Below are 230686 nucleotides of genomic sequence, written 5' to 3' on the forward strand. Positions count from 1 at the left end.
GGCCCGGGAATACCGGGGCGACCTGGGCATCGCACTGTCGGATGTCTATGGCATGAGCGCCTTCCTGCGCGACTTCGACCTGTATTTCTGCAAGCTCTTCGACGGTGCGCGGCACGACAGTGGCGATCCGTTCCAGTGGGGCGAGCGGATGCTGGCGCACTATGTCGCCAACCGCGTCGACCCGCGCACCAAGACCCTGATCTTCAGCGACGGCCTGACGGTGCCGCGCACCATCGAGCTCTACCAGCAGTTCCGGGGGCGCTGCCAGCTCGCCTTCGGCATCGGCACCAACCTCACCAACGACCTCGGCTACGAGCCGCTGCAGATCGTCATCAAGATGCTGCGCTGCAATGGCCAGCCGGTGGCCAAGCTGTCCGACACGCCCTCGAAGAACATGTGCGACGACGAGCGCTATCTGGGCTATCTGCGCCAGGTGTTCCAGATCGAGCAGCCGGCCTGATGCAGGGTCACGCGGCGGTGCTGGAGGGCGGCGCTCTGTCGCCGGCCTGGGGCGTGCCATTCGCCGGTCTGCTGCTGTCGATTGCGCTGATGCCGCTCGTCGCGCCGACCTTCTGGCATCGCCACGCCGGCAAGGTCACGCTGGCCTGGGCGCTGGCGTTCGTCTTGCCGTTCGCGGGAGTCTTCGGCGCGTCCCTGGCGTTGCAGCAGGTGGTGCATGCCGCGCTGGCGGAGTATCTGCCGTTCATCGTCCTCCTCACGGCGCTGTTCACGGTGGCCGGGGGCATCCACATCCGCGGCAACCTGCGCGGGTCGCCCGGGCTCAACGTGGGCATCCTCGCCAGCGGCGCGGCACTGGCGAGCGTGATGGGGACCACGGGCGCCTCGATGCTGCTGATCCGGCCGCTGATCCGCGCCAACGACGATCGCCGCCGCCAGGCCCACGTGATGGTGTTCTTCATCTTCATCGTCTCCAACGTCGGCGGCTCGCTCACGCCATTGGGCGATCCGCCGCTGTTCCTGGGCTTCCTCAAGGGCGTGGACTTCTTCTGGACGGCGGGCCATCTGCTGACCGAGACGCTGTGCCTGCTCGGCGCGCTGCTGGCGCTGTTCTGGGTCATCGACCGCCGCCTGTTCCGCATCGATGGCGTGCAGCCGGTCGATCCGACGCCCGACACGCCGGCGCCGCCGGTCTCCACCGGCCGCTGGCCGATCGGGTTCGACGGCGCCGGCAACTTCTGGCTGCTCGCCGGCGTGATCGCGCTGGTGCTCATGAGCGGCCTGTGGACATCGCCGGTCGCGTTCGACATCCTGGGCACGCCGGTCGGTCTGCCCGGACTGCTGCGCGATGCGGGCCTGGTGGCGCTGACCCTGGCGTCGCTGTGGCTCACGCCACGCCGGGTGCACGAGGCCAACCAGTTCGGCTGGGCGCCGATGGTCGAGGTGGCGACGCTCTTCGCCGGCATCTTCGTGACCATCGTGCCGGTGATCGCGATGCTCAGGGCGGGCGCGGACGGGCCGTTCGGCGCCGTGGTGGCGGCCGTCACGCGCGCCGACGGGCAGCCGGAGCCGGCGATGTACTTCTGGGCCACGGGCCTGCTGAGCTCGTTCCTGGACAACGCGCCGACCTACCTGGTCTTCTTCAACACCGCCGGCGGCGACGCGGCCACGCTGATGACCGCGCAGGCCGCCACGTTGGGGGCGATCTCCGCCGGCGCGGTCTACATGGGCGCCAACAGCTACATCGGCAACGCGCCCAACCTGATGGTCAAGGCGATCGCCGAGAGCCGCGGCGTCCGCATGCCCGGATTCTTCGGCTACATGGCGTGGTCCGCCAGCTGCCTGATCCCATTGTTCGTCCTCCTCACCCTCGTGTTCATCCGCTGAGTCGCCCGGCCGGCCCGCCGCCGGCGACCGTCATTCCTCCACCGACCCATCCAACGCCATCAACGCCATGTCCTCCACCACCACGCCTGATTCCGGCTCCCCCCGGCCCCGCATCCTGGTCGCGCGCGCCGTGTTCCCCGAGGTGATCGAGAAGCTCGAACGACATTTCGACGTCGTCGCCAACACCGACGACGCCGACTGGTCGCGCGATGAGCTGATCGCCCGCCTGCAGGGCTGCCAGGGCGCCTTCACCACCGGCAGCGTGAGGATCGACGAGCCCCTGCTCGCGGCCTGCCCGGCGCTGAGGATCTGCGCCAACATGGCCGTGGGCTACAACAACTTCGACATCGACGCCATGGCGCGCCACGGCGTCGTCGCCACCAACACGCCCGACGTGCTGACCGAGACCACCGCCGACTTCGGCTTCGCCCTGCTGATGGCGACCGCGCGCCGCATCACCGAGAGCGAGCATTTCCTGCGCCGGGGCGAATGGAAGAAGTGGAGCTACGACATGTTCGCCGGCTCCGACATCCATGGCGCCACGCTCGGCATCCTGGGCATGGGCCGCATCGGCCAGGGCATCGCGCGGCGCGGCGCGCTCGGCTTCGGCATGAAGGTGATCTATCACAACCGTTCCCGCCTGGCGGCGGAGGTCGAGGCCGAACTCGGCGCGCGCTACGTGGCCAAGGACGAACTGCTGGCGTCGGCCGACCATCTGGTGCTGGTGCTGCCGTATTCGGCGGCGTCGCACCACGCCATCGGCGCGGCCGAGCTGGCGCGCATGAAGCCGACCGCCACGCTCGTGAACCTGGCGCGCGGAGGCATCGTCGACGACGCGGCGCTGGCCGAGGCATTGCGCGCGCACACCATCGCCGCCGCCGGACTGGATGTCTTCGAGGGCGAGCCGTCGGTGAATCCGGCCCTGCTCACGGTGCCCAATGTCGTGCTCACGCCGCACATCGCCAGCGCCTCGATCCCGACGCGCCGCGCGATGGCGGATCTGGCGGCCGACAACCTGATCTCCTTCCTGGAGGGCCGCGGCGCGCTCACGCCGGTGCAGCCGACGCCCGCGACGACGGGCGCGGCACGCTGAGGTGGAGGCGTCGAACGCCGCCGTCATGGGCTCGGGCATCGGACTCTGGGTCCTGGTCGGCTTCGCGGTGCTGAACCTCGGGGTGCTGATCGCGCTGTTCCTGCGCCGGCCACCCGAGACGGACGCCGCCGGCGACGACGCGCTGTCCGACCAGGTGGTCGATGCGCTGGCCGCTTCCAGCGAGCGCACCGAGCGCGCCCTGCGCCACGAGATCGCCGAATCGGCGCGCGGGACGCGCCAGGAGCTCGGCCACAACCTGGCGACCTTCCAGGGCGTGCTGGTGCAGCAGGGCGCCGAGGCCACGCGCACCCAGAACGCGCAGATCGATGCCTTCGCGCAGCAGCTCGCATCGCTGCAGAAGACGCTGGCCGACACGCTGCATACCCAGCTCCAGGGTCTGGCGGAGTCGAACGCCCGGCGCCTGGCGGAGGTGCGAAGCACCATGGAGACGCAGCTCGCGCAATTGCAGCAGACCAATGTCGCCAAGCTCGACGAGATGCGTCGCACGGTCGACGAGAAGCTCCAGAGCACGCTGGAGGCACGCATCGGCGAGAGCTTCCGGCAGGTGGCCGACCGGCTCGAGCAGGTGCACAAGGGACTGGGCGAGATGCAGAACCTGGCCATCGGCGTGGGCAGCCTGCAACGCGTGCTGACCAACGTGAAGACGCGCGGCATCTTCGGCGAGGTGCAGCTGGAGGCCTTGCTCGAGCAGGTGCTCACGACCGAACAGTACGCCCGGCAGGTCGAGACCCGGCCGCGCAGTGGCCAGCGGGTGGACTTCGCGGTGCGCTTCCCGGGCCGCAGCGCCGATGGCGCTCCGGTGTGGCTGCCGATCGACGCCAAGTTCCCGCGCGACGACTACGAGCGCCTGATCGAGGCCCACGAGCGCGCCGATGCGCTGGCCGTGGAACTGGCCGGCAAGGCGCTGGAGGCCCGCATCCGCGCCGAGGCGAAATCGATCGCCGACAACTACCTCTGCGCGCCGCACACCACCGATTTCGCGATCCTGTTCCTGCCGGTGGAGAGCCTCTACGCCGAGGTGCTGCGCCGTCCGGGCCTGATGGACGCCATGCAGCGCCAGCATCGCGTGACCCTGGCCGGGCCGACCACGCTGCTGGCCATGCTCAACAGCCTGCACATGGGCTTCCGCACGCTGGCGCTGGAGCAGCAGGCCTCGGAGGTCTGGAAGACGCTGGGCGCGGTGAAGACCGAGTTCGAGCGCTTCGGCGACTGGGTGGCGCGCATCAAGGAGCAGGTCGCCAAGGCCTCCGACACCCTGGACAAGGCGGACATGCGGGCGCGCCAGATGCGCCGCGTGCTCAAGGGCGTCGAGGCCCTGCCCGAGAGCCAGGCGCAGGCCCTGCTGCCGGTGGGCGAGGTCGAGTCCGATGGCGACGAGGGCGAGCGCGCATCGTGACCGCCGAGCTGCTCCGGCTGATCGTCGCCCAAGTCTGCCTGCATGCCGCCATGACCGGCACGCGACTGGCCGCGCCGTTGCTGGCGCTGCAGCAGGGCTACAGCGCGGTGGCGGTCGGGATGCTGCTGGCGCTGTTCGCCCTGACGCAGGTGTTCCTGGCGCTGCCGGCCGGCCGCTATGCCGACCGCCACGGCCTGCGCCGGCCGCTGGCCATCGCGGTGACGGCGGCGATGCTCGGCGCCGCGCTGGCGGCGCTGTGGCCGACCTTTGCGGTGCTGTGCCTGGCCGCGCTGCTGACCGGCGGCGCCACCGGCATCGCGACGATCGCACTGCAGCGCCACGTCGGGCGCGTGGCGCAGAGCCCGACGCAGTTGCGGCAGGTGTTCAGCTGGCTGGCGATCTCGCCGGCGGCCGCCAATTTCGTCGGGCCGTTCGCCGCCGGGCTGCTGATCGACCATGCCGGCCGCGTCCCGGCCGACCTGCCGGGCTTCCGCATCGCCTTCGGCCTGCTGGCGCTGCTGCCCCTGGCCTGCTGGCTGCTGGCACGGGGCGCGCAGGAGCGGCCGACCCCGCGGCCGCCGCCTGGCACGCCGAAGCCGCGCGCGCTCGATCTGCTGGGCCAGCCGATGTTCCGGCGCCTGCTGTTCGTCAACTGGCTGCAGTCGGCCGCCTGGGACGTGCACACCTTCGTGCTGCCGATCCTGGGCCACGAGCGGGGCCTGAGCGCCTCGGTGATCGGCGCGCTGCTGGGAGCCTTCGCCATCGCGGCCGCCGCCATCCGGGTGGTGCTGCCGGCGCTGGCCTCGCGCCTGAGCGAACGGCAGGTGATCACGGCCTCCAACATCGTCGTCGCCGCGGTGTTCGTGATCTATCCGCTGACCGGCTCGGCGCTGGGCATGGGCTGCTGCTCGGTGGCGCTGGGCATCGCGCTGGGCGCCGTGCAGCCGATGGTGATGAGCATGCTGCACCAGATCACGCCGCACGCGCGCCATGGCGAGGCGCTGGGGCTGCGGGTGCTCACGCTCAACGCGTCGAGCGTGGTCATGCCGATGCTGTTCGGCGCCGCCGGCGCGCTCATCGGCGTGGCCGGGGTGTTCTGGGTCGTGGGCGGCGTGGTGGCGCTGGGCACGCGCGCGGTCGGGGGACTGCGGGTGCCCACGCCCGCCGACGAGCCTCAGAGCTTGTAGAAGCGCTTGATCGCGTCCCAGGCGTCGGCCGGGGCGTCGACGTACTCGAACAACCTGACGTCCTCGGGCGAGATCACGCCTTCCTCGGCCAGGAAGTCGAAGTCGATCAGGCGCTTCCAGTAGTCCGAGCCGAACAGCACGATCGGCACCGGCTTGGCCTTGCGCGTCTGCACCAGGGTCACGACCTCGAACAGCTCGTCGAGGGTGCCGAAGCCGCCGGGAAAGGCCACCAGCGCCTTCGCGCGCATCATGAAGTGCATCTTGCGGATGGCGAAGTAATGGAACTTGAAGCTCAGCGCCGGGGTGACATAGGGATTGGGTTCCTCCTCCATCGGCAACGCGATCGCCAGGCCGATGTTGAGGCCGCCGCCCTCGTGGGAGCCGCGATTGGCGGCCTGCATGATGCCGGGTCCGCCGCCGGTGCAGATGAAGAGCTTGTCCGCCGCTTCCTTGTCCGCGCTGTACTGCGCCACCATCTTGCCGAAGGCGCGCGCCTCCTCGTAGTAGTGCGAGTTGTGCGCCAGCTTGCGCCAGCGCGCCGCGGCGGTGGCGTCGCCGGCCGCGTCGGCCTGGGCGATCAGCGCATCGGACTCCTCGCGGCTCCTGAAACGCGCGCTGCCGAAGACAACCACCGTGTTCTCGATGCCGTGCTCGCGCATCTGCAGGTCCGGCTTCATCAGCTCGAGCTGCATGCGGATGCCGCGCGTCTCGCGACGCAGCAGGAACTCGGGATCGGCGAAGGCCAGCCGGGCCGGGTCGCGGTCCAGCGGCAGGCCTTCGTTGGAATGCGTCTGGAGCGTGGCCCAGGCATCGGCGAGGCGTTTGTCGTGAAGGTCGTGCGTCTTGTCGCTCATCGGTACTCCGGTCGCCGCCGGCAAGGGCGGGCAGGGGCCTCGGGACGAGGCCATGAAAAAAGGCTCCGGAAGGAGCCTTGTCGATGGTACGGGGAAGTTCAGACGCGCTTGCGGTACTCACCCGTGCGGGTGTCGATCTCGATGCGGTCGCCCTGCGCCACGAACAGCGGCACCGGCACTTCGAAACCGGTGGAGATCTTGGCCGGCTTGAGCACCTTGCCCGACGTGTCGCCCTTGACGGCGGGTTCGGTCCAGGTGATCTCGCGCTCGACGCTGGTGGGCAGTTCGACCGAGATGGCCTTGCCTTCGTAGAACACCACCTCGACGGCCATGCCGTCCTCGAGGTAGTTCAGGGCGTCGCCCATGTTCTCGGCCTCGACCTCGTACTGGTTGTACTCGGTGTCCATGCAGACGTAGAGCGGGTCGGCGAAGTAGGAATAGGTGCATTCCTTCTTCTCGAGCACGATCTGGTCGATCTTGTCGTCGGCCTTGAAGACCACTTCGGTGTTGAAGTTGGCCACCAGGCTCTTCATCTTCATGCGCACGGTGGCGGAGTTGCGGCCACCGCGGCTGTATTCGGTCTTGAGGACGACCATCGGGTCCTTGCCATGCATGATGACGTTGCCGGCGCGGATTTCTTGAGCGATTTTCATAGGTTGTCTGGCTGGTTGGCCGCGAGGCGCGGCAGGCCGGGGGCCATCGCGGCACCCGGAAGGCATCCGGGCCGAACAGCGGGCGGCACATGTTGGGGAACCCGGGATTTTAGCGGGTTTCCCGGGGCCCGGGCCATGCCGCGCCCGCCGCCGCGGTGAACGCCAGGAGCCGGGTCACGAGGTCGTCCTGAGCGGCCAGACGCGTCCGGGCCGCCTCGGCCGCGACCGTCCAGGCCGCGCGTTCCACCGCGTCGGGCCATGCCAATGGGGTCTCGTCGATCGCATTCCAGGCCGCGTGGAAGCGCCGCAGCGACGGCGGCGCGGCGATGGCGTCGAGCAGCGCGTCGAGCTTGGCGTGGTGGGCGTCGTCGTCCTGCGGATAGATCTGCCAGGCGAAGGGCGCGCCGGCCCAGAGGGCGCGCACCAGCGAGTCCTCGCCGCGCACGAAGTTGAAGTCGCCGGTCCACAGCAGCTCGTCGAAGCCGACCTGGGTCAGCAGCGGCAGGAAGTCGATCGAGAGCGCGCCGAGGCCGCCCGTCGCATCGCCGCCCAGCGCGGCCAGCGCGCCGCGCACCGCTGGCGCCGCGCGCCCGGCGGTCACCAGCAGGCGGATCGGCTCCGGTCCGCTGGCCCATTGCGCCAGCAGTCCGGGCAGCGCGCGCGGCTCGTAGCAGAACAGCGTGACCAGATGCTCGCCGCGCCAGGCGATGCCGTGCGCGGCCAGCCAGCCGGCGCGATCGAAGGCCGCGCGCCGGGCCGCGAGACCGGGTTCGCGCAGCAGGCCGCCGGTCGCCATGGTGAAGCCGGGATAGAAGAAGTGCTTGGTCAGGCCGGCGCCCGGGCCCTGGAAGACGGGCGAGGGCAGGGTGTGCAGGCGCTCGACATGGGGTTCGGCCGACAGGTATTCCAGATTGATCCAGGGGCGCGGACGGCCATCGGCCGCGATCCCGGCGGCGAAGCGCGCCACCAGCGCCGGCGCGGGATCGCAGCCGAATGCCTCGACCAGCACGTCGGGCACGTGCCCCGCCGCCGCGGCCCGCACGGCATCCGGGTCCGAGGCGTCGACGACCGTGACGCCCGCCTGGCCGTCGGGCGCCATCCATCCGACGAGCGCCGGAGCGTCGATCCAGATCCTCACGCTGGCGCCGGCGCGCGCCAGGCCGCAGGCCAGGCGCCAGCAGACGCCGGCATCGCCATAGTTGTCGACGACCTCGCAGAACAGGTCCCATTGCATGGTTCGATTCCCACCCTTCCGAAACGAAAAAAAGCCCCCGCGGCCGCTGCCGGCGGCGGGAGCCGGGCGTCGACGCGGCCGGGATCGCGATCCCGGCCGCGCGGCGCGGCCGTCAGGGCGTGGCGGTATCGCCCAGCACGATGCCTTCGCGGCGTGGATCGGCGCCACCGGTCAGCACCGTGGTGCCTGCGGACTGCCGGCGGATGATCGTGCTGATGCCGCTGGACTGGGCCGAGGTCGACACCGTGTGGCCGAGCGCGCGCAGGCCGGCGATCAGCGGATCGTTGTTGCCGTTGTTGCGGGTGTCGATGTTCGGGTGCTCGCCGCCGACCGAGGTCGTGACGCTGTTGCTGGCGCCGAAGTCGACCAGCGAGGTCGCCTGCTGCGCGTCCAGGCCCCAGTCGAGCGCGCCGACCACTGTCTTCACGACGTACTGGATGATCGTGCCGCCGCCGGGCGAGCCGGTGGCCATGAAGAAGTCGCCCGGCGCGCTGCCGTTGAACACCATCGTCGGCGCCATCGTGCTGCGCGGGCGCTTGCCCGGCGCGACGCGGTTGGCCACCGGCAGGCCGGCGGTGTCGACCGGGGAGGCGCTGAAGTCGGTGAGCTGGTTGTTGAGCATGATGCCGCGGCTCATGTGGTAGGAGCCCAGCGTCGACTCGACCGTCGTCGTCATGGTGACGACGTCGCCTTGGCGGTCGACGATGGTCAGGTGCGTCGTGCCGCGCTCGACCGTGGTGTCGATGCCTTGCGGCACCGCGCCCAGGTCGCCGGCCTGCGCCACGCCCATGCTGCGCGTCGTGCTGATGAGACCGGCGCGCGCGCGCATGTAGGTCTTGTTGAGCAGCGTGTCGGCGCTGCCGCCAGGCAGCGGCACGAAGTCGGTGTCGGCCACGTACTTGTCGCGGTCGGCATAGGCCAGCCGCTCGGCCTCGGCGACCAGGTGCACGCCGGCCACGGTCGGCTTGCCGCCCTCGAGGTCGATGGCCGTGGGCGCGTTGCGCGCCATGTCGAAGTTCTCCAGGATGCCCAGCGACGACAGCACGCCGATGCCGCCGGACGAGGGCGGCGACATGCTGCACACGTAATAGGCGCGGTAGGTGGTGCAGACCGGCTCGCGGCGCACCGCCTTGTAGGAGCGCAGGTCGGCCAGCGTGGTCTTGCCGGGCGTGATGGTCGAGCCGTCGGCGCCGGCCGTGATCTGGATCTTGGCGACGATGTCGGCGGCGATCGGACCGGTGTAGAGCGCATCGGCGCCCTGGCTCGCCAGCGCGCGCAGCACCTCGGCATAGGCCGGGTTGGTCAGCGTCGTGCCCAGGGGCTTGGGATTGCCGGCGGCATCGAGGAAGTAGGCGGCGGCCTCGGCGTCGCGCTTGAGGTTGGAGGCCGAGGAGGCGATGGCCGCGGCCAGGCGGCCGCCGACCTTGAAGCCATTGGCGGCCAGGTCGGTGCCCTGGCCGAACAGGGCGTTCCAGGGCAGCGTGCCATGGTCGCCGTGGGCCAGTTCGAGCATCCGCATCACGCCGGGCGTGCCGATGGAGCGGCCACTGGCGCGGGCGCTGGGCACCGGCGGGTTCAGGTTGCCGGCATCGTCGATGTAGCGCAGGTAGTTGGCGGTGGCGGCGGCCGGGGCGGTCTCGCGGCCGTCGTAGGCCTGCACCTTCTTGGTCCTGGCGTCGTAGTGCAGCATGAAGGCGCCGCCGGCCAGGCTGCTCGATTGCGGCTCGACCAGGCCCAGCACCGCCTGCACGGCGACGGCTGCGTCGACCGCGCTGCCGCCGGCCTTTAGGATGTCGCAGCCGGCCTTGGTGGCCAGCGGGTGGTTGGCGACCACCATGTAGGTCTTGGCGGTCACGAGCTTGTGGCCGACCACGTAGCCCGAGGCCGGTTCCGGCGCGGCCGGATCGCCGGCGAGTCCGGAGCCGACCACCACGGGGGCGCCGCCGGCGCTGGTCAGGCAGCTGTTGTCGGCCACCGGCGTGGTCGGGGTCGTGGGGGTCTGCGTGACCGGGGGAGTGGCGGCGGGGGTGTCGTCGGAGCTGCCGCCGCAGCCCGCGAGGACCAGCGACAGCGATACGGACAGGGCGAGTGCAGCGGGCTCACGCCAGGTTGTCGAATTGTTTTTCATGGGCGGGCGTCCAGGACATCGGAAACGATGCGAAGGTGGAAACGATTGGAAAGGCCGGGCATGCGAATGCCCGGTGCGGCACGTGCAGGAACCGCGCCAGCCGCCGGCGGCGGCGCGCCCCGGACGCCACAATACGCCCATGTCCGACGTGCACTCCGATCAATTGCTCAGCGAAGTCGCGGCCCTGCCGCAGCTCCCGGGCGTCTACCGCTATTTCGACGCCGCCGGCGCCGTGCTCTACGTGGGCAAGGCGCGCAACCTCAAGCGCCGCGTCGCCAACTATTTCCAGAAGAACCACGCCGGCACGCGCATCGGCCACATGATCAGCAAGATCGCGCGCATGGAGACCACCGTGGTGCGCTCCGAGGCCGAGGCGCTGCTGCTGGAGAACAACCTCATCAAGAGCCTGAAGCCGCGCTACAACATCCTGTTTCGCGACGACAAGAGCTATCCCTACCTGAAGATCGCCTCGCACGCCTTCCCGCGCCTGGCCTACTACCGCGGCGCCACCGACCGCCGCCATCGCTACTTCGGTCCCTATCCGAGCGCCTGGGCGGTCAAGGAGTCGATCCAGCTGCTGCAGAAGGTCTTCAAGCTGCGCACCTGCGAGGACACCGTCTACGCCAACCGCACGCGACCCTGCCTGCTCTACCAGATCAAGCGCTGCACCGGACCATGCGTCGGCTATGTCACTCCCGAGGCCTATGCCCAGGACGTCGCCAACGCCGAGGCCTTCCTCCTGGGCGACACGCAGGCCGTGCTGGGCCAGCTCGAATCACGCATGACGACGCATGCCGAGCGGCTGGAGTTCGAGCAGGCGGCCGAACTGCGCAACCAGATGACGGCGCTGTCGCGCGTGCTGCACCAGCAGTCCATCGAGATCGCCTCCGACAAGGACGTCGACGTGTTGGCCGTGCGGGTGCAGGGCGGTCGCGCCTGCGTGAACCTGGCGATGGTGCGCGGCGGTCGGCACCTGGGCGACCGGGCGTACTTCCCGGTGCACGTCGAGGACGCGGCCCAGATGGACCACGACGAGCTCGACGTCGAGGGCGCGGCACCGCCGGCATCGGCCACGGTCGAGACGCGGGTCCTCGAGGCCTTCATCGCGCAGCACTACATCGACGTGCCGGTGCCCGGCATCCTGGTGCTGAGCGAACTGGTCGGCCGCGAGCTGATCGAGGCGGTGGTGCAGCAGTCCGGCACCCGCATCACGGCCGTCTTCCAGCCGCGAGAGCAGCGCCGCCTGTGGCTGGAGATGGCGCAGAAGAACGCCGGCCTGCAGCTGGCCCGGCTGCTGGCCGAGGAGGGCTCGCAGCAATCGCGCACGCGCTCGCTGGTCGACGCGCTCGAACTCGCGCCCGACGATCTCGACGACTTCCGCGTCGAGTGCTTCGACATCTCGCACACCGCCGGCGAGGCGACCCAGGCCTCGTGCGTGGTGTTCGAGCATCACGCGATGCAGAACCGGGAATACCGCCGCTACAACATCGAGGGCATCACGCCGGGCGACGACTACGCCGCCATGCGCCAGGTGCTGCGCCGGCGCTACGGCAAGCTGGCCGAGGCCATGGCCGCCGAGAGCGACGCCCCGCCGGCGGGCGATGCCGCCGGCGTCGGCAGCGACGCGCCACCGGCCACCCGGGCCGCGCGCATGCCCGACCTGGTGCTGGTCGATGGCGGCAAGGGCCAGGTGTCGATGGCGCGCGAGGTGTTCGTCGAGCTCGGCCTGCCGCTGTCGCTCATCGTCGGCGTCGAGAAGGGCGAGGGCCGCAAGGTCGGCCTCGAGGAACTCGTCTTCGCCGACGGGCGCGAGAAGGTCTACCTGGGTCGCGATTCGGCGGCCCTGATGCTGGTGGCCCAGATCCGCGACGAAGCGCACCGCTTCGCCATCACCGGCATGCGCGCCAAGCGCGCCAAGGTGCGCGTGGGCGGCAGCCAGCTCGAGGACATCCCCGGCATCGGCCCGAAGCGCCGGGCCCGGCTGCTGCAGCGCTTCGGCGGCATCCGCGGGGTGGCGGCGGCCAGCGTGGAGGACATCGCGTCGGTCGAGGGCATCGCCTCGGAACTGGCCGAGGAGATCTACCGCGCACTGCATTGAGGCATGACGGCGGAAGCGGTCATGGGCTCATGCACAATCGAGCGCATGTTCTGGACCCTTCCGACCATCATGACCTGGACGCGCATCGTCGCGATCCCTTTGATCGTCGGCGTCTTCTACCTGCCCATGCCCGAGCCGATGCGCAACCTGATCGCGACGGTCATGTTCATCGTCTTCGCCGCCACCGACTGGCTCGACGGCTTCCTCGCCCGCAAGCTCAACCAGACCTCGGCCTTCGGCGCGTTCCTCGATCCGGTGGCCGACAAGTTCCTGGTCTGCGCCTCGCTCCTGGTGCTGGTGCACCTGCAGCGCACCGACGTCTTCGTCGCCCTGATCATCATCGGCCGCGAGATCGCCATCTCCGCCCTGCGCGAATGGATGGCCCAGATCGGTGCGGGCAAGAGCGTGGCGGTGCACATGCTCGGGAAGGTCAAGACCGTGGTGCAGATGGTGGCCATACCGTTCCTCCTCTACGCGGGCACGCTGTTCGGTGCGATCGACACCGGCCTCTGGGGTCGGTGGCTGATCTGGGTCTCGGCCGTGCTCACGGTCTGGTCGATGATCTACTACCTGCAGAAGGCCATCCCGGAGATCCGGGCGCGCACCCGCTGAGGCCCGCGCGAGCGGCGCGGCATCGGGGTCCGCGCCTGGCCGCGGCCGCCACCCGGCGCTGGAGATCAGGCAGGTGAAAACCCCTAGAATCGCCCCCTTCGTCGCGGGGCGGACCCAGGGAAGTCGTGTTGACACCCCGCAGCCCCGTGGTTGTAATCGTCGGCGGCGGCGTGTCGCCTGCGCATCGACTCCACCTTCCCCGGCCGGATCGCCTGTCCCTCCAGAACCGCGACCCCGTACCCGACGACCATCCGTCCACCTTTTCCTACGAGGCCCTCGTGAACAAGACCGAATTGATTGAGCACATCGCTAAGAACGCCGACATCTCGAAAGCCGCCGCCACCCGCGCACTGGAATCCACCATCGGCGCCGTTCGCACCACGCTCAAGAAAGGCGGCTCGGTATCGCTGGTGGGCTTCGGGACGTTCGCGGTCGGAAAACGCGCCGCTCGTACGGGTCGCAATCCGCGTACCGGCGAGGCGATTAAGATCAAGGCTGCCAAGATCCCGAAGTTCCGTCCCGGCAAGGCCTTGAAGGACGCATTGAACTGAGGCGAAGTTGCTCGGGGGTGCTTAGCTCAGTTGGTAGAGCGGCGCCTTTACACGGCGTAGGTCGGGGGTTCGAGCCCCTCAGCACCCACCACCCCGGCCAAGAAGGCGAACGTGACGTTCGCCTTTTTTGTTGGCTCCCGGTACCGTCACAGAGAGTGTTCAAGCATGTTTGAGTTTTTCCGCAAGTACAACAAGATCGTCATGGGGTTCTTGTTCTTGTTGATCATCCCGTCGTTCGTGCTGTTCGGCGTCGATCGCTACGACGGCGGGCAGCAGGGCGAGAAGGTGGCACGCGTCGATGGCCAGGACATCACGCGGCCCCAGTGGGACGCCCAGCATCGCAACGAGGTCGATCGCATCCGTCAGCAGATGGCCAATGTCGATCCCGCGCTGCTCGACTCCGACGCGGCGCGCTATGCGACGCTCGAACGCATGGTGCGCGACCGCGTGCTGGCCGCCGCCGCCGAGAAGGCGCACATGGCGGTCTCGGAGGAGCGGCTGGCGCGGCTGTTCGCCGAGGACACCGGGCTGGCGTCGTTCCGCACGGCCGACGGCAAGTTCGATCGCCAGCGCTTCATGCTGGCCACCGGCAGCACGCCGGAGCAGTACGAGGCTTCCGTCCGGGCCCAGCTGGCGACGCAGCAGGTCATGCTGGGTGTCTCGGGCACGACGTTCGCGACGCCGGCCCAGGCGAAGCTGGCGCTCGACGCGTTCCACGATCGTCGCGAGATCCAGACCGTGCGCTTCGATCCGGCCGACTTCCGCGCCAAGGTCACCATCGAGGACGCCGACCTCGAGACCTACTACAAGACGCATGCCGCGCAGTTCCAGGCGCCCGAGCAGGCCAGCATCGAGTACGTCGTGCTCGACATGGACGCCGTCAAGAAGAACATCGCCGTCGGCGATGCCGATCTGCGCAGCTACTACGAGCAGAACAAGGCCCGCTTCGGAACGCCCGAGGAACGCCGCGCGAGCCACATCCTGATCACCGCCCCGGCCAGCGCGCCGGCCGCCGAGCGCGACAAGGCGCGCGCACGTGCGACCGAGCTCCTGGCCGAGGTTCGCAAGGCGCCCGGCACCTTCGCCGCCGTGGCGCGCAAGAACTCGCAGGACCCGGGGTCGGCGGAGAAGGGCGGCGATCTCGGCTTCGTGGCGCGTGGCGCGATGGTCAAGCCCTTCGAGGACGCCATGTTCGCCCTGAAGAAGGGCGACATCAGCGATGTCGTCGAAAGCGAGTTCGGCTTCCACGTCATCCATCTGGACGACATCAAGCCCAGCGTGGTGCAGCCCTTCGAACAGGTGCGCGCCACCATCGAGAGCGACATCCGCGGACAGCAGGCGACGCAGGAGTTCGCCAAGGCGGCCGAAGCCCTGTCGGATGCGGTCTACCAGCAGCCCGACAGCCTGCAGCCGGCGGCGGACCGCCTGAAGCTCACCGTGCAGAAGGCATCGAACGTGGCGCGCGTGCCCGCGACCGGAGCCAATGGCGCGCTCGCCAACCGCAACTTCCTGACGGCGCTCTTCGCCCCCGAGTCGCTCGAGCGCAAGCACAACACCGAGGCCGTCGAGATCGGATCCAACCAGCTCGCGGTGGGGCGCGTCGTGCAGTACTCGCCGGCACGCGTCGTGCCCTTGGCCGAAGTCAAGGAGCAGGTCCGCGGCCAGCTGGTCGCCGAACGCGCCGCCGCCCTGGCCAAGGCCGAGGGCGAAGCCAAGCTCGCGGCCTGGAAGACCAACGCGGCGGGCGCCCCCTTCGGTGCTCCCGTCACGGTGTCACGGCTCGAGACGCAATCGCAGTCCCAGGCGGTGATCGACAGCGCCTTGCGCCTCGATTCATCCAAGCTGCCGACGCTCACCGGCGTCGATCTGGGCAAGGAGGGCTATGTCGTCGTGCGGACCGTGAAGTCGGTCCCGCGCACCGCGCCCAGCGCCGAGGTGGCCAAGCAGGAAGCCGAGCAGGTCACGCAGGCCATCTCGACGGCGGAGAATGCCGCCTACTACGAACTGCTCAAGCAGCGCTTCAAGGCGGAAATCCTGGTCCCGACACCCGCGGATGCCATGTAGGCCATTCGACCCCCGATTTTCACGCTACAATCGTGGACTCCAAATGGTGGCTGTAGCTCAGCTGGTAGAGTCCCAGATTGTGATTCTGGTCGTCGTGGGTTCGAGTCCCATCAGCCACCCCAGACTCGATAAGAAAAGCCCCGCATGAAATCATGCGGGGCTTTTTTCTTGGGTGTCGTCCGGGGTCTCGTGCACGGCCTCACCCGATTTAACCAATTAAGCCTCAGGGACATGTGGTCTTGTCCTATAGCCCGTGGCCGTGTCGCGCTGCACTGTGAAGACCTTATTAATCTTCGAGGAAATCAGCATGAACTTCATCATTTGGCTTGTGGTCGGTGGCCTGATCGGTTGGGTGGCGAGCAAGATCATGAATACGGACGCGCAACAGGGCATCTTCCTGAACATCGTGGTCGGTATCGTGGGTTCCATGCTGGGTGGTTGGCTGGTCGCGCCGCTGCTCGGGTCGGGCACCGTGAACCAGAACGACTTCAGCATCATGGGCCTGCTGTCCTCGCTGATCGGTGCGGTCATCCTGCTGGCGATCGTCAACTTCTTCCGTCGCGGCAAGGTGCGCTGAGCATTGTCCGACCGACACGATCCGCATCCGGCATGCGGATCGTGCGGACGGCAAAAAGCCCCCAGGATCCGTTGCCATGGCAACGTCTCCTGGGGGCTTTTCTCGTCTTGGTGCCCGAGGCCGGAATCGAACCGGCACGCCTTGCGGCGGGGGATTTTCTTACCACTTCGACTTTCGCCGCCCCTGTGACGGGTTCGTGGTCTGGAGCACGCCTTCACCTTAGTCTTTCGACCTTAGGTGCCCGCCGTCTGCTCTCTACACCTTCCCCGGGTCTTTCGATCCGGGGCTTGGCTCGGTATTAGCTCGGACTCGCGTCCAGGGCCTTCGCCGAGTTTGACGGGCTTCACCTCAAGAATTTCTTCAAGAGGGCTCAAATTTGGTCTGAGTCCCCTGCGTCTACCAATTTCACCACTCGGGCTGGAACGCAATCTTCCTGTTTCGCTGCGCCCGGCTCCGATGGATACGGATATCCAGCAAATCCGGCGCAGCCGAAAATTATGGCACAGTGCTCCGACACAAAGTTGACTTTCCATACGGATGCGTCCCGCATGCAACGCGCGACCACCCTCCCGCTTTTTCGAACGGACGACGAGATGAGCTATCCCACGATCGAAGATGCCATCGGCAAGACGCCGCTGGCGGCACTGCAACGCATCGATGCCGCCGACAACGCGCGGCGCGGCAACGTGATCCTCGGCAAGCTCGAGGGCAACAACCCGGCGGGTTCGGTCAAGGACCGGCCCGCGCTGTCGATGATCCGGCGGGCCGAGGAGCGCGGCGAGATCAAGCCGGGCGACACGCTGATCGAGGCGACGTCCGGCAATACCGGCATCGCGCTGGCGATGGCCGCGGCGATCAAGGGCTACCGCATGGTGCTGGTGATGCCCGAGGACCTGTCGATCGAGCGCGCGCAGACGATGAAGGCCTTCGGCGCCGAACTGATGCTCACGCCCAAGAGCGGCGGCATGGAATACGCTCGCGACCTGGCCGACCAGATGGTGCGCCAGGGCAAGGGCCGGGTGCTCGACCAGTTCTCCAATCCGGACAACCCGCGCATCCACTACGAGACCACCGGTCCCGAGATCTGGCAGGACACACAGGGCCGCGTGACGCATTTCGTGAGCGCGATGGGCACGACCGGCACCATCACCGGCGTGTCGCGCTACCTGAAGGAGAAGAATCCGGAAGTGCGGATCATCGGCGCGCAGCCGGAGGAGGGCTCGCGCATCCCGGGCATCCGCAAGTGGCCGCAGGAATACATGCCGCGCATCTACGATCCGAGCCACGTCGACCAGGTGGTCAACGTGAGCCAGGACAACGCCGAGGAGATCTGCCGCCGCATGGCGCGCGAGGAGGGCATCTTCGGTGGCATCTCGGCGGCCGGGGCCCTGTGGGCGGCGCTCGAGATCGCGCGCACGGTGGAGAACGCGACCATCGTCTTCATCGTCTGCGATCGCGGCGACCGCTATCTCTCGACCGGCGTGTTTCCCGCCTGAGCCGCGCCATGCAAGACCCCAAGTTCTGCCCGGCGTGCGCCACGCCGCTCGAATCGATCGAGCTGATGGAGGATGGCGGCCCCAAGGTCCGCCTGCGTTGCCCGGCCTGCGACTACACGCACTGGAACAACCCGACGCCGGTGCTGGCCGCCATCGTCGAATACCACGGCCAGGTGCTGCTGGCGCGCAACGCGGCCTGGCCGCCGAAGATGTTCGCGCTGATCACCGGCTTCATGGAAGCCGGCGAGACGCCCCAGGAAGGCATCGCGCGCGAGGTCAAGGAGGAGACCAACCTCGACGTGAGCGAGGTCCACCTGGTGGGCGTCTACGATTTCCAGCGCATGAATCAGGTCATCATCGCCTACCACGTGGTGGCCGATGGCGTCGTCCGGCTGTCGCCCGAGCTGCTGGACTGGCGGCTCCATGATCTGCCCGATCTGAAGTGCTGGCCGGCCGGCACCGGCCACGCGCTGGCCGACTGGCTGCGTTCGCGGGGCCACCAGCCGGTCTACTTCACGGCCGAGGAGAACGAGGAGCGCCGGCGCGGCCTGGATGCGCCGCCGCCGGCCGATGGAGCGACATCGAAATGAGCGCCCCCCCCATCGACGTCGATCGCGAGATCGACACGCGCGGCCTGCGCTGCCCCTTGCCCATCCTCAAGGCCAAGCGCTCGCTCAACGACATGGCCAGTGGCCAGCTGCTGCGGGTGATCTCGACCGATCCCGGCTCGCTGCGCGACTTCGAGGCCTTCGCGCGCCAGACCGGCAACGACCTGGTCGAGCAGCAGACGCAGGGCGACGATTTCATCCACGTCCTGCGGCGCCGCTGACCTTCCGCGCCCGCCGATGCCGATGCCCAGCGGTTCGTCCATTCCCGGCCGGTCGCCCGGTGGCACCACGCGACGCCGACGCGGGGCCATGGCCGCCGTGGCGGTGCTGGTCCTGGGCTTCGCCGCGACGGCCGGCGTGCTGGCCATGAGAGACCCCCGACCCGCCATGCCGTCCGAAGCCGCCGCGACCTCCGCCATGCCGTCCGAAGCCGCCGCGACCTCCGCCATGCCGCTCGCCGTGCTGGGCGACTCCAACAGCCACTCCTACCAGGACGGCCTCGCGTTTCCACCCGACTCGGGCGCGCGCGGTGGCGAATTCCACGCGACCACCCTGCAGTGGACCGAGGTGCTGGCGCGCCTGCGCGGTCGCGAGATCGATCCGGGGCGCTGGGTCGAATGGGGCCGCTCGGGCCTGGCGGCGAAGGTCGGCACGGTGCTGGGCCTGTCGCTGGGGCGCGTGCCGCGCAAGCAGGACCACCTCTACAACTTCGCCGTCTCCGGCGCCATCTGCAGCCACCTGACCGAGGGCACGCAACGTCAGGCGCAGCGACTGGCCACGCTGATGGCGGACGATCCCGGGCGCTGGCGGGACGGCGTGGTGGTGATCCGCATCGGCCTGAACGACTGGGCCGGCCTCCTTGATGCGCAGTCCCGCCGGGTCGATGCCGCCGACCTGCCGGAGACCCGGGACACCATCGCGCGCTGCACCGCTCAGATGGGCGAGGCGATCCGACGGGTCCGTGCCGTGGTGCCCGACGTGCGCATCGTGCTGGTCGGCGTGGCCGACGAATCCGCCGATCCGGAGACCTTCGAGCGCTGGAACAGCCAGGCGGAGACCGACAACATCCGCGCGGCGCTGGCACGCTTCAACGGCGCGATCGAGCGCCTGGCCAAGGCCACGCCCGGCGCCATCTTCTTCGACGACGATGCCTGGGTGCGCAGGACCTGGGGATCGCGCGATGCCCAGGGCCGGCCGGCCTATCGCACGGTGCCGATCGGTACCGCGCTGCGCGTGACCAACACGGCCGGCGACGCGCCACGGCATGCCATCCTGGCCGACCACCACGCGGGGCTGGTCTACAACACGCTATGGACCCAGTCGCTGATCGAGCATCTGCGCGCGGGCTTCGGCCTCCCGCTCACGCCGATCACCGATGCCGACGTCACCCATTTCATCGAGGCGACGCTGGCAACCGCATCGACGACCCCGAAGCCCTGACCCTCGACATACGGCTCCCATGCCAGGGACACCGAGGAACCGGCTCCGCCAGTCCTCCGGTGTCGCCCCCTGCAAGGGGGTTGGCGCAGCGACACGAAGTGCGCGGAGACTGGGAGTGGGTTCAGAGCGCGAGGCCCTTGAGGTATTCGCGGAACTGGGCGCCCACTTCCGGATGCGCCAGGGCCAGTTCGACGCTGGCCTGCAGGAAGCCTTCCTTGCTGCCGCAGTCGTAGCGCGTGCCCTTGTAGGCATAGGCATAGACGGCTTCCTTCTTCATGAGCGAAGCGATGCCATCGGTCAGCTGGATCTCGCCACCGGCGCCCTTGGGCTGGTTGCGGATCTCGGCGAACACGCCGGGCGTGAGCACATAGCGGCCGGCCACGCCCAGGCGCGAGGGCGCCGACTCGGGCGACGGCTTCTCGACCATGCGGTTGACCTTGACCAGGCCGTCCTCGATCTGGTCGCCGGCGACGATGCCATAGCGCTTGACCTGGTCCAGCGGCACTTCCTGCACCGCCAGCAGCGAGCGGCCGAGCTGCGCGAAGGCGGCGGTCATCTGCGCCATCACCGGCTGGCCGTCGGTGGGGCCGACCATCAGGTCGTCCGCCAGCAGCACGGCGAAGGGCTCGTTGCCCACCAAGTGCTCGGCGCACAGCACGGCGTGGCCGAGACCCAGCATGCGCGGCTGGCGCACATAGGAGACGGTCATGTCGTCGGGCATGACCGAGCGGGCGATGTTGAGCAGGGCCGTCTTGCCGCTGGCCTCGAGCTGGCTCTCAAGCTCGTAGGCGGTGTCGTAATGGTCCTCGATGGCGCGCTTGTTGCGGCCGGTGACGAAGATCATGTCGCGGATGCCGGCCGCATAGGCTTCCTCGACCGCGTACTGGATCAGCGGCTTGTCGACCACCGGCAGCATCTCCTTGGGTTGTGCCTTGGTGGCGGGCAGGAAACGGGTGCCGAAGCCGGCCACGGGGAAGACGGCCTTGCGGATGCGCGTGGTATTGGACATGTAGTCTTGAAAAGGGGAAACGATGAATCTTTTGGATGTTAACTGGCGATTAATACAAAAGGCTGTCAGTTAACGTGCACTAAGTCCGGCTAAGCCAAACGCGAGAGCTGATCCTTCAGTCTCGCCACGGTGACGTCGAAGTCGGCGAGGCGGCGGCGCTCCTGCTCGATCACGGCCGGCGGCGCCTTGGCCACGAAGGCCTCGTTGCCCAGTTTGCCGTTGACCCGGACGATCTCGCCCTCGACGCGGGCCAGTTCCTTGCCGATGCGCAGCTTCTCCGCCGCCTTGTCGACCTCCATGTGCAGGCACAGGCGCACCGCGCCGACCAGCGCCACCGGCGCGGCGCCGGCGGCGTCCGCCCAGGCCGTGGCATCGTCGAACACGCGCACCTCCTTGAGCTTGGCGAGTGCCTGCAGCACCGGCGCGGCCTCGCGCAGGAAGGCGCCATCGCCGGCGTCGTCGGCCACCGCGAACAGCGGCAGGCGCGTGGCGGGGGAGACGTTCATCTCGCCGCGCAATGTGCGGCAGGCGTCGACCAGGGACTTCAGGCGCGCGACATGCGCTTCCGCGGCTTCGTCGATGCGCTCGGGCTGGCTCTGCGGATAGGCGGCGATCATGATCGACTCGCCCGCGCGTCCGGCCACCGGCGCCACCTTCTGCCACAGCTCCTCGGTGATGAACGGGATCACCGGATGGGCCAGGCGCAGCAGGGTCTCCAGGGTGCGGATCAGGGTGCGGCGGGTGGCGCGCTGCCGCGCCGCGTCGCCGGTCTGGATCTGCACCTTGGCGATCTCCAGGTACCAGTCGCAGAACTCGTCCCAGGCGAACTGGTAGATCGCCGTGGCGACGTTGTCCAGGCGATAGTCCTCGAAGCCCCGGGCGACGTCGGCCTCGACCCGCTGCAGGCGCGAGGTGATCCAGCGGTCGGCCTGGCTGAAGCGCAGGTAACCATGCGCCGGGCCACCCGGCGCGCAGTCGGCCTTGGTGTGCTCGGCCAGGCCGCAGTCCTGGCCTTCGCAGTTCATGAGCACGAAGCGCGTCGCGTTCCAGAGCTTGTTGCAGAAGTTGCGATAGCCCTCGCAGCGCTTGCTGTCGAAGTTGATGCTGCGCCCGAGCGAAGCCAGCGAGGCGAAGGTGAAGCGCAGGGCGTCGGCGCCGAAGGCCGGGATGCCCTCGGGGAATTCCTTCTGCGTGTTCCTGCGCACGGCGGGCGCGGTCTCGGGCCGGCGCAGGCCCTGCGTGCGCTTGTCCAGCAGCTCGGGCAGCGCGATGCCGTCGATCAGGTCGACCGGGTCGAGCACGTTGCCCTCGGACTTGCTCATCTTCTTGCCCTGCGCGTCGCGCACCAGGCCGTGGATGTAGACATCGCGGAACGGCACCTTGCCGGTGAAGTGCTTGGTCATCATGATCATCCGGGCGACCCAGAAGAAGATGATGTCGTAGCCGGTCACCAGCACGGAGGAGGGCAGGTAGCGCGCCAGGTCGTCGGTGTGCGCGGGCCAGCCGAGCGAGGAGAAGGGCACCAGCGCCGACGAGTACCAGGTGTCGAGCACGTCCTCGTCGCGGCGCAGCGTCCGGCCGGCCGCCTGGGCCCGTGCCTCGGCCTCGTCGTGGGCCACGTACACGTCGCCGTTCTCGTCGTACCACGCCGGGATCTGGTGGCCCCACCAGAGCTGGCGCGAGATGGTCCAGTCCTGGATGTTCTCCATCCAGTGGTCGTAGGTGTTGACCCAGCTCTCGGGCACGAAGCGCACCTCGCCCGACTTCACGACGTCGATCGCCTTCTGCGCGATCGACTGGCCGTCGGCGCCGGGCCTCTTCATGGCCACGTACCACTGGTCGGTCAGCATCGGCTCGACGATGGCGCCCGAGCGCGCGCAGCGCGGCACCATCAGCTTGTGCTTCTTCGTCTCGACCAGCAGGCCGGCGGCCTCGAGGTCGGCCACGACGGCCTTGCGCGCGACGAAGCGGTCGAGACCCCGGTACTTCTCGGGCGCGTTGCCGTTCACGGTGGCGTCCAGGGTCAGGATGCCGATCGTCTCCAGCCCGTGGCGCTGGCCGACCGCGTAGTCGTTGTAGTCGTGCGCCGGGGTGACCTTGACGACGCCGGTGCCGAAGGCGCGGTCGACATAGTCGTCCGCGATGACGGGGATCAGGCGGTCGGTCAGCGGCAGCCGCACCTGGCGGCCCACCAGGTGCCTGTAGCGCTCGTCCTCCGGATGGACCATCACGGCGGTGTCGCCCAGCAGGGTCTCGGGTCGGGTGGTGGCCACGGTCAGCGTGCCGCTGCCGTCCTCGAGCGGATAGGCGATGTGCCAGAGGAAGCCGTCCTCCTCCTCGCTCTCCACCTCCAGGTCGCTCACCGAGGTCTTGAGCACCGGATCCCAGTTGCCCAGCCGCTTGCCGCGATAGATCAGGCCTTCCCGGTAGAGCGCCACGAAGGTCTGCGTGACGACCTTCGACAGGTCCTCGTCCATGGTGAAGTACTCGCGGCTCCAGTCGACCGTGTCGCCCATGCGGCGCATCTGGCGCGTGATGGTGCTGCCCGACTGCTCCTTCCACTCCCAGACCCGGGCGACGAAGTTCTTGCGCGCCTCCGCCGGCGTCGGGCCCATGTCGTGGCGGCTGATCTTCTGTTCCTGCAGCTGGCGCTCCACCACGATCTGCGTGGCGATGCCGGCGTGGTCGGTGCCCGGCACCCACAGCGTGTTGTCGCCCTTCATGCGGTGGTAGCGCGCCAGGCTGTCCATGATGGTCTGGTTGAACGCATGGCCCATGTGCAGCGTGCCGGTGACGTTGGGCGGCGGCAGCTGGATGGCGAAGGCATCGGCATCGTCCCGGGGCGCCCCGGTGCCGCGGAAGCCGGCGGCGGCATAGCCGCGACGCTCCCATTCCGGACCCCAGTGCGCCTCGATGGCGACGGGCTCGAAGGATTTGGGGAGGCTGTCGAGGCCGGGTTGCGCGGGGGGGGTATGGAGGGTGTCGCTCATGGCGTGGCGGAGGGCGTGCGGCGCCTTCGGGGCACCGTCGCCGACGGAGTGGGAGGTGGCGGGAAAGGTCCGATTTTAGCCGGCGCCTCCCGCGTGGCATGCCCGGCCACGCTGCGCCCCGCCACGGGCCGCACCCATAATTCCGCCCCATGCTGTTCCTGCTCTCGCCAGCCAAGTCGCTCGACCACGAAACCCCGCTGCCGGTGGACATGCCCGCCGCCACCACCCCGGTGTTCGAGGGGCCGCGCGGGCCCGCCGCCGAACTCGTCGCCCTGCTGCGCGCGCAGTCGCCGCAGCAGATCGCGGGCCTGATGCACCTGTCGGACAAGCTCGCCGCGCTCAACGTGGCGCGCTATCTCGCCTGGTCGCCCCGGGGCACGGACGACAACGCCCGTCCCGCCGCGCTGGCCTTCGATGGCGATGTCTACGGCGGTCTGGATGCCCGCAGTCTCGATGCGGCGCAGCTCCGGTGGGCGCAGGCCCATGTCTGCATCCTCAGCGGCCTGTATGGCGTGCTGCGGCCGCTCGATCGCCTGCAGCCCTACCGACTGGAGATGGGCACGAAGCTCGCCAACGCGCGCGGGTCCGATCTCTACGCCTTCTGGGGCGCGCGCATCGCCGAGCACCTCAACACCCGCCTCGCGGCGGACGCCACGCCGGTGGTCGTCAACCTGGCCTCGCAGGAGTATTTCAAGGCGGTCGATCCGCGCGTGCTCAAGGCGCGCGTGGTGACCTGCGTGTTCGAGGAATGGAAGGCCGATGCCCGTGGTGGCGGCCAGTACCGGATCGTCAGCTTCCACGCCAAGCGCGCGCGCGGCCTGATGGCGCGCTGGGCCGTGCAGCACGAGGCGGTCACGCCCCGGCGGCTGGAGGCCTTCGACCTCGAGGGCTATCGCTTCGACGGCGCGGCCTCGACCCCCGAGCGGCTGACCTTCCGCCGGAGGACCGCTGCATGACCGCTTCCTTCACGCCCGAACTCCAGGCCTGGGCCGAGGCCCAGCTGGCCGCCGGCCACGACGCGCCGGCGCTGCGCCGCTCGATGCGCGAGGCCGGCTGGGACGAGGCCTCGGCCGAGGCCCTGCTGGCCGGACTCGGACTGGCGCCCCGCGCCGTCGGCGACGCGGTCGATGGCACGGCCGAGGCGCGGAGCCCATCGCGTGGCGCGATGCCCGGCCCCGACCTCGACGACGCGCCGCTCTACCTCGATGCCGGCGACCGCCGCGTCCACGTGCTGCAGACGCTGCGCCACCCGCGCGTGATCGTCTTCGGCGACCTGCTGTCCGACGACGAATGCGCGGACCTGGTGGCCGCCGCCGGTCAGCGCCTGGCGCGCTCGCTCACCGTCGAGACCAAGACCGGCGGCGAAGCCCTCAACGTCGACCGCACCAGCGATGGCATGTTCTTCGAGCGCGGCGAGAACGAACTCGTCGCGCGCATCGAGCGCCGCATCGCCGCGCTGCTGCGCTGGCCGGTCCACTATGGCGAGGGCCTGCAGGTGCTGCGCTACGCGCCCGGCGCGCAGTACCGGCCGCACTACGACTATTTCGATCCCGGCGAGCCCGGCACCCCGACCATCCTGCGCCGTGGCGGCCAGCGCGTCGCCACGCTGGTCATCTATCTGCAGGAGCCGGAGCAGGGCGGCGCGACCACCTTTCCCGACATCGGCCTGGAGGTCGCGCCCAAGCGCGGCACGGCGGTGTTCTTCAGCTACGACCGCCCCGACCCCGCCACGCGCACGCTGCATGGTGGCGCTCCCGTGCTGGCGGGCGAGAAATGGGTCGCCACGAAATGGCTGCGGGAGAGGGAGTTCACATGAAGGTACGCGCCAACGGCATCGACATCGAGGTCGAGGACACCGGCGGGGAACACCTGCCCGCCGTGCTGCTGATCATGGGCCTGGGCATGCAGCTCGTCGCCTGGCCCGACAGCCTGGTGCGGTGGCTGGTCGAGGCCGGCTATCGCGTGGTGCGCCACGACAACCGCGATGCCGGCCTGAGCCAGGACTTCGACCGGCTCGGCACCGGCAACGTGCTGTGGCAGGGCCTGCGCTACCGGCTGGGCCTGCAGGTCCGCTCGGCCTACACCCTGCAGGACATGGCCAACGATTCCCTGGGCGTGCTCGACGCACTGGGCATCCGGCGCGCCCACGTGATGGGCGCCTCGATGGGCGGCATGATCGCCCAGCGCCTGGCCGCGACCGCGCCCGAGCGGGTGGCGAGCCTGATGAGCGTGATGAGCTCCAGCGGCGCGCGTGGACTGCCGGGCCCGCGCTCGGACGTGCTGCGCCTGATGATGCGGCGGCCGCCGGGCCGCGACGAAGCGGCGCTGGTCGCGCACAGCATGCGGCTGGTCCGGCTGATCGCCGGGCCGGTGTTCCCGCCCGACGAGGTGGCGCTGCGCGAGCGCCTGGTGCGCGCGCTGCGCCGCTCCTACCGGCCCCGCGGCCTGGTGCGCCAGACCCTCGCCGTGGCCGCCGATGGCGATCGCGCCGCCCTGCTGGCGCGCATCACCAGCCCGACCCTGGTGCTGCATGGCGATGCCGATCCGCTGGTGCCCGTGGCCTGCGGGCTAGACACCTCGCGGCGCATCCCGGGGGCGCGCTTCGCGCTGGTGCCGGGAATGGGCCACGACCTCTCGCCCGAACTGGTCGAGATGCTGCTTGTCCACATCGCGCCCTTCCTGCGCGATGTCGACGCACAATCGCTCCACGCATGACGACGAATCTCGACAACACCCCCGAACGCTCGCAACTCGGCCGCGCCTCCGCCTACGCCGACCGCTACGACCCCTCGCTGCTGTTCCCGATCCCGCGCGCCACGCAGCGCGAGGCCATGGGCCTGCGCGGCGATGCCCTGCCATTCTTCGGCGCCGACCTCTGGACCGCCTTCGAGCTCAGCTGGCTCAACGCGCGCGGCCGCCCGCAGGTGGCGATCGCCCACATCACCGTGCCGTGCGAGACGCCCCACATCATCGAGAGCAAGTCGTTCAAGCTCTACCTCAACAGCTTCAACCACAGCGTCTTCGCCGATGCCGAGGCCGTGCGCGAGCGGCTGCGCCTCGACCTGGCCGAGGCCGCGTGGCGCGGCAGCGGCCGCAGCGGCGGCATCGGCGTGCGGCTGGTCATGCCCGAGGCCTTCGCCCGCGAGAAGGTGCAGGAGCTCGAGGGCCTCGACCTCGACCGGCTCGACATCGAATGCACGCACTACCAGCCGGCGCCGGAGCTGCTGTCCTGCGACGCCACGCAGCCCGCCGTCGAGGAGACGCTCTGCAGCCGCCTGCTCAAGAGCAACTGCCTGGTCACCGGCCAGCCGGACTGGGGCAGCGTGCAGATCCACTACAGCGGCGCGCCCATCGACCAGGCCGGGCTGCTCGGCTACATCGTGAGCTTCCGCAACCACAACGAATTCCACGAACCCTGCGTCGAACGCATGTTCAGGGACATCATGGAGCGCTGCCGGCCGCACAAGCTGGCCGTCCATGCCCGCTACACGCGGCGCGGCGGTCTCGACATCAATCCGTTCCGCACCAGCTTCCCGCAGGCGCTGCCGCCGAACGCCCGGACGGCGCGACAGTAGGTCCGTTCCTACGTGCGTGTTTTCGCTTCGGATCGATACTCGAATGCTGTCTTTCTAGCCACATCCAGGCATTTGGGGTACCCACTTTGAACGTGTTGATCGTTGACGACAACCAGGCTGCGGCCGACCTGCTGCAGGAGCTCCTCTCGCTGCAGGACCACACGGCACGCTGCACCTACTCGGCCCAGGAGGCGCTCATCGCCGGCGCCGAGGAGGTCTTCGACGTCGCGCTGATCGACATCACGCTGCCCGATCTGCCGGGCACCGAGGTCGCGCGCCGCCTGCGGGCGTCGAGCCGGCCGCCCGCATTGCTGGTGGCGGTGACCGGCCTGTCCTCCCACGACACGCTGGGCAGCGATCCGAAGCTGTTCGACCACCACCTGCAGAAGCCGATCGATTTCGATGCGCTCGACCGCATCCTCGAGCAGGCCGTCGCCAAGTCCTCTTCCTCCTCCTCATCGTCTTCATGAAAGCTTCTCCGGGCGCTCGCAGCTGGATCGCCGCGGGCGTGCGGCACGAACTCCTCACGCGCGCGCTGCCGGCCCTGCGCCACGACATGGCGGCACCGGTGTCGGTGATGCGCATGGGACTGCTGATGCTGCGGCGCCAACTGGGTGCCGCGACCATCGACCCGGCGGTGTGCGAGGAGCGCGCGGCCCTGATCGACCACCAGATCGCCGAACTGGTCGCCGCCGTGCGTTCCCTGCGCGACTGGGAACTGGCGGTCGAGGACGATGGCATCACCCGCGCCGCCCTGGTGGCGCAATGCATGAACCTGATGCGCGCCGCCTTCGATTTCCAGGGCGTGCGCCTGACCTCCGACGAGGCCTTCGATGCCGCTCCGGCCACCGGCGCGACCGATGCATCGGCCACCGTCTGGCCATCCGGTGCCTCGCTGCGCTACCTGCTGCTGGGCGCCCTGGGCTACCTGCACGACAACGTGCCGCACGTGGTGGGCATCCACGTCGCCGCCGATGGCGATGCCGGCCTGTGGATGCGGGCGAGCACCGGGGACACGGAAGCCGCGCCTTCCGACACCGGGGCCCATCGCGCGCCCCGCGCGCTGGCCATCGACGCCATCGCGCTGCAGTCGCTGGCCGACGACCTGGGCTATGCGCTGACCATCGAGCGCGACGCCGTGCGCCTGCCGCTCGCCGCCGGCTGACGGCCCTCGGCTTTCACGCCACCGGCCGGCTTCGCTCCGGCACGATCTCCCCGTACCGCCCGCGCGACCTGTGCGGTGCCAGCCCGGCGCCCGGGCCGGCGCGTGCTCGCCGCGACCTGCCTGGCCTCGCGCGCCAGGGTGAGCCGGTGACCGCGCAGGAAGGCCAGCAGCCGCGCTTCGGCCGCGTGCAGGCGCCGTGCCGCGCGGGCCTTGCCGGCCAGCGTGCGCCAGATGTCGCTCATGGTGCCCGCATCGGCGGCGAGCTGGCCGCCCAGCGACAGCACGGCCGGGTGCACATAGGCCTTGCGGCACACCGCCGGCGTGTTGCCCAGCTGCCGCGCGACGGCGGCCACGATCTCCTTGGCGTTGAAGCGCGCGGCCGGCAGGGCGCGGGCGGCCGTGGCGGCTCCGCCTTCCAGGGCGCAGGCGCCCTGGCCCTGTTCGCAGGCCAGCCGCGTGAGTTCCAGGGCCTGCACCGTGCCATGCCAGGTGCGGAAGTCCTTGGCGGTGAGATGCTCGCCCGAGGCTTCGCGCAGGTAGTCGTTGACGTCGCTCGACGACAGGCCACGGGGCTGGCCGTCCTCGTCCTGGTACTGGAACAGGTCCTGGCCCGGCAGCTGCTGGCAGCGCCGCACGATGCGCGCCACGCGCGGATCGTCGACCTCGGCGCTGTGCATGACGCCGCTCCTGCCCTTGAAGTGCAGCCTGAGCGTCGTGCCCTCGATGTCGGCATGGCGGTTGCGCAGCGTGGTGAGGCCATAGGAGCCGTTGCTGGCCGCGTATTCCTCGTTGCCCACGCGCAGGAAGGTGGTGTCGAGCAGGCGCACCAGGGTGGCCAGCACGCGCTGCCGGTCGAGCGCGGCGTCGCCGCCGGCGGCCAGGTCGCGCGCGACACGGGCGCGGATGCGCGGCAGGGCCTGGCCGAAGGCCTCGAGCCGCTCGAACTTGCTTTCGTCCTTCAGGGCCCGCCACTGCGCGTGGTAGCGATATTGCTTGCGACCGCGCGCATCGATGCCGGTGGCCTGCAGGTGACCCTGCGCGAGCGGGCAGATCCAGACATCGGTGTAGGCCGGCGGGATCGCCAGGCCGTCGATGCGCGCGATCTCCCCGGCATCGCGCAGCCAGCGGCCGGCCGCGTCCTTGTAGCGGAAGCGTTCGCCATGCCGGAAACGACGCAGGCCGGGCATGTCGGCATTGACGTAGACCAGGCCGCCGGGGAGGGGGTCGGGTCGCGCGTCGGCGGCCGCGGTGCTGGTGGATGAGGAAGAGGAAGAGGAAGCGGCGGTGGCGGCGGAGCGGGCGGTGGGCATGGCGTCTCTGGCGTGATCGTTCGGATGCGTCCGAACATGCGCGCGCCGGCGGGCCGTCGACTGTAGGACGCCGCAAATGTGCCGGGTGCGCGGCGCGCCCGTGGGCACGCGCGCCATTCAGAAGAGCGAGGCGGTGGTCGCCGGTGGCCGGCGGGGCGATGTCGCCGCGCCTCCCTGGCCATCGGCCGCCGCGACGGCCGACGCGGCGGCGCCGGCCCGCGCGGCGGCGCTGCCGGCCTTGGCCAGCGTGCCGACGCGCACGCCGATCAGCCGCAGCGGGCGCTCCAGCGGCACGCGCTTGAGGCACTGGCCGGCGGCCTGCCGGATCGACTTCGCATCGGCGACGAAATGCTCGATGGTGCGGTCGCGTGTCGCGATGCGGAAATCGTCGTAGCGCAACTTGATGCCGATCGTGCGACCGACATAGCCCTTGCGCTGCAGGTCCTCGGCCACGCGCTCGCACAGGTGGGTGAAGATCGCGCCCAGCTCGGCGCGGTCGCGCACCGCATGCAGATTGCGCTCGAAGGTGGTCTCGCGGCTCATCGACACCGGTTCGCTCTCGGTCACGACCGGCCGGTCGTCGCGGCCCCACGAGACCTCGTGCATCCAGGCGCCGGTGGCCTTGCCGAAATGCGCCATCAGCCAGTCGCGCTCGCGCGCGGCGATGTCGCCCACGGTGCGCAGGCCCAGGGCCTCCAGCCTGGCATCGGCCTTGGGCCCGATGCCATTGACCTTGCGCGCGGGCAGGGGCCAGATCCGCGTGCGCAGGTCCTCCTCGTGGACCACCGAGATGCCGTTGGGCTTGTCGAACTCGCTCGCCATCTTGGCGATCAGCTTGTTGGGCGCCACGCCGATCGAGCAGGTCAGCCCGGTGCCCTGGAGGATCGAGCGCTGGATCAGCCGTGCCAGCGCGCGGCCGCCCTCGCGCTGGCCGCCGGGCACGTCGGTGAAGTCGATGTAGACCTCGTCCACGCCCCGGTCCTCCATCACCGGCGCGAGCTCGGTCACGATGTCCTTGAAGCGGCGCGAGAAGCGCCGGTACTCGTCGAAATCGACCGGCAGGATCAGCGCCTGCGGGCACAGCTTGGCCGCCTTCATGAGTCCCATGGCCGAGCCGACGCCGAACTGCCGCGCCGCGTAGGTGGCGGTGGTGATGACGCCGCGCCCGGCATAGTCCTTCAGGCGTGGGAAGGCCGCCACCGGGATGTCGGCCAGCGTGCCGCCCTCGGGCACGTCGCGGATGGCGTCGTCGGCCTTGCGCCGGCCGCCGCCGATGACCAGCGGCAGGCCCTTGAGCTGCGGGTAGCGCAGCAGCTCGACGGAGGCGTAGAAGGCATCCATGTCGAGGTGGGCGATGCGCCGGACGGGAGGGGCGGGAACGTTCACGCCGGTGATTCTCGTCGCCGGCGCATACACCTTGCAGCCTCTCTATCGGCCCGATGAAAACCCCGACCGACGGGCCGATGCACAAACCACAACGAAAGAAGGAGAATCCCCGGCCTTGTCCGAAATTACTACTCCAAGATCCATGACACCCTCGCCCCGCCCCGGCAAATTGCCGATCTACCGATCCCTGTACGTGCAGGTCATCACGGCCGTCATCATCGGCGTGGCGCTCGGACACTTCTTCCCGCACCTGGGCGAGTCGATGAAGCCGCTCGGCGACGGCTTCATCAAGCTGATCAAGATGATCATCGCGCCGATCATCTTCTGCACCGTGGTGGTCGGCATCGCCGGCATGGAGGACATGAAGAAGGTCGGCAAGACCGGCGGTCTGGCGCTGCTGTATTTCGAGATCGTCAGCACCATCGCGCTGATCGTCGGCCTGGTGCTGGTCAACGTGCTCAAGCCCGGCGCGGGCATGAACATCGACGCCTCGACGCTCGACACCAAGGCCATCGCCGCCTACACCGGCCCGGGCAAGATGACCGGCACGGTCGACTTCCTGCTCAACATCATCCCCACGACGGTGGTCGATGCCTTCGCCAAGGGCGAGATCCTGCAGGTGCTGCTGATCGCGGTGCTGTTCGGCTTCGCGCTGCATCGCTTCGGCGGCCGCGGCACGCTGGTGTTCGACATGATCGAGAAGAGCTCGCACGTGCTCTTCACCATCGTCGGCTACATCATGAAGCTGGCACCCATCGGCGCCTTCGGCGCCATGGCCTTCACCATCGGCAAGTACGGCGTCGGCACGCTGGTGTCGCTGGGCTACCTGATGTTCGTGTTCTACCTGACCTGCCTGCTGTTCATCTTCGTCGTGCTGGGGCTGATCGCGCGCTTCCACGGCTTCAGCATCTGGAAGTTCATCAAGTACATCAAGGAGGAACTGCTGATCGTGCTGGGCACCTCGTCCTCCGAGTCGGTGCTGCCGCGCATGATGGAGAAGATGGAGAACCTGGGCGCCAAGAAGACCTGCGTCGGCCTGGTGATCCCCACGGGCTACTCCTTCAACCTCGACGGCACCTCGATCTACCTGACGATGGCGGCGGTCTTCATCGCCCAGGCCACCAACACGCCGATGACATTGACGCAGGAGATCACCCTGCTGGCGGTGCTGCTGCTGACCTCCAAGGGCGCCGCCGGCATCACCGGCAGCGGCTTCATCGTGCTGGCGGCCACGCTGTCGGCGGTGGGCACGGTGCCGGTCGCCGGCCTGGCGCTGATCCTGGGCATCGACCGCTTCATGTCCGAGGCGCGGGCGCTGACCAACCTGATCGGCAATGGCGTGGCGACCCTGGTGGTGGCCAAGTGGACCGACGAGCTCGACGAGAAGCGCCTGCACGCGGCGCTGAACAACGAGACCTGGGTCGAGGCCCAGGAACCCGAGGTGCTGGTCACCGCCAAGACCTCGCGCATGGCGGCCGGCACCGGCACCGATACCGTCGACGGCACCATGCCGCGCTGAGGCCGCGCTGAGGCCGCGCTGGCGCCGTCAGCGCGGCGCCGGGGCCGGCCGGCCCGCGTCGGCCGCCCGGACGCCGGCGCCACGCACCTCGAGCCGGATGCGGTCGAGCGTGCGGCCCCGGTCGTCGGTCAGCTCGACGACATGGCGTCCCGGCCACGGCAGCCAGCCGAATCCCGCGCCACGGGCCTGCGGCCGGCCATCGATGCGCCAGCGCAGGCCATCCCCATCGATGCTCCCGCCGCTGGCCTCGAAGCGCACCCGCTGGCGGTCCGGCGGGATGTCGGGGTCGACGGCGACGATCGAGCCATCGGCCGGCTGCGCGATGCGGCGCGCCGATGGGGCGGAAGCCGCCGCGGCCGTCCGACCCGATGCGGTGGCGGCGGTGCTCGGACCATGGGGCGTGAACACGGCCTGCTCGGTGCCGGCCAGGAACCACTCCTCGCGCGCTGCTTCCAGGCGGTCGTCGAAGCGCACCGCCAGCCGCACCAGCCCCGGCGGCGGGGTCGGCGGACGGCTCGGCCGGCGCGCCTGCAGGTGCGCCATCACCTCGGCCCAGACCGGCGCGGCGCCGCTGGTGCCGCTGACATCGCGCATCGGTGCCCCGCTCGCGTTGCCGACCCACACGCCCACCGTGTGGTGCTGCGACCAGCCGACGGCCCAGTTGTCCCGCATGTCCTTGCTGGTGCCGGTCTTGACCGCGCTCCAGGAGCGCGTGCCCAGCACGCTGTCGACGCCGAAGGTGCGCACGCGCGCGTTGGCGTCGGCCAGGATGTCGCCGACGACGAAGGCGGCGCGGGCGTCGAGGGCCTGCGCGGCCGGGCCCGGCGCCTGGCCCGGCAGCAGCCGTGGCGTGCCGCGCCGGCCGTCGTTGGCCAGCGTGCGGTAGGCATTGGCCAGGGCCAGCAGCGACACCTCGGCGCTGCCGAGCGCCAGGCTGTAGCCATAGTGCCCGCCACCATGGCGCAGCGGCAGGCCGGCCGCCGCCAGCTGGCGCGCGAACGACTCGGGCGACACCATCACCAGCGTGCGCACCGCCGGCACGTTGAGCGAGGCCGCCAGCGCGGTGCGCACCGACACCGGTCCCTTGAAGCGCCGGTCGTAGTTCTGCGGGATGTAGAGGCCGCCGGCGGTGGCGATCTGCGCCGGCGAGTCGTCCAGCAGCGAGGCGGCGGTGAGGCGGCGCTCGGCCAGGGCCTGGGCATAGAGCAACGGCTTGAGCGTCGAGCCGCTCTGGCGCGGCGCCAGCACACCGTCGACCTCGGCCGCGCGGCTGAGGTCGCCTGAGGAGCCGACCCACGCCAGCACGTCGCCGCTGGCGTTGTCGAGCACCACCAGGGCGGCGTCCTCGACCTGGCGGCCGCGCAGTTCGCGCAACTGGCGCCGCAGCGCGGCCTGCGCGAAGCGCTGCAGCGATGCGTCGAGCGTGGTGCGCAGGCCGGCATCGAGGTCCCGGACGCCCTGCGCGCGGGCCTCCTGCAGGGCGCGCCGCGCCGCGTGCGGGGCGATGCCCGCGCTGGCATCGAAGGCGCGCCGCTGCAATGCCGCCTCGGCGAACAGGCCGAGGGCATCGCAATCGACGCTCGACGATGCCGTGTCCGGCACCGGCGCGGTCGCCGGGGTCCAGGCGGTCCGCATCGGCGCCATGGCCGGATCGGCCGCGTCCGAGCCGCTCTCCATCGCCCGCAGCACCTCGCAGGCACGGCGCGCGACCAGCGCCGGCCGGGCATTGGGCGCGCGCACCAGCGCGGCGGCGATGGCGGCCTCGCGCGCGTCGAGCCCGTGCGCCGCCTTGCCGAACAGCGTGCGCGAGAGGGCATCGATGCCGACCAGCTCGCCCCGGAACGGCACCAGGTTCAGGTAGGCCTCCAGGATCTGGTCCTTGCGCCAGCCGGCTTCGAGCCGCGTCGCGCCCAGCGTCTGGCCGAGCTTCTGCGCCAGGCTGCGGCCGCCGGCATCGCGCCGGCGCAGGTCGTCGTCGAGCAGGCCGGCGAGCTGCATGGTGATGGTGGAGGCGCCCCGGGTGCGGGTGTGCCAGAGATTGCCCCACGCCGCCGCCGGCACCGCCGCCCAGTCGATGCCACCGTGGGCGTAGAAGCGCCGGTCCTCGCTCAGCAGCAGGGCGGTGCGCAGCGCGGGCGAGACATCGGCCAGCGCGATCCACTGCCCGCGCCGCGCGCCGGTGTCCAGGCGCACGCGCTGCAGCGGCTGGCCATCGCGATCGAGCACCGCGACATCCGAGGGCCGGAAGGCGGCGCGCACCTCGGCGAAGCCGGCCAGGGCCCGGGCCGGCGTCGCCGCGGATGTGGCCATCAGCGCGACCAGCGCGATGGCACCGGCGCGCCACGATGCGGTCCCGCTCGGTCCGCGCCCCGGCCCGGGGCGCATCGAGGCCGGATCGACGCCGGCGGTGGACGGGCGCGGGGACATCGGAGGCAGCGGAGGCATCGGTGACCAAGCGGCCCGGGCCGGCCTATCGCGTGGCGCCGGCGACGACGACGCGCGCGTTCGGCAGCTCGCCGAACATCTCGGGCGCGTACATCGCCTCGACGCGGCTGGCCGGCAGCGCGAAGTCGCCGGCGTTGTTCAGGCGCAGGGTGTATTCCAGCGTCGTCACGCCGCGCGGCAGGAAGGCGTAGTAGCCCCGGTAGGACTCGGCACCGCGCTCCTCGAAGGTGGTCGGGGTGCCGGCCGGCGCGGCCTCGCCCCGGGTGGCGATGCGCGAATCCCGGCCCAGCCCGCCGCCCAGGATGGCCGCGCCGGCCGGCACCGGATCGCTGACGACGACCCAGCTCATGTCGGCGCTGGCGGTGATCTCCAGGCGCACGCGCAGGATGTCGCCACGCGTGAGGCGGCCGGCCTCGGCCTGCTCGACCGGCGTCACGCTCCTCCTGAGCGCATAGCCGGCGGCGCGCGGCGCCGTCGCCGGCACGGCGGCCAGCGCCTGCAGCGTGAGCCACGGCCGGCCGGTGCCCTCGTGGGCCACGCTCAAGGTCCGGCGGGCCGGCTGCAGAGCCGCCGCCGGCCAGGGCAGGAACATGTCGCGGCCGCCCGGGTCGCCCGCGACGGCGCCGGGCCGTGGCACCGGATCGCGCCCGGCGCGTTGCCAGTCGACGCGGGCACTGCGCGCGGGAGTGGCGCCATCGGAGGGCGCGCCCAGCATCGCCACGGTCGTGCCGGTGACCGGCGCGCGCTCGCGCAGGCGCGAGAAACGCTCCAGCGCCAGGCCGGCCCACAGGTTGGCCGGCGTGGTGGTCCAGGCGCCGCGCGTCTGGCGCTCGATCAGCCCCGAGGCGATCGGGCCGAGGTCGTCCCGCCACGTCGGCTCCTCCAGCACCGCCAGCAGCAGGCGCGCGATGTCGACATCGCCATTGCGCATCAGCCACCACCAGTGGTCGTCGGACTCGGTGCTGAACAGCACCCGCGTGCCCTGGTAGGAGAGCCGGGTGTGCAGCACCCGCGCCACCTCGTCGAGCCGCTGGCGGTGCTGCGGCGCGTCGGGCAGGCGCTGGAGGACCTGCAGCCAGTCGATCACGGCGCCGGTCGGCCAGCGGGCCGGGGCGATGGCGATGCCGCCGAGCATCGACGCCCGGGCCCGGCCGGTGCGCGACAGGGCTTCCAGCGCGGCGAGCTTGCGCACATCGAGATCGCGGCGCGGGCTCCAGGTCTCGCGCTGCGTGCGGCCCTCGACGAAGGCGATCAGCCCGTCCTCCATGCGCGTGCGCAGGGCGTCCGGCAGCGCGAAGGCCGGATCGATCCGGGCCGCCTCGTGGGTGGCGGCGAGCAGGTAGGCGGTGAGCACGTCGCTGCCCGTGGCGGCCGCGTCCTCGCGGGGCGGGAAATAGCTCGCCAGCCCGTCGTCGTCGAGGTAGGTCGGCAGCTGCTCGACCACGCCGCGCCAGAGCGCCGCGTCGCGCAGGCCGATCGACCGGCTGGCGCGCTGCTCCAGGCAGGTGAAGGGATAGCGCGCGAACCAGTCGCGCACGCCCGGCAGGCCATCGGCGAGCCGGGGCTGCAGCGACATCCGCAGGCCGCCGCGCCCGGGCAGCGCGCCGGCCGGTGGCGCGACGTCGAGCCGGAACGCGGCGTCGCGCTCGTCGAGCTGCACCAGGGCGGCCTGCTGGACCGCGACGGGCACCGCCGGCAGGCGCCGCTGGCGCACCCGGAGCGCATCGCGCGCCCCGGCATCGCCCGCCAGCGTGTCGCGCGCCTCGATCTCCCATGCCAGGACGTCGGACGAGGCCGGCGCGGTCGCGCCGTCCGGCGCCAGCAGCACGGTCACCTCCCAGGCGACCGGCCGCGATGCGCCGGCCGGCAGGTCGATCGTCTGCGCGGCCAGGGCGATCGGAGCGCTCGGAGGGGGCAGGGCGGTCGGTGTGCTCGGTGCGCTCGGGGAGGGCGCGAAGCGGGCGCCGACCGCGACGCGCATCGCCCGGGTGGTCGTGTTGCGCAATGTCGCCTGGGCCGTGAAGCGGTCGCCCTCGCGCACCAGGGGCGGCAGGCCGCCGATGATCTGCAGGTCCTGCGTGGTCTGGATCATGGTCTCTCCGGTGCCGAACAGGTCCGTGCCGGCATCGGCCACGGCGACGATGCGGAAGCTGCCGAGCGTGTCGTTGAGCGGCACCGTCACCACCGCCCGGCCGTCGGCGTCGAGCACCACCGCCGGGTTCCACAGCAGCAGGGTGTCGAACAGCTCGCGCGTGCGGGCCTTGCCGCCGCCGCCGCCCGCCGGCACCGCCTTGCGGCCGTAGTGGCGGCGTCCGACGATCTCCATCTGCGCGGTCGAGGTCGAGACGCCCCAGCTGCGCCGCTGCAGCATGGCATCCAGCAGGTTCCAGCTGTCGTTGGGCTGCAGCTCGAGCAGGGCCTGGTCGACGGCGGCGAGCGCCACCTCGGCGCCGGCGGCGGGACGGCCATCCGGCCGCGTCGCGCTCAGGGTGACGCGCGCCTGGCCGCGCACCGGATGGCGGGGCTGGTCGCTGGTCACCCGGACATCGAGCCGGTGCGCCTGCGTGCCGATCCGGATCTCCGCCACGCCCAGCCGGTAGGCCGGCTTGCCGAGGTCGACCAGCGCGGTCGGCGCGACATGTTCGCGGCCCTCGTGGCGGAAGGCCGTCCACCATTCGCGCGGCGCCCTGAAGCCCCAGGTGAAGAAGCTGTACCACGGCACCTCGCGCAGCCGCCCGCGCAGCGCCAGCACGCTGACGTAGGCGTTGGGGCCCCATTCGGGCCGGACCTCCAGGCTCACCGTCGGATCGCGTCCTTCGAGTCGCACCACCCGGGTCTCGACGATGCCCTCGCGCTCGACCGTCACCAGCGCCGTCGCGAAGCGGAACGGACTGCGGACCTGGAAGCGCGCCGTCTCGCCCGGCTCGTAGCGCTTCTTCTCGGGCAGCACGTCGATGCGGTCGTGGTCCTCGCCGCCGAACCACAGCTCGCCCTGGCGCGTGACATAGACGGTGCTCGCGGCGCGGCTCTCGCGGCCCTGCCCGTCGCTGGCCACGACGACCAGCTCGATCTCGCCCGGCTCGTCGAGCTCGACCGTGCAGACCAGCAGGCCGCGCGCATCGGCGGTGCCCTCGCAGACGCGGCCCAGGTCCTTCACCTCGGTGTGGTTGTCGTAGGTGTAGAAGCCGCCGACCATGCGCTTGCGGCTGCTGGTGGTGACGCGCGAGACGGCCTCGACGCGCAGCTTCGTGCCCTCGCGCGGCCGGCCGTCGAGGCCCAGCGCCAGGGCCTGCAGCGCGACCTTGCGGCCGGCCGAGACCCAGCCCTCGGTCCTGACGCCGGCGATCACCTCCGCCGGCCACAGCGTGTGCGTGGCGCGCAATGTCTGCACCTCGCCGGCGGGATCGGCATAGGTGGCCTCCAGCAGCAGTTCGCGCGGCGTGCCGGTGGCCGCCGGCAGGTCGTCGATGGTCACCCGGCCGGCGCCCTCGCGGTCGAGCGTCAGCGGCAGCCGGTCGGCGACGACGCGGGTATCGTCGCCGGCCGCGGCTTCCTCCTCGTCGGCCTCGCCGCCAATCGCCGTGGCCGGCGCCTCGTCGCGCCGGCGTGGCGGGGCGAAGGCGAAGCCCTCGTGGTCGGGGAAGTCGAGGAACTTGCCGCGCGCCATGGCCGACACGCGCACCGGCAGCCCGGCCGCGCCGCCGCCGGCGAGATAGCCGACGCGCACATCCACCGGCAGCGAGGCGCGCGCCACCAGCGGCTGGCCGTCGGCCGGTCCGATGCGGCCCTCGAACACCGGCAGGCGGAACTCCTCGACCCTGAACTGGCCGGCGGCATGGCTGCGGCCGGTCTCGCCGCCGGGGGCGCCGGCCGCCTGGCGCAGCTCGACCTGGTAGAGCCCGAGCCGCGCCGCCGCCGGAATCGCGAAGCGGCTCTCCGCACTGCGCCCGCCGGTGGCGCTCCGGCGCCACTCGACGGCTTGCGTGAACTGCTGGCCGCTGCCCACGTGGGTCACCACCAGCGTCGCGGGCAGGTCGTCGACGACACCGAAGCCGCGCGCCGTCAGGGTCCGCATCAGGTGCTTCATCGAAACCGTCTCGCCGGCGCGCAGCAGCACGCGGTCGAACACGGTATGGGCGATGCGGTCGGGCGCCGGGTCGAGGCTGGTGGGCACGTTGAAGCGCCAGGGCTCGATGCCGCGCTGCCAGTCGCTCCAGGTGAAGGCCAGGTCCTCGACCGGCGCGCTGCCCGGGGCCGCGTCCGGCGCGACCGGCAAGGTGGCGCGCGCGCTGACGAAGTAGGCCGGCTCGCCGTCGTAGCCCGCGTGCTCGGCCTGGCAGCCCGGCGCCTCCGGCGCGATGCCGGCCAGCGTGGCGATGCCGCGCGCGTCGGTGGTGCCGCGGGCGACCTCGCGGCCCCGGCAGTCCGACACGCGCACGGCGGCGCCCGGCACCACGGTGCCCCGGTCCAGCGTGGTGACCCAGGCCAGCGCGTTCTCGCGGCCGAGCTTGAAGTGGACCGCCAGGTTGGTCGCCAGCGCGGTCGTGCGGACATACATCGTGCGCTCCTCGCCATGGCGCGCGTCCAGCAGCGCCTCGCCCAGCCGGCGCGAGGCGATCTCCAGCACATGGAAGCCCGGCGCGAGCGGAATGCCCACGACCTCGAACGGGCGCGGGTCGCCGCCCTCCGAGCGGGGGAGCTCCATGCTCCGGGCGCCGTTGCGGCCGGCCAGCAGCGAGACCATGCGCGACTCGACCGCCTCTTGCTCCTCCTTGTCGATGACCGGGGGCAGGGAGCCGACGACGTCGCGCGCCGCCTCCCGACGCTCGATGCGCTCGTTGCGGTCGTAGCGGCGCACCTTGCGATACCAGGCGATGATCTCCGCGTCGGTGCTCGGGTTCAGAGTGCTGACCCGGCCGGGCGTCAGCGCCTGCAGTCGCAGCGCCGGCTCCACGCGCCGCACCGTCACCGGCATGACCGCGCCGCCGGGTTCGGCCAGCCGCTCGATCACGCCGAAGGGCGCGGCCGCGAACTTGGCCAGTGGCGGCATCGCCCCGGTGGTCACGGCGAGCGGAAAACCCTCCGGCGCGGCCAGTGGCCGGCCGGCGGCATCGCGCAGGCCCGGCGGCAGCTCGATCGTGAAGGCGGCGCGTTCGGCGAAGGGCGGGGCGAAGCTGAGCGAATCGACCACCGTGTCGTCGCCCGCCGGCGTGCTGCCACCGGGCGCGGTGCCGTCGAGCACCGGCAGGCGCTGCGTGCCGGCGCCGCGCAGCCGGACCTGGGCGGCCAGGGCGCGCGGCACCGGCGCGTTGAAGCGCAGGACCAGCGGGCGCAGCGGCAGGCAGGCCGCCTGGGCGTTCTCGCGCTCGCATTCGAAGGTCGCCGCGAAGGGTTCGCGCACCTCGTAGCCGAAGCGCTGCGCGCTGGCGCCGGCGCCATGGACCAGGGTCATGCGGCCACCGGCGTTGAGGGTGCGGTTGCAGCGCAGCACGGCGAAGCGCGCCGGCGCGGCGCGCGCGGCTTTCGAGCGGCCGACCGCCATCAGGGCGGCATCGCGCCCGGGTCCTTCGATCGACGTGACGGGAATGCGCTCGCCCACGCCCTCGACCTCGCAGTGGGTCCGCTCGCGCACGCGGTCGGGCGGGACGACGGCGCCGTCGAACTCGAGCACGAAGCTCTGCTGCTCCTCGATTCTGCCGCCCGGTGGCCAGACATCGCGCACCGTCGGGGCGGCGGTGGTGAACACCGAACGCTCCGGCGCCTTCAGGGCGTCGCCCGTGACCGATCGGAAGCCACCCACGCGTTCGATGCTGCAGCGCATGCCGGATGGGAGTTCGCGCCGGAAGTCGAACACCCATTGCCGGTCGCCGGTCCAGCGCCCGGTGCCTTCGCCGGCCTGCGGGTCGTCGCAGCGCACCCGCAAGGGCGCCGCCGCCTGGGGGTCGCCGAAGGCGACGGCGGCCTGGTCGAAGCGGGCGACGACCTGCCGTACCCGGGCGGCCTCGCCCTGCGGCGTGAGGCGCACGAGCTGCAACGCATGCGATTCCAGGCTCAGCAGCGCCAGTCCGCAAGCGACCCAGGATGCCAACATTTTCATGGTCTCCAACGACTTCTCCCTCCGCGGCGAAGACTAGCCCAAGTCCATGTCGGAACAAGCCTTTTCAGCTGGGACCGCTCCACTATGATCGGCCGCTATGAAAGTGCTACTGAGCCACTCCGCAGGTAATCAAAACGTTCGCGCCATGTTGGACGCGCTCACCCGTGCGGGGCTCCTGGCGCGCTTCGCCACCACCGTCGCCGCCGACGAGAACAGCGCCATGCTGCGCCTGATGCCCGCCGGCGTGCGGCGCGACTGGCTGCGGCGGCGCTTCGACGTGCCGCGCGAGAAGATCCTGCAGCATCGCTGGCGCGAGCTCGCGCGCGTGATCTGCGGCGGCGCCGGCTGGCGCTCGGCCCTGCGCCACGAGCAGGGCTTCGCCTCGCTCGATGCCGTGATCCAGGATTTCGACCGTTTCGTGGCGCGTTCGCTGTCCTCGGTGCAGCGGCGCGAGCCGCTCGGCGCCGTCTATGCCTACGAGGATGGTGCGCTCGACACCTTCCGCGCCGCCGGCGCATTGGGCCTCAAGCGCATCTACGACCTGCCGATCGCCTACTGGGAGCTCGGCCACCGGCTGCAGCAGGAGGAGGCCGAGCGCCTGCCCGACTGGGCCGCCACGCTCGGCGGCGGCCTGGTCGACTCGCGCGCCAAGCTGGCGCGCAAGACGCAGGAGCTCGAACTGGCCGACCTGGTGGTGGTGGCCAGTACCTTCGTGCGCGATTCGCTGCCGGCATCGGCCGCGCACAAGGCGATCGTGATGTCGCCGTTCGGCTCGCCGGCCCGCTGGACCGAGGGCTGGTCGCAGGCCGCGCTCGATCCGGCGCGTCCGATGCGCGTGCTGTTCGCCGGCTCCATGGGCCAGCGCAAGGGCCTGGCCGACCTGTTCGCCGCCATGAAGCTGCTGGCCGGCGAGAACATCGAGCTGGTGGTGCTCGGCTCGCTGATGGAGAGCATGGAGTTCTATCGCGGCCAGTACGCCGGCTTCACCCACGAGAAGAGTCGCCCGCATGCCGAGGTGCTGGCGCTCATGCGCAGCTGCGACGTGTTCTGCCTGCCCTCGATCGTCGAGGGTCGCGCGCTGGTCATGCAGGAGGCGATGAGCCAGGGCCTGCCGGTGGTCATCACGCCCAATACCGGCGGCGCCGACCTGGTCGTCGAGGGCCGCACCGGATTCCTGGTGCCGATACGCTCGCCGCAGAAGATCGCCGAGAAGCTCTCCTGGCTCAACCAGCATCGCCCCGAGCTGGTGGCGATGAAGGAGGAGGCGGCGCGGCATTCGGCCAGCTACTCCTGGACCACCTATGGCGACACCGTGGTGGATGCCATCCGCCGGCTCGAGGGCGCCCCGCCGGCCGTCGCCGCCCCTGCCGCCGCCGCCGCCGTCGCCGCCGTCATCAACTGAACCGATGAAGCCTGCCCCGCCCCCGGGCACCGGGCCGGCGTCCGCGCCATCGCAGCGCTATTGGGAGATCGACGCCTTGCGCGGGCTGATGCTCGTGCTGATGACGGTCACCCACCTGCCCACGCGGCTGACCGATCCGCTCGGCCAGCCCTTCGGCTTCGTCTCGGCGGCCGAGGGCTTCGTGCTGCTGTCGGCCTTCATGGCCGGGCTGGTCTACAGCCGCACCGGCTACCGCGACGGCATCGACGCCATGCGGCGCGCGTTCTGGCAGCGCGCGCTGAAGATCTACATGGCCCAGGCGGCGACGCTGCTGTTCCTCTTCACCATCATCGCGGCGGTCGGCTTGCGCATCGACCAGCCGGCGGTGAAGAACCTGATGTCGTACTACCTGACGCAGCCGCGCGAGGGCTTCCTCTTCGGCCTGCTGCTGGTCTACGAACCGGCGCTGCTCGACATCCTGCCGATGTACATCTTCTTCATGCTGCTGAGTCCGTGGGTGCTGGCGTTCGCGTTCCGCCATGGCTGGGCCCCCGTGATCCTGACCAGCACGCTGGTCTGGGCGCTGGCGCAGTTCGGCCTAAGCGAGGCCATCTACCGCGTCGCGGTGCACTGGACCGGCATTCCGGTGCCGTTCCACGAGATGGGGGCCTTCAACGCCTATGCCTGGCAGTTCCTGTGGTTCATCGGCCTGTGGATGGGCGCGGCCCGCAGCGCGCCGGATGCCCGGCCCCTGCGCATGCCGGCGTGGCTGCTGGTGCTGGCGGCGGGGATCGCGCTCTATGGCTTCTACTGGCGCCACCACGGCCCCCACGGCCAGGCGCCGTTCGGCGCCGACGACCACCTGAACCTGCTGTTCGACAAGTGGCTGCTCGGTCCGCTGCGCCTGCTCGACCTGGTGGCGCTGGGGGTGCTGGCGATCGGCTTCGGTCCGGCCCTGATGCGCCGGCTGCCGCGCCTGCACTGGCTCGAGGCGATGGGTTCGGCATCGCTGCCGGTGTTCTGCGCGCACCTGGTGGCGGTGCTGCTGGTGCTGGCGTTCTATGGCAACAGCCAGACCGCGCGGCCCTGGTGGGGCGATGCGCTGCTGCTGGTGGCGGTGTTCGGCGGGCTCTACGCGGTGGCGCGCGCCACCCTGTGGGTCGACGAGCGCCGCGCCGCGCGGCAGCGTCTCAGGGCCGTGGCGATGGCGCCGCGCTCGACACCGTCGTGACGGCGCCGCCCGCCGCCGGCGACCGCAGGGCCGGCACCGTGGCCGCCAGCGCGGCCGGGGCCGGGCCGACGTGCGCGGCGATGACCGAGTGCCAGAGCCGGTAGCCGGTCTCGTTCATGTGCAGGCGGTCGCCCAGGAACAGCTCGGCGCGGGGCCGGTTGTCGGCGCCCATCATGGGCGTGAAGATGTCGATGTACTCGCTGTTCCCCAGCGCGTGCACATAGGCCGAGATGATGTTGTTGGTCTCGCGGATCTTCGGCAGCAGCGCCTCGCGCGCCGGGCTCGGCTTGACCGAGATGTAGCTGATGCGCGCATCGGGCAACGTCTCGCGCACGGTGTGGGCGAAGCGGATGAAGCTGTCGAGCACCTGCAGCGGCGTGCGGCCCTCGGCCAGGTCGTTGTCGCCGGCGTAGACCAGCACGTGGCGTGGCTTGTAGCGCACCACCAGTTCGCGCGTGAAGAGACTGCAGTCGGCCATCGTGGAGCCGCCGAAGCCGCGATTGATGACCACCGGCTGTTCGCGGAAGTCCTGCGCCAGGTGGGTCCAGAAACGGATCGTCGAGCTGCCCACGAAGAGCACGCCGCCTTCGCCCGGCAGGCGTTCCTTGTCGGCGCTGTCGAAGGCCGACAGCGATCCCTGCCAGCGGCTCATCGCGGCGACGTATTCGGGGGAGGGCGTCTCGGCATGGGCCGGGGCCTGGGTGGCCAACGCGACCAGGATCGAAGCACAGAATGAAAGAAGGGGTTTCATGAGCACCATGGCAAGGGCAACGTGCTTCGACGGCTTTGCGTTGGCAGGTTTCCCCGGGATCACCGGAAAAATCGTATCCAAATGATTCGGCCGACGTGGATCCGGCATCCGCGCCGACATCCGCCGCGCTCGAAGTGAGCCCCTACAGCGTCTTCTCGATCAACGGGCCCTTGAACAGCACCGGGCCGGTCGGTCCGCTGCCGCGTGGCGCGCCACCGGCCGGCTCCAGGCTGATCGCCAGGGCCGGCACCTCGCGCACCGCCGATTCCGAGGCCGCCAGCCGCAGGGCCGGCGCGTGGTCGAGCACCCCCAGGGACTGTGGCGCGCCGCCGGGCGGCAGCGCCCACAGCTGCAGCGACTTGTCCACGCCTTCGCGGAAGTCGCCCACGCGCTGCAGCGTGAGCTGCTGGCGTTTCGGATCGAAGGTCACCAGCATCGAGGCCCGGGCCGCCTCGTCGGACAGCACGGCCACATAGCGCACGGCCGGCGCGTTGCGCAGCTGGTCGTACAGGTTCAGGCCGACGACCGCCGCGACCACGGTCGCCAGCGCCCCGGCGGCCGTCGCTCCACGCCAGAGCGCCAGGCTGCGCAGCCAGCCGCGCCGTGGCGCCCGCTCGATGGGTCGCGCCGCGCGGCGCTGTTGCGCCAGCGCCTGCTCGGTCTTGTCGATCTCGATCTGGTTGAGGATGCGGCTCCAGACGGCGGCATCGGGCTTCGTGCCGGGTTCCAGTTCCGTCAGGCTGGCGAGGCGGCCCTGCCAGACCAGCGCGGCGGCGCGCACCGTGGCCTGCTCGCGGGCGATGGCCTCGAAGCGGCGCCGCGCGCCACCCCGCAGGGTGCCCAGCGCATAGCTCGCGGCCAGGAGTTCGAGGCGGTTGCCGGGATTCGAGATGTTCATGCGACGGTCCTCACGCGAAGCGCGTCATGCAGACGCGCAGTTTTTCCAGGCCGCGCCGGATCCAGGTCTTCACGGTGCCCAGGGGCAGCTTGAGCTGCTCGGCCAGCTCGCCATGACTGAGATCGCGCAGGTAGGCCAGGCTGACCACCTCGCGCTGCCGCCCCTCGAGCTGCTGGAGGCATTGCTGCAGGGCCCAGGCCTGCTCGCTGGCCTCGGTGATGTCCATGGGCGACGGGCCGTCCGAAGCCAGCGTGTCGGCCATCACGTCGTCGAATTCCTGCGTCAGCTGCGCGCGGTCGGCGGTGCGCCGGCGCAACAGGTCGAGCGAGCGGCTGCGCACGATCAGGCCCATCCACGCCATCGGCGGACTCAGCGAGGCGCGATAGTCGCCGGCCACGCGCCAGATCGTGATGAAGGCCTCCTGCAGGGCGTCCTCGGCCCACTCGCGCTGTCGCACGACGCGCAGCGCCAGCCCGAAGAGCCGCGGCGACGCGCTGTCGTAGAGCAACCGCAACGCGGCTTCGTCGCGCTGGCCGACGCGGTCGATGAGAGCCATGAGTTCGGCATCCGAAAGGGGAACGTTCATGCGCGGATTGTGCAGGGGAGAGCATGAGCGGGATACGTCGGTGGAGCGGAGGCGGATTCAGGAGCCGCCGTTGAATCCGACGGACGGGTCATCGCGTACCCCCTGTCAGGTGGCGCGCTGACGAGCTGGCTCGCGACGCTCCGCCATAACGCTCCTGCGATCCGGCCGCCGCGCCCTCGCATGGCATCCCTTCCCACTCCGATTCAAAGGAAACGACCATGAACATTCGACTCATCGCCCTCGCTCCCCTCGTCGCCGCCGTCGCCGCGCTGTCTGCATGTTCGGGCACCGGCATAAAACCCATGGGCTCGATGGGCTCCTCGATGGGCTCCTCGATGGGCGCCATGGGCTCGTCGATGGGCCGGATGCCCTTCTCGCAGGCCGCGCTGCCCGAGCCCGTGAAGGTGCCCGCGGGCAACGTGGTGGCCCTGGAGACGGTGGGCGCCGGCGACATCACCTACGAGTGCCGCGCCAAGGCCGCGATGCCGGGCCAGTTCGAATGGGTGTTCGTCGGTCCCGACGCGAAGCTGATGGATCGCGCCGGCAAGCAGGTCGGCACCTATGTCGGACCGCCCGCCACCTGGGCCCACATGGATGGCTCGAAGGTCACGGCGACGCAGGTCGCGGTCGCGCCCAACGGCCCGGACAACATCCCCCACCAGCTGGTCAAGGCCAATCCGGCGATGGGCATGGGCGCGATGCAGGGCGTGACCTACATCCAGCGCACCGCCACCCGCGGCGGCGTCGCGCCCTCCATGGCCTGCGGCGCCTCGAACATGGCGCAGAAGCAGATCGTCAAGTACCAGGCCGACTACATCTTCTATCGCGCGATGTGAGGCATGCGGGGCGCCCCGGCCGGCGTGGCGCCGGCGTGAGCCATCGATCGGGCGCTCAGGCGCCGAGTCGGGCGCGATGCCGCGCGATCTGGGCGCGCACCTGCGCCGGCGCGGTGCCACCGAGCACGTCGCGCGCCTCGAGCGAGCCGCGCAGGCTCAGGATGTCGTAGACGTCCTTCTCGATCGTCGGGTTGAATTGCTTCAGCACCGCGAGCGGCAGCTCCGACAGGTCGACCTGGTGCGAGATCGCCGCCTTGACCGCATGGGCCACCGTCTCGTGCGCATCGCGGAAGGGCAGGCCCTTCTTCACCAGGTAGTCCGCCAGATCGGTGGCCGTGGCATAGCCGCGCAGGGCGGCGCGCTCCATCGCCTCGGGCTTGACCGTGATGCCGCCGACCATCTCCGCGAAGATGCGCAGGGTGTCCTTGAGCGTATCGACGGTGTCGAACAGCGGCTCCTTGTCCTCCTGGTTGTCCTTGTTGTAGGCCAGCGGCTGGGCCTTCATCAAGGTGATCAGGCCCATCAGGTGTCCGACCACGCGGCCGGTCTTGCCACGGGCGAGTTCGGGGACGTCCGGGTTCTTCTTCTGCGGCATGATCGACGAGCCGGTGCAGAAGCGGTCGGCGATGTCGATGAAGCCGAAGCTCTGGCTCATCCACAGGATCAGCTCCTCGCTCAGGCGGCTGACGTGGATCATGGCCAGCGAGGCGGCGGCGGTGAACTCGATGGCGAAGTCGCGGTCGCTCACGGCATCCAGGCTGTTCTGGCAGACCACGGCGGCGCCGGTCTCGTCGACCATGCCCAGCGCGCGCGCGACCTGTTCGCGGTCCAGCGGATAGCTGGTGCCGGCCAGCGCGGCGGCGCCCAGCGGCAGGCGGTTGACGCGCTTCCTCACGTCGAGCAGTCGCTCGGCATCGCGCGCGAACATCTCGACATAGGCCAGCATGTGATGCCCGAAGCTCACCGGCTGGGCCACCTGCAGGTGCGTGAAGCCCGGCAGGATGACCTCGACGTTCCGCTCGGCGATGTCCACCAGCGCGCGCTGCAGCGCCGCCAGCAGGTCGCCGATCAGGTCGATCTCGCCACGCAGCCACAGCCGGACGTCGGTCGCGACCTGGTCGTTGCGGCTGCGGCCGGTGTGCAGCCGCTTGCCGGCATCGCCCACGATCTGGGTCAGGCGCGCCTCGATGTTCAGGTGCACGTCCTCCAGGTCGAGCTTCCATTCGAAGGCGCCGGATTCAATTTCAGAGCGCACCTGAGCCATCCCGCGCTCGATCGCGGCATGGTCCTGCGCTGCGATGATTCCTTGCGTCGCCAGCATGCCGGCGTGCGCGAGCGAACCCGTGATGTCGGCCTCCCACAGCCGCTGGTCGAAGAACACACTGGAGGTATAGCGTTTGACGAGGTCGCTCATCGGCTCGGAGAACAGGGCCGACCAGGCTTCGGATTTTTTGTCGAATTGGTTTTTGGTCATGGAAGGCGTTGGCGAGGCAATAATGAGTTTGTCACTCGATGTATCTGCAATCTGTCATGCGCAAGCCGCCGATCTTATCGGCTACCTCTCCGGCTCCGCCGCGAACTTCGCCACCCGGGCAGGGCGCGAAGGGCGCCGCGCCGCGCGCCGCAAGCCTGCTGTTCGACGCCTGCCACATCGGCGTGGTGCTGCGCGCGGTGCTGCTGGTGGAGGCGACGGTCGCCGTGGTGGCGCTGTTCCTGACGTCGACGCCGACCGCCTGGCTGGTCCTGGCCGGGTCGATCACCGGTGGCGCGCTGCCGGCGACGCTGCACTGGCTGGTGGCCACCTGCGCGAGCCGCAAGCTGATGGCGCGCGGGTCGCACCGGGTGCAGTACGCAGCCGGCGTCGGGCTGGGGGCGGTCTCGGCGCTCTATGGCTATGCCCTGCTGCGCCTGAGCGACGTCGTCGGATCGGCGCAGTGGGTGGCCTCGGCCACCGCCGGCGGCATGTTCGCGGCGGTGTTCATGTCGCTGCTGGTGCTGCGCGCGCGCGGGCGGATGCCGGCGGCGACCGCCGCGCGGCTGCAGGAGCTGCAGGCGCGCATCCGGCCGCACTTCCTCTTCAACACGCTCAACAGCGCCATCGCCCTGGTGCGCGAGGACCCGGTCAAGGCCGAGACCATGCTGGAGGATCTGAGCGAGCTCTTCCGGGGCGCGCTGGCCGAGCCCGGCGACTCGGTCACGCTGGGCGACGAGATCCTGCTGGCGCGCCGCTACCTGGCGATCGAGCAGGTGCGCTTCGACAAGCGCCTGACCATCCTCTGGGATCTCGATCCGGCCGCCGATGGGGCCCGCCTGCCGCCGCTGCTGCTGCAGCCCTTGGTGGAGAACTCGGTCAAGCACGGCATCGAACCGAGTCCCGAGGGCGGCATGCTGCTGGTGCGCACGCGGCGTCGGGGCGGCCTGGCGGTGATCGAGGTGGTCAACACGCTCCCGCCCGCGCCCTGGAACACGACGGTGCGCCATGACGGCAACGGCATCGCGCTGGGGAACGTCCGTGACCGGCTGCAGCTCCTGCACGACGTGCAGGCGCAGTTCGCCGCCGGTATCGAAAACAACAACTATCGCGTGCGCATCGCCGTCCCGGTCGGGACATGAGCATGCCGCGCCCGGAGAAAGTCCATGCCTCTGAGAACCCTGATCGTCGATGACGAAGCGCTGGCGCGGGCGCGCCTGCGGACCCTGCTGGGCGACTGCACGGAGCCGGCCGCGGATGTCGTCTCGGAGGCGACGCACGCCGCGCAGGCGCGGCAGTTGCTGCAGAGCACGGCGTTCGACCTGGTGCTGCTGGACATCCACATGCCCGGCATGGACGGCCTCGAACTGGCGCGCGTGATCGCCGAGCTGCCGGACGCGCCGGCGCTGGTCTTCGTGACGGCGCATTCGATGCACGCCGTCACGGCGTTCGAACTCGACGTGGTCGACTACCTGACCAAGCCGGTGCGGGTGGAGCGCCTGCAGCAGGCGCTGCAGAAGGTCGAGCGCCATCGCAAGGACCGGCACGCGCAGGCGGCCGGAGCCGGGCAGACGCAGGAGACGCTGCTGATCCAGGATCGCGGCCGGGTCGAGCGGGTGCCGCTGGCCTCGGTGCGCTACCTGAAGTCCGAGTTCAAGTACCTCACCGTGCGCACCGCCGCGCGCAGCTACATCCTCGAAGGCTCGCTGAGCGAGTTCGAGGAGCGCTATGCCGGGCGTTTCGTGCGCGTGCATCGCAATGCGCTGGTCGCGCTGGCCTCGGTGCGCAAGCTCGAGCGCGTGGCCGCCAGCGACGACGTCGAAGGCTGGGCCGTGCGGCTCGATGGCATCCCGGAGCCGATCGCGGTCTCGCGCCGGCAGCTCGCCAGCGTGCGCGAAGCGCTGAAGGAGGCGCCATGACGGCGCCGTCCGGCGCCACGCCCGAGGAAGGGCATCAGCTCGACGCGCTCGTCGAGGCGCAACAGGAGGTGGAGGAGCGCCGCGAGCGGGTGCTGCTGCACATGCCCGTCGACGTCCGCAGCGCCTCGCTGGTGGTGATCGCGGTGCTGGCCAGCATCTTCGCGCTGCGCTGGGCGGCGGCGGTGTTCATCCCGCTGATGCTCAGCCTGATCCTGACCTATGCGCTGGCGCCGCTGGTCGACCGGCTGGAACGCCTGCGCGTGCCACGCGTGATCGGCGCGGCGGCCATCCTGCTGGGCATCGCCGGCGCCTTCGGCACCACCGGCTATTCGCTCTCGGGCAGCGCCGCGCAGCTGGTCGACTCGCTGCCGGTGGCGGCGCAGAAGCTGCGCCAGGCGATGGCCAGCCGGCCGAGCGCGCGCAACACCAGCACGCTCGACACCGTGCAGCAGGCCGCCGCGCAGCTGGAGCAGGCGGCGCAGGCGGCATCGGCGCAGGCCAGCCGTCGCGGCATCACGCGGGTGACGATCGAGCGGCCGCCCTTCAACGTGCGCGACTACCTCTGGAGCGGCACGGTCGGCCTGGCCGGCGCGCTGGGGCAGCTCACGCTGGTCGCCTTCCTGACCTTCTTCTCGCTCTGCTCGGGCAACACCTTCCGCCGCAAGCTGGTCAAGATCACCGGCCAGAGCCTGCAGAAGAAGAAGATCACCGTGCACGTGCTCGACGACATCACCCGCAACATCGAGCGCTACCTGCTGGTGCAGATCTTCACCAGCGCGCTGGTCGGGATCGTCACCGGACTCGCGTTCTGGGCCATCGGCCTGGAGAACGCGGCGGTCTGGGGCATCGTCGCGGGCGTGACCAACCTGATCCCGTATGTCGGCTCGGTGCTGGTGATGGGCACGTCGGCGCTGGTCGCCTTCCTGCAGTTCAACACCATCGAGATGGCGGTGCTGGTGGGCGGCGTGTCGCTGCTCATCCACACCCTGGTGGGCAACCTGCTGACGCCCTGGCTCACCAGCCGCACCAGCCGCATGAACCCGGTGGCGGTGTTCGTCGGCGTGATCTTCTGGGGCTGGCTGTGGGGCGTGTGGGGCCTGCTGCTGGGCATCCCGATCATGATGATCGTGAAGTCGGTCTGCGATCGCGTCGAGGACCTGCAGCCCATCGGCGAACTGCTCGGCGACTAGCCGACCTGCACCAGGGCATCGGCGGGCAGGGTGTGCCAGTCGATCCATTCGCCGCTGGCGGCATGGCGCGTCGGGGTGCGCGGCGCGGCGCCCGGTGGCGTCCCGTGGCGCAGCGTCAGCGTCGTGCCGCGCAGCGTGAGCGTCATCTCGAACCCGCTCCAGTGCGCCGGCACGCGCGGCGTGACGCGCAGGCGATCGCCGCGCACCTCCAGGCCGAGCAGGGTCTCGACCGCCGCGCGGTGCAGCCAGGCGGCCGAGCCGGTGTACCAGCTCCAGCCGCCCCGGCCGACATAGGGCGCGGCGCCATAGATGTCGCCGGCCATCACATAGGGCTCCAGCTCGTAGGCCGCGCCGCGCGTCGGATGCGCCGCGCGGTGCGCCGGGCTCAGGCCCTCGAAGCTCTCCCACGCGGCCCGGGTGTCGCCCGACAGCGCCTGGGCCATGAGCGCCCAGACGGCGGCATGCGAGTACTGGCCGCCGTTCTCGCGCACGCCGGGCGGATAGGCCTGGATGTAGCCGGGACTGGGATCCGACTGCGCGAGCGGCGGATGCAGCAGGCGCAGCAGGTTGGCGTCCGGGTCGTGCAGCTGCGCCTGCAGCGCCGCCATGGCCGGGCGCGTGTGCGCCTCGTCAGAGGCGCCGGAGAGCACCGCCCAGGCCTGCGCGATGAGGTCGATGCGGCATTCGTCGTTGACCGCCGACCCGAGCGGCGTGCCATCGTCGAAGAACGCGCGGCGGAACCAGGCGCCGTCCCAGCCGGCATCGTGCAGCGCCGCGATCCAGCCGCTTCGCGCGTCGAGCCAGCGCCGTGCCCGCTCGCCGTCGCCGCGCGCCTGCGCCAGCGGCGCGTAGCGCTCGACCACGCTGCACAGGAACCAGGCCAGCCAGACCGATTCGCCACGGCCTTCGTGGCCGACGCGGTTCATGCCGTCGTTCCAGTCGCCCGTGCCCATCAGCGGCAGGCCGTGGACGCCGGTCGCCAGGCTGCGGTCGATGGCGCGCGCGCCATGCTCGTAGACACTGGCCCGCGCCTCGGTGACCTGCGGCGCGTAGTAGGCGTCCTCGGCGCCCTCGGGGATGCCGGGTCCGTCGATGAAGGGCACCTGCTCGTCCAGCAGCGAGACGTCGCCGGTCACCTCGGCATGGTGCGAGATGGCATAGGGCAGCCACAGCAGGTCGTCCGAGAAATGGGTGCGCACGCCGGCGCCGCCGGGCATGTGCCACCAGTGCTGGACGTCGCCCTCGGGGAACTGCCGCGCCGCGTTGACGAGGATCTGCCCGCGCAGCCGGTCCGGGTCGGTCAGCGCGAAGGCCATCGCGTCCTGCAGCTGGTCGCGAAAGCCGAAGGCGCCGCCGGCCTGGTAGAAGCCGGCCTTCGACCACAGCCGGCAGACCAGCGTCTGGTACATCAGCCAGCGGTTGACCAGGGCGTCGAACAGCGGATCGGGCGTGCGCACCTGCAGCCGGCCGAGCAGCTCGTCCCAGAAGCCGCGCGAGCGCGCCAGCGCGGCATCGACGTCGTGCTGCTGCCAGCGGCGCGCCAGGGCCATGGCGGCCTCGGCATCGGGCGCGTGGCCGAGCATGAAGCACAGCTGCGCGCTGCCGCCGGCCTCCAGGAAGAACTCGCCGTCGATGGCGGCGCAGGCATCGAGGCCGTTGCCGGCGCGTCGTCCGAGCAGGTCGGGGATCTCGATGCCGCCGAAGCCGGCGAAGAACTCGCTGCGCTCGCAGGTCCACTGCACCGCGTCGGCCACGCCGCCGGGCAGGCCGGCCAGGGCGACGAAGGCGGTGCTGCCGCCGAAGCCGCCGCTGCATTCGCGCTGCTGGCCGAACACGGCCGGCAGGTCGTCGGGCTTCCAGGTGTGGACGGTGCGCCGCTCGCCGCGCGCCGCGCCCATCTGCCATTCGACCAGCGCCAGCGCGCGCAGCCGGCGGCGCGTCCTGCCACCGTTGCGGATGCGCACCCGCACCAGCTTCATGCGCTCGTCGCGGTCGGCGAAGAAGGTGGTCTCCAGCGCGATGCCGGCGCTGGCGCACTCGAACACGCTGTAGCCCTGGCCATGGCGCACGCGATGGGCGACGGCGCCGTCGCCGCGACTCGCCGGGGTCAGCGGCAGCAGCTCGCGCGTGTCCACGTCCTGCAGCAGGTAGTGCTCGAACGCCGGGTCCTGGACCGGATCGTTGGACCAGGGCGTGAGCTGGTGCATGCGGCTGTTGGCGGCCCAGGTGTAGCCGGTGCCGGTCTCCGAGACCTGGAAGCCGAAGGAGGCATTGGCGATGACGTTGATCCACGGCTTGGGCGTGCGCCGCGCGGCGTCGACCTCGAAGCGGAATTCGCCGCTGGCGGCGTCGAAGCCGCCCTGCACCGCCAGCACCGGCGCGCCGGGATTCGCGCCGACGCGGGTGGCGCCCAGCGGGGTACGCCCGGGGGGCGCGGACTCGTCGTCCCCAGCCGCCAGCAGGGTGGCGAGAGACGGCGTCGCCGCCTCGCGCAGCGCCGTCATCTGGGCCTCGAGCGTGCGGCCGTCGGCCGTGAACACCACGCGCGCCAGGCTCGACAGGGCGGCGCGCTCGGCCGGCACCACCTCGTTGTCGCGCAGCAGGTAGAAGCCCGCCGCGTCGTTGCGCGGGAAGCTGTTCTGCGTCTCGTGGGCCACGCGGCCGCGCAGCGCCTCGATCTCGCGCTGCAATGGCATCAGGTAGGAGCCCGGTTCGCTGTTGAGCACGACCAGGTCGCAGGCCACGCCGCCGAAGCCCCACCACGGCTGGGCCCGCAGCAGCGTGTTGATCAGGCCCATGCCGCCATTCGAATGGATGTGCACCAGCACGATCGGCTTGTCGCCGGAGATGCCGAAGCGCCAGATGTGGCGCAGGTCGATCGGCCCGCGATCGCTCATCACGCGGGGCGTGGTGTAGGTCAGGATGGTCGTCAGGTCCTGCAGCGCGAGGTTCTTGGCCGGGTCGATGGCCAGGTCGCGCAGCCGCACCTGCGCCAGGGTGGCGGCCATGCGCATGGCGCGCTCGACGTGCATCGGCTGCAGGTAGCGGTCGATTCGCGGCACCAGCGCCTCGATGCTCTCGTCGGCCGCCGTGGCGAAGGTCACGCGCGCGGTGGCGCCGGCCGGGATGCGCAATGTCACGCGCAGGCTGGCGATCGGGTCGAGGCCGTTGATCGGCGCGCCGGCGGCATCGCGCGGCTGCGCCTCCAGGCGCGGCGCCGCCAGCGTGCCATTGCGCCCGATGAAGGCGCGCCGGTCGGTCACGCAGTCGACCGCCACCAGGTGGCCGTCGGTGGCCGCCAGGAAGTGCGCCACCGCCATCACCGCGTCGCCATGCAGGCGCGGCTTGCGCGCCAGCAGCAGGGCGCGCCAGTGCGGCTCCCAGCGTGTCTCCACGAACAGGTTGACGAAGGCCGGATGGGCCTCGTCGGCCTTCGGCTGCGACAGCACGGGCTCGAAGTAGGACACCAGTTCGAGCGTGCGCTCGACCGCGCCGGTGTTGTGCAGCGTCACCGTGCGCAGCTCGGTGTCGTCCTCCGGGCTGATCAGCACCATCGTGCGCGCGTGCAGGCCGTCGCCCACGGCGTCGAACTGGGCCTGGTCGGCCAGGAAGCGGGTCCGGTACTGCCAGCCCTCGCCGGCGGCGGGCAGGGCGGTCAGCGAGGTGAGCGCGGAGCCACCGGCGTCGCGCACGTAGAAGAAGGTGCCGTGGCCGTCGCGCAGCGGATCGTCGCGCCAGCGCGTGACATTGAACGAACGCCAGCGGCTCACGCCGGCGCCGCTCGCGCGCAGCGCCAGGGTGTAGCGGCCGTTGGAGAGCAGGTGGGTCGGCTGGAAGCCCGGCGCGGTCGGATCGACCACGCGCGGCTGGTGCGCCACCGGTGCCTCGCCCAGGCTGGGTTCGGGCGGCTGGCGCGGATCGGCGCTGCCGATGATCTGACGCGGCGTGCGCTCGTGCAGCAGCGACAGGTGCGCCTCGACCAGCGCGGCGGCGCCGAACCAGCGGCGCGGGGCGTCGTCGCGCAGCACGTTGCCCAGGGCCACCAGCGCCATGCCCTGGTGGTGCGCCATGAAGTTGCGCACCACGGTCAGCGGCTGGCCCTGCGGCTGGCGCGCGACCGTGAAGTCGACGGCGTCGAAGAAGCCGAACTCGCCGCGCGCGCCCATCGTCTCCAGCCGCCGCAGGTTCGCCACCGCCTCGGCCGGCGTCACCAGCGTGGCCATCACGCTGGCATAGGGCGCGACCACGCGATCGGTCGGTGGCGTGCGGCGCAGGGCCAGGCGTGGCACGCCGAAGGGCGAGTACTGGTAGGCCAGCGAATGGTCCTGGGCGAAATACGCCGACTCCGAGACGCCCCAGGGCAGCCCCTGCTGGGCGCCGAAGGCCTGCTGCTCGCGCACGGCGGCGAGGTTGGCGACCTGCAGCATGCCGTCGTCGGGCTCGCTCATGACGAGCGCCGGCATCAGGTACTCGAACATCGAGCCCGACCACGACTTCAGGCCCGGCGCGGCGCCCACCGACAGGAACGGCCGTCCGAGCGCCATCCAGTGGCGCCGCGGCGCGTCGCCCTTGGCGATGGCCAGGAAGCTCAGCAACCGCGACTCGGAAGCGATCAGGTCGTAGTAGCTGGCGTCGAGCACATCGTCCTCGACGCGCAGGCCGATGTGGAACAGGTGACGCTTGGCATCGTAGAGGCCGCTGAAGTCCATCGCGCGGCACAGGTGCTCGCAGCGCTCGGCCAGGGCGCCCAGGGCCTCGCGCCGGCCGGCCGTCGCGGCGGCGGGCTCCACGGCGGCGAAGGCGCGGCAGGCGCCGGACACGGCCAGCAGATGGCCCGCCAGGTTGCCGCTGTCGACGCTGGAGACGTAGGCCGGCGGCAGCAGCTGCAGGGTGCGCGTGTCGTACCAGTTGTAGAGATGGCCGCGATGCTTGCCCAGCCGGTCGACGCTGTCGAGGGTGGCGCGCAGGCGCTCGACCAGCGCGGCATCGTCGATCCAGCCGAAGTCGCGCGCGCAGCAGCAGGCCAGCAGGTACATGCCGATGTTGGTCGGCGAGGTGCGATGCGCGAGGGTGGGCTCGGGTTCGAGCTGCAGGTTGTCGGGCGGCAGGTGGTTGTCCTCGGGGCCGACGGCATGCTCGAAGAAGCGCCAGGTGTCGCGCGCCAGCGTCTGCAGATAGTCGCGATCGCGGGCATCGAGGGCGCCGGGCGCCCGGAGCCGGTCCGGCACGCGGCTGGCCCACCAGGCCGCCACCGGCGCCAGTGCCCAGAGGCCGAACAGCAGCGCCCCGGCCAGTGGATGCGGACTCCACAGCACGGCGGCCACGGCCAGCGCGACGCAGGCGATGCCGACCGGCGCCGCGCCGCGCAGGAACGACCCCAGGCCATAGCGCGCCTGTGCCTGCGCCTGCTCGGCGGTGGTCCACTGCAGCAGGTGGCGCCGGCTCGCGGCCAGCCGCCAGAGCGCGCGGATGGTGGCGTCGGCCAGCAGGCGCGTCAGCGCCGCCAGCTGCGTGAACTGCCAGGCCGCGCCGGCCACGGCGCGCCCGAGCTCGACCACCCCGACCTGGAAGAAGTGTCGCAGCGCGATCGAGCGCCGCGTGGGCACCAGGCCGGCCAGCGCGCCCAGCAGCGGGCCGAGCACCAGGGCCGCGGCGACGGCGCCGAAGGCCCAGGCCAGCGGCAGTGCCGATGTGAAGACGGCCAGCATCAGCAATGCGGCCGAGGCCGGCGCCACCAGCGAGCGGCGCAGGTTGTCGGTCATCTTCCACAGCCCCAGGGCGTCGATGCCGAAGTGCCGGGCGCGCAGCATCAGGGGCAGCAGCTGCCAGTCGCCGCGCGTCCAGCGATGGATGCGCGAGGCCGCGACGCCGGCGTGGTGCGGATGGTCCTCGATCAGCACCAGGTCGCTCACCACCGCGCAGCGCGCCACCGTGCCTTCGAGCAGGTCGTGGCTGAGCACGGCGTCCGCCGGCAGGCGGGCATCGAGCGCGGCATGGACGGCCCGCACGTTCAGCAGGCCCTTGCCGGTGAACGAGCCGGTGCCGAACAGGTCCTGGTAGATGTCCGAGGCGCCGCTGCTGTAGGGGTCGATGCCGCACTGGCCGGCGAACATCCAGTGGAACGGCGAGCGCTCCTCGCGGCCCGGCAGGGGCGTGACCACGCGCGGCTGCAGGATGCCGAAGCCCGCGACCACCCGGCCGCTGGCGGCATCGAACTGCGGCGCGTTGAGCGGATGGGCCGCGATGGCGACCAGCTCCCGCAGGCCGTCCGGCGGCAGTCCGGTGTCACTGTCGAGCGTGACGACATAGGGCGTCGAGGGCGCCAGCCACAGGCCCGGCGCCAGCGGCAGGAAGCCGCTCGCATCGCCCTCGGCCAGCAGCCGCAGCAGCATCTCCAGCTTGCCACGCTTGCGTTCCCAGCCGATCCAGCGCCGCTCGGTCGCACACCAGATGCGTGGCCGGTGCAGCAGCACGAAGCGTGGCGGACCCCCCGTCGCCGGGGGATGGCGGGCATTGAGCAGCGCGATGCGGCCCAGCGCGTCGGCCAGCAATCCGGCGTCGCCGGGGCACGTCGCCTGGTCGGCATCGGCGAAGTCGCTCAGCAGGGCGAATTGCGCATGGTCCTCCCGGTTGGCCAGCCAGTGGAGTTCCAGGCGGTGCGCGAGCCGGGCGTTGCCCGCGCTCGACGTCAGCATCGTGGGCAGCGCCACCAGCACGCGATGCGCGGCCGGGATGCCGTGGGTGAAATCCAGTCGCGGCAGCGTCTGCACCCGGGTCGATTCGGCCGTGACGCGATGGATCAGCGCGATCACCGCCTCCGACAGCGGCCAGGCCAGCAGCGCCAGGGCCGCCAGCGTCATCCCGTCCAGCTCGGCGATGCCGCGCCGGTGCAGGCCCTGCACCACGGCGGCCAGCAGCAGCGCGGTGCCGGCGACGATCGCCAGGACATACATCGTCAGGCGGGCGTCGCGTCCGGTGAGCGGATCGCGCATGGCCGCCGCCGTCGCCTTCGCCCGGCCACGCACGGCCGGATGGGGCGACCGCGTCGCCAGCGCCAGCACCAGGGCGCCCCGGCCCTGCCCGAGCAGGTGATAGCCGGCGGTGCGCGCGGCGGCCGGCGCGTCGGCGGGTCCGGCCAGGGCGCCCGGCGGGCCCGGCGCAGGATCGCCCGCCGCGAGCGCCAGGCGCAGCACGGTCTCGGCGACGGCGCGTTCGGTGCGTCCGGTGGCGCGCGCGACGCGCTCCATCGCCTGCGTGATCTGCTGGCGCGTGCCCTCGCTCTCCTGGCCGAAGCTCGGCAGTTCGCGCAGCACGCGCAGGGAGCGGCTCACCGGCTCGATCAGGTCGGCCCATTCGACCTGCCCGATCAGGCGCAGCGTGGTGATGATGTTGCCCACCGTCAGGTTGGCGGCGGCCTGCTCGGCCTGGGCCTCGGCGATCAGGCCGGGGCCGTTCGGGCAGTTGCGCTCGGTCCAGGCCACCAGGGGCGGCGGCTGGCTCGGGCGCTCGACCGGCAGGCGTTGCCACAGCTGCGTGCAGAAGGTCGATTCCAGCCCGTGCGCGCGCGCCAGCGCGAACAGCGCGTCGAGGTCGGCGGTCGTCAGGCGGTCGGCCGCGTCCCAGGCGGCATGCGCCAGTTCGCGCGCGATCTTCTGCTCGGCGATGCCCTGGGCCATGCGGCGCAGGTTCTCCAGCAGCACCACGCGCAGGGTCGTCGGCAGCGCCCAGAGTTCGCCCAGGGTCAGTTCCTCGACGTCCTGGTAGGCATCCAGGAAGGTGGTGAAGAGTTCGGCGTTGAGGACGCTGTCGGTGTGCGCCACATAGGCCCAGGCGATGCCGTAGACGCGCGGCAGTCCCGCCAGCGGCGCGGTCTCCAGCTTGGGCAGGCGCGCGTAGTAGCCGCGTGGCACGCCCTCGCGGATCTGCTGGAGCTGCGCCTCCACCAGGTGGAAGTTGTCGAGCAGCCATTCGGCCGCTGGCGATACGTAGCGTCCGTTGCGCGAGGTCAGCGCGATGTAGTCGAAGGCGCCCCGCAGCGAGGCCAGGTTCTCGTCGACGCGCGGGAAGAAGGGCGGCGCGGCGCGGGTGGCCGCGTCGTCCTGCACGCTCTGGGCCCGCGCCAGGCTGCGACCATGCTCGGCGAAACGCTGGGCGCCGAAGAGTTCCGACCGCACCGGCGGCTGCACCTCGACACGCGGCCGGGACAGCAGCGTGCGGGCATAGGGACTCAGGGACTCGAAATGGGCGAGGACCGGGAGCGCCACCCGGTCAGGCGAAGGTGACCAGCGCGATGGTCACCGCCGTCGCGATGAAAGCCAGGGTGACGATGCGTCCAATGGCCATCGCGTGCGCCTGCTGCAGGCCGCCCCTCACGGCCGACCATCGTCCCTGCGCCGCCGAACACTGGGCCATGTGCGAGGACAACGCGTCGAAATCGCTGCGCACGAAATCGAATGCCGAGGGCGGCTCGACCAGGGTCGATGCCGCGACGGGCGTGAGGAGGGACGAAGAAGACATGACGACGGTTCCAATGAATGACGTTGACGACCGCGCGAAATGCGAAAAGGTGGGCGTGGAGTACCAGGGTATACCTTTATAAAAAAGGCACAAATGCGCGAATGCCCATAACAACGTAAGAAAAATTGCTCACTCACGAAGTGGGGCGGGCTCGCGCGCACCCGACGGCACGCCTCGCGGCGTCCGGTGCCGTCGCGTGCTCGACCGGGCCCTCAGCCGGTGTTGCGCAATCCGGCGGCGACGCCGTTGATCGAGATGTGGATGCCGTTCTGCAGCCGCTCGCCACCTTCGCCGGCGCGATAGCGGCGCATCAGCTCGACCTGCAGGTGGTGCAGCGGATCGATGTACGGGAAACGGTGGCGCACCGAGCGCTGCATGTCGGCATTGCCCTCCAGGCGCTGCCTGGCGCCGGTGATGAGTGTGAGCGCATCCGAGGTGCGGCGCCACTCCGCCTCGATCATGCCGAACACCTTCAGGCGCAGCTTGCGGTCGGCCACCAGTTCGGCATAGCGCGAGGCCAGGGCCAGGTCGCTCTTGGCCAGCACCATGTCCATGTTGGAGAGCAGGGTGCGGAAGAACGGCCACTGGGCGTACATGCGCTGCAGCAGCGTCTCGCGCTCCTTGCGCTGCGCCGGCGTGGCGGCGCCCTCCAGGAAGTGCGCGATGGCCGAACCGAAGCCATACCACCCCGGCAGCGTCAGCCGGCACTGGCCCCAGCTGAAGCTCCAGGGCACCGCGCGCAGGTCCTCGATGCTGCGGTTGGGATTGCGCGAGGCCGGGCGCGAGCCGATGTTGAGTTCGGCGATCTCGCGGATCGGCGTGGCGCCGAAGAAGTAGTCGGCGAAGTGCGGGGTCTCGTAGACCAGCGCGCGATAGGCCGCCATGCTGGCCGTCGAGAGTTCCGCCGCCGTCGCCAGGAAGGCCGCCGGCGCGGCCTTGCCCGCCGGCAGCAGGGTCGCCTCCAGGGTCGCCGCGACCAGGGTCTCCAGGTTGTGCCGGCCGATCTCGCGGTTGGCGTACTTGGAGCCGATCACCTCGCCCTGCTCGGTCAGGCGGATCTGGCCCCGCACGGTGCCCGGCGGCTGCGCCAGGATCGCCTGGTAGCTGGGGCCGCCGCCGCGTCCGACCGTGCCGCCACGGCCGTGGAACATGCGCAGGCCGATGGCCGGGCCGGCATCGGCCCGCGATGCCGCGTCGGCCGGGCCGGCGCCCTTGCCCTTCCTCGCGGTGCCGGCGGCGCCGTCGGCGCCCGGCGCGGCGTTGAGTTCGTCGAACAGCGCCACCAGCGCGGTGCCGGTGCGGTAGAGCTCCCAGTTGCTGGTGAAGATGCCGCCGTCCTTGTTGCTGTCGCTGTAGCCGAGCATCACGTCCTGCAGCGCGCCCGAGCGCTGCACCAGGCCCTTGATGCCGGGCAGGGCATAGAACTCGCGCATGATCGGCGCGGCATTGCGCAGGTCCTCGATGGTCTCGAACAGCGGCACCACGATGAGGTCGCAGATGCCGGTGGCGTCGAGCGTGCCGCGCATCAGGCCGACCTCCTTCTGCAGCACCAGCACCTCCAGCAGGTCGCTCACGCTTTCGGTGTGGCTGATGATGTAGTGGCGGATGGCGGCGGCGCCATAGCGCGCGCGCGAGGCGCGGGCGGCGGCGAAGATCGCGATCTCGCCCTGCGTGAGCGGTGCGTAGTCGGCATCGGGCACGCGCAACGGCCGCGCCTCGCCCAGGAGGCGCAGCAGCAGGGTGCGCTTGGCGTCCTCGGCCAGGGCGGCATAGTCGGACTCGATCCCCGCCTGCGCCAGCAGGTCGGCCACCACCGCTTCGTGCTTGTCGGAGCTCTGGCGCAGGTCGACGGTCGCGAGATGGAAGCCGAACACCTCGACGGCCCGGATCAGCGGGCCCAGGCGATGCGCGATCAGCGCCGCGCCATGCTTGTCGGTCAGCGACTCGGCGATGGTGCGCAGGTCGGCCAGGAATTCCTCGGCGTTCGGATAGGGGTTCTGCGGCGCGACGGCGTGGCGCGCGGCCTCGCCGCCGGTGAGATCGCGCAGCGTCGCGGCCAGGCGCGCGTACATGCCCGTCAGCGCGCGCCGGTAGGGCTCGTCGACGCGATGCGCGCTGTGGTCGGGCGAGCGCTCGGCCAGACCCTGCATCTCCACCGACACGTCCACCAGGGTCGCCGACAGCGACAGCTCGCCGCCCAGGTAGTGGACTTCGGTGAGGTAGTGGCGCAGGGCCAGCTCGCACTGGCGGCGCAGGGCGTAGGCGAGGGTGTCGGCGGTGACGTTGGGATTGCCGTCGCGGTCGCCGCCGATCCACTGGCCCATGCGCAGGAACGAGGCGATGTCCTTGTGGCCGAGCTCGCGTTCGAGCTCGGCATAGACGCGCGGGATCTCGCGCAGGAAGGTCGCCTCGTAATAGCTCAGCGCGTTCTCCACCTCGTCGATGACGGTCAGCTTGGAGAAGCGTAGCAGCCGGGTCTGCCACAGCTGGGTCACGCGGATGCGGATCTGGTCCTCGTTGTCGGCGTAGTCGCGCGGCGTGAGCGCGTCCCTGGCGCCGGCGAAGGCGCGCTGGCGCCAGCCGATCTCGTCGCGCGCGGTCAGCAGCTGCGCGATGGCGCGCTCGGCATCCAGGATGCTCTTGCGCTGCACCTCGGTCGGATGCGCGGTGAGCACCGGGGAGACATAGCTGCGCGCGAGCGACTCGACCACCGCCTCGGAGCTCACGCCGGCCTTGCGGATGCGCGCCAGCGCGGTGCCCAGGCTGCCTTCCTCGGCGACGCCGGCGCGGTCGGCTTCGGTGGCCCGGCGGATCTGGTGGCGGTCCTCGGCCAGGTTGGCCAGGTGGCTGAAGTAGGTGAAGGCGCGGATCACGCGCACCGTCTCGGCCGCGCTCAGGCCCTTGAGCAGGCTCTTGAGGGCCCGGTCGGCGGTCTGGTCGGCATCGCGCCGGAAGGCCACCGACAGCGTCCGGACCTTCTCGACCAGCGCATAGGTGGCCTCGCCCTCCTGCTCGCGGATGACGTCGCCCAGGATGCGTCCGAGCAGGCGGATGTCGTCGATGAGCGGTTCTTCATCGCCACGGACCGGCTTGTTCGAGAGGGTGGGAACCGGGGCCTTCTTGCCTGTCGTCATTCGCGTTTTCTCCTGGTTGGGGGGACGGGCGCGGCAGCGGCGTTGCTGCGGCGCAACATGCTAGCATCCGCTCGTTCTTAGGTATTAGGCGGGAAAAGTCTTGAGCAACATCGTGATCGCGACCCGGGAAAGCCGGCTGGCCCTGTGGCAGGCCGAACACGTCCGCGCGCTGCTGCAAGAACGAGGCCATGCGGTCACGCTGCTGGGCATGACCACCCGGGGCGACCAGATCCTCGACCGCACCCTGAGCAAGGTCGGCGGCAAGGGCCTGTTCGTGAAGGAACTCGAAGCCGCCCTGGAGGACGGGCGCGCCGACATCGCCGTCCATTCGCTCAAGGACGTGCCGATGGAACTGCCGAGCGGCTTCACCCTGGCCTGCGTGCTGGAGCGCGAGGACCCGCGCGACGCCTTCGTCTCGCCCCACCATGCCTCGGTCGACGCGCTGCCGCACGGGGCCGTCGTCGGCACGTCCAGCCTGCGCCGCGTCGTGCTGCTGCGCGCGCTGCGCCCGGACCTGCGCATCGAGCCATTGCGCGGCAACCTCGACACGCGCCTGCGCAAGCTCGACGAAGGGCACTACGACGCCATCGTGCTGGCCGCCGCCGGTCTCAAGCGCCTCGGCCTGGCGCATCGCATCCGCTTCGCCTTCGAGCCCGAGTCGATGCTGCCGTCGGCCGGGCAGGGCGCCCTGGGGATCGAGGTGCGCAGCGAGCGAGTCGACCTGATCGAACTGCTGGCGCCGCTCGCCCACCGCCGCGACTGGCTCGCCACCACGGCCGAGCGCGCGGTGAGCCGCACCATGGGGGGCAGCTGCTCGATGCCATTGGGCGCGCATGCGCGCTGGCAGGCCGACGGCACGCTGGCGATCGACGCCATCTGGGGCGACGTCGATGGCGCGGGCGCCCTGGTGCACGTGGCCACCAGCGTCCAGGACGTGGATCTCGGACCGGTCGCCGGCATGCCCGATGGCGAGACCGCCACGGAAGGCGACTTCGCGCGTGCCCGCGCCCTGGGCGAATCGGCCGCCGGCCTGCTGCGCGCATCCGGCGCCCATTGAATCCCCCCGCGTCGTCCGCTCCGATGACCGCGCGCGTGATCGTGACCCGTCCCACGCGCGAGGCGTCGCGCTGGATCGACGCTCTGCGCGCCGAGGGACTCGATGCGCGGGCGCTGCCGCTCATCGCGATCGAGCCGGTCGAGGATGCCCGGGCGCGCGCGGCGCTGCTGCGGGCGCGACGCGACGTGGCGATCTGCGACGCGGCGATGTTCGTCAGCGCGGCCGCCGTCGAGCATTTCTTCGCGCCACCGCCGCCGGGTGCCGGCGTGGTTCCCGGGGATGCCAATGCCCCGGACTGCCGGCGCTGCTGGGCCACCGGGCCCGGCACGACGCGTGCCCTGCGCCAGGCCGGTGTCGACGAGGCCCGGATCGACGCCCCCTCCGAAATGGCGGCGTCGTTCGATTCCGAGGCGCTGTGGGCCCGGGTGCGCGGACAGGTCGGCAGCGGCACGCGCGTGCTGATCGTGCGGGGCGGCGATGCCCGGGCGCGACCGACCGGGCGCGACTGGCTGGCGCGCGAGATCGAGGGCGCGGGCGGCCACGTCGACACCGTGGTCGCCTACCGGCGCCTCGAACCCCGGCTGGACGACGGCGCGCGCGACCTGGCGACCGCGGCGTCGCGGGATGGCTCGATCTGGCTGTTCAGCAGTTCCGAGGCGCTGGCCCACCTGCGCGGCCTGCTGCCGGCCGTCGACTGGCATGCGGCGCGCGCCGTGGCCACGCACGAGCGCATCGCGCAGGCGGCGCGCGAAGCGGGTTTCGGCCGCGTCGGGCTGGCCTCGCCGCGCCTGGCCGACCTGGTCGCCTCGATAGAATCGCTCGGATGAGCTTCGCCGCGCCGACCTCCGACGACACCGTGCCGGACCCGGCCTCCCGGATGGCGTTGACGACGCCTGCGCAGTCGCCGGCCGCCGGTGCCCAGTTGCTCATGCGCCTGGCCCTGGGGCTGCTGGGCGTGCTGGCCCTGCTGGCGCTGGTGATCGGCCTGGTGCTGTGGCAGCGGGTCTCCGGCATGCAGGAACAGCTCGCGCGGCAGAGCGCCGATGCGCTGGCGCAGTCGCTCGAGGCGCGCACCCTGGCGCGCCAGGCCCAGGATGTCGTGCGTGACACGGCAGCGCGCCTGTCGCTCGCCGAGAGCCGTGTCGCCGAGGTCGCGCTGCAGCGCTCGCAACTGGAGGAACTCATGCAGAGCCTGTCGCGCTCGCGCGACGAGAACCTGCTGGTCGACATCGAATCCACCCTGCGCCTGGCATTGCAGCAGGCCCAGGTCACGGGCAGCACCGGACCGCTGCTGGCCGCCCTGCGCACCGCCGACCAGCGCATCGCACGCGCCTCCCAGCCCCGGCTCGCGCCACTGCAACGCGCCCTGCAGCGCGATGCCGACCGGTTGCGCGCCAGCGCCAGCGCCGATGGCAGCGAGGCCATGTCGCGGCTCGACGAGCTGCTGCGCGGCATCGACGACCTGCCCACCGTGAACGCATTGCCGGCGCGCAGCGGCGGCACCACCGACGCCTGGCAGATCGAGCCCGTCGCCGACGACGCGCCCCTGTGGGAACGCGTGCTGGCCGCCGTGCGCAACGAGGCGCGCTCCTTGGTGCGGGTTGGCCGCATCGCCCGACCCGAGAGCGTGCTGCTGTCGCCCGACCAGGCCTTCTTCCTGCGCGAGAACCTCAAGCTCAAGCTGCTCGGCGTGCGCCTGTCCCTGCTGTCGCGACAGATCGATCCCGCGCGCAGCGAACTGGCCGCCGTGACGGCATCGCTCAACCGCTATTTCGATCCTTCCTCCCGACGCGTGCAGGTCGCGGCGACGCAGCTCCAGCAACTGCAACTGCAGATCCGGGCGGTCGAGCCGCCGCGGCTGGACGATACGTTCGCGGCCCTGTCGACCGCCGTGGCCGGACGCTGATGCGCGCGGCACTCTGGTTCCTGGCGCTGTTCGGCATCGCCGCCGCGGTGGCGCTCTTCACGGGCGACAACCAGGGCACGGTGACGGTGTTCTGGCCGCCCTGGCGCATCGACCTGTCGCTCAATCTCGTGCTGCTGCTCGTCGCCGGGGCCTTCGTTCTCCTGCATGTGGCGCTGCGCGCGCTGTCGGCGCTGTTCTCGCTGCCGCGCGAAGCCCGCCAGTGGCGCATCCAGCAGAAGGAGCGGGCGCTCCACGCGGCCTTGCTCGACGCCCTGGTCCAGCTGCTGGCCGGGCGCTTCTCGCGCGCGCGCAAGGCGGCGCTGGCGGCGTTGGCCCAGGAAGGCACGCTCGCGGGCCTGGACGCGACACTGCCGCAGGCGCGTCAGATCCGCAGCATCGCGCATCTCCTGGCCGCCGAAGGCGCCCACGCGCTGCAGGACCGGACGGCCCGCGACATGCACCTGCAGCAGGCGCTCGGCCAGGACGACTGGCGTCCCGGCGCGCCGGGCTCGGAACTGCGCGAGGGCGTGCAGCTGCGCTCGGCCCGCTGGGCGCTGGAGGAGGGCGACACGGCCACCGCCCTGGCGCGGCTGGAGGAACTTCCGCAGGGCGCTCAGCGCCGCACGCTGTCGCTGCGATTGCGCCTGAAGGCCGCGCGGCAGGATCGGCGCACCGCCGAAGCCCTGCAGACCGCGCGGCTCCTGGCCAAGCACCGCGCCTTCTCCGAGGCGGCCGCGCGCAGCATCGTGCGTGGCCTGGCGACCGAACTGCTCATGGGCGCGCACGATCCGGCGCAGCTGACGCGGGCCTGGAACTCGCTCGAGGTCGGCGAGCGGGCGATGCCCGAGGTGGCCCTGCAGGCGGCGCATTGCATGACCGTGCTCGGGGGCGATCTGGCCGTGGCGCGGGCCTGGCTGCTTCCGGTCTGGGAGCGGGTGATGGCGCTGCCGCCGGCCGATCCCGGAGCCGCGCAGGAGGATCCGCTGCGTGTGCGGCTGATACGCACGCTCGAGGCCGGTCTCGACTCGGTCGATTCCGAGTGGCTGGCGCGCATCGAGACCGCGCATCGCGACAACCCACGCGATCCGATGCTCCAGTATCTGGCGGGCATCGCCTGCCTGAAGCGTGAGCTCTGGGGCAAGGCGCAGCAACTGCTGGCGCAGGCCATCCGCGGGCTGCGGGATCCTCGCCTGTCACGTCATGCCTGGCAGGCGCTGGCGACATTGGCGGAGACCCGGGGCGACGAAATCCAGGCTGCACAGGCGTGGAAACAAGCCGCAAGAGTGGATGAACATTGATCCGCTTGCAGGCATGATGCGCTGCGCGCGAAACTACACTTAAGTTCTAGCCTACACGAAGACCTCCGCTCCTCTGGAGGTCAACTATCAGAGAAACACTACAGGGTTTTCTCTGTAACCTCCTTGTTTTCGATAGTTTTGTTGCATACCTCACGCTTCTCGCCTGCGGTCCAAGAAACATTTGGACTTAAATAAGCGACGTGAGGTACATTCATAACTGTTTCCAAAAGTATTCATTTTGCTTATTGCGGAGTCCGAATTGAAAAGTTTCTCACTACATGCTGCTCTGCTGCTGTCGGCCGTGGTCGCATTGCAGGGGTGTGCGCCATTGGCACCGGGCTACCGTTCCGCCAGCAATGACGCCGCCACCGCGGTCTCGCCCTCCGGTTTCTCGTCGGAGGGCGTGGATCCGCCTCCGCCGGGGGCCCTGACGGAGATCACGCCGCAGCTGATCCAGGCGCAGCGCGCGGCCGTCCCGCGCCAGATCTCCCCCGACGTGCTGGCACTCATCGGCGAGCCCGAGCCCTATCGGATCGGCGCCGGCGACGTCATCGGCATCACGGTCTACGACCATCCCGAGATCGTCTTCAGCGGCGTGCCCGCGACCACGGTGGCGGATCCGGGCAGCGTCTCGCCGGCTCCCGGCTTCATCGTCTCGAACACCGGTCAGCTCACCTTCCCCTATGCAGGCCCGCTGCAGGCTGCCGGCATGACGACGCAGGACCTGGAGAACACCCTCGTCCAGCGCCTTTCGCGCGTCTTCAAGAATCCCCAGCTCAGCGTGCGCGTGACCGCGTTCCGCAGCAAGCGCGCCTACATCGAGGGCGAGGTCCGCCTGCCGGGCCTGCTGGTGTTCACCGACATCCCGATGACGCTGGCCGAGGGCATCAACCGCGCGGGCGGCATCACCGTGACGGGCGACCGGTCCTTCGTGACGCTCACGCGTGGCGGCAAGACCACGGCGCTCGACCTGTTCGCGCTGACCAACGCCGGCCTCGATCCGACGCGCATCCCGCTCAAGAGCGGCGACCTGGTCATGGTGCGCGGCCGCGACGAACGCAAGGTGTCGGTCATGGGCGAAGTGAACGTCCAGTCGCCGATCCTGATGCGCAATGGCAACCTGAGCCTGAACGAAGCGCTCAACGAAGCCGGCGGTGTCAACCTGAACCTGGCCAATCCGCGCCAGATCTATGTCATCCGCAACGAGCCCACGGGCGGCCAGGCGATCTTCCATCTCGATGCACGCACGCCGACGGCGCTCGCGCTCGCCGATGGCTTCGCGCTGCGGCCCCGGGACGTCGTCTATGTCGATCCGGTCCCGCTCGTCCAATGGAACCGCGTGATCAGCCTGATCCTGCCATCCACCGCGACCCTGAATTCCGTGCGTGACATCTCCAGGACCAACCGCTGAACACCCGTTCGGTCCTCTCCCTTCAAAGACTCAACAGCCGATGAACACCACCACCACCTCCTATACGGGCGACGGCCCGCCGACCACCGCGGACGAAGGCGGCGCCGCCGACTTCGGCCACTATGCCGAAGTCGTCCGCTCGAACAAGTGGCTGATCCTGGCCATCACCCTGGCGATCCTGGCGATCGGCGTCGCGGTGGCCCTGCTGTCGCGTCCGACCTACGAGTCGACGATCGTCCTGCAGGTCGAGGATGCGCCGGACAACGGCTCCAAGGGTTTCCTGAGTGAGACCGGCGGCATGTTCGACATGCGCGCTCCGACCACGGCCGAGATGGAAATCGTGCGTTCGCGCATGGTGGTGGCACCGGCGGTGGAGCACACCAAGCTCTACATCTCCGCCACGCCGCGCTACATCCCGGTGATCGGCGGCTGGCTGGCTCGCCGCTCCAGCGGTCTGTCGAATCCCGGCTTCCTGGGTTTCGGCGGCTACGTGTCGGGCCTGGAACGCATCGCAGTGGGCTCGTTCGACGTGCCCGCCGATCTCGAAGGCACGCCTTTCGTGTTGACGGCCCAGGCCAATGGCACGTATTCGCTGTCGCATCCCCGCATCGGCGAGGCCCTCACCGGCCGCGTCGGCACGGTGCTGAACGCCAGCACCGTCCACGGCCCGATCTCGCTGCTGGTGAGCGAGGTCGCCGGCAAGCCGGGCGCCGAATTCGAGCTCGTCCGTCTGCCCAAGCAGGCGACCATCGCCAGCGTGCAGGACGCTCTCACGCTGGTCGAGCGCGGCAAGTCGTCGGGCATCATCAACGTGTCGATGCAGGGCAACGACCCGTACCGCATCACCCGCGTGCTCAACGCCGTGGGCGCCCAGTACGTGCAGCAGAACATCGAGCGCAAGGCGGCCGAGGCGCAGAAGACGCTGGCGTTCCTGGACGTGCAGCTGCCGCAGTTCAAGCAGCAGCTCGAGGCTTCCGAAGAGGTCTACAACCGCTATCGCAACCAGAAGGCCACCGTCGCCTTCTCCGAGGAAGCCAACCTGATCCTGACCTCCTCGGTCGACCGTCAGACCAAGCTGCTCGAAGCCCAGCAGCGTCGCCGCGAACTGGAGAGCCGGTTCACCGCCGGCCATCCGTCGGTGCAGACGCTCGACGCGCAGATCGCCGCGCTGCAGGCCGACATCGGTGGCATCCAGACCCGCATCAAGGGCCTGCCCGCGATCCAGCAGGAAGCCGTGCGCATGGAGCGCGATGTCAAGGTCAACACCGAGCTCTACCAGTCGCTGCTCAACAGCGCGCTGCAGCTGCGCCTGGTGAAGGAGGGCAAGGTCGGCAACGTGCGCGTGCTCGACGCCGCCGTGACGCCCGAGTACCCGATCAAGCCCAACCGCACCGCCATCGTCGGCGCAGCACTGGCGCTCGGCCTGTTCCTGGGCCTGCTGACGGCTTTCATCCGCAGCGCGATGGCCGAACAACGCATCCGCGATCCGCATGAGGTCGAGACCCACAGCGGCCTGCCGGTGTTCTCGACCATCCCGCTGAGCGATGCCCAGGACGCCATCGCCAAGCGCCGCCTGACCGGTGCCAGCGGCGTGCGTCTGCTGGCCATCGAGAAGCCGGACGATCCGGCCGTCGAGAGCCTGCGCAGCCTGCGCACCGCCATGCAGTTCGCGATGCTGGAGTCGCCGAACAACCGCGTCGTCATCACCGGTGCCACGCCGGGTGTGGGCAAGAGCTTCGTGACGGCCAACTTCGCCGCCCTGATGGCCGCCGCCGGCAAGCGCACGCTGCTGATCGACGCCGACCTGCGCCGCGGTCATGCCCACCAGTACTTCGGCCTGCAGCGCCATGGCGGCCTGTCCGAACTGATCGCCGGCAGCCTGTCGATCCAGCAGACGGTGCACAAGCAGGTCGCTCCCGACCTCGACTTCCTGGCCACCGGCCAGCTGCCGCCCAACCCGGCCGAACTGCTGGTGTCGTCGTCCTTCAAGAGCATCCTGGACACCCTGTCGCAGCAATACGACCTGGTGGTGATCGACTCGCCCCCGGTGCTGGTGGCGGCCGACACGGCCACCATGGCGACGCATGCAGGCACCGTGCTGCTGGTGGCCCGCGCCGACCTGTCGACCATGGGCGAGCTCAAGGAGAGCGTGCGCCGCCTGTCGCTGACCGGCAAGGTCGCCTCCGGCGTGCTGCTCAACGGCATGAACCTGGACCGCCGTGGCTACTCGGCACCCAAGTACGGCCGCTATCGCTACACGAGCTACAACTACGAGAGCGTGTTGCCGGCCGAGGAGCTGCCGGGTGGCAAGCTGCACTGAGTGACGACGAAGACGACCGGATGAGGTGGCGAGGCCACTCGCACCGGTCGCTCGCGAGCAGGAAAAAGCCATCGGCCCCTCGGGGCCGGTGGCTTTTTTGCTGGGGCGCACCGGACGTGCCGGAGTCCGCAGGAGGCGGCGAGCCACCGCCACCGCCACGACGGCGCCGGCAGGGTTCGGAGGCCCTTCACGGACATCCGGCACGACCGCCGCGACCGCCGCGACCACGAGGAAAAGGCCCTCGAGGGGCCTTTCGTGCATGGGTTCCCCGTCGCTTCTTCCGGGGTGGTACCCAGCGAGGCGGAGACTCCGGGAGGGGAGGAGGAGGGACGGGTGGGAGGCAGGCGCGCGAGTGCGCGGGATGAGCGAGCAGGCGAGGCGGCGCCGCCCGGGCGCCGCTGGCGTCAGCGGCGGGCGCGACGCTCGTCGATGCAGGCCTGCAGGTCCTGCTCGAAGCGTTCCAGCACGGCATCGCGCGCGAAACGCGCCTCGGCGCAGGCGCGTGCCTTGATACCGAGCTCGCGCCTCAGTTCCGGCTGCGAGGCCAGCGAGAGCATCGCATCGGCGAAGGCGCTCGCGTCCTCGGGCGGCACGATGCGCCCGCAGGTCGAGACGACCTGTCCCAGCTCGGTGTCGGCCCGCGCGCCGGCCAGCACCGGGCGGCCGCTGCTGAGCATGCCGGTCAGCTTGGATGGCATCACCAGGTCGGCCGCGTCGGCGCGCTGGGGCAGCAGATGGATGTCGGCGAGGCCGAGCAGGTCGCCCAGGCGTTCGACCGGCTGGAGGTCCATGAAATGCACGTTCGGCAGACCGGCGCAGCGCGCCATGAGGTCGGCCCGGCCGGCACCCATGCCACAGAAGACGAAGGCGATGTTCGGCACGTCGCGCAGCAGGACGGCCATGTCGGCCAGGACCTCCAGGCCCTGTTTGCCGCCCATGTTGCCCGAGTAGAGCGCGACCACCGTATCGTCGGCGATGCCGAGCTGGGCGCGGAACGGACTGGGGCCGGTCAGGGGCCGGATGGCCGTCACGTCGGCCCAGTTCGGGAACGAGATCAGCCGTTGCGGCACCACGCCCTTGCTGGCGGCGCGCTCAAGCATGCGCTGCGAGATCGTGGAGACGCGGTCGAAGCAGCCCATCAGGGCACGTTCGACGCGGGTCACCGCCGCGCGCCAGCGCTCACCCTTGAGCAGGCCCAGTTCGAAGGCGGCGTCGACCTCGTAGTCCTGGATGTGCAGCCAGGCGGCGGCCGATCGCATCCGGGCGAACGCCAGGCCGGCCGGGGTGCAGAACAGCGGCGGCTCGGTCATCCAGACCACGTCCGGCTTCCAGCGCCATTGCGCCAGCAGGGCGGGGATGCTGGCCAGCGCGAAGCTCGCCAGATGCACCAGCCGGCGCAGGCCATTGACCTTGCGGGGCACCCAGACGGGCGTGCGATAGACGCGGGCGCCGTGCCAGGTCTCGGTCGCGTAGCGCGTGGCGCTGTAGCCGGGCCAGACCTTCCATTCGGGATAGTAGGGCGGTGCGGTCACGACGCGGACGTCGTGTCCGCGCTCGACCAGCCAGGCCACCATCTCGCCGGAATATTTGCCGATACCGGTCAGTTCCGGCGCGAAATTGATTCCATAGACCAGCAGCTTCATCGGCGTTTCTTGACGAACAGTTCTGCCGAGGGGAACTTGCACATCAGCAGGAAGAAGCCCAGCAGCAGACCCAGCATGGCGTTGGCGCTCAACTGGCCGATGGCCGGCCAGGTGAACAGTCCCAGCAGCAGGGCCAGGCCCATGAGCATCGGGAAGGGCGAGTGGGTCCTGAACGACAGGCGCCAGCTCTGCACCAGGGCGGCCACGAGGACCGCGATCTTCAGGGCGATGTAGGCGAAGCCGAGCAGGCCGCCCTCGAGCAGGATCCGGCCGGCTTCCGATTCGGCCAGTCCGAAGTTGTCGGCACCGGACTTCAGGGAGGTGGCGAGGTTGGAGCCGGTGCCGATGCCCGACCCGAGCCAGTCGAAGGCCTTCATCACGGTCGGTTCGCCGAAGAAGACGGCCGTCAGCCGGTCGAGGAAGTTTTCGTCGCCGGCCGCCGTCTCGAAGCGTTCCTGCGTCACGCTGACGGCATCGGAGAAGAAGTAGGCGAAGGCGCCCACCAGCAGCAGCGCCATGAGCGCGGCGATGATGGCGGCGGGCCGGTCGCGGCCCCGCGCCAGGATCACCCGGCCAGCCACATAGGCCGCGAGCAGGCCACCGGCCGACAGCACCGCCGTGCGCGAGCCGCTGACCACGCTGCCGGCGAGCAGGGCGGCGAACACCGTCAGGGCGAACACCCAGTGCCGCTTGCCGTACTTGCGGGTGCCCAGGTAGCCCAGGATGAGGGGCGCCGCCAGCAGGATGAAGGCGGCATAGCCGGAGGTGAAGCTGAAGGTGCCGGTGGTACGCACCACGCCCGCCACCACCACGAACACGCTCTCCTCGTCGCCATCGATCTGCCGGTTGATGGTCGAGCCCTGCGAGGAATAGTGCTGCAGCACCGCCAGCGGGGCCAGCATCAGCATCAGGAGCGCGACGATGCGGATGGCGACGCGGTAGTCGGTCTGGTTCATGGCGGCCGCGGCGGCCACCGCGAACCAGCTGTAGAGCAGCCAGAAGCGCAGCCCGACGGCCAGCAGGACCAGCGAGCTTTCACCGGCGATGATCTGCATCAGGCTCCAGGCCAGGACGCAGCACGTCCACGCCACCATCACCGTGGTGATCCTGATGTGCTGTCTCAGATGGCCACCGCGCCATGCATGGAAGACCAGATAGAGCGCCAGGCCGTCGCGCAGCAGCAGCAATGGCGCCGTCGCACCGGCGGTGATCCACTTGCGGATCGCGCCCTCGAACACCACCGTCAGGAGCACGACGATGAACGCGTAGCCGGCCCGGCTGAGCTTGACCGGTGGCGCCGTGCCGACGGCGCGTCGCGCCGGCGCCGCGGCGGGCGCCGGCATCCGGCGCATGGGGAGGGAAGCGGCAGATGTCGTGGACGTCATGTTCGGGCCTCTGCGTGGAGTTTCTTCAGGGCGTCGACGTGGGCGTCGACGCAGTGGGGTTCGTACCAGTGCCGCGCGGCATGGCCGATCTGGCTGGCACGCGCGAAGAGATCGGCACCGGTCGCCCCTGCGAAGGCATCGAACCCGGCCGCGTAATTCAGTCCCGCCCGCAGGCCGTCATGCGGGTCGTAGTCGCGCCACAGCAGGATCGGGCACATGCCGTGCGCCGCGTATGCGGCGAAGATCCCGCTCTTGCAGGTATCGATGGGGGGGTACTCGACGACGCCGAAGCTGGCCGAGAGCATGGCGCGGCTGACCTCGGCCTCCGAGAGCATGCCGTGGACCACGACGCCTTCCTTGGCCAGGCGCTGGGCCATCGGTCCGTCGGGCAGCGGACGGCCGATGTCGTGGATCTTCAGTCCGTGGCGTCGCGCGAACCGATGGATCTCGCCGTCGTTCCAGGCATAGGTCCGGGCGCGTGAGGAGCCGGCGCCGAAGACCACGAGCGAGGGCTCGCGTAAGCCTTCGGCCATGCCCGGCTCGCCGATGTTGGAGAACACCGGCAGCACGCGATGCGGCGCCACCGTGCTGCGCGAGGCCTTGCGCAGCCACTGCGCGGCGGCTTCCCGGTTGGTGTGCCAGAAGTCGGCCTCGTGCAGCATGGCGCGCGCGATCCGCTGCTGCATCAGGCTCAGCCAGAAGGCCGAGCGCCAGGGCGGTCCGAAGGCGTAGAGCTCGTGGAAGACGACGCCGAAGACCTTGAACTGCCGGCGCAGCGTGCGGACCCGTTCGGGAACCCAGGTCGGGATGCCGCGTTTCTGGTAGCCGTAGTTGGAATAGTGGAGCAGCAGCAGGTCGCCCGACCAGCCGGAGATGTCGGTGGTTTCCGAGAACTCGGTCAATGGCGCCTGCAGGCCGCCCGCGAGCTTGGTCGCATAGTCGAACACGCCGCCGGTGCCGGGCGTGATCAACTGGAGCGAGGAAGACGCGCTGCGGGACATCGCGGATATCGAGGGAAGGGGCGGTGTCGCGGCGATCACCGCGCGGCGAGTGCGGGGGATTGCGCGGCGGAGGCGCTGGCGAGATAGGCCTTGAAGTCGCCATAGGCGCTTTCGATGCCTTCGCGCAGGGCCACGGTCGGCGTCCAGCCCAGCTCGCGGATGCGCGAGATGTCGAGCAGCTTGCGCGGCGCGCCATCGGGCTTGTCGGCATCGCAGCGGATCTCGCCGCGATAGCCCACCACGTCGCTCACGAGCTGCGCCAGCTCCAGGATGGACAGGTCCTCTCCGCTGCCGACGTTGATGTGGCTGTTCATCGGTTCGGTGGAAGCGGCGTAGGTCTCGTGCGGCAGATTCATCACGTGCACGCAGGCGGCCGCCATGTCGTCCACGTACAGGAACTCGCGCTTGGGCGTGCCGGTGCCCCAGATCACGACCGTCGGCGCGCCGGCGATGCGGGCCTCGTGGAAGCGGCGGATGAGCGCGGGCAGGACGTGGCTGTTCTCGGGGTGGTAGTTGTCGCCCGGGCCATAGAGGTTGGTCGGCATGACGCTGCGGAAGTCGGTGCCGTGCTGGCGGTTGTAGCTCTCGCACAGCTTGATGCCGGCGATCTTCGCGATGGCGTAGGGCTCGTTCGTCGGTTCGAGCTTGCCGGTGAGCAGTGCGTCCTCGGCCATCGGCTGGGCCGCCAGACGCGGGTAGATGCAGCTGGAGCCGAGGAACAGCAGCTTGCGCACGCCGCTGCGCCAGGCTTCGTGGATCAGGTTGGCTTCCAGCATCAGGTTGTCGTAGAGGAAGTCGGCCGGATAGGTGGCATTGGCATGGATGCCCCCGACCTTGGCCGCCGCCAGATACACCTCGTCGGGCTTCTCGACCGCGAAGAAGCGCCGCACCGACGCCTGGTCGGTCAGATCGAGTTCGGCGTGCGTACGCGTGATGAGGCGTGTGTGGCCTTGGGCCGTCAGGCGGCGCACGATGGCGCTGCCGACCATGCCACGATGGCCGGCGACGTAGATGCGCTTCTGAAACTCGTTCATGGGGATGGCGTCTGCAATGTAGTGAACAAATGTAAACGAGGCGGGAAGCCACGACCATCGTCGCGAGCGCCGCCTCCGTTTATTCGATCGCGTGCCGCGATCGCTTGGGGCCATGGCCCCCGGGCAAGGTCTAGATGCTAGCGCCGGTGCTCAGCGCGAACCATCGCCGGAAATCACGGTATAGACAGTTTTTGCAAGAATCTTGATGTCCAGCCAGAGCGACCACTCGTTGACGTACTTGGCATCGAGTTCGACGCGCTGGGCGTAGGACAGCCGGTTGCGACCGCTGACCTGCCAGAGACCGGTCAGTCCCGGACGCACGGCGCAGTAGTGGCCCCAGGTCTTGCCATAGAGGCTGCGTTGGCGCTCCATGCAGGGGCGGGGACCGACGATGCTCATGTCGCCCTTGAGCACGTTCCAGAACTGGGGCAGCTCGTCCAGGCTGAGCTTGCGGATGAAGTGGCCCAGGGGCGTGATGCGGGGATCGTTGTCGAGCTTCTGGAACGTGTCCCACTGCTGGCGGGCCGCATCGTTCTTGCTCAGGTAGTCGTCCAGGATGTCCTCGGAATTCCGCACCATCGAGCGGAACTTGAAGAACCGGAAGGTCTTGCCATCCACGCCCATGCGGGTCTGGCCGAAATGCACCGGCGTGCCCATGCTGATGCGGACGCCGAGCGCCACCAATACATACAAGGGACCGAATATGGCGAAGAACACCAAGGCGCCCATGATGTCCATAGTGCGCTTGGCCGCACGTTCCATCAGGGTGAATTGACGTGGCTGCGCGTAGAGAGGGGCAGGCTGTGAATCTCCGCCACCACGAGGCAGCCGACGAACCAGATTAGCTTGCGTGGTCGAATCAGAACGGAACATTGGGGTAACCCTCAAAGAGCTTGCCTTACAGCAAAGTTGTTGTAACGCTTTACTACTAACAGAAAGAATTTGAACACATTCGTTCTAGTTTGTCCGCAGCAGAAAGCCTCAAATCAACGATGCGCGAGGTGTGAAAGAGGTAATTTTTCACGCGATCCTCGGTTGTGCAACGCAGCATTGCATCATGCCTGTAATGAATTCGTACGCCAAGTAGTAACCAAATCTAAAAAAGATCCGGGTAAACGCTCACTAAACGCCCACGATTCGGTGTCGCATTGTCAAGGTAATTAAGTTAGCTAAATGTGAAAAATATCACGCAGAAAAGGCGTCCCGGGACCGGGTGTCGCTGTTACATACGGTAAGGCTCATGTAAGACAAAGCCTCATTGAAAAAGCCGGAGCGTCTTTCGAGCACTCCGGCTTTTTCATGCCCGACGATGGAGCGAGTTTCAGCGCGGAGCGACGTCCTCGGCAGGCATCGAACGCTCGAACGGCAGCACCGTATGAGCGAGGTCGCGCTTCGTTTCTACCAGCACCAGAGGGCCTTCATCGACGATCACGACCGGCGGTCGTTCACGTGGCACATGGATGACCGCGGGTTCCGCCGCGATCGCCGCCTGGGCCTGCGCGATGCGCTCCGCATTGGAGTTCACCCACTGTAGGCCTGATCCTTCAGCGATCTGTGCCAACGCGGCCACCGGCAGCGCGAATGGCTCGATCTTCGGCATTTCCCCCGGATGACGCGCGGGCGCCTGCATCGCCGCCGATTCGGGCCTCGAAGGCGCCTCAGACTTGTTACCCATGCTCACCAGATGGTTGTCCACAGGGGACAGCTCGGGGCCGGATGCGATCTTGGACTGTGCCTTTTCAGACACAACATCGTCCATCACCGACTCGGGCGCCGCCACGACCACCCGTGCGGGGCGTCCATCTTCCCCGCCGTCGCGGGCTGCGTCGCCAGCCGTCCCATCGCCGACCTGGGTCGATGCCTCGTCGCGCGGAGCCCTCTCGCGGCGATCGCGACCATAGCGGTCACGCGAACGGCCGCGCCGCTCCTCGCCCTCGCGCCGCGTCGGTGCTTCCGCGGGAGTGACAGCGCCATCGGCCGGCGCCCCTGCGGCCGCGTCGTCTCCGGAGAGCGTCACGGACGCCGCACCGGCATCCGACGACAGCACGTCGGCTGCCATCGGCTGCATTCGGCGGTCGTCGGCCATGCCGGGACCGGCTTCGGAGCGACGTTCACGTCGCGCGCCGCCGGTGCTGTCATCACGTGGCTGACGCTCTGGCGCCACGGACGGGCGTTCGTCGGCCTGCGCGGTGGGTGCGTCGGGTGCCGACATCCCGGGGATCGCGGCGGCGGCGGCGAAACCCGGATCGCGTGCCGCATAGACACTGCGCTCGCGTCCGTTGCGGGGCTCGCGCTCGCCGGTGCGGCTTTCCGGACGTTCCTCCGAACGTTCGGTGCGTTCGCCGGCTTCGATGGTGCGTTCACCACGTTCCTGACGCTCGCCACGCTCGCCGCGCTCGCGTCCACGACCTCGGGACGCGCGCTCGGGTGCGGCGGTTGACGCATCGACGGCCGACGCATCCGGAAGCGCCGAGGCACCTTCGACGACGGCGCCTTCGGTCAACTCGCTCACCAGGGCTCGGTTGTCGGCGTCGGGACGTGGTCCGCGGCCATTGCGACGCTCGCCATCGCGCGGCGCCCTGGCTTCGCGCGGGCCCTCGCGGCCCTCGCGTGGTTCACGTGCTTCGCGGGGTTCACGCGGTTCACGCGGTTCACGCGGTTCACGTACCGGAGTGTCGGCGCGCAGCTCGCCACGGATCTCGCCAGCGTCGCGACGCTCGCCTTCGCGGCGTTCGCCGCCGCGTCCCTGACGGCGCTCACCTTCGCGTCCGGGGCGTCCTTCGCCATCGCGACCGCCACGGCCTTCACCGCGGCCACCGCCACGGCGTGCTTCGCCATCCCGTGCACCGCGGGGCTCGCCTTCACGGCCGCCACGCGCGCCTTCGCGACGTCCGGACCGGGCCGGCGCCTCGGGGGTCGCAGCGGCGGGCGCGGGCGCGGGTGCCGGCGCAGCGGGTGGCGTCGCCGGCGTGCCGAAGCCAAAGAAGCTCTTGAGCAGCGCCCAGAAGCCGGTCTCGGCCGGCGCGGCCGCGGGAGCCGGTGCCGGTGCCGGCGAGGGCGCCGGAGCCGGGGCGGGAGCAGACGGCCGCGCCGCCGCCGGGCGCACCGGTTCGGGACGTGGCACCGCCGCGGGTGCCGGCGCATCCGGCAGCACGCCCTTGATCACCGGTGTCTGCTTGTTGGTCGGTTCCTGCGAGCGGCGGGTGACCGAGGTCGGATCCTCGATCTCGTCGGCCATCTTGTAGCTGGCCTCGATGTGGTCGAGACGCGGATCGTCGTGCTTCAGACGCTCCAGCCGGTAATTCGGCGTCTCCATGGTCTTGTTGGGAACCATCAGCACGGTCACGCGCTGCTTGAGTTCGATCTTGGCGATCTCGGGGCGCTTCTCGTTGAGCAGGAACGAGGCCACCTCGACGGGCACCTGCACGTGCACGGCGGCCGTGTGGTCCTTGAGGCATTCCTCCTGGATGACGCGCAGGATCTGCAACGCGCTCGACTCGGTGTCGCGGATGTGGCCCGAGCCGCCGCAGCGCGGGCAGGGGATCGACGAGCCTTCGGAGAGCGCCGGCTTCAGGCGCTGGCGGCTCATCTCCATCAGGCCGAACTTGCTGATCGAGCCGAACTGCACGCGGGCGCGATCCTGGCGCAGTGCGTCGCGCAGCCGGCTCTCGACCTCGCGGCGGTTCTTGGACTCGTCCATGTCGATGAAGTCGATGACGATCAGACCGCCGAGGTCGCGCAGGCGCATCTGGCGGGCGACCTCGTCGGCGGCCTCGAGATTGGTGCGGGTCGCGGTCTCCTCGATGTCGCCGCCCTTGATGGCGCGCGCCGAGTTGACGTCGACCGAGACCAGCGCCTCGGTGTGGTCGATCACGATGGCGCCGCCGGAGGGCAGCTGGACCGTGCGGGCATAGGCCGATTCGATCTGGTGCTCGATCTGGAAGCGGCTGAACAGCGCCGCGTCGTCGCGGTAGCGCTTCACGCGGGCGGCATGCTCGGGCATGACGTGTGCCATGAACTGCTGCGCCTGCTCGTAGATGTCGTCGGTGTCGATCAGGATGTCGCCGATGTCGTGATTGAAGTAGTCACGGATGGCGCGGATGACGAGACTCGATTCCTGGTAGATCAGGAAGGCGCCCTTGGCGCCCTTGGCCGCGCCATCGATGGCGCTCCAGAGCTTGAGCAGGTAGTTCAGGTCCCACTGCAGCTCGGGTGCCGAGCGGCCGATGCCGGCGGTGCGGGCGATGATGCTGGCTCCCTTGGGATATTCCAGCTGGTCCATCGCCTCCTTCAGTTCGGCGCGGTCGTCGCCCTCGATGCGGCGCGAGACGCCGCCGCCGCGCGGGTTGTTGGGCATGAGCACGACATAGCGGCCGGCCAGCGAGACGAAGGTGGTGAGCGCCGCGCCCTTGTTGCCGCGCTCTTCCTTCTCGACCTGCACGACCAGTTCCTGGCCCTCGCGGATCGCGTCCTGGATGCGGGCCTGGCCGGCCGGGACACCCTCGGCGAAATACTGGCGCGAGATCTCCTTGAACGGCAGGAAGCCATGGCGGTCTTCGCCATAGTCGACGAAGCAGGCTTCCAGCGAAGGCTCGACGCGCGTGACGACGGCCTTGTAGATGTTGCCCTTGCGCTGTTCACGCCCCTCGATCTCGATTTCGTAGTCGAGGAGTTTTTGTCCATCGACGATGGCCAGGCGGCGCTCTTCGGGCTGCGTGGCGTTGATCAACATCCGCTTCATGATGCGTTGTCCTTATAGATATGCGTTCGAACCGGCCCATGACGGGCCAACGATGCACGGACGACGCCAGTGAAACGAGGGGAATTGCCGCGGAACCCCGGCTGCCTCGGCCGTGCGGCGCGGACGCCGGGCGGCCATGTCGAGCTTCAGCTCGACGGCAGCAAGGGTGGTGGAGGCGCGTGGAAGGGTGCGAGCCCGGGATGATGTCGACGGGCTGCCTCATGGTCAGCCGGTTGCGCGGGGATGGCGCACGCCACGGGTGATCCGATGCCGCGGGCCGCTGGCAACGGCCAGGTCGGCTTGCGCAGGCAACGATGAATCAGCAGCAGCATCAACACTAGAGAGAACTCGCTTCGATCCGCCGGCCGCTTGGAAGCTGCCGGCTGGGTATTCCGTATCGGTATTTCGTGGGCGTCGGCTTGACTCGGGTGCATCGGCTGCCACTTTGCGCTCAAGCGCGGGGTTTGCAGTCTGCGCGCCCAAGCGGCATCGACCTCACAGCGCATTCAATGGTGCTCTAAACTTCTGATTAATCAAGCACTTACAAGAACGCGCTGGTGAAAAATATTATAGGTGCGAAGCCCGAGCCCACGACCACGGAGGTCCGCTTTGTTACGGTGGACGAAGAATCCGCCGGACAGCGGCTCGACAACTTTCTCTTTCGTCATCTGAAGGGGGTTCCGAAGACGCATGTCTATCGGATCATCCGCTCGGGCGAAGTGCGCCTGAACAAGGGCCGTGTCCAGGCCGAGACGCGCGTCTCGGCCGGCGACGTGCTGCGCCTGCCGCCCGTGCGGATGGCGACGCCCGCGCCGGAAGGCGCCCCGATCGCACCGGCACGCGACTTTCCGCGGTTGCATGAGGACGATGCGCTGCTGGCCATCGACAAGCCCGCCGGCGTGGCGGTGCATGGCGGCAGTGGCGTGAGCTTCGGCGTCATCGAGCAACTGCGTGCCGCGCACCCGGGCGCGAGATTCCTGGAACTGGTGCACCGGCTGGATCGCGAGACCTCCGGCATCCTGCTGGTGGCGCGCAAGCGCAGCGCCCTGACGGCGTTGCAGGCGCAGTTCCGGGATCGCGAGACGGGCAAGACCTATCTGGCGCTGGTGGAGGGCGCCTGGCCGGCCAACCGCAAGGTGCTGGATGCGCCCCTCGCGCGCTATCTGCTGCCGGCGGCGGCGGGCGCGGCCGAGGGCGAGCGTCGGGTCCGCGTCGTCGCCCGGGACCATCCCGACGCCATGCCAGCGGTGACGCTGGTGCGGGTCCTCGCGCAGACGCGACTGGCGGGCGATGCGGCGCCGATGTCCCTGCTCGCCGTGACGATCAAGACCGGCCGCACGCACCAGATCCGCGTGCATCTGGCCTCCGCGGGCCATGCCATCGCCGGTGACGACAAGTATGGCGACTTCGAACGCAACCGAGCCTTGCAGAGGGCCGGCCTCAAGCGCATGTTCCTGCACGCCTGGCGGCTGCAGTTCAATCACCCGGCGACCGGGGAGCGCATGGCGCTGCAGGCCGAGCTGCCGTCGGAACTACGCGCCCTGATGACCGCCGAGACGCTCGACCTGCTGGCGCGGCAACCCCCGCCGGCCGGTTCCTCCTGATTCCCCATCGACCCCCACGTTTCCCATGACCGAACCTTCCTCCCGCCGCTTCGACCTGATCGCCTTCGACTGGGACGGCACGCTCTACGATTCGACGGCGCTGATCGCCCAATGCATCCAGGAGGCCGTCGTCGATGTCGGAGGTGCCCGGCCGAGCCTGCGCGATGCCGCCTGGGTGATCGGCCTGGGTCTGGCCGAGGCGCTGGCGCGCGCCGCTCCCGACGTGCCGCGCGAGAAATACCTCGAGCTCGGGGCGCGCTACCGCTACCACTATGTCAAGCGACAGGACGACATCGTGCTGTTCGACGGCGTGCTGCCGATGCTCGACGCGCTCAGGGCGCGGGGTCATCGCCTGGCCGTGGCCACGGGAAAATCGCGCCGGGGCCTGAACGAGGTGCTGGCCAGTTCGGAGTTGAAGGACCGTTTCGATGCTTCCCGCACCGCCGACGAGACCAGCGGCAAGCCGCATCCGCGCATGCTGCTCGAACTGATGGAGGAACTGGATGTGCCGGCCGCGCGCACGCTGATGATCGGCGACACCACGCACGATCTCCAGCTCGCCATCAATGCCGGTTGCTCGAGCGTCGGCGTGAGCTATGGCGCGCACGAGCCAGCCAGCTTCGACGTGCTGGCTCCGTTGCACGTCGCTCATTCGGTGGCCGACCTGCATCGCTGGCTGGTCGACCATGCCTGAAATGTTTCGAGGACACCAGGAGATTTTTTCATGAGCGAGAACGAGATCCTCCCCCTCTGCCAATCCTCCGATCTGGTGGAGGGCGGCCTGGCCGTGCCATTCGATGTGACGCACGGCGGCGAGACCTGCCGCGCCTTCGCGATCCGCTTCGAGGGGCTCGTCCATGCCTATCTCAATCGCTGCACCCATGTCGCGATGGAGATGGACTACCAGCCTGACCGCTTCTTCGACGACACCGGACAGTGGCTGCTGTGTTCCTCGCATGGTGCCGCCTATCGACCCGATACCGGGGAATGCAGCGGTGGGCCGTGCCGGGGCGGCCTGGTCAGGATCGAGCTCAGCGAACGTGACGGCGTGGTGCACTGGCATACTGCCTGGAACCTTCGCCCGGTGGCGTTCTAGCTTCGATTTTCCACTCTCCCGATGACCGAACCGACCCGCACGGAACCTCAGGGTTTCGAACCTTTCGAGCGCCCTCCAGCGTCTTCCGCAGCCCATTCCTCCATGTCCACCAAGACCGATCCAACCTCTTCGCCCGGCTGGGAGCGTGCCACGCTCGAAAAGCTCGCTTTCGCTTCCCTTCGCGAGCAGCGCGCCGCTCGGCGGTGGAAGACCTTCGTGCGCCTGGGCTGGCTGGCCTTCTTCATCTTCCTGGCCTGGCTCGGCATCTCGCGCGCCACGACCGCCACGACGACCACCTCACCGCACACGGCGGTGGTCGAGATCAAGGGCGAAATCGCCAGCGGCGCCGATGCCAGCGCTGAATTCGTCGTCGCTGCCCTGAAGATGGCCTTCGAGGACGCCGGCGCCAAGGGCGTGGTGCTGCTCATCAATTCACCCGGCGGCAGCCCGGTGCAGGCCGGAATCATCAGCGACGAGATCCGGCGCCTCAAGGCCAAGCATGGCAAACCGGTCTATGCCGTGGTGGAGGAGACATGCGCTTCGGCCGCCTACTACATCGCCTCCGCCACCGATGCCATCTATGTCGACAAGGCCAGCATCGTCGGCAGCATCGGCGTGCTGATGGACGGCTTCGGCTTCACCGGCACCATGGAGAAGCTGGGGGTCGAGCGGCGCCTGATCACCGCCGGCGAGAACAAGGGTTTCCTCGATCCCTTCAGCCCCCTGAGCGATGCGCAGCGCGCCTATGCGCAGCAGATGCTCGAGCAGATCCACCAGCAGTTCATCGCCGTCGTCAAGGCCGGCCGTGGCGACCGCCTCAAGCTCGACACGCCCGGCCTGTTCAGCGGCCTGTTCTGGAGCGGACAGCGCTCCATCGAACTGGGCCTGGCGGACCATCTGGGCAACGTCGACTACGTGGCGCGCGAGGTCATCAAGGCCGAGGAGATCAGCGACTACACCCGTCGCGACAACGTCGCCGAGAAACTGGCCAAGAAATTCGGCGCCGCCATGGGCGATGCCTCGATACGCGCACTGAAGGCCGTGCCTGCCCTGCGCTGAAGAATCAGGACCCCATCTTCGCAACGACCGGCCGCGCATTCCGCGCGAGCCGGTTTTTTCATGCCTTCGCCTCTACCTTCGCGGGATTGGCGTGACGTGCGGCCAGGGCCAGGGCCAGCGCGAAAGCCACCACCACGAACAGCGCGAGCGTGAGCGAGCCGATGCGGGCCAGGAAGCCGATGACCGGCGGCCCGGTCATGAAGCCGAGATACGCCACCGCCGAGACCGATGCGATGCCCTGTGCTGGAGCCACGTCCGGCACCCGTGCCGAGGCGGCGAACAGGATCGGCACGACATTGGCGAATCCGATGCCGACGCCGGCGAATCCGGCCAATGCCACCCAGGGCGAGGACGTGAGAAGCACCAGCGTCATCGACACGGCCGCCAGCAACGCGCTGCCGCGCACCAGCACGGCGGGCTCGAACCGATGGCGCAGCGCATCGCCACCGAATCGCGCGGCGGCCATCGCCGCGGAGAAGCTGCCATAGGCCAGCGCCGCCTGCTGCTGCGGACTGCCCAGCTCCTGCTGCAGGTAGAGCACGCTCCAGTCGTAGATGGCGCCCTCGGCGATGAGTCCCAGCGCCGCCAGGGCGCCCAGAACGGCGAGCGTGCCGCGCGGCAGCCTGAAGCCACCAGCGGCGTCCTGGGCATCGCCCCTGGTCGCGGCGAGCGACCGCGGGAGCATGCGGGTCGTCGCCAGCGCCATGGCGAGCAGCATCGCACCGGCGACCAGCAGCAGGTGCTCCTGGGCCGGCAGTCCGGCGGCGAGGGCGGCGCCGCCACTGAGCGCTCCGGCCATCCCGCCGAGGCTGAACATGCCGTGCATGCCGCTCATCAGCGGGCGACCGTCGAGCAGCTCGAGTTGCGCGGCTTCGGTGTTGATGGCGACGTCGAACACGCTGGTGACGAGTCCGAACAGCACCAGCAGCCCCAGCAGACCCAGGAAGCCCGGCATCGCGACCAGGCCGGTCAGCAGCACGGCGTAGATCGTGCCGCACACCCCGCAGACGAGGCGCGCGCCATGGCGTCCGATGCCGCGACCCGCCTGCGAGAGACCCAGCAGGGCGCCGACGCCGGCGGCCAGCAGCGCCAGGCCGAGCTGGGCCTCGTCGATGCCGTAGTGCGCCTTGACCGTGGGGATGTGCACGCCCCAGGTCGCGAAGATGAAGCCGGCGCAGAAGAACTGCGTGCGCGAAGCCCAGCGCGTTGCGGCTCTGGGCGGGCCTTGGTCAGCGGCGAGCACCCGATCGGAGGTCATCAGCGTCCAATCGCGAACACGGCCGGCAGCCGCGCGTCCGCCGTCTCGGGAGCGGCAGCGCGCCAGCCCTTGACCGTGTCGCTGCGCACGCTGGCGCCGGCCAGCGTCAGGCCGCGCGCCACCGCCAGCCGCGTGTGGTGCTGCAGCGACTGCTTCAGCGCCTGGAGCAGGGCGGCGTTGCGATAGGGGGTTTCGATGAACAGCTGGGTCTGACCGGTGCGCAGCGCCAACGCCTCGAGTTCCCGGATGCGCCGGACCCGTTCCTCGGCATCCTGCGGCAGGTAGCCGACGAAAGCGAAATTCTGACCGTTGAGGCCGCTCGCGGCCAGGGCCAGCAGCAGGGACACCGGCCCGGCCAGTGGCACGACCTCGATGCCCAGCGCGTGCGCCGCACGCGCGACCGACGAGCCCGGATCGGCGACCGCGGGCATGCCCGCCTCGCTCAGCAATCCCACGTCGTGACCCTGGAGCGCGGCGGCGAGCAGCGGGCGGGCATCGAACTGGCCGGCATGGTCGCCCTTCTTGTGCACCTCGCGCGGCAGTTCGTCGAGGTGCTGCGACTGCAGTGGGAGGGCCAATGGCACGATGGCATCGATGCGCTTGAGATAGGCGCGCGCCGATTTCGCGTTCTCGCAGATCCAGTGCGTGAGGCGTGCCGCGGTCTGCAGCGTGCCCAGAGGCAGCGTGTCCTGCAGGGGGGTCTGTATGTCGCAGCCGAAATCGAGCGGCGCGGGCACGAGATACAGGCGACCGAGGGCGCCGGCCGGGCCGCCGGCATCCGGCCGGGGGCCGGTGGCGGCATTCGTGGGTTCACCGCTCACAGCAGCTCCATACCGGCCGCCCGCAGCATGCGTGCGGTGCGGATGAGCGGCAGGCCGATCAGCGCGGTCGGATCGTCACTGTCGATCGCGTCGAGCAGGGCGATGCCCAGACCCTCGCTCTTGGCGCTGCCGGCGCAGTCGTAGGGGGTCTCGGCGCGCAGGTAGGCCTCGATGGCGTCGTCCGTCAGGGGTCGGAAGACCACCCGCACCGGCGCCACGTCGCTGTGCGCGAAGCCGGTGGCGCCACACACCACCGCCACGGCGGTCTGGAATGTCAGCGTGCGGCCGCTCATGCGACGCAGCTGGGCCGTCGCACGTTCGTGATCACCGGGTTTGCCCAGAGGTTCGCCGTCGAGATCGGCCACCTGGTCGGAGCCGATGACGACGGCATCGGGAAAGCGCGCGGCGATGGTGTTCGCCTTGGACAGCGCCAGTCGCTGCGCGAGCGCCAGCGGTGTCTCGCCCGGCAGCGGTGTCTCGTCGACCTCCGGCGCATGGACATCGAAGGGCAGGCGAAGGCGCGCGAGCAGCTCGCAACGATAGCGCGAGGTCGAGGCGAGGATCAGGGAGCGTTGCATGGGTGGAATTGTGCGTGAGGCGTTTAGACTGATCGCGATGAAAAGAGATGCTGCACCCGTCCGCCTCGATGTGATCGACTTCGCCGGCACCGCCGCGACACTGGCCGGCGAAGAACCGGTGACCGGTTATCCACGGCTGGCCGCCGAACTGGCGACGAATGGCGAAGAGGGTCCATCGTCCAGGACCGAAGGTCCGGACGCGGTCGAGGCGCCGCTGGTCCACTGGCAGGCGACCGGCGAGCGTCGCACCGGTGCCGATGGGACCGCCGAGCCATGGCTCCATCTGCAGGTCGACACGGTGGTTCCGCTGGTCTGCCAGCGTTGCCTCGCACCGGTCAACACCGACCTGCAGGTCGAGCGCTGGTTCCGCTTCGCCCCCGACGAGGCGACCGCGGCGACCGAGGACGAGGTCTCCGAGGAAGACGTCCTCGTGGCCACGCGTGATTTCGAGTTGCGCGGCTTGATCGAAGACGAGTTGCTCATGGACATTCCCATCACGCCGCGCCACGACGTGTGTCCGCAACCGGTGCGCCTGTCGACCGCTGATCCGGCCTTCGACGACGCAGCGGGCGAGCGTGTGAATCCCTTCGCCGTGCTGGGCAACCTGCGCTCGCAGAAGCCCTGAGTGGCATCGCATTCCCCGGCACGCTATAATCGCAGGCTTCGCGCGCGCCGCCGACGATGTGTTTCACGAGTCGCCGCCCCGCAGCCCACCCACCTCACCGAATATTCAGGAGCCTCCATGGCCGTCCAGCAAAACAAGAAGTCGCCTTCCAAGCGCGGCATGCACCGTTCGCACAATGCGCTGGGCGTGCCCGGTATCGCCGTGGAGCCCACCACGGGCGAAATCCATCTGCGTCATCACATCAGCCCGACTGGTTTCTATCGCGGCCGCAAGGTTCTGAAGACCAAGTCCGAATCCTGATCATTTGATTCAAGGCCAAGGCCCGAAGCTACTTCTGCCGTAGCGTCGGGCCTTTGTTTTGATGGTCGTCACTTCAAATCCCGTTTCCTCCCCACCCGCGATCACGCTTGCCGTGGATTGCATGGGTGGCGATTACGGGCCGCGCATCACGCTCGCGGCCTGTCGGGCATTTCTCGAGCGTCATCCGGAGGCCTCCCTGCTGCTCGTCGGGCAGCCAGCCGCTCTGCAGGGGTTGACGCATCCGCGTGCCCGCGTCGTCGCGGCCACCGAGGTGGTCGGCATGGACGACCCACTGGAAGTCGCATTGCGCAAGAAGAAGGATTCTTCGATGCGGATCGCCATCCAGCAGGTCAAGGATGGCGCTGCTCAGGCGGCGGTGTCGGCCGGCAACACGGGCGCGCTGATGGCGATCGCGCGCTATCTGCTCAAGACCATGGAAGGCATCGACCGTCCCGCGATCGCCCCGCAACTGCCCAATCGCAAGGGGGGCGCGACGACGGTGCTGGACCTCGGTGCCAACGTCGATTGCGACGCCGAGGACCTGCTGCAGTTCGCCGTGCTCGGTTCGGCATTGGTCTCCGCGCTGACGGGCAACGAATCGCCGACGGTCGGTCTGCTGAATGTCGGTGAAGAAGCGATCAAGGGCAGTGAGACCATCAAGAAGGCGAGTCATCTGCTGCGCGCCGCTGCCAATTCCCAGGACCTGAACTTCTACGGCAACGTCGAAGGCAACGACATTTTCAAGGGCACCACCGACATCGTGGTGTGCGACGGCTTCGTCGGCAACGTCACGCTCAAGGCGACCGAAGGCGTGGCGTCGATGATCGTCGAGTTCCTGCGATTCGAATATTCCAACGGGCTTTTCAGTCGGTTCGCCGCCTTGGTGTCCTACCCGGTGCTCAAGGCGCTCAAGAAGCGGCTCGACCATCGGCGCTACAACGGCGCCGCGCTGCTGGGGTTGCGCGGCCTGGTCTTCAAGAGTCATGGATCGGCCGACGAAGTGGCCTTCGGCTATGCGCTCGATCGCGCCTACGACGCGGCCCGCAACAATCTGCTCGACCGTGTCCGTTCCCGCATCGCTCGGGCCGCGCCCCTGCTTGCGAGAACACAGCCCCCGGCCCCGGGATCGGCGGCCGAAGTCACCGCACCCGCCGCATTGCACGCCTGATGACCTCCTTCTCCCGCATCACCGGTACCGGCAGCTACCTGCCGCCTCGTCGCCTCACCAACGATGATCTGGCACGCGAGCTCGCGCAGCGGGGTCTCGAGACTTCCGATCAGTGGATCGTCGAACGCACCGGCATCCGCGCGCGGCATTTCGCGGCGCCGGATGTCGCCAGCAGCGATCTGGGCCTGGAAGCGGCGCGGCATGCGCTGGAGGCCGCAGGCCGCCTGCCCGCCGACATCGATCTGATCATCGTCGCCACCTCGACGCCGGACATGGTGTTTCCCTCGACGGCCACCATCCTGCAGCACAAGCTGGGCATCGCCGGCTGTCCCGCCTTCGACGTGCAGGCGGTCTGCAGCGGCTTCATCTACGCCCTGACCGTGGCCGATGCCATGATCAAGACCGGCAGTGCCAAGTGCGCGCTGGTGATCGGCGCGGAAGTGTTCTCGCGCATCCTGGATTTCAACGATCGCACGACCTGCGTGCTGTTCGGCGATGGTGCCGGCGCGGTGGTGCTCGAGGCGAGCGACGAGCCAGGCATCCTGGCGAGCGATCTGCATGCCGATGGCAAGCACGTGGGGATACTCTGCGTGCCTGGTCAGGTCTCCGGAGGCGCCGTGTTGGGAACGCCCCTGTTGCACATGGACGGTCAAGCGGTCTTCAAGCTCGCCGTGCGCGTCCTCGAGGAAGCGGCGCGCGCGACGCTGGACAAGGCCGGCAAGACCGCCGACGACATCGACTGGCTGATTCCGCACCAGGCCAACCTGCGCATCATGCAAGGCACCGCCAGGAAGCTGAAGCTGCCACTCGAGAAGCTGGTCGTGACCGTGCACGACCATGGCAACACGTCGGCGGCATCCATCCCATTGGCGCTCGACGTCGCGGTGCGCGGTGGTCAGGTGAAGACCGGCGACACCGTGATGCTCGAAGGAGTGGGTGGGGGTTTTACCTGGGGTGCCGTTCTCCTGAATCTTTAAGCTCGTCCGATCGGCTGGCAGCCCTTGTGCGAGCCTGGCCACGGTCGTCCATCAGCATGCAACGAGACACGATGAAATCCTCCGCTTTCGTATTTCCCGGCCAGGGCTCGCAAGCCGTCGGCATGCTCGATGCATGGGCCGGCCATCCGGCGGTCGTCGAGACCCTGCGCGAGGCTTCCGATGCCCTGGGCGAGGACATCGGCGCGCTCATCCAGGACGGTCCGAAGGAAGCGCTGGCCCTGACCACCAACACCCAACCGGTCATGCTGGTGGCAGGGGTCGCTGCCTGGCGGGCCTGGCTGGCCGAGGGCGGTGAGACACCGTCGGTCGTCGCCGGCCATTCCCTGGGCGAATATTCGGCCCTCGTGGCTGCGGGCGCTTTGACCCTCGATCAGGCCGCGCCGCTGGTGCGCTTCCGTGCCCAGGCCATGCAGCAGGCTGTCCCCGTCGGTGTCGGCGCCATGGCGGCCGTGCTCGGTCTGGATGCCGCCCGGGTCATCGCGGGTTGCGCCGAGGCGACGGCGAGTTTCGATCCCGGCAGCGATGAAGTCGTGGAGGCCGTGAACTTCAACGATCCGATGCAGACCGTCATCGCCGGCAGCAAGGCGGCGGTCGACAGGGCATGCGAGATCGTGAAGGCGAATGGCGCCAAGCGCGCGCTCCTGCTGCCGGTGTCGGCGCCATTCCACTCCAGCCTGATGCGACCGGCCGCCGAGGCCCTGCGTGAGCGGCTGGAATCCGTGCCGATCGCGACTCCACGGATTCCCGTGATCAACAACATCGACGTGGCCGAGGAGACGGACGTGTCCCGCATCCGCGACGCGCTCGTGCGTCAGGCGGCGGGGCCGGTGCGCTGGGTCGAGACCGTCCAGGCATTGAAGGCGCGTGGCGTCGATGTCATCGTGGAATGCGGGCCGGGCCGTGTGCTCGCGGGCATGGCCAAGCGCATCGTGCCCGATGTCGCATCCGCTGCGCTCTACGATCCCGCGTCGCTGGAACAGACCCGCCAACTATTGACGACTTCATGAGTACTCCCAAATTCGAAAGCCAGGTCGCCCTGGTGACCGGTGCCTCGCGTGGCATCGGTGCGGCCATCGCCCTGGAACTTGCCCAACGTGGCCTGACGGTGATCGGTACCGGCACGACTGCCGAGAGCGCGCAGAAGATCACCACCGCGCTCGGTGCCCATGGCGTGCAGGGCCGGGCGCTCGACGTCAACGAGGGCGCTGCGGTCGAGGCACTGATTGAGGACATCGTCAAGACCCATGGAGGCTTGCACGTCGTGGTGAACAATGCCGGCATCACCCGTGACATGCTCGCCATGCGTCTGAAGGACGACGATTGGGATGCCGTGCTCGACACCAATCTGAAGGCCGTGTTCCGCGTCTCGCGCGCTGCGATCCGACCGATGATGAAGCAGCGTTATGGGCGCATCATCAACATCACCAGTGTGGTCGGAGCCGCCGGCAATGCCGGTCAGGCCAACTACGCCGCCGCCAAAGCCGGCGTCGCCGGAATGACGCGTGCATTGGCTCGTGAACTCGGCAGCCGCAACATCACCGTGAATTGCGTGGCCCCCGGCTTCATCGAGACCGACATGACCTCGCGTCTGCCCGAGGCCCAGCAGCAGGCGCTGTTGTCGCAGATCCCACTGGGTCACCTCGGCAAGCCCGCCGATGTGGCCCACGCGGTGGCCTACCTCGCATCGCCGCAAGCTTCCTACGTGACGGGGCAGGAATTGCACGTCAATGGCGGCATGCATATGTGATGCATGGTCGTGATGTGCAGATACCCGCTGAACCTGCGGGTGCTGCGCGACGGCCAGCTAAAATCAACCGATTCTTTACAACCCTTAGAGGGAAACAAATGAGCGATATCGAAGCACGTGTCAAAAAAATCATCGCCGAGCAACTCGGCGTGGAAGAGTCCCAGGTGACCAATGAGAAGGCCTTCGTGGCCGACCTCGGCGCCGACTCGCTCGACACGGTGGAACTCGTGATGGCACTCGAAGACGAGTTTGGCATCGAAATCCCCGACGAGGACGCAGAAAAGATCACGACGGTCCAGAACGCCGTCGACTACGCCACCAAGAATCAGAAGGCCTGATTGGCCGTCCACTGTCTCACTGGCTTGCGGCGCGGCGTCTCGACCCGCGTCGGCGAGGGTATCGTGATTGCAGTGTTGTCCCAGAAAGGTATGCCGGCATGACCAAACGCCGCGTTGTCGTGACCGGACTCGGTTGCATCGCTCCTGTTGGAAACACGGTGGCCGAATGCTGGAGCCACCTGCTGGCCGGCAAGTCGGGCATCGACACCATCCAGTCGTTCGATGCCAGCTCCTTCGCCTGCAAGTTCGCAGGTGAGGTCAAGGGCTTCGACGTCACCCAATACATCAGCGAGAAGGAAGCGCGTCACATGGACCGCTTCATCCATCTCGGAATGGCCGCTGCCATGCAGGCCGTGCAGGACAGCGGTCTGAAGACCAACGACGCGCTGTCGCCCGACGAGGCGGCACGCATCGGCTGCAACATCGGCTCGGGCATCGGCGGATTGCCGATGATCGAGCAGACGCGCGACGAACTGGTCAATCGCGGCCCGCGTCGCGTGTCACCGTTCTTCGTGCCCGCGTCGATCATCAACATGATCTCCGGCCATGTCTCGATCAAGTATGGCTTCGAGGGCCCCAACGTGGCGGTCGTGACGGCCTGCACCACGGGTCTCCATGCCATCGGCCTCTCGGCCCGCATGATCGAGTATGGCGATGCCGACGTGATGATCGCGGGCGGTGCCGAATCGACCGTGTCACCTCTGGGCATCGGTGGTTTCGCTGCCGCCCGTGCACTGTCCACGCGCAATGACGATCCTCAGACCGCGTCCCGGCCCTGGGATCGCGATCGCGATGGCTTCGTCCTGGGAGAGGGGGCGGGCGTGGTCGTGCTCGAGGAATACGAGCATGCCAAGGCGCGTGGGGCGAAGATCTATGCCGAGGTGGCGGGTTTCGGCATGAGTGCCGATGCCTATCACATGACCGCCCCCAACGTCGACGGGCCGCGTCGCTCGATGATGGCCGCGCTGAAGAATGCCGGCGTCAATGCGGACGAGGTGAAATATCTCAATGCGCACGGGACCTCGACGCCCTTGGGTGACCTCAACGAGACCAACGCCATCAAGAACGCGTTCGGCGACCATGCCCGCAAGCTGGTCGTGAACTCGACCAAATCCATGACCGGCCATCTCCTGGGTGGGGCGGGCGGCATCGAATCGGTGTTCACGGTGCTCGCACTGCATCATCAGAAGAGTCCGCCGACGATCAACATCTTCCATCAGGATCCCGAATGCGATCTTGACTATTGCGCCAACGAGGCGCGCGACCTCGTCATCGATGTCGCCGTGAAGAACAACTTCGGCTTCGGCGGCACCAACGGAACGCTGGTGTTCAAGCGCACTTGAAGCTGCCGTCACGTCATGCATAGCCCACCATCGGTCAGCTATCCGGTCGGGTACTCGTGCATGGCGGATCGGCTCGTGATGGCCGGCTGGCTTGCCGGTGTTGTCTGCACCGGTCTAGCGGCGTCCGGTCTGGTGATGCACGACAGCGCCGGGTGGCGTGCCTGGATGCCTTGCGTGGTGGCCTTGCTGGCCGGTCTGCTGGCGTGGCAATCGCGTCACGGGTCCGTCGGTGACAGGCTGGCATTCGATGCCGGGCTTTGGTCGGAGATATCGGTCACGGGCGTCACCCGCGCAACCGGTCCGACCCGGGTCTGTCTCGACATGCAGCGGCTCATGCTGATCCGTCTCGATGCCAACCATGGAGACGTGCGGTGGTATTGGGTCGATCGCAACGCCGATCCGGCGAACTGGCTCGATCTGCGTCGGACCTTGTTCGCCAGCGGGCGGCCCGCCGTCGATGCTGCGCCGCGCGAGGGCCGGCGGGCGTTTTCTGCATGACCGCCTCCGTGCCACCACCGCCACCCCCCGAGACTCCTGTCGTTCCTTCCGCGGCTGCCGAGGGGCCTGGCGTGCGCCCGGGAGACGTCGACTTCGAACTCGTGCAGCGTACCGTGGCGGGCGATCAGAAGGCCTTCGAGATGCTGGTCATCAAGTATCAGCGCCGCATCGAACGGCTGATCGGGCGCATGGTGCGCGACGTCGATCTGGTCGAGGACATCGCGCAGGAGACCTTCATCCGTGCCTATCGGGCGTTGCACCAGTTCCGTGGTGAAGCGCAGTTCTATACCTGGCTCTATCGGATCGCGGTCAACACGGCCAAGAAGGCGCTCGTGGACATGAAGCGCGATCCCACGATTTCGGAAAGCGCATTGAGGCCGTCTTCATCCGAAGACGATGAAACTTACCGTCCAGGAAACGAACCAATCAGCGACGAGACCCCCGAAACGGTGTTGGCGGCCAACGAAATCGCGGCAGCGGTCGAGGCGGCGATGGAAGCCTTGCCGGTCGAATTGCGGCAGGCGGTGACGCTGCGCGAGATCGAGGGTATGAGTTACGAAGAAATCGCCGAAATCATGGATTGTCCAATTGGCACGGTGCGCTCGCGGATCTTCCGGGCACGCGAGGCGATTTCTGCACGAGTCAAGCCGATGCTCGACAACCAGTCCGGCAAGCGTTGGTAATTCAGGTGATTGCAATGAACCCCCTAGAACAGTCTTCACGCGAACAGATCTCTGCGCTGGCCGATGGCGCCCTGCATGGAGAGGCGATGGCGCATGCCGTCGACGCGTTGTGCACGGACCGCGCCATGCAGCAGGTCTGGCAGGACCATCACGCCATCGGCGACATGTTGCGGGCCGGCACACGCCAGCCCTGCACCGAAAGCTCGGCTTTCCTGTCGCGCTTCCAGCAGCGTCTCGCGGCCGAAACGCTGCCGTATTCGGGAAGCGATGCCGAAAGCACATCGTCCGTGGTGCCGTTCCCGCACCGCAAGCCGGCGACGGTGGCGCCTGTCGAAGCGGCCAACGAGCCCGTGTTCCGTTGGAAGCTCGTCTCGGGTGTGGCTTCGCTGGCCGCGGTGGCCGCCATCGGCTGGAACCTGGTGGGTGGTCAGGCGGGCTCGTCGGCAACCGATGCCCAGCTTGCCCAGCAGCAGGTGCAGATGCCGGTCCAGGTGGCTTCGCGCGACGCTTCCCGAATGCTGATCGACACACGACCATCGGTCGCGTCCGGCGCCAGCGGACAGCAGCCCGAGCCGACACGCGTGGCGGCGGGCGGCGGCGAACCCCAGGTCATGCTGCGTGATGCCAGGCTCGATCAATTGCTCGAAGCGCATCGCCAAGCCGGTGGGGCGGCGCAGATGCCATCCGGTTTCCTGCGCAATGCGACCTTCGATGGACCTTCGCGCTGAGCGATCGTCAGGAATCCCAACGATGCCGACCGTCGCTCGCAGGTCCCTGCTGATCCTCTCCACCGCCGGTCTGGTGGAAGTCGCTGCGGGACAGACACGCGTGGGTGGCGGCAACGAGCGAGAGTCGCGCCAACCCGTGGCGACGGAGCTTTCGAGGCTTGGCACCATCGACTGGTTGCGCCGCATGCACGCGGCGTCGCGCCAGTTCAGTTACGTCGGTACCTTCGTGGTGTCGGCGACGACCGGCAATCTCTCGAGTGCCCGCATCTGGCATGTGGCCCAGGGCGATGTGCTCATGGAGCGCGTCGAGTCGCTGTCCGGCGCCCAGCGATCGACCTTCCGTCGCAACGGCCAGATCATGACCTTCTTCCCCGAAGACAAGGTCGTGAAGAGCGAGAAGCGGGAGAACCTCGACTTCTTTCCCAACCTGCCCGGCGCGCCCGACTCGACCATCGGCGATCTCTACGATGCCCAGATACTGGGCAAGGGACGTGTCGCCGCACTCGATGCCGATGTGGTCCAGCTCGTGCCACGCGACAGGCTGCGCTTCGGCTATCGCGTCTGGTGCGAGCGTCGCACCGGTCTCGTCGTCGCATTGCAGACGGTCGACGGTGACGGCCGCGTGGTCGAGCAGTCGGCGTTCTCCGAGCTCCAGTTCAATGCGCCGGTCAAGGTCCAGGCGCTGCAGCAGATGATGAGCGACACCGCGGGCTATCGCATCGAGACATCGGAACTCGAACGCACCACCGCCGCGGCCGAAGGCTGGACATTGCGCGAAGCGGTGCATGGCTTCCGACCCGTCAACTGCTATCGGCGCTCCCTCGACGGCGGCGCCAAGCCCGAGCGGACCATGCAATGGACGTTCTCCGATGGTCTGGCATCGGTATCGCTGTTCGTCGAGCCCTTCGACGTGCGGCGTGCTTCGCGCGAGGCCACGCTGGCTCTGGGAGCCACGCACACGCTCACGCGGCGACTGTCCGATCGCGATGGCGACTGGTGGTTGACCGCGGTGGGGGAGGTTCCTTCCCAGACCCTGGATGCCTTCGCCCAAGGCCTGATGCGCCTGCGCTGATCTTCTTTCTCGACACTCCAGGCAACTGTGAACCAAAGCGTTCGAACAGATTCATAGCCCGGTGTGTTTCGCGTTCTTGCATGGAAAGAAATCCAATGATGCTCACTATCGACGGTCGCAAAAAATTTCGGTCCTCCCTCCTGGCATGTGCCATGGCGGTCACTGCGGCGGGCACGGTCCTGCCGGTCGTGCCGGTCGCGGCGCAGGTGCGGGCTCTGCCTGACTTCACCGACCTGGTGGATCAGGTCGGACCCGCCGTGGTCAACATCCGCACCGTCGAGCGCGTCGCGCAGCGCGGTGCTTCCGGTGGTGCCGCGAATGGCGAGATGGACCAGGAGATGCAGGAGTTCCTGCGCCGTTTCTTCGGTCAGAACATGCCCAACATGCCCGGTGCGCCACGTCAGGGTCCGCGCTCCAGTCCGCAGCCGCAGGAGCCTCAGGAGGAATCCCGTCCACGTGGCGTCGGTTCGGGTTTCATCCTGAGTCCCGATGGCTATGTGATGACCAACGCGCACGTCGTCGAAGATGCCTCCGAGGTGATCGTCACTCTGACCGACAAGCGCGAGTTCAAGGCCAAGATCATCGGTGCCGACAAGCGCACGGACGTCGCGGTGGTGAAGATCGAGGCCACCGGACTGCCGGCGCTCAAGGTGGGCGACGTCTCCAAGCTGCGCGTGGGCGAGTGGGTGATGGCGATCGGTTCGCCCTTCGGCCTGGAGAACACCGTGACGGCCGGCATCGTGAGCGCCAAGCAGCGTGACACTGGTGACTACCTCCCATTCATCCAGACCGACGTCGCCATCAATCCCGGCAACTCCGGCGGACCCTTGATCAACATGCGCGGCGAGGTGGTGGGCATCAACAGCCAGATCTATTCGCGCTCGGGCGGCTTCATGGGCATCTCGTTCTCGATCCCCATCGACGAGGCCATCCGCGTGAGCGAGCAGCTGCGCACCACCGGTCGCGTCTCCCGCGGACGCATCGGCGTGCAGATCGATCGTGTCTCCAAGGAAGTCGCCGAGTCGCTCGGCCTGGGCACGGGGCAGGGCGTTCTGGTGCGCAGTGTCGAGGTCGGTTCACCGGGAGAGAAGGCCGGCATCGAGGCGGGCGACATCATCACCAAGTTCGATGGCAAGGTGGTGGACAAGCCGAGCGATCTGCCACGGATGGTGGGCAATACCAAGCCCGGCACGCGCAGCACCGTGACCGTGTTCCGTCGTGGCGCATCGCGTGACCTGACCGTGACCATCGCCGAGATCGAGCCCGACAAGCCGACACGCAAGGCCAGCGCCGAGCGCGAGGAGCAGGCGCCCAAGGCGACCGCTTCGGCGGCGGCCAAGGTGTTGGGCCTGGCGGTGAGCGATCTTTCCGACGCGCAACGGAAAGAACTGAAAGTGCGGGGCGGCGTCAGGATCGAGTCGGCGACCGAAGCCGCTGCACGCGTCGGCCTGCGTGAAGGCGATGTCATCCTGGCCGTCGGCAACATCGAGGTGGCCAGCGTGAAGGAATTCGACGCCGCGCTCGCCAAGCTCGACAAGAGCAAGCCGGTGAACGTGTTGTTCCGGCGCGGCGAGTGGGCTCAATACGCGCTGATCCGTCCCAATCGCTGAAGTCGCGATCCCTTCCAGTGGCCCCACCCGGCAGTCGGGATTGGGGCCTTTTTTTGGTTGTGGTGAAGCGACGGTCTTGGTTTGCACCACTATTTTTGTTTGGTGCGTTGTGTTAGTACTTGCTAACTGCATTCGGGAGCTAATGACGAATTTCAGTAGAATAGGCCTCGTTTGGACGGTCGACCCAGCATAAGAATGCACGGCCTGTTCACCATGCGGTACGGATTCGAATCGTCCATCAACCTTCCACAGATCGCCCACAAGTTGTCCCGGATCCGTCCACCAGGCTTGTGGATAACTTGTTGACAAGATGACCGTTGTGGACCTGCAACGTCTTTTCCGACCCCGCGCCGACATGTACGCCACCCCCTTTTTGCCTACAATGAAGACCCAACTACTGCAGTTGCCATTGCTTGTTGGTTCAGGGCGCGTCTCTTCCGGACGCGCCCTTTTTTCTTGCCTGGCGCGTTCTGCGCACGAGGCAATTCAAGTACTTAAGCGTTCCCGTTGATGAACCACATCAGAAATTTTTCAATCATTGCGCACATCGACCATGGCAAGTCGACGCTGGCCGACCGACTGATCCAGCGTTGCGGCGGTCTCGCCGAGCGGGAGATGGAGGCCCAGGTGCTCGATTCGATGGACATCGAGAAGGAACGCGGGATAACCATCAAGGCGCAGACGGCGGCACTGCGCTACAAGGCGAACGACGGCCAGGTCTACAACCTCAATCTCATCGATACGCCCGGCCACGTCGACTTCTCGTACGAGGTCTCGCGCTCGCTCTCCGCCTGCGAGGGCGCGTTGCTCGTCGTCGATGCATCGCAGGGGGTCGAGGCGCAGACGGTGGCCAACTGCTACACCGCGCTCGATCTCGGCGTCGAGGTGGTTCCCGTCCTCAACAAGATGGACCTGCCCAATGCCGATCCGGACAACGCGCGCACCGAGATCGAGGACGTGATCGGCATCGATGCGACCGATGCAATTCCCTGTTCGGCGAAGACCGGTCTGGGCATCGACGAGATCCTGGAGGCCGTGGTGCAGCGCATGCCGCCGCCGCGCGGCAATCCCGATGGTCCGCTGCGCGCGATGATCATCGACAGCTGGTTCGATGCCTACGTGGGTGTCGTGATGCTGGTGCGCGTGGTCGATGGCCGGCTGGTCAAGGGCGAGCGCATCAAGATGATGGCGTCCGGCGCCAGCTACAACGCCGACAACCTCGGTGTCTTCACGCCGGCGACCGAGAAGCGCGAGTCGCTGGAGGCTGGCGAGGTCGGCTTCATCATCGCCGGCATCAAGGAGCTGCAGGCCGCCAAGGTGGGCGATACCGTGACGGTCATCAAGACCGGCACCGGCGCGGCTGCTGCGACGGCGAGCGAGGCGCTGCCGGGCTTCAAGGAGATCCAGCCGCAGGTCTTCGCCGGCCTCTATCCGACCGAGGCGAGCGAGTACGAGTCGCTGCGCGACGCGCTGGAGAAGCTCAAGCTGAATGACTCGTCCCTGCGCTACGAGCCGGAAGTGAGCCAGGCGCTGGGCTTCGGCTTCCGCTGTGGCTTCCTGGGCCTGCTGCACATGGAGATCGTGCAGGAACGCCTCGAGCGCGAGTTCGACCAGGACCTCATCACGACGGCGCCCAGCGTGGTCTACCAGGTGGTGCGCAACGACGGCGAGGTCATCATGGTGGAGAACCCGTCGAAGATGCCCGACATCGGCCGCATGAGCGAGATCCGAGAGCCGATCGTCACGGTGCATCTCTACATGCCGCAGGAATACGTCGGCGCCGTCATGACGCTGGCCAACCAGAAGCGCGGCGTGCAGATGAACATGGCCTATCACGGCCGCCAGGTCATGCTGACCTACGAGATGCCGCTCGGGGAGATCGTGCTGGACTTCTTCGACAAGCTGAAGTCCCAGAGCCGTGGCTATGCCTCGATGGACTACGAGTTCAAGGAGTACCGCGCCTCGGACGTGGTGAAGGTCGACATCCTGCTCAACGGCGACCGCGTCGATGCGCTGTCGATCATCGTGCATCGCAGCCAGAGCCAGTACCGTGGACGCGCCGTGGTATCCAAGATGCGCGAGATCATCTCGCGCCAGATGTACGACGTCGCCATCCAGGCGGCCATCGGGGTCACGATCATCGCGCGTGAGACAATCAAGGCGCTGCGCAAGAACGTCCTCGCCAAGTGCTATGGCGGCGACATCTCCCGCAAGAAGAAGCTGCTGGAAAAGCAGAAGGCGGGCAAGAAGCGCATGAAGCAGATCGGCTCGGTCGAGGTTCCTCAAGAGGCTTTCCTCGCGATCCTGCAGGTCGAAGACTAAGAAAACATGGCACTCCTCACCTCCCTGATCCTGGCCGTCTTCGCGGCATATGTCGGTTCCTGGTATTTCGGCGCGGTCGAAGGCAACTTCGCACTCCTGCTGTTCCTGGCGACCGTCGTCACCGGTCTCTACTGGCTGGCCGAGCGACTGTATTTCCTGCCACGGCGCAGGCGCACCGCGGCCGCCCTGGACGCCTCCCTCGTGCAGCGGCGCGCGGAACTCGAGCGGCAGGGCATCACGGAGGTCGACACCGTCGATGCCAAGGCGCGCGAGCGGCTGGTCATGCAGCCCTGGTGGCTGGACTGGACGGCCGGCCTGTTCCCGGTGATCCTGGTGGTGTTCCTGCTGCGCTCGTTCCTGTTCGAGCCCTTCAAGATCCCGTCGGGTTCGATGATGCCGACATTGCTGACGGGCGATCTGATCCTGGTCAACAAGTTCACCTATGGCCTGCGCCTGCCGGTCCTCAACACCAAGGTGACCGACGGCACGCCGCCCGCGCGTGGCGACGTGATGGTGTTCCGCTATCCGCCCAAGCCCAGCCTGGACTACATCAAGCGCGTGGTCGGACTGCCGGGCGACGAGGTGGCCTACCTCAACAAGAAGCTCACCATCAACGGCCAGCCGGTCAACAAGGACGCGATCCCGGACTACTTCGACGAGGAGGCGATGCGCTACCTGAAGCAGTACACCGAGAACCTCGGCACCCACCAGCACCGCATCCTGAACGACGAGATGCGCCGGGCAGGCATCTCCGAAATCGAAGTGATGACCTTTCCCAACCAGGAGAGCTGTCGCTACAGTGTCGAGGGGGTGGTCTGCAAGGTGCCCGCCGGGCACTACTTCATGATGGGCGACAACCGCGACAACTCCCTCGATTCGAGGTACTGGGGTTTCGTCCCCGACAAGAACATCGTGGGTCGCGCCTTCTTCGTCTGGATGAATTTCGGCAACCTGGGGCGCATCGGCGCATTCCAGTGACGGTCGCCGGTGCACGCACGCAAGGAGCAGGGTACATGAGGATTTCGCGATCGATCCGAGCCACGTCGCGGCAGCGCGGCATCTCTTTCATCGGACTTCTCTTCGTCGCCGCCGTGCTGGGTTGCGCCGGCGTGGTGCTGGCCCAGGTCATTCCGACGGTGATCGAGTACCAGGCCATCGGCAAGGCCGCCAACAAGGCCGCCGAGGGCAACACGGTGCCCGAGGTTCGCTCGCTGTTCGACCGTGCCCAGGCCGTCGACGACTTCAAGGCCATCAGCGGCAAGGACCTGGACGTGCAGAAGGTCGGCGATCGCGTGGTCGTCTCCTTCGCCTACGAACGCGAGATCCCCCTGTTCGGCCCGGCCTACCTCGTGCTCAAGTACCGGGGCCAGGGGCAGGCGCGCTGATCCGGTGACGCTCCCGAACCCACCCGAAACCCGCCAGCGCCCCGCCGATGCCACGCTGCCGGCATTGGCCGCGCGCCTCAAGCACACGTTCGGCGATCCGAAGCTGCTGCAGCTCGCGCTCACCCATCGCAGCTTCTCCTCGAGCCACAACGAGCGCCTCGAATTCCTCGGCGACTCGGTGCTCAACCTGGCGGTGTCGCACCTGCTCTACGAGCGCCTGGCGGCATTGCCCGAGGGCGATCTCTCGCGGGTGCGCGCCAACCTGGTCAAGCAGGAGACGCTGCACCAGATCGCCCTGCGGCTGATGCTGTCGCCCCTGCTGCGGCTGGGCGAGGGCGAAGCGCGCTCGGGCGGCTCGCAGCGACCCTCGATCCTGGCCGATGCCCTGGAGGCCGTGATCGGCGCGGTCTACCTCGACGCCGGCTACGAGGTCGCGCAGGCCCTGGTGCGCCGGCTCTACGAATCCGTCGAGATCAATCCCCGCATGGAGGCCGCGTCCAAGGACGCCAAGACCGAATTGCAGGAGTGGCTGCAAGGGCACAAAATGAAACTGCCCGTCTACCGCGTCGCCGATACGCTGGGGGCGGCCCACCAACAGACCTTCGACATCGAGTGCGAGGTGCCCGAACTGGGGCTGCTCGAGCGCGGCATCGGAGGCTCGCGCCGCGCCGGCGAACAGGCCGCCGCCGCCGCGATGCTGATCCGACTCAAGTCTCGCGGGACATCCAAGACCAAATGAATTCCAACCCTGACGCGACCCCTCCGGCACCGCCATCCGCCCCCGTTCCGGAGGGCGACGACGACGCCATTCCGGACGTCCGCCTCGAGGACCAGCTGCGCCAGCTGGCCGCGGCGCGTCCATCGGCCGCGAGCACGGGCGATGGCGTCCAGCGCTGCGGCCTGATCGCCATCGTCGGCAAGCCCAACGTGGGCAAGTCGACCCTGCTCAACGCATTGGTCGGACAGAAGATCAGCATCACCTCGCGCAAGGCGCAGACCACGCGCCACCGCATCACCGGCATGCGCACGCGCGTCGCGCCCGAGGGCGGCGGCACGCAGTTCGTCTTCGTCGACACGCCCGGCTTCCAGACCCTGCATGCCAACGCGCTCAACAAGTCGCTCAACAAGACCGTCAAGGGCGCGGTCGCCGACGTCGACCTGATCCTGTTCGTGGTCGAGGCCGGCAGCTTCACGCCGGCCGATGCCAAGGTCCTGGCGCTGCTGGGCAAGGACATCCCGGCGCTGCTGATCGCCAACAAGTTCGACAACATCCACCGGCGTGGCGACATCGCGCCCTGGCTGCAGACCATGCAGCAGAAGCATCCGTTCGCCGAGTTCGTGCCGATGTCGGCCAACAATGCCCGCGACGTCGAACGCCTGTTCGGCATCTGCGAGAAGTACCTGCCGGAGCAGGCCTGGTGGTATGCCGAGGACGAGCTCACCGATCGCAGCGAGAAGTTCCTCGCCAGCGAGACGGTGCGCGAGAAGCTGTTCCGCCTGACCGGCGACGAGCTGCCCTATACCTCGACGGTCATCATCGACAAGTTCGACGAGGAGCCACCGCAGCGCAAGGGCCACCGGCGCCTGCTCAGGATCGCCGCGACCATCGTGGTCGAGCGTGAAGGCCACAAGGCGATGGTGATCGGCGACAAGGGCGAGCGCATCAAGCGCATCGGCACCGAGACGCGTCAGGAGCTGGAGAAGCTGCTCGACGCCAAGGTCTTCATCGAGATGTGGGTCAAGGTGCGTTCGGGCTGGGCCGACGACGAAGCGCGCGTGCGCTCGTTCGGTTACGAGTAGCGCGTGGCGACGCAACGGATCTCCCACGAACCGGCCTATGTGCTGCATCGCTACGACTGGAGCGAGTCGAGCCTGATCCTGGAGACCTTCACGCGGCACCACGGGCGCATCGCCCTGGTGGCCAAGGGCGCCAAGCGTCCGAGCTCCAATTTCCGCCCGATCCTGCTGCCGCTGCAGCCCCTGCAGGTGAGCTATGGCGGCGACACCGAGATCCGCACGCTCAAGGCGGTGGAGTGGATGGGTGGCCACGTCATGCCGACCGGCGATGCATTGCTGTCGGGCTACTACGTCAATGAGCTGCTGCTGCGCCTGCTGGCGCGCGACGATGCGCACGAGAGCCTGTTCGACGCCTATGCCGGCGTGGTGCAGGTCCTGGCGTCGTCGCACGACGGCGCCCAGGCGGCCACGCAGGCCTCGGCGCTGCGGGCCTTCGAACTGCTGCTGCTGCGCGAGACCGGCTTCCTGCCCACGCTCGACGTCCAGACCCTCACCCTGGGGCCGCTCGCCGCCGACGGCCGCTATGCGCTGGTGCCCGAGGCCGGCGTGCGCGAGGCGGGCGAGGACGCGGCGTCGCTCGCCGGGTCCGACTGGCAGGCCCTGCAGCGCGCCCTGGACGACACGGCGCCCTTCACCGCGCTGCTGCGCCGCGTCGCCGAACTCTCGCCGGGCACCAACGCCGCGCTGCGCCTGCAGCTGCGCGCGCTGCTCAACTACCATTGCGGCGTCAACACGCTGCGCACGCGCCAGATGATGCGCGAGCTGCAAAACCTATGAGCACCTCCTCCGAATCCCGGGCCCCGCGATCGACCGCGCTGTCGGTCAACGTCAACAAGGTGGCCCTGCTGCGCAACACGCGCCACCTCGGCATCCCGAGCGTCACGCGCGCGGCGCGGCAGTGCCTGGAGGCCGGCGCCCATGGCATCACCGTGCATCCGCGTCCCGACGCCCGCCACATCAGGGCCGACGACGTGCGCGAACTCCATGCCCTGCTGGCGGCCGACTGGCCGCGGGCCGAATTCAACATCGAGGGCAATCCGTTCCACAACCTGATGGACTTCATCCGCGAACTGCGGCCGCACCAGGCGACCTTCGTGCCCGACAGCGAGGACCAGTTCACCAGCGACCACGGCTGGCGCTTCCCGCAGGATGCCGAGCGCCTGCGCCCGCTGATCGCCGAGACCCGTGCCCTGGGCGTGCGCGTGAGCCTCTTCATGGATCCGGATGCCGCAGCGATGGCCGCGGCCCGCGCCGTGGGCGCCGACCGCGTCGAGCTCTACACGGAGGCCTATGCCTCGTCGCGCGGCACGCCCGAGGCCGATGCCGTGCTGGCGCGCTATGCCGATGCCGCGCGCGCCGCGCGGGAGGCGGGACTGGAGGTCAATGCCGGCCACGACCTGAGCCAGGACAACCTGGGCGACTTCCTGCGCGGCGTGGCCGACGTCCGGGAGGTGTCGATCGGCCACGCCTTCGTCGCCGATGCCCTGGAGCAGGGCTATGCCGCCACCACGCGCGCCTACCTGCGCTGCATCGACGAGGCGTCGTGATCCCGTGATCTATGGCATCGGCACCGACATCTGCGACATCCGGCGTATGGCCGCGACCTTCGAGCGCCAGGGCGAGCGCTTCGCGCGCCGCGTGCTGAGCGACGCCGAGTTCGCGGTCTGGCAGGCACGCGCCGCGCGCTGGCCCCGGCGCGGCCTGAGCTATCTGGCGACGCGCTTCTCGGCCAAGGAAGCCTTCAGCAAGGCCATCGGCACCGGCATCCATTCGCCGATGAGCTGGCGGCTCTGCGAGATCGCCAACGAGCGCAGCGGCAAGCCGGTGATCGTGCTGCATGGCGCGCTCAAGGACTGGTTCGATGGCGAGCAGCTCGTGGCGCACGTCACCGTGACCGACGAGACCGACTACGCGGCGAGCTTCGTGGTGGTCGAACGCCGGGCCGACATCCCATGAACGACACCCCGATGCAACGTCCCCTCGTCATCGACGTCGCCGGCGTCGCGCTCACGCCCGCCGATCGCCGCCGGCTCGCGCATCCCGGCGTCGGTGGCGTGATCCATTTCGCGCGCAACTGGCAGGACCGGGCCCAGCTGTGCGCCCTCAATGCCGAGATCAAGGCGATCCGGCCCGACATCCTCGTCAGCGTCGACCACGAGGGCGGGCGCGTGCAGCGCTTCCGCACCGATGGCTTCACGCGGCTGCCGTCGATGCGGACCCTCGGCACGCTGTGGATGAGCGACCCGATGCGCGCCATCGAGGCGGCCACGGCGACCGGCCAGGTGCTGGCCGGCGAGTTGCGTGCCTGTGGCGTCGACTTCAGCTTCGCGCCGGTGCTCGACCTCGACCATGGCGGCAGCACCATCATCGGCGACCGCAGCTTCCATCGCGATCCGCGCGTCGTCGCGCTGCTGGCGCAGGCCCTGGTGCATGGCCTGCTGCAGTCCGGCATGGCCAGCTGCGGCAAGCATTTTCCCGGCCACGGCCACGTGAAGGCCGATTCGCACGTCTCGATCCCGGTCGATCGCCGCGGCCTGAAGGCGCTGCTGGCGGACGATGCGCGTCCCTTCGACTGGCTCGCCGGCACCCTGGCGGCCGTGATGCCCGCCCATGTCATCTACAGCCGGGTCGACACGCGGCCGGCCGGCTTCTCGTCGCGCTGGCTGCAGGGCATCCTGCGGGGCCGCTTCGGCTTCGAGGGCGCGATCTTCAGCGACGACCTGAGCATGGAAGCCGGCCGCTACATCGACGGCACGCTGCTGAGCTACACGGATGCCGCGCTGGCCGCGCTGGCTGCCGGCTGCGACCTGGCGCTCCTGTGCAACCAGAGCGTGGGCGAGGGCGCCGCGCTGGACGAACTGCTCGCCGGCTTCGATGCCGCCACCGCGACCGGCCGCTGGCGACCCGACCCGGCCGGCGAGGCACGCCGACGCGCGCTGCTGCCCCAGGCACCTGCGCTCGACTGGGAAGCCTTGCAGGCCGCGCCCGCCTATCGGCGCGCGCGCGCCGTGCTGTCACGGCTCGTGGTGGCCTGATGCGTGCCATGCGGGCGCTCGCGCACCCGGAGCGCGCGCGGGCTTGACCTTGCCGCCGTGGCAAGGTTCACAGTCGGGCTTCCTTCGATCGCGCCGTTCCATGCCGAGTCTCCGCCTGTTCATCCTCTGGATCGTCTTCGTCTGCGTGCCCCTGCAGGGCTACGCGGCGTCGGCCATGGCGCTGTGCGATGCGGTCCATGCCGGCGATGACGGCGGGGCCGCCGTCCATGCCATGCACGGCATGGTGGCGGCCGATGGCGGTGGCGAGGGCACCCGGCGGTTCGATCGGGTACGGGAATCCCATGGGTCGCATGCCGACGACCATGGAACCCATCCAGGCCATGACGCGCATGCCAGCCATGATGCGCACGCGGGCCATGACGCCCGCGCCGATGCGCCGGCGGATGGCACACACGACGGCATGGCCGTCGATGCCTCGCCTGCCGATGCCTCGCCTGCCGATGCCTCGCACGCCTGCGGCACCTGCGCCGCCTGCCATGCCAGCGCGCTGACCGGCGGCTTCGACGTCGCGGTCCTGCACGAGCTGCCACCGGCCGATCTGGCGGAACCGGCCCTGGCGCCGACCACCCGCGTGCCGCGCGTCCTCGACAAACCTCCTCGCGCCTAGCGCGTCCGACCGTCCGCGATCCGCATCGCGGGCCGGACCGGACGCTCATGCATCGCCCGCGTCGCCATGGCCCGCCGTGGTCGCGACGCGTTTCGTCCATGAACTCGCGAGGTTTCCATGCTCCCTCTGTCACCGGCCCACGGGCTGGTCGTCTTCCAATGCCTGATCGCCGCCTCCGCGGCGCTGGCGCAGGCCATGCCCGGCACCTCGATGCCCGCCGGCTCCACCCACGCCCCCGCGGGCACGCCGACACCGGACGGCCTGGGCTACCGGTCGGTGTTCGAGGGCTACCGGGCCTTCGCGGACGATCCGCCGTCGTCCTGGCAGGATGCCAACCGGACCGTCGGGCACCGGGGCGGCTGGAAGGCCTATGCGACGGAGTCCGGATCCGCCCGGGCAGACTCGACGATGCCGTCGGAACCGAACCACCAGCATCACCACGCGCCTCCACCGGCCGCCTCCGAGGCACCGCCGCCGAAGGACCGGCCATGAGGCGCCCGGTCCCCGGCCTGGCCGTCGTCCTGGCCGGCCTGCTGCTGGCGGGATGCGCCACGGTCGACATCGACGAGGTCGTGCGCGACACCGATGCCCGCGCCGCCGGATTCACCGACGGCGCGCTGCGGCTCGACCGCACGATGGCGCAGCGCGAGCGCGGCGCCGCGCTGGCCGACCAGCTGCTGGCCCTGCCGCTGTCGCAGGACGACGCGGTGCGGCTCGCCCTGACGCAGAGTCCGGCGGTACAGGCGCTGCTCGCGCAGGGCTGGGCCGACATCGCCGCGGCACGCCAGATCGGGCGCCTGCCCAATCCCGTGTTCTCGTTCGAGCGGGTCCGCCTCGGCGGCGAGGTCGAATTCGGCCGGCTGCTGTCCGTCGGCCTGGTGGACCTGATCCTGTGGCCGCAGCGGCGCGCATTGTCCGAGGGCCAGGTCGCGCAGGCCCGGCTGCAGCTCACCGCCAGCGTGGTCGATCAGGTGACCGGGGTGCGGCAGGCGTGGACCCGCGCCGTCGCCGCGCGCCAGCTGCTGCACTATGCGCGACAGGTCGATCGATCGGCCGAGGCCAGCGCGGAATTGGCGCGCCGGATGCGGCAGGCCGGCAACTTCAGCCGTCTGCAGCAGGCGCGCCAGCAGGTCTTCCATGCCGATGCCGTGACGCGCCTGGCGCAGGCGCAGCAGGCCGAGGTCGGCGCGCGCGAGAGCCTGGTGCGGGCCCTGGGCCTGGATGCGGCGCAGGCCGCGCGCCTGACGCTGCCCGAGCGGCTGCCCGACCTGCCGACAGCGCCACGGATGCCGGCCGAGGTCGCCGCCCAGGCCGGCGAGCAGCGCCTCGATCTCCAGCTGGCCCGCGCCCGGCTCGACGTCGCCGGCCGGGCCCAGGGCCTGAACCTGCTGCCGAGCATCGTCGATGTCGACATCGGTGGGCGGCGCGACAGTCTGGTCGACGAGAGCGCCGGCACGCGCGGCACGCGGCGCGGCTTCGAGCTCGACCTGCGCCTGCCGCTGTTCGACGACGGCGGGGCATTGCGCGCCGCGCTCGACGCCCGGTCCCTGGCGGCGGCCCGGCGCTACGACGCCACGGCACGGGGCGCGGTCTCTCAGTTGCGCGAGGGCTACGCGGCCTATCGCACCGCCTACGACATCGCGCGCCACTATCGCGACGAGGTCGTGCCGCTGCGCCAGGTCATCGCCGAGGAGAACGTGCTGCGCTACAACGGCATGCTGATCGGCGTCTTCGAACTGCTGGCCGAGGCGCGCGACCAGGTCGCGAGCGTCACGCGCGCCATCGAGGCCCAGCGGCAGTTCTGGCTCGCCGACGCCGCGCTGGCCGCGACCCTGATCGGGCGGCCGGACGCCGGCACCGCCGCGTCCCTGGCCACCGGCGCCGTCGGGGTCGGCGCCATCGGTGCCCCTGGCGCCACGCCGACGTCCGGCGCCCTGCCGGCCGATGGCCACTGACGATGCCATCGCCATCGCCATCGCCATCGCCATCGCCATCGCCATCGCCATCGCCATCGCCATCGTCCCTTCGTCTCTTCCCCTCCGTCCTCCGATCGAACGACATGACCCATCGACGCAACTTCCTCGGCGGCGCGGGTGCCCTCGCGGGTGCCATCGCCGCCGCCAGCGTGAGCCGGGTGGCGCTGGCCGCCTTGCCCGAGCCCGTGCTGCAGACCACGCCCGACACCCGGCCGCCGCTCGCGCCGCCCAACGGCCGGTCCTACGACCCGGTGGTCACGCTCAACGGCTGGACGCTGCCCTGGCGCATGAACGAGGGCGTCAAGGAATTCCATCTGGTGGCCGAACCAGTGGTGCGCGAGATGGCGCCCGGCTTCAAGGCCAATCTGTGGGGCTACAACGGCCAGTCGCCGGGGCCGACCATCGAGGTGGTGGAGGGCGACCGGGTGCGCGTGTTCGTCACCAACCGCCTGCCCGAGCACACCAGCATCCACTGGCACGGCCAGCGCCTGCCCAATGGCATGGATGGCGTCACCGGCCTCACGCAGCCGGGCATCCGGCCGGGCAAGACCTTCGTCTACGAGTTCACCGCGCGTCGTCCCGGCACCTTCATGTACCACCCGCACGCCGACGAGATGGCGCAGATGGCCATGGGGATGATGGGCTTCTGGGTCACGCATCCCCGCGGGCGCCATCCGCTGATCGACCGGGTCGACCGCGATTTCGTCTTCCTGCTCAACGCCTACGACGTCGAGCCCGGCAGCGCCACGCCCAGGATCATGACGATGCTGGACCACAACCTGTGGTCGTGGAACAGCCGCATCTTCCCCGGCATCGATTCGCTCAACGTGCGCCTGGGCGACCGGGTGCGCATCCGCGTGGGCAACCTGACCATGACCAACCACCCGATGCACCTGCACGGCCACGAGTTCGAGGTCACCGGCACCGATGGCGGTCCGGTCCCCAAGAGCGCGCGCTGGCCCGAGGTGACGACCGACGTGGCGGTCGGGCAGATGCGCCAGTTCGAGTTCGTCGCCAGCGAGGAGGGCGACTGGGCATTCCACTGCCACAAGAGCCACCACACCATGAACGCCATGGGCCACGACGTGCCCACCATGATCGGCGTCGACCATCGCGACATCACCCGCCGCATCGCCGACCTGGTGCCCGACTACATGGTGATGGGCGAGCGCGGGATGGCCGACATGGCCGAGATGTCGATGCCCTTGCCCGACAACACGGCGCCCATGATGGGTGGCGACGGGCCCTTCGGTTCGGTCGAGATGGGCGGCATGTTCAGCGTCGTCAAGGTACGCCGCGGCCAGAAGCCCGGCGACCACAGGGATCCCGGCTGGTTCGATCATCCGCCCGGCACCGTGGCGCGCGAATGGGATGGCGCGCCGCCCGAGGCGCCGCGCTCCACCGCCACCGCCACCGGCGCCGGCGTCATGCCGGCGCGACGTCCCGCCGAGGACGTCGAGGTCCGCATCCGCAAGCCGGCCGCCGCACCCGGGGGCCACGGTGGCCATGGCAACCACTGAATGCGTCGCGCCGCCGCGCCGTCGCGCGGCCGTCCCGGGCGCTGGCGCCTTCCCCGCCACGCCCCTCCGTCCCCACCCCGATCGAAAGGAATCCCGATGACCGCTTCCAACCACCCCGCCAGGCCCGGCATCCCCCGTCGCATGGCGCGTCTCGCCGCCATGGCGGCCCTGCTCGGCGGCGCCGCCGCCGCCTCGGCGTCCGGCGCCCCTGCCGACATGGCCGCCGACAGGTCCACCGCCGATGGCGCCTCCCCGACGGCCATCGAGGCGACGGATGGCTATACCGAGGGCGAGGTGCGCCGCATCGACCGCGAGGCCGGCCGGCTGACCCTGCGCCATGGTCCGCTGAAGAACCTCGACATGCCCGGCATGACGATGGTGTTCGATGTCGCGGAGGCGGCCGTGCTCGACCGGCTGCGCCCCGGCGAGCGGGTGCGCTTTCAGGCCGGGAAGGTCGATGGGCGCTTCGTCGTCACCCGCATCGAGCCGGCATCGTCTTCGTCGCGCTGAGCCTCGCCCCACAGGCGCGCGCCACCGGCCTCCAGGTGCGTCAGGTAGAGCCGCAGGTCGAACTCGTGCTGGTGGTAGTCCGGCTCCATGTGCGCGCACAGCGCATAGAAGGCCCGGTCGTGGTCGCGCTCCTTCATGTGCGCGAGTTCGTGCACGACGATCATGCGCAGCCAGGCGTCCGGCACGGCCTTGAACAGGCTCGCCACGCGGATCTCGCGCTTGGCCTTGAGCTTGCCGCCCTGCACGCGCGAGATCGTGGTGTGCGTGCCCAGCGCATGGCGCACGACATGCAGTTTGCTGTCGAAGGCGACCTTCGAGAGCGGATCGGCATTGCGCAGGAACTCGCTCTTGAGCGCGGTGACGTAGTCGTAGAGGGCACGGTCGGTGCGCACCTCGTGGGCCGCCGGATGGCGCGCGCGCAGGTGCTCGCCGAGGCGCCTTTCGTCGATCATCCGCCGCACCTGGGCCTGCACGGCTGCCGGATAGTGCGCGATGTACTTCATGTCAGGCACGCGCCGCGCGGGCGGTGTAGGCCAGCCCGGCCGCCACGCCGCCGAACAGATCGCCCTCGACCAGCCTGACGCCCGCGAAGCCGCGCCGCAGCGCTTCCTGGAACGGCCGCAGCGCCGAGGAGCCGCCGGTCAGGTAGAGCGCGTCGAGGTCGTTGCTGCGCAGGCCGGCGCGGCGCACGCACTCGTGCGCGCTGGCGACCACCTTGGCGAGCGGATCGGCGAGCTCGCGGGCCATGTCGGCGCTGCCCAGCACCACCGCCAGATCGCGTTCGGCGCACGACAGGTCGATCACCGCATCGCCGCCGCTGAGCGAACCCTGGATCTTGGCCTCCTCGACCGCGCTGGCGATGCGATGGCCGTGGCGCTCCTCCAGCACCGTCATCAGGCGGTCGTGCAGGCGCGTGTCGGCATAGCTGCTGCGCAATTCCTTCGCCTGGCGCACCGCCTTGGCGGCGTAGAGCCAGTTGATCAGGTGCCACGACGACAGCTCGAAGAACACCTTGCTCGGCACCTCGCGACCGCGCGCGTCCTTGTGGCGGAAGCCGAACTCCGGCATCACGCGCTCCAGGTTCAGGCGTTGGTCGAAGTCGGTGCCGCCGATGTGCACGCCGCTGGTGGCCAGCACGTCGGCCGCGCGGTCGGGGCGGCCCATGCGCTCCGGGCCCAGGCGCACCACGGTGAAGTCGGAGGTGCCGCCGCCGATGTCGACGATCAGCACCAGCGATTCCTTCGTCACGCGCTGCTCGTAGTCGAAGGCGGCCGCGATCGGCTCGAACTGGAAGCGGATCTCGCGGAAGCCCGCCGTGCGGGCGGCCTGGCGCAGGCTGTCCTCGGCCTGGCGGTCGCGCTTGGCGTCGTCGTCGACGAAATGCACCGGCCGGCCCAGCACCACGCTGGTGGGACGCTCGCCCAGGGTGCGTTCGGCGCGCTGGCCGAGTTCGAGCAGGAAGCGCGCGACGATGTCCTGGAAGCTCACCAGCCCGTCGTAGACGACGGTGGTCTCCTGCATCAGCGCGCTGCCCAGCAGGCTCTTGAGCGAGCGCATCAGCCGCCCCTCGACTCCCGCGAGGTAGAGCGCGACGGCCTCGCGGCCGAAATGCGTGCTGCGGTCCTCGGCGTTGTAGAACAGCGCCGTCGGCATCGTCGTCGCCTCGCCCTCGAGCGGCAGCGAGCGCGCCAGCGCGCCCTCGGGCGCCCAGGCCACGGCGGAGTTGGAGGTGCCGAAATCGATCCCGATCATGGCGCGCGTCAACCCTCGCGTCTCAGGGCCGGGAACAGGATGACGTCGCGGATGCTCGGCGAGTCGGTCAGCAGCATCATGAAGCGGTCGATGCCGATGCCGCAGCCGCCGGTGGGGGGCATGCCGTACTCGAGCGCGCGCACGAAGTCGTGGTCGAAGAACATCGCCTCGTCGTCGCCCGAGTCCTTGGCCTCGACCTGCGCGTTGAAGCGCGCGGCCTGGTCCTCGGCATCGTTGAGCTCGCTGAAGCCGTTGCCGAACTCGCGCCCGGTGATGTAGAGCTCGAAGCGCTCGGTGACCTCCGGACGGTCGTCGTTGGCGCGCGCGAGCGGCGAGATCTCGGTCGGATGCTCCATGATGAAGGTCGGCTGCCAGAGCTTCTCCTCCACGGTCTCCTCAAAGTACATCACCTGCAGGCTGGGCAGGCTGCGCTGCGACAGCCGGTCCTTCTCCTCGCTCAGGCCGAGCTTGCGCAGGGCGTTGACCAGCCAGTCGATGCTGTCGACCCGCGCGATCGCGTGCGAGCCGGCATTGGCCAGCACCTCGATGCTCTCCAGCGGCGCGCCGGCCTCGGTGTACTTGACGATCGCCTCGCGGATCGTCAGGCGCTCGAAGGGCTGGCTCAGGTCGACCGCCCGGCCCTGATAGGTCAGCTGCTCGCCGCCGGTGGTCTTCCTGGCGATGGTGCGGATGATCTGCTCGGTGAAGTCCATCAGGTCCTGGTAGTTCCAGTACGCGGCATAGAACTCCATCATCGTGAACTCGGGGTTGTGCCGCACCGAGATGCCCTCGTTGCGGTAGCTCCGGTTGATCTCGAAGACGCGCTCGAAGCCGCCGACGATCAGGCGCTTGAGATAGAGCTCGGGCGCGATGCGCAGGAACATCTCCTGGTCGAGCGCGTTGTGATGGGTCTTGAAGGGCTTGGCGTTGGCGCCGCCGGGGATCGGATGCAGCATGGGTGTCTCGACCTCCAGGAAGTCGTTGGCCACCATGAACTCGCGCAGCGCCGAGACGGCCCGGCTGCGCGCCTTGAAGCGATCGCGCGCCGCCTCGTCGGTGATCAGGTCGACATAGCGCTGACGGTACTTCTGCTCCTGGTCGGCCATGCCGTGGAACTTGTCGGGCAACGGGCGCAGGCTCTTGGTCAGCATGCGGATCGAGGTCACCTTGACGGAGAGTTCGCCGGTGCGCGTCTTCATCAGCGTGCCCTCGGCGCCGACGATGTCGCCCAGGTCCCAGCGCTTGAAGTCGGCATAGGCCTCGTCGCCGATGGCATCGCGCGTGACATAGATCTGGATGCGGCCGGTGGCATCCTGGAGCGACGCGAAGCTGGCCTTGCCCATGACCCGCTTGAGCATCATGCGGCCGGCCACGCTGTAGGTCTCGGTGGCGGCCTCGAGCGCTTCGGCGCCGGTCTCGCCATGGGAGCGCAGCAACTCGGCGGCGCGATGGCGCGGCTTGAAATCGTTCGGGAAGGCGACGCCCCGGCCATCGGCCTGCGCGGCGCGCATCGCCTTGAGTTTCTCGCGGCGCTCGGCGATCAGCTGGTTGTCGTCGGTGGCGGGCGCGGCCGCGGGCGCGGAGGAGGGCGTGGGTTGGGTCATTGCAGGGAAGGGAGAAGGAACGGGACGACGCGCCGGCCGGCGGGTGCGCCCCACGGCGTGGGGACCGGACGGACATCGCGCGGTGGTGGAGCGTCGAAGGAGCGCGCCGGCGCGGCGCGGAACCCTCGATTTTAAGGTGCCCGGTCGCCGATGCCGTTGTGCGCCAGCAGGTCGCCCACCAGTTCGAGACGCATCAGCGGGCTGTCGAGCTCCATCAGCCGCTGGCGCGCCTCGGGCTGCATCGGCAGCAGTTCGCTCCAGCGGTTGGCCAGCCAGCCGCAGTCGTCGAAGCGGTAGGGCTCGTTCATCGGCAGGCGCAGGGTATCGGCATCACCGGCCTTGCGCCGCTCCTCCAGGGTGGCGACCAGGCGTCGCAGGGCGTCGGCCACGTGGCGCAGGTCCTCCGGCACGGGCAGCGCGACATCGGCTTCCATGGCCTCGGCCTCGGCGGTCCAGAGGCCGTGCTTCTGCAGCGCGCTGCTGCGGATGCGGAAGCGCTGCGTGCCGGTGCATTCGACGCGCATCAGGCCCGGCTGGGGAGCATCGAATTCGCGGATGACGGCGAGCGTGCCGACCGCCGCGAAGCGCTCGGTGCCGGCACCGGCCACGCGCACCTCGGCACCCTGCACCAGGCTCACGACGCCGAAGGGCGTGTCCTGGCGACGACAGCGGCCGATCATGTCGAGGTAGCGCACCTCGAAGATCTGCAGCGGCAGCAGGCCGTCGGGGAACAGCACCGTGCCGAGCGGGAACAGGGGCAGATCGTGTAGGACGGACGGGGTAGGGGTCGGTATGGGGGTCATCGGAAACCTCGCTGGCTATCATCGCACTCCATGCTCTACCAGATCACCGCGTTTTTGCTCGACATCGTCGCCGGCCTGCTCGGTGGAGCCTGCCTGCTGCGGCTGTACATGCAGTACCACCGGGTGTCGTTCAACAATCCACTCGAGCGTTTCGTCTTCGCGCTGACCGACTGGCTGGTGCTGCCACTGCGTCGCCTGGTGCCGGCCTGGCGGCGCTGGGACCTGGCGAGCGCGATCGCGGCGTGGCTGGTGGTGATGGTGAAGTTCGTGCTGCTGTTCCTGCTGGCCGGGCAGACATCGCGCATGAGCCTGCTGCCGGTGCTCTCGCTGATCGGCCTGCTGCAGCTGGCGGTGTCGGGGCTGACGATGCTGCTGATCGTGCATGCCGTGCTGTCCTGGGTGCCGGGCGCCTCGCCGATGCTGCGCGACGTCGTGGCACGCCTGGCCGATCCGCTGGTGGCGCCATTGCGGCGCTTCATCCCGCTGATCGGCGGCGTCGATCTGTCGCCGTTGGCGGCCATCGTGCTGCTGCAGGTGGCCGGCATGATCGCGGGCAGCGTGCTGGGTTCGCTGATCAGGTGACGGCGTCGGCCGGCTGACGCAGCAGCATCGCCAGCGTGCTGGCCACGGTCTTGCGCAGTTCCCGGCGATCGCAGATGAAGTCGATCGCGCCCTTGGTCTGCAGGAATTCCGAGCGCTGGAAGCCCTCGGGCAGGGTCACCCGCACCGTCGACTCGATCACGCGCGGTCCGGCGAAGCCGATCAGCGCCTTGGGCTCGGCGATCACCACGTCGCCGACGAAGGCGAAGCCCGCGGACACGCCACCCATGGTCGGGTCGGTCAGCACGCTGACGTAGGGCAGGCCCTTCTTGGCCAGGTGGGTCAGGGCGGCATTGGTCTTGGCCATCTGCATGAGCGACAGCAGGCCTTCCTGCATGCGCGCGCCGCCGGTGGCGGTGAAGCACACGAACGGCACCTTCTGCTCGATGGCGGTCTCCACGCCGCGCACGAAGCGCTCGCCGACCACGCTGCCCATGCTGCCGCCCATGAACTCGAACTCGAAACAGGCGACCACCGCGTTGATGCTGTGGATCGAGCCGCCCATGACCACCAGCGCATCGGTCTCGCCGGTGTGCTCCAGGGCTTCCTTCAGGCGCTCGGGGTATTTGCGGCTGTCCTTGAACTTGAGCGGATCGACCGGCAGCACCTCCTGGCCCAGTTCGTAGCGGCCCTCGGGATCGAGGAACTTGTCCAGCCGGGCCCGGGCGCCGATGCGGAAATGGTGGCTGCAGTTCGGGCAGACGTTCTGGTTGTGTTCCAGGTCGGTCTTGTAGAGCACCGTCTCGCAGCTCGGGCACTTGGTCCACAGGCCGCCGGGCACCTGGCGGCGCTCGCTGGGATCGGTCTGCGTGATCTTCGGGGGCAGGAGTTTTTCTAGCCAGCTCATGGGGCGGTCCTCGGAAATGCGGTGCGGGGAGCGATTATCGGACGATCGCGCGGTCCGGGCGCTAGCCGCCGGCGGCGTTCTTGGCGGTGGCGCCGGGCAGGGCGTCGAGCGCCTGGCGGATCTCGCCGAGGAACTCGCGCAGCACGGGGATCACCCGGTCGCGCGGCTGGTCGCCGATCAGCTGCAGGATCCGCGTGCCAATCACCACCGCGTCGGCGGCCGAGCCCACCGCCTGCGCGGTGTGGGCATCTCGGATGCCGAAGCCCACGCCCACGGGCACCGTGACGTGCGCGCGGATGCGCGGGATCATGCGGCCGACCGCCTCGGTGTCGAGGTGGCCGGCGCCGGTCACGCCCTTGAGCGAGACGTAGTAGACATAGCCCGTCGCGATGCGCGCGACCTGCGCCATGCGGGCATCGGTGCTGGTCGGTGCCAGCAGGAAGATCAGGTCGATGCCCACCGCGCGCAGTTCGGCGGCGAAGGCCTCGCATTCCTCGGGCGGGTAGTCGACGATCAGCAGGCCGTCGACGCCGGCGGCGGCGGCGTCGCGCACGAAGCTGCCCACGCCATGGATGCCGTCGTAGCGCTCGACCGGATTGGCATAGCCCATCAGCACCACCGGCGTGCGGCTGTCGTCGCGGCGGAACTCCGCCACCATCGCCAGCACCTGCCGGGTCCCGACGCCCAGCGCCAGCGCAGCCTCGCCGGCCTGCTGGATCACCGGGCCGTCGGCCATCGGGTCGGAGAACGGCACGCCCAGCTCGATGACGTCGGCGCCGGCGGCGACCATCCCGTGCATCAGTTCGGGTGTGATGTCGGCGAACGGGAAGCCGGCCGTCACGTAGGGGATGAGGGCCTTGCGGCCGTCGCGCCGCAGGGCGTCGAAGGTGGCCGCGATGCGGCCGCGCGCCGGCGCCGGCGTCTTGGTCGAGGCGATGTCGCTCATGCCGTCTTGCCTCCCTTGACGCTCAGGCCGCGCATCGAGGGGCGGTCGTAGAAGTCGACGCCCGAGAGGTCGGCCACGGTGCCGATGTCCTTGTCGCCACGGCCCGAGAGGTTGACCAGGATCGACTGGTCGGCGCGCATCGTCGGCGCCAGCTTCATGGCGTAGGCCAGCGCGTGGGCGGACTCGAGCGCGGGGATGATGCCCTCGGTGCGGCACAGGTAATGGAACGCGTCGAGCGCCTCGGTGTCGGTGACGCCGACGTACTCGGCCCGGCCGATGTCCGCCAGGTGCGCGTGCTCGGGGCCGACGCCGGGGTAGTCGAGACCGGCGCTGATGCTGTGCGTCTCGGTGATCTGGCCGTCCTCGGTCTGCAGCAGGTAGGTGCGGTTGCCGTGCAGCACGCCCGGGCTGCCGCGCAGGATCGAGGCCGAGTGCTTGCCGCTGTCCAGGCCCTCGCCGGCGGCCTCGACGCCGATCAGGCGCGTGGCCGTGTAGGGGATGTAGGGATAGAAGATGCCCATCGCGTTGCTGCCACCGCCCACGCAGGCCACCACCACGTCGGGCTGGCGCTCCTCGTCGCCGCCGGCGATGCCATCGGCCGCCAGCATGCCGGGCATCTGCGCGATGCACTCGGTGCCGATCACGCTCTGGAAGTCGCGCACCATCATCGGGTAGGGATGCGGGCCGGCCACAGTGCCGATGATGTAGAAGGTGTTCTCGACGTTGGTGACCCAGTCGCGCATGGCTTCGTTGAGGGCGTCCTTCAGGGTCTTGCTGCCGGACTCGACCGGCACCACCGTCGCGCCCAGCAGGTTCATGCGATAGACATTCGGGCTCTGGCGCTTGACGTCCTGGCTGCCCATGTAGACCACGCATTCGAGCCCGTAGCGCGCGCAGATGGTGGCGGTGGCCACGCCATGCTGGCCGGCGCCGGTCTCGGCGATCACGCGCGGCTTGCCCATGCGCTTGGCCAGCATCGCCTGGCCGATCACGTTGTTGATCTTGTGCGCGCCGGTGTGGTTGAGGTCCTCGCGCTTGAGGTAGATCTGCGCGCCGCCCATCTCGCGGCTGGTGCGCGCGGCGTGATAGACCGGCGAGGGACGGCCGACGAAATGGGCCAGTTCGTAATGGAATTCGGCCAGGAACTCGGGGTCGTCCTTGAAGCGGGCATAGGCCTCGCGCAGCTCGGCGATGGCGTGGGTGAGCGTCTCGCTCGCGAAGGTGCCGCCATAGGGGCCGAAATGGCCGCTGGCGTCGGGTTGCTGATAGCGGGTGCTGATGTCCATGGGGAGGTTCTCTCTGTCTGTCTGGTTCGATGCCGGAGGCGGTGGGGTGGCCCGCGGCGCGGGCACCACGTTCAAGCCTTCGGCGGCGTGGCGGAATCGGCGGTGCGCACGGCGGCGACGAAAGCGCGGATCCTGGCGGCGTCCTTGATGCCCTTCATGCCCGGGCCCTCGGCTTCGACGCCGGAGCTGACGTCAACGGCCAGCGATCGGCAGCATGGACGCAGCGCGGCGATGCCCTCTGCCACGTTTGCAGGTGTGAGTCCACCACTCAAGACGAGGTGAGCGTCGACGGCGGTTGGAAGGAGTGACCAATCGAATGCCTTGCCGCCACCGCCGAAACCCGCGACTTCGGCGTCGAGCAGGAGGGCGTGGGCGTGGGAGAAATCGGAGGCGTATTTTAGGAGGTCGAAGCTTGCCCCTGCCGCCCCCAGAGGAATGCGCGCCGCGCGCAGGAAGCGGTGGGCGCCGTCGCCGCTCGCCGCGACGCACTGCGCGGGCGACTCGTCGCCGTGGAACTGCGCCATCGCGCCGGGCACGTGCCGCAACGCGTCGCGCACCCGCGCCGGATCGTCGTTGACGAACAGCAGCACGGGCGTCACGAAGGGCGGCAGGCGCCGGGCCAGTTCCGCCGCGCGGGCCACGGACACGGCGCGCGGGCTGGGTGGATAGAGCACGAAGCCGATCGCATCGGCACCGGCGTCGACGGCCGCGTCGACATCGGCCTCGCGCGTCAGGCCGCAGATCTTGATGCGGGTGCGACGCGGGGCGAGCGCCGACCGGTCGGACGTGGCCTCGATCGCGGCGGAGGAAGCGGAGGAAGCGGGGGAGACGGGAGGGGCGGATGGAACGCTCATGCGGATGATGATACGCAGGGCCTTCCGGACCTCCGCCGCCCGGCCCGGATCCCGCTCAGCCCCCGTGGGTGGCTTCCGCGGGCAGTCCCCAGGCCGCGTCGTAGAGCGGCCCGAGGAAGTACAGCCCGTCGGCGGAGAAGGTCGGCGCGGCGACCTTGCGGCTGCGCGCGGCCAGCACCTCGGCGATCCAGCCCGGCGGGGCGTCGCCCTGGCCCACCCGCAGCAGGCAGCCCATCAGGTTGCGGATCATGTGGTGCAGGAAGGCATCGGCCTCGAACTCGAACTGCCAGCGGCAGCGTTCGCCATCGGCCGAGACATCGAGACGGGCGATGTCGATGCGCCGCAGCTGCTTGACCGGCGAGCGCGCTTGGCAGGCCGAGGCCCGGAACGAGCTGAAGTCGTGCGTGCCGATCAGCAGGGCGGCGGCGGCGCGCATGGCGTCGCCATCGAGTGGCCGCATCGACCAGCCGACGCGTCCGGCGTCCAGGCTCGGCCGCACCGGCGACTGCGAGAGCTCGTAGCGGTAGCGGCGTGCCAGCGCGCTGGCGCGGCAGTGGAAGGCATCGGGCACCGGATGTGCCCACTGGAGCGCGATGTCGGCCGGCAGATAGCGGTTGGTGCCACGCACCCACGAGAACGCGGCGCGCTCGATGTCGGTGTCGAAGTGCACCACCTGCATCAGCGCATGCACCCCGGCATCGGTGCGGCCGGCGCACAGGGTCGAGATCGGGCGATCGGCGAAACGGGCCAGTGCCGCTTCCAGCCGGTCCTGCACCGTCAGGCCCGAGCGCTGGCTCTGCCAGCCCTGGTAGGCCTGGCCGTTGTAGCGCACGCCGAGCGCGATCCTCATGCCATCGTCACGCGTCGGCGTGGAGCGCCGCGCATGCCCTCCATCGGACGCGCCCGCTCAGACAAGCTGGCTCAGCATCCGCCGGGCCTGCTGGCGCAGCTCGCCCGAGCTCTCGGCTTCGACTTCCTCGATCAGCGAGCGCGCGCCTTCGATGTCGCCCATGGCCTGCAACTCGCGCGCCAGCGACAGCTTGATCGCCTGCGGATCGCTGTCGATGCGGCGCTGGTCCTCCAGGCCGGCGCGCACGGTGTCGGCCGCGGCCGGCGTGCGTGCCTGGGACAGGTCGCGGATGTCGAAGTCGATCAGCCCGGAATCCTCCGGCAGGTCGGCGCGCAGGGTGGCGTACTCGCTCTCGATGTCGGCCGTCGGCGCGGTCGGCGCCGGCGCTGCCGGAGTCGCCTCCAGCGCCGCCGGCGTGGTGTCGAAGTCGGCCAGATCGAAGGTCAGGGAGTCGTTCGCGCCGCCATCGTGGGGCGGATGCGGCATGGTCGAGAGGAACGGGTTGTGCGGCTGGTTCGTCTGCGGCGACAGCTCGAGCGGCACCGGCATCGTCGTGTCCAGGAGCGGGCGCGTGGGGTTGGCCGGTTGCTGCGCGGCCGCCGGGGCGCTGGCGGCCGGGGCGACGACCATCGACGGTGCCGGTGCCGCAGGGGGTGACGGTGGCGTGGAGGCCGGCGTGGGTTCGAGTCGTTCGAGGTCGAGGTCGAAGTCGAGCGGAGCGACGGAAGGCACGAAGGCCGGCGACTGCGACGTGAACACCGGCGGCAGCGCCGAGGGCTGCTCCGTGGCGAACGGCGGCATCGACGCGGACGCCGCCAGGGGCGCGGGCGCCGACGCGGCCGGCATGCGCAGGGCCTCGGCCGCCGAGACCGAGGCCCCGAGCGCCGCCGCGCCCGCCAGGCCGGCGGAGCGGCCGCCGGTCTCGTAGGCCGGATTGTTCGGGTCCAGCTCGCGGCCCATCTCGAGGACGCGCGCCCAGTCGCTGCCGGTACCGCCGGTCAGTGCGCGCACGTCGTGGGCCAGGCCCTCGTAGGCCCGCACGTCGCGCCGCTTGGCATGGATCTCGAGCAGCTTGACGTGGATGGCGACGCGCTCCGGATGGGCCTTGAGCGCCTCGCGCAGGATCTCCTCGGCCTGCAGGTCGCGGCCATAGGCCAGGTAGACATCGGCCTCGGCGACCGGATCGACATCGGCGGCATCCACGTGGCTCGGCGAATAGGACAGCGAGGACGCCAGCGCGCCACCGCGCTGGCGCGTGTCGACCGACTCGCCTCCGCTGGCGGCGAAGAATGAATCCCTGGGCATGTTGCTTTCGAGGAACACGCTGTCGGCCGCGCTGCGACGTCGCTGGCTGTTCAACCGGAAGGCCAGCCAAGCGATGAGCAGGCCGATGAGACCGAGGCCGCCGAGCGCCACCGGATTGGCCAGCAGGGCCTCGTACCAGGCTTCCGCGGGCTCGGGAGCCGGTGGTGGGGGCGCGGATGCGCGCACGGTCGGCGCCGGACCCGGGGGGGTGGCGCCGGCGCTCGCGCCCGTGCCGGCACCGGCCGCGGAGGACGAGGCCGTCGATGCGATCGAGGCGGCGGCCGTGCCCGGTGGCATCGTGCCCGGAACGCCCGCGCCGGCACCCGAGGCCGGCGTGGTCGACAGCAGCGCGCCGGATGCCGCCGCCGAAGCACTGGCTGCAGCCGGACTGCCGGAGAGCGCTCCGCCGGTGGATCCGGCATTCGCGCCGGCCGCGCCGTTGGCGCCGGGTGGCGGCACGGCGGTGGTGTTCACGGGCGCCGTCGCGACGCCGCCCGGGGCCACGGTGAGCCGATCGGCGGGCACCGCGGGCGTGCGCGTCTCGACCTCGGACTGCAGGCGGCCGGAGGCCTGCCGGCCCGCCAGTGGCGCCGTGGCCGTCGATGGCGCGTTGTCGGCCAGCTGGCGGCGGTAGTCGCCGAAGTCGCGGCTCTGGGCGATCACGGCACGCCGAGCCTCCTGCGGCGACAGCTCGGCGGCCTGCGAGGCATTCGGCACCTCCATGACGGCACCGGCGCGCACACGATTGAGATTGCCCTCCATGAAGGCATCCGGATTGGCGCGCAGCAGTGCCACGAGCATCTGGTCGAGCGAGATCTCGGCCGGCCGCACGGCATTGGCGATCCGGCTGGCCGTGTCGCCGGGGCGCACGGTGACCTGGCGTTCCGTGCCGCCACCGCGTCCACCGGCGAAGGGGGCGAGGCGTTCCACCGGGGCCGCGGGCGCGGCGGCCGGCGCCGTGTCCATTCCGGCACCGGATCGACGGGCCGGCGGCGGAGCCGGCGCGGGGGCCGGGCGCGACCGCGACTCGGCGCCGGCGGAAGCGGTCCGCTCGCCACCCGTGCCGGGGAGCGGCCGGGGCGCCGCCGCCACGGCCGGGGGCGGTGCCACCGGGCGCGCGCCCGGCGGATCGATCAGCACGGTGTAGTCGCGGAACACACGACCCGAGCCGCCGTTGGCTTCGAGCAGGATGTCGATGAACGGCTCCGCCATCTGCCGGCTGCTCGACAGCTGCACGACATAGCGCCCGTTGGCGCGGCGCTGCACCGTCGCCTGCACGTCCGCCAGGGCCGAGTTGTAGGGCACGCCGATGGCGCGGAAGGCCTCGCTCGACGGGATGCGCACGCGCAGGCCGTCGGCCTCGGCCGCGCTGACGTCCGACAGCTCGACCTCCGCGCGCAAGGGCTCGCCCAGCGACGACAGCACGTTGAGCCGGCCCAGGGACAGTGCCGTCGCATCGATGCCGAACGTGCCGAGCGTCAGCGCGACGGCCGCGGCGACGAGGGACAGGGTGGGGCGGCGAAGCGGTGTGGACGGCGAGGGGACGGCGCGTGTCGGAGATCTGGTCATTCTGAGCGAGGCCACACAACGTTAAAAATGTAAGGGGACGTTAACATCATCGTTTCGCACTGACAAGGCGCCACCCACCGCGCTCGCCCGGCAGCGCCCCGCCGGCGGCGGGGCGCCCGGACCTCCGGACGTTCAGGCTTCCAGCAGGATGCGCAGCATGCGGCGCAGCGGTTCGGCCGCGCCCCACAGCAGCTGGTCGCCGATGGTAAAGGCACCCACATACTCCGGTCCCATGGCCAGCTTGCGGATGCGTCCGACCGGGATGTCCATGGTGCCGGTCACGGCCACCGGCGTCAGCGACTTGACGGTCGCCTCGCGCGTGTTGGGGACGACCTTGGCCCAGGGGTTGTCGGCGGCGATCATGGCTTCGATGTCGGCCACCGGGACGTTCTTCTTGAGCTTGAAGGTCAGTGCCTGGCTGTGGCAGCGCATCGCGCCGACCCGCACGCAGAAGCCGTCGACCGGTGTCGCCGGCGTGCCGAAGCCGGCGCCCTGGCCCAGGATCTTGTTGGTCTCGGCGCCGCCCTTCCATTCCTCCTTGGACGTGCCCCAGCCCTCGTCCTCCTGGCCCTTGCCCAGGCCCAGGTCCTTGTCGATCCAGGGGATCAGCGAGCCGCCCAGGGGAGCGCCGAAGTTGGCGGTCTCGGCCGCGCTCAGGTTCTGCTGCTTGTGCAGCACCTTGCGGTCTATCTCGAGGATGGCCGACTTCGGGTCGTCCAGCAGCGAGCGGACCTCGGCGTTGAGCGTGCCGAACTGCGTCAGCAGCTCGCGCATGTGCTGCGCGCCGCCGCCCGATGCGGCCTGGTAGGTCATGCTGGTCATCCACTCGACCAGGCCGGCCTTGTACAGCGCGCCGACGCCCATCAGCATGCAGCTGACGGTGCAGTTGCCGCCGATCCAGTTCCTGCCGCCCTTGGCCAGCGCGTTCTGGATCACGGGCAGGTTGACGGGGTCGAGCACGATGACGGCGTCGCCTTCCATGCGCAGCGTGGAGGCGGCGTCGATCCAGTGGCCGTTCCAGCCGGCGGCGCGCAGCTTCGGGAACACGGCGGAGGTGTAGTCGCCGCCCTGCGCCGTGACGACGATCTCGCACTTCTTCAACGCCTCGATGTCGTGCGCGTCCTGCAGCGTGGTCTCGTTGCGGGCCCAGGCCGGCGCCTTGCCACCGGCGTTGGAGGTGGAGAAGAAGACCGGCTCGATGAGACCGAAGTCGCCTTCGGCCTGCATGCGGTCCATCAGGACCGAGCCGACCATGCCGCGCCAGCCCACGAGGCCGACCAGAGGTTGAGATGCGTTCGCCATTTCAGTGTGCCCTTTGAAAAAGAAGGATGGGTTTCTCTTTGCGCCCGACTCGTCGAGCCGGAGGGCATGACGAAGCGGGCTGCGGTTAGCCGGTAATCGTCTTTTTGGTGATGGCCGAGGCCGGAGCCGAGGACAGCGCGGCCACGACCGCATCGCCCATCTCGCGCGTGCCGACGCGCGTCGTGCCCGCCGACCAGATGTCCCCGGTTCGCAATCCCGAGGCCAGCACCGAACTCACCGCCGACTCGATTCGGTCGGCGGCCTCGGGTTGTTGGAGGGAGAAGCGGAGCATCATGGCAGCGGACAGGATTGTAGCCAGCGGATTGGCGATGCCCTGGCCGGCGATGTCCGGCGCGCTGCCATGGCTGGGCTCGTAGAGGCCCTGGCTGCTGGCGTTGAGCGAAGCCGAGGGCAGCATGCCGATCGAGCCGGTCAGCATCGCCGCGGCATCCGACAGGATGTCGCCGAACATGTTGCCGGTGACCACGACGTCGAACTTCTTGGGCGCCTTCACCAGCTGCATGGCGGCGTTGTCGACATACATGTGGTCGAGCTCGACATCCGGATAGTCCTTGCCGACCTCGGTGACGACGTCCTTCCAGAACTGGAAGGTCTCCAGCACGTTGGCCTTGTCGACGCTGGTCACGCGCTTGCCGCGCTTGCGGGCGGCCTCGAAGGCGACACGCGCGATGCGCTCGATCTCGGGGCGCGAATAGCGCATCGTGTCGAAGGCTTCCTCGGCGCCGGGGAAGTGGCCATCGACGGCGGTGCGGCGCCCGCGCGGCTGGCCGAAGTAGATGTCGCCGGTGAGCTCGCGCACGATCAGGATGTCCAGGCCGGCGACCAGTTCGGGCTTGAGGCTCGAGGCGCCGACGAGCTGCTCGTAGCAGATGGCCGGGCGGAAGTTGGCGAACAGCCCGAGGTTCTTGCGCAGGCCCAGGATGGCCTGCTCGGGACGCAGCGGACGCTCCAGCGTGTCGTACTTCCAGTCGCCCACGGCGCCGAACAGCACGGCATCGGCCTCCTTGGCCAGCTTCAGGGTGGCCTCGGGCAGGGGATGGCCGTGCGCGTCGTAGGCGGCGCCGCCGACGAGAGCGGTTTCCATCTCGAACTTCAGGTCGAGCGCGCCCAGCACGCGGACGGCCTCGGCGACGATTTCGGTGCCGATGCCATCACCGGGGAGAACTGCGATTTTCATGGTCTGTGGTCTAGCGGGAAAAGGGGGAGGCGGGCGCTCGTGGCGCCCGCCGGGGTGGCGGACCCGGTCGTCAGACCAGCGCGGTCTTGGCCAGCCAGGGCTTGGTGGCCAGGCGCTCGGCCTCGAAGGCCTTGATCTTGTCCTTCTTCTGCAGCGTGAGCCCGATGTCGTCGAGACCGTTGAGCAGGCAGAACTTGCGGAAGGCCTGCACCTCGAAGGCCAGCTCGGTGCCATCGGGCTTCACCACGCACTGGCGTTCCAGGTCGATGGTGAGGGTGTAGCCCGGGAAGGCGAACACCTCGTCGAACAGCTGCGCGACCTGCGACTCCGGCAGCACGATCGGCAGCAGGCCGTTCTTGAAGCTGTTGTTGAAGAAGATGTCGGCATAGCTCGGCGCGATGATGGCCCTGAAGCCGAACTGGTCGAGCGCCCACGGCGCGTGCTCGCGCGACGAGCCGCAACCGAAGTTCTTGCGCGCGAGCAGCACCGAGGCGCCCGCGTAGCGCGGCTGGTTGAGCACGAAGTCGGGATTGGGCTTGCGCGACGCCGGATCCTGGCCCGGCTCGCCGTGGTCGAGGTAGCGCCACTCGTCGAACAGGTTGGGGCCGAAGCCGGTCTTGCGGATCGACTTCAGGAACTGCTTGGGAATGATGGCGTCGGTGTCGACGTTCTCGCGGTCCATCGGAGCGACGAGACCTTGATGCACGACAAATTTTTGCATGATGGATGTCCTTCTTGTCAGAAATGCCGCGGAACCGGCTTCGCCGGGCCGCGGGCGTCGCCCCCGGCAAGGGGGGTGGCGGCCCCACGAAGTGGGCGAGCCTGGGGGTGTTTCAAGTGAATTGGCGGATGTCGACGAAATGGCCATGCACGGCGGCGGCGGCGGCCATCGCCGGGCTCACCAGGTGCGTGCGGCCGCCGGCGCCCTGGCGGCCCTCGAAGTTGCGGTTGCTGGTCGAGGCGCAGCGCTCGCCCGGCTCCAGGCGGTCGGCGTTCATCGCCAGGCACATCGAGCAGCCCGGCTCGCGCCATTCGAAGCCCGCGGCCTTGAAGATCTGGTCCAGGCCCTCGCGCTCGGCCTGCTCCTTCACCAGGCCCGAGCCCGGCACCACCATCGCCAGCTTGACGTTGCGCGCCACCTTCTGGCCGAGCTTCTTCACCACGGTGGCGGCTTCGCGCATGTCCTCGATGCGGCTGTTGGTGCACGAGCCGATGAACACCTTGTCGATGAAGATGTCGTTCATCGGCTTGTTCGGCTCCAGACCCATGTAGTTGAGGGCGCGCTCGATGGCGCCGCGCTTGTTGGCATCCTTCTCCTTGTCCGGATCGGGCACGCGGCCGTTGATGGCCGTCACCATCTCGGGCGAGGTGCCCCAGGTCACCTGCGGCGGGATCTGCGCCGCGTCGAGTTCGACCACGGCGTCGAACGTCGCGTCCGGGTCGGACTGCAGGGTCTTCCAATAGGCCACGGCCTGGTCCCACTCGACGCCGGTGGGCGCGAACGGACGGCCCTTCACATAGGCGATGGTCTTGTCGTCGACCGCCACCAAACCGGCGCGCGCGCCGGCCTCGATGGCCATGTTGCAGACCGTCATGCGGCCTTCCATGCTGAGGTCGCGGATCGCCGAGCCGCCGAACTCGATGGTGTAGCCGGTGCCGCCGGCCGTGCCGATGCGCCCGATGATGGCCAGCACGATGTCCTTGGCGGTGCAGCCCAGGGGCAGCTTGCCCTCGACCTTGATGAGCAGGTTCTTGGCCTTCTTGGCCAGCAGGGTCTGCGTCGCCATCACGTGCTCGACCTCGCTGGTGCCGATGCCGTGGGCGAGGGCGCCGAAGGCGCCGTGGGTGGAGGTGTGCGAGTCGCCGCAGACCACCGTCATGCCCGGCAGGGTGGCGCCCGATTCGGGGCCGATGACGTGCACGATGCCCTGGCGCTTGCTCAGGAACGGGAAGAACGCGGCGGCGCCGAATTCCTCGATGTTGTGGTCGAGCGTGGTGACCTGCTCCTTGCTGATCGGGTCGGTGATGCCGTCGTAGCCGCGCTCCCAGCCGGTGGTGGGCGTGTTGTGGTCGGCCGTGGCGACCACCGAACTGATGCGCCAGAGCTTGCGGCCGGCCACGCGCAGGCCTTCGAAGGCCTGCGGGCTGGTCACCTCGTGGACCAGGTGGCGGTCGATGTAGAGGATCGAGGTGCCGTCCTCCTCGGTGTGGACGACGTGTTCGTCCCAGAGCTTGTCGTAGAGCGTGCGTGCCATGGTGGGGTCTTCCTTCGTGGGTTTTTCTTGCGATCGGGGATGCCGCGGCCTCAGGCGGCCAGTCCGGCGGGTGGGGCCGTGGCGGGGTCGGCCGAGGCGCGCAGGTGCGCCACCAGGGCGCGCGCGGCGATCGGCAGGGTGGAGAAGTCGCGTGCCACCAGCCGGATCTCGCGCCGCGCCCAGGCATCGGTCAGCGGGATGCTGCGCAGGCGCCGTCCCATGCCGTCGCGCATCAGATCGAAGGCATGGCCGGGCATGACGCCGATGCCCAGGCCGTTCTCGATCATCCGGCACATGGCGTCCAGGCCCGTCACGTGGATGCGCAGCCGCAACGTGCGTCCGGCCTCCAGCGCCGCCTGGCGCGTCGCCACGTAGATCGAACTGTTGGTGTGCAGGCCGACGTGGTCGAAGTCGAGCGCGGCGGCGAAGGCCAGGCCACCCGCGCGGTCGTCGCGCGCGTCGATGGTGGTGGTGGCCGATTCGGCCAGACGCAGCAGGGGGTGGCCGACCGGCACGATCAGCATCAGGTGGTCGGTGCGATAGGGCAGGCTCTGCAGATCGCTGCTGCCGTCGGCGGCGTGGCAGACACCCAGGTCGGCGGCGCCTTCCTGCACCGCGCGCATCACCTCGGCGCTCAGATGCTCCTCGAGGTCGATCTTGATCTCCTCGTGCCGGTGGCGGAAGGCTCCGAGGTCCTCCGGCAGGAACTGCACGATGGCGGAGATGTTGGCGTGCATCCGCACATGGCCGCGCACGCCGTCGGCGTACTCGCTGAGCTCGCCCTGCATCTTCTCCAGGCTGTAGAGCACCGAGCGGGCGTGATGCAGCAGGCTCTCGCCGGCCGGTGTCAGGTCGACGCCGCGCGCGTGCCGATAGAGCAGGCGTGTCGACAAGGTGGTCTCCAGGTCCGACAGCCGCTTGCTGACCGCCGAGGCGGCGATGAATTCGCGCTCCGCCGCGCGCCCGATGCTGCCGAGCTCGCACACCGCCACGAAGAGCTGCAGCGAGGTCAGGTCCATGCGGCGGGCAAAACTGCGTTCGGAGGCAATCACGGTGGGAGGCATCGCGTGAAAAGATGGCGGGCGCGTATTTTCCACCTTCGAGGAAAGCTGCGCCATCGCGAAGCGCGATGACCGGACGATCGATGGGCGATGAGCTCGACCGATCGCGAGGCCAAAAAAAAGCGGACTCGAAGTCCGCTTTTCTTGTTCTGACCTGAGAAGGCTTACTTCTTGCGCTCGGCGGCGTTCTCGATCTTCTCTCCACCCTTCTGGATGTCCTGGCCCGCGCCCTTGAACGTGTTGCAGCCGGCCAGGGGCACGGCGAAGGCGAAAGTGACGGCGATCAGTGCGGCAAGTTTTTTCATGAGAACTCCTTCGATATATGTTGACTGACGGTGGAGCGATCCTCCGGCGCAAATCGTAGGCAGATCCGAAGTTGGACCCTGTAATCCAAAAGCCAAAAAGCTGCCCGCGGGCAGCTTTCAAAGGGAGGTGCCATGGATTGTGTCGCGGGCGCAACACAATCCGGCGGAACCCGATCCGATCAACGCGTGGCGATGGCCTGCACGTCGCGCTTGACGGAGCCTTCGAACAGCTGGCGCGGACGGCCGATCTTGTACTCCGGATCGCCGATCATCTCGTTGAGCTGGGCGATCCAGCCGACCGTGCGCGCCAGGGCGAAGACGGCGGTGAACAGCGGCACCGGGATGCCGATCGCGCGCTGCACGATGCCCGAGTAGAAGTCGACGTTGGGATAGAGCTTGCGCGAGACGAAGTACTCATCCTCCAGCGCGATCTTCTCCAGTGCCATCGCCAGCTTGAACAGGGGATCGTTCTCCAGGCCCATCTCGCTGAGCACTTCCTTGCACGTCTCCTGCATCAGCTTGGCGCGCGGGTCGTAGTTCTTGTAGACGCGATGCCCGAAGCCCATCAGCTTGACGTTGGAGTTCTTGTCCTTGACCTGCTTGATGAACTCGCCGATCTTCTCGACGCCACCCGCCTTCTGGATGTCGTAGAGCATGTTGAGCGCGGCCTCGTTGGCGCCGCCGTGGGCCGGGCCCCAGAGGCATGCCACGCCGGCGGCGATGGCGGCGAACGGGTTGGTGCCCGACGAGCCGCACAGGCGCACGGTCGAGGTCGAGGCGTTCTGCTCGTGGTCGGCATGCAGGATGAAGATGCGGTCGAGCGCGCGCTCGAGCACCGGGCTCACCTTGTATTCCTCGCACGGCGTGGCGAACATCATGTGCAGGAAGTTGCCCGCGTAGCTCAGGTCGTTCTTCGGGTACATGTACGGCTGGCCGATGGTGTACTTGTACGCCATGGCCACCAGCGTCGGCATCTTCGCGATCAGGCGGATGGCGGCGATCTCGCGATGCTTCGGATTGTTGATGTCCGTGCTGTCGTGATAGAAGGCCGACAGGGCGCCCACCAGGCCGGTCATGATGGCCATCGGATGCGCGTCGCGACGGAAGCCGCGCAGGAAGAACTGCATCTGCTCGTTGACCATGGTGTGGTTGGTCACGAGCTTGGTGAAGTCGCCCTTCTGCGTCTCGTTGGGCAGTTCCCCGTAGAGCAGCAGGTGGCAGGTTTCCAGGAAGTCGCAGTTGGTCGCCAGCTGCTCGATCGGATAGCCGCGATAGAGCAGTTCGCCCTTGTCGCCGTCGATGTACGTGATGTCCGACTGGCAGGCGGCCGTCGACATGAAGCCCGGGTCGTACGTGAACATGCCGGTCTGCGCGTACAGCTTGCGGATGTCGATCACGTCGGGGCCCATCGTGCCCTTGTAGATCGGCAGGTCGACGTTGTCGCCGCCGTTGCTGAACGACAGGGTGGCTTTGGTGTCGGATGCTTTCATTGCGATTACTTTCTTCAAAGAGGACATGCGGAAGTGGGAGGACAGGAAGCTCGCGCCGGCTAGACGCGGATCAGCCGCAGCAGATCGACCACGTCGGCCCCGGCCCATGCGGGCTCGGGCTCCTTTCTCTGCAGGAAGAGATCGAGCAGGTCGTGATCCGAGAGATCCATCAGGGTGTCGAGTGCCTGCGCCTGCCGGATGGTGATATCCGCCTCGTGCCGCTGGAAGAAGCGCTCGATGAAGAGATCGTTCTCGAGCAGGCCGCGCCGGCAGCGCCACCTCAGCTTGCTGAGCGCGCGCTCGCCCAGGGGCGAGTCGAGATCGTCGGCGTGGTCTGGCATCGAGAGGGTCCGATCAGATGGCGCGACGCACCATCAGTTCCTTGATCTTGCCGATGGCCTTGGTCGGGTTCAGGTTCTTCGGGCACACATCGACGCAGTTCATGATCGTGTGGCAACGGAACAGCCGGTAGGGGTCCTCCAGGTTGTCCAGACGCTCGCCGGTGGCCTCGTCGCGGCTGTCGGCGATGAAGCGGTAGGCCTGCAGCAGGCCGGCCGGACCGACGAACTTGTCGGGGTTCCACCAGAAGCTCGGGCAGCTCGTCGAGCAGCTCGCGCACAGGATGCACTCGTAGAGGCCGTCGAGCTCCTCGCGCTCTTCGGGCGACTGCAGGCGTTCCTTCTCGGGCGGCGTGTTGTCGTTCTGCAGGTACGGCTTGATCGAGTTGTACTGCTTGAAGAACTGCGTCATGTCCACGATCAGGTCGCGGATCACCGGCAGGCCGGGCAGCGGCTTCATCACGATCGTGCCCTTGAGCGTGAGCATGTTGGTCAGGCAGGCCAGACCGTTCTTGCCGTTGATGTTCATGGCGTCCGAGCCGCACACGCCTTCGCGGCACGAGCGGCGGAACGACAGCGTCGGATCCTGCGCCTTGAGCTTCATCAGGGCGTCGAGCAGCATGCGCTCGTGACCGTCGAGTTCGATCTCGATGGTCTGCATGTAGGGCTTGGCGTCCTTGTCCGGGTCGTAGCGGTAGATCTGGAATGTGCGCTTCATCGTGATGACCTTTGGTTTTTGTCTTGCGGCTGTCTTGCGTCGTGCGGCCGGATCAGAAGGTACGGACCTTCGGCGGCACCGAGTCGACCGTGAGCGGTTGCAGACGGACCGGCTTGTAGGTGAGGTTGTTCGCGGCGCTGTGCCAGAGCGTGTGCTTCATCCAATTGGCATCGTCGCGACCGAGCGGCGCCACCGGATCGCCGGCCGGGCGCTCGTAGTCCTCGACCGTGTGGGCGCCGCGGCATTCCCGGCGGGCCGCCGCCGAGACCATGGTGGCCTGCGCCACCTCGATCAGGTTGTCGACCTCCAGGGCCTCGATACGCGCGGTGTTGAAGACGCGCGACTTGTCCTTGAGCGTGATGGCGGCGACGCGCTGGCGCACGGCGGCGATCTTCTGCACGCCCTCGTCCATCGACACCTGCTTGCGGAACACCGCGGCATGCTGCTGCATGACCGTGCGGATCTCGTTGGCGACGTCCTGCGCATATTCGCCCGAGGTCGAGCCCTCGAGCTGGTTCAGGCGCTCCAGCGAGCGGTCGGCCGTGTTCGTCGGCAGCGGCTTGTGCTCCTTGAGCTTGTCGTTGTACTGGACGATGTGGTTGCCGGCGGCGCGGCCGAACACCAGCAGGTCGAGCAGCGAGTTGGTGCCCAGGCGGTTGGCGCCATGCACGCTCACGCAGGAGCATTCGCCCACGGCGTAGAGGCCGTTGACGACCGCGCTGTGCTCGTCGCCCTGCTGGATCACCACCTGGCCGTTGATGTTGGTCGGGATGCCACCCATCTGGTAGTGGATGGTCGGCACCACGGGGATCGGCTCCTTGGTGACGTCGACGTTCGCGAAGTTGATGCCGATCTCGTAGACCGAGGGCAACCGCTTGTGGATCGTGTCGGCGCCCAGGTGGTCGAGCTTCATGTGGATGTAGTCCTTGTTGGGACCGCAGCCGCGACCTTCCTTGATCTCCTGGTCCATGCAGCGCGAGACGAAGTCGCGCGGCGCCAGGTCCTTCAGCGTGGGCGCGTAGCGCTCCATGAAGCGCTCGCCATTGCTGTTGAGCAGGATGGCGCCTTCGCCGCGGCAGCCTTCGGTCAGCAGCACGCCGGCGCCGGCCACGCCGGTCGGGTGGAACTGCCAGAACTCCATGTCCTGCAGCGGGATGCCCGCGCGCGCGGCCATGCCCAGGCCGTCGCCGGTGTTGATGAAGGCGTTGGTGGAGGCCTGGAAGATGCGGCCCGCGCCGCCGGTCGCCAGCAGCACGGTCTTGGCCTGCAGCACGTGCAGGTCGCCGGTCTCCATCTCCAGCGCGGTCACGCCGACGACGTCGCCGTCGTCGTCGCGGATCAGGTCCAGCGCCATCCACTCGACGAAGAACTGGGTCCGGGCCTCGACGTTCTTCTGGTAGAGCGTGTGCAGCATCGCGTGGCCGGTGCGGTCGGCCGCCGCGCAGGCGCGCTGGACCGGCTTCTCGCCGTAGTTGGCCGTGTGGCCGCCGAACGGGCGCTGGTAGATGGTGCCGTCGGGATTGCGGTCGAACGGCATGCCGAAGTGCTCGAGCTCGTAGACCACCTTGGGCGCCTCGCGGCACATGAACTCGATCGCATCCTGGTCGCCGAGCCAGTCGGAGCCCTTGATGGTGTCGTAGAAGTGGTAGTGCCAGTTGTCCTCGCTCATGTTGCCGAGCGAGGCGCCGACGCCACCCTGGGCGGCGACGGTGTGCGAACGGGTCGGGAACACCTTGGAGAGCACGGCCACGTTGAGGCCGGCGCGGGCCAGTTGCAGCGAGGCGCGCATGCCGGAGCCACCGGCTCCGACGATGACGACATCGAACTTGCGCTTGGTGATTTGGTCTTTGGTATAGGCAGTCATGGGGTTCACAGTCTCCAGAGCACTTGGATGGCCCAACCGGCACAACCGACGAGCCAGACGATGGTGAAGATCTGGGCGACGAGGCGGATGCCGACGGGCTGGACATAGTCCATGAGGATGTTTCGCGCGCCCACCCACACGTGGTACAGGATCGAGCCGATGACGACGAAGGTCAGGACCTTCATCCACTGCGACGAGAAGATGCCGGCCCAGACGTCGTAGCCGATCGGGCCGCGCGCGAACAGCAGTTGCGCCAGCACCAGGAGGGTGAAGAGGGCCAGCAGGCCGCCGGTGACGTGCTGGGCCATCCAGTCGCGAAGACCGTAGTGCGCACCGACGACGATGCGCTTGGAACCGTAATTGACGGACATGGGGAGCTTTCCTTCTTCTGGTTCAGTAGAGGCCGAAGAGCTTGGCGCCCAGGACGACGGTCAGCGCGATGCTCGAGACCAGCGTGAAGATGGCGGAGCGGCGGCCGAAGTTCTTGTTCACCGAGGCATGGCTCACGTCCATCCAGAGATGGCGCAGTCCGGCGATGAGGTGATGCAGGTAGGCCCAGATGAGGGCCAGCGCGACCAGTTTCAGGAACCAGCCCGGCGCGAAGCCCAGGCCGGTGTTGAAGGCGGCCTTGAAGCGCGCGAAGGAGATCTCCGAGGAGACGGAGGTGTCGAACATCCAGATGATGAACGGCAGCAGGAGGAACATGATCACACCGCTCACGCGATGCAGGATCGACACGATGCCCGCGGGAGGCAGCCGGTAGGTCGTCAGGTCCGTGAAGGCATTGATGTTGCGAAACTGGCGGCGCGGCGGCCTGGAGGAGGCGAGCTCTGTCATGGGGGGGGGCTTTCTTTGCTTTTGGTGAACGACTTGTTCTTTGACAAATTTGCAAACAACGCAAAATTCTATTGCAACGCACCATTCGGTGGCAGGTGCAGGGGTGTCAAATCGCGTGAAACCTTACGTCCGGCGGGCCTGCGCGAAGGCGCTGCCGGCCTCATCCGAGCGCGTTCCGGTAATGGTGCGTATCGGTCCGGTACAGCGCGCGGCGCAACTCCATCGGGGCGTCATGGTACGTATGGGCGACGCGCTCTACGCTCAGCAGGGGCATGTCGGGCGGCAGCTGCAGCAGCGCGGCCTGGGCCGCGTCGGGGCGCACGGCGCGGATCTTCTCCTCGGCGCGCACCATGCGCACGCCGAACTCCGTCTCGAACAATGCGTACATGGGGCCGTGCCAGTCGCGCAGGCGTTCGGCCGTCAGGCCCTTGAACGGCAGGCCGGGCAGCCACAGGTCCTCCAGGATCGTCGGCACGCCGCCATAGGCCAGCACCCGGCGCACCTGCAGCACGGCATCGCCCGCGCGCAGGTCCAGCGCCCGCGCCACGTCCGCCGCCGCCCGCTGCCGCCGGCAATCGACGATGGTGCGTTCGGCCGGGCCCTCGGCGCGCGCGTCGCCGTGGTCCGGCACCAGTCGCAGGAAGCGGTACTGCACGTGATGCTCGGCATGCGTGGCGACGAAGGTGCCCTTGCCCTGGCGCCGCACCACCAGGTTCTCGGCGGCGAGTTCGTCGATCGCCTTGCGCACCGTGCCCTGGCTGACCCGGAACCGCGCGGCCAGCTCGATCTCGCTCGGGATCGGCTCGCCGGGCTTCCACTCGCCGGCCTGCAGTCGCTGCAGGATCAGCGCCTTGATCTGCTGGTAGAGCGGACTGAACGACGGTGTCGCGCCTTCCGCCGCGATGGCGGGCGCGGGCGGCTGCAGGGCGGACGAGGGTGTGTTCATGGTGCGGCGGAAAGGGTCTATCTTATATAAGACACAAGACATCGGGAGACAAAGTAAGAATCGGCACTAAAATGTCGGGCGGTCCCGTGCAATGGCGTTTTCCCCCAGCGATCCATCGCCCGCGAGCCCCGGCGGCCGACCCGCCCGCCGGCACCGTTTTCCATCATCTTCTGGAGTCTTTTCCCATGAGCAAAAAGCCTGTTCGCGTTGCCGTCACCGGTGCCGCCGGCCAAATCGGTTACGCCCTGTTGTTCCGCATCGCCTCGGGCGAGATGCTCGGCAAGGACCAGCCGGTCATCCTCCAGCTGCTCGAGATCCCCGACGAGAAGGCCCAGAAGGCGCTCAAGGGCGTGATCATGGAGCTCGAGGACTGCGCGTTCCCGCTGCTCGCCGGCGTCATCCCCACCGGCGACCCGATGGTCGCGTTCAAGGATGCCGACTACGCGCTGCTCGTGGGTTCGCGTCCGCGTGGTCCCGGCATGGAACGCGCCGAGCTGCTGGCGGTCAACGGCGCCATCTTCACGGCCCAGGGCAAGGCCCTCAACGACGTCGCCAGCCGCGACGTCAAGGTGCTGGTCGTGGGCAACCCCGCCAACACCAACGCCTACATCGCCATGAAGAGCGCGCCCGACCTGCCGCGCGAGAACTTCACCGCCATGCTGCGCCTGGACCACAACCGCGCCGCCAGCCAGATCGCCGCCAAGACCGGCGTCGCCGTGGGCGACATCGAGAAGCTGACCGTCTGGGGCAACCACTCGCCCACGATGTACGCCGACTACCGCTTCGCCACCGCCGGCGGCAAGGGCCTGAAGGACGTCATCAACGACCAGGCCTGGAACGCCGACACCTTCCTGCCGACCGTGGGCAAGCGCGGCGCCGCCATCATCGAGGCGCGCGGCCTGTCGTCGGCCGCCTCGGCCGCCAATGCCGCCATCGACCACATGCGCGACTGGGCCCTGGGCTCCAACGGCAAGTGGGTCACGATGGGCGTGCCGTCCAACGGCGAGTACGGCATCCCCAAGGACGTCATGTTCGGCTTTCCGGTCACCACCGAGGGCGGCAAGTACAAGATCGTCGAGGGCCTCGAGATCGACGCCTTCAGCCAGGAACGCATCGACAAGACGCTCAAGGAGCTGACCGACGAGCAGGCCGGCGTGGCCCACCTGATCCAGGGCTGATCGCGACCATGCTCGACTGGAATCCCGCGCTGTACGGCCGTTACGAGGACGAGCGCACGCGCCCGGCCGCCGAACTGCTGGCGCGGGTTCCGCTCTCCGGCGCGATGCGCGCGGTCGACCTCGGCTGCGGCCCTGGCAACTCGACCGAGCTCGTCGCCCGGCGCTTTCCCGGTGCCGAGGTGCTCGGCATCGACAATTCCGAGGCCATGCTGACCGCCGCGCGCACGCGCCTGCCGTCGGCCCGCTTCGAGGCCGGCGACATCGCGCGGTGGACCCCCGCCGCCGCCGCCGCCGCCCCCGATCTCATCTATGCCAACGCCGCCCTGCAATGGGTGCCCGGGCACGAGACGCTGATTCCGCGCCTGTTCGCGGCGCTGGCGCCCGGCGGCGTGCTGGCCATCCAGATGCCGGACAACCGGGCCGAGCCCACGCACCGCCTGATGCGCGAGGTCGCGGCCGAGCCGGCGTGGCGCGACGCCATCGGCGATGCCGACCGGCTGCGCACCGAGCTGCTGCCGCTCGCCGGCTACTACGACCTGCTGGCGCGCGACGCGGCGACGGTCGATGTCTGGCACACCATCTACCAGCATCCGCTGGCCTCGCCCGCGGCCATCGTCGAATGGGTGCGCGCCACCGGACTCAAGCCCTTCGTCGATCGTCTGACGCCCGCGCTGCAGGCGAGCTATCTCGCCGAGTACGAGCGCCGCGTGGCGCTGGCCTACCCGGCGCGCGCCGATGGCCGGCGGCTGCTGGCCTTCCCCCGCATGTTCATCGTGGCGCGAAAGGCGACATGACCTCCCTGTCTTCCGATCCGTCGCATCCCCGGGCGGTGCTGCTCGGCGCCCAGGCCGGCGCCGTGGTGCTGCCGGTGTGCGACCACTACAGCGGCGTCGAGGCGCGCATGCGCAAGAGCCTGGCGCTGCAGGCCGAGATGACGGCCGAGTTCGGCGCCTGCGTGTTCGACGTCACGCTCGACTGCGAGGACGGCGCGCCCGTCGGTGGCGAGGCCGAGCATGCCGCGCTGGTGACCGAGCTGGCGCTGGGCGCCGCGCCCGGCGCGCGGGTCGGGGTGCGCGTGCACCCGGCCGACCATGCCACCTTCGAGGCCGATGTCGCCACCATTGCCGGCCGCGCCGGCGCGCGCCTGAGCCACCTGATGGTGCCCAAGGTCGAATCGGTGGCCGACGTGGCGCGCGCCGCCGCCGCCCTGGATGCCGCCGGCGCGACCGCGCTGCCGCTGCACGTCCTCATCGAATCGCCGTTGGCGGTGCATCGCGCCTTCGACATCGCGGCGCATCCGCGCGTGCAGTCGCTCAGCTTCGGCCTGATGGACTTCGTCTCGGCCCATGCCGGCGCCATCCCGGCAGAAGGCATGGGCGTCGCCGGGCAGTTCTCGCATCCGCTGGTGGTGCGCGCCAAGCTGGAGATCGCCTCGGCCGCGCACGCGCACGGCAAGGTGCCCTCGCATTGCGTGGTGACCGAGTTCGGCGATGCCGAGGCGATGCGCCAGGCCGCGCGCCGAGCCGCCGGCGAGTTCGGCTACACGCGCATGTGGAGCATCCATCCGGCGCAGATTCGCCCCATCCTCGAAGCCTTCGCGCCCGATGCGCGGCAGGTCGACGTCGCCGTGCGCATCGTCGACGCCGCCCAGCGGGCCCGGTGGGCGCCGGTCAGCATCGATGGCGTCCTGCACGATCGCGCGAGCTATCGCCATTTCTGGCAGGTGCTCGAACGCGCCCATGCCACCGGCCGCGCGCTGCCGGACGAGGCGCGGGCGTGGTTCGCGGCGGCGGCGGGGAACGGCTGACGCGTTTCCTGCTCCATGTCGGGCCTGGCCCCGGACTTGCATCGCCCCGAGCGATGCGATCATGACCAGGCAACTGTCTTCCTCTTCTTCCAGTCCCTGTCATCCCAAGGAAATCCGCCCCATGAAAACCACCGTCCTGATCGCGGCCGTCGCGCTGGCACTGCCCTTCGCCACGTTCGCGCAGAGCGCGGCCAACGCCGACAAGGCCAAGCCGGCCGCCAAGAGCGCCGCCAAGCCGGCGGCCAAGCCCGCCGCCAAGCCCGCCGCCAAGACCGCATCGGCCAAGCCGGCCGCCAAGAAGCCCACGCGCCAGATCACCCGCCGCGCGGCCAAGGCCGTCGAGGAGGTCACGCCCGTCGACACCAACACCGACGTCGCCCTCAACGAGGCCGACCTCGCCGTCGCCAAGCTGGTGCACACCGGCAAGATCCAGTGCGAACTCGGCGCCGACGTCACCGTGACCGCCGACGAGAAGAAGCCCGGCTTCTTCAGCGTCGCCACCAAGGGCGCCAAGTACCGCATGCACCCGGTCGAGAGCCGCACCGGCGCGATCCGCCTGGAGGACCCGCGCGCGGGCGCCATGTGGCTGCAGATCGCCAACAAGTCGATGCTCATGAACCAGAAGATGGGCCTGCGCCTGGCCGACGACTGCCAGGCCCCGCAGCAGCTCGCCTTCGCCGACGAGATGAAGAAGAACCCGCCCAAGAGCCTGTTCGAGGGTGCCGATCCGCAGCCCGGCGCCGCCGGCAAGTAATTCAGTTCGTTCCAGCCTGGAGAAGAAAGATGTTGCAAGCCTACGTTGACCATGTCGCCGAGCGCGCCGCGCTCGGTATCCCGCCGCTCCCCCTGACGGCCAAGCAGACCTCCGAGATGATCGAGCTGCTCAAGACCGCGCAGCCCGGCGAGGAGGGCGAGTTCCTGCTGAACCTGCTGTCCCACCGCGTTCCCGCCGGCGTCGACGACGCCGCCAAGGTCAAGGCCAGCTACCTGGCGGCCGTGGCCCATGGCACGCAGGTGACGCCGCTGCTCTCCCGCGCCCGCGCCACCGAGCTGCTGGGCACCATGCTGGGCGGCTACAACATCAGCCCGATGATCGACCTGCTCAAGGACGACGAGGTCGGCACCGTGGCCGCCGAGGGCCTGAAGAAGACCCTGCTGATGTTCGACCAGTTCCACGACGTCAAGGAGCTGGCCGATGGCGGCAACGCCAATGCCATCGCCGTGATGCAGAGCTGGGCCGACGGGGAGTGGTTCACCAGCCGCCCCGAGGTGCCCCAGAGCATCACCTTCACCGTCTTCAAGGTGCCCGGCGAGACCAACACCGACGACCTCTCGCCCGCGCCCGATGCCACCACGCGCCCGGACATCCCGATGCACGCGCTGGCGATGCTGAAGAACAAGCGCGACGGCGCGCCCTTCGAGCCCGAGGAGGACGGCAAGCGCGGTCCGATCAGGTTCATCCAGGACCTGGTCGCGCGCGGCCTGCCGGTGGCCTACGTGGGCGACGTGGTGGGAACGGGTTCCTCGCGCAAGTCGGCCACCAACTCGGTGCTGTGGTTCACGGGCGAGGACATCCCCTTCATCCCCAACAAGAAGTTCGGCGGCGTCTGCCTGGGCGCGAAGATCGCGCCGATCTTCTACAACACCATGGAGGATGCCGGTGCGTTGCCGATCGAACTGGACGTGAGCCAGATGAACATGGGCGACACCATCGAGCTGCGCCCCTACGAAGGCAAGGCCCTGAAGGACGGCCAGGTCATCGCCGAGTTCAAGGTCAAGAGCGACGTGCTGTTCGACGAGGTGCGCGCCGGCGGCCGCATCCCGCTGATCGTCGGCCGCGGCCTGACGACCAAGGCGCGCGAGGCGCTCGGCCTGCCGGCCTCCACCCTGTTCCGCCTGCCCCAGGCACCGACGGACAGCGGCAAGGGCTTCTCGCTGGCGCAGAAGATGGTCGGCCGCGCCTGCGGCCTGCCCGAAGGCCAGGGCGTGCGCCCCGGCACGTACTGCGAGCCGAAGATGACCTCCGTGGGTTCGCAGGACACCACCGGTCCGATGACGCGCGACGAGCTCAAGGACCTGGCCTGCCTGGGCTTCTCGGCCGATCTGGTCATGCAGTCGTTCTGCCACACGGCGGCCTACCCCAAGAAGGTCGACGTCAAGATGCACCACGAGCTGCCCGACTTCATCAGCACCCGCGGCGGCGTCTCGCTGCGCCCGGGCGACGGCGTGATCCACTCCTGGCTCAACCGCCTGCTGACCCCCGACACCGTGGGCACCGGCGGCGACAGCCACACGCGCTTCCCGATCGGCATCAGCTTCCCGGCCGGCTCCGGCCTGGTCGCCTTCGCGGCGGCCACCGGCGTCATGCCGCTGGACATGCCCGAGTCGGTGCTGGTGCGCTTCAAGGGCACCATGCAACCCGGCGTCACGCTGCGCGACCTGGTCAACGCCATTCCGCTCTACGCCATCAAGTCCGGCCTCCTGACGGTCGCCAAGCAGGGCAAGAAGAACATCTTCTCCGGCCGCATCCTGGAGATCGAGGGATTGCCCGACCTGAAGGTGGAGCAGGCCTTCGAATTGAGCGACGCCTCGGCCGAGCGCTCGGCCGCCGGCTGCACGGTGCACCTGAACAAGGCGCCGATCATGGAATACATCAACAGCAACATCACCCTGATGCGCTGGATGATCGCCGAAGGCTATGCCGACGCCCGCACGCTGGCGCGCCGCATCGCCGCCCAGGAAGCCTGGCTCAAGGACCCGCAACTGCTCAAGGGCGACGACGACGCCGAGTACGCGGCCGTCATCGAGATCGACCTGGCCGAGATCCACGAGCCCATCGTCGCCTGCCCGAACGATCCGGACGACGTCAAGACGCTGTCCGACGTCGCCGGCGCGACCATCGACGAGGTGTTCATCGGCTCGTGCATGACCAACATCGGCCACTTCCGCGCGGCGTCCAAGCTGCTCGAGGGCAAGCGCGACATCCCGGTCAAGCTGTGGATCGCGCCGCCGACCAAGATGGACGCCCAGCAGCTGACCGAGGAAGGCCACTACGGCGTCTTCGGCAATGCCGGCGCCCGCACCGAGATGCCGGGCTGCTCGCTGTGCATGGGCAACCAGGCGCAGGTGCGCGAGGGCGCGACCGTGATGTCGACCTCGACGCGCAACTTCCCCAACCGCCTGGGCAAGAACACCTTCGTCTATCTCGGCAGCGCCGAACTCGCCGCGATCTGCTCGCGTCTGGGTCGCATCCCGACGAAGGAGGAGTACATGGAGAGCGTCGGCGTGCTGGATGCCTCCAGCGCGCAGATCTACCAGTACCTCAACTTCGACAAGATCGAGGACTACCAGTCGGTGGCGGACGGCGTCGCCGCCTGATCGGCGAGCCCTCCCGGAGGAGCGAGCCCGCTTCTCCGGTCGACCCGAAGGCCCACTCCGGTGGGCCTTTTTTCATGCCGCGCCGCTGATGGATGGCGGGCCGTGACGGCCTACTCGATCACCCGTTGCGCCGCGACGGTCACGGCCGTGACGGCCAGGCCGGCGGCGATGACCGCCAGCAGCGTGTCGCCGAAGCCGCCCCTGGCACGGGCGTTGGCGCGCGCGCTGGTCGTCACGCGCGGCGCGGCGCTCCAGGCGATGCGCGCGCCGCAGGCCTGGAGGGCCGCGACCAGGGCCACGTCCTCGCTGCAGGCCAGCGGGCGAAAGCCACCGACGCGCAGGTAGGCCTCGGCCGAGACCCCCAGGTTGGCGCCATGGATGTGCCGGTGACCGTCGGCATCCTGGTAGGTGCGGGCGAAATGGTCGCGGATGAAGCCGGCCTGCGTGCCGTGCGCACTCCAGTCCTCCACGCCGATGGAGCCGCACACCACGTCGGCATCGAGTTCGAGCTGGCGCACCAGCCAGTCCGGCGCGACCCGCGTGTCGGCGTCGGTGAAGGCCAGCCAGCGCGCGCCGCGTGCCAGCAGGTCGGTGGCGCCGGCGGCGCGTGCCCGGCCGACGTTGCGGGCCTCGATGGCCAGCGTGTCGATGCCGCAGGCCCGCGCGATGTCGCCGGTGGCGTCGCCGCAGCTGTCGAGCACCACCAGCACCTCGACCGGCTCGCCCACCAGGTCGGGATGGCGGGCCGCCAGCGCCAGCGCGACGAGCGTGTCGCCGATGTGGTCGGCCTCGTCGTGCGCCGGGACGACGACGCCGATCACCGGATGCCCTCGCGTTGCGCCACCGACCGCGCGTCGCGGCACCAGAGGTCGAGCACGAAGTCGTCCTCGACGTGGTGCACGATGCACGCCAGGCCGAGGTCGGCCAGGGTGGCGTGCACGGCATCGGTGGACAGGGCCCGGGCATCGAAGTCGGGCCGCCAGTTGCAGGCCACCAGCACGCCATCGTCGGCCAGCGCGAGCCGGCAATGTCCGGCCAGCGAGCGCATGGCGTCCTGGTCGAGGAAGTAGCCCAGTTCGCTGAGCACGATGAGATCGAAGCGGCCCTCGGGCCAGTCGCCCGGCAGGGCATGCGAGGCGATGCGCACGTTGGCCAGGCCGGCCGTCCGCTCGCGCGCCGATGCGAGCGCGCGCGGGCTGAAGTCGCTCGACAGCAGGTCGTCGCAACGCGCGGCGAGTTCGGCCGTCAGTTCGCCGGCGCCGCAGCCGGGCTCGTAGGCCCGCGCATAGCGCGGGTGGGGCAGGGCGGCGAGCAGCACGGCGCGCTTGCGGGCCTCGTACCAGCGCGTGCGCAGGCCATAGGGATCGGCGTCGGCGCCATACATGCGCTCGAAATAGGGCAGGGTGTCGGCGGCGCTCACGTGAAGACCACCTCGAAGGGCCGGTGCGCGCGCTCGACCGTCGTCGCGCGCAGGATCGGTCCGGCCCCGGTCGAGGCATCGGGCAGCAGCTGGCTCTGGAAGGCATCGACGGCCTCGGCCTTGCGTCGCGCCATGTCGGCATCGAGCGGCACGCGATGCGCGCGCGACCACGGCAGCCGCGCATCGCCCACCGGTGCCCAGTGCCAGGCCCAGACCGGCACCTCGACCAGCTTCACGCCCAGGCACGCGGCCACGGCGGCGCAGGCCTGGCCGGTGGCCTCGTGATCGGGATGGCCATCGAACCGCCAGGTGGTGAAGACGACGTCGCCGGGTCGCAGCAGGGCGGCGATGCGTTCGGCCAGCACGCCGCGCGAATGCATCAGGCCGCCATCGGGCAGGCCGAGGCGGCGCACCTCGCAGTGCGCCAGGCCGAGCCGATGCAGGGCCAGTTCGGTCTCCCGGGGACGCTCGCGCGCGAGGCGCTCGGGCGGCCACAGGGGCGAGCCCTCGTGGCTGCCGGTGCCGTCGGTCGCCGCCACCACCAGCAGCTCGCGCCGCAGGCCGGCCAGATGGCCGAACAGGCCGCCGACCGAGAGCACCTCGTCGTCGGGATGTGGCGCCACCACGACCGCGCGACAGCCCGGGGGCACCAGGGTCTCGGGCGCGGCCTCGGGCAGCCGGCGGCGCTCCAGCCAGTGGAGCCAGTCGGCCTCGGCGGTGCCGGAACCCTCGATCGCGCGGTCGCCACCCGCCGCCGCCCTCGTCGCCGTTGCGGTCCGCGGCGGCGTGCCGGGGACGGCGGACAGACTCACAGTGTCCACGGGGAATCCTCGTCGTTGATCAGGCCGACGCCGAGCGATGCCAGATCGCGTTCGGCATGGCTCTGGCGCAGGAAGACCGGCAGGTCGGCCATCGCCCGTGCGAAGCGGGCATCGCGGCACAGCGGGCCGGCGCCCAGGGCGCGACCGGCATGGTCGACCACCCGCGTCGCCGCCTGCTCGACGGCCAGACGCGCTCGCGCCGCCAGACGCTGGGCATCGGCTTGCGGGTGGGTGTCGATCCAGGCCGCCGCCTCGCGCAGCACCGCCGCCGCGCCGGCCAATGCGATGTCGATCGCGCCCAGGTGCGCGAGCCGGTGGGCATCGGGCTTCGGGCCGAGTCGCCGCCGCGTCATGTCGGCGATGCCCTGCGCGCCGCCATACCAGCAGGCCGCGATGCCGGCGCCGCCCTGCCAGAAACCGGGGCGTCGCACATAGTCGCCCGGCTGGCCGACCTGCGTCGCCTCGGCGGCATCGAAGCGCACGTCGACGCTGCCGGTGCCGGCCATGCCCACGGCTTGCCAGCCGACATCGGTGACGGTGACGCCCGGCTGGTCCAGCATCACCGCGGCCAGGCAGGGCTCGCCCCGGTCATTCCAGCAACTGACGATCGCGTGGGTGGAGCTGGGGGCGCCCGAGCACCAGGCCTTGGTGCCGTCGAGCCGCATGTCTTTGCCATTGGACGTGGTGCGCAATTCGAGGCGCGCATCGGGTGGTTCGGCGCACCAGGTGCCCCAGCGACTCGCCGGCGCGGGCGCCGGACCGTCGAGCTCGGCCAGGATGGCCAGGGCATCGGTGTGGCCCTCGAACAATTTGACCAGCGTCAGGTCGCGCGCCGCCACCGCCGCCAGCACCCGCCAGCGTTCCAGCGTGCGTCCGGCTCCGGGTCGGGGCAGGTCGGCGCAGCCGGCTTCGATCAGGTGGGCGAGCGTGGGCGGCCGTGCGTCGCCAGCGAGCAGCGAGGCGAGGCGCCCGGACGCGCCGACTTCCGGGGACGACATCGGCGGACCGATGTCAGAGATCGACCTTCTTGTGCTCGCCCAGGTTCTTGGGCACGTCGCCGGTGAGCGCCGCCTTGGCCATCTTCAGCAGCTGCACCATCTTGCTGTCGTCGACGTCCCAGTATTCGGCTTCCTCGATGTGCACGGCCAGCAGGCCGGTGTTCGGGTCGGTCGGGCCGTTCGGGAACCAGGCCTTGGCCATCGGATTGAAGAGTTCCTGCTTCTTCGCCAGGTCGTCGAGCATCGAGGCGCGACCGGCCACCGAGACATAGCTGTCGTTGCTGGTGTTGGCATAGGAGACGTTGACGACGCCGTCCTCGGCCACGTGGCGCGCGATGTCGCCATCGGCGGGCACGAAGAAATAGAGCGTCGCCTGTTCGTCGACCGACTTGTTCTGCGTCGTCAGCGGATGGCTGTGCAGCAGACCATCGTGATGCCGATGCGTCAGCATGCCGAAACGCGTGTCCTTGATCAGCTCCCAGAGTTTCTGGTGGGTGTTGTTGTCGTTGGAGTCGGCCATCTGGAATTTCCCGGTGATTGATTGATACCGGTCCACCCTAATGTCGGTCGAGTCCCTGTCCCGGCCTTCTTGTGGCTGATGATCGTGTCGTCCTGCGCCGACGAATCGGTGTTTTCCGACGCCCGGCCGGGGGGTGCGAGGGAATGTACGGATTCCCTCGTCGATCCGCGCGGGGGCCACGGGCGCCGCAGGCGATGTCGTCCTACGTGGGGTGGCAATGTCCCAGGGTGCCGGCGTCGTCGAGGACTGCTAAGGTTCTCCCATCCCCCCACGCCTTTCCCCCACGCTTTCCAGTCATTCCACAGGAGTCCCCATGGCCACCATTCCCTCGCATGCCTTCGCGTCCACGCTCAAGACGTTCCGCACGGCATCGGGGCGATCGGGCAAGTACTGGTCGCTCAAGGAGCTGGCCAAGCAGTATCCGAGCGTGTCTCGCCTGCCGGTGTCGATCCGCATCGTGCTCGAATCCGTGCTGCGCAATTGCGACGGCCAGAAGGTCGGCGAGGACAACGTGCGCGAGCTGGCCCACTGGCTGCCCAACGCCGAGCGCACCGACGAGATCCCGTTCGTCGTCGCGCGCGTGGTCCTGCAGGACTTCACCGGCGTGCCGCTGCTGGCCGACCTGGCCGCCATGCGCAGCGTGGCCGCCCGGCTGGGCAAGTCGCCCAAGACCATCGAGCCGCTGGTGCCGGTCGACCTGGTGGTCGACCACTCGGTGATGGTCGACTACTACGGCACGCCGCAGGCGCTCGACCTCAACATGAAGCTGGAGTTCCAGCGCAACCACGAGCGCTACCAGTTCATGAAGTGGGGCATGCAGGCCTTCGACACCTTCGGCGTCGTGCCGCCGGGCTTCGGCATCGTCCACCAGGTGAATCTCGAGTACCTCGCGCGCGGCGTCTACAAGAGCGCCGACGACACGGCCGACGTGCCGGTCTACTATCCCGACTCGCTGGTCGGCACCGACAGCCACACCACCATGATCAACGGCGTCGGCGTGGTCGGCTGGGGTGTCGGCGGCATCGAGGCCGAGGCCGCGATGCTCGGCCAGCCGGTCTACATGCTGACACCCGACGTGGTCGGCTTCGAGCTCACCGGCAAGCTGCGCGAGGGCGTGACGGCGACGGACCTGGTGCTCTACGTCACGGCCATCCTGCGCGGCGAGAAGGTGGTGGGCAAGTTCGTCGAGTTCTTCGGACCCGGCGCGGCCTCGATCGCCGTGCCCGATCGCGCCACCATCGGCAACATGGCGCCCGAGTACGGCGCGACGATGGGCTTCTTCCCGGTCGACGAGATGACGGTGGCGTATTTCAAGGGCACCGGTCGCACCGACGACGAGATCGAGCGCTTCGAGGCCTACTACAAGGCGCAGGGCCTGTTCGGCATGCCCGCCCCCGGCGACATCGACTACACCAAGATCGTCAAGCTCGACCTCGGCACGGTGTCGCCGAGCCTGGCCGGACCGAAGCGGCCGCAGGACCGCATCGACCTGGGCCACCTGTCGACCAAGTTCTCCGAGCTCTACAGCAAGCCCAACAACGCCAACGGCTTCAACCAGCCGGCCGAGAAGCTGAAGACGCGCCATCCACTGGCGATGGTGGACGGCGATGCCGCGCCGGACAACGTCGAGGCGCCGCCGACGGCGCCCGGCGCGCCGCGCCAGGTGGTCGAGATGGAAGCCAACCGCCCGACGCAGGCGGCGGCCGATGTCAGCGCCTCGGCGCCGGTCACCTCGAAGGCCCAGAAGGATCAGGTCACCATCGGCAACGGCGACGTGCTGATCGCGGCCATCACGTCCTGCACCAACACCTCCAACCCGAGCGTCATGCTCGCCGCCGGCCTGCTGGCGAAGAAGGCGGTGGAGGCGGGCCTGACGGTCAAGCCGCACGTCAAGACCTCGCTGGCGCCCGGCTCGCGCATCGTCACCGAATACCTGGAGCGCGCCGGCCTGCTGCCCTACCTGGAGAAGCTCGGCTTCTACCTGGCCGGCTATGGCTGCACCACCTGCATCGGCAATGCCGGCGACCTGACGCCCGAGATCAACGAGGTCATCACGCAGAACGACCTGATCGCCGCCGCCGTGCTGTCGGGCAACCGCAATTTCGAGGCCCGCATCCATCCCAACCTCAAGGCCAACTTCCTGGCCTCGCCGCCGCTGGTGGTGGCCTTCGCCATCGCCGGCAACGTGATGGTCGACCTGATGACGCAGCCGGTGGGGCAGGGCAAGGGCGGCAAGGACGTGTACCTGGGCGACATCTGGCCGAGCTCGCGCGAGATCGACGAGAACCTGCGCTATGCCATGAACGCCCCGGCCTTCCGCGCCAACTACGACAAGGTGAAGACCGATCCGGGCCAGTTCTGGACCAGCATCCGCGGCACCACCGGCGAGGTCTACGACTGGCCCGAATCGACCTACATCGCCGAGCCGCCGTTCTTCGAGGGCTTCGAGATGAAGCCGCCGATCGGCGCGCGTCCGGGCTTCGAGGGCGCGCGGATCATGGCGCTGTTCGGCGACTCGATCACCACCGACCACATCTCGCCGGCCGGCGCCATCAAGGAGAGCTCGCCCGCCGGCCAGTGGCTCAAGGCGCATGGCGTCTCCAAGGCCGACTTCAACAGCTACGGCTCGCGGCGCGGCAACCACGAGATCATGATGCGCGGCACCTTCGCCAACGTGCGCATCAAGAACCTGATGCTGCCGCCGGACGACAAGGGCACCCAGGAGGAGGGCGGCTACACGCTGTTCCAGCCGGGCAACGAGAAGATGGCGATCTACGACGCCGCCATGACCTACATCGACCAGGGCGTGCCGACGGTGGTCTTCGGCGGCGAGGAATACGGCACCGGCTCGTCGCGCGACTGGGCGGCCAAGGGCACGCAGCTGCTGGGCATCAAGGCGGTCGTGGCGCGCAGCTTCGAGCGCATCCACCGCGCCAATCTGGTGGGCATGGGCGTGCTGCCACTGCAGTTCCGCGGCGCCGATTCGTGGCAGAGCCTGGGACTGACCGGCCACGAGCGCATCGATGTCGTGATCGAGGGCGAGCTCAGGCCGCAGATGGATGTCAAGCTGGTGGTCCACCGGCCCGACGACAGCCGGCAGGAGGCCACCGTGCGCCTGCGCATCGACACGCCGATCGAGGTCGACTACTACGTCCATGGCGGCATCCTGCCCTTCGTGCTGCGGCAGCTGCTGTCAAGCTGAGGGTCGTCGTCGGCAGGGAAAAAGGGAGGCCGGAGCGCGGATCGAGTTGAGAATGGTTAGCATCTGGCTTTTGACCTCGCGCCTTCCGTCCTCGCGGAGCGCGTCCCGCCCGTGCTCCATACCGATTCCGACGCAGCGCCGCTGCCGGCCGCCGTGCAGCGGCTCGACCAGTTTCCGTCCCACCAATGGGCGACCGTCATCGACCTGCGCCGCCCCGAGGCGGCCGAGGACCGCGATCTCGTCCTGCGACTGACCGAGATCGGTTTCGTCCCGGGCGAGGCGGTGCGCATCGTCGCCAGTGGCGTGCCGGGCCGCGAGCCATTGGCGGTGCGCCTGGGCCACACCACCTTCGCCCTGCGGCGCCACGAGGCCTCGTTCATCCATGTCACGGCGGGAGCGGCCCACCATGGCTGAGGCCACGCTCGTCTTCCATCCGGGCGCGGCCCGTTCCGCAGCCGCCGCCAAGGCGCCCCCCGAGCGCATCGCGCTGCTGGGCAATCCCAATTGCGGCAAGACCGCCTTGTTCAACCTGCTGACCGGCAGCCGCCAGAAGGTCGCCAACTACGCGGGCGTGACGGTCGAGCGCAAGGAAGGCGTGCTGGAGACCACGGGCGGACGCCGCGTCTTCGTGCTCGACCTGCCGGGCGCCTACAGCCTGAACGCGCTGTCGGCCGACGAGGCCGTGACGCGCGACATCGTCACCGGCCACAGCAAGGAGGCCCTGCCCGACCTCATCGTCTGCGTCACCGATGCCACCAACCTGCGCCTGAACCTGCGTCTGGTGCTGGAGGCCAAGCAGCTCGGCCTGCCGCTGGTGGTGGTGCTCAACATGACCGACATGGCCCGCCGGCAGGGCATCGCCGTCGACACGGCGGTGCTGTCGCGCGAGCTGGGCCTGCCGGTGATCGAGACCGTGGGCGTGCAGGCCGGCGGCGCCGACCGGCTGCTGGCCGCGCTGGACGCGCCGGTCGCCGCCGCCGCGCCGCCGTTGTGGGTCGCGCCGAAGCTCGACGACGTGCTGGCCACGCAGCGCGAGGTGCGCCGCATCCTGGGTCTGGCCGTGACCGAACCGGTCGGCAGCCTGGCGGCGAGCGACCGCATCGATCGCGTGGTGCTGCATCCGGTGTGGGGCATGGTGGTGCTGGCCGTCACGCTGTTCCTGATGTTCCAGGCCGTCTTCAGCTGGGCCAACGTGCCGATGGACCTGATCAAGGCGGCCACCGAATGGCTCGGCGAAGGCGTCGGCGCCGTGCTGCCCGAAGGCCTGCTGCACAGCCTGCTGGTCGATGGCGTGGTGGCGGGCCTGGGTGGCGTGGTGGTATTCCTGCCGCAGATCCTGATCCTGTTCCTGTTCATCCTGGCGCTGGAGGACTCGGGCTATCTGCCACGCGCGGCGTTCCTGCTCGACCGCGTGATGGGCACGGTGGGCCTGTCGGGCCGCTCGTTCATCCCGCTGCTGTCGAGCTTCGCCTGCGCCATCCCGGGCGTCATGGCCACCCGCACCATCAGCAACTGGCGCGACCGTCTCACCACCATCATGATCGCGCCGCTGATGACGTGCTCGGCGCGGCTGCCGGTCTACGCGCTGCTGATCGCCGCCTTCATTCCCCAGCGCACGGTGGGCGGCGTGTTCAACCTGCAGGGCGTGGTGCTGTTCGCGCTGTACGTGTTCGGCATCGTCTCGGCGATGGGCGTGGCCTGGGTCATGAAGCGCTTCCGCCAGGGTGGCCAGGGCACGCTGTATTCGCCGCTGCTGATGGAGCTGCCGGCCTATCGCTGGCCGAACCTGCGCAACCTCGCGCTCGGCCTGTACGAACGCGCCTGGATCTTCCTGCAGCGCGTGGGCACGATCATCCTGACGATGACCATCCTGCTGTGGTTCCTCTCGACCTTCCCGTCGCCGCCCGAGGGCGCCACCGGGCCGGCCATCCAATACAGCGCGGCCGGCGTGCTGGGCGGCTGGCTGGAGCACGTCTTCGCGCCGATCGGCTTCAACTGGCAGATCTCGATCGCGCTGGTGCCGGGCATGGCCGCGCGCGAGGTGGCGGTGGGCGCGCTGGGCACGGTGTATGCGCTGTCGGCCACCGGCGATGGCGTCGCCACCGCATTGGAGCCGCTGATCGCCGGCAGCTGGTCGCTGGCGACGGCGGTCTCGCTGCTGGTGTGGTTCGTGTTCGCGCCGCAGTGCCTCTCGACCCTGGCCGCGGTGCGCCGCGAGACCAATTCCTGGCGCTATGTCTGGATCATGGCGCTCTACCTGTTCGGCCTCGCCTACCTGGCGTGCTTCATCACCTACCGCATCGCGCTGGCCCTGGGCTGGGGCTGAGGCGGCATCCCGAGGGCCTTTCCATGGCACAGCAGATCATCGTCGGACTCATCGTCGCCTGCGCCGCGCTCTACGCGGTGTGGCGCTGGATGCCGGCCGCCTGGCGCCGCGCCGCGGCGGGCCGGGTGGCGGCGGGCACGCGCCGCGCCGGATGGGTCGATGCGGCGCGTGCCGACGCGCTGGCGACCTCGCTGGCGCGGACCTCGGGCTGCGGGTCGTGCGACAGCTGCGGCAGCTGTGGCACCGGAGCCCGGCGGGGCGCCATCGATCCAGCAGCGCCCCCGGATGCCCGGCCGGCCGGCGCGGAGCGCTGAACCCGGCCGTGACCACCCGCATCCTGGTCGCCGGCGGCGGCATCGGCGGACTGGCCTGCGCGCTGGCGCTCGCCGGTGGCACGGCCCGGTCCCGCGCGCCGCGCGCCATCGACATCCTGGAGCAGGCCGGGACCTTCGGCGAGATCGGCGCCGGGCTGCAGCTGGGCCCCAACGCCACGCGGCGATTGCACGCGCTCGGAATGGAGTCGGCGCTGGCCGGCATCGCGGCCTGGCCCGACGCGCTGGTGGTGCGCGGCACCGGTGACGACGCCGTCGTCGCGCGGCTGCCGCTGGGCCGGTCGATGCAGCGGCGCTATGGCGCGCCCTATGGCTGCGTGCATCGCGCCGACCTGCACGCGATGCTGCTCGACGCCGTGCGCGGCCGCGCGGGCATCACGCTGCACCCGGGAGCCCGCATCGAGCGCATCGAGGCCGACGACGCGGCGGTCCGCGTCGTCGCCGCCGATGCCCGGGCCTGGCGCGGCGATGCCCTGATCGGCGCCGATGGCCTGTGGAGCGTCGTGCGGCCGCAGGTCGCCGGCGCGGCCGATCCGGCGCCGCGCGTCACCGGCCACACCGCCTGGCGCGCGCTGGTGCCGCAGGCCGCGCTGCCGGCCGCCCTGCGCGGCAACGACGTCCGCGTCTGGCTGGGGGCGCGGCTGCACGCGGTGGCCTATCCCGTGCGCGGTGGCACGGCGCAGAACGTGGTCGTGCTGGCCGAGTCGGCACCGACCGGTGACGCGCGCGACTGGGACCAGGCCACCGGCCTGGAGGCCCTGCAGCGGGCCACGGGGCGCTGCGGTGGCATGCTGCAGGCCCTGATCGAGGCGATGCCCGGCTGGCGCGCCTGGACGCTGTGCGACCGCCCGCCGCTCGCCGGTCCCGACGGGATGGCGCGCGGCCGCATCGCGCTGGCCGGCGATGCCGCGCATCCCATGCTGCCCTACATGGCGCAGGGCGCGGGCATGGCGATCGAGGACGCGGTGGCGCTCGCCGTCGCCATCGACGATGCCGGCGCCATGGACCTGCCCGCGGCCCTGGCGCGCTATGCCGCCGCGCGCTGGCGGCGCAATGCCCGGGTGCAGGCGAGGGCCCGGCGCAATGGCGTGGTCTTCCATCTGTCGGGCCCGGCGCGGCTGGCGCGCGACGCCGGCCTGCGCGTGCTGGGGCCGAAGCTGCTCGACGTGCCCTGGCTCTACGCCGGGTGAAACCGGGTGAGCGGTCGCGGCGCGGGCCGGATCGCGGCGGCCGCTCAGAGATTGGTGCGCAGCGTCCAGAGTTCCGGAAACAGCACGACGTCGAGCATCCTGCGCAGGTAGCTCACCCCGCCGGTGCCGCCGGTGCCGCGCTTGAAGCCGATCACGCGCTCGACCGTCGTCACGTGGCGGAAACGCCAGAGCCGGAAGGCATCCTCGATGTCGATCAGCTTCTCGCCGAGCTGGTAGAGGTCCCAGTGCGCGCGCGGATCGCGATAGACGACGAGCCAGGCGGCGCGCACCGCGTCGTCGGGCGCGCAGGGCTGCGTCCAGTCGCGCTCCAGGCGCCCGGCGGGCACGGCCAGGCCATGGCGCGCCAGCAGGCGCAGCGCCTCGTCGTGGAGCGAGGGGGCGCGCCAGGCCGCCTCGACCTCGGCCAGCAGGTCGGGCCGGTGCGCGTGCGGCTGCAGCATGGCGGCGTTCTTGTGGCCGAGCATGAACTCGATGCGGCGGTACTGCGCGCTCTGGAAGCCGCTGGAGTTCGCCAGGTAGGGACGCATGGCCGTGTACTCGGGCGGCGTCATGGTGGCCAGCACGCTCCAGGCGCCGACCAGCTGCTCCATGATGCGGCCGACGCGCGCCAGCATCTTGAAGGCGTCGGGCAGCCGGTCGGCGGCGATGGCGTCGATGGCGGCGGCCAGCTCGTGCAGCATCAGCTTCATCCACAGCTCGCTGGTCTGGTGCTGGACGATGAACAGCATCTCGTCGTGCGCCGGCGAACGCGGATGCTGGGCCGACAGCAGCTGGTCGAGGCCGAGGTAGTCGCCATAGCTCATCGCCGCGCTGAAGTCGAGCCGGGCGCCTTCCTCGCGCACGATGCGTTCGGGCGCGGAGCCGGCCGGCGTGCCGGCGAGCTCGCCGACGAGGGCCGGATCGCCACGCGGCGCGGGGTCGGCGGGGCCGTCGGACTCGATCGGGCCGGCCATTCAGGTCACCGCCTGTTGCCGGTTGAATTCCGGCCGCGCCCATTCGCGGCCGTCGAGCACCCGCACCAGATGCTCGACGGCCCACCAGACCTCCTCGAAGCCGAGGTAGAGCGGCGTGAAGCCGAAGCGCAGGATGTCCGGAGCGCGCGCATCGCCGGCGCGGAAGTCGCCGATGACACCGCGCGCGATCAGCGCCTGGACGATCGCGTGGGCGTTCGGTGCATCCACCGCGCCGCGTGACGCCGCGCCGCCGGCCCATGTCAGGCTGACCTGCGAGCCGCGCCGCGCCGGGTCGCGCGGGGTGGCGATGTCGAAACGGCCGTCGCAGCGGGCCTCGACCAGCGCGATGAAGGCATCGGTCAGCGCCAGCGACTTGCGCCGCAGCGCGGTCATCGGATCGCCCGTGGCATCGCAGGACGCGGCGGCCAGCACGGTGTCCAGCCCGCAGTCGAGCCCGGCCAGGGCGATGATCGGCTGGGTGCCGCACAGGTAGCGCCCGACGCCCTCGGCCGGCCGGTAGTCGGGCGTGAACTCGAAGGGCGCCGCATGCCCCCACCAGCCCGCGAGCGGCTGCTCGAAGTGCCCGGCGTGGCGCGCATGCGCCCAGACGAAGGCCGGCGCGCCCGGTCCGCCGTTGAGGTACTTGTAGCCGCAGCCGATGGCGAAGTCGGCCGCGCAATCGTCCAGCCGCACCGGCACCGCGCCGACGCTGTGCGCCAGGTCCCAGACCGCCAATGCGCCGGCGGCCCGCGCGGCGGCGGTGATGGCGCGCATGTCGTGCATGGCGCCGGTGCGGTAGTTGACGTGGGTGAGCATCAGCACGGCGACATCGCCGGCCGCCAGCGCGGCGTCGAGCCCGGCGGCGTCGTCCAGCAGTACCAGCGTGAAGCCGCGCTCGCGGCACAGCGACTGCGCGATGTAGAGGTCGGTCGGGAAGTTGTCGCGCTCGCTCAGCACGACGCGGCGCGACGCCGCGTCGGCGCCCCGCCGCAGCACCTGCGTCATGGCCGCGAACAGCACCTTGTAGAGATTGATCGAGGTGCTGTCGGTGCACACCACGCTGCCGGGCGCGGCGCCGACCAGGCGCGCCACCTTGTCGCCCAGGCGCTGCGGCAGGTCGAACCAGCGCGCCGTGTTCCAGGACCGGATCAGACCCTCGCCCCATTCGCGCGCCACCACCTCGGCGATGCGCGCCGGGGCGGCCCGGGGCAGGGCGCCGAGCGAGTTGCCATCGAGGTAGATCACGCCCTCGGGCAGGCTGAACAGATCGCGCAGCTCGCGCAGCGGGTCCTGGCGGTCCAGGGCGCGGCAGTCGTCGAGCGTGGGGGCGGCCGAGGGGATGGGTGCGGGGATGGGTTCGGAAGCGATGGTCGGGGTCATGGTGTTCATGCGATGGGGGACGGGGCCGGGCCGCCGGCGGCGGTGGGCGGCAGGTCGCGCAGCACCGCGCGGACCGGGGAGGCATCGGCGCTCGTGAGCCGCAGCGGCAGGGCGATGAGTTCGTAGTCGCCCTCGGGCACCTCGTCGAGCACCAGGTTCTCCAGCACGCGCAGGTCCAGCCGGCGGATCGCCTGGTGGCTGTCGAGGGTCTTGCTGTCGGCCGGGTCGATGCTGGCGCTGTCGATGCCCACCAGCAGCACGCCATGGGCCGCCAGCCGTTCGATGGTGTCGGGCGCGAAGGCGACCAGCTCCGGGTCCCAGCGATCGACGAAGGCCCGCTCGCGGGTGCGGACCAGCACGCGCGGCGGCAGGTCGTCCAGCGCGTGGGCCAGGTGGGCCCATTCGACCAGCGGACCGCGTCCGATGGCGTGGATCACCCGGCAGCGACCGAGGAAGGGCGCGAGGTCGACCGCGCCGATGGCGGCGCCGTGGGGGTCGTAGTGCAGGGGCGCATCGGCATGGGCGCCGACATGGGGCGACAGGGTGATCTCGCCGACGTTCACGGGGCAGTCGGGGCCGATGCTCGCGGCCCAGCGCTGGCGGTAGGGCGTGTCGCCGGGGAAGACCGGCGCGCCTTCATGGACGGGCGGGGAGATGTCCCGGATGCGGGAGGAAGGGTGGGGCATGGCGCGAAGTTAGCGCCGCCCGCCATGGCGTGGTGTCGGTTATTCCCAACGCCCCGGTGAAACCCCGAGACCGGGCCGCTCAGGCCCGCAGCCGTCCCAGCAGCAGGAACTCCAGCAGCGCCTTCTGCACGTGCATGCGGTTCTCGGCCTCGTCCCAGACCACCGACTGCGGTCCGTCGATCACTTCGGCATCGACCTCCTCGCCGCGATGCGCCGGCAGGCAGTGCATGAACAGGGCATCGGGCTGGGCGACGCGCATCATCTCGGCATCGACGCGCCAGTCGGCGAAGGCGGCGCGACGCGCGTCGTTCTCGGCCTCGTAGCCCATGCTGGTCCAGACGTCGGTGGTCACCAGGTCGGCGCCACGGCAGGCCTCCATGGGGTCGGTGAAGACCTTGTAGCTGTCGGACGAGCGCAGGCCCGCCACCGACTGATCCACGCCATAGCCGCTGGGCGTGCTCACGTGCACCGTGAAGCCCAGGATCTCGCTGGCCTGCAGCCAGGTGTTGGCCATGTTGTTGCCATCGCCCACCCAGGCCACCGTCTTGCCGCGGATCGAGCCGCGATGCTCGATGTAGGTGAAGATGTCGGCCAGGATCTGGCAGGGATGGAACTCGTTGGTCAGGCCGTTGATGACCGGCACCCGCGAGTGTTTGGCGAACAGCTCGATCTTGTCCTGCCCGAAGGTGCGGATCATCACCGCGTCGACCATCCGGCTGATGACGCGGGCGCTGTCCTCGATCGGTTCCGAGCGGCCCAGCTGGGTGTCGCCGGTCGTCAGGTGCACCACGCTGCCGCCGAGCTGGTACATGCCGGCCTCGAAGCTCACGCGGGTGCGCGTCGAGGCCTTCTCGAAGATCATGACCAGCGTGCGATCGACCAGCGGTTGATGCTTCTCGTAGGCCTTGAACTTGCGCTTGATGAGGGCGGCGCGTTCGAAGAGATAGGCATAGTCGTCGGTCGTGAAGTCCGAGAACTGCAGGTAGTGCCGGATCGCGGGTTGGCCGGTCATGGTCGTCGTCATGGGGTGGGTTCCGAGAGGAAGGTGTGAACCAGGGGCGCGAGGATCGCGACGATCTCGTCGGCCTCGGCGATGCTCAGGATGAGCGGCGGCACCAGGCGGATGACGTTGTCGGCCGTGACGCTCAGCAGCAGGCCGGCGTCGCAGGCGCGGTTGAGGATGACGCCGCAGGGACGGTCGAGCTCGATGCCCAGCATCAGGCCGTGGCCGCGCACCTCGCGCACGCCCGCCAGGCCGTCGAACTCGCGCTCCAGCGCCGCCTTGAGGTGCGCGCCCACGGTGGCGGCGTTCTCGACCAGGCCGTCCTGCTCCATGATGCGGATCGTCTCGATGCCCGCGCGCATCGCCAGCGGATTGCCGCCGAAGGTGGTGCCGTGGTTGCCGGGTCCGAAGATCTGGGCCGCGCGCGGACCGGCGACCACCGCGCCGATCGGCACGCCCGAGCCCAGGCCCTTGGCCAGGGGCATCACATCGGGCAGGATGCCGGCCCACTGGTGGGCGAACCACTTGCCGGTGCGACCCATCCCGCACTGCACCTCGTCGATCATCATGAGCCAGTCGCGCTCGTCGCACAGCGCGCGCACCTGCTGGAGGTATTCGATGCGCATCGGATGGATGCCGCCCTCGCCCTGGATGGTCTCGAAGAACACGGCCACGACGTTGGGGTTGTCCTGCGTGGCCCGCTTCAGGGCCTCGATGTCGTTGAGCGGCACGCGGATGAAGCCCTCGACCAGTGGTCCGAAGCCCTTCTGCACCTTGGGATTGCCGGTGGCCGACAGGGTGGCGATCGAGCGGCCGTGGAAGGCGTGCTCGTAGACCACGATCTCCGGCCGCTCGATGCCCTTGTCGTGGCCGAACTTGCGCGCCAGCTTGAGCGCCGCCTCGTTGGCCTCCAGGCCGGTGGAGCAGAAGAAGGCATTGGTCAGTCCCGACAGCTCGGTCAGCTTGGCCGCCAGCTGTTCCTGGCCGGGCACGTGGTAGTAGTTGGAACTGTGGATGAGCTTGGCGATCTGGTCCTGCAGCGCGGGCACCAGTTCGGGATGGTTGTGGCCGAGCGTGTTGACGGCGATGCCGCCCAGGCCGTCGAGGTAGGCACGGCCCTCGGTGTCCCACACGCGGCAGCCCTGGCCATGCGACAGCGCGATGGGCAGTCGGCCATAGGTGTTCATCACGTGGGGCGAGGTCGGGACGGCGGGGGCGCTCATACGGGGTTCTCCGGGAAAAGGAAGGCGAATTCTAGGCGTGCAGTATTTCGCATTTGTTGAGGATTGCGCATTGCAGCAATGTCCGGGCCAGGCCTGTGCGATTGCGTCTCCCCGGTGGGGCGGCCGGATAGAATCCGTGGTGCGCTGCAGCACGCGCCCAGCCCTATCCAACTGATGATCTCCCCCAGCGCCAAAGAAGTCTTCATCCAGGGCATCACGAGCGATGGCCGAACCTTCCGCCCCAGTGACTGGGCCGAACGCCTCGCCGGCGTCATGAGTTCGTTCCGTCCCGGAGGCGCCACTCCCGGCAGCCATCTGAGCTATTCGCCGTGGTGCGTACCCACCAACATCAATGGCGTGAAGTGCGTCGTGGTCCACGTCGACCTGCGCGAATACAACGTGATGGCGTGGGACTTCGTCATGAACTTCGCGCGCGACAACGGCCTGCAGATCGTCGAAGCCTGCCTGGTGCCGCAAGAGAAGCCCTGACGGAGCAGCCCTGACCGCTCGCCCGGGATGCGGGCGGAGTCGATCCCGATCCCGGCGACATGTCGATCGCCCATGAAAAAACCGCCCGAAGGCGGTTTTCCACTTTTTTGCTTTGCTGCCGCAGCGCACCCCGGTCAAACGGCGGAGCGGCCGGGTGCGCGGGGCACCGAACCGATCCGGGCTGGTTACCTGAGCGTCAGGCGGCGGCCTTTTCAGGGGCGAGTGCCAGGGCCTTGACCTTGGCGGACAGGCGGCTCTTGTCGCGCGCTGCCTTGTTCTTGTGGAAGATGCCCTTGTCGGCGATGGTGTCGACCACGGCCTGGGCCTTGGCGAACAGCTCGGTGGCCTTGGTCTTGTCGCCGGCCAGCACGGCCTTCTCGACGTTCTTCACCGCGGTGCGGTACTTGGAGCGCAGCGAGGTGTTCGCGGCGTTGAGCTTGGTGTCCTGACGGACGCGCTTGCGGCCCGACGCGAGGCGCGGGTTCTTCTTCTTCGGTTTAGCGGATGCCATGTGTTTGTGTGTCCTGGTGTGTTTGGGGATGATGCGGCAAAGCCCACCATTATAGGACGCCCCCAGGCTGCGCGCACTTCGTGCCGCTCCGCCTACCCCGGCCGGGGACGATCCTGGCGGACCGGCGGAGCCGGATCCGCTGGATCGTGGGTGGGGCATGCGAAGCCGCGAGGGGCGCAGCGGCAGGACCCTACACTCGCGGCGCCGTGTCCTTATTCAAATCCGCCTCCACCGTCTCGCTGCTGACGCTCGCCTCCCGCATCGCCGGGCTGGTGCGCGACCTGCTGATGGCCTCCGTCTTCGGCGTCAGCGCGCTGACCGATGCCTTCAACGTCGCCTTCCGCATCCCCAACCTGTTCCGGCGCGTGCTGGGGGAGGGGGCCTTCAGCCAGGCCTTCGTCCCCGTGCTGGCGGCGACCCGGACCGAGCACGGCGACGAGGGCGCGCGGGCCCTGGTGGACCACGTCGCCACGCTGCTGACCTGGACCCTGGTGCTGCTGTGCATCGCCGGCATGGCCGGCGCGCCGCTGATGGTCTGGGCGATGGCCAGCGGCCTCGCGCAGACGGCGCAGGGCCACGACGCCGCGGTGTTCATGACGCGCTGGATGTTCTCCTACATCGGCTTCATGTCGCTGGTGGCGCTGGCCGGCGGCATCCTCAACACCTGGCGCCGGTTCGCGGTGCCGGCGGCCTCGCCGGTGCTGCTGAACCTGTCGCTCATCCTGTCGATCCTGATCGGCGCGCCGCTGTTCCGGCGCTGGGGCATCGAACCGATCTACGCGCAATGCGTGGGCGTGATGGTCGGCGGCGCGCTGCAGCTGGGCATCCAGCTGCCGGCCCTGCGCCGCATCGGCATGCTGCCGCGCGTGGGCACCAGCCTGCGGGCGGTGCGCGCGGCCTGGGCCGATCCGACCACGCGCAGGATCGTCCAGCTCATGCTGCCGGCGCTGGTCGGCGTGAGCGTGGCGCAGATCTCGCTGCTCATCAACACCCAGATCGCCTCCCATCTCGCGCCGGGCAGCGTGACCTGGGTGAGCTATGCCGACCGGCTGATGGAATTCCCGACCGCCATGCTCGGGGTGGCGCTGGGCGTTGTGCTGATGCCGCAACTCGCATCGGCCCGCGCCGCCAAGGACGACGCGCGCTATTCCTCGCTGCTCGACTGGGGCCTGCGCCTGGTGGTGCTGATGTCGGTGCCGTGCGCGGTGGCATTGCTGCTGTTCTCGCGGCCGCTGGTGGCGGTGCTGTTCCACAACGGCGCCTTCGACGGCGTCGACGTCGAGCGCACCACGGTCGCGCTGATGGGCTATGGCGCCGGGCTGGTCGGCATCGTCGCCATCAAGGTGCTGGCGCCGGGCTACTACGCGCGGCACGACATGCGCTCGCCGATGCGCATCGCCGTGTGCGTGCTGGTGCTCACGCAACTGCTCAACCTGGTGCTGGTGCCGGTGCTGCAGCATGCCGCGCTGACCCTGACGATCGCCCTCGGCGCGATGGTCAACGCCCTGTGGCTGCTGATCGGCCTGATGCGGCGTGGCAGCTACCGGCCCGAACCCGGCTGGGGCCGCTTCGTCCTCAAGGTGATCGTGGCATCGGCCGTGCTGGGGCTGCTGCTGGCCTGGGGGTCGCAGCATTTCGACTGGGTCGGGCTGCGCGCAGTGCGCGTGCAGCGCATGGGACTGCTCGCGATCTTCGTCGTCGGCGCCGCGCTCCTGTACTTCTCGGTGCTGGCATTGCTGGGCGTGCGGTTGCGCAATTTCATCAAGCGCTGAGGGCGGGCGGCGTCGCGCCGCCCATGCAGCATCGGCCAAAACCGCCTTGACGCTCCCGGTCCGCTCCTCTACAAAGCCTGCATGAAGCTCAGCCTCGCGACACCGACCGCCCTCGAGTACTTTTCCTCCCTGGTGCAGAGCGACGAGCATTTCCCGCTGCTCGAAGCCGCCACCAGCATCGCCCAGGACGAGTATCCCGAGCTCGACGTCGCCCAGGTGCTCGGCGACGTCGACCAGCTGCTGGCCCGGCTCAAGCGGCGCCTGCCGGCCGATGCCGCGCCCCTGGCCCGGCTGCGTCTGCTCAACCAGTTCTTCTTCCACGACCTGAACTTCGGCGGCAACGTCAACGACTACTACGATCCCGACAACAGCTACCTCAACGCCGTGCTGCGCACGCGTCGCGGCATCCCGATCTCGCTGGCGGTGCTGTGGATGGAGCTGGCCCAGGGCCTGGGATTGCAGGCACGCGGCATCGCCTTCCCGGGGCACTTCATGATCAAGGTGACCCTGCCCAAGGGGCAGGTGGTGATCGACCCGTTCACGGGCAAGTCGCTGTCGCGCGAGGAACTGGTCGAGCGCCTCGAACCCTACAAGCGCGGCGACGGCGTGATCGGCGACTTCGACGTGCCGCTCGGGCTCTATCTGCAGCCCGCCGCGCCGCGCGAGATCATCCACCGCATGCTGCGCAATCTGAAAGAGGTCCATGCGGCGCAGGAGGACTGGCAGCGCACGATCGCCGTGCAGGACCGACTGATCGCGCTGGCGCCCGAGTCCTGGGGCGACTATCGCGACCGGGGCCTCGCGCATGCGGCGCAGGGCCACACGGCGCAGGCGATGAGCGACCTCGAGACCTATCTGCGCCATGCCGAGGACGCGCTCGACCTGGACGTCATCGCCGAGCGCGTCGCGGCGTTGCGCCGGGCGGAGAACTGATGGCCATCGATCCGGCTCCGGCTCCGGCCCTGCCGATGACGGCTGCCGGCGAGCTCGGCAACCACCATCGCTTCCACGGCGTCCAGCCGGTATTGCCGGTGGCCGACGCGGCCCGCGCGGCGCGCTACTTCTGCGAGGTCCTGGGCTTCGAGCTCGACTTCATCGCCGGCGAGCCACCCAGCTATGCGCGCGTGAGGATCGGGGCTGGACACCGGGGCGAACCCGGCTGGGGCGATCCCGTCTACCTGCGGCTGTGGCAATGCCATCTGCGCGATGCGCGGCCGTGGCGCGGCGAGATCGTGATCCACGTCGGCCACGACCTCGACGGGCTGCACGCGGCCTATGTCCGGCGTGGCGTCGTGGTGGTCGAGCCGCCGCAATCGCATCCGTGGGGCTTGCGAGAGTTCGCGGTGCGCGAGCCCGACGGCCACGTCCTGCGCTTCTCGGGCTATCTTCCGAATCCCTGACGCCCCGAGGTCGCCGGCCTCGCCGGTGGTGGCATGCAACGTGCAGGCATGCCACCATGGCCGTTTTCACCATCGACATGCCGCTCCTTCCCTTTCGCCAGCAACTGCGGGAACGTCTGCGTGACGTTCCCGCGGGCGGCCAGCCGCTGCGCGTGCTGCTCACACTCGGCAGCCTGATGGTCATGTGCCTGCTCGGCCAGCGTTCGGCGGCGGTGATCCCGTTGTTCCTCGGCGCCATCGCCAGCGCTCTCGCGGAGACCGACGACAGCTGGCGCAAGCGCCTGCGCGCCCAGGTGCTGACGCTGGCGTGCTTCGCGGCGGCGGCGCTGGCGGTGCAGGTGCTGTTCGACCATCCGATCCTGTTCATCGCCGGCCTGGCGCTGGTGGCCTTCTGCCTCACGATGCTCGGGGCGGTCGACGCGCGCTATCGGGCCATCGGCTATGCGACCCTGATCCTGTGGATCTACGCGACGCTCAACCTCGACCACGCCGCGAGCGCCCCGGCCGCCGCCGGCGCGCTCGCCCGGCGCGAGGGCCCGGTGCTGCTGCTGGCCGGGGCCGCGTGGTACGGCGTCTTCTCGGTCGGCTGGGCGGCACTGTTCCCGGCCCAGCCGGTGCAGGCGCTGCTGGTGCGGCTCTACACCGTGCTGGGCGACTACGTGCGTTTCAAGGCCTCGCTGTTCGAGCCCCTGCGCGGCATCGACATCGAGCAGAAGCGGCTGTCGCTGGCGCAGCTCAACACCGATGTCGTGAGCGAGCTCAACGCGGCCAAGGAAGGCATCTTCCGGCGCATCGGCAAGCGGGCGCCGACCGGGCGCATCGCGCGCTACCGCGGCCTCTACATGATCGCGCAGGACGTGCACGAGCGCGCCAGTTCCTCGCACGACGACTACAACGCGCTGGCCGACACCTTCTTCCACAGCGACCTGCTCTACCGCTGCCGGCGCGTGCTGGCGCTCCAGGGGCTGGAATGCCAACGCCTGGCGACGTCGATCGCGCGACGCGAGCCGTTCGTGAAGAGCGACGTGACCGTGCAGGCGCTGGCCGACCTGCGCGGCGCGATCGAGCACGAGCGCGCGCGGACCCGCGAGGCCGGGCCGCTGGCACTGCTGGCCTCGGTGGAGGCGCTGGCACGCAACCTGGCCCAGCTCGACGGCCAGCTGGCCGGCGCCAGCCAGCCCTCGGCCCAGGCCGGCCGCGTCGACATGGGGCTGGCCGACATCTCGCCGCATGGCTGGCGCGACGTCGTCGATCGGGTGCGGCGCCAGCTCACGCCGGACTCGGCGCTGTTCCGTCACGCGCTGCGGCTGGCCGTGGCGTTGACGGCGGGCTATGTCGTGATGCGCGTGATCCATCCGGCGCAGGGCTACTGGATCCTGCTGACCACGCTGTTCGTCTGTCAGCAGACCTATGGCGGCACCATCGCGCGCATGGGACAGCGCATCGCCGGGACGGCCCTGGGCGTCGTCGCCGGCTGGGCCCTGCTGCAGCTGTTCCCGCTGCCCTGGCTGCAGTCGCTGCTGGCGGTCGCCGCCGGCGTGGTGTTCTTCGCCACCCGCACGCGTCGCTATCTCCTGGCCACCGCCGCCATGACGCTGCTGGTCCTGATGTGCTTCAACCAGATCGGCGACAGCGGCGTGCTGCTGGTGCCCCGACTGGTCGACACCGCCATCGGCAGCGTCATCGCCGGTCTGGCGACGCTGCTGGTGCTGCCGCACTGGCAGGCGCGCCGCATCGACGCGCTCGCCGCCAGCGCCCTGCGCAGCCAGGCCGGCTACCTGCGACAGATCGCCCGCCAGTACCGCTCGGGCGCGCGCGACGATCTGGCCTATCGCGTGGCCCGGCGCGATGCCCACAATGCCGATGCCGCCCTGTCCAGCGCGGTCTCCGACATGTTCCGCGAACCGGGTTTCGTGCGGCCGCGCGCGGGCGTGGCCCTGCGCTTCCTGATCCGCGCCCACACGCTGCTGAGCTATCTCTCGGCCCTGGGCGCGCATCGGGCGGTGGTCGGCCCGGCCGGATCGGCGGCTGTCCGGGCCCTGCTGGAGGCGGCGGAAGGCGCGGCGGTGGCGCTCGACGCCCTGGCGGTCGTGCTGGTGGAACGCGGCGCCTTCCACGAGCCCCGGCCCGGCGCCGCGGCCACGACGGCGGCCACGGCCACTGCAACGGCCGGCGCCGCAGCCGGCGTCGCGGCGGAGGCCGCGTCGGCAGCCGCGACGAGCGCGGGTGCGGAGATCGCGCTGCGCGAGGCCCTGGCGACATCGGTCGAGGCGGGCGACGAGAGCAACCCGGCGGCGCGCCTCCTGCGCACCCAGCTCACGCTCGTCTGGCTGCAGATCGATGCCCTGCGCGCGCATGCCGACGAATGGCTGCGGCAGGGCGTGATCGCCGGCGAACACCCGGCCGGCACGGACGCGGCTGGCAAGGACCACGCACCGGGCTGAGCCTCTCGCGCGCCGGATCGGCGACGGCTCAGACCAGGCCGGCGGCCTGCAGTTCCTTCTTGAAGTACGCGTAGAAGAGCGGTGCCGCCACCAGTCCCGCCGGGCCGAACACGGCCTCGGCCATGAACATCACGGCCAGCAGCTCCCACACCGCCATCTGCGTGCGACTGCCGACCACCTTGGCGTTGATGAAGTATTCGGCCTTGTGGATGAGCACCAGGAAACCCAGGCATGCCAGCGCGGTCGCCGGCGAGACCGACAGCCCGACCAGCGTGATCACCACGTTGCACAGCAGGTTGCCCACGATCGGCACGAGTCCGGCGACGAAGGTGAGGGTGATGAGTGCCGGCGTATAGGGCAGCTCCTCGTTCCAGAGCGGCAGCAGGAAGAGCAGGAAGACGGCCGTGAGGAAGGTGTTGAAGGCCGCGATCCAGAACTGTGCCGCGACGATCTGGCCGAAGGCCTCGCCGAAGCGGGTGATGCGCCGGAACATCTGCAGCGCCAGCGGCCGGCGCACCGCCGGCCCGTGCGCGACGGCGGCGAGCGTTCCGACGATCAGGCCGACATAGGCGAACAGCAGTCCGCCCAGCCAGGCCCGCCCGGCCATCGCCATGGCGCCGGCCTGCGCGCGCAGGTAGCCGGCGACGACGCGCTGCACCTCGGCCGCGCCTTCGGGCAGGTAGATGGCCATGTCGGGCGGCACTTTCGAGCGCAGTTCCAGCACCGTGCGGGCGATGAAGTCGAGCAGTTCCCGGTACTGCTCGGTGGCGTTCAGCACGAACTCGCGGGCCTCGGCATAGGCGAAGACCAGCAGCGCCAGCGGTGCCAGCATCACCAGCATGGCGGCGGCGATGCGCGCCGTCGATGACGACGTGGCGGGCGCGGGCAGCGGCGCGGCCGGGACGTCGCCGCGCGCCGGGTGGAAGCGGCGCTTCAGGCCCAGGTCCAGCATCCGCGCGAGCCAGCGGGTGGCGAGGAAGCCCACGCAGACGCACAGCAGGCCGGGCAGCAGGCCATGCCACATGATCAGCAGCAGGGTCGACGCGATGAGCACGAAACTCGCCGCGACGATGGCGCGTGAGGCCGTGGCTGGAGGGGCGTCGGCGGGCAGGGTCACGCTCGGGAGGATGTGGGCATCGGGAGGAGGGCGTGTCGGCCGCCCGTTGGATGGGGCGGCGTGGCGATCAGGCGACGACCACGGCGGCGCCGTCGCCGCGCGGGGCGATGCGCCCGATCTCGTGGACCGTCTCGCCCGCCGCGCGCAACGTCGCGGCGCAGGCCGCGGCTTCGGCGGCGTCGATCAAGACGACCATGCCGATGCCGTTGTTGAAAGTCCGGTTCATCTCCAGGTCGTCGATGCCCGCGACCTTCTGCAGCCAGGCGAACAGCTCGGTCCGGGGCCAGCTGCCCTTGACGAGATGCGCGGCGGTGCCTTCGGGCAGCACGCGCGGGATGTTCTCCAGCAGGCCACCGCCGGTGATGTGGGCCAGCGCCTTGATCGGGTGCCGGGACAGGGCCTCGAGCACCGGCTTCACGTAGAGTCGCGTGGGTTCCATCACGGCGCTGCGGAAGGCGGCGCCATCGAGCGTCTCGGGCAGGTCGTCGCCCGCGCGCTCGATCACCTTGCGCACCAGGCTGAAGCCGTTGCTGTGCACGCCCGAGGAAGCCAGGCCCAGCACCACGTCGCCGCTGGCCACGTCCTGGCCGGTGAGGATCTTCGACTTCTCGACCGCGCCGACGGCGAAGCCCGCGAGGTCGTATTCGCCGGGCGGGTACATGCCGGGCATCTCGGCGGTCTCGCCGCCGATCAGCGCGCAGCCGGAGAGTTCGCAGCCGCGCGCGATGCCGCCCACCACCGCGGCGGCCGTGTCGACGTCGAGCTTGCCGCAGGCGAAGTAGTCGAGGAAGAACAGGGGCTCGGCGCCCTGCACCAGAACGTCGTTCACGCTCATGGCGACCAGATCGATCCCCACGGTGTCGTGCATGTTCCATTCGAACGCCAGACGCAGCTTGGTGCCGACGCCGTCGGTGCCGCTCACCAGCACCGGTTCCTTGTAGCGCTTGGGCACCTCGAACAGCGCGCCGAAGCCGCCGATGCCGGCCAGCACGCCTTCGCGCATCGTCTTCTTCGCCAGTGGCTTGATGCGGTCGACCAGCGCGTCGCCGGCATCGATGTCGACGCCAGCGTCCTTGTAGCTGAGCGGGGTGGGCGAGTTGGAAGTCATGGCGGTCGGACGGTTTGGAAGCCGGAAGAAGGATGGACGACGAGGCGGTGGCCGGGAAGCCCGGACGGGCCGACGACGGGTGCCACTTGCAACGAATGCGGCGGCGCCCATGGCCGCGGTGGCCGGGCCGATAGAATTCGCCACGATTTTAAGGGCCGACCGGCCCGGCCCCATGAACCCTTCTTTCGCGTCCTCCGTGCCACGGCAGCCGCCCGCTTCGCTCCCGGCATGAAGCAGCTCGCGCTCGACATCGGACTGGCGAGCGGGCCCACGCTGTCCGGCTTCTACGCGGGCCCCAACGAGCCGGTGCTGCGCCATCTCGAGCCCTGGGTCGACGATGCGCCGCCGCTGGCCGGCCAGTCGCCGGTGCCGGTCTACCTGTGGGGCGAGAGCGGCAGCGGCAAGACGCACCTGCTCGAGGCCGTGCGCAGCGCCCTGCGCGAGCGCGGTGCGCTGGTCGGCGTGCTGCATGCCGGCACGACGCAGCCCCTGGAGTTCGACGAACGCTGGGGCGCGGTGCTGATGGACGACGTGCATCTCTACAACCCGGTGCAGCAGCATGTCGCCTTCACATGGTTCGTCACCGCGCATGCGCTGCAGCGCGGCGTGCTCGCCACCGGTGCGTTGCCGCCGGCCGACCTCGCCCTGCGCGAGGACCTGCGCACGCGGCTCGGCTGGGGCCACGTCTTCCATCTGCAGCTGCTCGACGAGGCCGAGCGCCGCGCCGTGCTGCGCCAGGCCGCCGACGCCCGCGGCGTGCTGCTGGCCGACGAAGTGCTCGACTACATGCTGCACCGCTTCAGCCGCGACCTCGGCAGCCTCATGGAGCTGCTCGACCAGCTCGACGGCTATGCCCTGCAGACGCAACGCGCGGTGACGATCCCGCTGATCCGCTCGATGCTCGAGAACCAGTAGGTCACACCGCCCCTCCGAACGAACCTCCCGGAGCGCCTGGCGCCCGGCTTCCCCAGTCCTTCCAATGATCAAGACCTTCATCGACAAACTGCTCGGCAAGTCCGCCGGGTCGGCCCGCGGCGCCAAGTCGCGCTTCGGCAAGCGCGAGGAGGTGGCGGCCAGCGTCCACGGCATCGACCCGTCGCTGGTCGACGAGCGCGCGAAGAACGTCGTCACCACCCTCCAGGACGCCGGCTATGAAGCCTATGTCGTGGGCGGTGCGGTGCGCGACCTGCTGCTGGGCCTGCGGCCCAAGGACTTCGACGTCGCCACCAACGCCACGCCCGAGCAGGTCAAGAGCCTGTTCCGGCGCGCCTTCATCATCGGGCGGCGCTTTCGCATCGTGCACGTGGTGTATGGCCGTGGTCGCGAACACGAGGTCATCGAGGTCTCGACCTTCCGCGCCTACATGGACAACGCCGCGGCCGAGCAGGTCAAGGGCAACGAGCGCACCAGCAAGGGCGAGCTCGCCGGCATGACGCATGCCGTCGATGCCAGCGGACGCGTGCTGCGCGACAACGTCTGGGGACCGCAGGAGGAGGACGCGGCACGGCGCGACTTCAGCGTCAACGCCATGTACTACGACCCGGCCAGCCAGGTGGTGGTGGACTATCACGGCGGCATCCGGGATGCCCGCAAGCTGGTGCTGCGCATGATCGGCGACCCCGTCACGCGCTATCGCGAGGATCCGGTGCGCATCATCCGAGCGATCCGCTTCTCGGCCAAGCTCGCCGCCCTGGGCTTCGAGATCGAGCCCAAGACGGCCGCGCCCCTGATCGAGTCGGCCCGGCTGCTCGCCGACGTGCCGCAGAGCCGCCTGTTCGACGAGATGCTCAAGCTGCTGCAGACCGGTCATGCCATCGCCACCATCGCGCAATTGCGCAAGCTGGGGCTGGCGCGAGGCATCTATCCGCTGCTCGACGTGATCGTCGAGCGTGCCGACCAGCCCTTCGTCAAGGCCGCGCTGCAGGACACCGACCGCCGCGTGGCCGAGGGCAAGCCGGTCGCCCCGAGCTTCCTGCTGGCCTGCGTGCTGTGGGCCGACGTGCGCGACGGCTGGGCCCAGCGACTGGAGGGTCGCCATGGCCAGCGCGGCATGCCGGCCTTCCCGGCGCTGCAGGAGGCGATCGACGAGGTGTTCGACACCCGCATCGGCGATGTCTCGGGCCGCGGCAAGCTCGGCGGCGACATGCGCGAGATCTGGATGATGCAGCCGCGCTTCGACAAGCGCGTTGGCTCGACGCCCTACAGCCTGGTCGAGCAGGCGCGCTTCCGCGCCGCCTTCGACTTCATGCGGCTGCGCGCCGATGTCGGCGAGGTCGGCGAGGCGATCGCCGAGTGGTGGCAGGAATTCAGCACCGCCGACGACCTGCGTCGCCAGGACCTGCTCGACCAGGTGCGCGAGGAGCAGAAGCCGGCGGCCCGCACGCGGGTGCGGGTGCGCCAGTCGGCAGGCGCGGGCGCGGGCGACGCGCAGCGGTCGTCGCCGGCCCCGCAGCCGCGCGGCGACGCTGGCGAGTACGAGGCGCGCAACGAAGCCGACGAGGCCGGCGACGAGGGTGGCCCGGCCGTGCCGCCCGACGGCGAGGCGGCTCCCCGCAAGCGCCGGCGGCGGCGCAAGCCGCGTGGCGGCGGCGGCGAGGGTGGCTCCGAGGGTTCGTCGGGCGCATCGGAGGCGGGCGGCGGCGGTCACGACGCATGACCCGGGCCTTCATCGCGCTCGGCGCCAATCTGGGCGATGCGCGTGCCGTGGTGCTGCAGGCGATGGAGGGTCTCGACGGCCTGGCGGGCAGCCGTGTCACGGCGCGCTCCTCGCTCTATCGGAGCGCGCCGGTCGATGCCACGGGACCGGATTTCATCAATGCCGTGGTCGCCCTCGACACGATGCTCGCCCCCGAGGCATTGCTGGCCGAGCTGCAGCGCCTGGAACGGGCCGCGGGCCGCGAGCGGCCGTACCGCAACGCCCCGCGCACGCTCGATCTCGACCTGCTGAGCCATGGCGAGGCGGCGCTGCGTACCGACCATCTGACCCTGCCGCATCCACGCATGCACGAGCGGGCCTTCGTCCTGCAACCGCTCGCAGAGATCGCGCCCGCGCTGGTCACGGCGGCGCAGCTCGATGCCGTGGCCGGTCAGACCATCGAAAGGCTCTGAGAACCACCGTGTCGTGCCGGGGCGCGGAGCCGCGCCGGCGCGGCGGCAAAGTCGGGCCCTTACACTCGCGGCTGTCACGAAATCGTCATTGCGACGACACACGCATCGTTTAAGGAGCCAACGTCATGTTCGGCAAGCTGCTGCCCCGAGAGGGCAATTTTTTTGAGATGTTCAACCAGCACGCGGAGCGCATCGTCGAGGCCGCGCGTGCCTTCGAGAACCTGGTCGCCAACTATGGCGACGTGCATCTGCGGGAACAGTACAACCGCGACGTCGACAACGCCGAGCGCGCCGCCGACCGCGTGACGCACGATGTCAACCGGCTCATCCACAAGACCTTCATCACGCCGATCGATCGCGAGCAGATCCACAAGCTCATCAACACGATGGACGACGTGGCCGACCTGATCCAGGACTCGGCCGAGACCATGGCGCTCTACGACGTGCGCCACATGACCGAGGAGATCGTCCGCCTGACCGCGCTGAGCGTGAAGTGCTGCGATCGCCTGAAGGACGCGGTGAAGTTCCTCGGCAAGATCGCCGATCCGGCGGTGGCCGAAGCCACGCTCAAGACCTGCGAGGAGATCGACCGCCTCGAATCCGATGCCGACCGCGTCATGCGCAGCGCGATGAGCAAGCTCTTCCGCGAGGAGTCCGACGTGCGAGAGGTGATCAAGCTCAAGGCCATCTACGAGCTGCTCGAGACGATCACCGACAAGTGCGAGGACGTGGCCAACGTGATCGAGGGCATCGTCCTCGAGAACTCCTGAAGCGCGGCGTTTCATGGCATCGGTTCAGGTAGGGCTGTGGGTCGTCGTGCTGCTGGTGGTCCTGGCCATCGCGTTCGACTTCATGAACGGCTTCCACGACGCGGCCAACTCGATCGCGACGGTGGTGTCCACCGGCGTGCTCAAGCCCGGTCAGGCGGTGGTCTTCGCCGCGTTCTTCAATCTGGTGGCGATCTTCGTGTTCCACCTCAGCGTGGCGGCGACCGTGGGCAAGGGCATCGTGCAACCCGGCATCGTCGACGTGCACGTGGTGTTCGGCGCGCTCATCGGCGCCATCACGTGGAATCTGGTGACCTGGTACTACGGCATCCCCAGCAGCTCGTCGCATGCCCTCATCGGTGGCATCGTCGGCGCGGTGATGGCCAAGTCCGGGTCCAGCGCCCTGGTGGCCGGCGGGATCTGGAAGACCGTGGCGTTCATCTTCGTCTCGCCGCTGCTCGGCTTCCTGCTCGGCTCGGCCATGATGGTGCTGGTGGCTTGGGTCTGCCGGCGCGCGACGCCATCGCGCGTGGACCGCTGGTTCCGCCGCCTGCAGCTCGTCTCCGCCGGGGCCTACAGCCTGGGCCATGGCGGCAACGACGCCCAGAAGACCATCGGCATCATCTGGATGCTGCTGATCGCCACCGGCCACTCCGGCACCGACGTGCCGCCGACGTGGACCATCGTGAGCTGCTACACCGCGATCGCGCTGGGCACCATGTTCGGCGGCTGGCGGATCGTGAAGACGATGGGCCAGAAGATCACCAAACTCAAGCCGGTCGGCGGCTTCTGCGCCGAGACCGGGGGTGCCCTGACACTCTTCCTGGCGACGGCGCTGGGCATCCCGGTCTCGACCACCCACACCATCACGGGCGCGATCGTCGGCGTGGGATCGGTGCAGCGCGCGAGCGCGGTCCGTTGGGGCGTCGCGGGCAACATCGTGTGGGCCTGGATCTTCACGATCCCGGCTTCGGCCTTCGTGGCCGGTGTCGCCTACTGGGTGAGCATGCAGATCTTCTGAGCGCCGACTGCCGCCGGCGGTCTGCCGCCCGGCTATTGGGAGATCTTCCGACCTTCCTCGACCTGGTGCTCGAAATAACGCTGGAAGCTGAAGACGATGCTGGACATGAGCACCGTGGTGCCGATCAGGAGCGCGACGACGACCGCGCCGATGGTCAACCAGCCGGTTTGTCCCGCCGGCGCGTCGGCGGCCAGGCCGGCATTGAAGCGGGCGTTCCATTTCTCAGGGGCCATCAGGCCGTACACGATGGCCGTCAACGCGCATCCGGCGATGACGAAGCCGACCAGCGGGATCAGCACCCAGCTCAAGCCGTCGTCCAGGCCATAGGCACGCGCGCGCTCGATGCCATAGACACCCAGGGCGGTCGGGATGGGCAACATCCAGCCGAGCAGATCGCCCGTGCCATGCAGGTAGAAACGGTGCAGACCGAGCGGTCCCCCGAGAAACGCCAGCCAGGCGGCGATCGTCTTGTTGCGGGGCTTCATGCCGGCATTCACGACGGCTTGGTCACGCTGCCATCGCCAAGCACCCGGTCCATCAGGACGACGTCGAGCCAGCGCTCGAACTTCCAGCCGACGTCCTTGAGCACGCCGACTTCCGTGAAGCCCTGAGCGCGATGCACGCCGATCGAGCCGGCATTGGCCGAGTCGCCGATCACCGCGATCAGCTTGCGCACACCCGCGCTCTCGGCGGCCTCGATCAACGCGCGCAGCAACCTGGATCCCACGCCCTGGCCGCGGGCATCGTCCGCCAGATAGATCGAATCCTCGGCGGAATAACGATAGGCCGGCCGTGGCTTGAACCAGTTGCAATAGGCGAAGCCCAGGATCGCGCCGTCGCTGCGACGCTCGGCGACGAGATAGGGCAGGGCCTTGGCCAGCACGTCGGCCCGACGCGCGGCCATGTCGGCGGCACTGGGAGGCTCGGTCTCGAAGGTGCCGGTGCCATGCAGCACGTGATGGGCGTAGATGGTGGCGATGGCGGCGATGTCCGCGTCGAGGCTGGGTCGGATGAGGATCGTCATGGAGGCAGGAGACGGGGGAGTGGGGGACGAAGCCTTGCGAGCTATAATCGAAGGCTTTTCAGCGTGTCGCTGGCCGGGTGGCCATGTCGCGTGTCTCAACGTTGGAAGAACATTGTGGGCGAACCTTGCGGGTTTGCCACCACCCCAAGGATAAATCATGGTCGTCATTCGACTCTCCCGCGGCGGTTCCAAAGGCCGTCCGTTCTTCAACATCGTCGTGTCCGACAAGCGCGTGCGCCGTGACGGCCGCTTCATCGAGCGTCTGGGTTTCTACAACCCCATCGCCAAATCGAACGAGGAAAGCATCCGCATCGCCCAGGACCGTCTGACGTACTGGGAAAGCGTGGGTGCCCAGGCTTCCCCGACGGTCACCCGTCTGATCAAGCAAGCCGCTGCTGCTGCTCCCAAGGCCGCCGCCTGATCGTCGCAGTACGACGATGCTGCCCACCCTCGAGATCGCTGAATTGCCGGCGGACGCCGTGGAGGTGGGTCGCATCGTCGATGCCTGGGGCATCAAGGGCTGGTTCAAGGTCCTGCCCCACAGTGCCCAGCCAGAGGCGCTTTTTTCCTCCAAGCGCTGGTTCATCCAGCCATCCGGGCCGGTCCACGCTCAGCCGAAGTCGCAGGCTTTCAGGTTGGCGATCCGTGAGGCCAAGGAACACTCCGACTGCATCGTCGCGACATCCGACGATGTCGTCGATCGCACCGCCGCCGAAGCCTTGCGCGGTGCACGCGTATTCGTTCCGCGCTCGAGTTTCCCCACCGTTGGTGATGACGAGTACTACTGGGTCGATCTGATCGGTCTCAGCGTCATCAACCGCGAGGGCGTGATGCTTGGAACCGTGCGCGAATTGCTTGCGACCGGTCCTCAGACAACCCTCGTGCTCACCGCCGAAGCTTCCCCAGGAAGTCCGGGCGTTGCAGCCGAATCTGAGAAGACGATCGAGCGCATGGTGCCGTTCGTTTCCGCGTTCATCGACAAGGTCGACCTCCCCGGTCGCGTCATCACTGTGGACTGGCAGCCTGATTACTGAACGCTGCTGCCTGGCTGGATCTCCGACAGCGCCGGGGTGGAAAGTGGATCTGGTGTGATTCGTTTTTTTTGAGCACGGAGTCTTCCCGATGCGCTTTGACGTCATCACGCTTTTCCCCGAACTGTTCGATACCTTTTTGAGCAGTGGCGTGACACGTCGTGCCTACGAATCTGGTCAGGTCCAAGTCTTCTTCTGGAATCCGCGCGACTTTGCTGCAGGCAACTACCGCCGTGTGGACGATCGTCCGTTTGGTGGTGGTCCAGGCATGGTGATGATGGCCGAGCCGTTGTCCAACTGTCTGGATGCAGCGTTGGCGGCTCGCGGCTCGGCAGCGCCGGTCGTGCTTTTCTCGCCTGCGGGCGAAGTGCTGCGCCACACGACAGTCGTCCGTTGGTCAGCCAGCGAAGGCGCCGTGCTGGTCTGTGGACGTTACGAAGGCATCGACCAGCGTTTCATCGACACATGCGTCACGCATCAGATCAGTCTTGGCGATTTCGTGTTGTCCGGTGGTGAAGTCGCGGCGATGGCATTGCTCGACGCCGTCGCACGATTGCAGCCAGGTGTTCTGGGCGACGAGGCGAGCCACGTGCAGGACAGCTTCAACCCCGTACTCGACGGATTGCTCGATTGCCCGCATTACACCCGTCCCGAGCTATGGAGAGACCAGGCAGTGCCCGGACCGTTGCTTTCCGGACATCATGCGCAGATCGAACGTTGGCGGCGCGACCAACGACTGACGATTTCAGCGGAAAGACGTCCCGACCTGATCGCGACCGCACGCGTCGATGGTCTTCTCGACAGCGACGACGAAAAAGCGTTGTCAAAAAAGCTATAATCGAAGGCTGCACCCGATCCTCTGTCCGGCCGCGGCCCTCTGGAAAAGGCTTGGTTTTTCGATCTTCATGATCGGTCTACCGCCTGACCTGCCGCCTTTTGTGTAGCGCGTACAAGATCGAATCCAGGAACCTCATGAATCTGATCGAAACACTCGAGCAAGAAGAAATTGCTCGTCTCAACAAGACCATTCCCGCTTTCATGCCTGGCGACACCGTCATCGTCAGCGTCAATGTCGTCGAAGGCAGCCGCAAGCGTGTCCAGGCGTACGAAGGCGTGGTGATCGCCAAACGCAATCGCGGTCTCAACAGCGGTTTCACCGTGCGCAAGATCTCGAGTGGCGAAGGCGTCGAGCGTACTTTCCAGACCTACAGTCCGCTGATCGCAGGCATCGAAATCAAGCGCCGCGGCGATGTTCGGCGCGCCAAGCTGTACTACCTGCGCGAGCGTAGCGGCCGGTCTGCACGTATCAAGGAAAAGCTGCCCAGCCGTGCAGCGAAGGCAGCCTCTGCTGCTGCAGCAGCGCAATAACAAGAGCAGCAGCTCTTCGTTGCCCTCAAAAAAAGCCGCCCTTCGAGGCGGCTTTTGTTATTGATGCGGCTGTTGTCCAGAAATTTTTTCTTCGAATCGGTTATCCATTCAATCATGTCGTTCTGATCATGTCTGTCATGCCGAGGCCTTCTTCTTCCATCGAGCCCATCAACGCCGTATCGTCGACCACCTTTGATCCTCGCTCTGTTCCGGTCACTGGAGTGGATGTCGGCTTGCCTGATGTACCGTCGTCGCATATGACGGTGGAAGCGCTGCGTGCCAGATTCGCTCATCCGCCGACATGGACCCCCGAAGTCCGTCGAGAACCAGTCGTCGGCGACCGAGCACTGTCTCAGGCGGCCGTACTGGTGCCTATCGTGCTGCGTCCGGAACCTACGGTACTGCTTACTGAAAGAGCAACCCGCATGTCGACGCATTCCGGTCAGGTGGCTTTTCCCGGCGGTCGTGTTGATCCGGGTGATGCGAACGTGGCAGCTGCTGCTTTGCGCGAGGCCTGGGAAGAAGTGGGACTGGCAGCAAGATTCGTCGAAGTGTTGGGCGTCCTGCCCACCTACACCACGATCACTTCGTTCGTCGTGACGCCCGTCATTGCTGTCGTGCAACCCGGATTCGAGTTGAAACTCAATCCCCACGAAGTCGCTGATGCTTTTGAGGTACCGCTCTCTCATCTGATGAGTCCGTCCAATCATCGTCGGCATCGGATGGAGGCCGCAGGTAGTGAAGCAAGGCAATGGTTCTCCATGCCTTACCAGGATGGTCATCAAGAACGTTTTGTTTGGGGTGCCACGGCTGGAATGATTCGAAACCTCTATCGTTTTCTTTCTGCCTGATGGCTTGGTGTCTGGTACCCCGAGCGAGGACGATCGAGCGTTGGAAGTGATCGCTATCATTCGACCATGAGTTTCTTCGCCATCCTGTGCGCCTTGCTCATCGAGCAGGCCCGCCCGCTTCCATCACCCAATGCCGTCTATAACAGTGTGTTGGTTTGGACGCGTTGGGCCAGTCGCAATTTCGACGCTGGCAAACCGCATCATGGATGGATCGTCTGGGCCATCGCAGTATTGGCACCAACGATCCTGGTGCTCGGCGTGCATTGGCTGCTGGCCATCACGCTTGGACTGCCTTTTGCTGTATTGTGGAGTATCGCTGTTCTCTACGTGACGCTCGGCTTTCGGCAGTTCAGCCATCATTTCACGGGTATTCGGGATGCGTTGGAAGATGGAGACGAACCACTGGCGCGGTCACTACTCGCACATTGGCGACAGATCAGCGTCGCCAATTTGCCCCGAAGTGAAATCGTCCGCCATGTCATTGAACATTCCGTTGTCGCTGCGCATCGACATGTCTTTGGTGTGCTCGCATGGTTTTCGATCCTTGCCGCTTTGGGCCTTGGCCCCACTGGGGCCGTGTTCTATCGGATGAGCGAATTCGTTTCCCGATATTGGACGCACAAGGAGGGCGCTGCTCTTCAACCATCGAGCGGCGGCGTGCTGAATTTCGCCGAGAAGGCGTGGATCGCGACCGACTGGCTACCTGCACGCATCACTGCACTTGGCTTCGCAGTCGTGGGCAGCTTCGAGGACGCGATCGATTGCTGGCGCAATGATGCTCGACGCTTTCCCAATTCCAACGATGGCGTCATCTTGGCTGCGACATCAGGCGCGGTGAATGTCCGTTTGGGAGGTGGTGTGCTGATGCCGGGCCCCATCGCCGCTCCGTTGCCACACGCTCAGGCAGGCGAGGCGACATCGAACTTGGCGATTGCTCGGGGTGGCAGTACACCAGGTCGGGAACCCGATCTCACGCATTTGCGCAGCGTCGTGGGCTTGGTATGGCGATCTGTTGTCATGTGGATGGTCCTGTTGGCGTTGTTGACGCTTGCGAGACTGCTAGGCTGACCCAGTGCCGGAGCGCACCGCCACTGCGGGCATCCATCGGCGTTTTCAATAAGTTCGCGTTTGACTCAATTCTGCAAAGAGTTCTCCATAGATACGATACCGAGTGGCGCTGATCGGATGTTCAGGATGAGCAGCAGTCTGGACATTGGCGATGACGCCACAACCTGGTTCGTGCAAATGCGTGCAGTTATAGAACCTGCAATGCCCGGCGTGCTCCGCGATGTCGGGCATCAATCCGGCTAATTGCATCGGTTCGATGTGGTGCAGCCCGAATTCCTGAAAGCCCGGCGAGTCGATGACACTGGTCTTGCGTGCTTCGTCGACCCAATACCATGTCGTGCTGGTCGTCGTATGTTTTCCGGAATTGAGCGCCTGGGATATTTCATTCGTCAATGCACTCGCACCCGGCACAAGCAAGTTGATCAGAGTGCTTTTTCCGGCTCCAGAGGGCCCAAGAACCAATGTCGTCTTGCCCGCAAGAATTCTCATCAGTCTTGCATGGTCTTGAGTGCTAGGCGAAGTCAGCGATAAATCTTGCACGTCGTGGTTCATGCCACGGTAGGGCCCGAGCCGGTTCCATGCGCGTTCGAATGGCGTCCGCAGATCACGCTTGTTCAAGGCGATGACAGTGTCAATTTTCTCGGCTCGAGCAGCGATCAGCGCGCGCGCAAGTTGATGTTCTGAAAATTCTGGCTCGGCTGCAATCAGGATGAGTACCTGATCAAGGTTCGCGGCGAATGATTTGGTACGGATTTCGTCCTGTCGATAGAAAAGATTGCGTCGCGTGACGACCCGCTCGATAGTGCCTTCATCTTCGCTCTTCTGCCACAGCACTCGATCCCCTACGACGGCTTGGTTCTTCTTTCCCCTGGGATGGCAGATAATCCGCTCTCCATCGAACAGCTCGACCATGCAGTGCCTGCCGTGTCCTGCAACGACAAGTCCCTCATTCAACAGCGACGCCTTAGCATCCAGAACGTTGGTACGTTTAGCCAAAGCAACGGTTCCAAGCAAGAGTCATGGGACCTTGCTCAGCAAGGCATCGACCAGAGTTGCGCATTCGAGGTCGGTCCTTGATATTCCACCGACATCGTGTGTGTTTAACTTCACTACACAGCAATCGTATTTGACGTAGAGATCAGGATGATGGTCGAGCCGATGCGCAATCATTGCCAGTGCGTTCACAAACGCGATGGTCTCGAAGTAATTGGCAAACTGGAACTTTTTCTCGATGGCGATGTTGTCGTCATCACCGGCCAACCGCCAGCCTTGCACTTGGGCTAGACCCGCGACGATCTCGGTCGCGCTCAATGCACGCCGCTTCTCGAGTTTCCAGTTTTTTGTTGAAAGCATGCTGTCTGTCATGACGTCAAAAATCCTTTCAGGCCATGGCGGCAGTGGAACCGTTCAATCGGGCGAGGCGCTCAGACGCCGGCGGATGCGAATAATAGAAAGCGGTGTAGATAGGATCGGGTGTCATGGTCGACGCATTGTCGTAGTACAGCTTCAGCAAAGCGGTCGACAGATCAGCACCGCTACTCTGTGCAACGGCATAAGCGTCGGCTTCGAACTCATCGTGACGTGACAGAATCGCCGACAACGGCGAGATGAAGAATCCGAAGACCGGGACGGCGATCATGAACAGCAACAAGGCCATCGCATCATTAGATGCTTCTAAATTAGGCCGGACACCCAGACCCGTGTACATCCAGGACTGATTTGCTAGCCACCCCAATGATGCAAATCCGGCGAGACTCGCCATAAAAAGCAGGGCTACGCGCTTGATGATATGGCGATGCTTGAAATGGCCCAGCTCATGCGCCAAGACAGCTTCCACTTCAGCTGCGGTGAGTCTCTGCAGCAAGGTGTCGTAAAAAACGACGCGTTTACCAGCACCAAAACCTGTGAAGTAAGCATTGGCATGGGCACTTCGACGGCTGCCGTCCATGACAAACAAGCCCTTGGACTTGAAGCCGCATTTTTGCATTAATGCTGTGACGCGCTCTGTCAGGGCAACATCATCCAATGACGAAAATTTATTAAACAGTGGCGCTATGAACGTTGGGTAGAACAGCAGCAACAGAATGTTCAGGCTCGTCCATGCACCCCAGGCCCACAGCCACCACAGTGGTCCTGCCGACGCCATGATCCAGAGAACGAGCGCCGCGACAGGAACGCCGACGACAGACGCAACCAGCATGCCCTTGACTGCGTCAGTCAGCCACAGAGACCACGTCATCGTATTGAATCCAAATTTTTGTTCCAACCGGAAGCTTCGCCACAAGCTGAATGGCAGTTCAGCCAAGCTAGTGATTGCAACGAACGCAGTGACTAGCGCAAGCTGATGTGCCATACCGCCGCCCAGTGAATCAAGCAATCGCCTGTTGAGCAGATCCAGGCCGCCACAGAGTGTCCAACCCACTACGACCATCCCAGACCAAGTGGCTTCTGCCAAGCCGAAACGGACCTTGGCAAACGTGTAGTCGGCCGCCTTTTGATGGGCTGCCAAGCTCAGCGTCTTGGAGAAGAGCGCAGGCACGGCCGTGCGGTTTTTTGCCACATGCCGAACCTGCCGCGACCCGAGCCAGAATCTGACAACCAGCCCGATCGCCAGGGCGGCGGCGAATGCATAGGTGAATTTGATCGAGTCTGACATAGGCTCGCAGTTTAGTCTGGGCCGACTAAGGCGCAGCTCAGGCCGTGGCATAGGTGACAATTGGCCGATGCCTGATTCACTCGACTCCACTTCCGCCACCACGGCATCCACGTTGAAAAAAAGCGATCAGAACTTGGTCTGGCTCGACTGCGAGATGACGGGTCTCGATCCTGAGAGAGACCGCCTGATCGAGATCGCGGTCGTGATCACCAGCCCGGACCTTACAACGCGGATCGATGGCCCTGTCATTGCCATCCATCAGAGTGACAGCGTGCTGGACGCGATGGACAGCTGGAACAAGGGAACCCATGGCCGTAGCGGTCTCATCGACCGGGTCAAGGCCTCGACGGTCAGCGAGGCGACCGCCGAGCGCGAATTACTGGCCTTCATCACACAGTACATTCCCAAACAGGGCTCGCCGATGTGCGGCAACACCATCGGCCAGGACCGACGGTTCCTCGTCAAGTACATGGCCGCTTTCGAGGCGTATTTTCACTACCGCAACCTCGACGTCAGCACGTTGAAGGAGCTGGCAAAGCGCTGGAAGCCAGCTGCCTACGCTGCGTTCAAGAAAAAGCAGGCCCATACGGCGCTGGCCGATGTTCATGAGTCGATCGATGAACTTCTGCATTACAAAGCAACATTTTTACGACTCGAGGATTAGGTAAAACCCCTGGTATGTGCCATAATCATGGGCTACGCTGCAGAACGGCAGCGTTTCTTGCATCTCCCTATCTTGCACACGAGCCCGACTGACGGGCCGCAGTTGAAGTAGCCTGCCTGGACCTGATCCAGGCACCTGTGGCGCTTCACTGGATGTCGTTGGATGGTTGATGTTTTCACCACCCAACGGAGCGTCGCTGACGGCGATGCTCGCGTATGAGATTGAATCATGACCGACGCTTTTCAAGCGCAGGGCGAATTCGCGCCTGTGCAAACCTCCGATACCTTCGTTCTTGCCTCGGAGGACGTTCGCGAGTCCGAGCCCACAACAGCGACTGCCTCCGCCGACGAAGGCTTCGCTGCCACTTTCGCTTCGCAACCGGAAATCGAACCGGCTCGAGTGAACGCATTTACTCGTCTGGGACTGGCTCCAGAGCTCATCGCTGCCATTGTGGATCTTGGCTACAGTGAGCCAACCGCAGTTCAGGAAAAAGTCATCCCGTTGGCACTGACTCGCTCTGCAGACAGTGAGGCTCGCCTCGTCGATTTGATGGTGTCGAGTCAGACAGGAAGTGGCAAGACCGCAGCCTTCTTGCTTCCGGTGCTTCATACATTGCTGATGCAGGAAGCCGAAGCCGAGGCTGCAGCAAAGGCGGAGTTCCAACGACTCAGCGAAGAAGCCGCACAACGCGGTGAAGCTCCGCCCAAAAAAGCCAAGCGCAAAGATCCCACAAATTCTCGCAACTTTAAGGCGGCTACCCCAGGCGCCCTGATCCTGTGTCCGACTCGAGAGCTTGCTCAGCAAGTCGCACATGATGCGATCGACCTCGTCCGCCACTGCCGCGGATTGCGTGTTGCGAGTGTAGTTGGTGGAATGCCATATCAGCTGCAAATTGCCAAATTGCAGAATGCCAATTTGGTCGTGGCAACGCCAGGGCGCCTGTTGGACCTGCAACGCTCGATGCAGATCAAGCTTGATCAAGTCCAGTTTTTGGTTGTCGACGAAGCGGATCGCATGCTCGACTTGGGGTTCTCAGACGATCTCGCCGAGGTCAATCAGCTTACGATCGAAAGACGTCAGACAATGATGTTCAGTGCAACCTTTGCACCTCGTATCCAGCAGCTTGCCGTACGAGTCATGCGTCAGCCGCAGAAGATTCAGATCGACTCTCCTCAAGAGAAACATGCCAATATCAAGCAGATTCTTTTTTGGGCCGACAACGTATCGCACAAGCGAAAGCTGCTTGATCATTGGCTCCGTGATACGACGATTAATCAAGCTATCGTATTTGCGAGTACGCAGGTCGAGTGCGATGGCCTTGCGAATGACTTGCAACAAGACGGCTTCAGCGCAGTAGCACTTCACGGTGCATTAAGTCAAGGTCTTCGAAATCGTCGTTTAATGGCTTTGCGTCAAGGGCATGTGCAGATCCTGGTGGCGACTGATGTGGCTGCTCGAGGTATCGACGTGCCGACCATTACTCACGTCTTCAATTTTGGCTTGCCCATGAAAGCTGAAGATTACACACATCGCATCGGGAGAACCGGCCGGGCAGGGCGCGATGGAATTGCTGTGACTTTCGCTGAGTTCCGTGATCGTCGTAAGATTTTTGATATTGAAGGCTACAGTCGCCAGCAATTTAAAGCGGAAGTCATTCCTGGGCTTGAACCACAGCAGCGGATTCAGCAATCCCGCCCCATGAATGATTTCGGCGGTCGCAATCGCGATGGCCCTGCAAGGGATCGCAAGCATACCGGAGCACCAGCCGGCGCTACTCATCGCGGCAATGCCATGGGCTATGGCGGATCTGGCAGCAATTATGCAGGCGCTAGCGGCTTCAATGAACGTAACGCAAGAGCAGTTCCTCATCACGCAGTCAAGGCACCACGGTTAGTTAATCATGCCGGTGGTCTTCAGCTGAACCGCGACGAGCGAGCTTATGACCGGGCTCGATCTATTTCCAAGCCTGATCATGAGCAGCGAGCCCGACCGATGCCTTACAACAGCCGGCAGCAATCGCACTCAACTCCATTCGATACACACGCCGGCCGGAGCTCATCAGGCGATGGAAAAGTTTTTGTGCCTCACGACGTGAAGAGCAAGACACACAGGAATGCAAGATAGAGTTCGATAGTTTTAGGGCTGCAGTCTTCACAGAATCCGCGTCATCACGACGCGGATTTTTTTTTGGTTGGCAATTTTCGATCAGTAGCATGTGATTGCGATCTGACGGCGCATCCCAATACTTCGGATCAACATCATTAATCAAAAATGATCAAAAGACCGATAGCGCAAAGATTACAAGTGTATAAATATAATTATCGTCAACATTGAACTCCTAAGGAACCTCGGTTTTATGAACGATGTGATATGTCACACGCAACCGCGGCTTGTCAACTTAAAAAATCTAGGAATTCTGACAATTCGCAATCTATTTGCTTCTCTGACGCCATCTGGTCTATCGAAAATCAATAATTTCGATCTATTGAAGACAAAGATCCAACGAATAACTATGAATATCTCGTACACCTTAAAGTAAACCGTCAATGCTACATGTTAGGGAAATAAAACATTGATGTGAAGATCGAGTAGCTGCGTCGTGGCTGAGTTGATTGCTGGATAGGCGGCGATAATATCTGCAGACTTCAGTCTTCATCAAGTCGCCCATTTTGATCAATGAAGGCGCATTATGGTAATCAGAAATTCTATCAAATAAAAAGATCGACCTTCGTGCAAATAAAGTTCGGAAATTACGGATTAAAAAAGTTTCTAGTCAAATTCATTGACGATAAAAAAGAAAACCGTTGATTATAAATGCAAATAACATGAAGAAATTTATATTTGTGGAAATTTTTGCTCCGTCGACGATAAAAAACGTTGTAATTAAATATCGGGCGGCATTTCAATTAAAAAGTTTGCTTATTCAGAGCATATCTCGTAGAGCAGCAGGATGTCTGTTGCCACCGTTGAACCATGTGGCAACTGGTTACCGCCAGCGACGGACTCACCAAGACTGCGTCTTTGCGCACACCTATGTGCATTCCTCCTAAATCTGCAAAATTCATCTGCTGACACGCGTTGCGATTAGCAGGACCAATGTGTACTGTGGATAATCATCTGGTTACCACTGATACATTTGATCGCGATAAAATAAGTAAAAAGTACACTTTATGGAGCGCGAAAGGTCCAACATATGTGAATATATTTATCAATTCATTAACTTTTCTTGACTGGCATAAAATTTATGGTTAACAAATGTTCAGTTTCAGATCTTCATGGTGAAGCGCGGCAATGAAAGAATCGAGTACTTAGCCATAGCCATCAGCTTCACCATGCTGGTGTCTATTAGCAATACGCTTATCTGGTAGAAATTGCATGCGAATAGCCCTTCTCGACGACGACGAAGCACAGATCAAGCAGCTCATTGCTGCTCTGAAAGCCCCTTTCTTATCTGTGGAAAGTGAAACGATATGTAGTTCCTTTGCTAGTGGTGAAGCATTGCGCCGAGCCTTACGGACTGAAACATTCGATGTATTGGTATTAGACTGGATGATGCCGGACCTTGATGGCTTTGATCTGCTGCACTGGCTTCGAACTGAGCGAAATGACAACACACCAGTAATCATGTTGAGCGCGCGTGCAGCGGAAAGAGATGTTGCTGCAGCTTTGGGTCTGGGAGCCGACGACTACATCTTCAAACCTTTTAGGCCGCTTGAATTGCGAGCCCGGATCGCGCGCTTATTCGAAAGAACATTGAAGAGTCGCAATGGCCCTGGTTCAAGGTTCGGAAAGTGGGACTTCGACAGCGCGACCAATATCGTTAAATATCGAGCGGAAGTGGGCGGGAAAAGTGAAGAAGTTCGTTTAACAGAAAAAGAATTTAAATTCGCTTTGACGCTGTTTAGAAACATAGATCGACCCGTGTCGCGGGGTCATCTGCTCGCAGCTGCCGGCTACAGTAGCGAATCTATTACACGATCATTAGACATTCATATTTACCGGCTGCGAAACAAGCTTCAACTGGAAGGAACAAGAGACGTACATCTGCGAACTGTCTACGGGCAGGGCTACAGGCTGCAGCGTAGTGCTTCTTCCTACTCCGATAAGACTCCGGAAAATAAATATGGAAACCTGAATAGATAATATGAAATTATTTAGCAGGTCATGCTTAGTAAATTTTATGTCAAAAATATTTTTCTGCTCTTTAAGAAAATGTGGTTGAACGATCAATTCAATATCTCCAGAGAGTAGGGCTTTAGCGAATAGTCGGAGAAATGAAAAAGCTTCGTAATGCCGCCAATTGCTCTTTTATATCGACGGCTTCTTCGATCCTCTTAATTTGGTTAATCCTTCTGCATAAAGCAATTCCACCATTGAAACCATGTAAGGCCGGGCTGCCAGCCAGGGTATGAGCTGCGCGCTTCAATGCCGATATATCTTTTTTTTGAACCGCGTGCCCCATCTGGTCTATCAGAGATAACCGAGATTCTATGAAAGAGGGAAATTGCTCTAAGAAGCTTTGATCAATCCAGAAATCTGTATCAGTATTGGAGGAATATATTCCAGAAGCTACCATCTTTAGAACATCGTTTAGCTCATCTTGACATAGGGGCTTGCTCAGGATGCCATCGAATCCAACCTCGCGAATCAGCGCTGTGATTTCTGAATTATTAGTGTACGTATGAGCATATATTATGCTTCGAGCTTCGTCTGCGGCGGCTTGAAGCCGACGGATTTCGCCTAACACATTCAGTGCGTCCAGTCCGTCCAATGCCGGCATCTCAAAGTCAATCAAGATGAAGTCGGGCCTTCGAGTGACAAGCGCGTCAATGGCTGATGTTCCGCTAATCGACCTGCGCGCATTAACACAATCAGGAATTAAGCTTTTAAATACAAACCAGCTCTCATCTTTGTCATCGACGATCAACGCTGAAAAGTTTGTATTGCACGTGGGTTGCTCTGTCGAGTTAATTTGCGAGCGCATGCCGTATTGACTAGCGATCTCATTTTGCGCATCGCCGCTTCCCGACTTCGGGTTTTCGAAAGATGCACACGCGTGGCGTACCATCCTGGCTAGCCATCCGATACGTCTTCTGCTCAGCTGCGTCATCTCAAGCTCTATATGGTTGTAAGCCTGCACTTCCTATTGGCAAATAAAATACAAGTCCACGAAATCACTTGCTGCCATAGGCTATGAAAATTGCAAGGAATGTCTGTCGCGTCGACTCGCCGCATAACGCATGCCGTCTTTTAACCAGATGGTTACATGAAGTGCAAGAATTCTGGCTGTAACGATCTTAAAGTCTTGCGTGTCGTTTGTGAAGCTGAAAATTTAGGTATCGATTAATTTAAGATGTTTGCCGAGCCCATTATTGAAAATTTTTTTTCAAACATGCTTTAAATTTTTAATATGTTTTCGAATTCATGCAAGGTAGAGAACCGTGAGGATTGCTTAACATGGAATTGATAAGATGAGACTTGAAAAGATGCAAAAATGACAAAACAAACGTTTAATACTTATATTAAGTAGGTAGAGCGAAGTGCGATTTGCTGGTTACGAATGCTGGGCGAGAGCATTATTCTCTTTTCAGAATTCGGGTAAAAATAAATCGCCATTGCTATGTTTTTGGCATGCTGAATTCGGTCATTTTAACTATAATGCTGTTAAGCCGACATTTAGCAAGTAATTTTTTAGCAGCGAACTCACAAAGCTGCTTGCGGAGCTAAACTTGCACTCAATTTTCTCAATCAGTAGGAGACTTTCCATTCATCCTGGTTATGCATTATTCATTGCTTGATCCATCGGCCTTAAAAACACCAGCGGCTGTAACAAGATCATTTGGAGTGTGGTCAATGACGAAGTTTTAGATCCCAGGAGCGCGGCTATAAAAATATACGACTATGGCCACTGCGTTTTGTCCGATCTTGATGCATCATCTTTTTCGCATGAAATTGATCAGCGATCAGCGATCAGCGATCAGCGATCAGCGATCAGCGATCAGCGATCAGCGTCAAATGTTAAACGACTTGCGCAAAGATAGTTGTAAAAGGGCCAGTGGTTGCGATTGCGAAGAAATCGCAGGCAGTATTTTAATTTGCATTGAAATGCAAGAAGAAGAGAATTTGAGTTACGAACGCATTTCTCTGGATGTTGGTTGACGGTAGACAGCTTGACCTGCGTATGCCAGATGGATCGGGAAGTTTCAACGACAAATTTGATCAATATTGAAGATGGATAGGATGTTAAGTCAGTCCCAACGCGGTCGGGCGCAAAGAAAGTTTTAAAAGTGTCTTGGTAAAAAAAGATCTTCATTTCATGCATTAAATGGCAGTAAGCGAACTGTGAGATGCGGATAAGTAACCTGCGGACTTAATATTTTTAGCACGCAAGCTTTAGAATCGTCAGTTTGCGAAAAACGGATTACGTATATAAATGCGTTGGCTATGCATAATTTGATTGTACAAAAGTTGCACTTGACCAAATTTGCAATATCTTTGTTTCCAGGAAGGGCATTATACGAGTTGTTGATTGCTGAAGCATGGGATTTAATTGCTTGAAATATTTGAATGCCATTTTCAGGGCAGCGGAAGGGTCACTTCGTGAATATGTGTCAACTAATTTTCGATTTATCAAAATTCTACTTTTTTGATCTTTGGCTATAAATTCAACGATGGAAGCCGATGAAAATGCATTTGAAATCCCAAGATCTATGATTTTTAGGAAAAAATTTGTGTTTCCCCAGTGCAGAAGTGGCTTATCTTATTTGAAGTGAATCCTGTTGTCGACCAGAATAAAAAGGCTGTCAGATAGACAGAATTAGTAATGCTGCAGCTAAATGGTCTGATCTCACGCAGAAAAAGAAGTAATAGAGAAGAAGAGACTCGAAATCTTGAGCTGATATCTGTGATGGGTGCAGGCAATGCGTTTTGCCAGTTTATGTGTTTTTTGTAGTTGTTTGCGCGTACATTATATATCCAGGTATCCCTCGTTCTACGGCGACCGCATGGATCGGCATCTATCTTCTTTACACTTCGATTCGAACGGTAGCAACATATTTATATCATGATGACGCCAATCGTACCGATGCAGAGCGGGTAACGCAATGGCGACGTTTTGTGTTTTGTTCCGCTTTTACCCATGGCATTATTTTGGGTAGCTTGGCAGTCATTGCGTTGCCTATACTTGCTCCTACACGTCAGCTTTTACTGACTTGTTTTGTGCTTCTTGTGACAACCGGGGCAATTCTGTATGTTTCTGCAATTCTTCCCGCTTTATTGATCCTGATATTTGCCGCATTGATGCCATTTGTCATGATCTGGCAGATCAGGCCTGGTGTTTTCGAGTTGCCGGTGTCGAATTTCCTTTTGGGTGCTTTGTTTGCAAACTTATTTTTAAGTGTTGTGCATTACAGAAATAATTCAAAATTATTTTTTTTTGCTGCTGAAAAAGCCGTCGCCATTAAGGAGCTTGAACACAAGAATCGTGAACTTGTTGTGGCCGACCGGGCCCGCGTCCAGCTATTGGCGGTCACTAGCCATGATCTCAGGCAACCCGTTCATGCGCTAAGACTCATTCTCGCTCATGCCAGCGAGAATGATGAAAAAGAAGTGATCTGTTCGAATATTTCAAAGCTTAGACGCCTTGCCGACCTGATCGCTCAAATGCTTCTCGAAATGATGGATTTGAGTGCATTGGAACACGAAGCAGATACTAAGAATCTAGAGTCAATATCGTTAGAGAGTGTTTTGCAACAACTCAAAGTGAGTCAAGAGCCTCTCGCAGAAAAGAAAGGTCTGCAGCTTGATATTCAGTGCTCGAAAGATGTTTGGGTGCTCGCAGATGCAAGCTTATTGAGGAGGATGCTTCTTAATCTTGTATCTAACGCAATCAAGTATACGCATGCCGGGCGTGTGGTGGTTGAATGCAATGTGCAAGAAGTGAATGTGGTAATCAGTGTGCGTGACACTGGGGCTGGAATTCCTCAATCGCGTCTAGACGATATTTTCAAGCCTTATGTACGGCTTGACCATTCTGTCGCGGACAATGAAGGAGCAGGGTTGGGTCTGGCTATTGTTCATCGTGCAGCAGTAGTGCAGGGATTCGACATCTACGTCGCATCGACGATGGGCGTTGGTTCTGTATTTGAGCTTAATGTGCCGTTGGCAAAAAAAAGAATGCTTGTTGAAAAACCCCGCGCGTCGCCGGCCAGTGTTCCGTCTGCAAGATTACGTCGCATTGCTGTTGTTGATGACGATTTTTTTGCAAGAGAAGCATTGATCGCCCTTTTAAAACATTGGGGTTATGAGACGGTCAGTGGGGAAAGCATTTCAGCCTTGCGCGGCGCACTCAGGTCGTTCGAAAAGCCTGGATTGATTATTGCTGACAATCAGCTGGGCGAGGGTGAGTGGGGTACTGAGGCAATATCTGCAGTGAGAGAAATATTTAAGGACGAAAATATTCCAGGAATCGTGATCACTGGCGATACCAGTCTCATGCTTGACGGGTTTGTCAACATGAAACTTATGCATAAGCCGCTGGATCCTGGCTCTTTAAGGAATCTGTTGGCAAAGTTACTTGATCAAAGTTCATCGAGTCACGTTTGATAGTAGTAGAGTTTTAAAAAGAAGATTATTCTGATAGGCATAAAAAAACTTGGGGCAGAAATTAGACTTCGATGTGCAATCTGAACATATGTTAATGAAACATGATGTTGTATCACTCTGCGTTAGATGATGCTGGCAGTCTGCTTTATCGTTCAAAAGGTTTGTTGCTGTTCAATTCGGCATGCGGTCGCATCTCTTCGGAGTGCATCTCGACGTTTGAAGCTTTGAGGATGTCTAAATAAATTATGAAATTGCTCAAAGAGGATTATTTTTCCGAAGCTAGCCGACGCGCCGTGCCCCGGTCTATGGCATGCCGCGGAATGGTCAGTCATTGCCGACGCTTGGACTCATGATGGGTCTGTCTTCAATCTCTACACCTTTGAGGCCTCGTGTTGCCATCATTGCGCCAACACCACGCATCCGCGAATATGGCCGACGCGCATTGCGACTTTTAGGGTGTACCCCGTTGATTTTCTTGGGTCTCGATGAATTTTTCGAGATCGGCGATCGTGCCAATCAAATGTCTCTGATCTTTCTTGAGCATTCTTCGAGTACTGCGCAGGGTGCTGAAAGCAGTGTGGAGTCAGGCGATCGTTTGCGCGCAGCGATCGGTGATGAAATTCCAGTGGTGCATTCTGTGCCAATACGAACAGGTGGTGCCATCCCAGGTTTCAGGGGCCATGATATGTTGTTGCCAGGCTCCCTATCGTTCGCGCAACTCTGCCGGACGTTGCGAGGCTTTTTACAGAAGCAGGGTATGGTTGTGTCGGATGCGTCGCTGGAGTGGGGTAATTATCGCTTTTGCCTTGATTCTGGTCTTGTTTTTGTCGCGGGAAGGCCAGTGGTTCTCAAGGCCGACGAGTTCGATTTGGCCTTGGAGTTGTTTTTCTACATGGGGTCGAAGGTATCGCGGCCATGGTTGAAGACGATGGTTCCAGGATTGCAAGCTCTTCGCAGGCGGGCGACTGCTCCAGCAGCTGACGCGGCGTTGTTTCGGCTTCGCGACTTGCTAGGGTTGCAGCCAGAGCAAGGTTGGGACTTGCAAGTCAATCCGGGTCTGAGTTGTACCCTCGTACGGTCAATCAATGTGATCCATAGTCAAGGTTGACCAGTTTTTCGGAGTGCCTGATTTAGATAGGGTTCTGGATCGACAGCAACTCCGTTTTTTCGGAGTTCAAAATGAAGCTTGACCTGATCCGAATCAGTGTCACCCATTTCGGCGATCTTTTGTCCTTGCTGAACCATATCTTTCTCCGACACCAAGATCGCTTGATTGTGGGCATACGCGGTCAGGTACGTCGCGTCGTGCTTTAGGATGATCATTCGACCATATCCTCTGAGCTGATCACCGGCGTATACCACCTGCCCATCTGCAGCTGCCACGATCGCTGCTCCTCTCACGCCTGCGATGTCGATGCCTTTACTGCGTTCCCGGTTGTAGCGTGTGATGACAGCTCCGTCGGCGGGTATCACGAACTGCACTTGTGGAGCAGGTCTTGAAATCTGCGCAGGAGGTTTTGGGAGCTGATCAGTAGGGGAAACATTTGCACAACCCACAATTTGGATGGCGATGATTAGCGTCGAGAATATTTTTGGTGTTGGGTGGGGCGGCATCATTAAAAAAATATTTTTCAGAGGGCGTTGATTTCGCTATTCTGCGAGCGTGCTTGAAAAGTAAAGACTTCACGCCATAGTCAAGGCGTCTACTTCGTTGAAATCTGGATTTCCGTGTTGGCGTCCACTGGAACGGCGGAGATGCTGTTTTGCGGCGAACCCTCAATCAGGCGATCGGAATAGGACAGATAGATGAGCGTATTTCTTTTCACGTCGACGATGCGGACGACGCGCAACCGTTTGAACATGATCGACAAGCGTTCATTGAATACTTCTTCGCGTTTTTTTATGGGTTCTGTGAATGCCAGGGGCGCAATCTGGCGGCACGCGATCGACGCCTCGGCCTTGTCTTCCGCGATTCCAAGTGCGCCACTGACGCCGCCGGTCTTTGCGCGGGAGACAAAGCAGGTGACGCCTTTGATCTTCGGGTCGTCGTAGGCCTCGACAATGATCTTGTGATCGGGGCCGATCCATTTGAACGCTGTATCGACTTCGCCGATGACTTCTGCACGGGCGTCGAATGCCGATGTCCATGAGATTTGAAAGGCCGCTGCAAGCAAGAGAATCCGTCGTTTTTGCATGGAACTTTGATGACGAGAATGTGTATTTCGGTGTCTTTCGAGGTTTTCAGTTGATGTCGAGCGTGTGAACACGCTCAAAGGCGCCTGACCTGAAGTCCTCGAAATAGAGCCTGAGGGCGTGAGAGACGGTACGGAATGCTATTTCGTCCCACGGTATCTCTGCTTCGGTGAATAGTTTGGCTTCGATGGTTTCATGACCCGGGTCGAAGACGTCGTCAAGCAATTGAGCGCGGTAGAAGAAATGCACCTGTCCTACATGGACCACGCTCATCACGGCGAACAAGCCCAGCATTCGGTAGTGGGCACCTGCCTCCTCATCGGTTTCACGCGCTGCGCCCTGGGAGACGGTTTCGTTGAGCTCCATGAAGCCGGCGGGCAGCGTCCATTTGCCTCGTCGAGGTTCGATGTTGCGTTTGCATAGAAGGACACGGTCATCGAGCGTTGGGATCGTTCCCACTACATTGAGAGGATTTTCGTAGTGGATGGTCTGACACGCTGGGCAGACGGCGCGCTCGCGCGTGTCGCCATCATCAGGCACCCGATATACCACGGAGGTGCCGCAGTTTCGGCAGTGCTTGATGTTCCGGCCTTTTGCATGACTGGAGTCTGGAACGATCATGAATCAGACGATCTTGACGGTCAGCGTCGGTAGTCCTGCAACCGTTCCTTCGAGGACATCGCCTTTCACGACGGCCGCTACGCCTTCGGGCGTGCCGGTGAATATGAGGTCGCCAGGTTGGAGTTCCCAGGCTTTCGAGAGGTGTTCGATCGTCTCGGCAATGGTCCAGATCAGTTTCGCGACGCTGCTGGCCTGGCGCGGGATGCCGTTGACCTTTAGGGCGATGTCCGCGTTTTCGATGTCACCCGCCTGGGCCGTGGGAACGATCGGACCGATGGGCGCGCTCTGGTCGAAGCCTTTCGCGATGTCCCATGGGCGGCCTTGCTTCTTCATGTCGGCCTGGAGATCGCGACGCGTCATGTCGAGTCCGACGGCATAACCGAAGATATGTTTGTGGGCATCAGCCGCGGTGATGTCTCGACCCCCGGTTCCGATGGCGGCGACCAACTCGATTTCGTGATGGAGATTTTGCGTCAGTGTCGGGTAGTCGATGGTTCCAGGGCGGTCGTTGTCCATCACGACGATCGAGTCATTGGGCTTCATGAAGAAGAAGGGCGCTTCACGTCCCGAGAACCCCATTTCCTTCGCATGATCTTCGTAATTGCGTCCCACACAATAGATCCGCCTGACCGGGAATCGGACGTTTTGACCAAGTACGGGAATCGAGACCGTTGCAGGTGGGGAGAAGACGTAGTCGGAAGCCATTTTTTGATCCTTGATTCAGGGGGTTGAGGGGCCTGGTGCAGAAGGGTTCTGTGTTCGCTGGTCAGTGTGCCAGAGTGGCGGCGCGATCTTCGATGCCGCCTCGGACGAGGGAAATCCGGTACGGCTCTCATTGCAAGCCGCCGCTATGCTTTGGCCGCATGATGAAGCTGCACAACTACTTCCGCTCTTCCGCTTCCTATCGAGTCCGCATCGCCCTCGGGCTCAAGGGCTTGGCATATGAGTATCTGCCGGTCCACCTGGTGCGTGGCGAGCATCTGCAGGCACCGTTCACGTCGATTTCGACCGACATGCTGGTGCCTGTCCTGGAGGTCGAGAGCGAGGATGCGTCCAGCGGCGGATGGGAGCAGCTTTCGCAATCGATGGCCATCATCGAGTACCTCGATGAAACACATCCCGAGCCTCCCTTGCTTCCGCCCGATGCGACCGGGCGCGCTCATGTTCGTGCCCTGGCCCAAATGATCGCCTGCGACGTGCATCCCGTGAACAACTTGCGTGTCCTCAGATACCTGGTCCGCGAACTCAAATTGGACGATGCCGCCAAGACAGTCTGGTACCGGCATTGGGTGCGCGAGGGTCTCCAGGCGTTCGAACGTCAGTTGGCGCGACGGCCGCCAACACGTTATTGCTACGGCGACAGTCCCACGATGGCCGATTGCTGCCTGGTGCCACAGATCTTCAATGCGCAGCGCTTCGATTGCGATCTGTCAGGACTGCCACGCACGATGACGGCCTATGAGACTGCCATGCAGCTCGAGGCCGTCCAGGCGGCTCATCCTGCCCTGTGCCCTGACGCGGAGGGCTGATCAATGGCGGCCTCGGTCATGCCGGTCGACTGGCTCGTGCCCGACTGGCCGGCGCCGCCCGGCGTGCGTGCCGTCTGCACGACGCGGGCTGGCGGGATGTCGCTGCCGCCTTATCAAGGACTCAACCTGGGAAGCCATGTCGGCGATTGCCGGGAAACGGTCATGACCAACCGGTCCATGTTGCAAGACGTGCTCGGTTGTCGGCCGGTCTTCCTGGAGCAGGTGCATGGCGTGCAGGGACTGTCGATCGATGAAAACACGTCCGACGGACTGCGTGCCGATTTCTCCATCGCCTCTCGGCCTGGTGTCGCCTGCACGACCATGGTGGCAGATTGCCTTCCGATCCTCTTCGCGACCCGATGTGGCACGCGTGTGGCGGCGGCGCATGCCGGATGGCGGGGACTGGCTGCGGGAGTGCTCGAAGAGGCGCTGAATCGCCTGGCGATCGAACACGCCTCGCCGCCGATGGTCTGGCTGGGCCCATGCATCGGCGCACAGGCGTTCGAGGTGGGTGACGACGTCAAGGATGCCTTCGAATCCCAAGATGTCTCACTCTCGGACTGCTTTCGCACCACTGGGACGACCGGGAAATGGTGGGCCGATCTGGCGCGACTCGCCAGAAGACGCCTGCATATGGCTGGCGTAGAGAGCATCCACGGCAACGACAGCAGCCCTGCCTGGTGTACGGCAAGCAATCCGTTACGTTTCTTTTCGCACCGGCGCGACGGCGTCAGTGGAAGATTTGCCGCCTGCATCTGGATTGCCCCTTGAGGCGGCGCTCGAGATGTGATCGGCGATGCGGGCGTCCTCCTGTTCGGCCGCCTCACGCTCCTTGATCCGTCTGCGACGCGCCGGGGCGTTCATCAGGTAAACCACCAAGGCCACCGGTGCGACGCCATAGAGTAGAAAGGTGAATATGGCACCGATGACCGTTCCGGTCGTGTGGGTGCCCTCAGCCACGGCCATCATCAGGGCCACGTACAGCCAGGCGATCACGACGATATGCATAGCAATGGAGTGTGCCCAAATAATTACCAAGCTGGGGAATGCCGCGTTGTGGGCGGCATGTGAATGCAGGATACTTTCTTTGAGAAGCAGGGTTAATTGGATGAGGACTCAGGAGACATCATGAAACAGCAATCGGCACCGGCGGATGCCTTTGGAACTTTCCAGCAGGCATTGGCGCGCGGATGGCAACAGGCCATGGAGTCCTTTCAATCGATCGGTGCCAACGGCGCGAGCGGGGCACCGGTTTCCATGCCCATGGCGGACTTCGGCAAATCCGTGGAGGGGATGTCGGCCTTGCCCAAATTCTCCCTGCCACCCGAACGGATGCAGGAGATCCAGCGTCGATACATCGCCGAAGCCACGGAACTGTGGCATCAGGGCTTGGCAGCAAAACCGGCTGGCGATCGTCGCTTCTCCGCCGAGGCGTGGACCGGCAACCCGCTGTCGGCATTCACTGCGGCCGTCTATCTGCTGAACGCGCGCACGCTGATGGGCATGGCCGACTCGGTGGAGGCGGATGCGAAGACCAAGGCACGATTGCGTTTCGCGGTCGAGCAATGGCTCGCCGCCACTTCGCCGAGCAATTCGCTGGCTTTCAATGCCGATGCACAGAAGAAAGCCCTGGAGACACAAGGCCAGAGCATTGCCAAGGGCATGCAGAACCTCCTGCACGACATCCAGCAGGGTCATCTGAGCATGACCGACGAGAGCGCCTTCGAAGTCGGGCGCAATGTCGCCACCAGTGAGGGCGCCGTCGTCTTCGAGAACGAGATCTTCCAGTTGCTCGAATACAAGCCACTCACGGCGAAGGTCTACGAGCGGCCCTTCCTTCTGGTGCCCCCCTGCATCAACAAGTTCTATATCCTCGATCTCCAGCCGGAAAACTCGCTGATCCGGTATGCGGTCGAGCAGGGTCATCGCGTCTTCGTGGTGAGCTGGCGCAATCCGGACGAGTCGATGCGCGACCGGACCTGGGACGACTACATCGAGGATGCCGCCATCAAGGCGATCCACGTGGTCCAGGACATCGCCACCCAGGGCAACCGCGACGACAAGATCAATGCGCTGGGTTTCTGCGTCGGCGGCACGATCCTGAGCACCGCGCTGGCCGTGCTAGCCGCGCGCGGCGAAAAGCCGGTTGCTTCGCTGACGTTGCTCACGACGCTGCTCGACTTCACCGACACCGGCGTCCTCGACATCTTCATCGACGAAACGATGGTCAAGTATCGCGAGATGCAGATGGGGCAGGGCGGCATGCTCGCCGGCAAGGAACTCGGTTCGACCTTCAGTTTCCTGCGGCCCAATGACCTGGTCTGGAATTACGTCGTCGGCAACTATCTCAAGGGTGAAAAGCCGCCGGCCTTCGACCTGCTCTACTGGAACGGCGACGCGACGAATCTACCAGGCCCGTTCTACACCTGGTATCTGCGCAACACGTATCTCGAGAACAAGTTGATCGAGCCCGGGGCGGTCACGGTCTGTGGGGAGCCCGTGGACCTGGGGAGCATCGATGTCCCGACCTATATCTATGGATCGCGCGAGGATCACATCGTGCCTGTTGGCGGTGCCTATGCATCGACCCAGGTATTGCGCGGCAAGAAGCGATTCGTCATGGGTGCATCGGGCCACATCGCCGGTGTCATCAATCCGCCGGCGCAGAACAAGCGAAGCCACTGGATTCGCGAAGACGGCAAGCTTCCCGCCACTTCGGCCGAATGGCTGGACGGGGCCAGCGAACAGCGCGGCAGCTGGTGGACCGACTGGTCGCAATGGCTCAAGACACATGCCGGCAAACAGATTCCAGCACCCAGGAATTACGGTAGGGACCGCGCCTACAAGGCGAGCGAACCTGCCCCGGGCCGCTATGTCAAGGCTCGTGCCTGACGGCCCCAAAATCCTCATCGAGAAATATTCAAACTGGAAGAACGGAGAACATTCATGGAAGACATCGTCATCGTTTCGGCTGCACGGACCGCCGTCGGCAAGTTCGGCGGATCACTCGCCGGCATCCCCGCAACCGAACTCGGCGCGCTGGTGATCAAGGAAGTGCTGGCACGAGCGCGTCTTGGCAATGATCAGATCGGCGAGGTGATCATGGGTCAGGTGCTGGCTGCCGGCGCCGGACAGAACCCCGCGCGCCAGTCGCTCCTCAAGAGCGGCATCGCCCGCGAGACGCCGGGCCTCACCATCAACGCGGTGTGCGGCTCTGGTCTGAAAGCGGTCATGTTGGCGGCCCAGGCCGTGGCGACCGGCGACAGCGAGATCGTCATCGCTGGCGGCCAGGAAAACATGAGCCTGGCGCCCCACGTGCTGCCCAACTCGCGCAACGGACAACGCATGGGCGACTGGAAACTCGTCGACACCATGATCGTGGACGGGCTGTGGGACGTCTACAACCAGTACCACATGGGCATCACGGCCGAGAATGTCGCCAAGGAATACGACATCAGCCGTTCCATGCAGGACGAGCTTGCCCTGGGAAGTCAGACCAAGGCGGCGGCGGCGCAGGACGCAGGCCGGTTCCGTGACGAGATCGTCAGCGTCAACATCCCGCAGAAGAAGGGCGATCCGGTCGTCTTCGACAAGGACGAATTCATCAATCGCAAGACCAATGCCGAAGGCCTCGCCGGTCTGCGTCCGGCGTTCGACAAGGCGGGTGGCGTGACGGCCGGCAACGCGTCCGGGCTGAACGATGGCGCGGCCGCGGTGGTCGTGATGACGGCCAAGAAAGCCGCGGCGCTGGGACTCACGCCGCTCGGGCGCATCGCCAGCTACGCCACTGCGGGCCTCGATCCGAAGATCATGGGCATGGGACCGGTTCCAGCTTCGCAGAAAGCCCTGCAACGCGCGGGCTGGAAGGCGGCGGACCTGGACCTGCTGGAGATCAACGAAGCCTTCGCGGCCCAGGCCTGCGCGGTGAATCGCGAAATGGGCTGGGACACCAGCAAGGTGAACGTCAACGGCGGTGCCATCGCCATCGGCCATCCGATCGGCGCCTCGGGCTGCCGGATCCTGGTGACGCTGCTGCACGAGATGCAGCGTCGCGACGCCAAGAAGGGCATCGCTTCGCTGTGCATCGGCGGCGGCATGGGTGTGGCTCTCACGATCGAACGCTGAGACGCACCCCTGGCCTGGGCTCCTCAATCGATCCCGCGATGGAGTCCGGGTGGTTTCGTGGCGGCCGTCGAAGCCGTCGAAGCTGGACATTCACGGCAGGCCGGCAAAGGATGATTCGGCACTGGCTCAGTGTTTTCCTGCACCTGTCGGCATCGGAACTTTAGTTACAGTGATCTTGTCTCCAAAGAGACAAGTACAAATCAAGGAATCGTCATGAATAAAAAGGTCGCTTACGTCACCGGTGGCATGGGTGGTATTGGAACCGCCATCTGCCAACGCCTGCACAAGGATGGTTTTCGCGTCATCGCCGGCTGTGGGCCGACCCGCGATTTCGCGAAATGGTTGGCCGAACAACGCGATCTAGGATTCGAATTCCATGCTTCCGTCGGCAATGTGGGTGACTGGGCGTCCACCGTCGAAGCCTTCAACCAGGCCAAGTCCGAGCATGGCAGCATCGACGTCCTGGTCAACAATGCCGGCATCACGCGTGACCGCATGTTCCTCAAGATGTCGCCGGAAGACTGGAGCGCGGTGATCGAGACCAATCTCAACAGCATGTTCAACGTCACCAAGCAGGTGGTCGGCGACATGGTGGAGAAAGGCTGGGGCCGCATCATCAACATCAGTTCCGTCAATGGCGCCAAGGGTCAGGCCGGGCAGACCAACTATTCGGCCGCCAAGGCCGGCATGCATGGTTTCACGATGGCACTGGCCCAGGAACTCGCCGCCAAGGGCGTGACCGTCAACACGGTGAGCCCGGGCTACATCGGCACCGACATGGTCAAGGCGATCCGACAGGAAGTGCTCGACAAGATCGTGGCGACCATTCCGGTCAAGCGCCTGGGAGAGCCCAGCGAAATCGCATCGATCATCTCGTGGCTGGCCACCGACGAAGGCGGCTATTCGACCGGCGCGGACTTCTCGGTCAATGGTGGTCTGCACATGCATTGAGGCGAGGTCTGAAAGCCGGGGCGAAGACACGACTCGACAGACGAGTGCGGGTCCGCCACCCGGTCAGAGTCTCCGAGGATTCTTGAAAGACCCGCTTCGGCGGGTTTTTTCATGCCTGTCGCGGTCATGCAGGATGTGGAAGCTACAGTCGGACGGTCACACTGATCCTGCGCGGTCCGCGCACCCTTTCTGCCATTGGACAAGGATGCCCCATAGCGTTTCACTGATCAACACCATCGCCGCGGGACTCGGACTGGCGCTCATTCTGGGTTTTCTCGCGGTCCGCCTCCGACTGCCGGCACTGGTCGGCTATCTGCTCGCGGGCGTGATCCTCGGGCCCTTCACGCCCGGCTTCGTGGCCGACATGGAGATCGCAGCTCAGCTCGCCGAGATCGGCGTGATGCTCCTGATGTTCGGCGTCGGGCTCCATTTCTCGCTGGACGATCTGATGGCGGTACGCAAGATCGCGGTGCCTGGTGCCCTGGTGCAGATCGGCGTGGCGACGCTGCTGGGCGGCGCCCTGGCAACCTGGTGGGGCTGGCACCTGGGAGCGGCACTGGTGTTCGGTCTGGCACTGTCGGTCGCCAGCACGGTGGTACTGCTGCGCGCCCTGGAGAGCCTCGGTCTGCTGGACAGCTACATCGGGCGCATCGCGGTCGGCTGGCTGATCGTCGAGGATCTCGCAATGGTGCTGGTCCTGGTGTTGCTGCCACCATTGGCCGGCGTGCTGGGAGGTCGCGGCAATGGCGGGGATTCCCTGGCCATCTGGCAGACACTGGGCTTCACGATGCTGCAGGTGAGCGGCTTCATCGTCCTGATGCTGGTGGTCGGTCGACGCGTGTTCCCGTGGGTGCTGTGGCAGGTCACGCGCACCGGTTCGCGCGAGCTGTTCACGCTGTGCGTGGTGGCTGCGGCGGTGAGCATCGCATTCGCATCGGCCGCGCTGTTCGGCGTGTCTTTCGCGCTGGGTGCGTTCTTCGCCGGCATGGTGATGCGCGAGTCCGAGTTCAGTCATCGGGCGGCCGAGGAATCGCTGCCATTGCGCGATGCCTTCGCGGTGTTGTTCTTCGTTTCGGTGGGCATGCTGTTCGATCCCGCAGTCCTGCTGGAGCGACCCTTGCAGGTGCTGGCCGTCGTGTTGGTGATCATCGTCGGCAAGTCCATCGCGGCCGGTATGCTCGTGCTGATGTTCCGTTATCCGCTGCGCACGGCATTGACGGTCAGTGCCAGCCTGGCGCAGATCGGCGAGTTCTCGTTCATCCTGATCGCCCTGGGCATGTCGCTCGGGTTGCTACCTAGCGAGGCGCAGAGTCTCGTGCTGGCCGGCGCATTGATTTCGATCGCGACCAATCCGCTGTGGTTCAGCATGATCGGACCCTTGCAGAGATGGCTCCACCGGCGCTTCGCCTTCGCGCGCGCACTCGAACTGCGTGACGATCCGCTGGCCGAACTGCCGATGTCGACCGAAGCCAGATACCTGTCGCGCCAGGTGGTGCTGGTCGGCTATGGAAGAGTGGGGCGCCGTATCGCCGCCGAGTTGAAAGCCCATGAGATTCCGTTCGTCGTCGCCGAGCAGAACCGCGAACTCGTCGAGAGACTCCGCGAGGGCGGAACGGCGGCGGTGTGGGGCGATGCGGCCGAGCCCGCGGTGCTCATCCAGGCTCACATCGCGAAAGCGCAGGTCCTGGTGATCGCGACACCCGACACCCTGCATGTCCAGCAGATGATCGAGAGTGCGCGTCTCTTGAATCCCTCGATCCAGACGGTGATCCGCAGCCACAACGAAGAGGAGGCACGGCTGCTGTCGGAGGATGCGTCAGTGACCGTCTTCCTGGGGGAACACGAGCTGGCCCAATCGATGGCGCGCCGCGTGCTCAAGCATGCCGCTTCCTGAGATGTGAGATGCGCGGCGGGCGCCGCGCACCGCGCACCGCGCATGCATAGGAAGATGCTCAGAGATCTTCGATGACCAACATGCGATAGCGTTGGGCGATCGAATATGGCACCGTGCGAACGACTTCCATGACGCGTTCGGCATCATCCTCGTCCTCGGTCTTGACCATCAATGCTGTGTGGCCTTCCCGCGCCAGCTTGGTATAGGCCCGTACCACCGCGCCCTCGGTGCCAGCGGAAGGCAGAGGGTTATCGGCATCACTGGTGGTCGGCGTGATCTGCGACAAGACGATTTCCGGTGGTAGCAGGTACACCGCATCGGTAGGTACGCCGTTTTCTTCCAACTTCTGGCCTACCGCGCGCGCATCGCCGGCATCCGGAAACATGATGAACGAATGGCCTGTCGGGTAGAAGGCCCCGCCGATGGCAGCTGTCATGCTGGAGTCGAGAGTGAAGTTTTGCATCAGGTCTTCTCAGAACGGTGGAGACGAATTCCAGGTCACGTGCCCTCTGGCAGCGTGGCTGACAGGCTAAGGCATCGAAGGCCGTGGACTGTAGGAAAACCATGGGATTTGACGACACTGGAAGTCAACGCTTTTGCATCGGAGTTTGTAAGCAATAAAATAACATTTGTATCAAAACGTGAATTTCTCGCTGGCGGTACGAGGCTGTGCTCCTTAGGATTCGATCATTCTGAAATCTAAAGTTTTAATTTATGTCGCACTTGCGGAATATCGCGTTGACCGTGCATGAACTCGAAGACGGCGAGTTCTACTGGGTGCTGATGGAAGGAGCCGACTACACCATCGAGGACATCCTGCCTTACCTGCCGATCGAATCGTCCAGCGATCCCTATGGGACCTATGCGAATGCCCTGGTCGCGGGAATGGCTGCCATGCGGCGGATGTTCGGTCCGGGCGGCCCCCGCGACTGAAAGGCGAAGACGATTAACATCCGTGCCAGGGGTGACGTCGATCACGTCGCGTGGCTTCGGTCCACATCCCGGCAGCCGGCAATGTCGACGGCGCCGGGCCCGTCCTTCTCCAAACCGCCGATGCAGATTCCGATGATCTGTGTTCCGTCGGATCCGCCATGAAAGCGGACACCGCAGCGGTCTGAATCTTTTCAACCGCTTTCTCGATTCCGTTCATGACGTTCAGCGTCTTTCTCGTCGAAGACAACCTTTCCGTTCGCGATGGCCTCCTCGGCATGCTGGAGGAGGTCGGCGACGCCACCGTCGTCGGCGTCGCGCCCACCCAGGACGAGGCCACCCGCTGGCTGCTCGAGCATTCGCATCTCTGGCACCTGGTCATCGTCGACCTGTTTCTCTCCGAGGGATCCGGCATGGAGGTCGTGAAGATCTGTGCGCCACGCTCGGCACACCAGCGGGTCGTGGTGCTGACCAACTATGTCGAGGCATCCGCGACGCGCGCGTTGTCGCAGGGTGCCGACGCCGTGTTCGACAAGGCGACACAGCTGGAGGAATTCCTGGCGTACGTGCAGATGTGCGGTGAACAGCATCGACTGCGGGAACAGGCATGACGCCCGGATCGCCCGTTGCCCCGGCGCTGCCGGCCAAGGTGCTGTCGGTGGCCCCGATGCTCGACTGGACCGATCGGCACTGCCGCCAGTTCCATCGTCTGCTGTCGCGCCATGCGCTGCTCTACACCGAGATGGTGACCACCGGTGCCCTGATCCATGGCGATGTCGATCGACACCTGCGGTTCGGGGTCGAGGAACACCCGGTCGCCTTGCAATTGGGCGGCAGCGAGCCCGCCGAGCTGGCGCAGTGCGCGCGCCTGGGCGAGGAATGGGGCTACGACGAGATCAATCTCAATTGTGGTTGTCCGAGCGAGCGGGTCCAGCGCGGGTCCTTCGGCGCCTGCCTGATGGCGGAGCCGACGTTGGTGGCCGATGGCGTCAAGGCGATGCGCGACCAGGTCGACATTCCGGTGACGGTCAAGCATCGCATCGGCATCGACCGGCAGGAGAGCTACGACTTCGTGCGCGACTTCGTCGGCATCGTGAGCGAGGCGGGTTGCGAGGGCTTCATCGTCCATGCGCGCAATGCCTGGCTGCAGGGACTCTCGCCCAAGCAGAATCGCGAGATCCCGCCGCTGCGCCACGAGCTGGTGCATCGCCTCAAGCACGACTTTCCCCACCTGAGGATCTCGCTCAATGGCGGCATCGTCGCCGATGCGCAGGTCCATGAGCACCTGAGGCTGCTCGACGGCGTGATGGTCGGCCGGGAGGCCTATCACAACCCCTGGTGGCTGGCCGGCTGGGATGCGACCTTCTTCGGCGAAGCCGTCGTCGAGCGCACGCGCGAGGACATCGAGCGGTGGATGTGCGACTACATGGTGCGCGAGGCCGCCAGTCACGGCACGCCCTGGTCGAACATCGCCCGCCACATGCTGGGCCTGCGCAACGGCCTGCCCGGAGCGCGCCGCTGGCGCCAGGTCTGGAGCGACCATCGGCTGAAGTCGATGGGACCGCACGAGGTGATGGCGCTGGCGCACGCGCCCGCCCACGCCTCTGCCTGAGGGCCTCGCGGCCCGCGCTTCAGGCCGCCGCTTCCAGACCGTTGTCGAAGTGCTCGCGCATGCGCGCCGTCGCGGCATCGACGTCATGCGCGAGCAGCGCGTCCATCAGGGCGCGATGCTCGGCCAGCGAATCCTCGATGCGTCCGGTCTTGAGCAGCGAGTCGTAGCGGTTGAGCTTCATGACCTTGCGCAGGTCGGTCACCATCTGCGTGCGCCAGCGGTTGTCGGCGATCTCCAGCAGGCGCATGTGGAAGCGCTCGTTGATCATGAAGAAATGGCCTCGGTCGACCTGATCGGCCGCCGCCGCGGCTTCGAGCTGATCGTGCAGCGACTGCAGTTCGGCGAGCTGCGCGGGCGAGGCGCCATGCGCCACGGCGCCGGCCGCGTCGCTCTCCAGCAGCGACAGCAGGTGATAGACATCCGCCAGGTCCCGGCGCGATACCTCGGTGACATAGGCCCCGCGACGTACCTTCATCGTCACCAGGCCCTCGGCCGCCAGCACCTTCAGGGCTTCCCGAAGCGGCGTGCGGCTGATGCCGTAGGCCTCGGCGAGTTTCATCTCGTCGATCCAGGCGCCGGGAGCGAGTTCGTGGCTGAAGATGCGCTGACGCACCCGTTCGGCCACTTCCTGGTAGAGGGCTCGGGGCGTGAGGGTGGCGGCGGACATGGCGGCGAATGTACCGCAGAAAATGGATTGAATTAATAATTACAGAAGCGTTAAACTGCCGCGCCGACGTCCCGGGAACCGGGGCCTCCTCCTCTATCCCTCTCGATGCGCGCCCTGGGGCGCGCGTCCGACCCCTTCCACGAATCCGCCGCAGGCGCCATCAGCATGCCCGAACCGACCTTCAAGACCGCCGACCTCGCCGCCTGGACGCGTGCCGCCGCGAAGTCGGCACCCGGTGGCGACCTGGACGCACTGACCTGGACCACGCCCGACGGCATCAAGGTCAAGCCGCTCTACACCGCAGCGGACCTGCAGGGTCTGCGATACACCGACACCCTGCCCGGCTTCGAGCCCTACCTGCGCGGTCCTCAGGCGACGATGTATGCGGTGCGCCCCTGGACCATCCGGCAATACGCGGGCTTCTCGACGGCGGAGGAGTCCAATGCCTTCTACCGCAAGGCGCTGGCCGCCGGCGGGCAGGGCGTCTCGGTGGCGTTCGACCTGGCGACGCACCGCGGCTACGACAGCGACCATCCGCGCGTGACCGGCGACGTCGGCAAGGCGGGGGTGGCGATCGATTCGGTGGAGGACATGAAGATCCTGTTCGATCGCATTCCGCTCGACAAGGTCAGCGTGTCGATGACCATGAATGGCGCCGTGCTGCCGGTGCTGGCGGGCTACGTGGTCGCCGCCGAGGAGCAGGGCGTGGCGCAGGACCAGCTCAGCGGGACCATCCAGAACGACATCCTCAAGGAGTTCATGGTCCGCAACACCTACATCTTCCCGCCCGCGCCGAGCATGCGGATCATCGGCGACATCATCGAGTACACGGCCCACAAGATGCCGAAGTTCAACTCGATCAGCATCAGCGGCTACCACATGCAGGAAGCCGGCGCCAATCAGGCGCTGGAGCTGGCCTTCACCCTGGCCGATGGCAAGGAGTACGTGAAGACGGCATTGGCCAAGGGACTCGACGTCGACGTGTTCGCGGGCCGGCTCTCGTTCTTCTGGGCCATCGGCATGAACTTCTATCTCGAGGTCGCGAAGATGCGTGCCGCGCGCCTGCTGTGGTGCCGGATCATGAAGGAGTTCGAGCCGAAGAACCCCAAGAGCCTGATGCTGCGCACGCACTGCCAGACCTCCGGCTGGTCGCTGACCGAGCAGGACCCCTACAACAACGTCGTGCGCACCACCATCGAGGCGATGGCGGCGGTCTTCGGCGGCACGCAGAGCCTGCACACCAACGCGCTCGACGAGGCCATCGCGCTGCCGACCGAGTTCTCAGCCCGCATCGCCCGCAACACCCAGCTCATCATCCAGGAGGAGACCCACATCACCAGCGTGATCGACCCCTGGGCCGGCAGCTACATGATGGAGAAGCTGACGCAGGACATGGCCGATGCCGCCTGGGCCCTGATCGAGGAGGTCGAGGCGATGGGCGGCATGACGCGCGCCGTCGACAGCGGCTGGGCCAAGCTGAAGATCGAGGCGGCGGCGGCCGACAAGCAGGCGCGCATCGATTCGGGCCGCGACGTCATCGTCGGCGTCAACAAGTACAAGCTGAAGACCGAGGATGCGATCGACAGCCTCTCCATCGACAACGTGCGCGTGCGCGACGGACAGATCGCCAAGCTCCAGGCGATCCGCGCGACGCGCGACGGCGCCGCCGTGCAGGCCGCCCTCGACGCGCTGACCGCCGCCGCCGAGAGCGGCGAGGGCAACCTGCTGGCGCTCTCGATCGACGCCGTCCGCCTGCGCGCGACCGTCGGCGAGATCAGCGATGCGCTGGAGAAGGTCTACGGCCGCCATCGCGCCGACACGCAGAAGGTGACCGGCGTCTATGCCGCGGCCTACGACTCGGCCGAGGGCTGGGAGGCGCTGCAGCACGAGATCGCCGCCTTCGCCGAGGCGCAGGGCCGGCGCCCGCGCGTGATGATCTCCAAGCTCGGCCAGGACGGTCACGACCGTGGCGCCAAGGTCGTCGCCACCGCCTTCGCCGACCTGGGCTTCGACGTCGACATGGGACCGCTGTTCCAGACGCCGGAGGAGTGCGCGCGCCAGGCGATCGAGAACGACGTCCATGCGGTGGGCGTCTCCACGCTCGCCGCCGGGCACAAGACGCTGGTGCCGGCCATCATCGCCGAGCTGAAGAAGCAGGGCGCCGACGACATCATCGTCTTCGTCGGCGGCGTGATCCCGCGCGGCGACTACGAAATGCTCTACGAAGCCGGCGTGAAGGGCATCTACGGCCCGGGCACGCCGATCCCGGCCAGCGCCAAGGACGTGCTGGAGCAGATCCGGGCGGCGGTGGCGGCCTGACGATGCGTCCTTCGAGCGTGCCGGTGGCGGCCGAGGACGTGCTCCAGGCCGAGGGGCCGCGTCAGCGTCGCGCCATCGCCAAGGCGATCACCCTGCTGGAGTCGACCCGCGCCGATCATCGCGCCCGGGGCGACGAGCTGCTCACCGCGCTGCTGCCGCACACCGGACGGAGTTTCCGCCTCGGCATCTCCGGCGTGCCGGGCGTGGGCAAGTCGACCTTCATCGAGACGCTGGGGCTGCTGCTGATCGAGCGCGGCCATCGCGTGGCGGTGCTGACCATCGATCCGTCGTCGACCGTCTCCGGCGGCTCCATCCTGGGCGACAAGACGCGCATGGAGCGCCTGTCGGTCCACGAGCGCGCCTACATCCGGCCGAGTCCGTCGTCGGGCACGCTCGGGGGCGTGGCCGAGAAGACGCGCGAGGCGATGCTGGTGTGCGAGGCCGCCGGCCATGACATCGTCATCGTCGAGACCGTGGGCGTGGGCCAGAGCGAGACCGCGGTCGCCGGCATGACCGACATGTTCGTGCTGATGCAATTGCCCAATGCCGGCGACGACCTGCAGGCGATCAAGAAGGGCGTGATGGAGATCGCCGACCTGGTGGTCATCAACAAGGCCGACCTCGACCGCGATGCCGCGACGCGCGCCCAGTCCCAGATCACGTCGGCCCTGCGCCTCTTCGGCCACCATGGCAATCCGGCGCACGCGCAGGCGATGCGGGCGGCGCACGCCGAGCCCGGATCGCCCGAGGCGGAGATCCGCTTCTGGCAGCCGCGGGTGCTGCAGCTCAGCGCCCTGGCGGGCACCGGCGTCGATGCCTTCTGGGAGGCCGTCACGGAATTCCGCCGGCTGCAGGAGACCCATGGCAAGCTCGCCGCGCGTCGCGAGAAGCAGTCGCTGGCCTGGATGTGGGAGCGCATCGATGCCGGGCTGAAACAGGCGTTCCGCCAGCATCCGCGGGTACGCGGACAACTCGCCGACACCGTCGAGCGCATCACCGCCGGCACGCTCGCGCCCTCGACCGCCGCGCGCGAACTGCTCGCGCTCGCGCGCCAGGACGCGGACCCGGCGTCCTGACCGCCTCTCTCCCATCCCTCTCCTTTTTTCTTCCCCAACGTCCAGAACCAGCGCCATGAAAGACATCCTCGAACAACTGGAAAAACGACGCGCGCAGGCGCGTCTGGGCGGCGGCCAGAAGCGCATCGACGCGCAGCACGCCAAGGGCAAGCTGACGGCGCGCGAGCGCATCGAACTGCTGCTCGACGACAACACCTTCGAGGAGTGGGACATGTTCGTCGAGCACCGCTCGAGCGACTTCGGCATGGCCGACAACAAGATCCCCGGCGACGGCGTCGTCACCGGCTACGGCATGATCAACGGCCGTCTGGTGTTCGTCTTCAGCCAGGACTTCACCGTCTTCGGCGGCGCGCTGTCCGAGGCCCACGCGGAGAAGATCTGCAAGGTGATGGACCAGGCGATGAAGGTCGGCGCGCCGGTGATCGGCCTGAACGATTCGGGCGGCGCGCGCATCCAGGAAGGCGTGGCCTCGCTCGGCGGCTATGCCGACGTCTTCCAGCGCAACGTGATGGCCAGTGGCGTGGTGCCCCAGATCAGCATGATCATGGGTCCGTGCGCGGGTGGCGCGGTGTATTCGCCGGCCATGACGGACTTCATCTTCATGGTCCGAGACAGCTCCTACATGTTCGTCACCGGCCCCGAGGTCGTGAAGACCGTGACGCACGAGGACGTGACGGCCGAGGAACTGGGCGGAGCGCTCACGCACACCACCAAGAGTGGCGTGGCCGACATGGCCTTCGAGAACGACGTCGAGGCGCTGATGATGCTGCGCCGGCTCTACAACTACCTGCCCTTGAACAACCGCGAGAAGCCGCCCGTGCGCCCGAGTGGCGACCCGGCCGATCGCGCCGACGCCTCGCTCGACACCCTGGTGCCGGACAACGCCAACAAGCCCTACGACATGCTGGAGCTGATCACCAAGGTGGTCGACGACGGCGACTTCTTCGAGCTGCAGCCCGACTACGCGAAGAACATCGTCATCGGCTTCGCGCGCATGGAGGGCCAGAGCGTGGGCATCGTCGCCAACCAGCCGCTGGTGCTGGCGGGCTGCCTGGACATCCGCTCGTCGATCAAGGCCGCGCGCTTCGTGCGTTTCTGCGATGCCTTCAACATTCCGGTCATCACCTTCGTCGACGTGCCCGGCTTCATGCCCGGCACCAGCCAGGAGTACGGCGGCATCATCAAGCACGGCGCCAAGCTGCTCTATGCCTATGCCGAATGCACGGTGCCCAAGATCACCGTGATCACCCGCAAGGCCTATGGCGGCGCCTACGACGTGATGGCTTCCAAGCATCTGCGCGGCGACGTCAACCTGGCCTGGCCGCGTGCCGAGATCGCGGTGATGGGCGCCAAGGGCGCGGTCGAGATCATCTTCCGCGAGGACAAGAACGATCCCGAGAAGCTCGCCGCCCGCGAGGCCGAGTACAAGGCCCGCTTCGCCAATCCCTATGTCGCCAGCACGCGCGGCTACATCGACGACGTGATCCTGCCGAGCGAGACGCGCCGCCGCATCTGCCGCAGCCTGGTGATGCTGCGCGACAAGAAGCTCGAGAACCCGTGGCGCAAGCACGGCAACATCCCCTTGTGAGACCGGAGACAGGCACATGTTCAAGAAAATCCTGATCGCCAACCGCGGCGAGATCGCCTGCCGCGTCATCAAGACCGCCCGCAAGATGGGCATCGCGACCGTGGCGGTGTATTCCGACGCCGACCGCGACGCGCGCCATGTCGAGCTGGCCGACGAGGCCGTGCACATCGGCGCCTCGCCCAGCCGCGAGAGCTACCTGCGCGCGGACCGGATCATCGAGGCCTGCAGGCAGACCGGCGCCGAGGCGGTCCATCCGGGCTACGGCTTCCTGTCGGAGAACGAGGCCTTCGCACGCGAGGTGGAGGAGGCGGGCATCGTCTTCATCGGCCCCAAGCACCATTCCATCGCGGCGATGGGCGACAAGATCGCCTCCAAGAAGCTGGCCAAGGACGCGGCGGTCAACACCATCCCCGGCTGGAACGACGCCATCGAGACGGCCGAGCGCGCCGTCGAGATCGCCCGCGACGTCGGCTATCCGGTGATGATCAAGGCGTCGGCCGGCGGCGGCGGCAAGGGCCTGCGCGTGGCCTTCGACGACAAGGAGGCCTTCGAGGGCTTCACCTCGTGCCGCAACGAGGCGCGCAACTCGTTCGGCGACGACCGGGTCTTCATCGAGAAGTTCGTCGAGGAGCCGCGTCACATCGAGATCCAGGTGCTCGGCGATTCGCAGGGCCACGTGATCTACCTCAACGAGCGCGAATGCTCGATCCAGCGTCGCCACCAGAAGGTGATCGAGGAGGCGCCGTCGCCCTTCATCAGCGACGCCACGCGTCGCGCGATGGGCGAGCAGGCGGTGGCGCTGGCCCAGGCCGTGAACTACCAGAGCGCCGGCACGGTGGAGTTCGTGGTCGGCAAGGACCAGAGTTTCTACTTCCTGGAGATGAACACGCGCCTGCAGGTCGAGCATCCGGTGACCGAGTGCATCACCGGGCTCGATCTGGTGGAGCTGATGATCCGCGTGGCCGCCGGCGAGCCGTTGCCGCTGACGCAGGCCGAGGTCAAACGCGAGGGCTGGGCCATCGAGTGCCGCATCAACGCCGAGGATCCGTTTCGCAACTTCCTGCCGTCCACCGGCCGGCTGGTGAAGTTCCAGCCGCCCAGGGAAACCATGTTCGCCGCCGACACCGAGCACCTCTATGGCGTGCGCGTGGACACCGGCGTCTACGACGGCGGCGAGATCCCGATGTTCTACGACTCGATGATCGCCAAGCTGATCGTGCACGGCCGCGACCGCGCGCACGCGATCGCGCGGATGCGCGAGGCGCTCGACGCCTTCGTCATCCGCGGCGTCGGCAGCAACATCCCGTTCCAGGCCGCGTTGCTCGCGCATCCGAAATTCGTCGCTGGCGACTTCAACACCGGCTTCATCGCCGAGCACTACGGCCAGGGCTTCCGCGCCGAGGACGTGGTGCACGAGGATCCCGACTTCCTCGTCGCGCTCGCGGCGTTCATGCATCGGCGCTACCGGGCGCGTGCCTCGGGCATCAGCGGCCAGCTCGAAGGCCACGGGGTCAAGGTCGGCGAGCGCTTCGTCGTCGTCACCCTGGGTGCCGGCGGCGAGAACGCGCACACGCCGGTGTCGGTCACCGACTTCAAGGGCAAGACCGGTTCCAGCGCGGTGCAGGTCAATGGCAAGACCTACCAGATCGACAGCACGGCGACGCTGGGCGATCCACGCGTCGAGGGCATCGTCAACGACCGGCCGTTCTTCGCCCAGGTCGAGCGCGGCGCGGGCCGCAATCCGCTCGCGCTGCGCGTGGCGCACCACGGCACCCGCATCGACGCCATGGTGCTGTCGCCGCTGGGCGCGCGACTGCACGAACTCATGCCCTACAAGGCGCCGCCGGACCTCAGCAAGTTCCTGATGTCGCCGATGCCGGGGCTGCTCGTGGAGGTGGCGGTGCAGCCGGGTCAGCAAGTGCAGGCCGGCGAGAAGCTGGCCGTGATCGAGGCCATGAAGATGGAGAACGTCCTGTTCGCCGCGCGCGACGGCGTGGTCGGCGCGATCTCGGCCGCCAGGGGCGATTCGCTGGCGGTGGACCAGGTCATCCTGGAGTTCGTCTGATGGGTGCCAACGATCTGAAGACGGTGACCTTGCACCGCCCGGCGCCGGCGTCGAGCCCGGTGGTCGAACCGGCGCGGCCCTGGACCGTCGAGGCGATCCAGGCCTTGCTGGACAAGCCCTTCCTGGACCTGCTGTTCGAGGCGCAGAGCGTGCACCGCGCGCATTGGCCGGAAGGCACGATCGAACTGGCGACGCTGCTGTCGGTGAAGACCGGCGGCTGCCCGGAGAACTGTGGCTACTGTCCGCAGTCGGCCGAGTTCGACACCGGCGTGCAGGCCGGCAAGCTGATGGCGGTCGACGAGGTGCGGCGCGCCGCCCAGGCCGCCAGGGACGCGGGAGCGACCCGGTTCTGCATGGGCGCCGCCTGGCGCGCGCCCAAGGATCGAGACATCGAGAAGATGGCCGAGCTGATCGGCGCCGTGAAGGACCTCGGACTGCAGACCTGCGCCACGCTGGGCATGCTGGAGGCGCATCAGGCCGGGGCACTGCGCGATGCCGGACTCGACTACTACAACCACAACCTGGACACCGCGCCCGAGTACTACACCGATGTCGTCAGCACCCGCATGTACCAGGATCGGCTCGATACCCTGCGCCACGTGCGCGAGGCCGGCATCGGCGTGTGCTGCGGCGGCATCGTCGGCATGGGCGAGACGCCGGTGCATCGTGCCGGCCTGATCGCCCAGCTGGCCAACCTGCAGCCCTATCCGGATTCGGTGCCGATCAACAGTCTGGTGCGGGTGCCCGGCACGCCGCTGGCCGACAGCGAGCCGATCGATCCGCTGGACTTCGTGCGCGTGATCGCGGTCGCCCGCATCACGATGCCGCGCGCGCGCGTGCGCCTGTCGGCCGGCCGCCAGCAACTCGGCGACGCGGTCCAGGCCCTGTGCTTCATGGCGGGGGCCAACTCCATCTTCCATGGCGACAAGCTGCTGGTCACGGGCAATCCGGAGGTCGAGGCCGACGTCCGGCTCCTGGCCCGACTGGGGCTCAATGGCCATCGCGTCGCCGCTTCCTCCGAGGTCACCACATGAACACCCCGTCGCGTCCGTTCCAGGTGCTGGGCATCCAGCAGATCGCCATCGGCGGCCTCGACAAGCTGCGATTGCGGAGATTGTGGGTCGACATGCTCGGTCTGGAGGTGGCGGGCACCTTCAAGAGCGAACGCGAAAACGTCGACGAGGACATCTGCGTCATCGGCCGGGGTCCATTCAAGGTCGAGGTCGATCTCATGCAGCCGCTCGACCCCGATGCCAAGCCCGCCGTCCACGCGACGCCGCTCAATCACATCGGCCTGTGGATCGACGATCTGCCGGCCGCCGTCGAGTGGCTGACGGGGCAGGGCGTGCGCTTCGCACCGGGCGGCATCCGGCAGGGCGCGGCCGGCTTCGACATCTGCTTCCTGCATCCCAAGGCCAGCGACGAGTTCCCGATCGCCGGGGAGGGCGTGCTGGTGGAGATGGTGCAGGCGCCACCCGAGGTGGTGCGGGCCTTCGCGGCACTGGCCGCTGCGAGCCCCGCCGTTTCCTGAGCGCGAGGGCCCTTCAGCCGCCGGGAGATGGCGCATCGCGCCGCGCCGCCGCGGCCCGTGCCAGCGCGGCTTCGATGACCGCGCGCTTGCGAACCGCCGCAGCATCCGCGTCCGGGGGAGCCAGAGCCGCCGATGGTGCCGCGGCCCGCGCCGCGTCGCGCTCGCGCCGGGCCCGGTGGATGCCATAACGCTGGCGCGCGATGTCGGCCTGCAATGCCGACCAGGCCTGCCAGCCGCTCGATCCGGGTGTCGCCACCTCGAGTTCGATGCAGTCGACGGGGCAGACGGGGATGCACAGTTCGCAACCGGTGCAATGGGCTTCCACCACCGTGTGCATGCGCTTGTTGACGCCCAGGATGGCATCCGTGGGGCAGGCATCGAGGCAGAGCGTGCAGCCGATGCACCAGGCCTCGTCGATGACCGCCAGGGTGCGCGGTCCTTCGTCGCCACAGGTGGCATCGAGCGGCAGGACGGGATGTCCGGTCAGCATCGACAGGCGTTCGATACCTTCGACACCGCCCGGTGGACAGCGGTTGATGGCCGCGCCCTCGCCGGCGATGGCCTGCGCATAGGCGCGGCAATCGGGATAGCCGCATCGCGTGCATTGCGTCTGCGGGAGGGCGGCGTCGATGCGTTCGACCAGCGACGGCATGCCCGGATCCGGCCTCATGGCGGGCATGCGCGTGGAACTCAGGACCGCCGGGCGGCGCGACGCGCGGGCGTCGCCGCCTTGGCGATGGCGCGATCGCCTGCCGTCCTGGCCGCCGCCGCCGAGGTCGCCTGACGGCGTGCCGTCGGTACCGATACGGCATCGGCCACGGCCTGCGCCGTGTCGACCATGGCGGACGTGGCGGCTTCCACGGCCTTCACGGTGCCGTCCTGCAATGCCGCCTGGGCATTGCCGATGGATTCGGTCAGGACCGAGGTGACGGCTTCCACGCCGGCATTCGGCTGGAACAGCGCGACCTGGGCATCGGCCGCTGCCTCGGGGGACCTGGCCAGCGCCGGCGCGCTGGCGGCAGCCGCCGGCTTCGCGCGCGATGCCGGCGCGCGCTTCGTGGTGCGCGTGGTCTTCCCGGCCTGGACGGCCGTCGCGGTTTCCACCGTCCCGACGGACCTGGCGGCCTGGGCCGACTTCGCCGGCGTTGCCTGCTTCGTCGATGCGCTCGGAGCCGCGGCCTTGGGCTGCGATGCGATCGCGCGACCGGTCCGGCCGCTCGCCTTGAGCTTGGCCTTGGCCTTCGGCGCCTCGATCTTCACCTTGTCCTCGGCCGTGACGTCCGTCGCCGGCTCCTGGGAGAGCGCGCGCTTCTGCGCCTGGTCGTGCGCCAGGATGAACGAGGTGACCGCCGGGTAGACGGTCTCGCGCCAGCGGCGACCGCTGAAGATGCCATAGTGGCCGGCACCCTTCACCTCGAGGTGGCGCCGCTGGTCCTTGGCGATGCCGGTGCACAGGTCGTGCGCCGCGCGCGTCTGGCCCGAGCCCGAGATGTCGTCGAGCTCGCCCTCGACCGTCAGCAGCGCGGCCTGGGTGATGTCCGCCGGCTTCACGCGCTCCACCTCGCCATCGACGCCGATCACGTCCCAGGTGCCCTGCACCAGCAGGAAGTCCTGGAAGACGGTGCGGATGGTCTCCAGGTAGTAGTCGGCATCCATGTCGAGCACGGCGTTGTACTCGTCGTAGAACTTGCGATGCGCCTCGACGCTGGCATCGTCGCCCTTGATCAGGTTCTTGAAATAGTCGTAGTGGCTGGTCGCGTGGCGGTCCGGATTCATGGCCACGAAGCCGGTGTGCTGCAGGAAACCCGGATAGACGCGGCGACCGGTGCCGGGAAAGCCCTGCGGCACGCGATAGATGACGTTGTTCTCGAACCACTCGAAGCTCTTGTTCATCGCCAGGTTGTTGACCGAGGTCGGCGATTTGCGGGCATCGATGGGGCCGCCCATCATGGTCATCGACAGGGGCGTCTGCTCGCCGCGGCTCGCCATCAGCGAGACGGCCGCGAGCACCGGCACGGTCGGCTGGCACACGCTGACGACATGGCAGTTGCCATATTCGGCCTGCAGGAGGCGGATGAACTCCTGCACGTAGTTGATGTAGTCGTCGAGATGGAACGCGCCGTCCGACAGCGGGACCGTGCGGGCGTTCTTCCAGTCGGTGATGTAGACCTTGTGGTCCTGCAGCATGGTGCGCACGGTGTCGCGCAGCAGCGTGGCGTAGTGGCCCGACAGCGGCGCGACGATCAGCACCACGGGCTGCTTCTTGAGCTGTTCCAGGACCCTCGGCTCGTCGGTGAAGCGCTTGAAGCGGCGCAGCTCGCAGAACGGCCTGTCCAGGGCGATGGCTTCCTGGATGACGACGTCGCTGCCGCCGACCTTCACGCTCTTGATGCCGAATTCAGGCTTCTCGTAGTCCTTGCCCAGGCGGAAGAGCAGGTCGTAGCCGGCGGCCATGCGCTGCGCCATCGGCAGGTGCGACAAGGGGGACTTGTCGTTGCTGTAGAGCTTCGACGCGGCCTGGGCGAAATCGGTCAGCGGTTCCATCAGGGACCGCTGGGCTTCATAGAGTTGATAGAGCATGGGAGCTGGACCTGTATGGAACTGTTGTTGAAATTGTTGCGGTGCAATATATCAACACACCGGCATGCCATGGTAGGGGGAGGGCCCTAGCCGATGGAAGGGTTCCGGCCCGCTCCGGGGTCAGACGACCTTGGCGATGCTCTGGCAGACGTGGTCGATGTTGCGGCTGTTGAGCGCGGCGACGCACATGCGCCCGGTGTCGGTGCCATAGACGCCGAACTCGCTGCGCAGGCGCACCATCTGGTCCTTCGTCAGGCCCGAATAGCTGAACATGCCGATCTGCTTCGTGATGAAGCTCATGTCCTGCTGCACGCCGGCCGCCTTCAGGCCATCCACCAGCTTCTGGCGCATCGCCTTGATGCGGGTGCGCATCTCGGCGAGTTCGCCTTCCCACACGGCCCGGCGCGCCGGGTCGTTGAGCACGGCGGCCACCACCGCGCCGCCGTGGATCGGCGGGTTGCTGTAGTTGGTGCGGATCACGATCTTGAGCTGCGACAGCACGCGGGCTGCTTCCTCCTTGTCGGCGCACAGCACCGACAGCGCGCCGACGCGCTCGCCATAGAGGCTGAAGCTCTTGGAGAACGAGGTCGACACGAAGAAGGTCAGACCGGCATCGACGAACTTCCCGATGACCGCGCCGTCTTCCTGGATGCCGTTGCCGAAGCCCTGGTAGGCCATGTCGAGGAAGGCGACGAGGTCGTTGCGCTTCACCGCCTCGACCACGCGATCCCATTGCTCGGGCGTGATGTCGTAGCCCGTCGGGTTGTGGCAGCAGGCATGCAGCACCACCACGGTGCCCGCCGGCGCGGCGTCCAGCGCGCCGAGCATGGCGTCGAAGTCGACGCCGCGCCGTTCGGCGTCGTAGTAGGGATAGCTCTCGACCACGAAGCCGGCGTTGGTGAACAACGCGCGGTGGTTTTCCCAGCTCGGATCGCTGATCAGCACCTTGGCGTCCGGACGCAGGCGCTTGAGGAAGTCGGCGCCGACCTTCAGGCCGCCGGTGCCGCCGATGGCCTGCACCGTGGCGACTCGGCCGGACGTGACGGGCTCGCTGTCGGCGCCGAAGACCAGGCCCTTGACGGCGGCGTCGTAGGCCGCGATGCCATCGATGGGCAGATAGCCGCGGGCGCTCGGCGCCTTCATCATGTCCTCCTCGACCGAACGCACGCAGGCGAGCAGCGGCAGCTTGCCGTTGTCGTCGTAGTAGACGCCGACGCCGAGATTGACCTTCTTGGGGTTGTCGTCGGCGGCGTACTGTTCGTTGAGCCCCAGGATGGGGTCGCGGGGCGCCATCTCGACGGCGGTGAACATAGACATGGGAGAAGTCCTCAGGATGATTCGGATCGCCAACGAGGCCGGTCGGCCTCTGGCTCTGGCCCCGAAGCTGGATTAGGCTTTCAGGTTGCCTTGAATTTTACCGACCGCCCGCCAACTGCCACGGACACGCCATGCCTCCCATCACCGAAGTCATCTCCCCGTCCCCGGCCGCCGATCCCACGGGTCCCTTCAAGGAAGGCACCTTCCTGAGCTTCCCGGGATCGCCGTTCGAGCTGTTCCAACCCTATCCCCCCGCCGGCGACCAGCCCGCCGCCATCGAGGGCCTGGTCGAGGGCCTGGAGAACGGCGAGGTCTTCCAGACCCTGCTGGGCGTCACCGGCTCGGGCAAGACCTTCACCATGGCCAATGTGATCGCGCGCATGGGCCGGCCCGCGATCGTCTTCGCCCCCAACAAGACGCTGGCCGCGCAGCTCTACAGCGAGTTCCGCGAGTTCTTTCCCAAGAACGCGGTCGAGTACTTCGTCAGCTACTACGACTACTACCAGCCGGAGGCCTACGTGCCGCAGCGCGACCTGTTCATCGAGAAGGACAGTTCGATCAACGAGCACATCGAGCAGATGCGGCTGTCGGCCACCAAGAGCGTGCTGGAGCGGCGTGACACCATCATCGTCGCGACGGTGAGCGCCATCTACGGCATCGGCACGCCCGAGGACTACACCCAGATGCGTTTCATCATGCGCGTCGGGGACGAGATCGGTCAGCGCGACGTCATCGGGCGGCTGATCCGCATGCAGTACACGCGCAACGAGCAGGACTTCTCGCGCGGCACCTTCCGCGTGCGCGGCGACACCATCGACGTGTTCCCGGCCGAGCACAGCGAGCTCGCCATCCGCATCGAGCTCTTCGACGACGAGATCGAATCGCTGCAGCTGTTCGACCCCCTCACCGGGCGCATCCGGCAGAAGATCCCGCGCTTCACGATCTATCCGTCGAGCCACTACGTGACGCCGCGCGACAAGGTGCTCACGGCGGTCGAATCGATCAAGCTGGAGCTCGATGCCCGTCTCAAGGAATTCGTCGCCCAGGGCAAGCTGGTGGAGGCGCAGCGCATCGAGCAGCGCACCCGCTTCGACCTCGAGATGCTCGCCGAGATCGGGCACTGCAAGGGCATCGAGAACTACTCGCGCCATCTCTCCGGCGCCGCGCCCGGGCAGCCGCCCGCGACGCTGACCGACTACATGCCCAAGGACGCGCTGATGTTCCTGGACGAGAGCCACCAGATGATCGGCCAGCTCGGCGGCATGTACAACGGCGACCGGGCGCGCAAGACGACGCTGGTCGAGTACGGGTTCCGGCTGCCGTCGGCCATGGACAACCGGCCGCTGCGTTTCGAGGAATTCGAGACGCGCATGCGCCAGTGCATCTTCGTCTCGGCGACGCCCGCGCAGTACGAGAAGGACCACTCCGGCAACGTCGTCGAGCAGCTCGTGCGTCCGACGGGACTGGTCGACCCGCTGGTCGAGGTGCGTCCGGCCACGCACCAGGTCGACGACGTGCTGGGCGAGATCCGCCTGCGCGTCGACAAGAGCGAGCGCGTGCTCATCACCACCCTGACCAAGCGCATGGCCGAGCAGCTCACCGACTACCTGGGCGACAACGGCGTCAAGGTGCGCTACATGCACAGCGACGTCGACACGGTCGAGCGCGTGGAGATCCTGCGCGACCTGCGCCTGGGCGCCTTCGACGTGCTGGTGGGCATCAACCTGCTGCGCGAGGGACTGGACATCCCCGAGGTCTCGCTGGTGGCGATCCTCGATGCCGACAAGGAAGGCTTCCTGCGCGCCGAGCGCAGCCTGATCCAGACCATCGGTCGCGCCGCCCGCAACCTGAACGGACGCGCCATCCTGTACGCCGACCGCATGACCGATTCGATGAAGAAGGCCATCGACGAGACCGAACGCCGGCGCGCCAAGCAGATCGCCCACAACGAGGCCCATGGCATCACGCCGCGCAGCATCGTGAAGAAGGTGCGCGACCTCATCGACGGCGTCTACAGCGAGAAGAGCGGACGCGAGTCCGAACGCCTGGAACTCGACCGCGCCAAGGTCGAGGACATGAGCGAGAAGGACATCTCGCGCGAGATCAAGCGTCTGGAGAAGCAGATGCTGGAACACGCCCGCAATCTCGAATTCGAGAAGGCGGCGCGGGTGCGCGATCAGCTTTCGATCCTGCGCGAACAGGCCTTCGGCGCCAGTGGGGGCGACAACATCGCAGTCATCTGAAAGTTGTCGCGCATTTGGACTACAGCAGCACGAGCCTGGATGTGGGTTAACCCGAGCAGCGTACAGGTCTTGATGGTATACTTGAGCGAATTAGTCAACAACAATAACTTCGCGATGAAGACCCGGTCCCCGACCTGAATTGAAGGCGAGGCGACCGGAAGAGGCGGAGACCGCGCCATCCAGCCCCCGCGGGCTGTGATGTCCATTTACGAAGCACACAAGGAGCTTTCGATGCGTCTCACAACCAAAGGTCGTTTTGCAGTCACCGCGATGATCGACCTGGCCCTGCGCCAGAACACCGGCCCGGTGACGCTGGCGGCCATCAGCCAGCGCCAACAGATTTCGCTGTCCTATCTCGAACAGCTGTTCGGCAAGCTTCGCCGTCACGAGCTGGTTGAATCCACCCGGGGACCCGGCGGCGGCTACAGCCTGGGCCGCAAGGCGGCCGAGATCACGGTCGCGGACATCATCGTCTCGGTCGACGAGCCGATCGATGCCACGCACTGCGCGGGCAAGGAGAACTGCCTGGGCGAAGCCGGCCGTTGCATGACGCACGAGCTGTGGGCCTCGCTCAATCAGCGGATGGTCGAGTTCCTCGATTCGGTCACGCTGCAGAAGCTGGTCGACGACCAGATCGCCAAGGGCGTGCAGATCGAGAACAAGCCCGCCGTCAAGCGCGCCATCTCGGCGCAGCCGGTGGTCAAGCCTATCCGCGTCAATGCACCCAATTCGGTCTTCGCATTGGGCAACGCCTTCGCCAAGTCCTGACCTTCGCGCAGGTGGCGGCAGGTGGGGTCCTCGGACCACACGCGCGACCGACCTGCCGACGCATCGAACCGCCTCCTTCCATTCCAGCCATTCACGCCAGCCAGAGCCAGCCATGGACGTCACGCCTCATTTCCCCATCTATCTCGATTACGGCGCCACCACTCCGGTCGATCCGCGCGTCGTCGACGCCATGATCCCGTGGCTGCGCGAGCATTTCGGCAATCCCGCATCCCGCAGCCACGCCTGGGGCTGGGAAGCCGAGGAAGCGGTCGAGAAGGCGCGCGGTGAAGTCGCGCAACTCATCGGTGCCGATCCGCGCGAGATCGTCTGGACCTCCGGCGCGACCGAATCCAACAACCTGGCCATCAAGGGCGCTGCCCAGTTCTACAAGGGCAAGGGCAAGCATCTCATCACGGTCAAGACCGAGCACAAGGCCGTGCTCGACACCATGCGCGAGCTCGAGCGCCAGGGTTTCGAGGTCACGTACCTCGACGTCCAGGAGAACGGCCTGCTCGACTTCGAGGTCTTCAAGGCCGCGATCCGCCCCGACACCATCCTGGCGAGCGTGATGTTCGTGAACAACGAGATCGGCGTGATCCAGGACGTCGTGGCGCTGGGCAACCTGTGTCGCGAGAAGGGCGTGATCTTCCATGTCGACGCCGCCCAGGCCACCGGCAAGGTCGAGATCGACATGACCCGCTTGCCCATCGATCTGATGAGCCTGGCTTCGCACAAGACTTATGGTCCCAAGGGCATCGGCGCGCTGTACGTGCGCCGCAAGCCGCGCGTGCGGCTCGAGGCGCAGATGCACGGCGGCGGCCACGAGCGCGGCATGCGTTCGGGTACTCTGCCCACGCACCAGATCGTGGGCATGGGTGAGGCCTTCCGCATCGCCCGCGTGGAGATGAAGGACGACCTCGCCAAGGCCAGCGCCCTGCAGAAGCGTCTGCTCGATGGACTCAAGGATGTCGAACAGGTGTTCATCAACGGCGACATGGAACACCGCGTGCCGCACAACCTCAACATCAGCTTCAACTATGTCGAGGGCGAGTCGCTGATCATGGGCATCAAGGGACTGGCCGTCTCCAGCGGATCGGCCTGCACGTCGGCCAGCCTGGAGCCCAGCTATGTGCTGCGCGCCCTGGGACGCAGCGACGAGCTGGCCCACAGCAGCCTGCGCATGACGATCGGCCGCTTCACCACCGAGGAGGAGATCGACTATGCCGTCTCCACCATCCGGCACAACGTCGCCAAGCTCCGTGAACTGAGCCCGCTGTGGGAGATGTTCAAGGACGGCATCGACATCAGCACGATCCAGTGGTCCGCCCACTGACCGATCGCGCACGACCTCACGACGAAATCAAAAGGATCCCACCATGGCTTACTCCCCCAAGGTCATCGACCACTACGAAAACCCCCGCAATGTCGGTTCGTTCGAAAAGGGCGACGACTCCGTCGGCACCGGCATGGTCGGCGCGCCGGCCTGCGGCGACGTCATGAAGCTGCAGATCAAGGTCAATCCCGAAACCGGCGTCATCGAGGACGCGCGCTTCAAGACCTATGGCTGCGGCTCGGCCATCGCTTCGTCGTCGCTCGTGACCGAATGGGTCAAGGGCAAGACGCTCGACGAGGCGGCCGCGCTCAAGAATGCCCAGATCGCCGAGGAACTGGCACTGCCGCCGGTCAAGATCCATTGCTCGATCCTGGCCGAGGACGCGATCAAGGCCGCCGTGCTCGACTACAAGCAGAAGCATGTCGCCGCCGGCTCCGGCGCCACCCCGGCCGTTGCCGAAGAAGCAGCGGCGGTCCACTGACATGGCGGTGACGCTCACTCCCTCGGCCGCGCGGCATGTCAACCGGTACCTCGGCAAGCGGGGGAAGGGCGTCGGCGTGCGGCTGGGCGTCAAGACCACGGGCTGCTCGGGCCTGGCCTACAAGCTGGAGTACGTGGACGAGTTCGCTCCCGAGGACGTGATCTTCGAGGACCAGGGCGTCAAGGTGCTGGTCGATCCCAAGAGCCTGGCCTACATCGATGGCACGCAGCTCGACTTCGTGCGCGAAGGCCTCAACGAGGGCTTCAAGTTCAACAACCCGAACGAGCGCGACCGTTGCGGTTGCGGCGAGAGCTTCAGGATCTGAGCCATTACGGCCCCGGGGCGACGAGGCCTTCGCCTCGTGCCCCGATCGAATGCAAGCCGCCGCGCCCGCTGGCGGCATTTTTTTGTCTGCCATGAATCTCAACGACACCGACTTCGAACTCTTCGGCGTACCGGCGACCTTCGCGCAGGACCGGGGAGGGCTGGATGCGCGCTGGAAGGAACTCCAGCGCGAGGCGCACCCGGATCGCTTCGCAGCCCAGGGCCCGGCGGCGCAGCGCGTGGCGATGCAGTGGTCGGTGCGCATCAACGAGGCCTACCAGCGCCTGAAGGACCCGGTGCGACGCGCGGCCTACCTGTGCGAGCTCCATGGCGCCGAGGTCGACGCGGAGCGCAACACCGCGATGCCGACCGATTTCCTGATGCAGCAGATGGAGTGGCGCGAGGCGCTCGACGACGCCACCACGCCCGAGGCGGTGGAGCGGCTGCACGACGAGGTCGAGGCCGGCCGTGCCCGCGCGCTGTCGTCGCTCGACCGGCTGATCGACGAGCAGGGCGACCACCCCGCGGCCGCGCAGCAGGTGAGAGCCCTCATGTTCATCGAGCGCTTTGCGCACGATGTCGAGAACCGAGCCGATCGCTTGGGACAATAGAACCATGGCACTCCTACAGATTTCAGAACCGGGTCAGGCGCCCGACCCGCATCAGCGTCGCGTGGCGATCGGCATCGACCTGGGCACCACGCATTCGCTCGTCGCGGCGGTACGCAACGGCGTGGCCGAATGTCTGCCGGACGAGCAGGGCCGCGTGCTCCTGCCATCGGCGGTGCGCTATCTCGCCGGCGACCGGCGACAGATCGGCCACGAGGCGCTGGCGGCCCGCGCCGACGATCCGGCCAACACCATCACCTCCGTCAAGCGGCTCATGGGCCGCGGTGCCGCCGACATCACCCATCGCGAGGCGATGCCCTATCGCCTCGCCGACGATGGCGGCATGCTGACGGTGACCACGATCGCCGGTGCGAAGTCGCCGGTCGAGATCAGCGCCGAGATCCTGGCGACGCTGCGCTTCCGCGCCGAGGACACCTTCGACGACGAGGCCCTGCATGGCGCGGTCATCACCGTGCCGGCGTACTTCGACGAAGGCCAGCGCCAGGCGACCAAGGATGCCGCGCAACTCGCCGGCCTCAATGTCCTGCGCCTCATCAGCGAGCCCACGGCGGCGGCCATCGCCTATGGGCTGGACAACGCCAGCGAGGGCGTCTACGCGGTCTACGACCTGGGGGGCGGCACCTTCGACATCTCGATCCTGCGGCTCGCCCAGGGCGTCTTCGAGGTCATCGCCACGGGAGGCGATTCGGCGCTCGGTGGCGACGACTACGACCACGCGCTGGCCGACCTGGCCCTCGCGCGGCTGGGGCGGCAGGCCGGCAGCGATGGCGACCGCGCCGCGCTGCTGGTGGCCGCGCGCCGGGCCAAGGAGGCCCTGACCGACGCGCCCGTCGTGTCGTTCACGGCGCGCCTGGCTGGCGTGGAGGCGCATTGCGACCTCACGCGCGACGACTTCGAGACGGCCACGCGGGCCTTGACCGACCGCACCATCGCCGCGGTCCGCAAGGCACTGCGCGATGCGCGCCTCAAGCCCGACGACCTGCAGGGCATCGTGCTGGTGGGTGGCGCCACCCGCATGCCGCAGGTGAGGGCGGCCGTGGCGGCGTTCTTCGGCCGCGCGCCGCTGACCGACCTGAATCCCGACGAGGTGGTGGCGCTCGGCGCCGCCATCCAGGCCAACCAGCTCGCCGGCAACGGCGGCGCCGACGACCTGCTGCTGCTCGACGTCATCCCCCTGTCGCTGGGCATCGAGACGATGGGTGGCCTGGTCGAGCGCATCGTGCCGCGCAACCAGACCATCCCGACCGCCATGGCGCAGGACTTCACCACCTACCAGGACGGCCAGACCGCCCTGGCGCTGCACGTCGTGCAGGGCGAACGCGACCTGGTGGCCGATTGCCGAAGCCTGGCGCGCTTCACGTTGCGCGGCATCCCGCCCATGGCGGCCGGCGCGGCGCGCATCCGCGTCACCTTCACCGTCGATGCCGATGGCCTGCTGTCGGTCGCCGCGCGCGAGCAGGGCAGCGGCGTCGAGGCCAGCGTGGCCGTCAAGCCCTCCTATGGCCTGTCGGACGACCAGATCGCGACCATGCTGAAGGACAGCTTCGCCACGGCGCAGCAGGACATGCAGTCGCGTGCCCTGGTGGAGGCCCGAGTCGATGCCGAGCGCATGCTGATCGCCACCCGTGGTGCGCTGGAAGCCGATGGCGACCTGCTCGAGGCCGATGAACGCGATGCGGTCGAACGGCTGCTGCGGACGCTCGACGAGGCCCGCGCGGCGAGCGCTGACGCGGCCGCCATCGAAGCCGCCACGAAGGCGCTGGCCGATGGCACCGAGGCGTTCGCCGCGCAGCGCATGAACCGGGGCATCGCGCGGGCGCTGTCCGGCCGCAAGCTCGAATCTCTCTAGAACCACCGTCCGATGCCCAAGATCAAGATCCTTCCCCATCCCGAGTACTGCCCGCAGGGCGCCGAAGTCACCGCCCCGGCGGGAACCTCGATCTGCGAGGCCCTGCTCGACAACCACATCGACATCGAGCACGCCTGCGAGATGAGCGCGGCCTGCACCACCTGCCACGTCGTCGTGCGCGAGGGCTTCGGCTCGCTCGCCCCGTCCGAGGAGATCGAGGACGACCTGCTCGACCGCGCCTGGGGCCTGGAGCCGCAGTCCCGCCTGAGCTGCCAGGCGATCCTGGCCCAGCAGGACGTGACCATCGAGATTCCCAAGTACTCGATCAACCACGCCAAGGAAAACCACTGATGTCGCGTCAGATCGTCCTCGACACCGAGACCACCGGCCTGTCCGCCGAGAACGGCGACCGCGTCATCGAGCTCGGCTGCGTCGAGTTGCTCAACCGCAAGCTGACCGGCAACGACCTGCACATCTACTTCAATCCCGAGCGCGAGAGCCACGAGGACGCATTGAAGGTGCACGGCCTGACGACCGACTTCCTGCGCGACAAGCCGAAGTTCGCCACGCTGGCCGACGACGTGGTCGACTACCTGCGTGGCGCCGAGCTCATCATCCACAACGCCGCCTTCGACGTCGGCTTCCTGAACAAGGAGCTCGAGCTCGTCGGCCTGCCGCCACTGCGCACCTTCGTGGCGGAGGTGACCGACACGCTGGCCATGGCCAAGTCGGTCTATCCGGGCAAGCGCAATTCGCTCGATGCCCTGTGCGACCGCTTCGGCGTCGACCGTTCCAACCGCACCTTCCATGGCGCCAAGCTCGATGCGCAGTTGCTGGCCGACGTCTACATCAATCTGACGCGCGGGCAGGACGCGCTGCTGATCGATGCCGCCGTCGACGAACCGACCCAGGGCGTGGTCGTGGCGGTCGACCTGCGCCGCTTCACGCTGCCGGTGATCGCGCCGGCCGAGGACGAACTCGCCGCCCATGAGGACCTGCTCGCGCAGCTCGACAAGGCGAGCAAGGGCAAGACGCTTTTTCGCCGGCTGGAGTCGCAAGCCTGAAAGCTTGTGGCATAATCGCTGGCTTCGCTGCACGGCGAAGACAGTTTTCAGCAGCAGGCGCGCAACGCGCAGGTTGCAGGGGCGGTTAGCTCAGGGGTAGAGCACAGCATTCACACTGCTGGGGTCCCAGGTTCGAAACCTGGACCGCCCACCAAACAGGAAGATCCGCAAGGTCACGGCCACTCGCCGCAGCACCTTGCCCCGCATCTTCGACCCATCTCCGACGCATCCCGATTTCTTCTTCCGATCGATCCTGGATCTTCGTCCCGGGTCCACGTCGGGCGCTGCCCCCAGAATGCATGGCTTGTTTCTTGCACGAGCCATCGCACCACCATGAACATCGCCGACCCCTTCGCGGACATGAGCCGCTTCGTCGCCATCCGCCGCGACATCCACGCCCATCCCGAACTCGGTTTCGAGGAGCACCGCACCTCCGACCAGGTCGCGCGCCTGCTCGCGGAGTGGGGCATCGAGGTGCATCGCGGCATCGCCGGCACCGGACTGGTGGGCGTGCTGCGGCGCGGCACCTCGGGCCGCACCATCGGCCTGCGCGCCGACATGGATGCCCTGCCGATGCACGAGGCCAATCGCTTCGCGCATGCGTCGACCCATGCCGGGCGCATGCATGCCTGCGGCCACGACGGCCACACCACCATGCTGCTGGCCGCGGCCTGGCACCTGGCGCAGCACGGCATCCCGTTCGACGGCACGGTGCATTTCATCTTCCAGCCGGCCGAGGAGATGGGCAAGGCCGGAGCGAAGAAGATGATCCAGGACGGCCTGTTCGAGCGCTTCCCGTGCGAGGCGGTGTTCGCGCTGCACAACTTCCCGGTCGGCGAGGTCGGTCGCTTCGCGCTCAACGAAGGCGCGCTGATGGCGTCGAGCAATACCTACAAGGTCACCGTGCGCGGTCGCGGCACGCATGCGTCGCTGCCGCACACCGGCATCGATCCGGTCAAGGCGGTGATCGCGCTGGCCCAGGCCCTGCAGACGGTGGTGCCCAGCGTCATCGCCAGCACCGAGCGCGCGCTGCTGGCCGTCACGCAGCTCCAGGGTTCCGACGCGCCCAACGTCATCCCCGACACGGCCACCGTCGGCGGCACCGTGCGCACCTTCTCCGTCGCCGCGATCGACCGCATCGAGGAGCGCGTGCGCGCGCTGGCCGAGGGCATCGCGCGGGCCCACGAGTGCAGCGCCGAGGTGAGCTTCGTGCGCGCCTCGCCCCCGGTGGTCAACCATCCGGCAGAAGCGCGCTTCGCGGCCGATGTCATGCGCGAGGTGGTGGGCGAGGGCATGGTGACCACCGACTTCCCGGCCGTGATGGGTGCCGAGGACTTCGCCCACATGCTGCAGGCCCGGCCGGGCTGCTATGCCTTCCTGGGCAACGGCGACGGCGACCATCGCCTCGACGGCCATGGCCCGGGACCCTGCATCATCCACAACACCTCGTTCGACTTCAACGACGACATCATCCCGATCGGCGCCAGCTACTTCGCGAAGCTGGTCGAACGCTGGATGCCGGTCACCGAATGAGCGGCGGGGCGTGCCGGCGCACGCCCTCGTCGTGGCGCTTCCCTGGCGTTTCCCGCGCTCACGCATCCTCCTGAAAGTCCCCCGCACCATGTCCTCACCCCTGCGCGCCCGCCGCTCCTTTTCCGCCTTCGTATCGACCGGTCTGCTGGCCCTGGCGCTGGTCGGCGCCGCCGCGCCCGCGCATGCCCAGCGCGTGATCCGCATCGTGGTGCCGTTCGGCACCGGCGCGGTGCAGGACACCATCGCCCGCTCGATCAACAACGAGCTGGGTGCGGCGCTCAACGCCAGCGTCATCGTCGAAAACCGCGCCGGCGCCGGCGGCACGGTGGGCGCCTCGCTCGTCGCCAAGTCGCCGCCGGATGGCAACACGCTGGTGCTGGCCGCTGCCAGCCACAACATCGCCGGCCATCTCTACGCCAAGCTGCCCTACGACACGCTGAAGGATTTCGTCGGCGTCGCCAGCGTGGGCAATGCCGGCTATGTGCTGATGGTCTCGAGCGCGCTGGGCGCCGCCACCACGGCCGACTTCATCCGCGAGGTCAAGGCCAACCCCGGCCGCTACAACTACGCCTCGGCCGGCAACGGCAGCGCCACGCACCTGGCGATGGCCGCCTTCCTCGCCAAGGCCGGACTGCAGATGACGCACATCCCGATGAAGTCCACCGGCGAGGCGGTCAACGAAGTGCTCGCCGGCCGCGTGCAGGCCGTGATCTCCTCGAGCATCGGCGTCATCGGCCTGCAGAACGACGCGCGCGTGAAATCGCTGGCGTCCACCGGCAGGCGCCGCAGTCCGTTCCTGCCGAACCTGCCCACCGTCGAGGAAAGCGGTCTGTCGGGCTACGATTTCGATTCCTGGATCGGGCTGCTGGCACCGGCGGGCATGCCGAAGGCGGAGATCGATCGCATCAATGCCGCGGTCAACCAGGTGATGGCCGAGCCGGCCATGAAGGAGCGCTTCACCCGCCTGGGCGTGGAGCCGCGCACCTCCAGCGCCGAGGAGTTCCAGAAGCTGCTGCGCGCCGACTACGACACGATGGGCGCGGTGGTGAAGGCCTCGGGCGCGCGCATCGACTGACGACCCGGGTTCGACCGGCAGTCGTGCTGCCGGGCCGCCGAGCCATCGTGCCCGCATGGACATCCTCCGGACCCTGGCCCTCTTCGCGATCACCGCGCTGGCGGAGATCGTCGGCTGTTATCTGCCCTATCTCTGGCTGCGACAGGACCGCTCGGCATGGCTGCTGCTGCCCGCGGCGCTCGCCCTGGCGCTGTTCGTCTGGTTGCTGACCCTGCATCCGACCGCCGCCGGTCGCGTCTACGCGGCCTATGGCGGGGTCTACATCGGCGTCGCGCTGGCCTGGCTGCGCTGGGTGGATGGCATCCGCCCGTCCACCACCGACTGGGTCGGCGTCGCCGTCTGCCTGTGCGGCGCGGCGATCATCATCTGCGGTCCGCGCAACGGCGCGTGACGGACGTGGCCCCCGCGTCGGGCCGACCCGCCGACCCGACGGCCACCGGCGGCGCCGGTCGCGCGGCGCGCAGCAGGCGCAGGCCGTTGGCCACCACCAGCAGGCTCGCGCCCATGTCGGCGAACACGGCCATCCACATCGTCGCGTCGCCGAACACCGCCAGCACGAAGAACACGACCTTGATCGACAGCGCCAGCACGATGTTCTGCCACAGCACGGCATGGGTGCGCCGGCTCAGCCGCACGGTCTCGGCGATGCGGCCGAGGTCGTCGTTCATGACCACGACATCGGCCGCCTCGACGGCGATGTCGGTGCCGGCGGCTCCCATGGCGAAGCCGATGTCGGCCTGCGCCAGCGCCGGGGCGTCGTTGATGCCGTCGCCGATCATGGCGACCGGGCCATGGCGCTGGCGCAGCTCGCGGATGGCGGCGAGCTTGTCCTCGGGCAGCAGGCCGCCGCGCACGTCGTCGATGCCGGCCGCGCGACCGACGGCCTGGGCGGTGGCGAGGTTGTCGCCGGTCAGCATCACCGGCGTCACGCCGAGCGCGCGCAGCTGCGCCACCGCGTCGACGGCGCTGCGCCGCAAGGTGTCGGCGACGGCGAACAGGCCGAGCACGCCACTCGCGTCGGCCAGCAGCGTGACGGTGCGGCCCTCGATCTCGTGGACCGCCAGCACCGCCTCCAGGGCCGGCCTGGACTGGCCACGCTCGCGCATCAGGCGCAGGTTGCCCAGCACCATCGGACGGCCGTCGATCAGGCCCTCGACGCCACGGCCGGGCAGGGCGCGGAAGTCGCCGACATCGTCCTCCGGACCGGATGGCACCGCCGTGGACGACTGGGCGACGAGTCCGGCGGCGATCGCCCGGGACACCGGATGGTCGGAGCGCGCGGCGAGACGCATGGCCGCGTGCCGGACCCGGGTCGCGTCGGTGTCGCCCCACGGCTGGAAATCGACCAGCACCGGCTTGCCTTCGGTCAGGGTGCCGGTCTTGTCGAGCGCCACGGCCTTCAGCCGGCGCGCTTCCTCCAGGTGGGTGCCGCCCTTGATCAGGATGCCCCGGCGCGCCGCCGCCGCCAGGCCGCTGACCACCGTCACCGGCGTCGAGATCACCAGCGCGCAGGGGCAGGCGATGACCAGCAGCACCAGCGCCTTGTAGAGCGCGGCCAGCCAGCCCCAGCCCAGCAGCAGCGGCGGCAGCACCGCGACGGCCAGCGCCAGCGCGAACACGGCCGGCGTGTAGATGGCCGCGAAGCGGTCGACGAAGCGTTGCGTCGGCGCCCGCGTGCCCTGGGCTTCCTCGACGGCGTGGATGATGCGGGCCAGCGTGGAGTCGCTGGCGGCGGCGGTGACGCGGAACTCCAGTTCGCCGTTCTGGTTGACCGTGCCGGCGAAGACGGCATCGCCCGGGCCTTTGTCGACCGGGATGCTCTCGCCCGTGACCGGGGCCTGGTCGATGCTGCCCTGGCCCCGCGTCACGATGCCATCGAAGGCCACGCGTTCGCCCGGCCGCGCGCGCGCCACGGCGCCGACGGCCACGCCGGCGGCGGCCACGCGGCGCCAGCCGCCATCGGCCTGCCGGATCTCGGCCTCGGCCGGCGCCAGGTCGACCAGTCCCTTGATCGCGTTGCGTGCCCGGTCCACGGCGCGGGCCTCGATGAGCTCGGCGATGGCATAGAGCGCCATCACCATCGCCGCCTCCGGCCACTGGCCGATCAGGAAGGCGCCGGTGACGGCGACCGACATCAGCGCGTTGATGTTGAGCCTGCCGTGGCGCAGGGCCGTGAGTCCCTTGCCATAGGTCTCCAGGCCGGCCAGGCCGATGGCGAACGCGGCGACCACCATGCCGGCCGCGGTCCAGGCGGTGGTGCCGGGCGCGAACCAGGCCATGCCCTCGGCGACCAGCGCCAGCCCGAGCGCCGTGCCCAGCCGCACCAGGCCGCCCGTGCCGGCGCCGTGCTTCTCGTCGTCCGGACCATGGGCATGCCCATGCCCATGCCCATGCCCATGCCCATGCCCATGCGCGTGCCCGTGGTCGGACCCAGGTCCAGCGCCGGTCGGGGGCGC

202 protein-coding genes, 3 tRNA genes and 1 pseudogene (2 of these 206 cut by a window edge) are annotated in these 230686 nt (G+C 67.5%); 127 read left to right on the forward strand and 79 right to left on the reverse strand.

All coding sequences use genetic code 11. The features are described from left to right. The 5 genes from pncB to AC1MLT_RS00575 all read left to right on the forward strand — a co-directional run. Window positions 1-460 carry the end of a nicotinate phosphoribosyltransferase gene (gene pncB, locus AC1MLT_RS00555; protein ID WP_481033359.1) on the forward strand. Its footprint begins 803 nt before the window's first position, so only the last 460 of its 1263 coding nucleotides appear in the window; its start codon lies beyond the left edge, outside the window; the stop codon is at window positions 458-460. Further along, the gene (locus AC1MLT_RS00560; protein ID WP_481033360.1) at window positions 460-1845 is read left to right on the forward strand and encodes a sodium:proton antiporter; all 1386 of its coding nucleotides are present in this window, start codon (window positions 460-462) and stop codon (window positions 1843-1845) included. The genes pncB and AC1MLT_RS00560 overlap by 1 nt, the downstream gene beginning before the upstream one ends. Window positions 1846-1912: 67 nt before the next feature. Next, complete coding sequence (locus tag AC1MLT_RS00565) at window positions 1913-2938, forward strand: 2-hydroxyacid dehydrogenase (protein ID WP_481033361.1); 1026 nt, start codon at window positions 1913-1915, stop codon at window positions 2936-2938. Window positions 2939-2963: 25 nt separating this feature from the next. Continuing rightward, entirely contained in the window at window positions 2964-4355 is a 1392-nt protein-coding gene (locus AC1MLT_RS00570) for a DNA recombination protein RmuC (RefSeq protein ID WP_481035067.1), read from the forward strand. Further along, a complete protein-coding gene (locus AC1MLT_RS00575; RefSeq protein WP_481035068.1) occupies window positions 4349-5542 on the forward strand; it encodes an MFS transporter in 1194 nt (397 codons plus the stop codon). Before AC1MLT_RS00570 ends, AC1MLT_RS00575 begins: the two co-directional genes overlap by 7 nt. On the opposite strand, the gene AC1MLT_RS00580 is transcribed toward AC1MLT_RS00575, so the two are convergent. The 4 genes from AC1MLT_RS00580 to AC1MLT_RS00595 form a co-directional block, all read right to left on the reverse strand. Continuing rightward, window positions 5530-6396, reverse strand: coding sequence for an LOG family protein (locus tag AC1MLT_RS00580; RefSeq protein ID WP_481033362.1), 867 nt, complete (start codon window positions 6394-6396; stop codon window positions 5530-5532). The two genes, AC1MLT_RS00575 and AC1MLT_RS00580, sit on opposite strands and share 13 nt — an antisense overlap. Window positions 6397-6494: 98 nt before the next feature. Next, window positions 6495-7049 carry an elongation factor P gene (gene efp / locus AC1MLT_RS00585; RefSeq protein WP_481033363.1) on the reverse strand — a complete coding sequence of 185 codons (555 nt, stop codon included), beginning with the start codon at window positions 7047-7049 and terminating at the stop codon, window positions 6495-6497. 109 nt (window positions 7050-7158) lie between these two features. Beyond that, a complete protein-coding gene (earP, locus tag AC1MLT_RS00590) occupies window positions 7159-8283 on the reverse strand; it encodes an elongation factor P maturation arginine rhamnosyltransferase EarP (RefSeq protein WP_481033364.1) in 1125 nt (374 codons plus the stop codon). 112 nt (window positions 8284-8395) lie between these two features. Beyond that, window positions 8396-10411: a gamma-glutamyltransferase family protein gene (locus AC1MLT_RS00595; protein WP_481033365.1), complete on the reverse strand. Its 2016-nt coding sequence runs from the start codon at window positions 10409-10411 to the stop codon at window positions 8396-8398. 139 nt (window positions 10412-10550) lie between these two features. Here AC1MLT_RS00595 and uvrC point away from each other — a divergent pair, with 139 nt between their 5' ends. The 11 genes from uvrC to AC1MLT_RS00650 all read left to right on the forward strand — a co-directional run bounded on the left by uvrC (window position 10551) and on the right by AC1MLT_RS00650 (window position 19857). Continuing rightward, a complete protein-coding gene (gene uvrC / locus AC1MLT_RS00600; protein ID WP_481033366.1) occupies window positions 10551-12509 on the forward strand; it encodes an excinuclease ABC subunit UvrC in 1959 nt (652 codons plus the stop codon). A gap of 45 nt (window positions 12510-12554) precedes the next feature. Next, window positions 12555-13121: a CDP-diacylglycerol--glycerol-3-phosphate 3-phosphatidyltransferase gene (gene pgsA / locus AC1MLT_RS00605; RefSeq protein ID WP_481033367.1), complete on the forward strand. Its 567-nt coding sequence runs from the start codon at window positions 12555-12557 to the stop codon at window positions 13119-13121. A gap of 278 nt (window positions 13122-13399) precedes the next feature. Next, the gene (locus AC1MLT_RS00610; RefSeq protein ID WP_215247508.1) at window positions 13400-13672 is read left to right on the forward strand and encodes an HU family DNA-binding protein; all 273 of its coding nucleotides are present in this window, start codon (window positions 13400-13402) and stop codon (window positions 13670-13672) included. A 15-nt stretch (window positions 13673-13687) separates the two neighbouring features. Next, window positions 13688-13763 (forward strand) — tRNA-Val (locus AC1MLT_RS00615). 74 nt (window positions 13764-13837) lie between these two features. After that, window positions 13838-15736: a SurA N-terminal domain-containing protein gene (locus tag AC1MLT_RS00620; RefSeq protein ID WP_481033368.1), complete on the forward strand. Its 1899-nt coding sequence runs from the start codon at window positions 13838-13840 to the stop codon at window positions 15734-15736. A 46-nt stretch (window positions 15737-15782) separates the two neighbouring features. Continuing rightward, window positions 15783-15858 (forward strand) — tRNA-His (locus tag AC1MLT_RS00625). Window positions 15859-16043: 185 nt separating this feature from the next. After that, window positions 16044-16313 (forward strand): GlsB/YeaQ/YmgE family stress response membrane protein, encoded by a 270-nt coding sequence (locus AC1MLT_RS00630; RefSeq protein ID WP_481033369.1) that lies wholly within the window; start codon window positions 16044-16046, stop codon window positions 16311-16313. A gap of 593 nt (window positions 16314-16906) precedes the next feature. Beyond that, window positions 16907-17809 carry a cysteine synthase CysM gene (gene cysM / locus AC1MLT_RS00635; protein ID WP_481033370.1) on the forward strand — a complete coding sequence of 301 codons (903 nt, stop codon included), beginning with the start codon at window positions 16907-16909 and terminating at the stop codon, window positions 17807-17809. 8 nt (window positions 17810-17817) lie between these two features. Next, entirely contained in the window at window positions 17818-18399 is a 582-nt protein-coding gene (locus AC1MLT_RS00640; protein ID WP_481033371.1) for an NUDIX domain-containing protein, read from the forward strand. Between the two features lie 11 nt (window positions 18400-18410). Next, window positions 18411-18638 (forward strand): sulfurtransferase TusA family protein, encoded by a 228-nt coding sequence (locus AC1MLT_RS00645; RefSeq protein ID WP_481035070.1) that lies wholly within the window; start codon window positions 18411-18413, stop codon window positions 18636-18638. 16 nt (window positions 18639-18654) lie between these two features. Then, on the forward strand, window positions 18655-19857 hold the full coding sequence (locus tag AC1MLT_RS00650) for an SGNH/GDSL hydrolase family protein (protein ID WP_481033372.1): 1203 nt from the start codon (window positions 18655-18657) through the stop codon (window positions 19855-19857). A gap of 121 nt (window positions 19858-19978) precedes the next feature. On the opposite strand, the gene galU is transcribed toward AC1MLT_RS00650, so the two are convergent. After that, window positions 19979-20866 carry a UTP--glucose-1-phosphate uridylyltransferase GalU gene (gene galU / locus AC1MLT_RS00655; protein ID WP_481033373.1) on the reverse strand — a complete coding sequence of 296 codons (888 nt, stop codon included), beginning with the start codon at window positions 20864-20866 and terminating at the stop codon, window positions 19979-19981. 89 nt (window positions 20867-20955) lie between these two features. Next, window positions 20956-23856: a valine--tRNA ligase gene (locus AC1MLT_RS00660; RefSeq protein ID WP_481033374.1), complete on the reverse strand. Its 2901-nt coding sequence runs from the start codon at window positions 23854-23856 to the stop codon at window positions 20956-20958. Between the two features lie 149 nt (window positions 23857-24005). On the opposite strand from AC1MLT_RS00660, the gene yaaA reads away from it, so the two are divergent. The 6 genes from yaaA (at window position 24006) to AC1MLT_RS00690 (ending at window position 28596) form a co-directional block, all read left to right on the forward strand. Then, entirely contained in the window at window positions 24006-24812 is an 807-nt protein-coding gene (gene yaaA / locus AC1MLT_RS00665) for a peroxide stress protein YaaA (RefSeq protein WP_481033375.1), read from the forward strand. Beyond that, window positions 24809-25672, forward strand: coding sequence for a 2OG-Fe(II) oxygenase (locus AC1MLT_RS00670; RefSeq protein WP_481033376.1), 864 nt, complete (start codon window positions 24809-24811; stop codon window positions 25670-25672). Before yaaA ends, AC1MLT_RS00670 begins: the two co-directional genes overlap by 4 nt. Continuing rightward, entirely contained in the window at window positions 25669-26571 is a 903-nt protein-coding gene (locus AC1MLT_RS00675; protein ID WP_481033377.1) for an alpha/beta fold hydrolase, read from the forward strand. Before AC1MLT_RS00670 ends, AC1MLT_RS00675 begins: the two co-directional genes overlap by 4 nt. Next, complete coding sequence (queF, locus tag AC1MLT_RS00680) at window positions 26568-27431, forward strand: NADPH-dependent 7-cyano-7-deazaguanine reductase QueF (RefSeq protein ID WP_481033378.1); 864 nt, start codon at window positions 26568-26570, stop codon at window positions 27429-27431. Before AC1MLT_RS00675 ends, queF begins: the two co-directional genes overlap by 4 nt. A 92-nt stretch (window positions 27432-27523) precedes the next feature. Beyond that, window positions 27524-27901, forward strand: a complete 378-nt coding sequence (locus AC1MLT_RS00685; protein WP_481033379.1) for a response regulator — start codon at window positions 27524-27526, stop codon at window positions 27899-27901. Further along, the gene (locus AC1MLT_RS00690) at window positions 27898-28596 is read left to right on the forward strand and encodes a hypothetical protein (RefSeq protein ID WP_481033380.1); all 699 of its coding nucleotides are present in this window, start codon (window positions 27898-27900) and stop codon (window positions 28594-28596) included. The genes AC1MLT_RS00685 and AC1MLT_RS00690 overlap by 4 nt, the downstream gene beginning before the upstream one ends. Here AC1MLT_RS00690 and AC1MLT_RS00695 read toward each other — a convergent pair. Both AC1MLT_RS00695 and AC1MLT_RS00700 read right to left on the reverse strand, forming a co-directional pair. Beyond that, window positions 28542-29906, reverse strand: coding sequence for a DNA topoisomerase IB (locus AC1MLT_RS00695; RefSeq protein WP_481033381.1), 1365 nt, complete (start codon window positions 29904-29906; stop codon window positions 28542-28544). The two genes, AC1MLT_RS00690 and AC1MLT_RS00695, sit on opposite strands and share 55 nt — an antisense overlap. A 117-nt stretch (window positions 29907-30023) precedes the next feature. Beyond that, window positions 30024-31247 (reverse strand): Y-family DNA polymerase, encoded by a 1224-nt coding sequence (locus AC1MLT_RS00700; protein WP_481035071.1) that lies wholly within the window; start codon window positions 31245-31247, stop codon window positions 30024-30026. A gap of 187 nt (window positions 31248-31434) precedes the next feature. Here AC1MLT_RS00700 and AC1MLT_RS00705 point away from each other — a divergent pair, with 187 nt between their 5' ends. Next, window positions 31435-32811: a dicarboxylate/amino acid:cation symporter gene (locus AC1MLT_RS00705; RefSeq protein ID WP_481033382.1), complete on the forward strand. Its 1377-nt coding sequence runs from the start codon at window positions 31435-31437 to the stop codon at window positions 32809-32811. Between the two features lie 27 nt (window positions 32812-32838). Here the strand turns inward: AC1MLT_RS00705 and pbpC are convergent, their stop codons facing one another. Further along, complete coding sequence (gene pbpC / locus AC1MLT_RS00710; RefSeq protein WP_481035072.1) at window positions 32839-35121, reverse strand: penicillin-binding protein 1C; 2283 nt, start codon at window positions 35119-35121, stop codon at window positions 32839-32841. 160 nt (window positions 35122-35281) lie between these two features. After that, window positions 35282-41353, reverse strand: a complete 6072-nt coding sequence (locus tag AC1MLT_RS00715) for an alpha-2-macroglobulin family protein (protein WP_481033383.1) — start codon at window positions 41351-41353, stop codon at window positions 35282-35284. Window positions 41354-41498: 145 nt separating this feature from the next. On the opposite strand from AC1MLT_RS00715, the gene AC1MLT_RS00720 reads away from it, so the two are divergent. Together AC1MLT_RS00720 and opgC are read left to right on the forward strand one after the other, a co-directional pair. Continuing rightward, window positions 41499-42755 carry a glycosyltransferase family 4 protein gene (locus tag AC1MLT_RS00720; protein ID WP_481033384.1) on the forward strand — a complete coding sequence of 419 codons (1257 nt, stop codon included), beginning with the start codon at window positions 41499-41501 and terminating at the stop codon, window positions 42753-42755. Window positions 42756-42759: 4 nt separating this feature from the next. After that, window positions 42760-43965, forward strand: a complete 1206-nt coding sequence (opgC, locus tag AC1MLT_RS00725; RefSeq protein WP_481033385.1) for an OpgC domain-containing protein — start codon at window positions 42760-42762, stop codon at window positions 43963-43965. Here the strand turns inward: opgC and AC1MLT_RS00730 are convergent. The 3 genes from AC1MLT_RS00730 to AC1MLT_RS00740 all read right to left on the reverse strand — a co-directional run bounded on the left by AC1MLT_RS00730 (window position 43925) and on the right by AC1MLT_RS00740 (window position 46200). Next, complete coding sequence (locus tag AC1MLT_RS00730) at window positions 43925-44716, reverse strand: SGNH/GDSL hydrolase family protein (protein WP_481033386.1); 792 nt, start codon at window positions 44714-44716, stop codon at window positions 43925-43927. The genes opgC and AC1MLT_RS00730 overlap by 41 nt on opposite strands. 142 nt (window positions 44717-44858) lie before the next feature. Further along, a complete protein-coding gene (locus AC1MLT_RS00735; RefSeq protein ID WP_481033387.1) occupies window positions 44859-45614 on the reverse strand; it encodes an anti-sigma factor in 756 nt (251 codons plus the stop codon). 10 nt (window positions 45615-45624) lie between these two features. Continuing rightward, entirely contained in the window at window positions 45625-46200 is a 576-nt protein-coding gene (locus tag AC1MLT_RS00740) for a sigma-70 family RNA polymerase sigma factor (RefSeq protein WP_481033388.1), read from the reverse strand. A 218-nt stretch (window positions 46201-46418) separates the two neighbouring features. Between AC1MLT_RS00740 and AC1MLT_RS00745 the strand changes: the two genes are divergently transcribed. Then, on the forward strand, window positions 46419-47036 hold the full coding sequence (locus AC1MLT_RS00745) for a DUF3455 domain-containing protein (protein ID WP_481033389.1): 618 nt from the start codon (window positions 46419-46421) through the stop codon (window positions 47034-47036). Between the two features lie 55 nt (window positions 47037-47091). On the opposite strand, the gene argH is transcribed toward AC1MLT_RS00745, so the two are convergent. Continuing rightward, on the reverse strand, window positions 47092-48510 hold the full coding sequence (gene argH / locus AC1MLT_RS00750) for an argininosuccinate lyase (RefSeq protein WP_481033390.1): 1419 nt from the start codon (window positions 48508-48510) through the stop codon (window positions 47092-47094). A gap of 38 nt (window positions 48511-48548) precedes the next feature. On the opposite strand from argH, the gene AC1MLT_RS00755 reads away from it, so the two are divergent. The 3 genes from AC1MLT_RS00755 to AC1MLT_RS00765 are packed head-to-tail and all read left to right on the forward strand — an operon-like array spanning window position 48549 to window position 51616. Next, a complete protein-coding gene (locus AC1MLT_RS00755; RefSeq protein ID WP_481033391.1) occupies window positions 48549-49649 on the forward strand; it encodes a sensor histidine kinase in 1101 nt (366 codons plus the stop codon). A 24-nt stretch (window positions 49650-49673) separates the two neighbouring features. After that, window positions 49674-50426, forward strand: coding sequence for a LytR/AlgR family response regulator transcription factor (locus AC1MLT_RS00760; protein ID WP_481033392.1), 753 nt, complete (start codon window positions 49674-49676; stop codon window positions 50424-50426). Then, window positions 50423-51616 carry an AI-2E family transporter gene (locus tag AC1MLT_RS00765; RefSeq protein ID WP_481033393.1) on the forward strand — a complete coding sequence of 398 codons (1194 nt, stop codon included), beginning with the start codon at window positions 50423-50425 and terminating at the stop codon, window positions 51614-51616. The genes AC1MLT_RS00760 and AC1MLT_RS00765 overlap by 4 nt, the downstream gene beginning before the upstream one ends. On the opposite strand, the gene AC1MLT_RS00770 is transcribed toward AC1MLT_RS00765, so the two are convergent. The 3 genes from AC1MLT_RS00770 to ppc form a co-directional block, all read right to left on the reverse strand. Further along, window positions 51613-59880 carry a glycoside hydrolase family 94 protein gene (locus tag AC1MLT_RS00770; protein WP_481033394.1) on the reverse strand — a complete coding sequence of 2756 codons (8268 nt, stop codon included), beginning with the start codon at window positions 59878-59880 and terminating at the stop codon, window positions 51613-51615. The two genes, AC1MLT_RS00765 and AC1MLT_RS00770, sit on opposite strands and share 4 nt — an antisense overlap. A gap of 4 nt (window positions 59881-59884) precedes the next feature. Continuing rightward, window positions 59885-60133 carry a hypothetical protein gene (locus AC1MLT_RS00775; RefSeq protein WP_481033395.1) on the reverse strand — a complete coding sequence of 83 codons (249 nt, stop codon included), beginning with the start codon at window positions 60131-60133 and terminating at the stop codon, window positions 59885-59887. 212 nt (window positions 60134-60345) lie between these two features. Next, window positions 60346-63267 (reverse strand): phosphoenolpyruvate carboxylase, encoded by a 2922-nt coding sequence (ppc, locus tag AC1MLT_RS00780; RefSeq protein ID WP_481033396.1) that lies wholly within the window; start codon window positions 63265-63267, stop codon window positions 60346-60348. A gap of 100 nt (window positions 63268-63367) precedes the next feature. Between ppc and hemC the strand changes: the two genes are divergently transcribed. The 6 genes from hemC (at window position 63368) to AC1MLT_RS00810 (ending at window position 71259) form a co-directional block, all read left to right on the forward strand. Further along, entirely contained in the window at window positions 63368-64324 is a 957-nt protein-coding gene (gene hemC, locus AC1MLT_RS00785; RefSeq protein ID WP_481033397.1) for a hydroxymethylbilane synthase, read from the forward strand. A 23-nt stretch (window positions 64325-64347) separates the two neighbouring features. Further along, a complete protein-coding gene (locus AC1MLT_RS00790) occupies window positions 64348-65151 on the forward strand; it encodes a uroporphyrinogen-III synthase (RefSeq protein WP_481033398.1) in 804 nt (267 codons plus the stop codon). Further along, window positions 65148-66230 carry a uroporphyrinogen-III C-methyltransferase gene (locus tag AC1MLT_RS00795; protein WP_481033399.1) on the forward strand — a complete coding sequence of 361 codons (1083 nt, stop codon included), beginning with the start codon at window positions 65148-65150 and terminating at the stop codon, window positions 66228-66230. The genes AC1MLT_RS00790 and AC1MLT_RS00795 overlap by 4 nt, the downstream gene beginning before the upstream one ends. Then, entirely contained in the window at window positions 66230-67528 is a 1299-nt protein-coding gene (locus tag AC1MLT_RS00800; protein ID WP_481033400.1) for a heme biosynthesis HemY N-terminal domain-containing protein, read from the forward strand. Before AC1MLT_RS00795 ends, AC1MLT_RS00800 begins: the two co-directional genes overlap by 1 nt. A 259-nt stretch (window positions 67529-67787) precedes the next feature. After that, on the forward strand, window positions 67788-68939 hold the full coding sequence (locus AC1MLT_RS00805) for a polysaccharide biosynthesis/export family protein (RefSeq protein WP_481033401.1): 1152 nt from the start codon (window positions 67788-67790) through the stop codon (window positions 68937-68939). A gap of 40 nt (window positions 68940-68979) precedes the next feature. Further along, the gene (locus AC1MLT_RS00810) at window positions 68980-71259 is read left to right on the forward strand and encodes a polysaccharide biosynthesis tyrosine autokinase (RefSeq protein ID WP_481033402.1); all 2280 of its coding nucleotides are present in this window, start codon (window positions 68980-68982) and stop codon (window positions 71257-71259) included. A gap of 404 nt (window positions 71260-71663) precedes the next feature. Here the strand turns inward: AC1MLT_RS00810 and AC1MLT_RS00815 are convergent, their stop codons facing one another. The 6 genes from AC1MLT_RS00815 to AC1MLT_RS00840 form a co-directional block, all read right to left on the reverse strand. Further along, window positions 71664-72902: a WcaI family glycosyltransferase gene (locus tag AC1MLT_RS00815; RefSeq protein ID WP_481033403.1), complete on the reverse strand. Its 1239-nt coding sequence runs from the start codon at window positions 72900-72902 to the stop codon at window positions 71664-71666. Next, a complete protein-coding gene (locus AC1MLT_RS00820; RefSeq protein ID WP_481033404.1) occupies window positions 72899-74287 on the reverse strand; it encodes a hypothetical protein in 1389 nt (462 codons plus the stop codon). The genes AC1MLT_RS00815 and AC1MLT_RS00820 overlap by 4 nt, the downstream gene beginning before the upstream one ends. After that, complete coding sequence (locus tag AC1MLT_RS00825) at window positions 74284-75288, reverse strand: hypothetical protein (RefSeq protein ID WP_481033405.1); 1005 nt, start codon at window positions 75286-75288, stop codon at window positions 74284-74286. Before AC1MLT_RS00825 ends, AC1MLT_RS00820 begins: the two co-directional genes overlap by 4 nt. A gap of 35 nt (window positions 75289-75323) precedes the next feature. Continuing rightward, a complete protein-coding gene (fcl, locus tag AC1MLT_RS00830; protein WP_481033406.1) occupies window positions 75324-76322 on the reverse strand; it encodes a GDP-L-fucose synthase in 999 nt (332 codons plus the stop codon). A 150-nt stretch (window positions 76323-76472) separates the two neighbouring features. After that, complete coding sequence (locus AC1MLT_RS00835; RefSeq protein WP_481033407.1) at window positions 76473-77084, reverse strand: sugar transferase; 612 nt, start codon at window positions 77082-77084, stop codon at window positions 76473-76475. 559 nt (window positions 77085-77643) lie between these two features. Then, a complete protein-coding gene (locus tag AC1MLT_RS00840) occupies window positions 77644-81063 on the reverse strand; it encodes an Rne/Rng family ribonuclease (protein ID WP_481033408.1) in 3420 nt (1139 codons plus the stop codon). A 557-nt stretch (window positions 81064-81620) separates the two neighbouring features. Here AC1MLT_RS00840 and AC1MLT_RS00845 point away from each other — a divergent pair. Genes AC1MLT_RS00845 through AC1MLT_RS00860 form a run of 4 tightly spaced genes read left to right on the forward strand, consistent with a single transcriptional unit; the run spans window position 81621 to window position 84822 of the window. Further along, window positions 81621-82667, forward strand: coding sequence for an RluA family pseudouridine synthase (locus AC1MLT_RS00845; protein ID WP_481033409.1), 1047 nt, complete (start codon window positions 81621-81623; stop codon window positions 82665-82667). A gap of 25 nt (window positions 82668-82692) precedes the next feature. Further along, on the forward strand, window positions 82693-83361 hold the full coding sequence (locus AC1MLT_RS00850) for an HAD-IA family hydrolase (protein WP_481033410.1): 669 nt from the start codon (window positions 82693-82695) through the stop codon (window positions 83359-83361). A gap of 30 nt (window positions 83362-83391) precedes the next feature. Further along, window positions 83392-83763, forward strand: a complete 372-nt coding sequence (locus tag AC1MLT_RS00855) for a Rieske (2Fe-2S) protein (protein WP_481033411.1) — start codon at window positions 83392-83394, stop codon at window positions 83761-83763. A gap of 21 nt (window positions 83764-83784) precedes the next feature. Beyond that, the gene (locus AC1MLT_RS00860) at window positions 83785-84822 is read left to right on the forward strand and encodes a S49 family peptidase (protein ID WP_481033412.1); all 1038 of its coding nucleotides are present in this window, start codon (window positions 83785-83787) and stop codon (window positions 84820-84822) included. Window positions 84823-84880: 58 nt separating this feature from the next. On the opposite strand, the gene AC1MLT_RS00865 is transcribed toward AC1MLT_RS00860, so the two are convergent. The 3 genes from AC1MLT_RS00865 to AC1MLT_RS00875 all read right to left on the reverse strand — a co-directional run bounded on the left by AC1MLT_RS00865 (window position 84881) and on the right by AC1MLT_RS00875 (window position 87479). Continuing rightward, a complete protein-coding gene (locus AC1MLT_RS00865; protein ID WP_481033413.1) occupies window positions 84881-86080 on the reverse strand; it encodes an MFS transporter in 1200 nt (399 codons plus the stop codon). Beyond that, complete coding sequence (locus AC1MLT_RS00870) at window positions 86080-86826, reverse strand: SAM-dependent methyltransferase (protein WP_481035073.1); 747 nt, start codon at window positions 86824-86826, stop codon at window positions 86080-86082. The genes AC1MLT_RS00865 and AC1MLT_RS00870 overlap by 1 nt, the downstream gene beginning before the upstream one ends. Window positions 86827-86897: 71 nt before the next feature. After that, a complete protein-coding gene (locus AC1MLT_RS00875; protein ID WP_481033414.1) occupies window positions 86898-87479 on the reverse strand; it encodes a Maf family nucleotide pyrophosphatase in 582 nt (193 codons plus the stop codon). Between the two features lie 37 nt (window positions 87480-87516). Here AC1MLT_RS00875 and AC1MLT_RS00880 point away from each other — a divergent pair, with 37 nt between their 5' ends. The 27 genes from AC1MLT_RS00880 (at window position 87517) to AC1MLT_RS01010 (ending at window position 111762) form a co-directional block, all read left to right on the forward strand. After that, window positions 87517-88104 carry a YceD family protein gene (locus AC1MLT_RS00880; RefSeq protein WP_481033415.1) on the forward strand — a complete coding sequence of 196 codons (588 nt, stop codon included), beginning with the start codon at window positions 87517-87519 and terminating at the stop codon, window positions 88102-88104. 117 nt (window positions 88105-88221) lie between these two features. Then, a complete protein-coding gene (gene rpmF, locus AC1MLT_RS00885; protein WP_481033416.1) occupies window positions 88222-88404 on the forward strand; it encodes a 50S ribosomal protein L32 in 183 nt (60 codons plus the stop codon). A 61-nt stretch (window positions 88405-88465) separates the two neighbouring features. Next, entirely contained in the window at window positions 88466-89572 is a 1107-nt protein-coding gene (plsX, locus tag AC1MLT_RS00890) for a phosphate acyltransferase PlsX (RefSeq protein WP_481033417.1), read from the forward strand. Then, window positions 89572-90549, forward strand: a complete 978-nt coding sequence (locus AC1MLT_RS00895; RefSeq protein ID WP_481033418.1) for a beta-ketoacyl-ACP synthase III — start codon at window positions 89572-89574, stop codon at window positions 90547-90549. The genes plsX and AC1MLT_RS00895 overlap by 1 nt, the downstream gene beginning before the upstream one ends. Before the next feature lie 71 nt (window positions 90550-90620). Then, entirely contained in the window at window positions 90621-91577 is a 957-nt protein-coding gene (gene fabD, locus AC1MLT_RS00900) for an ACP S-malonyltransferase (protein ID WP_481033419.1), read from the forward strand. Further along, window positions 91574-92317 (forward strand): 3-oxoacyl-ACP reductase FabG, encoded by a 744-nt coding sequence (fabG, locus tag AC1MLT_RS00905; RefSeq protein WP_481033420.1) that lies wholly within the window; start codon window positions 91574-91576, stop codon window positions 92315-92317. The genes fabD and fabG overlap by 4 nt, the downstream gene beginning before the upstream one ends. 98 nt (window positions 92318-92415) lie before the next feature. After that, window positions 92416-92655, forward strand: a complete 240-nt coding sequence (gene acpP, locus AC1MLT_RS00910) for an acyl carrier protein (protein WP_007830471.1) — start codon at window positions 92416-92418, stop codon at window positions 92653-92655. Window positions 92656-92753: 98 nt separating this feature from the next. Then, the gene (fabF, locus tag AC1MLT_RS00915; protein ID WP_481033421.1) at window positions 92754-93998 is read left to right on the forward strand and encodes a beta-ketoacyl-ACP synthase II; all 1245 of its coding nucleotides are present in this window, start codon (window positions 92754-92756) and stop codon (window positions 93996-93998) included. Between the two features lie 78 nt (window positions 93999-94076). Continuing rightward, window positions 94077-94496 carry a hypothetical protein gene (locus tag AC1MLT_RS00920; RefSeq protein ID WP_481033422.1) on the forward strand — a complete coding sequence of 140 codons (420 nt, stop codon included), beginning with the start codon at window positions 94077-94079 and terminating at the stop codon, window positions 94494-94496. Beyond that, complete coding sequence (gene rpoE / locus AC1MLT_RS00925; RefSeq protein ID WP_481033423.1) at window positions 94493-95179, forward strand: RNA polymerase sigma factor RpoE; 687 nt, start codon at window positions 94493-94495, stop codon at window positions 95177-95179. Before AC1MLT_RS00920 ends, rpoE begins: the two co-directional genes overlap by 4 nt. A gap of 14 nt (window positions 95180-95193) precedes the next feature. Next, complete coding sequence (locus AC1MLT_RS00930) at window positions 95194-95907, forward strand: sigma-E factor negative regulatory protein (RefSeq protein WP_481033424.1); 714 nt, start codon at window positions 95194-95196, stop codon at window positions 95905-95907. Between the two features lie 22 nt (window positions 95908-95929). After that, entirely contained in the window at window positions 95930-96979 is a 1050-nt protein-coding gene (locus tag AC1MLT_RS00935; RefSeq protein WP_481033425.1) for a MucB/RseB C-terminal domain-containing protein, read from the forward strand. 95 nt (window positions 96980-97074) lie between these two features. Next, window positions 97075-98589 (forward strand): DegQ family serine endoprotease, encoded by a 1515-nt coding sequence (locus AC1MLT_RS00940; RefSeq protein WP_481033426.1) that lies wholly within the window; start codon window positions 97075-97077, stop codon window positions 98587-98589. A gap of 510 nt (window positions 98590-99099) precedes the next feature. Continuing rightward, window positions 99100-100911, forward strand: a complete 1812-nt coding sequence (gene lepA / locus AC1MLT_RS00945; protein ID WP_481033427.1) for a translation elongation factor 4 — start codon at window positions 99100-99102, stop codon at window positions 100909-100911. A gap of 6 nt (window positions 100912-100917) precedes the next feature. Beyond that, window positions 100918-101889: a signal peptidase I gene (lepB, locus tag AC1MLT_RS00950; RefSeq protein WP_481033428.1), complete on the forward strand. Its 972-nt coding sequence runs from the start codon at window positions 100918-100920 to the stop codon at window positions 101887-101889. 35 nt (window positions 101890-101924) lie between these two features. Beyond that, window positions 101925-102296, forward strand: a complete 372-nt coding sequence (locus AC1MLT_RS00955; RefSeq protein ID WP_481033429.1) for a DUF4845 domain-containing protein — start codon at window positions 101925-101927, stop codon at window positions 102294-102296. Between the two features lie 4 nt (window positions 102297-102300). After that, window positions 102301-103035: a ribonuclease III gene (gene rnc, locus AC1MLT_RS00960; protein ID WP_481033430.1), complete on the forward strand. Its 735-nt coding sequence runs from the start codon at window positions 102301-102303 to the stop codon at window positions 103033-103035. After that, window positions 103032-104096: a GTPase Era gene (gene era / locus AC1MLT_RS00965; RefSeq protein ID WP_481033431.1), complete on the forward strand. Its 1065-nt coding sequence runs from the start codon at window positions 103032-103034 to the stop codon at window positions 104094-104096. Before rnc ends, era begins: the two co-directional genes overlap by 4 nt. A gap of 3 nt (window positions 104097-104099) precedes the next feature. After that, window positions 104100-104870, forward strand: coding sequence for a DNA repair protein RecO (gene recO, locus AC1MLT_RS00970; protein ID WP_481033432.1), 771 nt, complete (start codon window positions 104100-104102; stop codon window positions 104868-104870). Continuing rightward, entirely contained in the window at window positions 104867-105640 is a 774-nt protein-coding gene (locus AC1MLT_RS00975; RefSeq protein WP_481033433.1) for a pyridoxine 5'-phosphate synthase, read from the forward strand. The genes recO and AC1MLT_RS00975 overlap by 4 nt, the downstream gene beginning before the upstream one ends. A 4-nt stretch (window positions 105641-105644) precedes the next feature. Continuing rightward, window positions 105645-106049 (forward strand): holo-ACP synthase, encoded by a 405-nt coding sequence (acpS, locus tag AC1MLT_RS00980; RefSeq protein WP_481033434.1) that lies wholly within the window; start codon window positions 105645-105647, stop codon window positions 106047-106049. A gap of 11 nt (window positions 106050-106060) precedes the next feature. Beyond that, window positions 106061-107128 carry a beta-N-acetylhexosaminidase gene (gene nagZ / locus AC1MLT_RS00985; protein ID WP_481033435.1) on the forward strand — a complete coding sequence of 356 codons (1068 nt, stop codon included), beginning with the start codon at window positions 106061-106063 and terminating at the stop codon, window positions 107126-107128. A gap of 100 nt (window positions 107129-107228) precedes the next feature. Further along, window positions 107229-107756, forward strand: a complete 528-nt coding sequence (locus AC1MLT_RS00990) for a hypothetical protein (RefSeq protein ID WP_481033436.1) — start codon at window positions 107229-107231, stop codon at window positions 107754-107756. 117 nt (window positions 107757-107873) lie between these two features. Beyond that, window positions 107874-108248 carry a hypothetical protein gene (locus AC1MLT_RS00995; RefSeq protein ID WP_481033437.1) on the forward strand — a complete coding sequence of 125 codons (375 nt, stop codon included), beginning with the start codon at window positions 107874-107876 and terminating at the stop codon, window positions 108246-108248. Continuing rightward, a complete protein-coding gene (locus AC1MLT_RS01000) occupies window positions 108245-109711 on the forward strand; it encodes a TolC family protein (protein WP_481033438.1) in 1467 nt (488 codons plus the stop codon). The genes AC1MLT_RS00995 and AC1MLT_RS01000 overlap by 4 nt, the downstream gene beginning before the upstream one ends. A 104-nt stretch (window positions 109712-109815) precedes the next feature. Beyond that, entirely contained in the window at window positions 109816-111252 is a 1437-nt protein-coding gene (locus AC1MLT_RS01005; protein ID WP_481033439.1) for a multicopper oxidase family protein, read from the forward strand. A gap of 96 nt (window positions 111253-111348) precedes the next feature. After that, entirely contained in the window at window positions 111349-111762 is a 414-nt protein-coding gene (locus tag AC1MLT_RS01010) for a copper-binding protein (RefSeq protein ID WP_481033440.1), read from the forward strand. Here the strand turns inward: AC1MLT_RS01010 and AC1MLT_RS01015 are convergent. The 4 genes from AC1MLT_RS01015 to AC1MLT_RS01030 all read right to left on the reverse strand — a co-directional run bounded on the left by AC1MLT_RS01015 (window position 111693) and on the right by AC1MLT_RS01030 (window position 115921). Continuing rightward, a complete protein-coding gene (locus AC1MLT_RS01015; protein WP_481033441.1) occupies window positions 111693-112265 on the reverse strand; it encodes a M48 metallopeptidase family protein in 573 nt (190 codons plus the stop codon). The genes AC1MLT_RS01010 and AC1MLT_RS01015 overlap by 70 nt on opposite strands. A gap of 1 nt (window position 112266) precedes the next feature. Beyond that, window positions 112267-113514, reverse strand: a complete 1248-nt coding sequence (locus tag AC1MLT_RS01020; RefSeq protein ID WP_481033442.1) for an Hsp70 family protein — start codon at window positions 113512-113514, stop codon at window positions 112267-112269. 8 nt (window positions 113515-113522) lie between these two features. Then, the gene (gene lysS, locus AC1MLT_RS01025; RefSeq protein ID WP_481033443.1) at window positions 113523-115118 is read right to left on the reverse strand and encodes a lysine--tRNA ligase; all 1596 of its coding nucleotides are present in this window, start codon (window positions 115116-115118) and stop codon (window positions 113523-113525) included. A gap of 131 nt (window positions 115119-115249) precedes the next feature. Further along, window positions 115250-115921 (reverse strand): LON peptidase substrate-binding domain-containing protein, encoded by a 672-nt coding sequence (locus AC1MLT_RS01030; RefSeq protein WP_481033444.1) that lies wholly within the window; start codon window positions 115919-115921, stop codon window positions 115250-115252. A gap of 30 nt (window positions 115922-115951) precedes the next feature. On the opposite strand from AC1MLT_RS01030, the gene AC1MLT_RS01035 reads away from it, so the two are divergent. Further along, window positions 115952-116503, forward strand: coding sequence for a YggT family protein (locus AC1MLT_RS01035; protein ID WP_481033445.1), 552 nt, complete (start codon window positions 115952-115954; stop codon window positions 116501-116503). Here the strand turns inward: AC1MLT_RS01035 and accD are convergent. The 19 genes from accD to AC1MLT_RS01130 all read right to left on the reverse strand — a co-directional run bounded on the left by accD (window position 116496) and on the right by AC1MLT_RS01130 (window position 136492). Continuing rightward, window positions 116496-117368 (reverse strand): acetyl-CoA carboxylase, carboxyltransferase subunit beta, encoded by an 873-nt coding sequence (gene accD, locus AC1MLT_RS01040; protein ID WP_481033446.1) that lies wholly within the window; start codon window positions 117366-117368, stop codon window positions 116496-116498. The genes AC1MLT_RS01035 and accD overlap by 8 nt on opposite strands. Window positions 117369-117429: 61 nt before the next feature. Then, window positions 117430-118314 (reverse strand): tryptophan synthase subunit alpha, encoded by an 885-nt coding sequence (trpA, locus tag AC1MLT_RS01045; protein ID WP_481033447.1) that lies wholly within the window; start codon window positions 118312-118314, stop codon window positions 117430-117432. Beyond that, on the reverse strand, window positions 118311-119600 hold the full coding sequence (gene trpB, locus AC1MLT_RS01050; protein WP_481033448.1) for a tryptophan synthase subunit beta: 1290 nt from the start codon (window positions 119598-119600) through the stop codon (window positions 118311-118313). Before trpB ends, trpA begins: the two co-directional genes overlap by 4 nt. A 71-nt stretch (window positions 119601-119671) precedes the next feature. Continuing rightward, a complete protein-coding gene (locus AC1MLT_RS01055; RefSeq protein WP_481033449.1) occupies window positions 119672-120454 on the reverse strand; it encodes a phosphoribosylanthranilate isomerase in 783 nt (260 codons plus the stop codon). Between the two features lie 55 nt (window positions 120455-120509). After that, window positions 120510-121304 carry a tRNA pseudouridine(38-40) synthase TruA gene (gene truA / locus AC1MLT_RS01060; protein WP_481033450.1) on the reverse strand — a complete coding sequence of 265 codons (795 nt, stop codon included), beginning with the start codon at window positions 121302-121304 and terminating at the stop codon, window positions 120510-120512. Between the two features lie 57 nt (window positions 121305-121361). Beyond that, window positions 121362-124178, reverse strand: coding sequence for a motility hub landmark protein FimV (locus AC1MLT_RS01065; protein ID WP_481033451.1), 2817 nt, complete (start codon window positions 124176-124178; stop codon window positions 121362-121364). 132 nt (window positions 124179-124310) lie between these two features. After that, on the reverse strand, window positions 124311-125480 hold the full coding sequence (gene asd / locus AC1MLT_RS01070) for an aspartate-semialdehyde dehydrogenase (RefSeq protein ID WP_481033452.1): 1170 nt from the start codon (window positions 125478-125480) through the stop codon (window positions 124311-124313). A gap of 85 nt (window positions 125481-125565) precedes the next feature. Beyond that, a complete protein-coding gene (gene leuB, locus AC1MLT_RS01075) occupies window positions 125566-126678 on the reverse strand; it encodes a 3-isopropylmalate dehydrogenase (protein WP_481033453.1) in 1113 nt (370 codons plus the stop codon). Window positions 126679-126748: 70 nt separating this feature from the next. Next, window positions 126749-127399 carry a 3-isopropylmalate dehydratase small subunit gene (gene leuD, locus AC1MLT_RS01080; RefSeq protein ID WP_481033454.1) on the reverse strand — a complete coding sequence of 217 codons (651 nt, stop codon included), beginning with the start codon at window positions 127397-127399 and terminating at the stop codon, window positions 126749-126751. A 112-nt stretch (window positions 127400-127511) separates the two neighbouring features. Continuing rightward, complete coding sequence (gene leuC, locus AC1MLT_RS01085) at window positions 127512-128933, reverse strand: 3-isopropylmalate dehydratase large subunit (protein ID WP_481033455.1); 1422 nt, start codon at window positions 128931-128933, stop codon at window positions 127512-127514. Window positions 128934-128983: 50 nt separating this feature from the next. After that, window positions 128984-129985: a LysR family transcriptional regulator gene (locus AC1MLT_RS01090; RefSeq protein ID WP_481033456.1), complete on the reverse strand. Its 1002-nt coding sequence runs from the start codon at window positions 129983-129985 to the stop codon at window positions 128984-128986. Window positions 129986-130158: 173 nt separating this feature from the next. Then, window positions 130159-130299, reverse strand: a complete 141-nt coding sequence (locus AC1MLT_RS01095) for an entericidin A/B family lipoprotein (RefSeq protein WP_429592837.1) — start codon at window positions 130297-130299, stop codon at window positions 130159-130161. 179 nt (window positions 130300-130478) lie between these two features. Then, window positions 130479-131789, reverse strand: coding sequence for a citrate synthase (gene gltA / locus AC1MLT_RS01100; RefSeq protein WP_481033457.1), 1311 nt, complete (start codon window positions 131787-131789; stop codon window positions 130479-130481). A gap of 59 nt (window positions 131790-131848) precedes the next feature. Continuing rightward, the gene (locus AC1MLT_RS01105) at window positions 131849-132130 is read right to left on the reverse strand and encodes an FAD assembly factor SdhE (RefSeq protein ID WP_296316069.1); all 282 of its coding nucleotides are present in this window, start codon (window positions 132128-132130) and stop codon (window positions 131849-131851) included. Between the two features lie 13 nt (window positions 132131-132143). Continuing rightward, window positions 132144-132845, reverse strand: coding sequence for a succinate dehydrogenase iron-sulfur subunit (locus AC1MLT_RS01110; RefSeq protein WP_481033458.1), 702 nt, complete (start codon window positions 132843-132845; stop codon window positions 132144-132146). Between the two features lie 52 nt (window positions 132846-132897). Beyond that, window positions 132898-134709, reverse strand: coding sequence for a succinate dehydrogenase flavoprotein subunit (gene sdhA, locus AC1MLT_RS01115; RefSeq protein ID WP_481033459.1), 1812 nt, complete (start codon window positions 134707-134709; stop codon window positions 132898-132900). Window positions 134710-134714: 5 nt separating this feature from the next. Continuing rightward, complete coding sequence (sdhD, locus tag AC1MLT_RS01120; RefSeq protein WP_481033460.1) at window positions 134715-135080, reverse strand: succinate dehydrogenase, hydrophobic membrane anchor protein; 366 nt, start codon at window positions 135078-135080, stop codon at window positions 134715-134717. A 22-nt stretch (window positions 135081-135102) separates the two neighbouring features. Beyond that, window positions 135103-135546: a succinate dehydrogenase, cytochrome b556 subunit gene (sdhC, locus tag AC1MLT_RS01125; protein WP_481033461.1), complete on the reverse strand. Its 444-nt coding sequence runs from the start codon at window positions 135544-135546 to the stop codon at window positions 135103-135105. Window positions 135547-135706: 160 nt separating this feature from the next. Then, entirely contained in the window at window positions 135707-136492 is a 786-nt protein-coding gene (locus tag AC1MLT_RS01130; RefSeq protein WP_481033462.1) for a GntR family transcriptional regulator, read from the reverse strand. 185 nt (window positions 136493-136677) lie between these two features. On the opposite strand from AC1MLT_RS01130, the gene AC1MLT_RS01135 reads away from it, so the two are divergent. The 5 genes from AC1MLT_RS01135 (at window position 136678) to AC1MLT_RS01155 (ending at window position 142855) form a co-directional block, all read left to right on the forward strand. After that, on the forward strand, window positions 136678-137670 hold the full coding sequence (locus AC1MLT_RS01135; RefSeq protein WP_481033463.1) for a malate dehydrogenase: 993 nt from the start codon (window positions 136678-136680) through the stop codon (window positions 137668-137670). Window positions 137671-137678: 8 nt separating this feature from the next. Further along, on the forward strand, window positions 137679-138464 hold the full coding sequence (gene tam / locus AC1MLT_RS01140; RefSeq protein WP_481033464.1) for a trans-aconitate 2-methyltransferase: 786 nt from the start codon (window positions 137679-137681) through the stop codon (window positions 138462-138464). Then, window positions 138461-139477, forward strand: coding sequence for an HpcH/HpaI aldolase/citrate lyase family protein (locus tag AC1MLT_RS01145; protein ID WP_481033465.1), 1017 nt, complete (start codon window positions 138461-138463; stop codon window positions 139475-139477). Before tam ends, AC1MLT_RS01145 begins: the two co-directional genes overlap by 4 nt. A gap of 121 nt (window positions 139478-139598) precedes the next feature. Beyond that, window positions 139599-140231, forward strand: a complete 633-nt coding sequence (locus AC1MLT_RS01150; protein ID WP_481033466.1) for a hypothetical protein — start codon at window positions 139599-139601, stop codon at window positions 140229-140231. A 29-nt stretch (window positions 140232-140260) separates the two neighbouring features. Then, entirely contained in the window at window positions 140261-142855 is a 2595-nt protein-coding gene (locus AC1MLT_RS01155; RefSeq protein ID WP_481033467.1) for a bifunctional aconitate hydratase 2/2-methylisocitrate dehydratase, read from the forward strand. A 110-nt stretch (window positions 142856-142965) separates the two neighbouring features. Here the strand turns inward: AC1MLT_RS01155 and AC1MLT_RS01160 are convergent, their stop codons facing one another. The 5 genes from AC1MLT_RS01160 to AC1MLT_RS01180 are packed head-to-tail and all read right to left on the reverse strand — an operon-like array spanning window position 142966 to window position 146614. Further along, window positions 142966-143676, reverse strand: a complete 711-nt coding sequence (locus AC1MLT_RS01160) for a glycosyltransferase family 2 protein (RefSeq protein WP_481033468.1) — start codon at window positions 143674-143676, stop codon at window positions 142966-142968. Next, window positions 143673-144275, reverse strand: coding sequence for a methyltransferase (locus tag AC1MLT_RS01165; RefSeq protein WP_481033469.1), 603 nt, complete (start codon window positions 144273-144275; stop codon window positions 143673-143675). The genes AC1MLT_RS01160 and AC1MLT_RS01165 overlap by 4 nt, the downstream gene beginning before the upstream one ends. Beyond that, window positions 144272-145096 carry a PIG-L deacetylase family protein gene (locus AC1MLT_RS01170; RefSeq protein ID WP_481033470.1) on the reverse strand — a complete coding sequence of 275 codons (825 nt, stop codon included), beginning with the start codon at window positions 145094-145096 and terminating at the stop codon, window positions 144272-144274. Before AC1MLT_RS01170 ends, AC1MLT_RS01165 begins: the two co-directional genes overlap by 4 nt. After that, window positions 145084-146094: an acyl-CoA dehydrogenase gene (locus AC1MLT_RS01175; protein WP_481033471.1), complete on the reverse strand. Its 1011-nt coding sequence runs from the start codon at window positions 146092-146094 to the stop codon at window positions 145084-145086. The genes AC1MLT_RS01170 and AC1MLT_RS01175 overlap by 13 nt, the downstream gene beginning before the upstream one ends. 13 nt (window positions 146095-146107) lie before the next feature. After that, entirely contained in the window at window positions 146108-146614 is a 507-nt protein-coding gene (locus AC1MLT_RS01180) for a pyridoxamine 5'-phosphate oxidase family protein (RefSeq protein WP_481033472.1), read from the reverse strand. Window positions 146615-146927: 313 nt separating this feature from the next. On the opposite strand from AC1MLT_RS01180, the gene AC1MLT_RS01185 reads away from it, so the two are divergent. The 5 genes from AC1MLT_RS01185 to AC1MLT_RS01205 all read left to right on the forward strand — a co-directional run bounded on the left by AC1MLT_RS01185 (window position 146928) and on the right by AC1MLT_RS01205 (window position 153664). Then, on the forward strand, window positions 146928-149816 hold the full coding sequence (locus AC1MLT_RS01185) for an aconitate hydratase (protein ID WP_481033473.1): 2889 nt from the start codon (window positions 146928-146930) through the stop codon (window positions 149814-149816). Between the two features lie 111 nt (window positions 149817-149927). Next, window positions 149928-150230, forward strand: coding sequence for a FeoA family protein (locus AC1MLT_RS01190; protein WP_481033474.1), 303 nt, complete (start codon window positions 149928-149930; stop codon window positions 150228-150230). Further along, window positions 150223-152142 carry a ferrous iron transporter B gene (feoB, locus tag AC1MLT_RS01195; RefSeq protein ID WP_481033475.1) on the forward strand — a complete coding sequence of 640 codons (1920 nt, stop codon included), beginning with the start codon at window positions 150223-150225 and terminating at the stop codon, window positions 152140-152142. The genes AC1MLT_RS01190 and feoB overlap by 8 nt, the downstream gene beginning before the upstream one ends. A 23-nt stretch (window positions 152143-152165) precedes the next feature. After that, window positions 152166-152456, forward strand: a complete 291-nt coding sequence (locus AC1MLT_RS01200) for a DUF6587 family protein (protein WP_481033476.1) — start codon at window positions 152166-152168, stop codon at window positions 152454-152456. Window positions 152457-152464: 8 nt separating this feature from the next. Next, entirely contained in the window at window positions 152465-153664 is a 1200-nt protein-coding gene (locus tag AC1MLT_RS01205) for an FAD-dependent monooxygenase (protein ID WP_481033477.1), read from the forward strand. Window positions 153665-153708: 44 nt separating this feature from the next. Here the strand turns inward: AC1MLT_RS01205 and kynA are convergent, their stop codons facing one another. The 5 genes from kynA to AC1MLT_RS01230 form a co-directional block, all read right to left on the reverse strand. After that, window positions 153709-154488: a tryptophan 2,3-dioxygenase gene (gene kynA / locus AC1MLT_RS01210; RefSeq protein WP_481035074.1), complete on the reverse strand. Its 780-nt coding sequence runs from the start codon at window positions 154486-154488 to the stop codon at window positions 153709-153711. Window positions 154489-154638: 150 nt separating this feature from the next. Next, entirely contained in the window at window positions 154639-156018 is a 1380-nt protein-coding gene (gene kynU / locus AC1MLT_RS01215; RefSeq protein WP_481033478.1) for a kynureninase, read from the reverse strand. A gap of 5 nt (window positions 156019-156023) precedes the next feature. Further along, entirely contained in the window at window positions 156024-156704 is a 681-nt protein-coding gene (gene kynB / locus AC1MLT_RS01220; protein ID WP_481033479.1) for an arylformamidase, read from the reverse strand. A gap of 79 nt (window positions 156705-156783) precedes the next feature. After that, on the reverse strand, window positions 156784-157728 hold the full coding sequence (gene argF / locus AC1MLT_RS01225; protein ID WP_481033480.1) for an ornithine carbamoyltransferase: 945 nt from the start codon (window positions 157726-157728) through the stop codon (window positions 156784-156786). Then, a complete protein-coding gene (locus AC1MLT_RS01230) occupies window positions 157725-158930 on the reverse strand; it encodes an acetylornithine/succinylornithine family transaminase (protein ID WP_481033481.1) in 1206 nt (401 codons plus the stop codon). The genes argF and AC1MLT_RS01230 overlap by 4 nt, the downstream gene beginning before the upstream one ends. 174 nt (window positions 158931-159104) lie before the next feature. Here AC1MLT_RS01230 and AC1MLT_RS01235 point away from each other — a divergent pair, with 174 nt between their 5' ends. Then, a complete protein-coding gene (locus tag AC1MLT_RS01235; RefSeq protein ID WP_481033482.1) occupies window positions 159105-159419 on the forward strand; it encodes a DUF3579 domain-containing protein in 315 nt (104 codons plus the stop codon). A 196-nt stretch (window positions 159420-159615) separates the two neighbouring features. On the opposite strand, the gene rpsT is transcribed toward AC1MLT_RS01235, so the two are convergent. Next, entirely contained in the window at window positions 159616-159930 is a 315-nt protein-coding gene (gene rpsT, locus AC1MLT_RS01240) for a 30S ribosomal protein S20 (RefSeq protein WP_481033483.1), read from the reverse strand. Between the two features lie 206 nt (window positions 159931-160136). On the opposite strand from rpsT, the gene murJ reads away from it, so the two are divergent. The 4 genes from murJ (at window position 160137) to yccS (ending at window position 165546) form a co-directional block, all read left to right on the forward strand. After that, window positions 160137-161702, forward strand: coding sequence for a murein biosynthesis integral membrane protein MurJ (gene murJ / locus AC1MLT_RS01245; RefSeq protein WP_481033484.1), 1566 nt, complete (start codon window positions 160137-160139; stop codon window positions 161700-161702). 81 nt (window positions 161703-161783) lie between these two features. After that, window positions 161784-162635, forward strand: a complete 852-nt coding sequence (locus AC1MLT_RS01250; protein WP_481033485.1) for a SirB1 family protein — start codon at window positions 161784-161786, stop codon at window positions 162633-162635. Then, window positions 162635-163102, forward strand: a complete 468-nt coding sequence (locus tag AC1MLT_RS01255; protein ID WP_481033486.1) for a VOC family protein — start codon at window positions 162635-162637, stop codon at window positions 163100-163102. The genes AC1MLT_RS01250 and AC1MLT_RS01255 overlap by 1 nt, the downstream gene beginning before the upstream one ends. 56 nt (window positions 163103-163158) lie before the next feature. Then, window positions 163159-165546 carry a YccS family putative transporter gene (gene yccS, locus AC1MLT_RS01260; RefSeq protein ID WP_481033487.1) on the forward strand — a complete coding sequence of 796 codons (2388 nt, stop codon included), beginning with the start codon at window positions 163159-163161 and terminating at the stop codon, window positions 165544-165546. 28 nt (window positions 165547-165574) lie between these two features. Here the strand turns inward: yccS and AC1MLT_RS01265 are convergent, their stop codons facing one another. After that, the gene (locus AC1MLT_RS01265) at window positions 165575-166657 is read right to left on the reverse strand and encodes an AI-2E family transporter (protein WP_481035075.1); all 1083 of its coding nucleotides are present in this window, start codon (window positions 166655-166657) and stop codon (window positions 165575-165577) included. A gap of 73 nt (window positions 166658-166730) precedes the next feature. Then, on the reverse strand, window positions 166731-167771 hold the full coding sequence (gene purM, locus AC1MLT_RS01270) for a phosphoribosylformylglycinamidine cyclo-ligase (protein WP_481033488.1): 1041 nt from the start codon (window positions 167769-167771) through the stop codon (window positions 166731-166733). 228 nt (window positions 167772-167999) lie between these two features. Between purM and hda the strand changes: the two genes are divergently transcribed. The 5 genes from hda to AC1MLT_RS01295 all read left to right on the forward strand — a co-directional run bounded on the left by hda (window position 168000) and on the right by AC1MLT_RS01295 (window position 172667). Further along, window positions 168000-168686 (forward strand): DnaA regulatory inactivator Hda, encoded by a 687-nt coding sequence (hda, locus tag AC1MLT_RS01275; protein ID WP_481033489.1) that lies wholly within the window; start codon window positions 168000-168002, stop codon window positions 168684-168686. Window positions 168687-168750: 64 nt separating this feature from the next. Further along, complete coding sequence (gene pcnB, locus AC1MLT_RS01280; RefSeq protein ID WP_481033490.1) at window positions 168751-170427, forward strand: polynucleotide adenylyltransferase PcnB; 1677 nt, start codon at window positions 168751-168753, stop codon at window positions 170425-170427. Continuing rightward, a complete protein-coding gene (folK, locus tag AC1MLT_RS01285) occupies window positions 170424-170879 on the forward strand; it encodes a 2-amino-4-hydroxy-6-hydroxymethyldihydropteridine diphosphokinase (protein WP_481033491.1) in 456 nt (151 codons plus the stop codon). The genes pcnB and folK overlap by 4 nt, the downstream gene beginning before the upstream one ends. 125 nt (window positions 170880-171004) lie before the next feature. Next, window positions 171005-171649, forward strand: a complete 645-nt coding sequence (locus tag AC1MLT_RS01290; protein WP_481033492.1) for a DUF47 domain-containing protein — start codon at window positions 171005-171007, stop codon at window positions 171647-171649. A 13-nt stretch (window positions 171650-171662) separates the two neighbouring features. After that, the gene (locus tag AC1MLT_RS01295) at window positions 171663-172667 is read left to right on the forward strand and encodes an inorganic phosphate transporter (RefSeq protein WP_481033493.1); all 1005 of its coding nucleotides are present in this window, start codon (window positions 171663-171665) and stop codon (window positions 172665-172667) included. A gap of 32 nt (window positions 172668-172699) precedes the next feature. Here the strand turns inward: AC1MLT_RS01295 and AC1MLT_RS01300 are convergent, their stop codons facing one another. Next, window positions 172700-173152 (reverse strand): NINE protein, encoded by a 453-nt coding sequence (locus AC1MLT_RS01300; protein WP_481033494.1) that lies wholly within the window; start codon window positions 173150-173152, stop codon window positions 172700-172702. A gap of 8 nt (window positions 173153-173160) precedes the next feature. Continuing rightward, window positions 173161-173691, reverse strand: coding sequence for an N-acetyltransferase family protein (locus AC1MLT_RS01305; RefSeq protein ID WP_481033495.1), 531 nt, complete (start codon window positions 173689-173691; stop codon window positions 173161-173163). A gap of 157 nt (window positions 173692-173848) precedes the next feature. On the opposite strand from AC1MLT_RS01305, the gene rpsP reads away from it, so the two are divergent. From rpsP to AC1MLT_RS01335, 6 genes are all read left to right on the forward strand, one after another. Then, the gene (rpsP, locus tag AC1MLT_RS01310; protein ID WP_296307973.1) at window positions 173849-174112 is read left to right on the forward strand and encodes a 30S ribosomal protein S16; all 264 of its coding nucleotides are present in this window, start codon (window positions 173849-173851) and stop codon (window positions 174110-174112) included. Window positions 174113-174128: 16 nt separating this feature from the next. Further along, a complete protein-coding gene (rimM, locus tag AC1MLT_RS01315; protein WP_481033496.1) occupies window positions 174129-174725 on the forward strand; it encodes a ribosome maturation factor RimM in 597 nt (198 codons plus the stop codon). Window positions 174726-174813: 88 nt separating this feature from the next. Continuing rightward, window positions 174814-175560, forward strand: coding sequence for a tRNA (guanosine(37)-N1)-methyltransferase TrmD (gene trmD, locus AC1MLT_RS01320; RefSeq protein WP_481033497.1), 747 nt, complete (start codon window positions 174814-174816; stop codon window positions 175558-175560). Between the two features lie 134 nt (window positions 175561-175694). Continuing rightward, entirely contained in the window at window positions 175695-176090 is a 396-nt protein-coding gene (gene rplS, locus AC1MLT_RS01325; protein ID WP_429592714.1) for a 50S ribosomal protein L19, read from the forward strand. 128 nt (window positions 176091-176218) lie between these two features. After that, window positions 176219-176941 (forward strand): CoA pyrophosphatase, encoded by a 723-nt coding sequence (locus AC1MLT_RS01330; protein WP_481033498.1) that lies wholly within the window; start codon window positions 176219-176221, stop codon window positions 176939-176941. 66 nt (window positions 176942-177007) lie between these two features. Next, window positions 177008-178009 (forward strand): CobD/CbiB family protein, encoded by a 1002-nt coding sequence (locus tag AC1MLT_RS01335; RefSeq protein ID WP_481033499.1) that lies wholly within the window; start codon window positions 177008-177010, stop codon window positions 178007-178009. 45 nt (window positions 178010-178054) lie between these two features. On the opposite strand, the gene rsgA is transcribed toward AC1MLT_RS01335, so the two are convergent. From rsgA to AC1MLT_RS01350, 3 genes are all read right to left on the reverse strand, one after another. After that, a complete protein-coding gene (gene rsgA, locus AC1MLT_RS01340; protein WP_481035076.1) occupies window positions 178055-178921 on the reverse strand; it encodes a ribosome small subunit-dependent GTPase A in 867 nt (288 codons plus the stop codon). A 105-nt stretch (window positions 178922-179026) separates the two neighbouring features. Further along, window positions 179027-179374: a 4a-hydroxytetrahydrobiopterin dehydratase gene (locus tag AC1MLT_RS01345; RefSeq protein ID WP_349508193.1), complete on the reverse strand. Its 348-nt coding sequence runs from the start codon at window positions 179372-179374 to the stop codon at window positions 179027-179029. A gap of 16 nt (window positions 179375-179390) precedes the next feature. Next, window positions 179391-180665 (reverse strand): M48 family metallopeptidase, encoded by a 1275-nt coding sequence (locus AC1MLT_RS01350; protein ID WP_349508192.1) that lies wholly within the window; start codon window positions 180663-180665, stop codon window positions 179391-179393. Window positions 180666-180732: 67 nt separating this feature from the next. Between AC1MLT_RS01350 and orn the strand changes: the two genes are divergently transcribed. The 3 genes from orn (at window position 180733) to AC1MLT_RS01365 (ending at window position 185472) form a co-directional block, all read left to right on the forward strand. Further along, window positions 180733-181329, forward strand: a complete 597-nt coding sequence (gene orn / locus AC1MLT_RS01355; protein ID WP_481033500.1) for an oligoribonuclease — start codon at window positions 180733-180735, stop codon at window positions 181327-181329. 228 nt (window positions 181330-181557) lie between these two features. Then, window positions 181558-183453: a DEAD/DEAH box helicase gene (locus tag AC1MLT_RS01360; RefSeq protein ID WP_481033501.1), complete on the forward strand. Its 1896-nt coding sequence runs from the start codon at window positions 181558-181560 to the stop codon at window positions 183451-183453. Window positions 183454-184704: 1251 nt separating this feature from the next. Continuing rightward, window positions 184705-185472: a response regulator transcription factor gene (locus AC1MLT_RS01365; RefSeq protein WP_481033502.1), complete on the forward strand. Its 768-nt coding sequence runs from the start codon at window positions 184705-184707 to the stop codon at window positions 185470-185472. Between the two features lie 112 nt (window positions 185473-185584). On the opposite strand, the gene AC1MLT_RS01370 is transcribed toward AC1MLT_RS01365, so the two are convergent. Next, entirely contained in the window at window positions 185585-186439 is an 855-nt protein-coding gene (locus AC1MLT_RS01370; protein ID WP_481033503.1) for a response regulator, read from the reverse strand. A gap of 836 nt (window positions 186440-187275) precedes the next feature. On the opposite strand from AC1MLT_RS01370, the gene AC1MLT_RS01375 reads away from it, so the two are divergent. The 3 genes from AC1MLT_RS01375 to AC1MLT_RS01385 all read left to right on the forward strand — a co-directional run bounded on the left by AC1MLT_RS01375 (window position 187276) and on the right by AC1MLT_RS01385 (window position 191041). After that, window positions 187276-187488: a hypothetical protein gene (locus AC1MLT_RS01375; protein WP_481033504.1), complete on the forward strand. Its 213-nt coding sequence runs from the start codon at window positions 187276-187278 to the stop codon at window positions 187486-187488. A gap of 768 nt (window positions 187489-188256) precedes the next feature. After that, window positions 188257-189933, forward strand: a complete 1677-nt coding sequence (locus AC1MLT_RS01380; RefSeq protein ID WP_481033505.1) for an ATP-binding response regulator — start codon at window positions 188257-188259, stop codon at window positions 189931-189933. A 349-nt stretch (window positions 189934-190282) separates the two neighbouring features. Then, window positions 190283-191041 carry a hypothetical protein gene (locus AC1MLT_RS01385; RefSeq protein WP_481033506.1) on the forward strand — a complete coding sequence of 253 codons (759 nt, stop codon included), beginning with the start codon at window positions 190283-190285 and terminating at the stop codon, window positions 191039-191041. Here AC1MLT_RS01385 and AC1MLT_RS01390 read toward each other — a convergent pair. The 4 genes from AC1MLT_RS01390 to AC1MLT_RS01405 all read right to left on the reverse strand — a co-directional run bounded on the left by AC1MLT_RS01390 (window position 191032) and on the right by AC1MLT_RS01405 (window position 193452). Beyond that, window positions 191032-191550 (reverse strand): peptidoglycan DD-metalloendopeptidase family protein, encoded by a 519-nt coding sequence (locus tag AC1MLT_RS01390; RefSeq protein ID WP_481033507.1) that lies wholly within the window; start codon window positions 191548-191550, stop codon window positions 191032-191034. The genes AC1MLT_RS01385 and AC1MLT_RS01390 overlap by 10 nt on opposite strands. An 86-nt stretch (window positions 191551-191636) precedes the next feature. Then, the gene (locus AC1MLT_RS01395) at window positions 191637-192128 is read right to left on the reverse strand and encodes a CreA family protein (protein WP_481033508.1); all 492 of its coding nucleotides are present in this window, start codon (window positions 192126-192128) and stop codon (window positions 191637-191639) included. A gap of 46 nt (window positions 192129-192174) precedes the next feature. Then, window positions 192175-192747, reverse strand: coding sequence for an NUDIX hydrolase (locus tag AC1MLT_RS01400; protein WP_481033509.1), 573 nt, complete (start codon window positions 192745-192747; stop codon window positions 192175-192177). 3 nt (window positions 192748-192750) lie between these two features. Further along, entirely contained in the window at window positions 192751-193452 is a 702-nt protein-coding gene (locus AC1MLT_RS01405; protein WP_481033510.1) for a fumarylacetoacetate hydrolase family protein, read from the reverse strand. Window positions 193453-193613: 161 nt separating this feature from the next. Here AC1MLT_RS01405 and maiA point away from each other — a divergent pair, with 161 nt between their 5' ends. Then, window positions 193614-194276: a maleylacetoacetate isomerase gene (gene maiA, locus AC1MLT_RS01410; RefSeq protein WP_481035077.1), complete on the forward strand. Its 663-nt coding sequence runs from the start codon at window positions 193614-193616 to the stop codon at window positions 194274-194276. Between the two features lie 3 nt (window positions 194277-194279). Then, the gene (pgeF, locus tag AC1MLT_RS01415; protein ID WP_481033511.1) at window positions 194280-195047 is read left to right on the forward strand and encodes a peptidoglycan editing factor PgeF; all 768 of its coding nucleotides are present in this window, start codon (window positions 194280-194282) and stop codon (window positions 195045-195047) included. Here pgeF and AC1MLT_RS01420 read toward each other — a convergent pair. Beyond that, window positions 194976-195284 carry a hypothetical protein gene (locus tag AC1MLT_RS01420; protein ID WP_481033512.1) on the reverse strand — a complete coding sequence of 103 codons (309 nt, stop codon included), beginning with the start codon at window positions 195282-195284 and terminating at the stop codon, window positions 194976-194978. The two genes, pgeF and AC1MLT_RS01420, sit on opposite strands and share 72 nt — an antisense overlap. Window positions 195285-195404: 120 nt before the next feature. Here AC1MLT_RS01420 and phaC point away from each other — a divergent pair, with 120 nt between their 5' ends. From phaC to AC1MLT_RS01440, 4 genes are all read left to right on the forward strand, one after another. Next, window positions 195405-197168: a class I poly(R)-hydroxyalkanoic acid synthase gene (phaC, locus tag AC1MLT_RS01425; protein WP_481033513.1), complete on the forward strand. Its 1764-nt coding sequence runs from the start codon at window positions 195405-195407 to the stop codon at window positions 197166-197168. Window positions 197169-197222: 54 nt separating this feature from the next. After that, entirely contained in the window at window positions 197223-198401 is a 1179-nt protein-coding gene (locus tag AC1MLT_RS01430) for an acetyl-CoA C-acetyltransferase (protein ID WP_481033514.1), read from the forward strand. 213 nt (window positions 198402-198614) lie between these two features. Next, on the forward strand, window positions 198615-199352 hold the full coding sequence (gene phbB / locus AC1MLT_RS01435; RefSeq protein WP_481033515.1) for an acetoacetyl-CoA reductase: 738 nt from the start codon (window positions 198615-198617) through the stop codon (window positions 199350-199352). A gap of 205 nt (window positions 199353-199557) precedes the next feature. Continuing rightward, window positions 199558-201246, forward strand: a complete 1689-nt coding sequence (locus tag AC1MLT_RS01440) for a cation:proton antiporter domain-containing protein (protein WP_481033516.1) — start codon at window positions 199558-199560, stop codon at window positions 201244-201246. Window positions 201247-201304: 58 nt separating this feature from the next. Here AC1MLT_RS01440 and AC1MLT_RS01445 read toward each other — a convergent pair whose 3' ends face one another. Further along, complete coding sequence (locus AC1MLT_RS01445; protein ID WP_481033517.1) at window positions 201305-201709, reverse strand: hypothetical protein; 405 nt, start codon at window positions 201707-201709, stop codon at window positions 201305-201307. A gap of 281 nt (window positions 201710-201990) precedes the next feature. On the opposite strand from AC1MLT_RS01445, the gene AC1MLT_RS01450 reads away from it, so the two are divergent. From AC1MLT_RS01450 to dusA, 3 genes are all read left to right on the forward strand, one after another. Continuing rightward, window positions 201991-202179, forward strand: coding sequence for a hypothetical protein (locus AC1MLT_RS01450; RefSeq protein ID WP_481035078.1), 189 nt, complete (start codon window positions 201991-201993; stop codon window positions 202177-202179). Window positions 202180-202394: 215 nt separating this feature from the next. Next, window positions 202395-202787, forward strand: a complete 393-nt coding sequence (locus AC1MLT_RS01455; RefSeq protein ID WP_481033518.1) for a response regulator — start codon at window positions 202395-202397, stop codon at window positions 202785-202787. Next, window positions 202784-203788, forward strand: coding sequence for a tRNA dihydrouridine(20/20a) synthase DusA (gene dusA, locus AC1MLT_RS01460; protein WP_481033519.1), 1005 nt, complete (start codon window positions 202784-202786; stop codon window positions 203786-203788). Before AC1MLT_RS01455 ends, dusA begins: the two co-directional genes overlap by 4 nt. Window positions 203789-203807: 19 nt before the next feature. On the opposite strand, the gene AC1MLT_RS01465 is transcribed toward dusA, so the two are convergent. After that, window positions 203808-204455, reverse strand: a complete 648-nt coding sequence (locus AC1MLT_RS01465; RefSeq protein ID WP_481033520.1) for a GntR family transcriptional regulator — start codon at window positions 204453-204455, stop codon at window positions 203808-203810. A gap of 165 nt (window positions 204456-204620) precedes the next feature. Between AC1MLT_RS01465 and scpA the strand changes: the two genes are divergently transcribed. From scpA to AC1MLT_RS01495, 6 genes are read left to right on the forward strand one after another with little or no spacing between them, the layout of a single operon-like run. Further along, window positions 204621-206774 carry a methylmalonyl-CoA mutase gene (gene scpA, locus AC1MLT_RS01470; RefSeq protein WP_481033521.1) on the forward strand — a complete coding sequence of 718 codons (2154 nt, stop codon included), beginning with the start codon at window positions 204621-204623 and terminating at the stop codon, window positions 206772-206774. A 2-nt stretch (window positions 206775-206776) separates the two neighbouring features. Further along, window positions 206777-207850: a methylmalonyl Co-A mutase-associated GTPase MeaB gene (gene meaB / locus AC1MLT_RS01475; RefSeq protein WP_481033522.1), complete on the forward strand. Its 1074-nt coding sequence runs from the start codon at window positions 206777-206779 to the stop codon at window positions 207848-207850. Between the two features lie 55 nt (window positions 207851-207905). After that, on the forward strand, window positions 207906-209438 hold the full coding sequence (locus AC1MLT_RS01480; protein WP_481033523.1) for an acyl-CoA carboxylase subunit beta: 1533 nt from the start codon (window positions 207906-207908) through the stop codon (window positions 209436-209438). Between the two features lie 16 nt (window positions 209439-209454). Further along, window positions 209455-211503: an acetyl-CoA carboxylase biotin carboxylase subunit gene (locus AC1MLT_RS01485; RefSeq protein WP_481033524.1), complete on the forward strand. Its 2049-nt coding sequence runs from the start codon at window positions 209455-209457 to the stop codon at window positions 211501-211503. Then, complete coding sequence (gene bioB, locus AC1MLT_RS01490) at window positions 211503-212537, forward strand: biotin synthase BioB (RefSeq protein WP_481033525.1); 1035 nt, start codon at window positions 211503-211505, stop codon at window positions 212535-212537. The genes AC1MLT_RS01485 and bioB overlap by 1 nt, the downstream gene beginning before the upstream one ends. Next, window positions 212534-213034, forward strand: coding sequence for a VOC family protein (locus AC1MLT_RS01495; RefSeq protein WP_481033526.1), 501 nt, complete (start codon window positions 212534-212536; stop codon window positions 213032-213034). Before bioB ends, AC1MLT_RS01495 begins: the two co-directional genes overlap by 4 nt. Window positions 213035-213047: 13 nt before the next feature. Here the strand turns inward: AC1MLT_RS01495 and AC1MLT_RS01500 are convergent, their stop codons facing one another. The 3 genes and pseudogenes from AC1MLT_RS01500 to AC1MLT_RS01510 all read right to left on the reverse strand — a co-directional run bounded on the left by AC1MLT_RS01500 (window position 213048) and on the right by AC1MLT_RS01510 (window position 216931). Next, window positions 213048-213686, reverse strand: a complete 639-nt coding sequence (locus AC1MLT_RS01500; protein ID WP_481035079.1) for an RnfABCDGE type electron transport complex subunit B — start codon at window positions 213684-213686, stop codon at window positions 213048-213050. Between the two features lie 494 nt (window positions 213687-214180). Beyond that, a pseudogene (locus AC1MLT_RS01505) lies at window positions 214181-215614 on the reverse strand (polyhydroxyalkanoate depolymerase); the annotation flags it as partial. 120 nt (window positions 215615-215734) lie between these two features. Next, window positions 215735-216931, reverse strand: a complete 1197-nt coding sequence (locus tag AC1MLT_RS01510; protein WP_481033527.1) for an amino acid aminotransferase — start codon at window positions 216929-216931, stop codon at window positions 215735-215737. Between the two features lie 131 nt (window positions 216932-217062). On the opposite strand from AC1MLT_RS01510, the gene uvrB reads away from it, so the two are divergent. The 13 genes from uvrB to AC1MLT_RS01575 all read left to right on the forward strand — a co-directional run bounded on the left by uvrB (window position 217063) and on the right by AC1MLT_RS01575 (window position 228621). Further along, complete coding sequence (gene uvrB / locus AC1MLT_RS01515; RefSeq protein WP_481033528.1) at window positions 217063-219174, forward strand: excinuclease ABC subunit UvrB; 2112 nt, start codon at window positions 217063-217065, stop codon at window positions 219172-219174. Window positions 219175-219405: 231 nt separating this feature from the next. After that, the gene (gene iscR, locus AC1MLT_RS01520) at window positions 219406-219942 is read left to right on the forward strand and encodes a Fe-S cluster assembly transcriptional regulator IscR (RefSeq protein WP_429592545.1); all 537 of its coding nucleotides are present in this window, start codon (window positions 219406-219408) and stop codon (window positions 219940-219942) included. Window positions 219943-220054: 112 nt separating this feature from the next. After that, a complete protein-coding gene (locus tag AC1MLT_RS01525; protein ID WP_481033529.1) occupies window positions 220055-221275 on the forward strand; it encodes an IscS subfamily cysteine desulfurase in 1221 nt (406 codons plus the stop codon). A gap of 43 nt (window positions 221276-221318) precedes the next feature. Next, window positions 221319-221756 carry a Fe-S cluster assembly scaffold IscU gene (gene iscU / locus AC1MLT_RS01530; protein ID WP_481033530.1) on the forward strand — a complete coding sequence of 146 codons (438 nt, stop codon included), beginning with the start codon at window positions 221319-221321 and terminating at the stop codon, window positions 221754-221756. 1 nt (window position 221757) lies between these two features. Beyond that, window positions 221758-222081 carry an iron-sulfur cluster assembly protein IscA gene (gene iscA, locus AC1MLT_RS01535; RefSeq protein ID WP_481033531.1) on the forward strand — a complete coding sequence of 108 codons (324 nt, stop codon included), beginning with the start codon at window positions 221758-221760 and terminating at the stop codon, window positions 222079-222081. 91 nt (window positions 222082-222172) lie between these two features. Further along, the gene (hscB, locus tag AC1MLT_RS01540; RefSeq protein WP_481033532.1) at window positions 222173-222691 is read left to right on the forward strand and encodes a Fe-S protein assembly co-chaperone HscB; all 519 of its coding nucleotides are present in this window, start codon (window positions 222173-222175) and stop codon (window positions 222689-222691) included. A 4-nt stretch (window positions 222692-222695) separates the two neighbouring features. Further along, window positions 222696-224558 (forward strand): Fe-S protein assembly chaperone HscA, encoded by a 1863-nt coding sequence (hscA, locus tag AC1MLT_RS01545; RefSeq protein ID WP_481033533.1) that lies wholly within the window; start codon window positions 222696-222698, stop codon window positions 224556-224558. A 12-nt stretch (window positions 224559-224570) separates the two neighbouring features. Further along, complete coding sequence (fdx, locus tag AC1MLT_RS01550) at window positions 224571-224909, forward strand: ISC system 2Fe-2S type ferredoxin (protein WP_481033534.1); 339 nt, start codon at window positions 224571-224573, stop codon at window positions 224907-224909. Further along, a complete protein-coding gene (gene dnaQ / locus AC1MLT_RS01555) occupies window positions 224909-225622 on the forward strand; it encodes a DNA polymerase III subunit epsilon (protein ID WP_481033535.1) in 714 nt (237 codons plus the stop codon). Before fdx ends, dnaQ begins: the two co-directional genes overlap by 1 nt. A 79-nt stretch (window positions 225623-225701) precedes the next feature. Beyond that, a tRNA-Val gene (locus tag AC1MLT_RS01560) sits at window positions 225702-225776 on the forward strand. 179 nt (window positions 225777-225955) lie between these two features. After that, the gene (locus tag AC1MLT_RS01565) at window positions 225956-227155 is read left to right on the forward strand and encodes a M20 aminoacylase family protein (protein ID WP_481033536.1); all 1200 of its coding nucleotides are present in this window, start codon (window positions 225956-225958) and stop codon (window positions 227153-227155) included. Between the two features lie 88 nt (window positions 227156-227243). Further along, entirely contained in the window at window positions 227244-228230 is a 987-nt protein-coding gene (locus AC1MLT_RS01570) for a tripartite tricarboxylate transporter substrate binding protein (protein ID WP_481033537.1), read from the forward strand. Window positions 228231-228285: 55 nt separating this feature from the next. Further along, the gene (locus AC1MLT_RS01575; RefSeq protein ID WP_481033538.1) at window positions 228286-228621 is read left to right on the forward strand and encodes a YnfA family protein; all 336 of its coding nucleotides are present in this window, start codon (window positions 228286-228288) and stop codon (window positions 228619-228621) included. Here AC1MLT_RS01575 and AC1MLT_RS01580 read toward each other — a convergent pair. After that, window positions 228593-230686, reverse strand: the 3' portion of a protein-coding gene (locus tag AC1MLT_RS01580; RefSeq protein WP_481035080.1) for a heavy metal translocating P-type ATPase. It continues 183 nt past the right edge of the window; only the last 2094 of its 2277 coding nucleotides appear in the window; its start codon lies beyond the right edge, outside the window; it ends in the stop codon at window positions 228593-228595. The two genes, AC1MLT_RS01575 and AC1MLT_RS01580, sit on opposite strands and share 29 nt — an antisense overlap.

The organism is Variovorax sp. PEI5, assembly GCF_056679935.1.

Coding starts and splice junctions, on each gene's coding strand:
- AC1MLT_RS00880 (WP_481033415.1), top strand. CDS start 87,517: ATGAAAAGAGATGCTGCACCCGTCCGCCTCGATGTGATCGACTTCGCC.
- AC1MLT_RS00975 (WP_481033433.1), top strand. CDS start 104,867: ATGAGCACCTCCTCCGAATCCCGGGCCCCGCGATCGACCGCGCTGTCG.
- orn (WP_481033500.1), top strand. CDS start 180,733: ATGCCTGATTCACTCGACTCCACTTCCGCCACCACGGCATCCACGTTG.
- AC1MLT_RS01130 (WP_481033462.1), bottom strand. CDS start 136,492: ATGAACACACCCTCGTCCGCCCTGCAGCCGCCCGCGCCCGCCATCGCG.
- maiA (WP_481035077.1), top strand. CDS start 193,614: ATGAAGCTGCACAACTACTTCCGCTCTTCCGCTTCCTATCGAGTCCGC.
- AC1MLT_RS00930 (WP_481033424.1), top strand. CDS start 95,194: ATGAACCCCCTAGAACAGTCTTCACGCGAACAGATCTCTGCGCTGGCC.
- AC1MLT_RS01015 (WP_481033441.1), bottom strand. CDS start 112,265: ATGAAGTACATCGCGCACTATCCGGCAGCCGTGCAGGCCCAGGTGCGG.
- yaaA (WP_481033375.1), top strand. CDS start 24,006: ATGCTGTTCCTGCTCTCGCCAGCCAAGTCGCTCGACCACGAAACCCCG.
- AC1MLT_RS00865 (WP_481033413.1), bottom strand. CDS start 86,080: ATGACCTCCGATCGGGTGCTCGCCGCTGACCAAGGCCCGCCCAGAGCC.
- AC1MLT_RS01030 (WP_481033444.1), bottom strand. CDS start 115,921: ATGACCCCCATACCGACCCCTACCCCGTCCGTCCTACACGATCTGCCC.
- fabF (WP_481033421.1), top strand. CDS start 92,754: ATGACCAAACGCCGCGTTGTCGTGACCGGACTCGGTTGCATCGCTCCT.
- AC1MLT_RS00730 (WP_481033386.1), bottom strand. CDS start 44,716: ATGAAACCCCTTCTTTCATTCTGTGCTTCGATCCTGGTCGCGTTGGCC.
- AC1MLT_RS01020 (WP_481033442.1), bottom strand. CDS start 113,514: ATGATCGGGATCGATTTCGGCACCTCCAACTCCGCCGTGGCCTGGGCG.
- AC1MLT_RS00775 (WP_481033395.1), bottom strand. CDS start 60,133: ATGTCTTCTTCGTCCCTCCTCACGCCCGTCGCGGCATCGACCCTGGTC.
- trpA (WP_481033447.1), bottom strand. CDS start 118,314: ATGAGCGACATCGCCTCGACCAAGACGCCGGCGCCGGCGCGCGGCCGC.
- AC1MLT_RS01345 (WP_349508193.1), bottom strand. CDS start 179,374: ATGACAGACAGCATGCTTTCAACAAAAAACTGGAAACTCGAGAAGCGG.
- AC1MLT_RS01385 (WP_481033506.1), top strand. CDS start 190,283: ATGATGGGTCTGTCTTCAATCTCTACACCTTTGAGGCCTCGTGTTGCC.
- AC1MLT_RS00895 (WP_481033418.1), top strand. CDS start 89,572: ATGACCTCCTTCTCCCGCATCACCGGTACCGGCAGCTACCTGCCGCCT.
- AC1MLT_RS01290 (WP_481033492.1), top strand. CDS start 171,005: ATGTTCGGCAAGCTGCTGCCCCGAGAGGGCAATTTTTTTGAGATGTTC.
- AC1MLT_RS00735 (WP_481033387.1), bottom strand. CDS start 45,614: ATGAACATCTCGAATCCCGGCAACCGCCTCGAACTCCTGGCCGCGAGC.
- AC1MLT_RS00820 (WP_481033404.1), bottom strand. CDS start 74,287: ATGACGTCCACGACATCTGCCGCTTCCCTCCCCATGCGCCGGATGCCG.
- AC1MLT_RS01465 (WP_481033520.1), bottom strand. CDS start 204,455: ATGTCCGCCGCCACCCTCACGCCCCGAGCCCTCTACCAGGAAGTGGCC.
- folK (WP_481033491.1), top strand. CDS start 170,424: ATGACCCGGGCCTTCATCGCGCTCGGCGCCAATCTGGGCGATGCGCGT.
- fabD (WP_481033419.1), top strand. CDS start 90,621: ATGAAATCCTCCGCTTTCGTATTTCCCGGCCAGGGCTCGCAAGCCGTC.
- rpmF (WP_481033416.1), top strand. CDS start 88,222: ATGGCCGTCCAGCAAAACAAGAAGTCGCCTTCCAAGCGCGGCATGCAC.
- rsgA (WP_481035076.1), bottom strand. CDS start 178,921: ATGGTCGAGCTGTTCGATGGAGAGCGGATTATCTGCCATCCCAGGGGA.
- rplS (WP_429592714.1), top strand. CDS start 175,695: ATGAATCTGATCGAAACACTCGAGCAAGAAGAAATTGCTCGTCTCAAC.
- AC1MLT_RS00695 (WP_481033381.1), bottom strand. CDS start 29,906: ATGCCCACCGCCCGCTCCGCCGCCACCGCCGCTTCCTCTTCCTCTTCC.
- sdhA (WP_481033459.1), bottom strand. CDS start 134,709: ATGACTGCCTATACCAAAGACCAAATCACCAAGCGCAAGTTCGATGTC.
- AC1MLT_RS01255 (WP_481033486.1), top strand. CDS start 162,635: ATGGCCATCGATCCGGCTCCGGCTCCGGCCCTGCCGATGACGGCTGCC.
- AC1MLT_RS00940 (WP_481033426.1), top strand. CDS start 97,075: ATGATGCTCACTATCGACGGTCGCAAAAAATTTCGGTCCTCCCTCCTG.
- AC1MLT_RS01510 (WP_481033527.1), bottom strand. CDS start 216,931: ATGTCTATGTTCACCGCCGTCGAGATGGCGCCCCGCGACCCCATCCTG.
- AC1MLT_RS00720 (WP_481033384.1), top strand. CDS start 41,499: ATGTTGGACGCGCTCACCCGTGCGGGGCTCCTGGCGCGCTTCGCCACC.
- purM (WP_481033488.1), bottom strand. CDS start 167,771: ATGACTTCCAACTCGCCCACCCCGCTCAGCTACAAGGACGCTGGCGTC.
- nagZ (WP_481033435.1), top strand. CDS start 106,061: ATGCAACGTCCCCTCGTCATCGACGTCGCCGGCGTCGCGCTCACGCCC.
- AC1MLT_RS00565 (WP_481033361.1), top strand. CDS start 1,913: ATGTCCTCCACCACCACGCCTGATTCCGGCTCCCCCCGGCCCCGCATC.
- pgsA (WP_481033367.1), top strand. CDS start 12,555: ATGTTCTGGACCCTTCCGACCATCATGACCTGGACGCGCATCGTCGCG.
- AC1MLT_RS00790 (WP_481033398.1), top strand. CDS start 64,348: ATGACCGCGCGCGTGATCGTGACCCGTCCCACGCGCGAGGCGTCGCGC.
- galU (WP_481033373.1), bottom strand. CDS start 20,866: ATGTCCAATACCACGCGCATCCGCAAGGCCGTCTTCCCCGTGGCCGGC.
- fcl (WP_481033406.1), bottom strand. CDS start 76,322: ATGAACGAGTTTCAGAAGCGCATCTACGTCGCCGGCCATCGTGGCATG.
- gltA (WP_481033457.1), bottom strand. CDS start 131,789: ATGAAAGCATCCGACACCAAAGCCACCCTGTCGTTCAGCAACGGCGGC.
- AC1MLT_RS00675 (WP_481033377.1), top strand. CDS start 25,669: ATGAAGGTACGCGCCAACGGCATCGACATCGAGGTCGAGGACACCGGC.
- feoB (WP_481033475.1), top strand. CDS start 150,223: ATGGCTGAGGCCACGCTCGTCTTCCATCCGGGCGCGGCCCGTTCCGCA.
- lepA (WP_481033427.1), top strand. CDS start 99,100: ATGAACCACATCAGAAATTTTTCAATCATTGCGCACATCGACCATGGC.
- AC1MLT_RS00835 (WP_481033407.1), bottom strand. CDS start 77,084: ATGGAACGTGCGGCCAAGCGCACTATGGACATCATGGGCGCCTTGGTG.
- hscA (WP_481033533.1), top strand. CDS start 222,696: ATGGCACTCCTACAGATTTCAGAACCGGGTCAGGCGCCCGACCCGCAT.
- plsX (WP_481033417.1), top strand. CDS start 88,466: ATGGTCGTCACTTCAAATCCCGTTTCCTCCCCACCCGCGATCACGCTT.
- AC1MLT_RS00740 (WP_481033388.1), bottom strand. CDS start 46,200: ATGAACGTTCCCCTTTCGGATGCCGAACTCATGGCTCTCATCGACCGC.
- AC1MLT_RS00690 (WP_481033380.1), top strand. CDS start 27,898: ATGAAAGCTTCTCCGGGCGCTCGCAGCTGGATCGCCGCGGGCGTGCGG.
- hscB (WP_481033532.1), top strand. CDS start 222,173: ATGAATCTCAACGACACCGACTTCGAACTCTTCGGCGTACCGGCGACC.
- rpsT (WP_481033483.1), bottom strand. CDS start 159,930: ATGGCATCCGCTAAACCGAAGAAGAAGAACCCGCGCCTCGCGTCGGGC.
- AC1MLT_RS01570 (WP_481033537.1), top strand. CDS start 227,244: ATGTCCTCACCCCTGCGCGCCCGCCGCTCCTTTTCCGCCTTCGTATCG.
- AC1MLT_RS00935 (WP_481033425.1), top strand. CDS start 95,930: ATGCCGACCGTCGCTCGCAGGTCCCTGCTGATCCTCTCCACCGCCGGT.
- AC1MLT_RS00810 (WP_481033402.1), top strand. CDS start 68,980: ATGAACACCACCACCACCTCCTATACGGGCGACGGCCCGCCGACCACC.
- tam (WP_481033464.1), top strand. CDS start 137,679: ATGCTCGACTGGAATCCCGCGCTGTACGGCCGTTACGAGGACGAGCGC.
- AC1MLT_RS00990 (WP_481033436.1), top strand. CDS start 107,229: ATGCCGAGTCTCCGCCTGTTCATCCTCTGGATCGTCTTCGTCTGCGTG.
- AC1MLT_RS00595 (WP_481033365.1), bottom strand. CDS start 10,411: ATGAAAAACAATTCGACAACCTGGCGTGAGCCCGCTGCACTCGCCCTG.
- rpoE (WP_481033423.1), top strand. CDS start 94,493: ATGACCGCCTCCGTGCCACCACCGCCACCCCCCGAGACTCCTGTCGTT.
- AC1MLT_RS00815 (WP_481033403.1), bottom strand. CDS start 72,902: ATGAAGCTGCTGGTCTATGGAATCAATTTCGCGCCGGAACTGACCGGT.
- dnaQ (WP_481033535.1), top strand. CDS start 224,909: ATGTCGCGTCAGATCGTCCTCGACACCGAGACCACCGGCCTGTCCGCC.
- AC1MLT_RS01145 (WP_481033465.1), top strand. CDS start 138,461: ATGACCTCCCTGTCTTCCGATCCGTCGCATCCCCGGGCGGTGCTGCTC.
- AC1MLT_RS01230 (WP_481033481.1), bottom strand. CDS start 158,930: ATGAGCGCCCCCGCCGTCCCGACCTCGCCCCACGTGATGAACACCTAT.
- AC1MLT_RS01500 (WP_481035079.1), bottom strand. CDS start 213,686: ATGCCGTCGCTGGTCGAACGCATCGACGCCGCCCTCCCGCAGACGCAA.
- AC1MLT_RS01010 (WP_481033440.1), top strand. CDS start 111,349: ATGACCGCTTCCAACCACCCCGCCAGGCCCGGCATCCCCCGTCGCATG.
- AC1MLT_RS01445 (WP_481033517.1), bottom strand. CDS start 201,709: ATGCAAAACTTCACTCTCGACTCCAGCATGACAGCTGCCATCGGCGGG.
- ppc (WP_481033396.1), bottom strand. CDS start 63,267: ATGACGACAGGCAAGAAGGCCCCGGTTCCCACCCTCTCGAACAAGCCG.
- AC1MLT_RS00755 (WP_481033391.1), top strand. CDS start 48,549: ATGTATCTGCAATCTGTCATGCGCAAGCCGCCGATCTTATCGGCTACC.
- AC1MLT_RS01330 (WP_481033498.1), top strand. CDS start 176,219: ATGTCTGTCATGCCGAGGCCTTCTTCTTCCATCGAGCCCATCAACGCC.
- AC1MLT_RS01135 (WP_481033463.1), top strand. CDS start 136,678: ATGAGCAAAAAGCCTGTTCGCGTTGCCGTCACCGGTGCCGCCGGCCAA.
- AC1MLT_RS00570 (WP_481035067.1), top strand. CDS start 2,964: ATGGGCTCGGGCATCGGACTCTGGGTCCTGGTCGGCTTCGCGGTGCTG.
- AC1MLT_RS01350 (WP_349508192.1), bottom strand. CDS start 180,665: ATGTCAGACTCGATCAAATTCACCTATGCATTCGCCGCCGCCCTGGCG.
- AC1MLT_RS01365 (WP_481033502.1), top strand. CDS start 184,705: ATGCGAATAGCCCTTCTCGACGACGACGAAGCACAGATCAAGCAGCTC.
- uvrB (WP_481033528.1), top strand. CDS start 217,063: ATGCCTCCCATCACCGAAGTCATCTCCCCGTCCCCGGCCGCCGATCCC.
- AC1MLT_RS01375 (WP_481033504.1), top strand. CDS start 187,276: ATGAAATTGATCAGCGATCAGCGATCAGCGATCAGCGATCAGCGATCA.
- AC1MLT_RS01200 (WP_481033476.1), top strand. CDS start 152,166: ATGGCACAGCAGATCATCGTCGGACTCATCGTCGCCTGCGCCGCGCTC.
- argF (WP_481033480.1), bottom strand. CDS start 157,728: ATGACGACGACCATGACCGGCCAACCCGCGATCCGGCACTACCTGCAG.
- AC1MLT_RS01390 (WP_481033507.1), bottom strand. CDS start 191,550: ATGATGCCGCCCCACCCAACACCAAAAATATTCTCGACGCTAATCATC.
- fdx (WP_481033534.1), top strand. CDS start 224,571: ATGCCCAAGATCAAGATCCTTCCCCATCCCGAGTACTGCCCGCAGGGC.
- AC1MLT_RS00855 (WP_481033411.1), top strand. CDS start 83,392: ATGAGCGAGAACGAGATCCTCCCCCTCTGCCAATCCTCCGATCTGGTG.
- AC1MLT_RS00620 (WP_481033368.1), top strand. CDS start 13,838: ATGTTTGAGTTTTTCCGCAAGTACAACAAGATCGTCATGGGGTTCTTG.
- AC1MLT_RS00875 (WP_481033414.1), bottom strand. CDS start 87,479: ATGCAACGCTCCCTGATCCTCGCCTCGACCTCGCGCTATCGTTGCGAG.
- AC1MLT_RS01005 (WP_481033439.1), top strand. CDS start 109,816: ATGACCCATCGACGCAACTTCCTCGGCGGCGCGGGTGCCCTCGCGGGT.
- AC1MLT_RS01065 (WP_481033451.1), bottom strand. CDS start 124,178: ATGACCAGATCTCCGACACGCGCCGTCCCCTCGCCGTCCACACCGCTT.
- iscR (WP_429592545.1), top strand. CDS start 219,406: ATGCGTCTCACAACCAAAGGTCGTTTTGCAGTCACCGCGATGATCGAC.
- AC1MLT_RS01525 (WP_481033529.1), top strand. CDS start 220,055: ATGGACGTCACGCCTCATTTCCCCATCTATCTCGATTACGGCGCCACC.
- AC1MLT_RS01175 (WP_481033471.1), bottom strand. CDS start 146,094: ATGTCGTCCCCGGAAGTCGGCGCGTCCGGGCGCCTCGCCTCGCTGCTC.
- AC1MLT_RS00580 (WP_481033362.1), bottom strand. CDS start 6,396: ATGAGCGACAAGACGCACGACCTTCACGACAAACGCCTCGCCGATGCC.
- AC1MLT_RS00825 (WP_481033405.1), bottom strand. CDS start 75,288: ATGTCCCGCAGCGCGTCTTCCTCGCTCCAGTTGATCACGCCCGGCACC.
- AC1MLT_RS00700 (WP_481035071.1), bottom strand. CDS start 31,247: ATGGATGCCTTCTACGCCTCCGTCGAGCTGCTGCGCTACCCGCAGCTC.
- sdhD (WP_481033460.1), bottom strand. CDS start 135,080: ATGTCCGTCAATTACGGTTCCAAGCGCATCGTCGTCGGTGCGCACTAC.
- AC1MLT_RS01295 (WP_481033493.1), top strand. CDS start 171,663: ATGGCATCGGTTCAGGTAGGGCTGTGGGTCGTCGTGCTGCTGGTGGTC.
- AC1MLT_RS01000 (WP_481033438.1), top strand. CDS start 108,245: ATGAGGCGCCCGGTCCCCGGCCTGGCCGTCGTCCTGGCCGGCCTGCTG.
- kynB (WP_481033479.1), bottom strand. CDS start 156,704: ATGCCCCACCCTTCCTCCCGCATCCGGGACATCTCCCCGCCCGTCCAT.
- AC1MLT_RS01360 (WP_481033501.1), top strand. CDS start 181,558: ATGACCGACGCTTTTCAAGCGCAGGGCGAATTCGCGCCTGTGCAAACC.
- earP (WP_481033364.1), bottom strand. CDS start 8,283: ATGCAATGGGACCTGTTCTGCGAGGTCGTCGACAACTATGGCGATGCC.
- AC1MLT_RS01155 (WP_481033467.1), top strand. CDS start 140,261: ATGTTGCAAGCCTACGTTGACCATGTCGCCGAGCGCGCCGCGCTCGGT.
- AC1MLT_RS01400 (WP_481033509.1), bottom strand. CDS start 192,747: ATGATCGTTCCAGACTCCAGTCATGCAAAAGGCCGGAACATCAAGCAC.
- AC1MLT_RS01485 (WP_481033524.1), top strand. CDS start 209,455: ATGTTCAAGAAAATCCTGATCGCCAACCGCGGCGAGATCGCCTGCCGC.
- trpB (WP_481033448.1), bottom strand. CDS start 119,600: ATGGACATCAGCACCCGCTATCAGCAACCCGACGCCAGCGGCCATTTC.
- AC1MLT_RS01395 (WP_481033508.1), bottom strand. CDS start 192,128: ATGCAAAAACGACGGATTCTCTTGCTTGCAGCGGCCTTTCAAATCTCA.
- AC1MLT_RS01370 (WP_481033503.1), bottom strand. CDS start 186,439: ATGACGCAGCTGAGCAGAAGACGTATCGGATGGCTAGCCAGGATGGTA.
- AC1MLT_RS01455 (WP_481033518.1), top strand. CDS start 202,395: ATGACGTTCAGCGTCTTTCTCGTCGAAGACAACCTTTCCGTTCGCGAT.
- leuD (WP_481033454.1), bottom strand. CDS start 127,399: ATGCAAAAATTTGTCGTGCATCAAGGTCTCGTCGCTCCGATGGACCGC.
- dusA (WP_481033519.1), top strand. CDS start 202,784: ATGACGCCCGGATCGCCCGTTGCCCCGGCGCTGCCGGCCAAGGTGCTG.
- AC1MLT_RS01250 (WP_481033485.1), top strand. CDS start 161,784: ATGAAGCTCAGCCTCGCGACACCGACCGCCCTCGAGTACTTTTCCTCC.
- phbB (WP_481033515.1), top strand. CDS start 198,615: ATGAATAAAAAGGTCGCTTACGTCACCGGTGGCATGGGTGGTATTGGA.
- asd (WP_481033452.1), bottom strand. CDS start 125,480: ATGGCGAACGCATCTCAACCTCTGGTCGGCCTCGTGGGCTGGCGCGGC.
- AC1MLT_RS00630 (WP_481033369.1), top strand. CDS start 16,044: ATGAACTTCATCATTTGGCTTGTGGTCGGTGGCCTGATCGGTTGGGTG.
- pbpC (WP_481035072.1), bottom strand. CDS start 35,121: ATGGCCACATCCGCGGCGACGCCGGCCCGGGCCCTGGCCGGCTTCGCC.
- acpP (WP_007830471.1), top strand. CDS start 92,416: ATGAGCGATATCGAAGCACGTGTCAAAAAAATCATCGCCGAGCAACTC.
- AC1MLT_RS01180 (WP_481033472.1), bottom strand. CDS start 146,614: ATGGCCGACTCCAACGACAACAACACCCACCAGAAACTCTGGGAGCTG.
- AC1MLT_RS00920 (WP_481033422.1), top strand. CDS start 94,077: ATGGCCGGCTGGCTTGCCGGTGTTGTCTGCACCGGTCTAGCGGCGTCC.
- AC1MLT_RS01035 (WP_481033445.1), top strand. CDS start 115,952: ATGCTCTACCAGATCACCGCGTTTTTGCTCGACATCGTCGCCGGCCTG.
- AC1MLT_RS01305 (WP_481033495.1), bottom strand. CDS start 173,691: ATGACGATCCTCATCCGACCCAGCCTCGACGCGGACATCGCCGCCATC.
- lepB (WP_481033428.1), top strand. CDS start 100,918: ATGGCACTCCTCACCTCCCTGATCCTGGCCGTCTTCGCGGCATATGTC.
- AC1MLT_RS00840 (WP_481033408.1), bottom strand. CDS start 81,063: ATGAAGCGGATGTTGATCAACGCCACGCAGCCCGAAGAGCGCCGCCTG.
- iscU (WP_481033530.1), top strand. CDS start 221,319: ATGGCTTACTCCCCCAAGGTCATCGACCACTACGAAAACCCCCGCAAT.
- era (WP_481033431.1), top strand. CDS start 103,032: ATGAATTCCAACCCTGACGCGACCCCTCCGGCACCGCCATCCGCCCCC.
- pcnB (WP_481033490.1), top strand. CDS start 168,751: ATGATCAAGACCTTCATCGACAAACTGCTCGGCAAGTCCGCCGGGTCG.
- AC1MLT_RS01420 (WP_481033512.1), bottom strand. CDS start 195,284: ATGCATATCGTCGTGATCGCCTGGCTGTACGTGGCCCTGATGATGGCC.
- phaC (WP_481033513.1), top strand. CDS start 195,405: ATGAAACAGCAATCGGCACCGGCGGATGCCTTTGGAACTTTCCAGCAG.
- AC1MLT_RS00705 (WP_481033382.1), top strand. CDS start 31,435: ATGACACCCTCGCCCCGCCCCGGCAAATTGCCGATCTACCGATCCCTG.
- AC1MLT_RS00650 (WP_481033372.1), top strand. CDS start 18,655: ATGCCGATGCCCAGCGGTTCGTCCATTCCCGGCCGGTCGCCCGGTGGC.
- AC1MLT_RS01495 (WP_481033526.1), top strand. CDS start 212,534: ATGAACACCCCGTCGCGTCCGTTCCAGGTGCTGGGCATCCAGCAGATC.
- bioB (WP_481033525.1), top strand. CDS start 211,503: ATGGGTGCCAACGATCTGAAGACGGTGACCTTGCACCGCCCGGCGCCG.
- truA (WP_481033450.1), bottom strand. CDS start 121,304: ATGAGGATCGCGCTCGGCGTGCGCTACAACGGCCAGGCCTACCAGGGC.
- AC1MLT_RS00760 (WP_481033392.1), top strand. CDS start 49,674: ATGCCTCTGAGAACCCTGATCGTCGATGACGAAGCGCTGGCGCGGGCG.
- rpsP (WP_296307973.1), top strand. CDS start 173,849: ATGGTCGTCATTCGACTCTCCCGCGGCGGTTCCAAAGGCCGTCCGTTC.
- efp (WP_481033363.1), bottom strand. CDS start 7,049: ATGAAAATCGCTCAAGAAATCCGCGCCGGCAACGTCATCATGCATGGC.
- AC1MLT_RS01405 (WP_481033510.1), bottom strand. CDS start 193,452: ATGGCTTCCGACTACGTCTTCTCCCCACCTGCAACGGTCTCGATTCCC.
- iscA (WP_481033531.1), top strand. CDS start 221,758: ATGGCGGTGACGCTCACTCCCTCGGCCGCGCGGCATGTCAACCGGTAC.
- AC1MLT_RS01235 (WP_481033482.1), top strand. CDS start 159,105: ATGATCTCCCCCAGCGCCAAAGAAGTCTTCATCCAGGGCATCACGAGC.
- AC1MLT_RS00795 (WP_481033399.1), top strand. CDS start 65,148: ATGAGCTTCGCCGCGCCGACCTCCGACGACACCGTGCCGGACCCGGCC.
- meaB (WP_481033522.1), top strand. CDS start 206,777: ATGCGTCCTTCGAGCGTGCCGGTGGCGGCCGAGGACGTGCTCCAGGCC.
- AC1MLT_RS00670 (WP_481033376.1), top strand. CDS start 24,809: ATGACCGCTTCCTTCACGCCCGAACTCCAGGCCTGGGCCGAGGCCCAG.
- sdhC (WP_481033461.1), bottom strand. CDS start 135,546: ATGACAGAGCTCGCCTCCTCCAGGCCGCCGCGCCGCCAGTTTCGCAAC.
- scpA (WP_481033521.1), top strand. CDS start 204,621: ATGCCCGAACCGACCTTCAAGACCGCCGACCTCGCCGCCTGGACGCGT.
- AC1MLT_RS00745 (WP_481033389.1), top strand. CDS start 46,419: ATGAACATTCGACTCATCGCCCTCGCTCCCCTCGTCGCCGCCGTCGCC.
- AC1MLT_RS00850 (WP_481033410.1), top strand. CDS start 82,693: ATGACCGAACCTTCCTCCCGCCGCTTCGACCTGATCGCCTTCGACTGG.
- argH (WP_481033390.1), bottom strand. CDS start 48,510: ATGACCAAAAACCAATTCGACAAAAAATCCGAAGCCTGGTCGGCCCTG.
- trmD (WP_481033497.1), top strand. CDS start 174,814: ATGCGCTTTGACGTCATCACGCTTTTCCCCGAACTGTTCGATACCTTT.
- AC1MLT_RS00995 (WP_481033437.1), top strand. CDS start 107,874: ATGCTCCCTCTGTCACCGGCCCACGGGCTGGTCGTCTTCCAATGCCTG.
- leuB (WP_481033453.1), bottom strand. CDS start 126,678: ATGAAAATCGCAGTTCTCCCCGGTGATGGCATCGGCACCGAAATCGTC.
- AC1MLT_RS00765 (WP_481033393.1), top strand. CDS start 50,423: ATGACGGCGCCGTCCGGCGCCACGCCCGAGGAAGGGCATCAGCTCGAC.
- cysM (WP_481033370.1), top strand. CDS start 16,907: ATGAGCTATCCCACGATCGAAGATGCCATCGGCAAGACGCCGCTGGCG.
- pgeF (WP_481033511.1), top strand. CDS start 194,280: ATGGCGGCCTCGGTCATGCCGGTCGACTGGCTCGTGCCCGACTGGCCG.
- AC1MLT_RS00955 (WP_481033429.1), top strand. CDS start 101,925: ATGAGGATTTCGCGATCGATCCGAGCCACGTCGCGGCAGCGCGGCATC.
- AC1MLT_RS00640 (WP_481033371.1), top strand. CDS start 17,818: ATGCAAGACCCCAAGTTCTGCCCGGCGTGCGCCACGCCGCTCGAATCG.
- AC1MLT_RS00800 (WP_481033400.1), top strand. CDS start 66,230: ATGCGCGCGGCACTCTGGTTCCTGGCGCTGTTCGGCATCGCCGCCGCG.
- AC1MLT_RS01430 (WP_481033514.1), top strand. CDS start 197,223: ATGGAAGACATCGTCATCGTTTCGGCTGCACGGACCGCCGTCGGCAAG.
- AC1MLT_RS01055 (WP_481033449.1), bottom strand. CDS start 120,454: ATGAGCGTTCCATCCGCCCCTCCCGTCTCCCCCGCTTCCTCCGCTTCC.
- AC1MLT_RS01480 (WP_481033523.1), top strand. CDS start 207,906: ATGAAAGACATCCTCGAACAACTGGAAAAACGACGCGCGCAGGCGCGT.
- opgC (WP_481033385.1), top strand. CDS start 42,760: ATGAAGCCTGCCCCGCCCCCGGGCACCGGGCCGGCGTCCGCGCCATCG.
- AC1MLT_RS00715 (WP_481033383.1), bottom strand. CDS start 41,353: ATGAAAATGTTGGCATCCTGGGTCGCTTGCGGACTGGCGCTGCTGAGC.
- kynA (WP_481035074.1), bottom strand. CDS start 154,488: ATGAGCTATGGCGACTACCTCGGCCTCGACCAGCTGCTGTCGGCCCAG.
- fabG (WP_481033420.1), top strand. CDS start 91,574: ATGAGTACTCCCAAATTCGAAAGCCAGGTCGCCCTGGTGACCGGTGCC.
- AC1MLT_RS01575 (WP_481033538.1), top strand. CDS start 228,286: ATGGACATCCTCCGGACCCTGGCCCTCTTCGCGATCACCGCGCTGGCG.
- lysS (WP_481033443.1), bottom strand. CDS start 115,118: ATGACCCAACCCACGCCCTCCTCCGCGCCCGCGGCCGCGCCCGCCACC.
- AC1MLT_RS01565 (WP_481033536.1), top strand. CDS start 225,956: ATGAACATCGCCGACCCCTTCGCGGACATGAGCCGCTTCGTCGCCATC.
- queF (WP_481033378.1), top strand. CDS start 26,568: ATGACGACGAATCTCGACAACACCCCCGAACGCTCGCAACTCGGCCGC.
- uvrC (WP_481033366.1), top strand. CDS start 10,551: ATGTCCGACGTGCACTCCGATCAATTGCTCAGCGAAGTCGCGGCCCTG.
- kynU (WP_481033478.1), bottom strand. CDS start 156,018: ATGACCCCGACCATCGCTTCCGAACCCATCCCCGCACCCATCCCCTCG.
- rimM (WP_481033496.1), top strand. CDS start 174,129: ATGCTGCCCACCCTCGAGATCGCTGAATTGCCGGCGGACGCCGTGGAG.
- yccS (WP_481033487.1), top strand. CDS start 163,159: ATGGCCGTTTTCACCATCGACATGCCGCTCCTTCCCTTTCGCCAGCAA.
- AC1MLT_RS01335 (WP_481033499.1), top strand. CDS start 177,008: ATGAGTTTCTTCGCCATCCTGTGCGCCTTGCTCATCGAGCAGGCCCGC.
- AC1MLT_RS01105 (WP_296316069.1), bottom strand. CDS start 132,130: ATGCCAGACCACGCCGACGATCTCGACTCGCCCCTGGGCGAGCGCGCG.
- AC1MLT_RS01185 (WP_481033473.1), top strand. CDS start 146,928: ATGGCCACCATTCCCTCGCATGCCTTCGCGTCCACGCTCAAGACGTTC.
- AC1MLT_RS00660 (WP_481033374.1), bottom strand. CDS start 23,856: ATGAGCGACACCCTCCATACCCCCCCCGCGCAACCCGGCCTCGACAGC.
- AC1MLT_RS01150 (WP_481033466.1), top strand. CDS start 139,599: ATGAAAACCACCGTCCTGATCGCGGCCGTCGCGCTGGCACTGCCCTTC.
- accD (WP_481033446.1), bottom strand. CDS start 117,368: ATGAGCTGGCTAGAAAAACTCCTGCCCCCGAAGATCACGCAGACCGAT.
- AC1MLT_RS00860 (WP_481033412.1), top strand. CDS start 83,785: ATGACCGAACCGACCCGCACGGAACCTCAGGGTTTCGAACCTTTCGAG.
- hda (WP_481033489.1), top strand. CDS start 168,000: ATGAAGCAGCTCGCGCTCGACATCGGACTGGCGAGCGGGCCCACGCTG.
- AC1MLT_RS01110 (WP_481033458.1), bottom strand. CDS start 132,845: ATGAAGCGCACATTCCAGATCTACCGCTACGACCCGGACAAGGACGCC.
- AC1MLT_RS01440 (WP_481033516.1), top strand. CDS start 199,558: ATGCCCCATAGCGTTTCACTGATCAACACCATCGCCGCGGGACTCGGA.
- AC1MLT_RS01095 (WP_429592837.1), bottom strand. CDS start 130,299: ATGAAAAAACTTGCCGCACTGATCGCCGTCACTTTCGCCTTCGCCGTG.
- AC1MLT_RS00560 (WP_481033360.1), top strand. CDS start 460: ATGCAGGGTCACGCGGCGGTGCTGGAGGGCGGCGCTCTGTCGCCGGCC.
- AC1MLT_RS01300 (WP_481033494.1), bottom strand. CDS start 173,152: ATGAAGCCCCGCAACAAGACGATCGCCGCCTGGCTGGCGTTTCTCGGG.
- leuC (WP_481033455.1), bottom strand. CDS start 128,933: ATGGCACGCACGCTCTACGACAAGCTCTGGGACGAACACGTCGTCCAC.